This is a genomic window from Marinomonas sp. CT5 (assembly GCF_018336975.1).
Taxonomy (GTDB): domain Bacteria; phylum Pseudomonadota; class Gammaproteobacteria; order Pseudomonadales; family Marinomonadaceae; genus Marinomonas.
Genome location: NZ_CP025572.1, coordinates 230,687 through 402,527, shown reverse-complemented (window position 1 = coordinate 402,527; position 171,841 = coordinate 230,687). Strand labels below are relative to the sequence as shown.

The following is a 171,841-nucleotide window of genomic DNA, read 5'->3' as shown; positions in this document are numbered from 1 at the left end:
TTTATCAAAAAGAATTACAACGCAATAAAATAAAGCCGTCGATGACAGATGGCTATGACTGCTACCAAAATGCGTTAGCAGAAAGGGTGAATGGCATATTGAAGCAAGAATTTTTGATTGGAAGATGCAGAACTTTTAAAGAATTAGAAAGGCATATTAGTGAGTCTATTGATATCTATAATAGGTATCGACCTCACTTAAGTCTTAATATGAAAACACCAGAAGAAGTGCATGAAAAAGCCAGTATGGAATCCATACTGGCTTAACAAAAAATCGTCAACTTATTTTAGGACGACACAGACTCTTTGTAATCTGTTTAGGACTTAGCCAGCCCCATTTCTTGAATAGCAAGGCGCTCAGGCTCCATCATGAAGCGATAAGAGAAAGCGGCCACAATCCCGCCAATGAAGATGGCATAATTTGCCAAGGCACTGAAGACGAAGGTTGCCAGAATAGACACCGCACCGGCAATCAGCAAGGCATACACACTCTTCTTGTTCACACCATTTTCATACCAATAACGGCCCTGTGGTGATTCGGTGTACAAAGCAGCCACATCAATATGACCTTTTTTAATGAAGAAATAATCCACAATAATAATGCCGTACAATGGCCCAATCATCGCACCTAAAACATCCACCGTGTAATGAATCACTTCTGGGTTATTGAACAAATTCCAAGGCGTTAACAATACAGAGCCAAAGGCGGCGATAAATCCCCCCGTTTTAAAGCTGATTTTCTGTGGAGACACATTCGAAAAATCAAACGCCGGTGCCACAAAGTTCGCAACGATATTAATCCCCACGGTAGCAAAAATAAAAGTCAGCGCACCAAGGACCGTAATGAACCCAGAATCGAGACGCTTCACGGTTTCTACCGGGTCGGTAATCATCGAACCAAATACTGGAATAGAAGCCGATACAATCACCACACTAAACAACGAAAACAAGACAAAGTTAAGTGGCAAGCCCAATAAATTACCCAGTTTTAATTTTTTATAACTGCCGCAATAACGTGAAAAGTCACTGAAGTTCAATGTTGGACCCGCGAAATAACCTGCGACTAATGCAATGGCAATAAACATCTGCACAATCACATCCATGCCTGTCAGGTTATGTGAGCTCAGGTTAAAGCTGATATTTTCCCAACCGGCTCGATTCACCATATACACACATAATGCGAACATCGCGATATAGATAGCAGGACCAGACCAATCGATTACCTTACGAATCATGTCCATACCAAACATGAAGACAATTCCCTGCACTATCCACATCGCAATAAAGCCAATCCAACCAAGATAAGAAAGACCAATAAAAGATTCATCTGCAAGAGACGCCATACCTGGAAAGAAATAAAGCAGCAAAATAATGAATGAGCTTGAGGCTAGGAAAGTTTGAATGCCATACCAGACAACGGCAATCAAGCCTCGAATAATCGCAGGAATGTTCGCGCCAAAGACACCAAAAGACATACGCGCTACCACGGGAAAAGGCACGCCCGCCTTCTGCCCTGGTTTCCCCATCAAGTTAGCGAACAGCAACACAATAGAGATACCTAACAACAAGCTAATAAATACTTGAATCCCATTTAGTCCAAGCGCAAATAAACTGGCCGCAAACACATAGCCACCTACGCTATGAACATCAGACATCCAAAAAGCAAAGATACTGTACCATCCCCATTTCTGCTCTTTCTCAGGGAGAAGATCGGCGTTTGCCAATCTAGGGCTTTGATCAAACGTTTGTTTCATAATTAGGTTCCTTTTGGATTGTATACAATGATAAATACAATTTACGTGCCAAAATTCGAACCTCAATGATTTATGCAATAAATAAGCATATCGGACAAAAGCCGCAACAAAACCGCACCATTACCAGCCAAAAAACCATACCCACACACCATTCTTGTGCAAAATGAACGGTTTTTTTATTTGGGATGCCTGAGATTAATTGTCGTGCTATATTATTTCATCAACAATATTCAACAGAAGATTGTATACAGTTAATAGAGAACATCATGCCCAATGACGAAAACATTTATCGACAAATGCTAAAAGCCATTGTCGAACATCAACTGCCACCAGGCGCGCGTTTACCCGAAGACCGCCTATCAGAAGCCTTTGGCGTAAGCCGAACCGGCATTCGTAAAGTGCTACAACGACTTGCTTTAGAACACTTTGTGGTGATCGAAAAAAACAAAGGCGCCCATGTAAGTCGCCCAAGCGAAGCGGAAGCATCGGAAGTGCTCGACAGTCGAATTTTAATTGAGCCTCAGCTTATACCGGCGCTTTTAATGAACTGGAACCCAACGCAGTCTGAACGCTTTCGAGCGATGACGGTAGAAGAGAAACAGGCAGAAGAAGACAATCAACTAGCCGATGCCATTCAGTTAACGGCTCGTTTTCATTATGAGCTGGCAACGCTCTCTGGTAATCAGGTACTGGCCAGCTTTGTTGAACAACTCTGCTATCGATCTTCTTTAATCCTCGCCGCTTATGGCACGCGAGGAAGTGTTGGCTGTGAATGTGGTGACCACTCCCAGCTGCTAGATATTCTGGATCAAGGTAACGAGGTTGAAGCACAAACTTGGATGCAACATCACTTACAACACATCAAATCTTCACTAATTCTTGAAAGTAAGCCCGAAGAGAATATCGACTTTAATCGACTATTTGGCCGCTAGGAGCCCCATGCTAATTCAGCTAATCAATCCAAACACCAGTGCCGACATGACGCAGGCTATGGCATTAAGTGCCAAATCTGTTGCACTTGGCAGCACACAGATTATCGCTAGCACGCCAGAGCATGGCCCCAAAAGTATTGAATGCGCTTTTGATGAAGTTATTGCCAGTGCCGCACTTCTTGATCTGATAGAACAAGGCAAACAGCAAGGTGTTGATGCCCATATTATCGCTTGTTTTGGTGATCCAGCCTTGGAGGCCGCCCGTGAATTGGCCGACGCTCCCGTCATAGGTATTGCCGAAGCCGCGTTTCAAATGGCCAGCTCAATTAGCCACCGTTTTGGCGTTGTAACCACCTTATCCAGAACCTTGCCAGCCAGTGAGCATCTACTCAATAAATACGGCCACAAACACCATTGCAGTGGCGTTAGAGCGACTGATATTCCGGTCTTAGCGTTAGAAAACATAGACCCTGAGGCCTACCAACTTCTAAAAACCGAGTGCTTAGCAGCGATAGAACAAGATGGTGCAGAAGCCGTTGTGCTTGGTTGTGCAGGCATGTCGAATTTGTTGGCACAGCTTTCCTTAGAATTACCCGTTCCCATCATAGATGGGGTCTCCGCGGCGGTAAAATTGGCAGAGTCATTGCATCAACTAGGGCTACAAACCTCTAAAAAAGGCCAATATGGTCAAAGAGTTAGCAAAGCTTTTATTGGGCGTTACGCTCATTGGAGCCTTTAGACCGCTGAAAATATTATGACAAATACTGGAACGTAAACCATGAAACATTATCTAGAGCGCGATTACGCAGGTTATGGCCGCCAAGGATTACCAAACGTAAAATGGCCCAACAATGCCCGAGTGGCCCTTCAATTTGTTTTAAACTTTGAAGAAGGCGGTGAAAATTGCGTTCTTCATGGCGATGAACACGCCGAGACTTTTTTATCCGAAATATTCGGCGCTCAGCCTTTCAAAGACCGCCACATGAGCATGGAATCACTTTACGAATACGGCTCTCGTACTGGTGTTTGGAGAATACTCAATGAGTTTGAACGCCGAGGACTTCCCCTGACGATCTTTGCCATTGCAACGGCTTTGCAGCGCAACCCTGAAGTAGCAAAAGCGTTTGTCGACGGTCATCATGAGATAGTTTGCCATGGTTTAAAGTGGATTCATTATCAAGAAATGCCAATCGAGCAAGAGCGCGAGCACATGCAACAAGCGCTTGCTTTGATCGAAGAAGTCACTGGCGTTAAACCGACCGGTTGGTACACAGGACGCGATTCGCCAAATACCCGCGCCCTTGTGGCAGAACAAAGCCAACTCAAATACGACTCAGACAATTACGGTGATGACCTCCCTTATTGGGTAAAAGTTGATACCCCTAATGGCGGCAGCAAACCGCATCTGATCGTTCCTTATACACTCGATTGCAATGACATGAAGTTTTCTTCCCCATACGGTTTCAATCACGGTGAAGAATTTTTCCAGTATCTAAAAGACAACTTTGATTGTTTGTATGAAGAAGGAGCGACCGCACCGAAAATGATGTCCATCGGCATGCATTGCCGAACCCTTGGTAAGCCAAGTCGCTTCATGGCTCTAAAGAAATTTCTGGACTATGTGCAATCCCATGACCATGTCTGGATAGCACGACGCGAAGACATTGCCGATCATTGGATTAAAAAACACCCTCCGCAAATTTAACCTTTTCATTAGAAGAATAAACCCAGGGTTATTCTTCTAATTCTTTCCAATTGCATAGATTTATTAAACTTTTATTTGATAATGATTATCAAATGCACTAGCATTTGCAAAATTCTATTTATCAGGTCCATTCAATGTCTCCCACAAAAATACGCAGCACCATCATTTTATTACCTTTTCTTCTTGGCTCATCACAAATCGCTTTTGCAGACACACAGTCTATAAATTTAGATGAGTTGGTGATTCAAACCAGCCGCTCTAACACCAAACAAGAAGACAATCCTCAGGTCGTCACTATCATTTCGCAAAAGCAAATAGAAGATCAACTTGCAATCAGCACAGACAGCTCGCAAGCCTTATCTAACCTATTACCAGCTTACTCACCCAATACACAAAAACTCAATAACAGCAGCCAGACATTTCGTGGACGATCTGTTTTGTACATGGTGGATGGCGTGCCACAGTCCAACCCCATTCGTGAAGGTAGCCGTTCTGCCCACACCATCGACCTATCTATGGTTGAACGTATTGAAGTCATCCACGGCGCTACCGCAGTTCATGGTTTGGGAGCAACCGGCGGCATCATCAACTTTATCACCAAATCCAATCGTTCCAACAAGCTCAAACAACATGTTGATGTACAAATAACCACACCGACTGAAGAAATAAACAGCGACACATTATCTTATAAAATTGGCTATCAAGCAGAAGGTTCACAAGGCGATTTCGATTACCTTGTCGGTCTAACCAACGAAGTACAAGGTATGTACATTGATGCTAATAACGACTATGTAGGTTCCGCGACCGTGCGCGGCGACATCATGGACTCAAAAAGCCATGATGCTTTTGTCAAATTGGGCTACTGGTTGAGCGACGAACAAAGACTGGAATTCGAAGTCAACAAATACAAAATGAAAGGTCGCATGAACTTTACTGGCGTTGACGGAGATAGAGATAATGGGGTTCCAACCCGCTCCATCAAAGGCACACCACCAAACGGCGTCGCCCCTTACAATGACGTGCAAACCACCAACCTTACTTATACTGACAGTGATCTGGATGGTATGGACTTTAAAGCACAAGTCTTCCATCAAGACTTTGAAGGCCGTTATGGCGCCTCAAAATCCAATAGTTTCCAAGATGTCAGTATCGCCCCAGTTGGTACCTTATATGATCAAAGCCAAAACCAATCAAAAAAGATTGGCGGCAAATTTAGCCTAACCAAAAACGGCCTATTGGATAATACATTAAGTCTCACCGCTGGATTAGATTTGTTACGTGATACAACCAGTCAGGAACTTATCTTAACCAACCGCACCTATGTACCAGAAACCGAATACACCAACTACGCTCCTTTCGTACAATTCGAATTCAAGCCAACAGAACGCTTAACGCTACAAGCGGGAGCCCGTAACGAACACGCTAAATTAGACGTGGATAGTTACCGCACCGTGGCGACAAATAAAGACACCTCAGTTCTAGTAAATGGTGGTTCCCCAAGTTTTAGTGACACTGTCTACAACGCTGGAGCAGTCTTCAAAATTACTCCGACGATGAGTGTGTTTGCCAATTATTCCCAAGGCTTCGGTATGCCCGATGTGGGTCGAATACTGCGCGGAGTGTCAACCGCCAACCAAAATGTAGACACATTAATTGACCTGTCTCCTATTTTGACAGACAACTATGAAGCTGGTTTCCGCATCAATCGCGATGCATTCGACTTTGAATTGAGTGCCTACCAATCCAATTCAGATTTGGGTAGCCGCATTGTGAACAAAAACGGTCTCTACGTAGTAAAAAGAGAGAAGAAAGAAATTCATGGTGCTGAAGCGTCCTTAGGTTTCCAACTCAATAAAGAGCACAAATTACAAGCCAGTTACTCCTATGTTCAGGGTAAATCCGATACGGATGCTGATGGCAAAGTAGATACAAAACTAACGGGAGCAGATATTCCACCAAACCGTTTAGTGACATCTTGGACGGCCAACTGGGATGAAAAACTATCGTCATTATTACAAGTAAGCCACGCCTTCAGCCGCAGCTTTGACAATAGCAAGCTCGACTTTGATGGCTATACACTTGTGGATGCATCCATGGGTTATAAACTTCCTGTGGGGAAAATGAGTGTATCCGTGGCTAACTTATTCAACCAAGACTACTTCACTTACTACTCTCAAGCCGCTTATGCAAATGACAGCTTCTACTTCAAAGGGCGAGGTCGTACTCTGACATTGGCTTATGGTTTGGATTTCTAACAAACCATATCAAAAAGGCTTCCTCTACGTTTTAGGGGAAGCCTTTGGCTTTTTAAACAGCAAGGGACAAGCGCCACAATACACAGATGGTTCGGTGGCTTGGTAATAAAAACAACAGGTACGACGCACACGAATGGGTTTATCAGACAATTCCGTTAAGCGCTTGTCGCGATAAAAAGGCGTCAGCGGATTTTCATCTAAGCCAAAAAGTTGAGTGGTTGTTTTATCTAAAAGGTAAGCATAATCCGCTTCTGCAACGGCTCTTTTCTCTTCAGCAACATTAGCCAAAATGCGCTGTTCATAAATACTAAACACCCGTACCGCGACATTTTCCCAAAGGATGCGCCGAGAGACTTTGGTTAAGCGATACATCTGCTCCACCAGCCGAGTTAAATGCCCGGCAAAGACTTTGTTCAGAATGTCTTCTCGCCACGCACATCTACCCTCTTTATCTAAGTTTTGCCAAACAGATACCGACGTATCTTTTAACGGCATTTTAGATAGCCACAATTTATTTTCTAACGGATATTCAAAGACGCTGTTTTCTATCGATACATCGAGTCCTTTATCAAACCCAGACATAGCGTATAAAACTGGGGCAAGGGTAAGAAACGCCACTCGCTTGATCACTAAGGAAGCCGTCACCCTTATATTAGTCGCCCCTAACTCGGGCATAATTTTTTGCAGAGTGTCTAAACACCAAGCATCATTCAATAGCTTGCTAGAATCGATAGACAGAGGCTCATCTTGTTGATAAGACTTAAGCCCAAAGGTGGCTAAAGCATCCCACTCTTCAGAAGTCAGTACTTGTCTGGTATCAGGTTCAAGCATGCTCATCTTCCTGAGCAAACACCGTGCGACCTTTTCCGTAAGGGATGCACATGGGCGTACCAAACAAGGGATCGGCACTAATATGACATTCCATATCAAAGACCGCTTTTACCATTTCATGATCTAAAATCGCTTCTGGAGCCCCTTGGCAAAACACTCTACCTTCTTTAATCGCAATCATGTGGTGGGCATAGCGAGCGGCTAAATTTAAATCATGTAACACCATCAAGATGGTCGTTTTCTGTGTGCGATTCAATTCAAATAACAAATCGAGAATCTCTATCTGATGGGTTAAATCTAGATAAGTTGTTGGCTCATCCAATAACAAAATATCCGTATTTTGTGCTAATGCCATCGCAATCCAAGCGCGCTGCCTTTGCCCGCCGGACAATGCATCGATAGAGCGATGAGCAAATGCAGTCATATTGGTATCTTGTAAGGCTTTGTGAACAAATCGCTCGTCATCTTCCGTCCAACTTTGTAGCCAGCTTTGATGTGGGTATCGTCCTTGTCTAACGAGTTGCTCTACCGTCAGGCCTTCTGGGGCCACAGGGCCTTGCGGCAAAATCGCCAGCTTACGAGCCACCTCTTTTCCAGACAATTCATGAATATCTGCGCCATTTAAAAGAACCTGACCAGACGAGGGTTTCAACAAACGAGCAAACGACTTTAATAAGGTGGATTTACCACAGCCATTGCCGCCAACCAGTACCGTAATTTGATTCGATTTAATGGATAAATCCAATGAATGGATAATGATTTTTTTTTCATAACCTAGTGACAGCGCCACACTTTCTAATGGGCACGGAGTCAATAAATTATCGTCTAATAAATTCTGTTCAGACAAACTCATCGTTAAAAAATTCCAATGACTAACGACTCAGAAGCGCTGTCGATAGAGTAAATAAATGAAGAATGGCGCACCAATAGCTGACACAAAAACGCCTGCCGGTATATCCAAAGGCTGGAACAGCAAACGACCACAAAGATCAGCCAACATGACTAAACAAGCGCCAATCAATGCAGAGGTTGGCAACAAAAGCGCAAAGCTTCGAGCAACAAAACGTCGAGCGATATGTGGCGCGATCAACCCCACAAAACCTACTGCACCAGCATAAGCAATCGCGGGAGCGGCCATTATCACGCTCAAAAATAACAACCCTAAACGCAAACGCTGCACAGAGACACCCAGCCCAGTGGCCAGTGAATCACCCAGTTCTTGTGTATTCACACGACGCGCCACATAAAATGCCAAAGGCCATGTCATCAGCAACCAAGGCAGTAAAGCTTGTACTTCAACCCAGCTGGCACCATACACACTCCCCGTCAACCAAATATACGCACTGATACTTGTCGAAAGCGGGCTGGCGGCAATGACAAACGTCGTCACGGCGCCCATGACCGAAGAAATACCAATACCCACTAAAACCAGTCGCATAGGAGTTACACCACGACGCCAAGCAAACGAATAAATCAGCAAGGCTGCTAGTAATGCCCCCGCAATAGCAAAAATAGGCAACCAAGCAATCCCCATCGTCGCCGCAAAGAAAGATAGAAAGGCCACGGCGGCAGCCGAAGCCCCACCAGTAATACCGATAATGTCTGGGGAAGCCAGCGGGTTTCGAATCATAGATTGCAACACCAAGCCAGATGAGGCCAAAGCGGCTCCCACCATCGCCGCCATCAGAATTCGAGGCAAGCGTAGTGTCTCTACCACAAACTGCGAAGCCTGATCACCATGACCTAACAGCACTGCAAACACCTCAGGCAAAGCAATAAACTCTTTACCTAACGTTAAAGAAAGAAAAATAATCGCTAAAAAGAAAACAAAGAGAATAAGCATCGACCACAAAGACGCAATCGGAGTCGAAAAAGAAAACAAGCGATGTCGAACCTTGAAAAACTTACTCACGCTTGCCACCTTTGCGTGCCAGATAAATAAAGAAAGGCGCCCCCAAAATAGCAGTTGTAACCCCTATTGGCACTTCTTCAGGCATGATCACAAAGCGACTCACCACATCTGCACACAATAATAAAATTGCGCCCCATAACGCGCTTAATGGAATCAACCATTTATGATCATGACCCACCACAGCGCGCACCATATGTGGCACTATCAAACCGATAAAACCAATGCTACCACCCAATGCAACAGAACCACCGGCCAAACCAATAATCAATAAGCTAAGCACGACTTTGATGAAGACTGTGTTCTGGCCCAAACCTTTCGCTATGTCATCACCAGACAACAAAATATTGATCTGCGGTGCCGTCAACATGGCCAACACAATACCCACAATAAAAGCCGGAATTAATGGCATGACCATAGACAAATCACGGCCCGACACAGAACCCGCCACCCAAAACAACACGCTGTCCAGACCTTCTTGACCAATCACCAGAATACCTTGGGTAAACGCCATAAATAGCGCCGAAATCGCGGCACCGGACAACACAATACGCACTGGAGACAAGCCATCCCGACCTAACGTCCCTAAGCCATAGACTAGCGCCCCAGCGACACCCGCTCCCAAAAAGGCCAGCCATAAAAAAGTAGTCAGAGAGGTAACCGAGAAGAAAGTTGAAAACAAAACAATGGCAAACACCGCCCCTGAGTTAACGCCAAAAATGGAGGGGGATGCGAGAGGATTACGGGTTAATGCTTGCATTAAAACGCCCGCCACGGCCAAAGATGCTCCCACCAAACAGGCAACCAAAGCACGAGATAAACGCGTAGTGCGGACAATTACCTGATCAATTGAGTTCGGGTCATAGGACCAAAATGCTGACCAAATCGATTTGCTTGAAACCACGTATTGTCCATAAGCCACACTGCCTGTAAAAGAAAGGGCCAGACAAAGCAAGGACAAAACCACCAGTCCCCATTTACACTTACGGCTTGAAATTAAAGGCATAGAAGTACTAGCGCTCAGCCTTAGGTACTTGGAAAATTTGATACAGCTGATCAAGGATATGATTTGCCCCTAGGATGCCTCCCGACAACAACCAAGCAACATTGTCTACTTCATACACTTGATGGTTTTTCGGCGCTTTGAGCATTTTCCATAATGGGTAATTCCGCCATGCATCATAATTCTGTTTCACCGCCACATCATTGGAATGCAGAATGATAAAAAACACATCGGCATCGACACTGGGCAAGGCTTCTTTGGTTTTTAGCTTAACTCCCCAACCATTTTTATTCGGCATAGGAAACTTAAAGCCTATTTCCTTTAGCACCACACCAGGAAAACTTTGATTCAAATATAGGCGTAAATGATCAGCACGAATATTCAGAATCGCTGCGGTTAGTGGCCAGTTCGCTTGACGTTTCTTAATGTCATGGTGAAAGTTCGAAATACGTTGCTGGAATTCCTCCCAAACCTTCTTGCCTTTCTCTTGTTTATTCAAAGCCTCAGCGGTTAAGTCTAAAGTGGTTTTAAAATCATAGACATTCTCTGCCATTACGGTTGGCGCAATCTTCGATAATTGGTGATAAATCTTTTCATGACGTGACTTGGTGCCGATGATCAAATCTGGTTTCAATGACACAATCGCTTCTAGGTTGGGCTGGGTCTCCAACCCCACATGAGCCACGCCTTGCAATGCTTTACGCAAGTACTTATAAGTTGGCTTTTCCTCCCATGAATCCACTACCCCCACAGGCGTCAATCCCAATGCCACAACAGAATCCGTTGCGCCTTGAAACAAGGTCACCACTCGCAAAACTTTTTTAGGAACCTTAGCACTCCCCATGGCATGGGAAATCTCTCTATAAGCATCACTGTCATTGTCCATAGCCATTGCCTGATTTACAGGTACTAGCATCAACCAAAACGCTGTCAGCAGAAATGCCCATTTTTTTACTTGATTTACCATCATGTTGAAGTGCTTCCTTCCATCGTTCTTCGTTAACCAATAGCGGCGCTGAAATTGTAAACATCAAAAACACTTATAATAACAATTATCATCCTCATAATCATTAACCATAAATGAAATGATAGAAGTCCCCATTAATTACAAGTGAAAAAAGAGAGAGCGCGAAAAAAAAGATCAGAATAAATTAACGATGACGAGAAGGGATTGCACAAGGTTTGTGCGATACAGCAATAAATGTCTTACCAAAGCTCAATAATAGCGCAAGCGTCCAACATAGGTTTCTTGTTTAACGCGCTGTAAGTAGTCTAATGGCGTGACACTAACCAGTTTTTTGAATTCTCTTAAAAAGTGGGCTTGGTCACTGAAACCGAGATCACAAGCCAGATCGGAAAAGGCGACCCCCTTGCTGTGATTAATATCGTAAACAGCAGACTGACAACGAATAATTCGGCTGAAGGCTTTTGGAGACATACCCATATCCGCACGAAATTGACGCTGAATGGTTCGCGTTGTGTAGCCTGTTGTCTCTGCTATATCCTGTATTTGAATATTGCCTTTATGGATAAAAATCTCATCCATCGTCTGCAAGGTTAATATAGAAGGTTTTCTAGCACATTGATTCATATAAAATTTTTCGAATAGTGCGACCTGATCTGCAAATACATCACTTTGGACAATTAGTTCAAAGAAATGACAAAACTTAGGTGCCACATCTAATAGATTCAACTGATGCTCAATAAGCTCATTGGCTGACACATCCAAAAAATCCGGTATCACGCCTGGCGCAAACCTCACACCAAAATATCTATGATTAGGAAGAAACTCTGCATTGGAGGCTGACAATGTCGTACCGCATACTTTGGCAGAAGGCCGGAATTCATCACAATCAAACAAAATATCCACACAGCCATCAGGAATGGCCAACACGTGCTCTGTTAAAACATCCGTTTCAAAACTGTAGAAATGAGAAATACTAGGAATATCAGAGTGATACAGCAAAAAATCCTGAGCCGCACCCAATACAAACCAAGGTTGTTTGGAGTGAATTCCTGACACTCGATCGTACACAGAATCTTTCAACATGACCCGCACCTGTTTACCAAAATGACCATAACAATCTTTTGGTTTTGCAAACCAGATGCCAATTCTGTCGCGATAAATATCTATTTCATCGTGTCGCAAAAATTCAATACGGAAAAAATCTAAGCTTCTAGGATCAAAATCATCCGCTGCCTAGCAAAGCTCTCCATATGCGAAAAAACAACGTGAGCCAAGCACGGAAACACCCAACTTTTCTCCAACTTTATTAAGGTGATGTTATGTCTACAACTTCTGAAAACACGAATATCGATTTTATTTATCTCTCTGAACAAGACATGATTAAAGCAGGCGTGATGGATATGCCCCAATGCGTAGACACCATGGATGAGATGTTTACTCTGTTGTACAAAGGTGACTACCGAATGGCTGGGCCAAACAGCGATTCCCACGGCGCCATGATCACTTTCCCTGACGAATCACCGTTTCCAACTATGCCAAAACCGACCGCAGACCGCCGCTTAATGGCGATGCCTGCTTACCTTGGTGGAGACTTCCAAACATCCGGCGTGAAATGGTATGGGTCAAACATTGAGAACCGCGAAAAAGGCTTACCACGTTCAATCCTGATGTTCATCTTAAGTGACACAGATACTGGCGCGCCATTGGCCTACATGTCAGCCAACCTACTTTCTGCTTACCGTACCGGTGCGGTTCCAGGCGTTGGCGCACGCTATCTTGCTCGCAAAGATTCTAAAGTCATCGGTCTACTTGGGCCAGGCGTGATGGGGAAAACAGCGGTTGCAGCTTTTATGGCCGTTTGCCCTGACATCGATACGATTAAAGTGAAAGGGCGCGGACAAAAAAGCCTTGATGTCTTTATTGAATGGGTTAATGAAACCTTCCCACAAATCACCAATGTTCAGGTTGTCGACACCTTAGAAGAAGTCGTTCGTGGTTCAGACATAGTGACCTACTGCAACTCTGGTGTAACCGGTGACCCGTCCACTTACCCAATTGTAAAACGCGAATGGGTAAAACCAGGAACCTTCCTTGTTATGCCGGCTTATTGCAGCCTAGATGATGGCATGGAACAAGACGATGTGCGTAAAGTACTCGATAACACTGGCCTTTACCAAGCCTGGTACGAAGAAGTGCCAAAGCCAGCTCACAACTACATTCCTCTGCCCGGTGTGCGCTTCATGGACATGATCGCGGAAGGCAAAATCACATTAGATGATTTAGAAGACATTGGAGAGATCACTGCCGGAGAAGCACCTGGCCGCAAAAATGATGAAGAAATCATCATTATGTCAGTTGGTGGCATGCCAGTAGAAGATGTGGCTTGGGCAACTAAGGTGTATCGCAATGCAATCGAACAAAACATTGGCGTGAAGTTAAACCTTTGGGAAACACCAGTTTTACGATAATCACAACGCTTTTTACTTCGAAGATTACATTTTAGGAAAACCATCATGACCAAAATAGTAAAAGTCAAAACAGGTTCAAAACTAGAAGAAATAAGCAGCTACTCGCGTCTAGTATGCGTCGACAATTGGATATTTGTGTCCAATACGGCTGGCCGCAACCCTGAGACAAAAGAAATTCCAGACGATGTATTGGAACAAACTCACCAAGTATTCAGCAACGTTGAAGCAGCACTTAAAGCGGTTGGTTCAAGTCTTGCAGATGTGGTGATGTCGCGAGTTTTTATCCAAGACCCAGCAGACACTGAAGCCGTCATGACGTTAATTGGTGAAAAATTCCGTGGCATCGACCCTGCCACTACGGTGACCTGTCCACCACTTGGTTCAACTATCTACAAAATGGAGTTGGAAGTGACCGCTTTCCGCGGCGCCTCTAACGCAGACGTTGAAGTTATTAATACCGCCAAATAAAACATTATTGTGCCTAATTTAGGATACGAGCCATGACAAAAACACTTGATGCAGTGCATACAACCGACCAGTTACCTGAATCCACAAGCGTGGTTATTATTGGCGGTGGTGTAATTGGTGTAACAGCCGCATTAACGTTAGCTGAGCGGAATATTCCAGTGGTCTTGATTGAAAAAGGCCACATTGCTGGAGAGCAATCGTCACGCAACTTGGGCTGGATACGTAAAACCAGCCGTCATTTTGAAGACGTTCCCCTGGCCTTGGCAGCCGATAAGCTTTGGGCAGAAATGCCAGAACGTATTGGCCAATCTGTTGGTTACAAACAATCTGGCATAATGTTTTTAGCGAAAACGGAAGAGCAAATGGCCATGCATGAAGGCTGGTTGAAATCCGTCGATTCCCTTTCGCTAGACTCAAAAATGCTCAGTTCGCAGGAAATAGACCAACATGTTCCAGGTGGAGAAGGCAAATGGAAAGGTGGCATTTACACACCTTCCGACGGTCGTGCCGAGCCCTCCATTGCTGTTCCCGCGATGGCCAAAGCCGCTATTGAAAAAGGCGCCATCCTAGTGCAAAACTGCGCCGTTCGAACCCTTTCAACTTCCGCTGGCAAGATCAGTGGCGTGGTCACAGAAAAGGGTGAGATACGCTGCTCACAAGTTTTGCTGGCTGGCGGTGCATGGTCTCGTCGTTTTTTAGGCAATCACGGTATTTCCTTACCGACTCTGCCATTGGTTTGCTCCGTACTAAGAACCAAACCAATGGATGGCCCCACCGACATTGCCGTCGGTGGGCCAGACTTTTCGTTTAGGAAACACAAAGATGGCGGCTTCATCATCACTCAACGAGGTGCTTTGGATGCTCACATCACTCTAGATCATTTACTTATTGGCTGGCGCTACCTTAGCCAACTTCGCGCCCAACGTAGCTTTTTACGCACCTCGTTTGGACGCGAATTTTTCAAAGATCTTGGACTAGCGCGGCGCTGGACGGCAAACAGTCGTTCACCGTTTGAGAAGATCCGCACCATGGACCCGGCAGCTAATCCAGACCTTAATCACGAAGCCCTCACCAACCTACGCAACGCTTGGCCGATCTTTAACCAAGCACAAATAGAAGAGGCTTGGGCTGGTGTGATTGATGTAACACCCGATTCAAACCCTGTTATTGACCATATCGAAGATATCCCCGGATTGACGATAGCCACTGGCTTTTCAGGGCATGGATTTGGTACTGGGCCAGCGGCAGGACAACTGGCAGCAGACCTTGTGTCTGGAGTTGGCCCTCTCATAGATCCCAAACCATATCGGTTTGCAAGACTATGAAAATAAAAGAGAGTTGAAATCGTAATAACGTTTTACTCACATGAGGAACAAAGGCATGAACGATATCACAAATGTAGGAACAATAATGACAGCTGACAAATCAGCGACAAAAATCCAAAAACTAGGTTTACCCACCATGATGGCTATCTGTATTGGCTTAGTCATTGTGCAAGGTTCAATGATTTCAGCATTACAAGGTATCGGGATCGGTGGCATGGGCTTTATCTTTGCCATGATAACCGCCTTAATCTTGGCGCAATTCAATGCCATGAGCTTTGCTGAATTATCACTAATGTTCCCAGAAGAAGGAACACTGGCAACCTATACGCAAAAGGCCATAGGACACTTTCCAGCCATTGTGTCCGTGTTTGCAGGCTACGTCGTCGTTGCCGTACTGGCAATCCCAGTAGAAATGTTTCTGGTCGATGCCATGCTGAGTCAGCTACTACCTGGCCTCTTACCAGAAAAGATCGGTCCTTTACTTATCTTGTTGCTTTTCACTGCAACCAACCTAATAGGCACAGACGTATTTGCACGTATACAAAACGTTCTCGCATTTATCTTAGTTAGTGCGCTTATCCTAACAGGCGTTGTGGCTATTTCTGGCGCCAGCGAACCTCATCCAGTGCTTTCTGGAGCCACTGTTGATTGGGGGTTTGCGGGCGTATTGGATGGCAGCTTTATCGGTTTAGTAGGTTTAGCCTTGTGGACTATGGTTGGGGTAGAATTCATTTGCCCTATGATTAAAGAGGTAAAAAATCCTCATCAAAACATTCCGCGTTCTATGCACTTATCCTTGTTCATGATCTTCTTCATATTTGCTGCTTTTGTGTATGGAGCAAGCCTGTATCTCAACGTGGATGAGCTCGTTGGCTCGCCTCTGCCTTTCTTGGACTACGCCAATGCCGTATTTGGTAAAAGTGGATTGATCATTGCGACGGCCATGGGCTTAGCCGCAACATGTTGCACCATGAACACGGTACTTGCTGCTGTTCCAAGAATGTTGCAAGGCATGGCTGAACAAGGCCAAGCTTTCCCACAACTAAAAGCGAAAAACCGCTTTGATGCACCTTGGGTTGGCATTCTAATGATCACTGGCTTAACAACCATTCCATACTTTGGGTTAGGCATTGAGTCACTTATCACGCTTGTTATTGCGGCGACCACCAGCTGGCTTTTGGCTTACATCGTAGCCCATATTAATGTCATCGTATTGCGTAAGCGTATGCCTGATCACCCTCGTCCATACCGCACACCTTTCTACCCATTACCACAAATTTTGGGGATTGCGGCCATGCTGTATGTTGCCTTGAACAACTCGCCTTCACCAGAAATGACTGAAATGGTGTACAGCATCACTGGTGGTATATTGCTGGTATTGTGTGTGATTGGCGCAATCTGGGTGAAGCTTTTCATGAAGCGTGGTTTGTTTGAGCCTGACTCAAAATAAATCACTATATTGATCTACCAGCGCTGCCCTAAACAGCGCTGGTATTTTTTTCAATTGGAATTTTTACCCTACTAACACTGCTTGCTAATTATTTACACAATTGGTACTTTTTTTGCTAAATAGATAATTCATTCTCAACGCTCCAAATAAGGAATGCCTATGTGGTTGAACAAAAAGCGCTTCCAAGCCTTAGAAAGTGAGTTAACTCAAGCAACCGCTGAAAAGCAGGCTCTTGAAACAAAAGTATCGGAGCTGACCGCGACCATTGAGTCGCTCAGGAACGAATCCTCTAAATCGCCTACCACTCAACTCGACAAACGTTTTTTCCTGCCACAAAGAAACATCAACCAAGAATCCTTTGATGCCATAAATCAAGTGTTAGAACTCTTATTCGAGCCCATGAGTGCGGCAGAAGGCAGCAATACAGACATTGAGAAAAACAAAGCGGACATTAACCAACTCTCGACGTCACTCAATGACATTGCCGGCCAAACGCAACTCAGCCTAGAAGATGTTAATGGACTGAAAGATATTGCCAATGAAATCAAAGGTTTTACCAACACCATCCAAAGCATCTCAGAACAAACCAACTTATTAGCACTCAACGCTGCTATCGAAGCCGCAAGGGCGGGAGAGCATGGCCGAGGCTTTGCCGTGGTAGCCGATGAAGTCAGAACCTTGGCCACCAAAGCCAAAGATTCCAGCGAACAGATTTCCGCCTTGGTAAATCGTATCGATAACCGTACGATCAAAGTTAGCCAGCAGATCGAAAAACTACATGAAAATACGTTAAGCGTTAGCCAAACCTGTGAAAACCTCAATCACTCGTTCAACAAAACCGCCGAAAGCACACAAGGCCTCATGGAAGCGAGCTATAAATCCATGGCATATTCTCACGTTTCCGCATCATTGCTGGAACTGAACAACTGGCAAACAAACTGCCTGATCAATGTCATTACAGGTAAGGACACCATGATGAACGTGCGCGAAACGGCCGTCGCAGATTGGTACTTCAATGGCACAGATAACGAATTCGATTTTAGACATACGTCTAGCTTCGTCAGCATGGCGAGCGAGTTCGAGCAATTGGATGCATTGGCACAGACCATGCTGCAAACCAGCCCCAGCGATATTGAGAAATTAGTCCAGCTACAAATGGAAATGGAAAAGCATATCAATGGAATAAATCAGCGACTAAAAGAATCGCAAACCTATTTATTCTCTCATTTATAAGCAAAGGGCATTGCGCCCTTTGCTTTTTTCACCTGTCTTTAAAACACCACATCGTCTGGCACAGTGACAAAAATCGAGTGCCTTACTTCATTAAATAACGCTTTGCTGCAATGGCCTTCGCCTTCTGTATCTTCAAGCAAGACCACATCCCCTGCACCGAATTGACGAGTTTCACCTGAAGACACCTTAAACTCACAACGTCCCTTGATGATGAAGAGAAACTGACGCTGTGGCGCTGGATGCCATTTAAAATCGTAATCACTTGGGGTTTCACGGAAAATCATCTCACCCACCGGAAAACGCTCAGACAAAAAACCAATGGCACCACCATCGCGAACATCCAGATTTATCTCGCCAAAATGGCTTTTGCCTTGATCGTCGTTAAAAATGCGCGTGAATTTCATCAAGTATTCCTCTATTTATCGTAAACCATAAGCCTCCATGCAATTCAATTGGCTTGCGTATTGTCTCGTTCCTCGACACGTCAGCGCCAATTAAACGCATGGAAGCTTTTAACCAAAGAAGGCTAGCTCCCCAGAATAACGTGAAAGCGATTCTGCAACCGCCTACTCACTGAACCCAGAATCACGCCAGAGCGATTCTTCGAGCCTGCTGGGGGAGCGAGGCGTGATACTGGGTAAAGTACAGAAGGAGCGAGGCGTGATTCTGGATAAAGTACAGAAGGAGCGAGGCGTTATGCTGAGTCGCCATAAAAAACGTTAGGCCAAATTCTGTAATGTGTGGTTCAACACCGCCAAGGTCACCGCCACATCTGGCGTATCGATGGCTTCTGCAGGATGATGACTAATGCCTTTATCGCAACGCATAAACAGCATTGCCACAGGGCAAATATCCGCAATCGCCATGGCATCATGACCCGCTCCTGAGAACAAGGTATGAACAGCCATACTTTGCGCTTCAATGGCGCTGCGAAGTTTGCCTTGCAGTTTTTCGTCGCAATGAACCGCATTGGCGGCATGAGTGGCTTTGCGTTCAACACGGACATTCCGGCGAGCCGCAATGGTCTCTAATTCCTGCAAAATTTCATCCAGAGCCACATCGCGTTTGTCATCAAATTCGCTACGAATATCCAGAGAAAATCCTGTGTTACCCGAAATCACGTTCACACCATTAGGACGATTCTGAATACGACCTACTGTAGCCACAATGCCATGCTGCTGTGCGACTTTCTCTATTGCCAAAATCATTTCACTGCTGGCACAAAGTGCATCCTGTCGCAGATTCATTGGAACCGTGCCTGCGTGCCCCGCCATACCAGTAACATTGAACTCGAAGCGTTTCGCCCCTGCGATGGCGCTCACGACACCGACGGGCAAATCCAAACTTTCTAATACTGGCCCTTGTTCAATATGTAACTCAAGATAACCAAGCAAGTTGTCTGTCGAAATGGCGGCATTAGGAATGTTCGCAAAGTCCGAACCAAAGTCTTTAAGGGCTTGTGACAAACTAATGCCATCACTGTCCGTCAAATCCGCCCAACTCTCAGGCCATTGCCCCGTCAAAGCACGACTTCCCAACAAAGTAGAACTAAAACGCGTGCCTTCCTCATCCCCGAATCCCACCACATCAAGATGAAATGGCAAACGGATTCCCGCTTGTTGCATAGCACCGATCAAAGTCACCGGCGTGATAACCCCCAGCATGCCATCGTATTGACCGCCATTTGGCACCGTATCCAGATGACTGCCCATGATAAAACGAGGTGCTTGTGGGTCTGCGGCTTCCCAGCGCCCCCAAAGGTTACCAGCTTCGTCCTGCCAGGTGTGCATACCTGCTTCTTGCATCCAGCCGCCCACCAGTCCATTGGCTTGTTTGTGTTCCTTGGTGAGATAGCGACGATCTAGGCAATCGTCGCTTTGACTGATTTTGCCAAGTTCGTCACAGCGGTCCATAACCCGCTGAGCGAGATTGTTGCAATCAATCATTATTTATCTCCATTGTAGACAGCCATTGCTGCGTCTACCGCTGCGCCAGCAGGTAACGCAAAGCCAGCGCGACGAAGTACGGTTTCCAGTGACTGCAAAGTATGCAACACCGCATCTTGGCGAGCGTTGTAGCCCATGGTGCCAATACGCCACACCTTGCCTTTTAATGGACCAAAGCTGGTGCCGATTTCGATATTAAAGATGTTCAATAAATCGTGGCGAACTTGCTCACCATTTACCTGCTCTGGAATATTAACGCCAACCACGTTGCTCATCTTGTGTTTGAGATTTCCGAACGGCTGCAAGCCCATCGCAATCACACCTTGCAACATAGCGTTACCAGCCAATTGATGGCGTTTAATCACTGCATCCTGACCTTCGCTAAGCAATTGGATCGCACACTCGCGGGAGCCAAACAGCATGGTAGCGGCTTCCGTATGGTGGTTCAGACGCTCTTCTCCCCAGTAATCCATAATCATAGGTAGATCAAAATAGTTAGAGCGAATACGAAGACCTGCTGACTCTTGATGATGAGCGTCACGAATCCCTGCTTCCACATGAGCACGCTTGCGTACGCAAGACACAAAACGATCGCTCAAGGTGATCGGTGCGCTGCCAGACGGCCCACCCAAACACTTTTGCAAACCAACAGACACCGCATCGATTTTCCATGCGTCCACTTCCAACGGGTTGCCACCAATTGATGCCGTGGCATCGGTGTAGAACAACACATCGTGAGCGCGACAAATATCACCCAATTCTTCCAAAGGTTGGAACATAGTGGTGGAAGTGTCACCCTGAACAATCGCCAATAACTTAGGCTGTACTTTCTTGATGGCGTCTTCGATTTGCTGAGGATCAAACACGTCCCCCCAAGGCACTTCGATGGTGTGAACTTCCGCATCGGCGCGTTCAGCAATTTCCGCTAACAAGTGACCGAAACGACCAAAAATAGGGATCAATACTTTATCGCCCGGTTCCAAACAAGACACCAAAGTGGCTTCGATACCCGCTCGAGACGTGCCATCGATCAGAAAAGTTTGCTGGTTCTGAGTATTAAAAACACGACGATACAATTCCATGACTTCGTTCATGTAGCTGGTCATGCTTGGGTCGTATTGCCCCACTAACTGAGTCGACATCGCTGACAACACACGTGGGTAACAATTAATTGGGCCGGGGCCCATAAGAAGTCTTGGCGGCAATGAAAGTGGCTGCATAATAATCTCCTAACCTAAAACTTGATAAAGCATTTTGATGCCAGTGAAGATCAACACGACAGCAAAGACTTTCTTCAATTTAGACGCGTCTAAACGATGCGCTAACCCTGCGCCAACGGGAGCAAATAAAACCGTCAATGGAACGATACAAGCCACACCAATCAAGTTAACCAAACCCACTGTGCCATAAGGCGCATCAACAGGACTTTGACCAAAAATCAGCATGGTTAATGCCGCTGGCAATGAAATGATCAGACCAACGGCGGCCGCTGTGCCCACGGCGCGATGAGCTGGGTAGTTACAAAATGTTAGAGTCGGCACTGTCAGCGTACCGCCACCAATGCCCACCATAGAGCTGAAAAAGCCAATGCAAGTGGCCATTACGCTTTGCCCTGCACTCCCAGGTAAGGATTTGAATACACTGTCTTTTTTGCCTAATAACATATTCAATGCAGACAAGGTGGCAATGATACCAAACAACAAAGACAACCATTCCCCTTCCACTCGAGTCACCACAAAACTTCCCACCATCACACCAGCGAAGATGAAAAAGCCCCAACGTTTCAGCAAATCGAAATCCACATTACCTTTGGCCTTATGGGAACGGATCGAACTGATTGAAGTAGGAATAATGGTAGCCAGAGAAGTCGCCGTCGCCACCAACATGGCTGAATCCGCACTCACCCCCAAACCTTGATACAAGAAATACAACACAGGCACGATAACAATACCGCCGCCAACGCCTAACAAACCGGCTAAGATTCCACCGACTACACCCGTTGCCATCATGGCGAGAATCATGGAATAGTTTTCCATTATGAATGACATGTTTCTGTTTGCTCCTAAATGAGATTATTACGAATAAAATGACTGTCGATAGCCAAGCCATCACTGCGTGGATCTGTCGCGGCTTCGGTGTGACCTTCGTTATGAAGCACCACAGCACCGGCATGACCCATTAATTCATTACACGAATCAACGACCACTAAATCGTGACCGCGATTAACCAATTCTTCAGCGACCATATCGGCAAAATCCCTTTCGATTTTCAAATTATGGCTGACATCCCCCCAAGTACGACCCAGCAACCAACGGCCTTCGCTGATGGCTTGCGCCAATGGCATTTGGTGATAAACATAACGACTGAATAATGCCGCTTGAGTTTGTGGCTGACCTTCGCCACCCATGGTGCCGTAACTCATACGACGACCATCGTTCAACTCAGCAAACGCTGGATTCAAGGTGTGAAAGGGTTTTAAATTCGGCCCCAGCTCTTGCAAAGAACCTTCTTCAAGAGAAAATGACGAGCCACGGTTGTTCCACACAATGCCAGTAGAAGGACTGACTACACCACTGCCAAATTCCCAGTACAAACTCTGAATGTAACTGACCATACGGCCTTCGCTGTCACACGCGCCCATCCAAATGGTGTCGCCATGTTTGGCTTGATGTGGCCAAGCTTGTGCCCGTTCTAAGGCGATCTCGTGGCACATCTTTTCTAGCTGATCACTCTCTAGCAAGGAGGATAAATCCATGGCTAAACGCGATTCGTCTGTGACAAATTCATTGCGCGCGATAAAGGCTTGTTTGGTACATTCAATCAACAAGTGCGCCATGTCTGTGGCGCTTTTCCCTTGCGTATACAACTTGTCATACAAGGCCAAAATCAATAAAGACGCGATACCTTGCGTGGGCGCTGGCAAGTTATAAAGCGAGCCAACACTGGTTTTGACCTGCAACGGCTCAACCCGTTTTGCTTGATAAGAATGAAAGTCTGTTAAACGAATCGGAGACCCTGCGGTCGCCAAATCTTTCGCTAAGCGCTCGGCAATATCGCCCTGATAAAAATCGTCCAGCCCTTTTTCTGCCAACTGCTCTAGCGTTTGCGCCAGGGCAGGCAAGGTCAAAACATCACCTTTTTCGTATAGGCCACCCTGCTTTAGAAATGTCGAAGCAAAGCATTGAACGCTGACCAAATCAGCAAAGGTTTTGTTGCTCGCATCAAGGTAGGTTTTGGTGACTGCACTGCCGTTTTTCGCTAACTCAATAGCGTCTTTTAATAGGTCCGTTAAGGGCATGTTTTGTGCGTTGGAGGCAGCTTGCCACGTTTGACTGACGGCCAAGGCTTCTTGCCAGCCAGCCACAGCACCCGCCATAGTCAAAGCTGCTTTGCCACCTCGCGCTGGAATGCTGTCGTGGCCGCAATAAAAATCCAATGTCGCCAATGCGGCTGATTTTCCAGAAGCATCAATGCCAATAGGTGTTTTACCCGGTTCACTAATCAACCAAAAACCATCGCCGCCCAAGCCATTCATATGGGGATACACCACGGCAATCGTCGCCGCAGCCGCCACCATGGCTTCTATCGCCGTGCCACCTTGCTCAAGGATTTTCTGTCCTGTTTCGGTGGCTTTAAAATGGGGAGCAGTAAACGCAATGTCGTTCTTTTTCTCAGCATTATTGGGTTTCAAAGTACTCACAACACGTTACTCCATTAAGGTTTTTGCGAACTCAATCAGCGCCATATCAGTGCCTTTTGAACCTACTAAAGACAAGCCACAAGGTGCACCATCTAAACGACAAACCGGTAAATGCAATTGCGGCAGTCCAGCCAGTCCAGCAATGGCGGTGATGTCCATTAACTGGTTGCGATAAGCCGCCAATTCATCTTCCGCCGCATCAAACAAAGGCGCTAAACCGGGAGTAGTTGGGATAATCAACACCGCCCCTTCGATTTCCTGTTCTAACCAATCAACGAATCGCTGTCTTTGTTGCTGCGCGGTCGCCACATCGGCTGCCGAAATGCTTTTCGACCAATCAAAACGAGATTGAATGTCTGGCGCAAATACCGCCGAGGCATTAACGCCCTCGAGGTTTTCTAGACTCTTAATCCATTTGCCATGTTCGTGCCAGATTTCTGCGCCCTGCAATGTTCGAAAGGTTTCACTGGTTTTCCAGGCTTTGGTATCGATAACGATGGAAGACTCTTTGGCAAGACAACCTTGATCACGCCAAGTTTGCAGCTGAGCATTAATTTCTTTTCCATGCGCTACTTGATCGATTAAATTCTTAACTATCAAGATGTTATTAAATTTTTTAGGGGGTTTGCTTTTAAGTAAAACGCTAGCTATTTTCGCTAATGTATCTAAATCTCTGGTCAGCCAACCCACCGTATCGAAAGAAGGCGCAAGTGCGACCATGTTGTCGACGGGTATCACACCATGAGTGGGGCGCAAGCCAAATAAACCGTTATAACTGGCTGGGACACGAATCGAGCCCCCTGTGTCTGTGCCTAATCCGATGTCAACCAGATCCGCCGCCACAGCCACCGCCGAACCCGATGACGAGCCGCCTGGGAGACGATTTGGTGTCACTGGGTTTGAGGGTGTTCCATAATGAATATTTTGTCCATTTAGACTGTATGCCAACTCATCGGTAATGGTTTTGCCTGAAAAAATAGCCCCTTGATTCAGCAAAGCGCTCACGCTGGAAGCTGTTTTTGTTGGAATGGGATGAGTAGCCAGCCAAGTTGGATTGCCTGCGGAAGTGGGCAGCCCTGCCATATGAAACAAATCTTTCACCGCCAGACGCAAACCGCTTAACGGCAAAGCAGGATCAACTGGTGATGAGTCACTATAAGCCGTTTCGCTCGATGCTGAATCTAATGTAAGAAAGGGATCTTGTACCATGAAATGTTTCATATGTCCTCCGCTTGATTAGCACATATGAAACAATCGTTTCACAACCCTGTCAACTGAAACGAAAAATAAATCTCTTTTTTCTGCCGACCTGTCGCAAACAGTGTGGGTGTATTTAACAAAGTATTACCGAGCGCAATAGTCGTAGCCGTTAAGGCTCCAATTCATCCAAATCCTCATACAAGGCCGAAATCGCCTGCGTCTGACGACTAGCGGCATCGCCCAAAAAGCCAAACACTCGGTTGCACAGCATGGAAATCAAACTCATTGGTGCAGCATAGCTGTCAAAAGGACTTTCATTGCCAAGATGGCACACCAACACATGAGACACTTGTTGGTTGTAGACTTGCCCAGTTGGGTCGGTAATCAAGACGGTGGTTCGACCTTCAAGCGCTTCCACGATTTTTTTGAACTGGCGGGTACGGCGTCTAAAGCCGAGCAAGACAATCACTTCATCGTCAAGAATATCGTGAAGATCCTCGCCTAGGGTTTGCCCTGGTTGTGGTAATAGGCGCACAGAATGACGCACTTGTTGCAGCTGCTGGCGAAAATGCAGCGCCAGTGGATAAGCATTACGAAAACCAATTAAAGTCACGCGACTGGCTTTGGCTAATCGTTCACTGATGTCGTTTAGGGTTTCTGGTCGCAAGCCTTCAAAGGTCAAGGACAAGTTTTTGAGCTCTTGGGCTGTTTGGTCTAACGACGAGCCTTGGGTGAATATCGGCACACCGCTTTCGCGCAAGGCCAATTGCGCTTGTTTCGCCCCTTGTTGTGAATCATAACCAAGCTGACGAAAGAAACGACTCACCGTCGCTTTTGACGTATTGGTGTTTTCGGCAATCTCTGCGGATGTTTGACTCACAATCGCCAAGGGATTTTGTTGTAAATAGTTCGCTATGGATCGCGCTGAAGGAGACAGGGTTGGGTAAGTCTGCTCGATCAGGGATAGCACATCCTGCTTTGTCGCCACGTATGAACCTCTATTGGGAAATATTTTGCTCTACGGTAATAGATTATCATTAAGCTGCCAACTTAGTTTATCGCTTTCCCACCAGACAACTCACTGAGCCATAAAAAAACACGGCCAGAGCTAATAGCGCACCAAAAAAACCACCTCGCCCCATATTGGCGCATAAAATACAGCTCAAAATCATCAATTCCTCAAATAGTTTTTATAAGTGCATCGGCTTGCGTCTAGAGTTAAGTATGGTATTTGCCGTTATTTGTTACACAAATCAATAGATAAGAAACTTTTGTTTCATGTTGGCATGGGTGTTGCAAATTGCGTTTCAGGCATTCACTAAACAAATAGGAACCCTCACCCATGAAAAGATTGACCAAACTACTCAGTAAAACCCTGATCATCGCTGCTGGATTCAGCGCACTAAATGCAACGGCTGATGTATTACAAGACATAAAAGATCGTAACCTGATTCGTATTGCGGTCCCTCAAGACTTCCCTCCGTTTGGCTCAATTGGCACCAATTTGAAACCACAAGGTATCGATGTGGACATGGCTAATTACATTGCAGACGAGATGGGCGTAAAAATCGAAATAATCCCAGTGACAAGCGCAAACCGCATTCCTTACCTACAAACGAAAAAAGTCGATTTGGTTATTTCGAGTCTTGGCAAAAACCCAGAGCGCGAAAAAGCCATCGACTTTTCGACACCATACGCTCCTTTCTTCCTTGGCGTATTTGGCTCTAAAGATGTATCTGTAAACAAAATTGAAGAACTAGCGAATAAAACAGTGGGCGTAACACGCGGTTCGGTGGAAGATTTGGAGCTGGAAAAAAATGCACCAAAATCCGTCAATGTTCGTCGCTTTGAAGACAACAACACGACCTTGACCGCTTACCTTTCTGGCCAAGTTAACTTGATCGCTACCGGTAACTTGGTTGCCGCTGAGATCGCAAAACGTCAACCAAAACGTGCTCCTGAAAACAAATTCATGCTGAAAAACTCTCCTTGCTATATCGGTATGGCAAAAGGCGAAACAGCTCTACAAGCGAAAGTTAATGAGCTCATTAAAGCGGCTTTAGCATCGGGTGAACTAAACGAGATTTCAATGAAGTGGTTAAAAGCTCCATTACCTAAAGGCTTCGGCGCATAAGGTTTCGCTATGTTGTATTTCTCAGATCTTTTGCAATACAGCGACGTGTTCTTAAGTGGTTTAAAAACCACGGTTGAACTCACTGTACTGACGACGATCTTGGGTGTGATATTGGGTACGGTCTGCGCGACCGTACGCCAATACGGCAACCGAGCCAGTCAACGCATCGTCAGTGTGTATGTCGAGCTTATTCGTAACACGCCCTTTATTGTCCAATTGTTTTTTATCTTCTTTGGTTTGCCTGCCATTGGCGTGATGTTAACACCATGGCAAGCCAGCATGATTGCACTGACCATTAACCTTGGTGCTTATAGTACAGAAATCATTCGAGCGGGCCTTGCGAGTATTTCCAAAGGTCAGATGGAAGCGGCAAAAGTGTTGGGGCTTAACTTTCGCCAAACCCTAACTCGCGTGATTTTCATTCCAGCGTTTGAAAAAATTTACCCTGCGCTCACCAGCCAATGCATCATCGTTATGCTGGGGTCAGCGGTAATTTCACAAATTTCCGTACAAGACTTAACTTACGCAGCCAACCTTGTGCAATCTCGAAACTTCCGTGCTTTTGAAAGCTATTTAGTTACCGCCTTGCTCTATCTTGGCTTATCGATTCTGCTGAGATTTGCTTTTAATGCCTTAGGAAAACGCCTATTTGCTTATCGAACGTCCCATTAAAAAGCATTCAATAAGTAAAATGAGGGAAACTCAATGATCGAATTTTCTAACTACGACATTCTGCGCAATCTGATGTTTGCGACACAATGGACGATTTTATTATCACTCGCAGCGTTTATAGGTGGCACAACGGTCGCATTGGCCTTAACCGCCATGCGTTTGACACGTAACCCAATCCTGCAGCGCATCGTAAAAATTTATGTGGAACTCTTTCAAGGCACACCACTATTGATGCAGATGTTCTTGTGCTTCTTTGGTTTGTCTATGTTGGGTTACGAAATCTCAGCATGGAGCGCCGCTATTTTGTCACTGACATTTTTCACCAGTGCCTTTCTAGTAGAAATCTGGCGTGGCTGTATCGATACATTGCCAAAAGGCCAATGGGAAGCCAGCCGCTGTTTGGGCTTGAGCTTCTTACAAACCTTGCGTTTTATTATCTTGCCACAAGCGATTCGTGTCGCGACGGCACCAACGGTCGGTTTTTCTGTTCAGGTAATTAAAGGCACGGCCTTGGCATCGGTGATTGGTTTTGTGGAGCTAACGAAAGTAGGCACCATGTTAAACAATGCCACCTTTGAACCCTTCAAAATATTCACCCTAGTCGCTCTTATTTATTTTGTACTTTGTTATCCATTGTCTTTGTACAGCAAGCATCTGGAGAAAAAATTCAATGTCTCTCGTTAACTTACATCAAGTCCATAAATACTATGGCGAACACCATGTGCTAAAAGGCATTGATCTCGATATCAAAGCGGGCGAAGTGGTGTCTATCATCGGCAAGAGTGGTTCAGGTAAAAGTACTCTATTGCGCTGCATTAATGGCTTGGAGCAATACCAAGACGGCGGTATTACGGTTGATGGAAAAGAGGTCACCAGTGAAGACATTCAAGTACGTCGCCTTGCACTGAGTGTTGGAATGATCTTCCAAAACTTCAATCTTTTCCCACACATGACAGTGGGCGAAAACGTCATGCTCGCACCGACGATCGTGTTAAAGAAAAGCAAAGCCGAAGCTGAAAAAACGGCCCGTGCCATGCTAGAAAAAGTAGGACTGGCCGAAAAATTCGACAGTTTTCCAGAAAAACTATCCGGTGGACAGCAACAACGTGTCGCTATTGCCCGCGCTTTAGCCATGTCACCAAAAGTCCTACTGTGCGATGAAATTACGTCTGCACTCGACCCTGAACTGGTTGGCGAAGTATTAAAAGTGCTCGAACAACTGGCAGAAGAAGGCATCACCTTAGTACTGGTGACCCATGAAATGAACTTCGCCCGCGATGTTGGTAGCCGAGTAGTCTTCATGCACCAAGGCAAAGTCTGGGAACAAGGGGATTCTAAAACGCTGTTATCTAACCCGCAGACCGATGAACTGAAACAATTTATCGGTGCGGTGCTTTAATTCTCGAAACGACTGATGAATACAAAAAAAAGCCTGCGTGTTTTATACAAACACGCTGGCTTTTTTAGTAGGTATTGTTACTCAGTAGTCAGCCAGTCACATAGGTTTTGCAACATTTTCGAGCATTGTTGTATTTGCTCAATAGAAACAAACTCATCCGGCTTATGTCCTTGATCCATGCTACCCGGACCACACACCATAGTGGCGACCCCCGCTTCGTCAAAGAGCCCGCCTTCCGTCCCAAAGGCCACCGTTTGAAATGCTTCGCTTTCAGCCCATTGAGCCATCCATTGAGCGAATTCAGACTGTTTATCGGTTAACAGTGGTGGATACGCCGACAAAGCTTCTAGCTCAATCGTCGAGTCCTCTGAAATGGCCTTCATCTTAGGTTCTAACGTCTGCTTAGCGTAGTCGGCTAATGAATCAAATGTTTCTTGTGCGTTGACCCCAGGTAAGTAGCGCATCTCCACATCAAACTGACAGAACTCCGGTACGATGTTCAAAGCAATGCCGCCTTTAATCACCCCAGTTTGCAAGGTACTGTAGGGTGGATCAAAGCGATCGTCCACTTGCTGCTTCAAAGGTTCGGCCAAGGTAGACAGCTGTGAAATCATCTGCGCGGCGTACTCAATGGCGTTGACACCTTCTGGCGCATAGGCGGAATGACACGCTTTACCATGCACCTTACAGCGCATAGCCACTTTACCTTTGTGACCGTACACAGGTTTCATACTGGTCGGTTCACCGATAATGCATAAAGCAGGCTTTTCAAGAGAGGTATTTAGGTGATCAATTAAGCTGCGTACGCCTAAACAGCCAACTTCTTCGTCATAGGAGAAGGCAAGATAGACCGGCATTCTCAATGTTTTCGACTGAAAACTCGGCATCATCGCCAGCACACAGGCGAGATAGCCCTTCATATCCGCGCTGCCTCGACCGTAGTATTTGCCGTCTTGTTCCGTCAATTCAAATGGCTGACAGGTCCATTTCTGACCATCAACAGGAACGACATCGGTATGCCCAGACAGCATCACCCCACCATCGCCAGCAGGCCCAAGTCGAGCATACAAGTTGGCTTTGGTACGTTCGTCGTTATAAATCAGGGTCGATTCCACACCAAGTTTATCAAGGTAGTCTTGGATAAACTCAATCAATTTAAGGTTCGATTCACGACTCGTGGTATCAAAAGACAACAAGGTACTCAACAATGAGCGTACGCTGGCATGATGCGTTTCTTGGGTCTTACTCATCACCTGGAACACCGTAGCTAGGCGCTTTACGAGGATCAAGCGCTCTGGTGACATACGCGTTCATCTGCGGCTCATAGTCTTGCCATAAAGCCATCAGCTCATCGACTGGGTTTTCATCGGCCCAATCAACGCGCAAATCAACGAGCGGCCAAGGATAATCATCCACGACTTTCACTGCCGCAGAATGCTCAGGTCCCGCTTCGCCACCGTGCTGAATACCTGCCTTGAGGGCTTCCAACAAACGGCTTGTTAATTCACCTGTAGCACTTTCAAACCCGGCTACCATGGCATCTATCACGGATGAATCAGACAGCATGTTGCCTGCGGCAACGCAGTTAATGCCTTTCTTCATGTGATGCACACCTAATGTTTCTGTGCCACTGAAACAGGCGGCCTCGCCATTTGCATCAATCACGGTCACTTGTCGATAAGCACTAAAGGTGTCTTGGGCCAAAGCGGCTTTAAGCGCTTGATCCGCCGAGCTGCCTGCACTCAATTGATCGAGCGTTTTTTGCCCTAAGACTGGCAGCGTGATGTTCTGACTAGATACCGCTCCCACACCCGCCATTAACCAAGGACAACGCGCTCCAACCGCAATACTAGAAGAGCTGATCGCAATACCAAATTGGCCCGAATCAGGACAATACGCTGTTATCGATATCGTCATATGAATTCTCCTTATTTATCCGTTTCTGGAATCACGGCAATCACATCAATTTCCATCAACCACTGTGGCTGCGCCAAACCAGCGACCACCAAACCAGTAGAAATAGGAAACACGCCTTTTAACCATTTACCGACTTCACGGTAAACAGGCTCTCTAAACCTTGGATCGGTAATGTAAGTCGTCGTTTTAACGATATGCGATAAGTCACTGCCGGCTTCTTCCAACAACTGCTTAACGTTTTTCATCGCCTGTTCGGCTTGGGCTTGAGGATCCCCTAAACCAACAAGGTTGCCGTCAAAATCCGTTCCAACTTGGCCTCGAACGTAGACAGTATTGCCCGCTACGACAGCCTGACAGAGATCGTTATCAAGGGTTTGATTCGGATATGTCTCTTTTGTATTAAACATTCGGATACGAGTGTGCGTTGGCATAATGCTCTCCCAATTAAGCTTGATCTGGATAATGTTGGTATTGGCGCTGAATGACGATTTGGTCCGCTATATATTTCGCATCGTGCCAGACACCCCAGATAAAGGTTGAACCGCGTCGAGAAAGCCAAGGCAGCCCAAGAAAGTAGATGCCCGCCGCTTTAGATACACCACGGTGGTGATCGGGTTGACCTTTTTCATCAAACGCGTCCACTTCTAACCAGTTATATTCGGTTGAGTAACCTGTCGCCCAAATGATTGAGGTAACGCCAGCTTCACTCAGGTTTAAATCCAGTATCGGGTTGGTCATACAATCTGGATCTTCGAGTAATTGATGAGCTTCTGGCTCTTCAGGGAGATCTAAGCCATTTTTAGCAATATACTCATCCGCTTGGCGCAAAAGAGACAAATAGTTTTGATCCCCTTCGCGGATATTTGTCGCTAGATCAGCACCAAAAATCGCATGATCTCCTTCAAAGGATTGCGTGCGGCCGACTAAATTCATGCCTTCTTTTGCGAGCTTACGGAAATCAATGGTTTTGCCTCCCAAGGCGCCACTAACCGCAATGGTAACGTGCTCTTTTCCAGGCTCATTTGCCGCGGCATCCCACAACCCTAATACACCTAACCACCAGACAAAGTCGCGGCCACGGTAACTACGTGGTGGACGATCATGTGGGCCAACAGAAAGATACACTTTACGACCAGATTGCAGCAGTTCATCGGCGATTTGCACACCAGAAGAGCCAGCACCGACCACCATGACCGCGCCTTCTGGCAATTGCTCAGGGTTACGATAATCAGCAGAATGGATTTGATACAGATCGGGATTTTTGGGTGCGATTGCCGGAATCACAGGCGTTTGAAAAGGGCCTGTCGCGGATACCACGCGCTGAGCTTGATAAACGCCTTCAGAGGTCACCACCTTAAAGCCGCTAACGCCTTGCTCTTGGGTTACGCTGTGAACTTCGACACCGGTATGAACAGGCGCTTCGAATTTTTCCGCATACGCTTCAAAGTAATCTGCAACACTGTCTTTTTTCACAAAGCAGTCTGGGTCGACGTTAGGAAACTCTAGCCCTGGAAAGCGGTCATGCCAAGCTGGCCCATTCGCCACTAATGAATCCCAACGTCGAGTACGCCATGCTTCGGCTATACGACTTTTTTCTAATACAATGTGAGGTACGTTTTGGCGAGTAAGGTGTTCGCTCATAGCGATGCCTGCCTGGCCCGCACCCACAATAAGAGTGTCAATATGTTGGATTTTAGCTGTCATTTATGCTCGCCTTTTATACGGATTTATACGTTCCCATCGGGGATTAAAATCAGCTTATGGCAGCCTATAACCTCAGTAAATTATTATTAATATACGATCTAGATAGATAAAATATTAACCAAACACATTTGCGACCCAAATTTATGAGAAAGTCACAAATACCATCAACCGACTACCTCCATGTTGTTATCTAGGTCAAAAGCCCGGCAATAGTCCATAAATAAGCGGGCCGGTTTGGTGGGTTCATTGGTTTTCAAATGCGCCATAATCAAAGCGGAACTTTCCATCTCATCTTCAATTTCAACATAAGCCAACTCTTGACCATCGTAAGTCATTTTGGAACAAGGGCGCGTAACCAACACCGAAAACCCCTGACCTTGCCCCACCATACAACGCACCATTTCAATTGAAGGTGACGTGTAGGCCACCTCAGGATGTAAGCCTTTTTCAGTAAAAATACTCAAAAAATAATTTCGACTCGGGATCACGTCTAACAACACCATAGGTTCACGGCTCAAAGCTTCTAAGGTGACAGTGGGATTCGCCGCCAAAGGATGATCCACTGGTAACAAGGCATAAGGTTTATGAGGGGCATTTAGCGGTTCTTTTCTTATCGAGTTATCCAACTCTAGGTCATATAAAAAAGCCATATCAAATTGACCTCGATGCAGACCCACCATGATTTCATGCTGTTCGCCATCCATGAGCTGTATTTCAATATCAGGATATTGACGCTTAAAACCAGCAATCAGTTTAGGAATATACAATGGGGCAACGGACTCAAAACTGCCGATGGAGATTTTTCCGCTGGTCGTGTCGCTGTTCGCTAAGGTGTTTTGTTCAAACTCGTGTGAAAAGCGCAATAACTCCCGGGCTTTATCATAAAAACGACGGCCACTGGGCGTTAAAGAAACACCTTGAGCATGATGCCTAATCAGCAACTGCTGACCAAAAGAATCTTCTAAATTTTTGATCGCAATGGAAATAGAAGGCTGAGCAATGTGAAGCTTTCTCGATGCCTCGGCAATACTTTCGGTGTCCACGACAGTGGTGAAGTAATTAAGCTGCTTTAAGGTAAAATATCTCATACATGACTCACCTGAATTTAAAAAATGTCTTTTATACTATTAACTACATAGTTTTTTACTTAGCAATGCAAATGCCAGCCCCTATCTAAATACGTCAACCAGAATCAAACATTTGTTTTTTAAAACATTTTTAAATTCACCCGCCAAAATCGAAACGACCATAAGCAAAAGGCCTGTTTTTTCTTGAGCTTTTTTGGTGCAAAAAAAGCCTTCGAAAAGATTCAATTAACTAATTGAGTGCATGATTTTTTTAATATGACAGAGGCTGGTACTAGATAGTTTTTTTAAAACTAGAAGAGAAGAAAATTGTAATTGCCTGACTTCCTGATATCGCTCCATAGTGATTAAGCAGATTAGCCGTTTCATTTCCTTGATATGAAGCAGTACCTGATTATTTTTCTGGAAGTAAGGTGATCATTTTATGATGTTCGATTGGAACTACTTGTTTAGCTTGTTTAGCTTCTCTGACTTTTGGTGGGCAAGCTGGACAGTGGTAAAGCTTAGTCTTGCAAGTTGGGTGCTAAGCATCATTGTAGGATTTGTATTGGCGTTAGGTAAACAATCTAAACTGGTTGTGTTCAACGCACCATCAAAATTTTATATTTGGCTGTTTCGTAGCTTGCCTTTATTGGTACTGCTCATTTTCGTATACAACATGCCGCAATTGTTCCCCTCCACCGGTGGCCTTCTCTCAGACCCATTTTGGGCGGGCTTAATCGCGATGGTGATGTGTGAAAGTGCCTATGTTGCCGAAATTCATCGTGGTGGTCTGCTCTCTATCCCTAAAGGGCAAAGTGAAGCGGCTAGAGCCTTAGGTATTAGGTTTGCCGGTGCTCAATGGTTAATTGTGATTCCACAAGCCCTGCGAGTAGCATTGCCTTCTCTGACGAATGAATTCATCTCGATTGTGAAGTTATCCTCTTTAGTATCGGTCATTTCTTTGACAGAAGTGCTCATGGTGGGTCAGCGTCTTTATACGCAAAACTTCTTAGTCCTAGAAACCATGGCCGCGGTTGCCATTTATTATGTGCTGATCGTTACTGTATTTGATTTTCTGCTCGGTAAATTAGAAAACTACCTTGACGTTACCAAGCGCAAAACCACCAAGCAGCCTTCTGCTGAATTCATTGAGCAAGTAAAAAATGCACCGGCCGCCACCATTACGCCAACAACGAGTTATGACGGCCCAGCCTTAAAAGCGACCAAACTCCACAAAGCCTTTAATAATGTAGAAGTACTTGGCTCAGTCAACTTGAGCATTAATAGCGGAGAAGTCGTGTCGGTTATAGGGCCATCTGGCTCAGGAAAAACCACCTTAATTCGTCTGCTTAACGGACTTGAGCAGTTGGATAATGGTGCTATTGATCTGAACGGCCAGCCTTTCTTAAAGCTACTACGTTCAAGCCCAGACAAAACACGCTTTGTGGAGAATGCGGAGCTGCGCACGCAAATTGGCATGGTATTCCAAAGTTTCAACTTATTCCCACACTTAACCGTGCTTGAAAACCTTATGTTGGCCCCTCGTTATCACAAAATGGGCACTCGTAAAGACTTGGAAATGCAAGCTTACCAACTGCTTTATAAAGTGGGCATGTTAGACCATGTTTGGAAGTACCCTCATCAATTGTCGGGCGGCCAACAACAGCGTGTTGCTATTGCTCGAGCGCTGATGATGCGCCCTCAAATCATGCTATTTGATGAGCCCACCTCGGCACTGGATCCAGAGAAAGTGAATGAAGTTTTACAAGTCATCGAGGATTTAGCGCAAGAAGGCATCACTATGGTGATCGTGACACACGAAATGAGCTTTGCCTTCAAAGTATCAGACCGTGTCGTCTTTATGGAACAAGGTCGAGTGGTCTGTGACAACTCCCCCCAAGTCCTTCGTGAAGGAAACAACCCAAGAATTGAATCTTTCCTCAAGGACGTTTCACTAACTTAATGATTAAAAAAACCAGACTCTCTATATCACTCAAAAGGAACTCAAAATATGACTATGCTTAAAAAAAATCACGGCAAAACTCTTCGCTCTTTCGCCCTAGGAGCGGCCGGAGCGCTATTAACCGTTTCTTCGATGAATGCCATGGCCTTTAAGGAAAGTGGCAAGATCATTGCGGGCTCTGATGTCACTTTTTACCCTTATGAATATATGAAAGATAACAAGCCAGCGGGATTTGATATCGAATTCTTAGACGGCTTAGCGAAAGTCATGGGACGAGAGTCTGTCACTCTTGATACACGTTGGGCGAACTTGATCCCAGGTTTACGTGGCGGCCGTTTTGATATCACCAACTCGGCTATGTACATCACGGAAGAACGTTTAAAAGTCATTGATATGATTCCTTACCTAAAAAGTGGCGTATCTATTTTGTCGGTTAAAGGCAGCGACTACCAACCTAAAACCCCTGAAGATTTCTGCGGACACACTATCGGCTCTATGGCAGGAACGGCATGGTTGAAACCCGTAAGAAAAGTCTCTGCTGAATACTGTGAAGCCAATGGTTTAGAACCAATAAAGATCAATGAATATCCAACGGACCCACAAACCACACAAGCCATGTTGTCTCGTGCCATTGATGCACAAATCACTGATGCCGCGGTAGCAGGTGGTATTGTTGAACGCTTAGGCAATCGCGTGACTTTATCGTCGGACACCTTACTCTACCCAGTACTAAACGGCTTTGGCGTTAAGAAAGGCAACGATGAAGTAAAAGAAGCATTAATTGCTGGTCTGGAAAAATACAAAAAGACACCGGAATACGAAGCGCTACTTAAGAAATACCACTTCCAAGCGCCAACTGAAGAAGACCTCAAAACACTGATGTCTAACTAAACAACGTCAAAGCGTACGCAGTCATCTGCGTACGCTTTTTTTGGGAGGCACCTATGGCTCTTTCAATCGAAGAAACGCTCCGTATCGATCTTGCCGCATCCTTTCGCATCATTGCCCATTTGGGGATGCACGAAGCCGTCGCCAATCATTTCAGTGCGGCCGTATCCGATGACGGCAAACAGTTTTTACTCAACCCAAAGTGGAAACACTTTTCTCAAATCAAAGCGAGTGACTTATTGCTCTTGGACGCCGACGATGCATCCAACGCAGAACGACCAGAAGTCGATGCGACGGCTTGGTCTATTCACGGTCAGTTGCACCAACGCCTGCCTCATGTACGTGTGGCTATGCACCTGCACCCTGTGTACACAACGGCCATTTCCACAATGAAATCGCCGAATATTCCTCCTATCGATCAAAACACCGCACGCTATTTCAATCGGGTCTCTGTTGACACCATGTTTGGTGGCATGGCCGATACCGAAGAAGAAGGCGCTCGATTATCTGGGTTACTCGCCAACAACAGCAGACTGCTGATGGGCAATCACGGCGTGATGGTCACAAGCTCGGATATCGGTATCGCATTCGATGATATTTGGACACTAGAAAGAGCCTGCCAAATTCTGGTCACGGCTTGGTCGACAGGGCAAGCTCTCAATGTGTTATCCGATGAAGTGGCCGAAAAGACCGCGCAGGATTGGGAGAAAATCACAGATTTTTCTCGCCGCCACTTTGAAGAAATGAAAGCACTGATGATTAAACAAGACCCATCGGTTCTCGATTAACGTCTCTGCTTTTATTCCACCAAAGACGCAACACAGTCAAGGCGATATCGCAGATCAAAACAGCGGAGCGCCTTGTTCAATTCTCGACAAATCAAGTTGATAAAACGCCATATTTTAAGCTTTAGGATTTGGGAACAAAGCCCTTCAACCACACAGTTTATAATTTAAAAAGCCGCCAAAGCGGCAAGAGACTCTCCCGTTAACTGATACCCTAGCCATTCGCTCTTAGGCTTAGCACCTAGTGATTCATAAAAATCGATAGCGGGTTTATTCCAATCTAAAACACTCCATTCAAATCTCCCACAGTCATTCGCTACAGCGATTCCTGCCAAATGTTTTAGTAACGCTTTTCCAGCACCACTGCCTCGTTCTGACGGTGACACATACAAATCCTCAAGATATAAACCATGCTTTCCTAACCATGTGGAATAGTTAAAAAAGTACACAGCAAAACCAATTGGATTACCCTCACTCTCACAAATGATGGCTTTAGTTGTGGAATGCTCGGAAAAGATAGAGCTTTCAATCATCTCCTTGGTTGCCAGCACTTCATGCTCTGCTTTTTCATAAGCAGCCAACTCTTTAACAAACCTAAGAATGGTGCTTGAATCTTCTCGCTTAGCTTCGCGTATCAACATGTTATAGAACTCCCTTATCAATATTGTTAAGCATTTAATGTCCAAGACATTAAGACTTCTTCATGACCCGTATGCTCACAAGGTCTGCGCTCTAATTCAGCAAAACCTTGTTGGCTATAAAAGGAATAAGCTTGACTATTTTCAGCATAAACCGTCAGGCTGAGTGACTGATGGCAATCTTTCAACGTATTAAGCAGAGCTGTGCCAATACCTTTAGATTGCGCGTCAGGAGAAACAAACAGGGCAGCAACAAAACCTTGATGGTAAGAAATGAAGCCTAAAATACGGCTATCTTGGCAATAAACCCAAGTTTCACTATTCGGTATATAAACATCACGCATCGACTCTTTTTGCGAGTCCCAAAAGGTTTCCGCAATAAAATCATGAGCCTTCACCGACGCCGAATACCAAATAGATACAACATCATTAATATCTTCGGCACTCAGTTCACGAATCATAGTTGTTCCTCCTTAACATCGATCGACACCCTATCCAATAAAGTGATGTAATCCGTTTCTGCTGACATTTTGATCGACACAGAAAGCACGGCCTCGCTTTGCTCTTCTGACCTATGTTGAAATTCTGTATCAATAGTCAAATGATAGCGCTTCGGTTGCTCTACACGCATGCTGGCTTGCAAGGCAGTAAAGTTATCTATTGCCTCATCGGACAGAGCAAGTACGTATTGGGTTCTTGGTGGTATAGGGGAAAACCAATGAGCTTCGGCAGGTAAATCTTTCACAAGAAGAAGTTTCAACGGATAATCAAACACTAAATCTCCACTAGAGGAGTCCAGTTTTAGCGATAAGTTTGTTTTATCGACATCAATTTTCAGCGGACTGTCCACTTCAATTCGACTTCTTAATTCGTGCGGATTCAAACTTAAAAAACGGCTTTCATCGAAAGCACTCAGCTTAAGCATACTGTCCAATGGCACGCTAGAGCAGCCAACAGACAAAAGGCATGCAGTCAAAGCGATTTTTTTCACATTAACTCCCTTTAAAAATAAGCAGTTCTATGGGTTACTAAACGGCTAAAATACCCTATTTTCCTCTTACTTTATCGTAGATTATAAGGTACAAAATACATTCATCTAAATGAATATTATCGGTCTTTCTGGTATTGTTCTACCGGATACAACAGAGTAAATAATCATCTATAGATAATACCCAAGATCGTCCCCCCTTAGCTTTAAGCGTCCAGTACTTTTAACGTTATGAGACATGGAATATGACTAAAGAAATAGTTGAGACAAGGAAAATCACCAAGGCAGAAGCCGAGCAATGCGCTTCAGAAGCAATACAGATTATGGGCTCAATTCAGCCACATGGCTTTCAGTTAATTCTTGACCCAGACTCATATCGTGTTGTCCAACACTCAAGTAATACATTGGACCGCCTAAAAGAAACCTCCCCAATTGATCCAAGTAAATATTCAGAGCTCATAGGCAGTCATATCGGTGAGTGGGTGGAATTTAGCGATGTATCCTGTCTAGCGACGCTATCGTCGAAAAAGTCAGTCTCTCTTGAAATGACCGATGCTGGAATCGTTCAATCATCGTCTTGGGGATGTTTTGCGCATCTGGCAAAAGGCTGGATTAGTTTAGAGTTCTCCCCGAATAAAGGCACTCAATACGATACCAATGTGTTGTTATCGCACATTGATAATATGGTCGCCTTGCTTAAATCATCTCATGATGAAACCACTTTATTTGATACGCTAGTCAATCAGTTACAAGATTACACGGAATATGATCGCGTGATGATGTATCGCTTTTTACCTGACTGGTCAGGGGAAGTCGTCGCTGAAGCGGTATCAGCAAGAGAAGAAGTCAAATATCACGGAATGCGCTTCCCTGCGGAAGATATCCCTAAGCAAGCCCGTGTTTTGTATGCATTGAGCCCGATACGCCTGTTTGCCGATGTTGATGCCGCCCCCTCTAAACTAGAACCATCATTATTACCAAATGGTGAACCGCTTGACCAAAGCTTATCGGTATTAAGAAGCATGTCGACAGTGCACCGCCGTTATCTTAAAAACATGAAAGTCGGCTCTTCCTTATCCTTGTCGATAATGAAAGGGGACCAGCTATGGGGGATGGTGGTTTTTCATCATAATGAACGTAAAACACCTACTAATGATGTGATCGCGCAGCTTCGAGTGTCAGGAGAACTATTTAGCGAAGTCATCACATCCTATCTAGTCCCTGCTGAAAAGATCAAACGTCTCACCTATGTGATGAATGCCCAATCCTATATTGAGGCGACGTTCAACCAAGCTCATATGGCTAACATCTCGGCTGCCTTATTTGAATCGATACTACAGAAAATTCAAAAAATTACTGGGTACCATTTTATTGGCATTATTTATCGGGAGCAGTCTTATGTTCTAAAAGGAACCACCTTTTTGGACCTTGGAGGTGAGACTATTGACGCCTTAAAAACACTTTTTAAAGACCAAGACGCAACCCACTTTAACTCTGAAAAACTGCACCAAGAAGCGCATAAAATACCTAGACTTGAGACAATGGTTGGTATTGCCATGATAAGAGCCAAAGTCCCCAATGACTTTTATGTTTTTATCGGCAAAGAAGAAGTCTCCAAAACCATAAAGTGGGGAGGCGTACCACAAACGGTCAATATCGTTATTGAAAACAATGAAAGACATCTAGAACCTAGAAGCTCTTTTGCATTATGGCGTCAAAATATCGCTGGAGAAAGCACCCCTTGGGAAGAACAAGACCACAACTTACTAGAGATCATTTTCAATTCAGGCAAAAATTTCTTTAGTACGAAACGCAGCCAAATGCGTATTAATCAGTTAGAAAAAAGCGCCTATTTTGACCCGCTAACCGGGTTAGCCAATCGAGAGCATTTACGTTCATTTATCGAAAATCTTAAAGATCAAAAATACATTAGCCATGTGTCTGTGCTCTTTATCGATTTGGATAATTTTAAAGACGTCAATGATTTCATGGGACATGATACAGGCGATAGATTGCTCATTACGATCGCGCAAAGACTGAATGAATGCACCTCTTCCAATGACCTAGTCGCACGTTTAGGTGGTGATGAGTTTGTCGTGGTTATAACTCATCAAGTCTTGCCCGACCCGACCTTAGCCGAGCTCATCGCCGATAAAATTATTCAGCGTATTGGCGAACCCATTTTGGATAATACACATACTCTTGTCATTACCCCCAGCATGGGCATTATTTCCGAAGACGTCAAAATGTTGGACTTTAATGAAACCCTAAAGCAAGCCGATATTGCCATGTACTCCGCCAAAAATAAGGGCAAAAATCGCTTTCATATTTTCGATCATAAAGACCAAGACCTCTTTAATAAAAAAGCCATTTTGACCATGGATCTACGAGATTGCATGGCCGAAAATTGTCTAGACCTTCATTACCAGCCCTTGGTGAATGTACAAAAAAAAGTGGTAGGCACTGAGGTGCTCGCCCGCTGGCATCATGAAAAGTTTGGTTTTGTAAGCCCTGACATTTTTATTGAAATCGCTGAAAAAAATAACCTAATTTATCCTCTTGGTTTGCAGATTATTGACAACGCTTGCCAGCAACTAGCGAAATGGTTAAAACGCAAGCAACCTATACACCTCAAAACCTTGTCTTTGAATATCAGCCCGATTCAACTGATTGAGCCGAATTTTGAAGAAGACCTATTGAACACCCTCAAGAAGCACGGTATCCCAGAAAGCATGATTCGCTTAGAAATCACGGAATCGGTTTTTATGAAGAATTATCAAGAGGCCATCTCCACCTTAACGGATTTAAGGGAGCACGGTATCACCATTTCTCTTGATGACTTCGGTACGGGGTTTTCATCACTTAACTCTTTATGGAAACTGCCCATTGATGAAGTGAAAATAGACAAATCTTTTATCTCCAATATGAGCAAAGACGACAGCCTATTTACTATGGTGGAAAGCGTCATCTCGCTTTGTAAAAAGCTTAACTTAGAAGTCGTCGCAGAAGGTATTGAACACAGTATTGAATTCAATATTTTAAAAGGCCTCGACTGTGATATTTACCAAGGTTATTTATTCAGCAAACCATTACCAGCGGACTTGTTTGAACAAACCTTCTTGGATGTCTAAACAATACCAAGCCTCTGGCGCAAATGCTTCCAGAGGCTCCTTTTTAAAGTGCAGCCAATTCTTCGCACAATACAGACTCTTGATCTAACCCAAATACCGATGACCAAGACCATTCCCCAGGATTAAGCACAAAACCATAATTAAGCGTTAAACCAGATTCAATTTTAATATCGCCAAGTTTGGCATCACTGTGATCAGTAATCACATAATCTTCACTAACCACTTCGTTCCCAGACATAAGCTCAGACTTAACTTTGTTGGAATAAATATAAAGGCGAATCGGCTCAGCGGCTTGAATACCAATACTTGCACCGCCAAAATCTCCTGCAGCAAGTCGAATCGGCGATGAGAGACACGCCGTTTGCCCTGCGGATTGCTTATCGTTTTTGACGATGATCACCCCTTTTCCCGCGATACCTCGCAGATTCAACAAGGTGCCCACTTTGGGAGACTCAATATACACCACCGCCTTGATACCATCAGTCCATTCTAGATTGCCGTTAACCGAGCTTTTTGTGTCATTACTGCAGGCAGCAAGCGACAAAAGTAGCAAAATTGAGCATAACACGGTGGATAAGTGGGGTAAGTTATTCACATATTTCATGTTTGTCTCCTGTTTATTGTATTGCGCTGTTTTGTGGATAATGGCCAACATCATTGTCGGGCTCACTGGGCAAAGCCAATAAAATGATCAAAACCACCATGCCGACAGCAGGAAGCAACACCACCAGCAACCACCAAGCGGAACGATTGGTATCCTTTAAACGCCGAACGGTTACAGACAACATAGGCAAGAACACCAACAAGCTATAAATAGCCTCTACTTTCCAAACTTCTTTAAAGAAAATTTCTAAAACAATAAACACTAACGAGATGCAAAAATTCACCCAAAAAAATTGCCAAAATTCAGCCACCGACGATCTGCCAGAAAATTCTGCATAACGCTTCCACGCCTCAACATAGCCATTCATACTTTCCTCCAACGCAGGATGATAGAAGTGTAAAATCTAGCGTTTAGCGCAGAAAATAACGTCCTAGAACAAGATTAAGGACGTCCTTGAAGGTTTTTTAGGACATAATCCTGCCTAATGAAGATAAATTGATGCGTAAAACGGAGTCAGAATGATCGCCATTCCTTTACCCTTTGTGGTTGCCCTGCTGTTAGGTATTTTGGCGGCGCTATTATTTATTCGTCGAGAAGAAACCACCCGCTCGGCATTTGTTTTTATCGCCTTGTGCGCGTTAACAACCACGGTTGTCGGTTTGCGCTGGACCTTTGATTATCCACTATTTCGGTTGCTGCAACCTATTTTGGCCTCCTGTATTCCGGTTACGGCTTGGTATTGCTTTTCCAGTGCTCACAAAAACTACAAGCTCAAGATCTGGCACCTTTTACCGCCAGTATTGGTGATTTTGTCGTCTTTTAGCTACCCGTTCTGGCGACCCCCTTTAGATCCCGCTTTGACCTTGCTGTATATCAGTTACGGAATTGCACTGTTGCGAGCCTCGTTTAAAACATCGAACCTACCAGAACAAGTACGCTTATCTGACATAGACAACGCTTTAAAAGCCGAACGCATCGCCGGTGCGATTCTATTAATATCTGCCATGATTGATGGCGCTTTAGCGGTCGATTTTGCCTTGTTTGCGGGTGAACATGCGCTCATTATTCTTGCTATTGGTCATGCGACATTACTGCCTATGCTGTCAGTTGCCGTGATTATGATGAGCTTAAGCATGGCGCCAAGCCAAAAAGAAGCCAGCCCTGAAGAGCAAGACACCCTCCCTCAAGAAGCACAGAAAGAAAAAACATCAGCGCCACTCACAGACGATGAAGTAAGCGATATAGTACACAAGATAGATGTTTTACTGAGCACCAAAGAAGTGTTTCTCGACCCTGATCTGACTCTCGACAGGCTAGCGCGCAAAGCCTGCATTCCGGCACGACAGATATCTGCCGCCATTAATCAAACGTATGGTCGGAACATCTCACAAGTGGTGAATGAATATCGCATTGAGCGAGCAAAAACGCTTCTACTCACAACCGACAAAGCCATCACCCAAATTTATTTGGACTCTGGCTTTCAGACAAAATCTAACTTCCATCGAGAGTTTTCAAGAGTGACGCAACAAACGCCAAGTGCCTTTCGTCGCGCCAATATGAAAAGTTAAGAGGCGTGCAGGAAGTGAATAATATCCAGATACATGGCTTGATGAAGCTCTTCTCTAGAACGCCAATCACCATCTCGACAAACAATGCCATCCCCCGGCACTTCCTCTTCTAGCATAGCAATAGCATTGGGTTTACACAGCTGCATAAAACTAAAGTGCGCGGCATCAGGGTAGACAATGTAGTCTCGATGTTGCTTCGGAATAAACTGGGCGAGAAAGCCAGATTCTTTTTCTTGCGGCAAGTCGCCAATATCAACACCCGCGGCAAGAATTAAAGTCGGTGTGGTGAGCGCTTGTAAACTCTGGCGAGACAAACTTCTTGCTAAACCCAGATCCAACGTCACCACCCGCTTAATACGTGCGTCTTTTAGACTATTGGTTGGCTCAGCTATTTGTGGCTGATCCAGTCCCAATTCCGCCATCAAACCACAAGTACGTGGATTGTTATAAATCTCACATTCTTGCTTTAACTGGTTGCGATCAAATTCAGCGCCCGCCAGCAACATTACCGTCCACCCGCCTAATGAATGCCCTATCGCCGTAATATTCTCTTCATCAATATGCTTTACTAAATAGGATTGTGCGAGCAGCCAGTCTAGCAAGCGAGACACATCCGTCGCACGTCTCCACCATTGTGACGCGGCCAAAGGATTGTGATCAAAAGTGGTGGTGCCCGGGTGATCCAATGCCGCCACAATATAACCATCTTGCACGAGTCGCGTTGCCAGCCAATTTTCATTACGCCAATTGCCACGGTAACCATGAGAGAGAATCACCACTGGGAATTCTCCTTGCAACGGCGTCCCCAAACGCACGGCATCCGTCCCAACAAAAACCGCATTTTCAGCGATACGCTCTTTGGGAATCCGAGTTTGAGATGGATACCACACACTCGCCTTTATAGGCCTATCACTGTTTGCATACAGAAGTACTTGATCAAAGCCTACTGAATGCGCAACCGCATTCGACACCCAACAGGCAAAAAACAAAGCCAAAACCGTTAACCATTTCATGATGATATTTTCCTTAAAAGTGCGTTTTAAAAAACGCACTATGAATGGAATACATCGACAAAACGTCCTGAAACAGGATTGAGGACAAGATATCGGCCGGTCACACCCTAGTACTCTCATAAAAAATATTGCCTTCGTTATTATTGTTACTTATCTGTCATATTAGGTCTGTATTCTGTTGTTATTCACCACATCCAACTTTGCTTTTTTAAAGCTTTTAAGGAGACAACTAAATGAAAATGAAAGGGCAATTAGACAGCGCTCAGCCGATGAAAAAGCATAAAGCAAAATCCAAGAAAAATGAGTTAAAGAAAAAGAAGCAGAACAAGTCAGAAGTAAAAAAACAGAGCAAAGTAAAAAAAGAGACAAAAAACAAAGCGCCAGTCGAGTCAGTGAACAAACCGGTGGACGTGATTAATGAGCTCGTTGTGGCAGTAAAAAAGACAGAGGCTATTTCTAATAAAACTGAATCAGACACGTCATCCGCTCATACGCCACGTCAGCGTGCATCAAAAAGTTTAGAGCCAATGACGAAAGAAGAGCAGTTGATTGCCATTAACCAAATCATCAAACGTCTATTATTAGACGAAATGACTCAGGGTACAGCACTTAAGGAATTGCGTGTCAATGTACTTGGCTTACGACAAGATGCTTACACTCAATTAACTGGCGTGTCGCGTAAAACGTTATCTGAAATCGAAAATGATAAGGGTAATTACACCGCCGAAATCATTAACAAAGTGTTCAAACCTTTTGATCTTAAAGTGGGTCTGGTTCCTACTTCCAGCCAGCTATTGGCTGCCATTTTGACAAATTAATAAACTCACAAGAAGAGGAAGCCAGACTTTAGCCTAACGAATGATTGGCTACATGCTGCAAGCGAAGGCTTCCATTTTCTTAGCAAGATCGAAGTCTTTATTCGAGATACCAGACACATCGTGGCTGGTTAATTGGATTTTGACCGTGTTGTAAACATTAAACCATTCTGGATGATGATCCTGCTTCTCTGCGTAGAGAGCACACAGGGTCATAAAGCCAAAGGCCTGTTGGAAATCTTTGAATTTAAAGGTTTTACTTAGCTTTTCGTCTTCAATTAACCAGTCATCTGACGCTTCTGTATTTAATTGGATCAATGCTTGTTCAATCTCATGCGATTCAAGCTTTCGATGTGCCATGCTTTTCTCCTTTATTTAAATAACCTACGGCCTACCAGTGTAGAGGGTAAACACGTCAGTGCCTACCCATCAAAAAAAATCCCTTTTACACCAAAGCGTAAAAGGGATTCTCAGACTGGCGATTTAATCAAAAATCATTACTTCACAGAGAAGTTCACTTCAATGTTGCCACGCGTTGCGTTGGAATATGGGCAAACTTTATGAGCCGCTTCTGTTAATTGCTCAATCACTTCTTTTTCTACACCCGGTGCGTCCACTTCTAAATCGGCACAGATAGTGAAGCCTTCACCATTGGTGTTTTCACCGATACCGATTGTCGCTTTAACACTCACGTCATTTGGCAATTTCACTTTTTGTTGAGAAGCGACCAATTTAAAAGCACCGATAAAGCAAGCAGAGTAACCCGCCGCGAACAGTTGCTCTGGGTTGGTGCCTTCACCACCCGCACCACCAAGCTCTTTTGGCGTGCTTAGAGCAAGATCCAACTTGTTATCAGATGAAACAGAACGACCGTCACGGCCACCAGTGGATGTTGCTGTTGCGCTGTAAATAGGTTTCATAATATTGCTCCTTAATAACACTATTGATGAATATTGCTTACTTAATCATTATCGCGATAACAATAATATTAAAAATAAAGGCTCACTAAATGAGCCGATGAACTTATGTTATTGCAATAACTATTATTGTGCAACCCCTATCCGAGTAATTTCTTTCTAAGGGCTACCAACTGTTCCCGCAAAGCCACCACGTCAGCCAAATCAATCCCACACGCTTCTGCCACACAGCGGTTCACTTGTAGACCCTGTTCACGGAGCTGCTTGCCTTTTTCCGTTAGACAAATGCTCAAGCTGCGGTCATCTTCCACCCCACGCAAACGTTGCACTAAACCATCAGCTTCCATGCGCTTAATCACAGGCGTTAAAGCGCCAGACTTTTGTCCTAGAGCATCACCTATGTGTTTTAAACTCACACCATCTTGCTCCCATAAAACCAACATCACCGTATATTGTGGATACGTTAGGCCAATGGCCGACAGGGGCTCTTTATAAAACTGCGTCATCGCAAGAGACGTCGAATACAAAGCAAAGCACAACTGATTGTCGAGTAATAATGGGTTATCAATACGGGATAAATCGTCAGAATTCATAATGTCCTAAGTGTGTAACACGAATAGTTATAGCGATAATAATTAAGAATTCTACTCTTTTTCATGGCTTAACGACACACCCTACACCAACAAACGTCGTGTCACTGGCGTCGATTTCACAATAGCGGTATTGGTATCGGCTAGTTCAGACACTCGATCTAAAATGGGATCTAGCTCACTAATGTCTTTCAAATATAAACGCGCAACATAGCAATCTTCACCGGTGACTTTATCGCATTCAACAAATTCCGGTATCGAACTGATTAACGCTTCTAACGCTTTTAATTTGCCCGGCAGCTGACGCATACGCACAATCGCCATCAAGCTATAACCCAGCACCTTAGGGTTCACTTCCACTCGATAGCCCGCTATCACGCCACTTTCTTCCAAACGCTTGAGCCGTTCATTAACACTGGGAGCGGTCATGCCAACAGCACGCGCTAGCTCGGTAACAGGGGTTCTGGCATTCCCATAAAGCAGCTCGATGAGCTTAGTATCAATGCCGTCTAAGGCATACTCTTCTTTTTTTAGGCTATTTCGCACTTTCACCTCCGATATAGACAGTATTTTATGATATTTACCTATTTTTATATCTGCCAAAGCTAGGCTTTCGGATCTATTCTATTCACCATAGAACACTTCCTCGAAAAAAGGTATTCAACTGAACACTTTACTAAGAGGACTATTTGAGGAATCACACATGAATCGTTCCAGCAATACTATCGGCAGTATCGAACTTATCTCGGCTATGATGCTGTCTGGCACCATTGGCTATTTTGTTATTAGTTCAGGCCAAGCCTTTTGGAATGTGGTGCTGTTTCGCTGCGTGTTCGGTGCGCTGGTGCTGGGAAGTTACGCCTACTATGCCGGATTACTTCGTCGCGAATACTTCCAGCGCAACGTCTTACTGATGATTATTTTGGGCGGCATGACGTTAGTAGGAAACTGGATATTTCTATTTGCCTCGTTCAATTACATTCCCTTTTCTATCGCCACGGTGGCTTACCATATGCAACCGTTGTTTTTAGTCATAACAGGTGCGTTAATTACCAAAGAAAAGCTGTCTGGCAGTTTGTTATTTTGGTTGGCGCTGGCCTTTGTCGGGTTGTTTTTCATTGTCGAACTGGATTTCAACAAGATCAAGGCACTGTTTTCTGATGACATGAGCCGAGAAGGTTCTTCCGCCCTATTCGGGTTATTACTCGCTTTAGGTGCGGCGCTGCTGTATACCGTGACCACTTTGGTGACCAAGAAAGTCAGTCAGGTGCCGTCCACCTTTGTCGCCTTGGTGCAGGTTATCGTGGGGGTTTTTATGCTCCTGCCCTTTGCCGATTTTGACAACCTACCGACGCAGACCAATCAGTGGATCGATTTGTTGATTCTCGGTGCCGTGCTAACCGGATTTATGTACATCATCATGTATGACAGCTTTCAAAAACTCCCCACCAGCTTGATTGCACTACTGTCATTTATCTACCCAATCACCGCCTTGTTTGTCGACCATTTGGCTTTTGCGACCCACATCAGCCTAACGCAAATACTGGGGGTAATATTGATATTGCTCGCCGTCAGCGCCGTGAAATTTAATTGGGCCTTTTCTAAAAAAAGAGCCTAAAAAAACAAAAGGGAAGACCATGAGACAGATAAAAGAAGTATTCGCAGATCAATCCGATGTCATTGCCCAACTCATTCGTGAAGCCAACCGCCCTGTGGCAAAACAGTTTGCGATCACTCAAGATAACGGCCCCAAGCATCCCTCTTTTTGTCAAACAAGCTGGGTAGAAAACGACTTTGAGCGCGGCGAACGCTACTTTGTTTTAACCGACAACCAAGTGCCTATTGCGTGTGTGGCTTACGAAGTCCCCACCCATTCAGCCGGTGTTCGCAAAGCCTATTTAAATCGTCTATCCGTGTTACCAGATCAACAAAGCAAAGGTATCGGCTCTTTACTGGTCGCCCATATCATTGAACAAGCCAAAGCTGACCAGCTGAGTTTCATCAGCATTGGTGTGATAGGTGAGCACATTAGATTACAAGATTGGTATGAACAACTTGGCTTCGTGAAAGGCGATACCAAACACTTTGATCATCTGCCTTTTTCCGTCACTTATATGATGTATGATCTTAATAACCAACCCAAGGATAGAGAAGACTTGAGCATGCCAAAAATCACCCTAAGCGGCCATATTGAAGTGCCAAAAGAAGACCTAAACGCGGTGTTAACAGAGCTGCCAAACCATATCGCCCTAACGCATCAAGAAGCGGGCTGCATCACCTTTACCGTGACCCAAGATTCAGACAACCCGCAACGCTTTGATGTGTACGAAGAATTCACCGACAAAGCGGCGTTTGAAAAGCATCAGGCCAGAGTAAAAGCCTCTCATTGGGGTGAAGTGACAAAAAAGGTTGAGCGGTTTTATACGGTTACGGAGTCTTAGCTCTTAGGCCGGCCTTTTGGTTTCTTTTACCACCCGTTCAATCACTTCTTCAATCCATGAAACGGTTAACCATTCGGGAGCGGAAGCAGAGCGTGAAAACGCAATTTGTACTGCGGGCAAGGCGGGCAATAGATCGCTTTCGATGATGTCTAACGAGTCATTCATACTGATGCTAGCAATAGCGGAGATGGCTTTTTCGGCCATGAGTAGACGCTCAATCAGAGTAAGGTTTGCGGTCACGCAATAGAGTTGATAATCCGTACCTTTTTTCTGCAATCCATCAACAGCGCTGGAGTGAAACTTACAGCTAGACTCATATAAGGCCAGTGATAAAGGGTTCAGTGTCGTCCAATCAAAGCCTTTCTTCGCCACCCAAACGCCTTTGTCATGGAACAAGGTTAATCCCTCATCACTGTCTGGAGTTCGCGTGACCAAGGCCAAATCCACTTCGCCTTTGTCCATCCACTCTCGCAGTTCTGCCGAGGTTCCAGTACGAATTCGAAAGCGAATATTCGGCAGCATGCTTTCCATGACCGACATAATGACGACCAATAAATTCGCCACGTAATCATTAGGGCAACCTAAATTAAGCAAAACACCTTGCTGTGGCCCTTTGATGGATTGCAGAGCGCTTTCCTGCAATTGCAAAATTTGTCTCGCATAATGCACAAGCTGCTGGCCGTCTTCGGTGAGCACTTGATCTCGACCTTGCTTACAAAACAGGTCTGTGCCGACTTGCTCTTCCAGCCGCTTCATTTGCATGCTGATGGCCGACGGAGTACGAAAGGTTTGCATAGCGGCACGTTGAAAGCTGCCATGATCAACAATCGCCACCAGGGTTTTTAATAGTTCCGTATCCAATGCTATTTTCTCTTTTGGGGATTCATCAAAATGCGTTAAGCCAGCCTTCAATTTAATTCGCTTTTTTCCGTACACTGTTTATTAGATGATCAAAACATAAACTAAGAAGGAGACACTCATGATTCTGCACGATTTCTTGCCCTCAGGGAACGGTTATAAAATCCGTTTGTTATGCGCTTGTTTGGGTTTAAAAGTGACGTTGAAACAATATGACATCACCAAGGGCGAAACGCACACCGAGTCTTTCTTGGCAATGAACCCAAATGGAAAAATTCCAGTCTTGGAGTTAGATGACGGCCAGTGTTTAAGCGAAAGTAACGCCGTCCTTTTGTACTTGGCCGAGCAGCATCCGTCTTCTTTATTACCAAGTGATCCAATACACAGAGCGGAGATCTATAAATGGTTGTTTTGGGAACAATACAGCCACGAGCCCAACATCGCTTCGCCACGTTTTTGGCTCACCCATAACGCCATGACAGAGTTGAAAAAGCAAATGCTGCCCGATCGTATTGAGCAAGGTCGCGCCGCATTAACACTCATGGATGAGGCATTAGCGAAGCAGGCCTTTTTGGCGGGAAACACCATGACGCTAGCGGATATTTGTCTCTTCCCCTATACCCATGTGGCCGAAGAAGGCGGTTCTTATCAGTTGTCTGAGTACCCGAATATCCAACGCTGGATTAAAGACATCGAAGCTTTGGATTGGTTTATCCCCATTACGCAAGCTTGATAAGCCATTAAAAAAGCGACTCAATCAATGAGTCGCTTCTGTTACTGATCAAACACAAAAAGCCTCGTCGACGCGAACGTTGGTCAAGACTGAATTGGCAATAAAGCACGCCTCATGGGACTGATGATGGAGTGCTTTTATTTCCTCTGAGCTCGGTCTATCTCCAACAAATGTCACCGTTGGACGCAATATGACTTCGGTCATCATTTGTTTACCGTTCGCCCCCAAAGCTAAGGTGCCAATGGCGTTATCTGTGTATTGATCAACAATTAACTTGTTGCGTGAAGCAAAGTCTAAGAAAAACAACATATGGCAACTGGATAGCGAGGCAACAAAGGCTTCTTCCGGATCAACATTTTCCGCCACAGACATAGGCAAAGGGACAATATGAGGCGAAGACGAAGCCGGTACAACCACGCCACCTTCAAATTGCCATTCATGGGCGCGACTGTATTTTTTGTCCAAAAATGATTGTGTACCACGCTTCCATTCAACCTTTGCATAATATTCCGACATATCGATCTTCCCTTTTTGATTTTACTCATCTTGACTTGCTCAGCTTTCGCCAACATAGAGTTTGTTGCAAAAAATTACAATTTGTTAATAAAACAACTTGAGCGCAACTTGCGTAGATTCCTATCCAGTGCCACTTTTAAATGTGGGCTATTGTTCTATGGAGGTTGTTTTAACCAAGGATAGCAGTATAGCAAGACGTTATAGACTTCAGACACAGGGATATATTCATGAAGATGCTAAAGACAATAAGAGGTCGCTATACCTTAATATTTGGTGGTTTAGCGTTAGTTTTCCTAATGGTCATCATTTCAACCGAACTTCTAGTCAGTTATTTACAAAACAGCATAGGCAAATATGCTTCTGGCACATCATTGATCCAAAATGCTGATAGAGACTTGTATCAGTCACGACTCGCTCTGGCGACCTTAGTATTCGAGAAAGACTCTACAGAGACCAAATCCTTAGAAGACGCGGCATTATTAAATGCTAAGCAAGCCTTGGATCGTATGAGGCAATTCCAACAACTCACGGCCGATATAGACGAAGTATCTCGCTTTTTAGCCGATTTCGATACGCTCTATACAACCTGGTCAGATGGCAACCAGCGTATTATGCAAACTGTGAAGGAAAACCCTGATTCTGCCATGATTGATTTTATTGGTAAGAACCAAAACGATTTCCTCAAACTACGTTCCTTGTATGACCATTCGGAAGAGCTAATCAGTAAGTACTCAGCTGAAGAGAATAAGTCTATTAATGAATTCACCGATGTTTTCAAAATAGTTGTTGGTGTTTTTGCCGTTTTTGCTCTGATGCTGAGTATTATCCTTGCGTGGTTCGCACCACGAAATATTTCCAAAGCGATCAAACAAGTCACCTTTGGTGTTCAGCAAATTAGCTCTGGTGATGGCGATCTAACGCGACGAATTAACAGTACTAAAACTGATGAAACGGGCGACCTGAGTCGAGAATTAGATAGCTTTGTGGCACGACTTGGTAGCCTAATTGGACAAGTTCGTAACGGATGCGAACACATACGCCAAGAAATGTTTAACTTAGGAGAGTCTGCTACCCAATCCGCGGATCTTAGCGAGCGCCAAAACCAATCATTGGATTTTGTCGTCACTGCGGTAGAAGAAATGGGCGGTGCCACCCGTGAAGTGGCGCAAAATGCAGCGGATACTGTCGCCGAAGTTGAATCGTTAAATCGCTCCGCCGATGATGGCGTAAAACAATTAGATAACGCGATTTCTCAATTGGATAGCCTTTCCGAACAGATTCAAGGTGCGGCCCAAGTCATCAACCAGTTGACCGAAAGATCCGATAAAATTGCTTCTGTACTGGATGTCATACTTGGTATTTCTGAGCAAACCAATTTATTGGCGTTAAACGCCGCAATTGAAGCCGCTAGAGCAGGAGAACAAGGCCGAGGCTTTGCTGTGGTCGCCGATGAAGTACGCGAACTGGCCAGCAAAACTCAGGCTTCTACCGAAGACATTCAACAAATGATCAATGACTTGCAGTCTGGTGTTAGCGGCGCTGTGACATCTATTACAAAAAGTGTCGATATGGCCGGAACCAGTGTTTCTCTTTCAAGAAAAACGATGGAATCCATCGCGGTAGTAAAAAACTCAGCAGGCCGTATTTATGACTTTACCGCTCAAACCGCCAGTGCGACCGAACAACAAAGTAAAGTAACTGACGAAATTAATGAGAACTTATCAAGCCTTGCTGACATGTCGAAGGATGTAATGGAAATATCCAAACGCATTAGCAGCTCAGTACATCAAACACTAAGTAATTCCGATGAATTGGCCAATCAGGTAAAACGCTTCACGGTATGATCAAACATAGAATCAGCGTAAAACAAAGGCCAGCTCTTGTGAGTTGGCCTTTTTGATTTCCTGCTCTAAAGACTGTGCTAACCTTGCTCAATTCATTAGTCTTTTCGGTCAAACGCGGTATGAGTCTTTTTCCCAATATCCATTTTCATAAAGCAAATAACAATGCCTTGTCCATAGAGACATTTGAACTCCACACCTTCTATGAACGCTGTCATGAATTCACACAAAAGAACATCAAAAAGACCTCGCCTTTTACCCCGCATCGTGTGATGTTTTATACTTTTTTGATCATCAATGAGGGAAACATTCAACATTACGTTGATGGACAATGCATAACATTATCGGCTGGTGATCTGTTATTAATTTGTCCACATCAGGTTCATCAATATGTTCTTCCCAACCGTCCAGCGAAAGGCCATATTATTTTTTTTACAGATAGTGTTTGGGACCTAGTAAAGCAAAATACTCGTTTATTGCATTGGGATATGTTGTTAACTCAAAGTCATAACATTCATAAAAGCGACCAATTAGACATCACAATGTTGTTGTCGATATTGCAAAAGGAGCAAAACAAAGCGACCGCTGACGACATTTTACAAAAACATATATTTACAAGTTTAATTCACCTGTTAATGCGCCATTGGCCTATGGTTACGAGCGGAAAGCAAACTTCTAAAGTAGACCTTTTTGTTCGCTTTAATCATCATCTCCTCAACCATTTCAATCAATCAAGAGACGTTATTTATTACGCAAATTTACTCGGATGCAGCTACAAAGTACTCAATAATATTTGTAAATCCATTACTCACCTAACCGCTAAAAACGTCATAGATAACTACGTAATTTTAGAAGCAAAACGCATGTTATTAACAAAGACACAGAATACCCAAAGCATTGCTCATGCCTTAGGGTTTGATGAAAGCACCAACTTTGTCAAATTCTTTAAACGGCATACAGGGAAAACACCGAAAGAGTATTTACTCAAAGAAAATTAAAAAACTGGGCTCACATTTACCATCATTGAGCAGAATATCACCTCCTCTAAAAAACCGTTTTCCTTATATGATGATTTCATTACTCTTAATTAAAATAGGAAAGCCGCACAATGAAACCCAATCTATTTGTTATCGCGTGTACCCTGACTGCCGTTCTTTCAGGTTGCGCCAGCACTAACCCACCAGAATTATCCAACAAAGAAAAAGCCACTCTAGTCTTAGACAATTTAGGCTCGACCGATCAAACCAGCCTAAAATACATCAGCGATAAAACCTATATTCAGCACAACCAAGGTGCTGCATCAGGCAAACAGGGCTTGCTCGAATTTTTAAAACAATTTCCAGCCACACCAAAATCCGATCACAGCAATATTGTTCGAGCCTTTGAAGACGGCAATTATGTCGTTTTACATTCAAACCTAGCCGATGCTAACGCAGTCGTTTTTGATATTTTTCGCTTCAAAAACGGCCTAATAGTAGAACACTGGGACAACTTCCAAGACAAAACGTCACCAAACCCAAGTGGCCATACACAAACCGATGGCAGCACAAAAATTACAGATCTCGATAAAACTGCAGAAAACAAAGCTCTTGTGAAGAAAATGGTGGAAGACGTTTTACGTAGTGGCAACATTAACAACATCAGCAAATACGTTGATGGCGAAAAATATATTCAACATAACCCCTGGTTTGGCGATGGTGTTACGGCGCTGAAAAAGGGTTTTGCAGCCATGGCCGCCCAAGGAACAACTATCCATTATGACAAAATTCACGCTGTGCTTGGTGAAGGTAACTTTGTCTTAGTTGTCAGTGGTGGTGATGTGAATGGTACACCAACGTCTTTCTACGACTTATTCCGAGTTGAGAACGGTTACGTAGCCGAGCATTGGGATAGTTTGCAAAATATTCCGCCAAAAGAACAACGCATGAATGACAATGGACAATTCAACTTTCCTGCATCGGCCATGAAGCTTCATTAATCCTCCAACTTTTCTCTAGATCTTGCGATATGACTAAAAAAATATCGTAAGATCTTTTTCACTATCTAAAAGGAGTCGTGAAGTGGGGATTTTCAATAAACTTCGTGTCCGTTAAGCTATTTAAAAAAGCAATGAGCTGGCGTTTTTCATCACCTGTTAACGCAAAAGGATGCAACTTATCATCAAGTAAAGGAGACGCTTTACCTTGCTGTGCAGCACGTCCACCAGCCGCATAATGCGCTATCACCTCTTCTAATGTCGCGATAGAACCGTCATGCATATATGGCGCTGTTTGAGCGATGTTGCGCAGCGTTGGTGTTCTAAATCGTCCTTTATCTGCTTCTTTCCCTGTATGTTCATACAATCCTTGATTGCCTTCTGGATAAGCACCTTTACCATCTAAATTATAAAGTCCTGTGTTATGAAAAGAGGGTGCTTGTGTCGCATCGGAAAAATGCACACCTGAGTGACAACTAGAACACCCCAGTTTCGCACTAAAAAATAGCGCCTCACCACGCTTAGCATCCTCACTGATAGCACGGTCATTATGATTGTGTTTATAGTCATCATAAGGCGATTGATAACTTATTAGAGTTCGTTGAAAAGAAGCCAGTGCTTTAGTGATCGTATCAAAGCGAATAGGGTTCTTTTGATCTGGAAAGGCTTGATAAAATAAATCTGGATAAATGGGGTCATGCTGCAAAAACAAGATTACTTTGTCTTCTTGGCCTTTACTTCCCATTTCAATTGGATGCTCGCCGAACATGGGTACTTTTGCTTGGTCTTCTAAACGCACTTCCTTTGGATTCGCCCAAGTTAATGTCTTCATATAAGCCACATTCACAATCGCCATAGCATTACGAGTATGAAACTGTCCCGTCACACCAACAGAAACAGGCCTTTTCTCTGAAAATGAGTGTTCAGGGTTATGGCAAGTTGAACAAGACATGTAGCCAGGACCAGACAAATTCGCATCATAAAAAAGTCGCTGACCTAGCTTTACCTTCTCTATGCTCATTGGATTATCGGCCGGAATAGGCGGTGGCATCATCCATTGGGGTAATGTCCAAATGTACTCATTGGCATAACCCCAAGGCGCACTCAGCAGCAATATTAATCCTAGAATAAGATGTCTAAAGCCAGATGAAAGATAACTCAATTTGACCGTCACCAAATCCCCTATAAACCTCTATTTCAAATATAAAGCCGCTTTGCTAGCAAACGACCAAGGCTATATAAAATCACCACAACTGGAATATTCAATAACAGAACCAGCAAGCAATCCATCGTCACGGCTAATACAAAAGCAAATGCAGCATCTAGATATAGACAAACATTTCCCAACAGTAAAAGGAAAAAAGAAGTTTTTATCTGCATGTATCAACCCTCCTTATTTCACTGATTAAAGATTAGTCCCTAATTTTTGAGAATTCACGGTCTAAATCGAACTTTTTAGAGGTAACATGGCGCTCCATTTCAGTGACTCGCCTCGTTGCACTGTCCAGTTTTTCTTTAGCACGGCGTAATCTGGAATTCGCACTGTCGGCGTACTTAAACATCTTCTTTGGTCGGTAGCTTTGTTGATGTTCATCGTATTCATATTCGTAGCCATATTCTCCCTTAGGACGAACATCTAAAAACCACCAAAGTGCGATGTAAGCAATCACAACAAAACTGCCAAGAAATAAAAAACCACCAAAAGTGAAAAGGCGCACGACCCATGCATCAACATCAAAATGGTCAGCTAAGCCTGCACACACGCCTCCCAAATAACCTTTTTTCTTATTGCGATATAAATTCAAATCCCAGCCATGGGACTTTTTAGATTTAATGCTTTCTTTCATTTTATCATTCATCATTTTATTCCTCTTAACTGGCGACTCACCTTCTATGACCAAGCCGAAGATCATCGATACTCTTCGCTATCTCGGCTGCGCCAATCTGGGTTCTCCACATCTAGGATTTTTTCTAGTGCTTGCACTCGATCCGTCAATTTATCGGCTTGCATTAATAGCGACTCTAATTCGCGTTTATCACCGTCATCCAATCCCTTTACCGATCGGTTCTTACTTCGGTAATGCAATATCAGCCAAATAGGTGCCACCACCGACATAAAAATGATGGTAGGAACAAACAAAAATACAGCCATACTCATAGCGTAATTCCTTTTTTATAAATAATATCGGTATAAATTAGCTTAGTTGGCCTTAGTCATTTTATCTTTCAGGCGCGCTAATTCATTATTGATATCATCATCTTCTGCCAAAGCATCGATTTGCGATTTCAGATCGGCTTTTGGCTGCATACCAATATCCATAGATTCGAGTTGACCTTCTAAACTATCCACACGACGTTCAAAGCGTTCAAACTTCTCAAAAGCATCATCTAACGCTTCTTTATGATTCTGGCGCTTCACACGCATACGGCTTTCGACACTAGATTGACGTAATAACATGGCTTTTTGTTTAGCTTTAGCGTCATTTAATTTAGTTTGTAATTGCCCTACTTCTTCGTTCAAATGTTCAAGATGTTCGTCTAATACCGTTAGCTCCTGCTCAATTGAGTCCATGTCTTTTTCAATTTGTTGCTTTTCAGCCAGCGCCGCACGAGCTAAATCTTCACGCCCTTTTTCAATGGCTAACATGGCTTTGTTTTCCCATTCTGTCGCTTCATTACGCATACGCTCCAAACGGCGTCCTGTGGTTTTACGATCAGCAATGACACGAGCTGAGCTAGACCTCACTTCAACTAAGGTTTCCTCCATTTCCTGAATCATCATACGAATCATTTTTTTGGGATCTTCGGCTTTATCCAGCAAAGAGGTTAAGTTGCTATTAATGATGTCTGTCATTCTTGAAAAAATACCCATGGTTTTATCTCCTATTTGATGTACCACTGATAAACGTCTTCTCACTCTTCATAACAGCAATCGTGCCAACATTCGTAACCTTATGATTAATATCAATTAATTATTTTTATAGCGTTTTTAACCTAAATTATAGGTGGCTTAAAAAACCATTTATTAGTATTTTTAACCACATTCATGGTTGTTTTTACCAACAAAATAAAAGGTATGGATTACGCTTATGAATAATAACCAACGAGTTATTGGCAGTTCTCAAGCGCTGGCCGACACACTTGATCATGCCTCGATTCTGGCAGAAATTAATCGACCCATTCTGATCTGTGGAGAGCGAGGCAGCGGCAAAGAACTCATTGCTGAGCGGTTACATTATTTGTCACCCCGTTGGGATCAACCTTTTGTGAGTCTTAACTGTGCCGCCATCAGCGACAGCCTAATTGAAAGTGAATTATTTGGGCATGAGGCAGGGGCTTTTACTGGCGCAACCAAAACCTACCAAGGTCGATTTGAACGAGCAGACGGTGGCACCTTATTTCTTGACGAACTCGGCACCATGTCTCTGAGGGTACAGGAAAAGCTACTTCGGCTTATTGAATACGGTGAATTCGAACGCCTCGGCAGCGCCAAAACCCAACGAGTTGACGTTCGTATTGTTGCAGCGACTAATGCGGATTTACCTTCTCTTAGCAAACAAGGTGAGTTCAGAGCAGACCTGCTTGATCGTCTTACCTTTGATGTTATTCAAGTTCCACCATTACGAGAAAGGAAAGAAGACATAGAGGAGTTAGCCAATTTTTTTGCATTGCGATTAAGCACTGAACTCGGCTGGGAATATTTCCAAGGGTTTAGTCATGAAGCGCTAACATCGTTAAAACAGTATGATTGGCCTGGCAATATTCGTGAGCTTAAAAACGTTGTAGAGCGTTCCGTTTATCGATGGGGCTTCCAAGCCGAACCCGTTGAAAACATTGTTCTCAATCCCTTTGCCCGTACCACAGAAGTAACATTCAATAATCCGACCAACACAGCCATAGCACAAGAGGAAAACACTTCCCCTAACCATACCGGCGTTTCTCCAGATTCATCTTTGAGTTTAAAAGAACAGACTCTTCAATTACATCAACACTTAATTCAACAAGCGCTTAAGAAAAACCAGCACAATCAGCGTCGTGCAGCTCAATCCCTTGGCCTAACCTATGACCAATTTAGAGGCCTTCTTAAGAAACTAAAGCAAGATTCTATTGAATAGACTCGATTCTCATTGAGCCACATTGAATTTTCACATGTTGAGATGAAAATTCACCAGCCAACACGCCTTGTTGAGTCTTCGCTCCTTCCGTATAGTTCCTGCTTTCTTATTACCAAACATTTTTAAACGATGACACCGAAGAAAACAAAAGATTTGCAGCATTCAAAATGTTATATTATAACAAAACTATTCTACGGAACCTGATTCGTCTTGATAAATTCCTCTTCCAACCCAGATAACACAACCCAAGAAGGCGATTCTTTTTACGCGTTTTTTTCTGGCTGCCAACCCGCCGGTATAGAGCTCAAAGAAGTTGCTTGGTCACCTTATCGAGACAAGACGTTACTCAAACCCATTTCCGTTACCGTTCAGCCCGGTGAATTCCTGACCATTGTCGGGCCAAATGGCTCTGGAAAAACCAGTTTATTACGCTGCTTATATCGCACCAATAAACCAACCAATGGCGCTATCTTGCTAGACGGTAAAAACCTATGGTCATTGTCACCACGCCAATGCGCCCAGCGTATCGCAACGGTTTTGCAAGATACGAGTGGCGAATTTGGCTTAAGCGTCTTCGAAATGGTTGAAATTGGATTGACGCCTAAATCCTTGGTTTGGGGCCGCTCTCAAGAAGATTCACAAATTGTTTATAGCGCACTGACTTTGCTGGATGTGGCGCATTTAGCCGACCGCTCTTTCGATTCACTATCAGGTGGAGAGCGCCAGCGGGTGATGATTGCCCGCGCGCTCGCACAGCGTCCCGATGTACTGATTCTAGATGAGCCAACGAATCATTTAGACATTCGCCACCAGCTCGATGTTTTGGCTCTGTTGGCAAAACTGCCTTGCACCTTAATCGTTTCTTTGCACGATTTAGCCCTCGCCTCGGCTTACGCTGACCGAGTGTTAGTGATGAATGAGGGTGAAATGCAAGCCTGTGCACCGCCAAATGAGGTTTTTACTAAGCAGCGGATAAAACACGTGTTTGATGTAGAAACCATTATTGATGAACACCCCATCACACAACGACCAAGATTCTCTTTTTATATTAATGATTAACCGGACTCATTCATGACAGCGAACGTCAAAACAACCATCAAGCGAACCTCATTACTTATCAGCGGCGCATTATTTGGCATGTTACACACAGGTTTAGCCAGCGCCTCTGGCTATCCTGTAACGGTACAAAGCTGCGATCGACAAGTCACCTTTGATCACGCGCCAAAAGCCGCCGTCTCCAATGACGTAAACTTAACCGAAATGATGTTGGCGCTTGGCTTGCAAGATCACATGGCTGGATTTACTGGCGTTTCAGGCTGGAAAACACTGGATCCGACACTGCGCAATGGCATCGGCGAATTAACCGAATTATCCGCTAAATACCCAAGCAAAGAAGTGCTATTAGGGGCCGATGCGGACTTTTACTTTGCTGGCTGGAACTATGGCATGCGCGTCGGTGGCGGCGTGACACCTGATACCTTGGCTCCACTGGGTATCAAGGTCTATGAGTTAACCGAAAGCTGCATCCACATTATGGACAAAGCAAAAGTGTCCATGGATGACCTGTATGTGGATTTACTCAACCTAGGCCGTATCTTTGGCAAAGAAGAACAAGCCCAACGTCTGGTAAAAGGCTATCAAAAAGATCTCGCTACTTTCCAAGCCAATCTAGCGCCACTAAAAACCGCTCCAAAGGTCTTTGTTTACGATTCCGGCGAAGAACAACCCTTCACCTCTGGCCGCTTCGGCATGCCAACCGCATTGATCGAAGCCGCGGGCGGCAAAAACATCGTCGATGACGTGCAAAAAAGCTGGACGCAAATTGGCTGGGAAGCCGTCATAGACCGTAATCCTGAGTGGATCATTATCGTTAATTATAGCGATGTGACGGCTGAACAAAAAATCAATTTCTTACGCAGTAATCCAGCATTCCAAAACATTCCAGCCGTCAAACATAATCACTTTGTGGTATTGGAATACGTCGAAGCCACACCTGGTCCGCGAAATATTAATGCAATCAAACGCTTAGCCGAGGCATTTAGAACCAAGTCATGAAGCTAGCCAGCAAAAAGCTCACCATCATGAGCCGCGTCCCCTTAGCCAAATTGCTTATTTTATTAAGCCTAATGTTGGTTTTATTGATGGGGGTCGCGATCGGTGTAGGCTCTGTTTCCATCAGCCAGTCCACCGTGTGGAGTGTAATCGGTCATAAATTATCAATCACTAATATTACCCCCAGTTGGTCGATGGGACGCGAGAACATTATCTGGGCTGTCCGCCTACCACGCACTTTGCTTGCCGCCATGGTGGGCGCCGCTTTAGCGATTGTGGGTGCCGCGCTGCAATCTGTCACCCGCAACCCTTTGGCCGACCCACATTTACTCGGTGTATCCTCTGGTGCCGCGTTAGGGGCGATTATTGCTTTGCTCCACACCGGCATGATTTTAGGCGTGGTAACCGTTCCCGTATTTGCCTTTCTTGGTGCCTTGTTAGCCATGTTTCTCGTCTTGGCGGTAGCCAACTTTTCCTCCGCTCACAGTGCAGGACGCTTGATTCTAGCGGGTGTCGCCGTGGCCTTTGTGCTGACCGCCTTAGGCAACCTTTTCATTTTTACAGGGGATCACCGCTCTTCTCATACGGTGATTTTTTGGATGCTTGGTGGTTTGGGATTGGCTCAATGGGGACAACTCTGGTTTCCATTGGTGGCACTGGTGCTTGGCTCCGGCTATCTGATTTACAACGCCCGTTATTTGAATGCCATGACACTGGGTGATGAAAGCGCCAGCACCTTAGGCGTTCCAGTCGAACGCTTCCGCCTGATCGTCATTGTGGTCTGCGCCCTACTGACTGGCGCGGCGGTGGCTTTTTCTGGTGTCATCGGCTTTGTCGGACTGATGGTGCCACACATTGTCCGTCTATTAGTGGGTGGCGATTATCGCAAAGTCTTACCTTTATCGGCATTAGTCGGTGCCTTGTTTCTGGTCGCAGCCGACATCGCCTCCAGAATCATCATGCCTCCCGAAGACATGCCAATCGGCATACTTACCGGCCTAGTCGGCGGCATCGCCTTCGTCTTTCTAATGCGCCAAAAGCGGAACGTCTCGATATAATCTGCTTTTTCTAGATGGCTCTGTCCATTTTGCGACGATAGTTGTCAAAGGCCGCTCGGACAGCCAAAAAACTTCTCTTTAGCATAAGGATTCGATTTCTAATGCTAAAGAGAAAACATCATGCTAACCCAACCCTCAATAAAATATCAGCCAGCTAAAATTATCGATTTTCCTGCCCGCACTTGGCCGTCAAAGCAGTTGAAAGCTCCGCCTCGTTGGTGCTCAACTGACTTACGTGACGGCAATCAAGCGCTTGCAAATCCTATGGATCACACGAAGAAAATGGCTTTCTTTAAGCATTTAATTGAGTGTGGTTTTAAAGAAATTGAAGTCGCTTTTCCTGCTGCGTCACAAACGGACTTTGATTTTGTTCGCTTGCTTATCGAAGGTAAGCATATTCCTGATGATGTGACGATTCAGGTGATGACACAATCTCGTGTGGATTTAATTGAACGCACCATACAGTCTCTCGTTGGCGCTAAAAAAGCCATAGTGCATATTTACAACGCCACTGCGCCGGTATTTCGGGAAATTGTTTTTTGCCAAGACAAACCAGCAACCCTTGAATTAGCCGTTCAAGGCGTTAAACACATTCGCCAATTATGTGAACAATATCCAGAGACAGAATGGACGCTTCAATATTCGCCAGAAACCTTTTGCTTTACCGAACCTGACTTTGCCTTAGAGGTCTGTGAAGCAGCGGCAAAAACATGGCAGCCGAGTCTAGAACGTCCGATGATTTTGAATTTGCCAACGACAGTGGAAGTGAACACCCCCAATGTATTTGCTGATCAGATTGAGCACTTTATAACGTCTTTTTCTTCCTTAGAGAACATAACCATCAGTGTTCATCCTCACAATGACAGAGGGACTGGCGTTGCCACAGCGGAAATGGCAATACTCGCTGGCGCGCAGAGAGTGGAAGGTTGCCTCTTTGGTAATGGGGAACGGACAGGAAATGTCGATCTCGTTACCTTGGCAATGAATCTTTATAGCCAAGGCGTTCATCCTAACTTGGATTTTTCAGACATGCGCCGCACGGTAGAGTTGGTCGAAGAATGCAATGAGCTTCCTGTTCATCCTCGACATCCTTATGCTGGCTCATTGGCTTTTACCGCGTTTTCAGGCTCACACCAAGATGCGATCAAAAAAGGCTTTGCCGCACAAAAATCAACGTCGTCGATGATTTGGCAAATTCCTTATTTACCATTAGACCCGAAAGATATTGGCTGTACTTATGAAGAGGTCATTCGAGTAAATAGCCAGTCTGGAAAAAGTGGAGCCGCTTGGTTGTTACAGGAAAATCACGGACTGTTTTTACCACGTAAATTACAAATAGATTTTAGCAAGAGAGTCAAAAATTACACCGATAAAACAGGAAATGAGATGCCTCTAGCCGATGTTTGGCGTTTATTTAGAGACTCCTACAAATTGAATTCAGATGATAAAGGCCAAATGACATTACTGGATTATCGCAGCCATAGCTCAAACGGATTACAAGAGATTCGCGCTACATTACGCTATCAGGAAAAAACATGGCAACTGACTGGCGAAGGTAAAGGATTGTTATCAGCCATGCTTGACGCGTTAAGAAAACGTTTTAACTGGCAGATAAACATCAGTGACTTTCATGAACACACCTTAGGACAACAGACAAAAAGCAAAGCGGTCAGCTATGTTCAAATTGAATCTCATCAAACTATCTCAAGCTTTGGGGTAGCCATTGATGAAGACTCGACTAAAGCATCGCTACAAGCCTTAATCAACGCTTGCCATTCTTTATACAAAGAAGCATAGCTAGGCGGTAATTTTCATTACGCCTATTGTGATTGCAGTAAATAGTCAGTCGGTGATACGCCGACTCGACTTTTAAACATCGCACTAAAAGCACTAGGACTATCGTAACCAATCAGAATCGCAGTATCTAAGACACTTTTGCCGCTAGCAAGATACTCCAAAGCCAATAATAAACGCTTCCGCCGCAACCATTCAGCAAATGTTAACGACATTTCTTGCTGGAACTTTCGAGTAACAGAGCGCTCACTGATCCCTAAAATATGAGCACCATCGGCATTTGTCCAATCATGAGCAATACGTCGACTTATGTGCTCACACAAAGAAACCAAAGCATCGGAACTCGGCAATGGGACATAAAAAGACACGTTCGATAAACTCCTTAATTCGTCCAAAATCAGCTCAACAATTCGCTCATCACGACCCCCTGACACAATTTCATCAGGAAGTTCTAACGCTTCAATAATCAGTGCTTTTAACAGCATAGAGACATCAATGACAGAGCAATCATGAGGCAGATCAGCCCGCGCGAGAGGATCAATAAACAAGGTTCTGACTTTGACCAAACCAGTCATAGAAAGACTGTGCTCCACTCCGGCTGGAATCCACATCCCTCGGTTTGGAGGAATCACCCAACTACCCAAACGAGTCTCCACACGTATCACACCAGTTAGCGTGTGAATCATCTGAGCGCAGTTATGAGCATGATAAGGTTCGAATTTACCGTGTTCATAGTCTTGCGCGTAAGCCACGACACGATTTGGTAAATGATGGTTTTGAAACAACAAGTAACTCTCCTAGACACCCATCGATCATTCAATCGAGTGTACCTGTGAATAAACAGATCTCAACACATGCTGTTAGACTATTTAAAAAACCACAATAACAAGCTTGCTTTATTGCATTCCAGCACCCAAAATACTGTTTATATATACAGTATTTTGGGTGTTTTTATGTCGGCTTCTTTTACCAATAACAGCGATCAAAACGGTGAGCCATCTCCTTTCAATCATCCCATCAAGGGACGTGGTACCACCAATAAGATGGCGGGGCGCTTTGCTATTACGTTGGTTGAAGTAGATGAAAACGACGAAGCCATTGCCTTGCTGGAAACGTCGTCCCCTAAGACAGAGGTTCGCTACGAACGCGCCAAAAGCATCATCAGCCGCAATTCCTCCCCTGACATTCCTTTTCGCCTGTCTGTGAATCCCTATAAAGGCTGTGAGCATGGCTGTGTCTATTGTTTTGCTCGACCCACTCATGCCTATTTGGATTTATCACCAGGGTTGGATTTTGAAACCAAGCTGGTTGCTAAAACGAACGCTCCGTTTTTATTGGAAGAAGAGTTGGCGCATCCTAAATACCGCTGTGAACCCATTGCATTAGGCATCAATACCGATGCTTATCAACCCATTGAAAAACAACTCAAGATCACTCGGCAATTATTAACAATCGCTTTGGCACACAACCAGCCTATTTCGCTGATTACCAAAAGCACGCTGATACTCAGAGACATTGATCTGCTCACTCAAATGGCAGAAAAAAAGCTGATTCATGTAGCGATCAGTGTGACCACACTCAATAACGATTTAAAGCGTATTTTGGAGCCCAGAACCGCATCGGGAAAAACACGTTTACAGGTGATTAAAACCTTACGAGAAGCAGGCATTCCGGTGTCGGTTTTGGCCGCACCAGTGATTCCTTTTATTAATGACAATGAGCTTGAAGAGATCGTTGCTGCCAGTGCGGAAGTTGGCGCACAATCCGTCAATTACATCATGTTGCGTTTGCCTCACGAGGTGGCACCGTTGTTTGCCGATTGGTTACAACAGCATTACCCAGATCGAGCAGAGCATGTTTTGCAGCGTATTATGGATATGCGCGGTGGCAAACTCTACGACAGTCGATTTGGCAAGCGTATGACGGGGGAAGGCATCTTCGCGGACTTAATCAATCAACGCTTTAACGTCGCACGACGCAAACATGGGCTAGATAATCATCGCTTGAGCTATTTGGATTGTCGCCACTTTTCGGTTCCACCAAAAGAAGGTGATCAGATGGCATTGTTTTAGTTGCTTAGATAACGTAACTCCCTCTGCTATTTATGTTATCAAAGGGAGTATCACCTAAGCCTATTTTAATTTGAGGGCTCAAATAGAAAGTACACTAAAGCACTGAAAACACAAATTACTCCTGTGATCGAGACCGAAAACCAACCATAGCTAGCAAACAACCATCCACCAAGGGCTGAACCGATGGCCCCAAAGCAAAAGAAAGTCGTCATATATAATCCATTTAGGCGACCTCGAACCTCAGGAGCCAATGCAAAAATCACTCGCTGTCCAAGTACTAAATTAGCAGATACTGCGAAGTCCAGTACAATTCCTGCGACAACAAATATGGCTAATGAAAGACTCGAACCAAGTGGGGCAATAAAAGTAATCGCAAAAGCTATTATTGCCAAAATCATTGCAGCCCCAGTCGCGAGTTTAATCCATCCTCGATCTGCAATTCGGCCTGCAATAGGAGCTGCAACAGCCCCTGCAACACCAGCCAAGGCGAATAGAGCTATCCCTTTTTGGCTCAAGCCAAACTCTGGTCCAGCTAATAACAATGGTGTTGTTGTCCAAAACAAACTAAATACCCCAAACATACAACCATGATAAAGCGCTCTACGACGTAGCATTGGTGTATTTTTCACAAGCTCCACCATAGACTTCAACATCTGGGAGTATTTTAACTGAGCTTTAACAGGCCTTGCCGGTAAAACAAAACTCAGCACAATTGCCAACACAAACATTAAAATGCATGACATAAAAAATACAGCTCGCCAACTCTCGAAATACGTTATAAGGCTAGATACAGGTCTAGCCAACATAATTCCCAACATCAGCCCGCTCATAACATTACCAACAACACGCCCACGTATCGCTTCAGGGGATAAATGTGCAGCATAAGGAACTAAAATTTGTACTGTCACTGACCCTAAACCTACTAAAAAAGACGCGACCAAGAACGGACCAACAGAACCAGATAAGCCAGATACCAGCAAGCCGACAGCTCCAATACCTAAAATAGATATTGCCAAACGTTTATTTTCAAATAGATCTCCTAAAGGAACGACTAGAAGCAAACCAAGTCCGTAGCCAAGCTGGGTAAGAGTTACAATCAAACCAGCTGCATGCTCAGAAAGCTCCAATTGAGAGCTAATTGGGCCTATTAGCGGCTGCGCATAATAAATATTGGCTGCAATCAAGCCACACGCACATGCTAATAACAGAGTAAGCCAGCTTGTAATTGTAGGTGCCTGCTCACTGGCTAGTGAGTTTGTTTCTATAGATTCATTCATATTGGATCAATCCATTTCCTAAATAATTAAAAATATACCCAGAGCTGGCATCAACCCTGCGTACCAGTAGCCTCAATCGAGTATTTTCATCGTTGAATTTGTCGTGTCTGGTCACAGGTTAGTGAGCCAGCTTCTATCAACCAGTTAATATTGGATTATATCATTTCCAAAATAGTTTAAAATATACCCAGAGCTGACGTCAACTCTGGGTACCAGTAGCCTTAATCGAGTATTTTCATCGCAGTATTTATCACAGCCATCATAGCTTCACGTTCCTGCCCTATTTTTCCAAGGACACGCATCCCCTGAACCAACGCCAACATGAGTTTGGCTGTTACCTCTGGATCAATCGTCTGAACTATTGAACCGTCAACCTGACCTTCCTGGATAATTCTCACAAGACGACTTTCGTTACCATTGAGTGCTGCTGTCACCTTAGATGCAATCGATTCATCAGTACATGATAATTCAACAGCACTAAGGACAACTAAACACCCATACTTTCCTTCAGAAGCATGAGATGATTCTGCATAAAAGACCAAGAGACTTCGAAGTTTCTCTCGGCCAGAAGAATTACTTCCAATAATTTCCGAGATTCTTTGTCCCCGAAGCATCATGTAACGATCCAAAGCTGCAGAAAACAAAGCATGCTTACTAAAGAACGCTTTGTATATACTACCAGCCGACAGTTGTAAGGCCTTTGAAAGATCTGAAATTGATACGCCGTTGTAACCATGCTCTCTGAAATACAGTATTGCACGATCTAAAGCCGTATCAATATCAAATTCTCTTGGGCGACCACGCTCGCCAGCCTTGCTGCAATGCTTTATCGTTGAATTAATCATATCTAGTATATTAGGATACGAATTCATCCAAATCAAGAATGATAAACTCAAGATGCTTACATGGCAATTAAACAAGACCAACTATTGTACGTAATTGTCCAACTAGGGAGACATTAGCAAATCCATGAACGATGTATCGTTTTCCATAGAATAGCTCTTTAGGGCGCATTTTCATTATATTAAGAATATCTTTTGGTGCCCCTCTCCTGATGCAAGTTTAAGATCAGGATAGAGATTCTGCCCCATAAACATTACAAAACCACCATTTGGAGCATAAAACCATTCATCCGTCCAATGGTGAACATGTGGAGGAGGGCCTACATGAGGAGGTACAACCAACTTAGCAAACAAATATTTTCCACAAGTCTCCTTGCTCGTGCGAATAAAATCGAAAGTCTCGCCCGCAGGCCCAAGTATTATTGGACTGTTAGCCTCTTTAGATATCTCTGGAAAATTGAATGGAGCATAGTCGCTCTCAGCATATGCTAATTCGCCCGCAAGAGTGAATATTCCGGCCATTATAAACTGGCTAACATGCTTTTGCAGTGTGCTATACATTTAATGAACTCCTTATAAATATATTATCCATGTACGTTTTTTTGGAACACATACTTTGGATCAAATCATTTCCTAAATTAACAAATAATAACCCTACTTTTTTACTCAAAAAACACGTTTACAGGTGATTAAAACCTTACGAGAAGCAGGCATTCCGGTGTCGGTTCTGGTCGCGCCGGTAATCCCTTTTATTAATGATAATGAGCTTGAAGAGATCGTTGCTGCCTGTGCTGAGGTTGGCGCACAATCCGTCAATTATATTATGTTGCGCTTACCTCACGAGGTGGCACCGCTGTTTGCCGATTGGTTACAACAGCATTACCCAGATCGAGCAGAGCATGTTTTGCAGCGTATTATGGATATGCGCGGTGGCAAACTCTACGACAGTCGATTTGGCAAGCGTATGACGGGGGAAGGCATCTTCGCGGACTTAATCAATCAACGCTTTCACGTCGCACGACGCAAACACGGGTTAGATAATCATCGCTTGAGCTATTTGGATTGTCGCCACTTTTCGGTTCCACCAAAAGAAGGTGATCAGATGGCATTGTTCTAACAATTTCACCCACCTAGAAAACAAAAATCCCTCTGACAAGAAAAAGTCAGAGGGATTTATCTGGATGGCATGTTTAACTAACTATCACAAATTATCGTTAAATTGACTGACAGCATCCACGACCTGTTTTGCACCAGTCTGAATATTATTCATCGCCTGGCCAGCCTCAGTAGAATAATCCAATGCTTGCTGAGCTTTCTGCATGCTTTGCTCAATGAGCGCAACCGCTTGCTCGGTCAATTTTTTATTATCCCCCACCACATTGATGATTTCTTCTGTCGCCGTACTGGTACGGGAAGCAAGCTGACGAACCTCATCCGCCACCACAGCAAAACCCCGACCTTGCTCCCCAGCTCGGGCCGCTTCTATTGCCGCGTTAAGTGCCAGTAAGTTCGTTTGATCAGCAATCCCTCTGATACTTTCAACCAAATTGGCCACGGTCATAGACTGAGTATTTAACTCAAATATACCTTTGCTGGCTTCGCTCATTTGGGCGGACAACTCATTCATCGTTTGAATCGTAGAATCGATGACTTCTTTACCATGGATCGCATCCTGATCACTTTTTTTAGAAACGTCATAAGCCACCTTAGAGGTTTCTGAAATAGCAAACTCACGATTCATTTGTTCAGTAATCACGGTAGCAAACTTCACGACTTTATAGAGTTGACCACTTTCATCATTAATCGGGTTATAGGAGGCTTCTAGCCACACATCTTGCCCTCGACTATCAATCCGTTTGAATCGATCAGAAACAAATTCTCCTGCGCGCAATCTCTGCCAAAATTGTTGATATTCCTCTGATTCAGTCTCTTTTGCATCACAAAACATACTATGATGCTTTCCAATAATTTGATCTCTTGAGTAGCCCATCTCTTTCAAAAAATTATCGTTAGCCTTTAAGATAATTCCGTCCAAATTAAACTCAATGACCGCTGACGAACGATTCAATGCCGCTAGCATATCTTCGACCTCTCTAGACTGAGAAATCGTTCTGGTTAACTCCGCGGCGTAAACTTCTAGCTGAACAGATCCATCAGAGAGTTTTTTAGGCTGAATTGTCGCTCGGTACCAGACTTCTTTGCCATGTTTCTCTTCAACTTGCAAAGCCCCATGCCAGTGTTTTTTGTTCTCAATAGCGGACAACATTTTCTTGCAATGATCTTTTTCTAATGACTTGCCGAGTATCAGATCTTTGATATTTGTTCCCACTAACTCTGTGAGCTCAAAGCCAACAGACTTAATAAAGAGCGTATTGGCCTCTAATATTTTTCCCTCTGGAGTCATCGAAAAATACAACATTTCTTGCCTAAGGTCGGCTTGTGTCTCTTTAAAAGAAGCAAGCTCCTTTTCTAGTTCAGTAATTCTGGACAATAGTTTGTTGTTACCAAATAGCATTTGCTTCTTCCTTAAAAATCAACATTGAACTTGTCTTAAAGCGTAGCTGAAGTTTACCAAGAGCACGACCCCAAATTTGCAACACAATCAAATAACTTAGCGATATTTAGAGTTCAACGATATGTAATACAAGCAGCACAAATCATGTGGTCATTATCTAGTTACTCAAACAGACTACGACCCCCCATCAAATTTCAGCTCAGTTTTGTAATCGATTTTATGCTTGCCCACCAAAGTCTTTAACTCCATCAAAATAAATAAAAAAACATTATGTGAATCACACATTAACGTTTATAAACAAGGTCCCGATCTATCTTTTTTTGGAATCTAGTTACATGCCAAGTGATGACTTTATCGATCTGCTCAAACTGCTTATTCGCGCGCCTAGCGTAGTAGGAGCAGAACATTCATTTTTCCGTGTATTACAGCGTGAATTAGAAGAAAGAGGAGCAAAAGTTACTTGGTACGAAGGTTTGCTGGTAGCTCAAGGTAGCGATCCATTTAGCACCATGTTTTCAGCTCATATTGATCGTCACGGATTAGTCTGCACTGGTCCAAATGAATTTCAATACGCGGCCTTTGTTTCGGCAAACCGTACGGACTTATTGAACAATTCGGTTTCGGAAGAATTGATGACCAAGGTAACCGAGCGATTCAACCATGAGGAGATCTACGCTTACGAGCCTTGGTCTGGCGTCTACCGTGGCAAAGGAACCATTAAAAGCTCTTACGTTTGTGAATTTCGTAATAACTTAATTTTCGAAACCGAAGGTTTAGAAGGCGTTGTGGCTGGAACTCCCATTGCCTTTAAAGACCAATTACGTATCGTCAATAACCGCTTAGAAGGGCAATTGGATAATGTCATTTCAGCCGCGGCATTGGTTAATCTTTTTGATCAGGGCTTCAAAGGCACTGCTTTTTTTACCGCCCAAGAAGAGGCCGGAAAAAGTTGGCGTTATTTGCTTGAATGGTTCCGTCGCTTTGGTGGCTCGACCAACCGCCTATTTGTGGTCGACACCAGCCCATTTCCAAATATTGATGCCGCTAATGAACAACTTCTAATACTTAGAGAAAAAGACGCGAACGCGACTTTCAACAAAGACAGTACTAAGCTTCTGGAAGAACTGTGCGAGAAAAACAACGTCCGTTATTTATACAAGAATCGTTATGTAGAGAACGAAAATTCAAAACGTGCTGAGCAAGGTTTGCCACCTAGCTCGCTAGGTAGTACCGAGCTAGGTCGCATTATCGCCGCATCAAATGGCTTAGTAGATGGCACAACGATTCAAATCCCAACCATTGGTTACCATACAATGCATGAATCTGTTGCTGTGGAATCTGTGGATGCGTTTCTTGATATATTAAAAGTCGTCTCAAATATCTAATTTATTCAACACTAACAAGACAACAAGGCTAATACTATTAGCCTTGTTAAATAGAATCTAACTCTCAATTTTCATACTTTCAAACTGTGCCTCTGTACACTTTATCTATACAAAAAAGCAACCGAAATTGCTGTTTTCATGCATATTTCAAGTGTTGTTTTATCAAAGTGTGAAATGTAGAATTCCGTCAAGCAATTTCAAATTACGTTTATATTTTTTATCGCTCATTGCATTTAAAAAATGCTTAAACCTTTCCAAGGAACATGGATACTTATGAAGAGCTATATTAACAATATCGTTTTATCCTCCCCTATACAGTTATTAGAAAGATTTCAACAAAGTAAATCTGACTATGACACAGAATTCCATATAACAATCGCTGATAGATACAATAATCGTTACTCCGGCTTTTTTGTTAAATTTGATCCAGAGCTTAAAATTGTTTTGCTCACAGACAAAGAACATGAAATCTCTTTTATTGATACGGACAGCATTGTAAACATTGCCATTTATGACTTTGCAAAACATGAACATTTCCTACTAGGTCAAGAGCCCATAAAACAAGTGTCCGTATTTAAAGCAGACACTATTGAAGACTGTTTAACACTGCTTAAGTCGACCCTCCAAAAAACACACTCACTTGATTTCAACTTCACGGTCGATGAAGTGGAGCCAGCCAACGTCGACAAAATTAAAGCCATTCTTGAAGCTCTAGGCGACACACTAATGGACGTCGCCAGTGATGACTTCAGCAAAGAGTACCTTAGCCAAATAACTGATTTTCATATTAAAAATGAAGCAAGAGATGGCATTCGTTTTAGAAAAACAAATACCACTATTTTGGTTAGATTCAATTTTGAAGAAGAGCTACCCGCTGATCTTCAAACAAAAATTGAAAATGGAATAAATGACGCATTCTAATTTTTCAATTTTTTAACTTGTACTTTTCAACTCAAAAATAAGGATTGATCATGGGACTTAAAGAGAAAAAAGCGGCTAGAGATTTTCAAGAAAACAATCTTGAGGCACTTAAAAAGAAAGTGTTTGACGCAGCTAAATTTGAATTTGAGATTGAAATTGACTGGGATAGTATCTCTGTTGACAACTACTCTCACCTATACAACCAAACTTGGACTCAAATTTACTTTGAGCCAATGATTATTGCCTTTAGCAAAATGTGTGCGGACAGCTTTTCTCAAGAAGCCATCCAAGACGACCTGAAGAAAGTAGTTATTCAGAACGTTGGCGACATCAGCAATGCTAATAAATATTCTTCTTACAGCAATGGTGTTTTGACATTAAACCATTCACCAATTGCCAATGCAGAAAACCAAATTGAAGACCGCGCTAAAGCACTACAAGATACTGTAGAAGACGCGCTTTAATTAAAAGCTTATTAAAAGCACTACTTATAAATAAGTAGTGCTTTTTTATCTTCTTAATAATAGAAAAACACCTCAACCTCTGCTATTCAAAATCGATCTCAGCTATTTTAAACTCCGCAAAAAACCAAACCGCCAAAATGCATTTTATGTGAGCTATGCGCCGCTTTTTTTATTTCTTTTTAGCAAAAGGAATTACTGGGCAATTAAGCACGATATTGGTTCTTTCGATGGTGACCAAGCCCTGATCTTCCGCTGTAAGAATCGCTTCTTCAGAGGTCAACTCTGTTGCCTTGCTTGGATCTTTCCAAACGACAACATACATCAACCAAAGTGGTGAGTAATGAGTGTTTTGACTCTCATAACCTAATGGCTCTGGAACAGAAGCAAACACGCTCCAAGTTTGCTCTTTATTGGGAAACGCATAGACGCGTTCTAATACTGTTTTGACTTGTGGCGGTTTTGGATAGCGAGGGACAGCATCGCGCAAGCGAGGTGCATAATTGGCTTGTTTGGCTTTTGCTAGGGCCTGATCAGACACATCCGTCGTAATATAACGAACTTCTTTCCCCTCATGCCAGCCGTGTAACAAAGGCATACTGACATGAGACGATTCGGACAAAGTACTACAAGCAGATAAGACACACCCAAAAACTATGGCTAACGCACTTTTCAATAACATGAATATCAACGCCCTTAATAGAGTTTAATTGCCATCCACTCGAATGAGCGGTCAGTCTTGATTTTCCCCTTTTAGTTTAGCGTATTTATAAACTGTATTTCGACTAACACCGGCGGTTTTCGCTGTTTGCGACACATTGCCTTTGAATTCGTTTAATAATCGCGGAATCCGCTGCTCTAACGGCTCTTCTTGCTCGCTCGATGAATCCACTTTCACTGAATCATTGGTTTGCACCATTGTTTCAAGATCATCAAAAAAATCATCAGGTAAATGCCACTCTTCCAACTCTTCCTCATCAGCCATGGCCATACCGACCTTCAGCACATGAACCAATTGCCGCATATTTCCCGGCCAAGGGTGAGCCACCAACAAATCCAGCATAGTGTTTGACAAGGCTGGTCCCGGCTCTTCTTTGCGTAAACGCTCATGAAGGTATTTGATCAGTTCTGCTTTGTCTGCACGTTCACGCAAAGCGGGTAATTCGATGTTCAAACCTGAAATTCGGTAGTACAAATCTTGGCGAAATCGCCCTTCTTTCACTTCGTCTTTTAAGGTGCGATTGGTGGCGGAAATAAGCTTAATATCAACAGGAAACGCTTCGGTTGAGCCCAGCGGCGTCACCACTCGTTCTTGCAAAACACGTAACAAACGGGACTGTACCGCCATTGGCATTTCACCAATTTCATCAAGAAATAACGTACCATGATGGGCCCGACGAATCAGGCCAATGGAGCCACGATTTTGTGCTCCAGTAAAAGCCCCTTTTTCATAACCAAAAAGTTCAGACTCTACCAGCTCAGCTGGAATGGCCGCACAATTTACCGCCACCAACATCTCTTTTGAACGAGAACTATGGTAGTGCAAACTACGCACAAAAATCTCCTTTCCCGCCCCGGTTTCGCCATGAATCAAGATTGGAATGTCTTTCTCCATTATCTTATGGGCTTGGCGCACTAATCGCGCCACTCGCTCGTCACCATGCTGTAACTCGGCTAGAGGAATAACGTTATCGGGAATGGCTGATGTTGGCACGTTTTCCTGTCTTTTCACCTTTTCGACTGGAGGACTTTTTTCATTCATAACAATAGTTTCTGCTTGCGGAGGAGCAACATAATCCGCACGCTGACGAAAATCAGGAATACGCATTATTTGCTGCACAGGAGGAATCACTTTGACATAAAATTGATACCGTCCCATGGCGATCAACTTCATCGGCAAACTATAGGGATGATGCTTAATTTCACGCATTTCAATATCAAAGATTTGATTGATATTGAGTAAGGCTAAATCCTGTGCCAATACCACTTCTGCACGACGATTCGCCGACACAATCGTGCCGTTTTCATCGAGCACCAAAATACCCGACCAATGACTGTCCAAACTGACCACATTGGTATTAAAACTGAGAATAAAATGCTCTTGTTGAAAAGCGGAAAATATCAGTCGATTCTCCACACTCAAAGACATCAGTTTGACCATGCCAAAAGTATGATCTTGTGGAAGATAAGCGTCTGAGGAAATGTCTAGCACGCCAACCAAATCGTTCTTGGTGTTGTAGATAGGCGAAGCCGAGCCGACCATAAAGCGATTGGCACGTAAAAAATGCTCATCTCGCCCAACCTGAATAGCCTCTCCTGTAATCAACGCCGTACCAATGGCATTCGTACCAACGCCCATTTCAGTCCACTGGTTTCCACCGACTAAGCCATGTTGCGATGCACTGCCAAAACGAGGCTGTCCCCATGTGTTGAGGACATGACCTTGTCTGTCTGCTAAAACAATCATGCACGCCGAATTGCTCAGGATATTTTCATAGTACGGCAGCACTTCATTTTCAGTGGTTTCGAGCAAGCTTCGATGTTGATCAATTAAATCATTCAAGGTGCCCTTTGGCAGGGTGGCAAAATCCGGGCGGCTGCTGTGATCCAAACCAAATTGCTCGCAGCGATACCAAGAAGCTTGGATTCGCTCTTTGTGAGTTTGCGTCAAACCAGGCTCTGCAACCGCCTCATTTTTTTGTTGTTTTTGCTCTTCTTCGTCTTGCATTTCCAACTCCAACACACTGGAAAAAGCCCTAGAGTGTGCATGAAATGTTCACTGTATTTGCAAGACTGTAAACACTTTGAACACTCGTGAACAGTACTTTTTCGAAAGTGAAAATCATAAAAAATACTAATAAAAACCGATAAAATCTTTATTTTTCAAAACGTTAACATTGATAAAAAACATAAAAATAATTTTGGCATGGCTTTTGTAAGTACTTAGCGCATACAGACAAGATTACTGTGCATTCATTTTTGAGCTTTCCAGAAGCTAAAACGAATTGGCACTAAAAACAATAACAACAAAAAGGTACTTACAATGTCTCTGACGCTGCAGAATGTATCGCGCGTTGTTGAAGGCGAGACGTGGATCGACAATGTCAATTTGTCGCTCGAACCTGGCTCTTTCAACGTTTTGCTTGGCCGCACACTGTCCGGTAAAACCACGCTTATGCGCCTCATGGCCGGTCTTGATAGACCAACTAAAGGCAAAATCCTTATGAATGGGGTGGACGTAACAGGTGTTCCTGTTCGCGAACGCAACATTTCTATGGTGTACCAACAGTTCATCAACTACCCCAACCTCACGGTGTACGAAAACATCGCCTCACCACTGCGTTTGGCCAAGATGGATGAAACAGAAATCGACCGCCGTGTACGTGAAACCGCCGCCATGCTGCGTATCGATCCCTTTCTTGATCGTTTGCCATTGCAATTGTCTGGTGGTCAACAACAACGTACAGCCATGGCGCGAGCCTTGGTGAAAGACTCGCAAATCATCTTATTCGATGAGCCACTGGTTAACCTCGATTACAAATTACGCGAAGAGCTGCGCCAAGAATTGCGCGCCTTGTTCAAAGCCCGTAACTGCATCGCCATTTATGCCACTACCGAACCTAACGAAGCCTTAGCCTTGGGTGGCAACACAGCCGTGTTGAACGAAGGGCGTTTACTGCAAATGGGGCCAACCGCTGAGGTTTACCATCAGCCCAAAGACATCATCACTGCGGAAATGTTCTCTGAACCCCCCATCAACGTGGTGCCAGGCCGCGTCAGCGAAGAAGAAGTCACCTTTGATGACACAGTACATTTTCGTTTAAACAGTGATCTACGCCGCTTAACACCCGGTGAATATCAGTTTGGTGTGCGCGCCTCGCACATCGGCTTGGTGCCTCATTCTGACGATGATTTAGAACTACCAGTACGAGTCGACTTGGCGGAAATCAGTGGTTCAGAAACCTTTCTGCATGTTCACAATCCGCATTTTGATTTGGTGCTGCACCTGTCTGGCGTTCATGCCTACCAAGTAGATCAAGAAATTAAGGTCTACTTTCCAACGCACAAGCTTTATGCCTTTGACGCCCAAGGCAAGATGGTGCATTCCCCAGCAAGAATGAGGGATCAATAATCATGGCTTCTATTACTCTAAATGCCTTAGCGCATACCTATACTGACAACCCTACAAAGCCAGAAGATTACGCCATCCGCGAGATGTCCCACGTATGGGAACAAGGCGGTGCATTTGCCTTACTTGGTCCGTCTGGCTGTGGAAAATCGACCCTGCTCAACATCATTTCAGGATTGCTGGAACCTTCCCATGGGGAAGTCTTGTTCGATGGCAAACGCGTGAACGAACTCAAACCCGAAGAACGCAATATCGCACAGGTTTTCCAATTCCCAGTGGTATACGACACCATGACGGTGTTCGATAACTTGGCTTTCCCACTACGCAATATCGGCGTGCCGGAATACAAGGTGAAGTCAAAAGTTTACGAAGTGGCCGAAATTCTAGAACTGTCTGATCAACTAAAACGCAAAGCCAAAGGTTTATCAGCAGATCAAAAACAAAAAGTATCCATGGGGCGCGGCTTGGTTCGTGACGATGTGTCTGCGATTTTGTTTGATGAACCACTCACCGTTATCGACCCGCAGTTGAAATGGAAACTACGTCGTAAGCTCAAGCAAATCCATGAACAATTCAACATCACCATGGTGTATGTGACGCACGACCAGCTAGAAGCGTCGACTTTCGCGGATAAGATCGCCGTTATGTACAACGGGCAAATCGTCCAGTTCGGCACACCACGAGAATTATTCGAAAACCCAGCTCATACCTTCGTTGGTTACTTTATCGGTAGTCCAGGTATGAACTTTTTTGAAGCAGAACTGAAAAGCCAAGACGAAAAAGAAGCGCTGATGTTTGGCGACCATGAAATTACCGTCAGTGACGCCATGTTAACGCGCTTAAAAGCCATGGGTGCCAACAAGGTCACCTTGGGAATTCGACCTGAATTTGTCCATGTGTGGGATGGCAAAAATGACGACGCTTTCCCAGTCGATGTGGATTATGTGGAAGACCTTGGTACCTACAAGATCCTGTCCTTCTTATTTCAAGGGCAGGTGATGAAAGCGCGCCTAAGTGAAGACCAGAAAGTACCTTCAGGACAAATCTATGTGAGCTTCCCTGAGCAATGGACCAAAGTCTATGTGGACGAATATCTGGTTGATGTGATCGATCAAGCCAAATCAGAAGATCAAATAAAGGAGACCGACCATGCAAACTAAAGTCGAAAACAATAAGGCGTGGTTCCTTGTTCTGCCTGTTTTTCTCATCGTAGCTTTCTCTGCCATCATTCCTCTGATGACGGTGGTGAACTATTCAGTACAGGATATTTTTGATCCTTATACTCGCTACTTTGTTGGCACAGAATGGTTCAAGCAAGTGATGCTAGATAGCCGCTTGCACGAAGCTTTGCTACGCCAATTCATCTATTCCTTCACCATTCTGATCATTGAAGTGCCATTGGGTATTTGCGTGGCCTTGATGATGCCAACCAAAGGCCGTGGCGCATCTTTGGCTTTGATCTTGGTGGCGATTCCCCTGCTAATTCCATGGAACGTGGTAGGCACCATTTGGCAAATCTTCGGCCGTGCGGACATCGGTTTGTTCGGAGCCTTCATGAGCAGCATTGGTGTCGACTACAACTACGCGTCTGATCCTACCGATGCTTGGTTAACCGTGGTCTTGATGGACGTGTGGCACTGGACACCTTTGGTTGCCTTGCTGTGCTACTCCGGTCTGCGAGCGATCCCTGAAGTTTATTATCAAGCAGCGCGAATCGACCAAGCGTCACGCTGGGCCGTGTTCCGCTATATCCAGCTTCCTAAACTGACTAACGTACTGATTATTGGTGTGTTATTGCGCTTTATGGATTCGTTCATGATTTACACCGAGCCGTTTGTACTAACGGGTGGCGGCCCAGGTAGTTCTACCACCTTCTTGAGTCAGTCCTTGGTACAGCAAGCCATCGGTCAGTTTGACCTTGGTCCTGCAGCGGCTTTCTCGCTGGTGTATTTCTTAATCATCTTGCTAGTGTGTTGGGTGTTCTACACCACCATCATGAACATGCAAAAAGACAAATAGGAGCGGATCATGACGCAATCCAATACGACAATGACACGCCACAACACCGCTAAAAAAGAACAGGCTCCGGTCTACAGTAAAGCGGAACGCAAAACCCGTAACGCTCACCTACGCGGACGCTTTGGCTTGGTTTTATATGTAGTGCTATTGCTGCTGCCAATCTATTGGTTAGTAAATATGTCATTCAAAACCAATACTGAAATTCTCAGCGGATTGTCCTTCTATCCAGAAAATTTCACCCTAGCGAACTACGCCAAGATATTTGGCGATCCAACTTGGTACATGGGTTACGTGAACTCCATTCTTTACGTCTCCATGAACATGGTTATCAGTCTTGTAGTGGCTCTGCCAGCGGCTTATGCCTTTAGCCGCTATAAGTTTATTGGCGATAAACACATGTTCTTCTGGTTACTGTCTAATCGCATGGCACCACCAGCGGTTTTCTTACTGCCGTTTTTCCAGCTCTATTCTTCTGTGGGCTTGTTCGACACTCATATTGCCGTGGCCTTGGCGCACTGCTTATTCAACGTGCCATTAGCGGTATGGATTTTGGAAGGTTTTATGAGCGGGGTACCTCGTGAAATTGACGAAACCGCTTATATCGACGGCTATTCATTCCCAAAATTCTTTATGCGCATTTTCATCCCATTGATTCGCTCAGGGATCGGGGTGACGGCCTTCTTCTGCTTTATGTTTTCTTGGGTAGAGCTGCTATTGGCGCGGACATTAACCTCTGTCGATGCCAAACCCATTGCCGCCATTATGACCCGAACCGTGTCGGCATCAGGGATGGATTGGGGACTACTGGCCGCGGCTGGTGTGCTGACAATCCTACCGGGGATGTTGGTCATTTACTTCGTTCGTAACCATGTGGCGAAGGGCTTTGCCCTTGGCCGAGTGTAAGGAGAATTATTATGGCTTGGATGTCTTGGACATTACCTACCGCCCTGTTTTTTATCGGTATTGCCGTGATCTTGGTCGGCATGACCACATGGCAACTGATCTCACCTTGCGTGGAGCGTCGTGGCTTTTTGCCGCTGGCGACAACACGTGGTGATCGCTTGTTCATTGGCCTGCTTAGCAGTGCTTTTATCCACCTTGCATTCGTTGCGTTAACGGATGTGAACATCGCGGTGGCAACCGTCCTGTGTGCATTTTGGATGATCATCCTAATGCGCTGGGGCTAGTCTGCGTCGCTCTCAGTAAGCACAGATGGACTATTTAGTACCGAAGGCAAGGAAGCCAAACCTAAAACTTAAACAGAAAAACCAAACTTAGTTGAGGTAAAACATGCACTACAATAAGAAAAAAATTGCACTCGCCGCCTTACCCTTTGCTGTCATGATGCATTCAGCCACGTTATGGGCTGACGCATATTCAGATGCAGCAGAAAAGTGGGTAGATACTGAATTCACCGTTTCTACTCTAAGCAAGCAACAACAGCTTGATGAGTTGCACTGGTTCACCGAAGCCGCGAAAAAATTCCGTGGTATGGAAATCAACGTGGCATCTGAGACGTTAACGACTCACAAATACGAGTCTCAAGTGTTAGCAAAAGCTTTCACTGAAATCACCGGTATCAAGGTTAATCATGACCTGATCCAAGAAGGCGATGTGGTCGAAAAACTGCAAACGCAAATGCAGTCTGGCCGTAATATTTACGATGCTTACGTCAATGACTCTGATTTGATCGGTACGCATTTCCGTTACGGTAAAGTGGTGCCAATCTCTGACATGATGCAAGGCGATGGTAAAGACTTTACCTCCCCAACCTTAGATCTGGCTGACTTTATTGGTTTGGATTTCACTACAGGGCCAGATGGCAAACTTTATCAACTGCCAACTCAGCAATTTGCCAACCTTTATTGGTTCCGTGCTGACTGGTTTGCACGCCCCGATCTAAAAGCCAAATTCAAATCCATTTATGGCTATGACCTTGGCGTTCCCGTTAACTGGTCTGCTTATGAAGACATCGCTGAATTCTTCACAGACAAGGTGAAAAATATCGACGGCGAGCGTGTTTATGGTCACATGGATTACGGTAAAAAAGACCCTTCTCTAGGTTGGCGCTTCACTGATGCTTGGTTCTCTATGGCCGGTGCCGGCGATAAAGGGATTCCAAATGGTTTGCCTGTGGATGAATGGGGTATTCGTATCAAGGATGCCTGTTCACCGGTTGGCTCAAGTGTGTCCCGTGGTGGCGCTACCAACGGACCCGCTGCGGTTTATGCCACTACCAAATACGTGGATTGGTTACGTAAGTACGCACCACCAGAAGCGCAAGGTATGACCTTCTCTGAATCTGGCCCAGTACCAGCACAAGGTGCCGTGGCTCAGCAAATCTTCTGGTACACCGCTTTCACCGCTGACATGACGGCCAAAGGTCTACCTGTTGTCAATGAAGATGGCACGCCAAAATGGCGTATGGCTCCCTCTCCTGTTGGGCCATACTGGGAAGAAGGCATGAAGAAAGGCTATCAAGACGTTGGGGCTTGGACTTTCATGAACTCCACACCAGAAGATCGTCGCTTAGCGGCTTGGTTGTACGCTCAGTTCACCACGGCCAAAACCGTTTCTTTGAAGAAAACATTAGTGGGATTAACACCGATTCGTGAATCCGATATCAACTCACCTGAAATGGCCGCTGCAGCGCCTAAATTGGGCGGTTTGGTTGAATTCTACAAAGGGCCAGCGCGTAAAGAGTGGTCACCAACTGGGATCAACGTACCAGATTATCCTAAGCTCGCTCAGCTTTGGTGGCAGTATATTTCTCAAGCAGCAAGCGGAGAAGCAACACCACAAGAAGCGCTTAATGGTCTAGCCGCAGCGCAGGATAAAGTCATGGAGCGTTTAGAGCGCGCCAATGTGCAACCTATCTGTGGACCAAAAATGAACAAACCACGTGATGAAGCGTACTGGTTGGCTCAACCTGGCGCACCAAAACCGAAATTGGCTAATGAGAAACCACAAGGTGTCACGGTTTCTTACGACGACCTACTTCGTTCTTGGGAATAATCTCACACAACACTCTCTGAACGTTTGACCGGCTTAGGCCGGTCTTTTTTTAATTAAAAAAGATCAAATCGCTTTGCCATTTCTTGCCAGCGCTTGATTCGCTTATCACTGTTCACGTCTCGCCTAGAAACCGCATCTATTAACATATTGGTGGTTAAAACCAGTCCCCAAGTAGACTCTAAAAATAGGCCCGATTTTGATTTGGAATATACGATATGAGCATTATATTCACTTGCCCAATGGCAAAATTCATCACTGATAATCACAATTTGAATGCCTTTCTCCGCGGCAACTTCGCACAACTTTCGGCCTTCTGAGGCATAAGGGACCACATCAAGAATAATCAAAGTATCGTAGCCTTTTCGACCTCTTGGACTGTCTTCAAGCCACTCACCTAACATACCATCATGGGGAGATAAATATTGCACCCGATCACGGGCCAGAGATAAACGTCGTGTGAAATCTTCTGCGGTTCCTCGTATTGATTGAAAACCAGAAACATAGACCCGCGTTGCCGCACTCACACAACTCACTAAGCTCTCCCAATTTTCTGTCTCGAACTGCTCATAAAGACGAACCATGCTTTTCAGCTCTTGTTTCAAGTTATCTTTATAAAATGAATCCTGAGAAATTCGCTGACTTTCATTGGCTTCAATTGGAATAAATTCTTTCTGCAACTCTTCTTTGAGTGATGAAATCCCCTGATAACCTGCACGCTTTAAAAAACGGCTAACAGTAATTTGACTAACGGCCGCTTTTTCAGCAATTGAGGCGCCCGTTTCATAACTTATTTGATCTAAATTAAGTAAAATAAACTGTGCCACTCGCGCTTCAGACTTCGATACCAAAGGAATTAACTCTTGGATTCGTTGCGAGGTTGTTGTCGCAATATATTCAGGGTTTGATGAGAATGTATTCTTCATACTACCAGCCTTACTCATTTCAAAAGATATTTTGCCGTGATTTAGTGCAATCTTGTTCAAAAATAAACCAAATAGGTGCAAAAAATTCGGTTGTTTCCTAGCCGTTAAACATAATTTTCATCCAATTAATTAATATCTTTAGCATTTTTAAATTGTTACAAACATAACATATTATGATATTGAAAGAATATTACCATCATCTAGAATGAAATGACGGTGCTTTTACAGACCAAGACAACTCCTTTAGAAACGATCAACAAGGCCGCATTATGAAACAAACAATTTCTTTAAAAAGTAGTCGGAAAGTAAAAAAAGCACTCGCTTTGACAGGCATCGCAATGACCGCCTTCGGCTTTTCACATACGGTTTCAGCTGAAGAAACCCTAAGCCTTTATAATTGGGGGGAATACATAAACCCTGAGGTGTTATCACGCTTTACCGAAGCAACAGGCATCAAGGTGAAGCTAGATACATATTCATCAAATGAAGAAATGCTGGCCAAGCTGCAAGCAGGCGCAACAGGCTACGACATTGTATTTCCTTCAGTCCATATGCAAGACATCATGGCAAAGCTGAATCTGCTTGAAAAAACTAACATCAACCAGTATTCAGGCTTTAAAAATATCGACAAGAACTTTCTCAATGCTGAATCTGATCCCAGTGGTGAGTATTGTCTTCCTTACGCTTGGGGAACTGTTGGTATTTTGTATAACAAAAAGCTAGTGTCCAATCTAAACTCTTGGGCTGAGTTCTTCGCACTTCCAAAAGAAGGGAAAAATATCGCCATGTTGGATGATATGCGAGAAGTTATCAGTGTCGGTTTGATTACGGATGGGAAAAGTGTCAACACCACAGATCGCGACGACCTAAAAGCGGCTCAAACTTATATTATTAAGCAAAAACCTAACATCTCGGCCTTTACTTACGACAGCATCCCCATGGTGCAATCTGGAGACATTGCCGCTGCGCAATGGTACGTAGGTTCCATGTTATATGTCTTTCAAAATCCAGATGATCTTGCTTATGTCATTCCTAAGGAAGGTGCCACCATGTATCAAGAAGATATGTGTGTACTAAAAAGCGCACCAAATAAAGCCAATGCCAAAAAGTTTATGGAGTTCTTTACCCAACCCGACATTGCTGCTCTGAATGCTAAGCAACAAACCAACGGCACAATGAATACCGAAGCCGTCAAACTGTTGCCCGATTATTTACGTAACAACCCAAGTATTAACCCGCCAGCAGAAGTAAAAGCTAAGCTACAACTTTTCAAAGAGCTTGGTCGAGGCATCAAACTATATGACCGAGTCTGGACCAAGATTCGTACATCATAAAGGTAATAATATCCCAGGACTTAGGCGGGCTCGCCCGCCCTTTTTTTCTCTCTTTGAGGTTTGTTATGTCAGCGTCCCCCCTTTCGCCTGAATATATAAAGATTCGCCATGCCCATCGCCAGTTCATCACACCAGAAGGCGGTATTATCAATGCATTAGATGATATTAGTCTGTCCATTGCACAAAGCGAGTTTATTACTTTATTAGGTCCTTCAGGCTGTGGAAAAACGACTCTGTTGAAAATAGTCGCAGGATTTGAAGAATTAGACAGCGGGGATATTCTTTTAGATGGTCAATCTATTATCCAACAACCAGCCCACAAACGCCCTGTTAATACTGTGTTTCAATCCTATGCCCTGTTTCCTCATATGACGGTAGGTGACAATGTTGGCTATGGCTTGGACATAGCAAAAGTTAATAAAATAGAACGCAATCAACGCGTCGCGGAAGCCCTTAATATGGTGGGATTGAGCGGCATAGAACAGCGCCTTCCATCACAGCTATCTGGAGGCCAACAACAGCGAGTCGCTCTCGCTCGAGCCATCATTAATCGTCCCAAATTACTTCTACTGGATGAACCACTTTCTGCATTAGACAAAAACTTACGACTGCAAATGCAACTTGAGCTCAAAAACCTTCAATCAGAGCTCGGCATTTGTTTCATCTTTGTCACCCACGACCAAGAAGAAGCACTCACTATGTCAGACCGCATCGTTGTGCTTAATGGGGGAAAAATAGAACAAGTTGGTAGCCCAGATGAAATTTACCACACTCCAAAAACAGAGTTCGTTGCTAAGTTCATAGGCGAGAGCAATATCTTATCGGGCATAGTAATTAATAAGTCCGAAACAGAGATTGAAGTCGACTGCAATGGTCTAACGTTACATAGCTTTGATACAAAGCCGGAGCTCGGGGAAGAGGTCAAACTACTATTAAGACCAGAGCATTTATCTCTTACTCCAAATGATCACGAAGGAGCAAGAGCTCAGCTAACCATGAAACTAAATCAAACCGTCTTTATCGGCACGGATTATCAGCTGCATGGCGAACTGCAAAACGGTCAATCGTTTTCAGCACTAACCAGAAAGACCAACACACCACTGGTAAATGGAAGTGAGCTTACTCTGTATTATCAGGTCAATGCCCTGCACACCATTCCATCGAAAAAAAAGTCGACTAAGGGGCATATATGAAGATCCTTGGCGCGTCCCGAAAGCAACTTATGTTACTCGCCTTATTGGCACCAACAAGCCTATTTTTATTGATTTTTTTTGTTGGTCCCATGCTAATTATGCTGACCTACAGCTTTTTGGAACCGGGTTTATATGGCGGTGTAGAGTGGAATTTTTATCACTGGAATTACGGACGAGTATTTGGCTGGGCTGATGGTTTTTATGAAGAGTTCGACACAGTCTATTTGGAAATTTTATTACGCTCTGTCGGACTGGCAGTTGCGACCGTCTTCTGCACTTTATTTATTTGTTATCCCGTCGCCTTTTGGGTTTCAACCTTATCGCCCAAAAAGAAAGCACTGTGTATCTTTTTAATTACATTACCCTTTTTCGCCAGTATGGTTGTTCGCCTTTACGCTTGGGTACTAATCTTACGGAACTCCGGCTTTGCCAATCAGTTTTTAGAGCTCACGGGATTCATTTCTGAACCATTAAACCTCATGTTTTCTGGAACTGCAGTGATCATAGGTATGGTTTACATATTCATCCCATTTATGTTTTTGCCTATCTACTCTAGTGTTGAAAAGCTCGATAAAAGTCTACTTCAAGCATCGGAGGACTTGGGCGCCACACCTTTTATTACCTTTCGCAAAGTCATTTTTCCCTTAACTCTACCGGGCATTGTCGCTGGCTGTATTCTGGTGTTTATCCCCAGTTTAGGAAACTTTGTTGTACCAGATCTACTTGGTGGCGCTAAGGTGCTGATGATTGGCAACATGATTGAGCAACAATTCTTATATGCTCGAAATTGGCCTTTTGGTGCAACTCTTTCCATGGTGATCATCTTCATGATGATGATTATTTTATCGATTTATTTATATAAATCTGCCAAACAACAAGCCGCTTTATAGGAGTTCATCATGAAAAAGCAAACGCCTTTAGGCCGCTTATTATCGATTTATAGCGTGTTCTTTTTTATTTTTCTCTACGCGCCCGTCATTTTAATCGTAATCTATTCGTTTAACTCAAACCCTATCAACATTATGATTTGGGATGGTTTCACTTTAGATTGGTATCGCAGTATTTTTGGTTTAAAAACCACTCTAACGGACTCATCTAGCTACGTAGATTCAACAGACCAACTCCTAAACGCATTATTAAACAGTCTAATCGTTGCCTCCAGTGCAACTCTTGTCGCCACTTTTCTTGGTACAAGCACGGCTGTCGCCTTAGCGCGCTATCGCTTTAAACTGCACTCTTTTTATCGCTTATTATTGTTTGTTCCTATGGTCATGCCAGATATTGTCCTAGGGATCGCACTACTCATTTTCTTTGTCGGTGCAGGTTTTACTCTAGGCAATAGCACGATCATTATTGGTCACTGTACCTTTTTAACCAGCTACGTTTTTATTGTTGTTAGTGCGCGATTAGCTGGAATGAATCCTCTGACAGAAGCCGCTTCGGCCGACCTAGGCGCAAATGAATGGCAAACTTTTCGTCGGGTCACCTTGCCTTTGATTCTACCGGGTGTCATTGGCGGAGCATTACTCAGCTTTATCATTTCCATGGATGATTTAGTAATCACTTATTTTATTAGTGGCGTGGACTCAACCACTTTACCTGTCTTTATTCTTGGCATGATTCGCCGTGGCATTAAGCCAGAAATCAATGCTATTGCCACATTAATGCTGCTTTTTTCTGTTGTCATTGCCTCTGCAGGTATTTACTTCAAATCCAAAAACACATCTACACACTAAGGAATAGTAGGCCGAATTATGTCCAAATTACGCGCACGAGCACTAGGGCTGCCTTTTCCCGGAATAACGGGTCCAAACAATGCCATTACCGATGTTCCAGGTATTCAGGTGGGTTATAAAACGCTTATTAATAATGACTTAATATCGCCAGCTAGAACCGGAGTAACGGCCATATTGCCACGAGGAAGGAGCCATACACCGAAACCTGTGTGGGCTGGCATGTACGCCCTTAATGGCAATGGTGAAATGACGGGGACTCATTGGATTCAAGATGGTGGATATTTCGTCGGTCCGATTATGATCACTAACTCCCATGCTGTTGGAATCACTCATCACGCCGCAGTGAAATGGACCATTCAGCAATACAAGGAAACTTGGCAAAATAATCATTTATGGGCGATGCCTGTTGTTGCAGAAACCTTTGATGGCGTACTGAATGACATCAACGCTATGCATGTAACAGAACAGGATGCCTTGGATGCATTGGATAATGCTAAAACAGGTGCCGTTGCAGAAGGGAATGTGGGTGGCGGAACAGGCATGATCGCCTATGATTTTAAAGGTGGTACCGGTACGTCTTCTCGGCTCATTAACATAGGAGATAAAACTTATACTGTCGCGGCCTTGGTTCAAGCGAATCACGGTATTCGCCCTTGGTTTAATGTACTTGGCGCACCGGTTGGAAAATTAATGACCCAAGACCGCATTCACGCCTTACATGAACAAGGTTCCATCATTGTCATACTGGCTACAGACGCTCCCATGTTGCCTCATCAGTTAAAACGTCTTGCCAAAAGAGCAGCGCTAGGTATTGGTAAAAATGGTTCACCTGGTGGCAACAATTCTGGCGACATATTTCTTGCCTTTAGCACCGCCAACGAACAAGACTTACCGCAACTATCAGGTCCAATAGGATCGATGGAATACTTAAATGATGAATTTTTTGATGACTTTTACATGGCTACAGTGGAAGCAATAGAAGAATCTGTGATCAATGCGATGGTAGCTGCTGAGGACACTCCAACATTCAAACAGCCAGAGAATAAAATCTGTAAAGCAATAGATGTTGAGTCATTATCGAAAATAGTGAAAACATTCCATTCTTCTTTAACTTAAAATACCCCTACCCTGATAGAGAAGGTAGTGAAACTCTAACCTTCTCTATTAATGCATTAAACGTCCATCATCCGACATCAAAGCCTTTAACTCATCCTGTAGGCTTTCAATTTTCTCGGCTAATATATGCTGCTGCGACAGCGGTATTTGTGCAATATCCTGAAGTGATACTTTCTCTAAGTTTTCGAGTAAGCTAACTAAATGCTGTATACGGTCATCTTTTCTGTTCATGCGAGTCCTCTCCATAGATGCATGGTGACTTCTAACCATAGACAACTTTTCCTAATTACTCTGTCATCAATAAGAAATTTTATGTAAAAATTTGAAGTGTTTTCAGAAAGTATTACAGTTAATAATCATTCTTAATCTTAAATAAAAAGCTATCCAGATATTAGCAACCTCCTTTTTTCGCTTGTCCTGGGGGACAAAATTTACCAGAAGAGTCTTTATCTTTGTGGCCTTCATCGCTTTTTGCTTCGATATCAATGCCAGCAAATTTTCCGCCTACTCGGTTTATCTCGCAACCAGTTAACGATACCAAGCTGACGGCAATAATCAGTAAAGTAGCTCTCATTTTTAGCTCCTCATTCTTCGAATGGGCGAGCATAACAAAGTACTTTTCACTCAACCCCCAGCCTTACAAAATCATGACTGTGATTTTCACTATTCAAAGATCACTGACCTTATCTTTTCAGAAAAAATATTAGCCACCCCAATTATTCATTAGTTATTACAAAAACAAACTGCAACAATGAACGCCATAAAAAAAGAGACATTGAACCAGACACCAACAAGGAGCCTTGCATAATGAAACTGATCATAGGAAATAAGAATTACTCATCTTGGTCGTTACGAGGTTGGTTGGCATTAAAAGCCTTCAACATTCCATTTGAAGAAATAAAACTCAGCCTGTTTAGTGAGGAGTTTCATAGCGAACTAGCCAAATATTCACCAGTAGGTAAAGTGCCAGTTTTAGTGGATAGCGATCTGAGCGTGTGGGATTCTCTCGCTATTTGCGAATACATCAATGAAAACTATTTGGATGGTAAAGGTTGGCCTGAAGATAAAAATAGCCGTGCCGTAGCGCGATCTATTGTGGCCGACATGCACTCTGGATTATTTGGTATTCGTAATGAAATGCCAATGAATTGTCGTGCGAAACGTCGAGTTGAGCTCAGTAATAATGCGCAAAAGGAAGTCGCTAACCTAAACGCCCTCTGGTCCGATTTACGCAGCAAACACATCAAAGATGGCGACTACTTATTCGGTACTTTTAGTTTGGCAGACGTTTTCTTTGCCCCTGTTGTCTTTCGTTTTTCAACCTACGGAATCACACTGTCAGACGCCGCCAGCGCCTACTGCAAAACCATGCTAGCGCACCCAGATATGCAAGCTTGGTTTAAAGATTCTGTGGCAGAAGTGGAAATAGTCTCTCAAGCTGAAACAGGCGAAGCGGTTTAATGCTTTTGTGAAACGTGCTTTTTCTAATGACAGGACTTCTTTCAACAAAGGCTAATGGTATTATGTGTCTAAGATAAAAATCACTAAGACACTAACACTGAAAGGGATATCAATTCGATGACATTATCTAAACGTGAAGACTTCCAAAACAAGGGTGTCCTTAAGCTTTCCAATGTCATCAATATGGAAAAAATTGTCGAAGTGCAAAGCTCTCTTTGGCAAGAAGTAAAACACAAATTTAGCATTGATATCGACGAATCCAGTACATGGTTTGCCAACCCAAGCAATCCTATCGGAGACGCTCGTGCAAAGCGCCTAAACGGAATGGGGTCGATTATGCGAGACCTCAAAGCCTCAGGTAAATTAAATGAGATAGAGGGCGATATACAGTCTGCGATTGATCAGGTGTTCGGCGCTCAATCTTGGCAACCACTCGACCTTTGGTATTCTTTATTGAGCTTTCCGGGCTCAGAATCGGCTTGGAATGTGCCACATAAATCTTGGCACTGCGATGAACCTGCTGTGGTGGGTGACGCCAAGCCTTGGAGTTTATTTGTCTTTGTATTTCTCGATGAGGTGAGAACAGAAATGGGCGCAACAAGCGTCGTTTCTGGCTCCCATCGCCGTATAGCCTCCCTCGCAAACACACTCGGAACATGCCATAACGAGGCACTCATAGACGCGTTTAAATCCGTTAATAGCGGACTCATTGAAAGCCCAAAAGACGTAAAACTCTTACCCATGGATCAGGCATTAGAGCCTCTTGTTCAACAAGACCCTTGGTTTCAGGCACTGGTAAAGGAAGACTCTGCTGATAAACGCATCCAGCGCCTCATGAAAGAAGGCAGTTCACTGGATGATATTGAGCAGAAAGTCGTCACCTTAACAGGCGTCGCTGGCGACATCATTGTGTTTGATCCACGCTGTCTTCACACTTTCTCCGCCAATGTTTCTGGCCTTCCTCGACAGGTATTACGGATCGATTTTAGACGCCAAGTATAAACGATCGGCCAATACCTTTATTTGCCTTTTATTCAGACCATGAATAAGAAGGTAAAATTGCTATGTTGGAGATGAAAGGTCGAATCAAACAGTTTGGCGCTAGATCAGGCTTTCGGTCTAGCGCCACTACAAAACAAAAATATACGACGAAAAAGCCTAAGAGCGTTTAATTAAAGCGAAAACGAGGCACAGTCCACAAAAAACCTCACAACCTATTTAGGTGTGAGGCTTAATCAAGTTTACACTTCTTTATGGTTTCTTATATTCGGTAAACTCTTGTGTTTTCCCTGAGAACAAAAGGTCCTGCTGAACACGGGTGAACGTCAGTGCGTCATTAACACGTGAATCAACATTCGTAGGACAAGACACACTCTGTTGCATCAAAAAGTCTTTACGCCAGAGGTAGCATTTGTAATCGTTGGTGGCGAGGTCAATTTCCGTTAGGTAATCACCCGTTAACCAACCGATGTTGCCATTATGATAATAATCAGCAAAAGCTGAGGCCGGATCGATATGTAACAAATCTCGACCAGCAAACCAAGGGATATTGGCTCCCAACATGCCTACAACCGTCGGCACTATATCTCGTTGAGAAGTAATCGCGGGGAAGGTCGTGCCCATCTTTTCATTGCCTGCCGAGTAGATTAAGAAAGGAATGGAATACTCAGACAAGTTAGAGGAAGTGAACCCTGCTGTATGATCCGCCACAAATGCGTAAATAACCGGTTTTTCGAACGTTATAGATGACATTTTAGCGAAGAAAGCCGCAAGAGCTTGATCTGAAAAACGTAATACATTTAATTTAGATGAACGAGATGAACCATCAGTAAATGCACCTTCCACGCCATCTGGCAAAGAAATATCATGGGTAGTATTAGTATTTATTCCTAGTAAAAAGGGTTCTTTAAGGCTGTTTTCAACTTTATCTAAAATAAAAGCATACAAGTCTTGATCGTAATAGCCCCAAGCATTTTGTCCAAATTGCGTTTTATTGTCGTCAAAGTCTTCCTTACCATAGCTTTTCTCAAAACCGATCGCTTGAGCAAAAGAGCCAACACCACTGGTGTTTTTATGCGAACCTTGGAAAAAACGCGTATCCCAGCCTTTTCGTTTTAAAATTTCAGGCAAACATTCGTAATCAAAGGACTCTAACTGAGTCTTAGCAACGGATTTTCCTAATGGGTTTTGAGAACTACAAAAAATCGAGTAGATTCCTTCGGAAGTTCGGTGGCCACCAGCAATCATCAAATCCGATGAAAATGACTTGGCTTTAAGTTGCTGAAAAAATGGTGTAACGACTTGCCCATCTGGTGAAATTTGATTCTCCTGGGACCAGCTTTCCAACAAAATAAACACCAAATTATAATCTTTAATATTGTCTATATTCAGGTTCAGTTTATCGCCAGGATATAGATGAGCAAGATTACCTTCATCATGATTAATCGTCACTTGTTGGAGTTTATTGTTCGCACTGATAATAGAAAATACGGTGCTATAGGTGCCATTAAGGCTCAGCATGGCTTTCTTACTATCACCTATAGCGTATGCAAAAGAAGGATTCAAAGGTAGATCAGCAACACCTCCACGGAAAAAGAACACCGTTGAGAGTAAGATGACAAACAATTCGACTGGCAATACTACTAATCCGATTTTTCCTTTATTGCGCTTAATCTTCACATTCAATTTAAACGACAGATAAAAAAGTATCGCGGCAATAGCAATAACAGGGAGCGTTTTACCAGAATCGAAAAAGATATTCGTACCTTGAGACATCAAAGAAAAAGGCGTAGCAAGAAAGCTGGTTACTTCGTATGAAGTATGTCGATGGGCATCAGAGAAATACAACATATCGGAGAGTTGCATCGAAATTAACACAACTTGCAACAACACCAGGACCAAGCGACTAAGGCGGTTCAATAAAAGGTAATTGATGACTAAAAAGGAAAAAGCAAAAAAAGCCGCAACGGCGAGGTCAAACCATCCCCAGAAAAACGCATGCAGTATGTCCCTAGCTTCTAGATCATTAAAGTACTCAAAGTTAAAGTATAAAAACCCCGCTTTGAGGATAAGCGTCGAGAGATAAAAGAAAGCAAAGACCTTATAGAATAAAAACACTTTGCTAGTTGAGAAAAAGGTATTCATAAAATCCATCTATCTTTGTATATGCTTGATTGAGGTGGGTGGCAAGACACAGGCAAGCCGCATGGCGGATCAAATAGCCAAGTATTCTAAATCAACCATACTGTCCATGACCAGAGCTTTGCTAGACCGCTTTTCAAAAGCACAGAAAAGTACAAAGTTACTTGTTAGATCACCTCCTATAATGTGGAGAAAATAAAATGGCGCGGAATCAACTTTGATCCAACGCCATAGTGACAATATGCAGAGAAAAACGATCGCTTAGTCAAAGCGAAAACTAGACGCCGTCCAACCACCAAAGATACCTTCGTCATGATAAACACAGGTGGCTTTGCCCTCTTCGGCGGCACCAAGAGCCACCATGAGAGGGATTAGATGGTCTTCTCTTGGATGACAAATTCGCGCATACGGCGCTTTGTCCCAGTCAACCAAATTTGCACTGCGTTCTGCTGGAGCCGTTTCTAATAAGGTTTCCTGCAACCAAGCATCAAAGGCGTTAGAAGGTTTGATGGCTTGTGGACCTCTTAACCCAAGGTTATGAAAGCTCAAACCACTCCCCACAATCAGCACGCCCTCTTCACGCAATGGAGCCAATGCTCGCCCTAATGCTAGGTGCTCTTCTGGATCTAGGTTCGATTTAAGGGACAACTGAATCAGCGGCATGTCCTCTTCTGGGTACATCACAGCCATTGGCGCGAAAGCACCATGGTCAAAGCCCTTTTTATCATCCAAATCCACTGGAAAACCGGCCCCTTTAATCAGTTCAGCCACGCGAGCGGCCACGTCTGGAGCGCCAGGTGCTCGATATTTCACTTCATAGGTATGAGCCGGAAAACCGTAATAGTCGTATTCCATGCCCGGTGCGGAGTGAGACTGAACACCAAAGGTTTTGCGTTCCCAATGACCTGAAATCATCAAAATCGCCTTAGGTTTTTCTGGCACCTCTTGGGTCATGCGCACTAAAGAGGCTTCAAGGTTGGAAAACATAGCTCGCATGTCTGGGATATAAGGCCAAGGGCCGCCACCGTGGGAAATAAAGTACGTGGGTAACATAGTTGTTCACCTCTAAAAGCTAGAATAATTCGCCAAAGCCTAAACACTCAATAGGCTGTATTTAATGGCATCAGTCTAGGCTGGCGACTTGCGTGGATCAATACGCCTGCAGTTAACCCATCATTTCTTTTTAATTAATAATTCAATATTAAGCACATCCTATATTTCTTTTCATACAATTCTTTAACGCTGAAAAAGCCAAATGAATTCAATCCATTTGGCTTAAGTCATGACGCAAGATTAGCGCTCGACACACATGGCAGAGGCAATAGCACCAAAGTCATGTTCGCTGATTTCAAACAATCCAAAACGCATGGGGTAGGCCCAATTCGTCTTTCCGCGACTAAACTCCATAAGACTAAGTAGTGGCCGTATGGGAGCTGGATGAGCAGAATACCAGTTCACATCGCGGCGATACGGGTGAAAGGTATCCGACATACTCACCTGATATACCTGCTGATCTTTCACTTCGCCAATGGCGGTAAAAGACTGCAAAGGCGTTTTTTCACCAAAGACTTCAACAGAGGAATAATAAACAACATGATCCCCTTCTTTCAGCCGCTTTAGTGGCCCTCCTTTTCCGTGGCAGACTTGCATGAAACCGTCCTGAACGCCACGGCTAACATGGTCAGCCGCGGCCACCGCAATCCAGCAAGCCATTAGACTTTCTCTTGCTCGGCTTTTTCGTAGGTGTACACACGTAATCGATGACCATCTGGATCAAGCGCGGTAAAAGTCGTCCCGAAATCCATGACTGTTGGCTCTTGAATAATATCGACGCCCAACTCTCGCCACTTGATATAGTGAATTTGCAAAGTAATTAAATTATCAAGGGAAAGCGCGACTTCCATACTGCCCGCGGGCACATCCGTGGCGGTTGGCAAAACATCTTCCCGCGCCCACAAACCAAACTTCGCGCCCGTTTCCGAAACAAACAAAGCAAAGCTTTCGCTAGCTTCTACCGGTTCGCGCTCAAATAAAGGGCGATAAAAATCCACGCTGCGTTGTACATTGTCGACATATAAGATGGTGAAATTTGAAAGATCCATACTGACATTCCTATTCGCTGTTTAGATTTCACGTTAAAAGTTTAGTACTTCTCATCAAGCTTTGGCCCGATAAGGTGAGAATAAACAAGCGGAGTGTCAGATCTTGTCAGTAGTAAATGAATTAGGAAGGTTTGTTGCCCAATGTCTCACGCCATTGTTTAAGCAATACATGACGGGGCGTGGCGTAACGCGTATTGATTAACTCACAAGATAAGATTCTATCCGTCCGGAAATTACGAATTTCTTGGCGCAGTTCACACCAAGCCACCAACACCCGGACCTCATCAAAATACCCCAAGGCAAATGGCCAGATTCGACGCTGAGACGTCTTGCCTTTTAAATCTCGATACTCAATGGAGAGAATCTTTTCATCTCGAATCGCTTGGCGAACGTCGGCCATATCCACAGTGTCTGTCGCCGACTCTTTGCCTGGACCGATCAGCAAGGAGGTATCATCTAAAATGTCTTTTAATTCTGCTGGCAGTACCGAAGCAATTTTATTCAAGGCGTTTTGCGCGCCATTACTTAATTGGTTATCCGTCCCCGTCCGTTGTGTAACCCAACGGGCCCCAAGCACCAAGGCTTCAATTTCTTCCTCGGTGAACATCAAGGGTGGCAGCAGAAAACCCGGCTTGAGAACGTAGCCGACGCCCGCTTCGCCTTCAATATTCGCACCTTGCTCTTGCAAGGTGGCAATGTCTCGATACAAAGTCCGCACACTGATATTGAGTTTTTCCGCCAACGCCTTCCCTGACACTGGATATCGATGACTGCGCAGTAAAGCAATAAGAGTAAGCAAACGCTGGGAGCGTACCATGCATTAATCTCCCGAAGAGCCTTGCCGACTTAGCGGATAATCTGCAAAGCCCACAGCCAGTACATCTAATGTTACGTCCCGAAACCGCTCGAGTAACAGAGCTTCCGCCTCAATTAATACATCGCTAATGGCTTTATTTACCGCAATTTCAATCGGGCAAGATGTGTGCTCATCTGAAAGCCCAATGGTAAACACCGAGCTTTCACCAATAGCATTATGGATATCCAACAAGGTGATGTCAGACAACGCCATAGCCAATGACCACCCGCCCCCATGGCCTTTCACTGAGGTGACGTAACCTTTGTCTCGCAAACCCGCCATGGTGCGGCGCACGACAACCGGATTGGTATTGAGCATAGTGGCAATTTTTTCGGAAGTAGCAGGGGCATCCAGCTGATCCATATGAATCAGTACATGTAGCATGCGGGATAAACGACTGTCTTTTCTCATTAGAAATCTCATAGCAAATAGCAATTCACACATTCTAACTCAGATTATCATGAAACATTAAAAGTATCATGATTTGACTTGAGATTTTCATGTAACTTATGATGTTTCTTAATATCTATTTTTCATCAACATAAGGAATAACGCAATGCAACTTGACGTCATCATAATCGGTGGAAGCTTTGCTGGATTGTCTGCCGCCATGCAGCTAGCAAGAGGTCAAAGAAAAGTCACCGTCATCGACGCTGGAGAACCTAGAAATCGCTACGCTGATCAATCTCATGGATTCTTCGGGCTAGACGGCGTATCACCTTTCGCTATCCAGCAAGAAGCCTACCGTCAGCTACTAAAATATCCCACAGCGGACATTGTCAAAGGCAAGGCCATAGCGGTCGAAAAAAGCGCCTCAGCGTTTCATGTCATGCTGGAAGACAATACGAGCCTTCACAGTAAAAAACTCATATTAGCTACAGGGTTGAGAGATGAATTGCCGGCTATCCCAGGTTTAAAAGAACGCTGGGGAGCAACGGTCATTCACTGCCCTTATTGTCATGGTTACGAAGTAAGAAATCAGCCACTTGGGGTGTTAGCGACCAGTCCGTTATCTATCCATCAAGCCGGAATGATTCCTGACTGGGGGCCAACAACCTACTTTACTCAAGGTCTATACGAACCGGATGAAGAGCAGCGCGCTTTTTTACTAAAACGCGGTGTAACCATTGAAAGCACGCCAGCCGTAGAAGTATTAGGAAGAGCACCGGAAATATCATCGGTCTATCTAGCAGATGGTCGTACGATTCGTTTAGCGGCTCTATTTGTAGGGCCAAAAACTCACATGGCAAGCCCGTTTGCCGAACAACTTGGATGCGAATTTGAAGAAGGTCCGCTAGGTCTGGTGATTAAAACCGATCCATTTAAGCAGACTTCTGTGGAGGGCATCTTCGCTGCAGGTGATATGGGAAACCCAATGCAAAATGCCACTTTAGCGTCCGCCTCGGGTGTTATGGCTGGTGTTGGTGCCCATCAATCATTAATGCGAGATTAGCGCTTCCTTTTCTTTACATGAGGCATCTATTCTTATCAGATGCCTCATTCCCACCCGCCACCAAGTGAAAAACTCACGTAATGAATCCCTCCTTTTATCCGTTTTTTTCGCGCTCTTTTTCATCGACTCTGTGTTGATATTGCTTGTTAGGTAAACACCGAGTCATGATTGCGCAATGCCAGATGACACAAGGGCTAAAGGTCATTTTTCTGTCAATTTTTAAACCTCGATAAACGCGCTATTCTGAAAAAAGAACAACCCACATAGCTATTTATCAGGAGATAAAAAAACAATGTCTTTTAACATCGCAAAACGCACGCTTCTCAGCAGTATTATTGCAGCGTCTTCACTGTCCACTTTAGCGCTTGCACAACAACAGGAAGGTTTCACTATTACGCCAAGCATTGGTTACTACAATATGGATAGTGACCGAGATACCAAAGACGATAAAGCCTATTCGCTCGGTTTAGGTTATCAATTCAACAACCCATGGGCGGTTGAGTTTGTTTACCTAAACGCTGACTCAAAACAAAATGGCGCTGACGTGGATGTTGATCAATACCGTTTAGACGGTTTGTACCATCTTCCAAACATCAGCACGCTTAACCTAACCCCTTATTTAGCCGCAGGTGTCGGTACTGCTGATTTCAGCAATGGTGGCAATAACAATACTCAGGTTAACGCTGGTGGCGGTTTGAAATACGCCATTAATGATACTGTGTCATTACGCGCAGACTTTCGTTTGGTAGATGATGTGGAAGACCATCATCTGGATAACGTAACATCTTTAGGTGTGCAAATGACCTTTGGTAGCCCATCGAAACGCAGCACTACCAGCAACGATGGCTACACGCCAGTAGAGCAAAGCTATACTCAGACAGCATCCGAGCCGGTTGAAGATAGCCAAGCAGAAACGGCTCAACCAGAAACCGTGCAGCCTGATGTCGTATACGAAGATCAAGCCACACAAGATGATACAGTCGCCGAGTCACCGATGACCCAAGACACCACAGAAACGACAAACGATGACATGGCTCAAGAAGAAACCGTGACAGCCGCGCCAGTTTTGACGGACGATATCGAACCAAACCAAACTACGCAGCCTGAAGTGACAGAGCCGCAATCTGAACTTAAACTGAACATCCAATTTGGTACTAACCAAACGCGGGTTGAACAAAAATATTATCCAGAAATAGAAAAACTGGCCGTTTATCTTGAAGAACACCCTCAAAGCACCGTCATTATTGAAGGCCACACCGACGATACTGGCGCCGCTAGCTATAACCAACGAGTCTCCGAGAATCGAGCAAAAGCCATTGCTGATGTATTGATCAGAACATTTGAAGTTTCAGAAGATCGAGTCAAAGCGATTGGTTATGGAGAAGAAAAACCCATGGTAGAAAACGACAGCCCTGAGCACCGCCAAATCAACCGACGTGTTGTTGCTATCATTTCGCTTAATGAATAAAGTTTCGTTTTCGACAACGAAACAAGCTTGTAAAACGCCTGATGACTTTCATCAGGCGTTTTACCTATAACATTGCTATTTATTCAGTATACATACAGTCTGGTATGTATTTATCAAAACACTAACTAAATCAGAACTCAGTAAAAATAACTCTTATATACAACCACTTTTAATAATACACCTCATATAAAAACAGACTGTATTGCCAAAGACCGCTTTATCGACCTATAATACAGTTTACATTGTTTTCAAACTTTCCAAGGTCTTTTTATGTATGACGTATCAATCATAACGGTTAATTACAATAGTTCTGACGATACGTTAAATATGATAGCAAGTGTCGGTGAAAAAACCGCCCTTAGGTATGAGATAATTGTTGTAGATAATAACTCTACATTAGAAGAATATAAGAAACTTTCGCACCTCAATTCATTAGAAAATGTAAAAGTAGTACGCAGCAGAATAAATCTGGGATTTTCTGGTGGTAATATGCTGGGAGTAAATACATGTTCTGAAAAATCAAAATATCTATTTTTCCTGAATAACGATACGATCTTAATAAATAATGCTATAGATATTCTTTTCAAAGATTGTGAAGAGAATAATAAAATCGGTTTAATTTCACCTCAGCAATTTGACGAAAACAAAAACATTGTCTCCAGCTTCAAGTACTTCCCAAATGCTTTAGAAAGCTTTTTAGGTAAAGGCTTTATTAACCTAATATCTAGTAAAAAAAGATACAGTAATAAAAAAACCTACAACTCAATCATCGAGGTTGGTGTGGTGAGCGGTGCTTCAATGTTTTTTAATAGGCAATGTTTCAACAAAACAAAAGGTTTTGATACTAATTTCTTTCTATATTGCGAAGAAGAAGATATTTCTAGAGAGGTATGGAAAAATGACTATAAGGTTTGCTTTGACTCTAAATCAAAAATAATGCATTTCTGTGGTAAAAGTACTACAAGAAGTTATGAAATAGAAAGAGAAGCTATAATTTCATATTATCGATTAATCGAAAAACACTTAGGTTTTTTTAATAGAAACTTCCTTAAAATATATATGATAATTAAATTCTTTAAAAAAAGAAAACTAAGTAAAAAAAATAAAAAACTATTCAATTTTTTATTAACCAATAATAAAGAAAAGCACAGTTTAAAATACAGCCAAAAACCAACCTCTGAATAAAACCTTCTAGCCTATATAAGAAAACTGATCACAACCAGCCATACAAAAGACTAATAAAACACATATCCTTGCTTTATCTAATCACAATTACTCACTATCTTTCTTTACATGAAAATTTATTGTAATAAACAGCGTATTTCTTTCACCCTTTTCGCCTCCTTTGCAAGGCTCACCGCTTAAAAAGAATCAGTTTAGTAAGGCTCTAGTAATGATTGAGAAGATGAAGGTCAAAACTCATTTCTTGCATATTTCAACAGGGGTTTTCAATGATTTTTTTCGGGGTAATCTAGATAAAGAACAACGAAACGTGATGTTCCTTAGGAGAAATCAATATGTCTACAGCTTTTAAAAAACGAACTCTTTTTAGTGGTGTCTTAATTGCTTCAACACTGACTACAATGGCATACGCTGAACAACCAAAACAAGGTTTCACGGTAACTCCAAGTATCGGCTATTACAACACAGATGATGACCGACAAGCAGGTAATGACACATCTTATTCTGTTGGCGTTGGCTACCAGACTAACAGTCCGCTGGCGCTAGAAGCCGTTTATCTACATTCTAATGCTAATAAGCGTGGCCGTGATAACGACCTAGATCAATATCGCGTAGATGGCTTATACAGTTTGCCGGAATACACTAAGACGAACCTAACACCTTACCTAGCGGCTGGTATCGGAATTACTGATGTAGATGGTGATTCCAACAACCTACTAGTCAACGCGGGTGGTGGTGTGAAATATGCCATTAATAACGACGTGAATCTTCGCGCAGATTTTCGCTTAGTGAAGGATATTGAAGACAATTACTTAGATAACGTAACGTCTGTTGGCGTACAGTATAGCTTTGGTATGCCTAACCCAAAATAATCCAACTCGCCTATTCTTTCCATAGAATATGGCCTCACTAAAATGAACAAACAAAACGCCCAATGCAAACATTGGGCGTTTTTATACGATAAATTCAGTATTCAATCTCACTCATTTCTCTCTAGGAATTCATTCACACCCTTAGCCGCTAAATGCCCAGTGGCAAAACATGCCGTTAGTAAATATCCGCCCGTAGGCGCTTCCCAGTCGAGCATTTCTCCGGCACAAAATACCCCAGGCATGGCTTTGAGCATAAAAACATCATCGACACTGGCTTCACATACACCGCCAGCACTAGAAATCACTTCTTCTATTGGCTTGGTCTTATGAAAGTGAACAGGTACCGCTTTTAAACAATGTGCTAAAGATTCTGGCGTTTGAAAGACTTCCTTGGGGAAAGACTCATGTAATAGCGCCGTTTTCACGCCAGTGATATTAAGAGTGCGCTTTAAGTATTTACTAAAAGACTCTTTCGGCTTGGTATTACGCAATTTTTTAATCACCTGCTCGTCACTTTGCAGAGGTAAAAAATCCATCGATAAAGAAGACCGTCCAGAATCGTTAATGCCATCACGCAAATATTTAGAGAAAGCATAAATCAAACTGCCTTCCATGCCGTCTTGTGTGACAATGCATTCGCCTTTTTTGGTCACCTTTTTGCCATCCGCTAGGGTAAAAGAGAACGCCACATCTTTGAGGGGGCTGCCCGCGAACTTGGTTTTTAGATGATCGCTCCACTCACAGTAAAAGCCGCAGTTGGCACTTTGTAGCGGCGCAACAGCAATGCCTTTTTCACTGAGCACAGGAACCCAAGCGCCATCAGAACCCAATTTAGGCCAGCTTGCCCCGCCCATTGCCAATACAATGGCATCAGCCTGAGCAGTGATATTTTCTCCAACATGCTCAAATTCCACCTGATTATCTGATAAAGCCACCATCTTGTGACGCATGTGGAACTGCACACCAGCATCGCGTAAACGTTTTAACCAGTTCCGCAATAGTGGTGCCGCTTTCATATCTTTGGGAAAAACACGACCCGATGTGCCGATGAAGGTCTCGATACCAAGTCCATGAATCCAATCTCGCAACGCATCCGCATTAAACTGACGGATAGCACTGTCCAACCACTCGGCTTTATCGTAATAGCGCTGAATAAAATCTGGGTAGGCTTCCGAGTGGGTGATATTCATTCCTCCCACTCCGGCTAATAAAAACTTACGACACGCACTAGGTTTGGCATCGTATACATGAACCTGATGTCCTGCGGCACAAATCCCTTCTGCCGCCATCAAGCCCGCAGGGCCTGCTCCGACAACAATCACCGTTTTTTGTTTTTGCACCGCTTCTTGCATACCCATCAATACCCGCTAAAAAAGAAGTGCATGATAAAGAATTTTGTTTAAGGCTCAAATGGTTTAGCCATTAATCCTTTGTTTTACTATTGATAGGGTAGCTTGAGTGAACAAAATTTCGATGTGACTCATTTTTTATAGATGTTATCATTTCTACTTACGAAACTTAAAAAGTCAGTATCTAAATTACTAACTTTAAATTGAAGGAAACTAAGTGAAAGTCAGTTTAGTCGTTGCTGTCTACAAAGACATAGAAGCATTATCCTTGATTGTAGAATCACTCAAAACACAAACTTATAAGAACTTTGAACTTATTGTCGCCGAAGATAACAATGGCGAGGAAATGCGCGAATTCGTCAGTAAAATCAAAGACATAGAAGTTATTCATACTTCTCAGGAAGATAACGGCATCCAAAAGTCTCGCTCACAAAATAATGCCATTTTGGCCGCAACAGGTGAATATATTATTTTCATTGATGGTGACTGCATACCTTACAGCACTTTTATTGAAAATCATGCTTTACTGGCCAAAGAAGGGCACGTTCTCGCTGGGCGCAGAGTAAATTTAGGGCCTGCATACAGTGAAAAAATTCGAACAAGAAAAATGAAAGCCTTAAAACTAGAAAAACAATTTATTTGGCGATTACCTAGCCTTCTCAAAGACGGTAAAGAAAGCCATTTAGAGTCTGGTTTATTACTTAATTCAAAAGGATTTATTTTTCAAAAATGGATTTATCCCAAAAGTCCAAAAATACTAGGATGCAATTTTTCTTGCTTCAAAAAAGACCTTATTGAAATAAATGGGTTTGATGAAGCTTATGGTGAAAGTGCCTTACCTGACGATACCGATATAGAGTGGCGCTTTAAAGCATATGGATTGACTATTCGATCTTGTAAATTTGCCGCCAACCAATTTCATCTGTATCACACAAGAACTTACCGCGACAACATCTTCGATGACTTCGAAACGATGTATAGCAGACAAGCAAAAGGGCTATACAAAGCTCAAAAAGGCTTGGATACGCATAATTAAAGTAGATTCAGGATCCAAGCCTTATCCTTTATAACCGACTTAATACTTTATCCAAGCCTCTTAACCATGGCGAGCTAGATATTTCTAAATCCCTTATTTCTTCTGTATCAAATACCGAAAACGCTGGCCGCTTAGCTGGTGTTGGATACTGCTCAGAACTAATCGCCGCCAGTTTAGGTTGTTCTAATAATACCCCATGCTGCTGTGCTTTATAAAAAATAGCACGAGTAAAACCATGCCAGCTAGTTGGCATATCTCCAGCAAAATGATAGATCCCCCACGCAAGTACGCCATTACTATGATAGTTTAAGCACAAAGTTAATATTGCTTTAGCAATATCTCCCGCGTAAGTTGGGCTACCATATTGATCCGCAACTACGCCTAAACTGTCTCGTTCTTTCCCTAAACGAAGCATGGTTTTCACAAAATTATTACCGTATTCACTAAAAACCCAAGCGGTTCGCAAAATAATATACTTATCACACGTCGCCGTTACTAACTCTTCGCCTGCTAATTTAGACGCCCCGTATACCCCTTGCGGATTGGTCACATCACTTGACTTATATGGCTCCACAGCTTCACCATCAAATACATAATCAGTCGATATATGAATCAACGGAATATCCAACTTGGCGGCTTGTTCCGCTAATAAAGAAGGTCCTGTGGCATTAACTAAATAGGCTACTTCAGTATCTGACTCAGCTTTGTCCACGGCAGTATAAGCAGCGGCATTAACAATAACATCAGGTTTTATACGGTTTATAACCTGATCAATTTGCTCAGCACTGGTAATATTTAGCTCGGTCGAGTCAAAGGCAAACAATTCAACCTCTGTCCCTTCAACAACGTCTTGAAAACATTGACCAAGCTGACCATTTTTTCCTGTTAGTAAAATTCGCATTTAGTTTAACTCGTTTAACCTAAGACCAACTTGATCCTTCGCTGATAAAATTGGCTCAATACCTGTAGGCCACTCTACACCGACATCTGGATCATTCCATATCAAACACCCTTCATCGCTTGGGTCATAATAATCTGTACATTTGTACTCAAAATCCGCCGTATCGGATAAGACAACAAAACCATGAGCCAACCCAGGCGGCACCCATAACTGGCTTTTATTTTCTTCAGAAAGTGTCACACCTGTCCATTGACCATACGTTGAAGACCCTTTACGGATATCAACAATGACATCAAACACCTCACCACGTACAACACGAACTAATTTTCCCTGTGGTTTCGTCTTTTGGAAATGTAAGCCCCTAAGCACATTTTTACTGGATCGGGAGTGATTGTCTTGAACAAAAGGTAAATCTATTCCTGCCATTTCCTGATATCGAGTTGCTTGAAAGGTCTCAAGAAAAAAACCTCGTTCATCACCAAATACTTTTGGTTCAATAATGACAGCACCATCAATGTTCGTTTTAATTACATTCATTTAACTTACCTATTATCGATAGCCGTCAGCCACTTTAAGAAGATACTGACCATAACCTGTTTTTTTCAACGCCGTACCAGAAGCAATAAGTTGATCTCTACTAATCCATTTATGGCGATAAGCAATTTCTTCTAAACAAGCAACTTTCAGCCCTTGACGATGCTCAACGGTCTGTACAAATTGCCCTGCTTCCAATAGCGCATCATGAGTACCGGTATCCAACCAAGCAAAACCTCGACCAAGTAATGACACATGTAAATCGCCACGTTGTAGATAAGCTAAATTCACATCGGTAATCTCAAGCTCGCCACGTTCCGAAGGCTGAATGTTTTTAGCAATATCAATGACATCATTGTCGTAAAAATATAACCCTGTTACCGCATGATTCGATTTTGGACTGGCGGGCTTTTCTTCAATACTGATCGCTTTGCCCTCGTCATCAAATTCCACTACGCCGAAACGTTCTGGATCATTCACATGATACCCAAATACTGTAGCACCACTTGCCAAAGAAGAAGCTTGTAATAACTTATCAGAGAAATGTTGGCCGAAGAAAATATTGTCTCCTAATACCAATGCAACATTATCATCACCTATGAAATCTTCAGCGATAATAAAGGCTTGCGCTAGCCCATCGGGAGACGGCTGAATAGCATAAGTAAGTTCAATGCCAAATTGATGACCATCCCCCAACAAGTTTTGGAAACTAACTTGATCCTCTGGCGTTGTAATAATCAAAATTTCCTGCATTCCCGCAAGCATCAGCACCGAAAGAGGATAATAAATCATCGGTTTATCATAGACAGGCATCAGCTGTTTAGATACTGCTAGGGTTAACGGATGTAAACGAGTACCGCTTCCGCCAGCAAGAATAATTCCTTTACGTTTTTTCATAATAACAACCCTTACGATTGATCACCGATACGATGCAATTTGTAGTCGCCACTTAATACTCGTTGCCACCAAGATTCATTATCTAAATACCACTGCACTGTTTTACGCATTCCGGTTTCAAAGGTTTCTTCAGGCTTCCAGTTCAAATCACTGGCAATTTTAGAGGCATCAATTGCATAGCGAACATCATGACCAGGTCGATCTTTCACATAGGTAATGAGATCTTGATAAGCATTAACTCCAGCAGGTTTGTTAGGCACTAACTCTTCTAACAAATGACAAATCGTCTGTACGACTTCGATATTGCGCTTTTCATTGTGGCCACCAATGTTATAGGTTTCTCCAACCTTACCTTCCGTTACCACTTTCACAAGCGCTCTAGCATGATCTTCGACATATAACCAATCGCGAATTTGTGAGCCATCACCATAAACAGGTAACGCTTTACCTGCTAACGCATTAAGAATAACGTGTGGAATTAATTTCTCAGGGAAGTGATAAGGGCCATAATTATTAGAACAATTAGTAACGATTGTAGGCAATCCATAAGTACGTAACCAAGCACGAACTAAATGATCAGAGCTGGCTTTACTGGCTGAATAAGGGGAGCTAGGCGAGTAAGAGGTGGTTTCTGTAAACAGCGGCAATATCCCTTCCACTTCATCAGGATGAGGTAAGTCACCATAGACCTCATCTGTCGATATATGATGAAAACGAAAGGCGGACTTTTTATCAGCCTCTAAACCGACCCAATATTTTCTGGCAGCTTCTAATAATGTATATGTGCCAACAATATTTGTCTGAATAAAGTCACCCGGGCCATCAATAGAACGATCGACGTGACTTTCAGCCGCTAAATGCATAACCGCGTCCGGTTGATGCTGTTGAAATACTCGATCCAATTCAGCCGGGTTACAAATGTCTACTTGTTCAAAACTGTATCTCTCATTGAGTAAACTTTGGGGGATAGATTCTGTATTTCCTGCGTATGTTAACTTATCCAGATTCACCACGGAATGATCTGACTCACTGAGTAAATAGCGCACAACGGCGCTCCCAATAAAACCACAACCACCTGTTACCATTAATTTCATTATATCCCCTTACACAACAACCTCTGAACGAATCAGCAAATGATACAGCGAACAAAACAGAGATCCTAATATTGACGACTATTATTTCACTCTACTCTGTACTCCGGCTGTCAAGGCAAGACGCATAGCCTCTTCGACACCAATATCCAATTCGGTCAAACGATCACGAGAAATATAGAGCGTCATCCCTCCAATTTGATAGCTCAAAGGCACATAAACGCCAACTAAATCCTGATCTTTAAACAATTGTTGTCCTGTTTGCTCACCGGTAATAAAACCAATCACTTGCGCGCCATTCCATTCAATGGATACTACGCTCTTCATTTCTTTCTTTTCCGCTAAATTGAATACCATCATCATGTCTTTGATAGCACCATAGATCGACTTCACTAACGGAATACGCTCAAAAATATTGTGACTTAATTTTACTAAATAACGAAAACCATATAAGTTCACTAAAAATCCGGTAAGGACCAATAATGCTAGACTGGCAAGCAACCCCAGCCCTGGGAAATAAAAAGCATTAGGGATTAGCCATAACAATAACGGCTGAGCAATTGCTTCACCGGTCGCCAACAACCAATAGATCAGATACACAGTTAAACCAATCGGTAAAACCGCTGCTAACCCTTTAAGCAATAATTTAATCAATTTATTCATGTTAACAATGATCCTATAAAATTGTTCACAGCATACCGCAAGCTGTGTAGCACTCCTATTACTCAGATATGACTTAACGAAAAGATTGCCGAAACTTCATCTGCCTTATACTCTTTTACGCAATATCTACTTAATTAGGGTTGCTACATGAATTACAAACGCCTAGAAACTTTTGTCTGGGTTGCCTCATTAGGTAATTTTCGCAAGGCTGCAGAGCGACTTCACACCACTCAGCCTGCTATCTCCGCTCGAATTTCTGGGTTAGAGGCTGAGCTCGGGGTCAAATTGTTCGAACGCGAAGGTGGCTCAAGCCCGATTATGTTGACATCAAAAGGCAAAGAATTGCTCCCCTACGTGGAAAAAATTCTTTTTCAAACCGAGCAATTACGCAAGCGAGCAGGCCTTTCAGCCGCCTATTCAGGCATATTACGATTGGGCGTTTCAGAAACGATCGTGAATACTTGGTTACCTGATTTTCTATCACGTCTCAATAAAGATATGCCTAATCTTGATGTGGAGATGACCGTCGATATCACATCAAATTTAAGCAATGGAATAAAAGATAGATCATTAGATCTAGGGCTGTTAATGGGACCGATTTCCGAACCCAATATAGTGAATAGAGAGCTATGCACCTTTTCTTTATCTTGGGTCGCTAGTCCAAACCTTGAGCTGCCAGATAGATTATTGTATCTAGAAGAGTTGGCAAAATGGCCCATCATTACCTACGCGCGCGCCACCAAACCCTATGTGGAAATCAATCAAAAATTCCGTGAACTAGATGGGCCTCCAGCACATTTTTTTGCCTCCACATCATTAGCCGCGTGTCGTAGCTTGGCCATTGATGCTGTTGGTATTTCTACATTGCCAAACATCATGATTAACAAAGAGTTGGAAGCAGGAACCTTACGAAAAATTAGAGCGGTCTGGACGCCAAATGACCTCACTTTTACCGCGTCTTATTCTGATGAGCCATTCAACCCGATTGCTGAAGTAGCCACCGATCTTGCCGTCATCGCCGCACAGGAATACAGCAAGAAGCAAGCTCAATAACTACCGACTAAGAATGGCTTGCCATTTTTTCGCCAATCTAAGCAATGCCTGATCCTGACCATTAGCTGCGGTTAACATCAGCCCCATCGGCTCTTGTTTAAATGAAAAGGGCAACGATATGCTGCAACCGTTTAATACATTGGCCAGAGACGTATTACGCAAACACAATAGATTAAGTCGGTCATAATCGGCATCTTGCTCCAAATCCGAGAATTTCGGAGCAACGACCGCCACCGTCGGCAATAAAATCAGCGTATTAGGCTCATCGTTTGCCATTTGCTGAATAAAGGCTTCGCGAGCGGCCTGAGTCTGCTTAAACGCTTCGTCATTAATGGTTTTTGCTCGGGCAATACGTGATGCGACGCGTGGATCAATCTTGGCGTTATCTAGATCATAATTTTTGCCATAAAAAGTCTGACATTCAAAAGCAGAAAATTGCCAAACTGGTAAGTTTTTGTAGGACTCCAGAGCCTCAATAAAACGATGTTCAATGGTGATGCCGGCGGCTTCTAGCTGAGCCAACTTCGCCGCAAAACCGTCTTCAACCAAGGGATCCAAATCATTCATACCAAAGTTAGTTGGCACCACAATACGAAACGCATCAGCGGCGGCGCTTTTCTCCACTTCTGACACAAGCGCACTACCTGACATCACTTGCCAAAGTAGCTCACATTCTGCGGCCGTTTTTGCAATCGGGCCAACAGAGTCCAATGAATTTGACAAAGGCAAACAGCCTTCTCGAGAAACCGTTTGTTGTGAGGGCTTAAAACCGGTCAAGCCACAAAACGCCGCTGGAATGCGCAAGGACCCCCCCGTGTCTGTACCCAACGCGCCATCCGCCACTCCCAAAGCAACCGACGCAGCACCGCCACTGGTCGATCCACCCGTAATTCGACCCGAATTTATCGGGTTGTCTGGCGTCCCATAATGGGGGTTCAGCCCCAACCCAGAGTACGCCAACTCAGTCATATTGGTGTGACCGAACAAACTCGCCCCAGCTTTTCTTAACGCCACCACCGCTTCGGCATCTTCTTGAGCAAGGCTATCATCAAGAAAGACTGACCCAGCTTGAGTCTTATAGCCTTGAACCTGAAATAAATCTTTAATCGAAATAATGGCTCCATTTAATGGACCTTGCTGAGGCTCAACATAGTCAAAAAGCTCGGTAAACACCGCTGCCCCTTTAGTTTCAACAGTATCTAAAGCTTTGTTCCAGTGAGTGATCAGTTCGCGATTCTGCCATGCAAAAGTCGATGAAGTGGATTGGGTCATATATTCGCTCGCTACTAGAGGTTTTCGGTGTTTAATGAACAAATTACCAGCCTGATAACACCTTAATTTATCGTAGAAAATTACCCCGCTTGAAGCATGGCGTCAAAGGAAGAATAATCTCACGCCTGTATTTGATAAAAAAAATTAATCAAATCCCCCAAAAAAACACGATTAGACTTTTCACTCGAGCTAGCACTACTCTTAATAAAACACATTGTGGCAAAAATAAGGAACACACCGATGAAGCAAGCGCCATTACCATTACTGCAGCAAACCTCCGAATTGCGCCAAGCAATCCGCAGCAAAGCACATACCGGTGTTACCAGCGGTCTTGCAAAAGGCGCGATGCAAGGTAATGTGGTTATTTTGCCAGCAGACTGGGCAAATGAGTTTTTGCTCTATTGCCAGAAAAACCCTGTGTCTTGCCCATTAATTGGCGTCTCCGAAGTAGGTGATTTTAGAATGCCAGAACTTGGTGATGACATCGATATGCGCCATGACATCCCTGAATATTATGTTTACCGCAATGGCGAAAAAGTCGAAAGCCGCTCCGATATCGAAGAGTTATGGCAAGACGATATGGTGGCGTTTGTCTTAGGCTGTTCGTTTTCATTTGAACACGCCCTATCCCAAGCCGGACTCACCCCAAGAAATATAGAAGAAGACGTCAACGTTTCTATGTTTGAAACCAATATTGCCACAGTACCTGCTGGTCGTTTTTTCGGTAACACAGTGGTCACCATGCGTCCTTATGTACCAAAAGATGCCATTCGTGCAATTCAAATCACCACACGCTTTCCAAAAGCCCACGGCGCACCGCTACACTTTGGCTCACCACAAGAGATTGGCATTGCCGATTTGAAACGACCTGATTATGGCGATGCAGTGAGAATTAAAGAGGGAGAAGTCCCAGTATTTTGGGCATGTGGCGTCACGCCACAAGTGGCAATTCGCAACGCCAAGCCACCCATTTGCATTACACACGCACCAGGGAAGATGCTTGTGACGGACATTTTAGATACGGATCTCGCTGTTCTATAGCTTTACGGAGCCTTGAATGAAATGGAGCGGGTAAAACTACTCGCCATTGATAATAAGAAATGAATAACTTTTAACAATAGGAACGAGCACTATGTCAAAATTAACCAATGCATTACTCATTAGTAGCGTCGCTATTGGCGGCCTAACCTCAACAGCTAGCTTTGCTGAAAAGTGGCACATGCCAACGCCTTATGGTGATGGCAACTTACCAACTCAAATTGCTTATACTTTCGCTCAAGAAATCAAAGACAACACTAAGGGTGAGCTTGATATTACGGTTCATTCTGCTGGCTCTTTAGTTAAACACACCGAGATTCCTCGCTCTGTAAAATCTGGACAGGTACAAATAGGCGAAGTTTTCCTTGGCATCCTAGGGAATGAAAATCCGATATACAAACACGACAATATTCCTTTTTTAGCGACGACTTTTAAAGACGCTAAAAAGCTGTGGGAAGCGGCTAAACCATCAGTCACAAAACAACTTGATAAAGACGGCATGATGCTACTTTATGCTGTAGCATGGCCTGCACAGAGTCTATACAGCAAAGAACCTGTGAATACTCTAGCGGATTTAGCAGGAACAAAAATGCGAGCTTACAGCCCATCCACATCACGTCTAGCTGATTTAATGGGCACAACGCCAACGACCATCCAAGTACCTGATATCCCTCAAGCCTTTAGTACTGGCATTATTCAAGCCATGATTACATCGCCATCGACGGGGGTAGATAGCCAAGCTTGGGACTACGTAAACTATTACACAGATGTTAAAGCGTGGATTCCTAAAAATATTGTTGTGGTAAATAAACGCTCTTTCCGTCGATTAGATAAAGCAACCCAACAAGTAATACTGGATGCAGCCAAAAATGCGGAAGCGGCTGGTTGGACCAAGGTAGCTGAGCGTGCAGCGAAAGATAAAGCCACACTCGCCGCCAACGGCATGACGGTAACAGATCCGTCTCCAGAGTTGTTAAAAGAATTGCAAGCCATTGGTAAAACCATGACGGAAGAATGGAAAGCGGAAGCACCTAAAGAAGTGGGTGAGATTCTGACGCGTTACCAAAACTAAGCCTCTTCCACCGCCCAAGCTCTCTCTTTGAATATTGAGAGGGCATCGAAATAGCGCCTCCCCCAGCTAAGGAGGAGGCTGGGCGGGGGTCACCATTTGTTCTTCAAAAAAGTGAACATTATGAGCCAATTCAAAGAAAAACTTTACCTCTGTTCTGGCCTGTTGTCCGGTTTGTGCATTGTGATTATTACCTTGCTTTTATTAGCACAAATCGTTGGTCGTTTATTCGGGTTTATCGTGCCTTCTGCGGAAGATTTCGCAGGCTACGCTCTGGCGGCATCGACCTTTCTTGGGTTGGCTTATACCTTTCGTGAAGGGGGGCATATTCGAGTCACCTTGCTGATTCAACGATTTTCACCAGTACCAAGAAAGATACAAGAAGGCGTGATTCTCATCTTATCCTTCGGACTACTTTGCTTTTTGTCTTACGCCTGCTGTTACATGGTGTACGAGTCTTATATTTATGAGGAAGTCTCCTATGGTTACATACCGATTCCTCTGTGGATTCCTCAATTACCTGTCGCTATTGGCGTAATTGCGCTGACGCTGGCCATTTTAGATGCCCTAATCACAGTGCTACGTGGCAAAACACCCACCTATAGTGAACAAGAAGATGCTTTATCTTTGGAGGAAATCTAATGGATATGATGTGGATTTCTATATTGTTAGCATTTGCCATGCTGGCGCTTTTGTCTTTGGGTGTTTGGGTGTCTTTTACGCTTATTGTTATTGGCGGCTTGGGCTTAATTCTTTCAGAGAACTATCAAGTCGATTTGCTTTTTGCGACATCGAGCTGGGGAGCGAGTACCGCTTGGTCACTTACCGCTCTGCCCTTGTTTATTTGGATGGGTGAAGTGCTATTTCGTACGCGTCTGTCTGAAGACTTATTTAAAGGATTATCTCCTTGGCTAGGCGGCGTTCCAGGTAAATTATTACATGTGAATATTCTGAGCTGTGGGATTTTTGCTGCGGTGTCTGGTTCTTCTGCTGCAACCGCTGCCACCATCGGGCGTATGACGTTACCAGAACTTCGTAAACAAGGTTACAGCGACCGCATGGCCATCGGCACCTTGGCGGGATCAGGTACATTGGGATTATTAATTCCCCCTTCCATTATCTTAATTGTTTACGGTGTGGCAGCTGAAGTTTCCATCGCTCGTTTATTTATTGCTGGCGCGCTACCAGGATTGCTACTGGTTACCCTATTTATGGGCTTCACCATGATCTGGGGACATCTACACAAAAGTGAATTGCCTAAAACAGTTGACCATGAAACCAGCTGGTCAGCGCGTATCAAAGGTTTGCGCAAATTATTACCCGTTGTTGGATTAATTGGTTTTGTTTTAGGGTCTATCTACGGTGGCATTACCACACCAACGGAAGCCGCGGCCATTGGTGTGGCAGGCGCTTTGATACTCGCTGCTTTTACTGGCTCATTAAGTCGTCATAGCTTTATGGACAGCTTATTAGGCGCCGTAAAAAGCTCTTGTATGATTGGCTTTATCTTGGTCGGTGCGCACTTTCTGACGCTCGCTATGGGCTTTTTAGGCATTCCTAAAGCATTAGCTTTGTGGATTTCAGGCATGTCTTTATCTCCTATGGAGCTTATCTTATATCTCACCGTATTGTTCGTGATTTTAGGCTGTTTTTTGGATGGTATTTCTGTCGTTGTATTGACTGTGGCTGTTATTTTACCCATGGTACAAGCGGCTAATATTGACCTGTTGTGGTTTGGTATATTCATCGTATTAGTAGTAGAAATGTCGCAAATCACACCGCCTGTGGGCTTCAACCTCTTTGTGATTCAGTCACTAACAGGAAAAAATATTTTGTATGTGGCAAAAGCGGCGCTACCATTTTTCTTATTGATCGGTCTTGCGATTCTATTAATCAGTATATTCCCTGAAATCGTGACCTATTTACCAATGACCATGTCTCAGAACTAGGCAGAGAAGGAAACAATCATGAAATTAAATTGCGATATGGGTGAAGCTTTCGGCGCTTGGCAAATGGGTTTGGACGATCAAATCATGCCTTTCATCGATCAAGCCAACATTGCCTGTGGCTTTCATGCTTCGGATCCGCTCACTATGGCTAAAACCGTTGCTCTGGCAAAACAGCATAATGTCACCATTGGCGCCCATCCGGCCTACCCAGATTTAGTCGGATTTGGCCGTCGTAATATGGACATCGCACCAGCGGAATTAAAAGCCTTAATCCAATATCAAATTGGCGCGTTAAAAGGCATTTGTGAAAGCCAAAACACGCAAGTGGATTACGTCAAACCTCATGGCGCTTTATACAACACCATGATGGCAGACTTCTCGGTGTTAGAAACGGTAATGCAAGCGGTGAGCGAGCTAGATGCCACCCTGCCACTGATGGTCATGGCCGTGCCCGAAGCCCCAGAAATCAAGCAAATGGCGAAGCAATACGATATCCATGTTTGGTTCGAAGCCTTCTCCGATCGTTTATACACGGACGAAGGCAGACTGACGCCAAGAAAAGAGCCAAATGCCGTACACGCCAGCTTCGATTTGATCGAAAAGCAAGTCGAACAATTGTGCGAAACGGGCTCCTTAACTACCACTTCTGGAAAGCAGCTTGCGATTCATGCGGATACCATTTGTGTTCATGGTGATGGCGCTCATGCAGTAGATGCAGTAACTCGTATTCGCTCTTTAGTGGATAGACTAAAACTTTCTCAACCAACTAAAGCAAACACGAATTAAATCATGAGCCGTGAAGATTTCCCCAACCTAGAAATGGTCAGCAATCAGGCCTGCTTGCTGACCTTTAGTCAGGTCATTAGTGAAGCAACCTCTAATTACATTGCTCAGGTCACCCAGCATTTGGCGAAACTGTCGGGCATTGTCGATCTGGTGCCTTCTTACACCACGCTGTTAGTGGTGTTTGACGACGACCATTATGATCGCTTTGCTATTTTTAAAACCATTCGCCAGACCATAGAAAACATTGATCCCAATAACTTTTCGAGTACAGACCAGCGCGAAGTAGTAATTCCAGTGTATTACGGTAAGGAAGTCGGGCCAGATATCGAAGACGTTGCCAACCATTGTAAGTTAAGCCTAGACGAAGTGATTAAACGACATAGCGAAACAACCTATCGTGCCTACGCCATTGGTTTTACACCTGGATTCGCCTTTTTAGGGAATACACCAGACGAGCTTCATGTCCCAAGAAAAACCACACCGCGCCTAAAAGTGCCGATTGGCAGTGTGGCCTTGGCGGAAAATCAAACCGCGGTCTATCCGAGTGTGACGCCTGGCGGTTGGCAAATCATTGGTCGTACGCCCGTCAATTTAATTGATTGGAGCAGCAAAAACCTTGCGCTCATCGCCATGGGAGATTCCGTTCGATTCGAGTCCATTTCTCGAGATGAATTCTTAGAGCAAGGAGGTCAACTCGATGGCTTTTAAAGTAATCAAACCTGGTTTATTAGCACTGATTCAAGACCTAGGGCGTCATGGTCATCAATCTATTGGTTTAACTACTGGCGGGCCAATGGATGAAGTCGCCTTCCGCTGGGGCAATGCATTGCTAGACAACCAAGACAATGACGCCCAAGTAGAAATTACTTTTGGTATGTTCACAGTGGAAGCACAAGCGGATACCAGCATTGCGATTACCGGAGCGGATCTAGCGGCAACACTGAATGATAAAAGCATCATGCCTTGGCAAAGCTACGCCATTAAAAAAGGCGATATTTTAGCTTTCCAGCAGCCAGTTTGGGGACTGCGTGCTTACCTCGCGGTAAAAGGCGGTTTCCTTTGTGAACCCGCGTTAGGCAGTGTGGCGACGGTAGTCCGTGAACAGATTGGCGGATTAACTGGCAAAGGCGACAAATTGCAAAAAGGCGACCTGTTACCCTATCAAGCAAACCCGCATCATGAAAAAAGATCGGTACCTCATTTGGCAATTCCTAATTATGGCAACAAAGAAATTCCGGTCATTCTAGGTTATCAGTACCAGTCATTTTCCACGTTGGAACGCGCTCATTTTTTCTCTAGCGATTACACAGTGTCGTCCAACTCGGACCGTATGGGCTATCGCTTAGAAGGACAAGAAGTCCATAGTAACTTAAAAGGCATCATCTCCGAAGGTATTGCTTATGGCGCCATTCAAATCCCCAAAGATGGCCAGCCAATTGTCTTACTACAAGACAGACAAACCATCGGCGGCTACCCAAAAATGGGCTGTGTGACTCGCATTGGCGGCAGTATTCTGGCGCAACAAAAACCGGGAAATATTATCCAATTCACACCCATTACCGTGGACCAAGCCGAGCAAGAACGTCATTTACAAATGGCACGACTTGCCCAGTGGCGTTGATACTTATTTGTCTATGCAAAGCTGGATTACCAGCTTTGACATTTACTTACCAAACTTTCGTTCCATTCCTGTTTTTTTATCTTAGACTGATGACTCACCTGTTTTACTTTTTCATTGGTGGGATGAAATCTGTTTATGATATTAAAAATCATCACTTGTTTAACTCTGTCCCTTGTTTTAATAGGTGAAGCTGCTCACTCATCTGAACTACGCTTTGGTTTTACTGGACCATTAACAGGCCCAAATGCTTTGACTGGAACTCAGCTGGTAAGAGGCCTAGAGCTGGGGTTTAAACACATCAACGACAGCAAAAAACTTAACTATTCACTATCGCTAATTCCATTAGACGATGGCTATGAGCCAAGCCGAACGCCATCACAAGTCACTAAGCTTATTCAGGATTACGGGGTAAAAGCCATGTTGGGGAGTGTTGGTACTCCGACGAATCTTGCTTCTCTGAGTGTCTTATCCAAATACGATATACCGCTTATATCACCGTTCTCTGGCGCACTATCTCTTAGAGCAGAAAGAGCATCGCCTTTTATTTTCAATACTCGGGTAAGTTATACCGAAGAAGCCTATTATTTAGTTAATCTATTAATAAATGATTTTGGTATTAAACCGAATGAAATTGCGATTTTCGCACAGAAAGACAGTTACGGTGATGCCGGATTAGCAAGCACAATAGATGCATTGCTAAGCGTTGGTCTTAAGGACCCAACATCAATACTGCAGATTAGACATCAACGTAATAGTAATGAGGTAAACCACTCTGTAGCCGATGTTTTGGGAGTTTTTCCCATTCCAAAAGCTATTATTTTGGTCAGCACTTATGGCACTAGTGCTAATTTTATAAAACAACTTGAGCACTTTGGTATTTCACCTCTTTTTGCTGCTTTTTCATTTACAGGGCTTGAGGCAATACAAGCACAAACAAGCGATACAGAAGCAAAGATATTAATCACGCAAACTACGCCTTCGCTGATTGATTCAACTTCCCCTATTATCAAACAGTTAAAAGAGGATATGGCACGTTTTGGGGACATGGCTCCTCCAACAACGATACAACTAGAAGGCTACATCAATGCTCTCACAGTTGGACAAGCACTGTTGCCATTAAAAGATCTCCCCACCAGTGACGAGATTGAAAGCAGCTTAAAAGAACTTTTACGAGATAGTAATGATACACAGAAACAAAACGAACTGTTCATTTTAAACCAAAAAAAACAACATATTTGGGTACAGTTTATCAACAAGGGTAAGTTACAAACACGACCTTACGCAGACATTCAGTGAGCAGCGATTAGACGAGAAACAACAGTAGATCCTAATTATGATGATATTAGACAGACATCACTTATCTATTTCTCCTTTGGTGTGGCTTTTGGCCTTCGTCGCCTTGATCTCTTCTATCGTCGGCGCAGCAATATTAACCATAACCTTACAAGAACTCACCAAGCAAAGATTGGATCTTAGAGCACAACAAACCAAATTATTGAATGCGTCAGCAGAGCTGAGAGAAATTGTGCCAGCCTATCGTGGCAAATTACGCCAAGCCTTATTTGAAGGGTCAGACCCCGCTGCAAACGATAAATTTAATATTTACTCTTACTACCAAGCCATTGAAACGCTGGAAGCAGACTCTAACAATGAACAAACACAATATTTCAGCGCTCAATTGTCAGACCATGGTTTTGCGATATTAGAAACTACATTACTCATTACAGACTGGTACGACCGCCGATATAAACATTACTCAGATGAAAAACAGCTTAATTTTCAAGGCAAAGCGCTGGACGATTTAAAACAATTAAAAAGTTTAATTCATTCCATAACGGGGAAAAATCGGCTACAAGAAAACTTCTTAATTTATCAATACAACACCTCTAAATATGAAAAACGTAAACAGCTTTCTGAAGAGTATTTAAAGTTACGCTTGTCACGACTGGAGTCCGCTCTTAATACCGCGATGGAAGACATCAACACACTTGAAGTCGCGCTCAATGTAATGATCGCCTCGAACTCATTGAGTGTCATTACGGACCTCAAAGACAATCAAATCAAGTCATCTTTAGACCGCCTTGATTACGTTATTGCTGAGTCTGCAAAAATCCATCCAGAAGCGGCCATAAAACTTCAGCAAGTACGAATTGAGCTAGGCGAAACCTTGTTCGGCAAAGGGTATTTTTTTGACAATACTGAGCAGGTCATCAAATTAGGCGGTGATGGCCTATTTGAAGAACGTGTAGAACACATTTTACTTGAGGAAGAAAAGCTCGAACTTATCAACTTACTCGAAAAGACCTTTTCACCTTTACCTCGACTAGTGGATCAAATTGGTAGTTTCGTCCAACTCAACTCCAAAAATTTAGACCAAAAAATCGAAGATCAATTATCGCAAGTTAAATCACGCATTCTTTGGATTAGCGGTATATCCATTACCATCTTATTACTATTGGCTTGGGCAATTTCTCGTCGGGTCACCCGCCAACTATCCAGCTTTATAGAAAGTGAAGAACGTTTTCGCTCTATGTTTGAAGTAACACCCGATCCTGTCTGGATTCTCATCGACCAAAAAATAGTGGATTGTAATGACGCCGCCGTTCAAACACTTAACTACCCAAAAAAAGAATCGCTATTAGGCAAAGAGATAGGCGATATTTCACCAAACAAACAAACCGACGGAACATTATCTTCTTCCTGCTTGAAGCATCACTTCGAACAGGTGGACATGTACGGAAATATCAGAACAGAATGGGTGTTTCAGCGTCCAGACGGCGAACGCATCTACGCCGACATGATCATTTTATCAATTGCGTTTAACAACCATCCCGCCACCATTATTTCTTGGCGCGATGTGACAGAAAAATTCATGTCACAGCAATCACTTGCGCAGTATAAAGAAAAATTAGAAAACGATATTGCCTTGCAAACAAAAGAGCTGCAAAGCGCAAAAGAAGCCGCCGAAAACGCCAACCAAGCCAAAAGCGAATTCCTTGCCAATATGAGCCATGAAATTCGTACGCCAATGAACTCGATTATTGGCATGTCATCATTAGCGCTCCAAACTGAGTTAAATAATAAACAACGCGGTTATATAGAAAAAGTCAGTCACTCAGCTGAGTCTCTTTTGCATATTATTAATGACATTTTGGATTTTTCAAAAATTGAAGCGCGCAAAATGGATATTGAAAATGTGCCCTTTATGCTACCCAGCCTCATCCACAAAGTGGCCCATGTACTTGAGCTAAAAATCGAAGAAAAGGGTCTAGAACTCATCATAGACATTGATGCAGATGTGCCTCAGCAAGTGATCGGAGATCCCACCAGATTACGCCAAATCTTGCTCAATCTCGGGAACAATGCAGTTAAATTCACTCAGCAGGGTGAAATTATTATTCATGTCTCATATTCCAAACAAGATCAGCAAGAAAACACCATTCACTTCTCGGTTCAAGACACCGGAATAGGCATCAGCCAAGACAAACAAAGCAACCTCTTTCAATCTTTCTCACAAGCCGATACCTCAACCACCCGACGCTTCGGTGGCACAGGCCTTGGACTTGCCATATCAAAACGACTCATTCAGTTAATGGGGGGGAAAATTTGGGTAGAGAGTGAAGAAAATAAAGGCAGCACTTTTCACTTTACGGTAAATTTTGAATCCACAGAAAGCATCTCACATTCATATACTTTAAACACGCATGCCAATTTGAACCAAGTGATGATCGTAGATGATAATGACAGTGCAAGAGAAGTCTTAAAGGCCAGCGTCGAAGCACTCGGACTCAACTGTCGATCTTTTAGCCATGGTCGAGAAGCCATTAAATACATTGCCTCTCTTAAAGCCGCCTCTCAGCCTTATCCACTTATGTTCATCGACTGGAAAATGCCAGACTTAGACGGCATAGACACTTGCAAAGCAATCCTAAATGAAACCTCCGATGACACCCCTCTGAGCATTATCATGGTGACAGCCTATAGACTAGAAGAGGCACGTAAAGCAGGTGAAGGATTACCAATCTCTGCCTATTTGACCAAACCCGTTACAACGTCAAGTTTGTTTGATCAAATCATTCAACTATGCGGCCCACAATCCGCTTCTGTCATTAATCATCCTATTGATAGCCATGATATCTCCTTCTCCGACGAACTGGCAGGAGCAAAGGTTTTGCTAGTCGAAGACAACGAAATTAACCGCGAACTGGCTGAAGAAATACTGTCACGCAACGGAATACTATTTACCTCAGCAACAAATGGGCAAGAAGCCATAGATTTACTGGGATCGGATCTCTTCGATTGCATTTTAATGGACTGCCAAATGCCGGTCATGGATGGCTATACCGCCACCCAAAAAATTCGATCCATGAAGCAATATCAAGATATTCCGATTATTGCCATGACAGCCAATGTCATGGCCGAAGACATCAAATACGCAAAAGCATCGGGTATGAACGATCATATTGCCAAGCCGATTCACTTTGAAACCATGTTTACAACTTTACGCACTTGGATAAAGCCTATCATCAAAACTAGTGCCGCCTTACCAATCACAGCTCCAGACAACAAAACAGACGACGCAGAACTCCCAAACAGCATTCATATTGATGCAGAACTAGGCTTAGCAAGAACATTAACAAAACCGCTTTATACTCGATTATTAAAACGCTTCTTAAAAACACATGCGTCCTTCATCGATGAATGTAAAGCAGCCATGAAAGAGAACGATCTCGTATTGGCCAATAGACTTGCGCATACACTCAAAGGCAACGCTGCAACATTAGGCATGACCGAGCTCGCCGTCTCAGCAGAAAAACTAGAAAAAGCCTTTGAAGAAAAAAATAACAATATAACGCCTATACTGATATCTGTAGAGCAAGACTTAAATATCATCTTAAGTGAGCTTAGGGCGTGGCGTAGCGCAATCAAACCTACTAGAGATGATGGCTTGCTGACAGCACCAGTGATGGAAGCAAGTGAATTGAGAAGCCATATACAAACATTAATAACTTATATCGATAGAAATGAAGTAGAGGCACTGTCTTTAGCACAAACATTGCTTACAAATATCGCCGATAAAGACATTCATGCCGTAATGACAAAAATCATTGCTGCACTAAAAATTTATGATTTTGATCTGGCTGCGACACACTTAGCGAAGCTTACACACTATTTGGAAGAGCATGAGAAGTAGACATCATGATAGAAACGACGCTTGAGCAATCTAGAACATCAAAATGGTTAGAGAAACCAACCGTTCTCATTGTGGATGATACACCCGAAAACATTGATGTATTGGTCGCTTCTTTATCTGATGAATACACCATCCAAGTGGCACTGAATGGCAAAAAGGCATTGGCCATTGCTTCTCTCGCACCTCGCCCAGACATTATTTTACTCGACGTCATGATGCCAGAAATGGATGGATATGATGTCTGCCAACAACTAAAAAACAACCCTGTTACCGCTACGATTCCAGTCATTTTCGTGACCGCCAAGCACGATATCAAAGACGAAGAAAAAGGGCTCTCTTTAGGTGCGGTAGACTACATCATCAAACCCATTAGCCCACCCATCGTTCGCGCCAGAGTCCGCACACACCTTGCGCTGTACGATCAAAATAGACAACTACAGAAAAAAGTCGATGACCGCACCAAAGCCCTACAAGCCAGCCAGCTTCGTATTATCCATCACCTTGGTCGCGCGGTAGAGTTCAAAGACAATGAAACGGGCGCTCACGTTATCCGCATGAGTCATTATGCACGTATGCTTGCCCAAGCATATGGTGGCAATGAAGAATGGGTTAATTTCATTTTTCAAGCGGCTCCCATGCACGATGTGGGTAAAATCGGTATATCTGACGCCATTCTTTTAAAACCCGGAAAGCTCACACCAGAAGAGTGGGAAACCATGAAACTGCACACCGTATATGGTGGCGAAATACTGGCAGAAGACGACGATCCAATGTTGCAGATAGCCAAAACCATCGCCCTCACCCATCATGAGAAATGGGATGGTAGCGGTTATCCAAATGGTTTAAAAGGTGAAGAAATCCCCCTAGAAGGTCGCATTGTCGCTATTGCCGATGTACTCGATGCATTGATGTCAAAACGTCCCTATAAAGAAGCTTGGACCTTAGAAGATTCGCTGGCTTATATCGAAGAAAATTCAGGTACTCACTTTGATCCAGATTTAGTCCCCATCCTAAAAACGTTGCACTCCCAAATCGAGTCCATTCGACAACAATACCCTGATAGAGAGGAAGACTTAATCCTAAATAGTTTTTAACAATTAAAACTTTAGTTATTAACAATTTTATTAATAAACCCGTTTTCCCTAATATGAGTCCTGTTGGTAACGCACTCAAACACATATTAGGAGAAACACAATGATCAACACGCAAATCAAACCATTCAATGCAACGGCTTTTAAAAACGGCGAATTCGTAGAAATTTCTGAAAAAGACGTGCTAGGCAAATGGGCCGTATTCTTCTTCTACCCAGCTGACTTCACTTTCGTATGCCCAACTGAACTAGGCGATGTGGCAGACAACTACGCTGAACTTCAATCTCGCGGTGTAGAAGTATTCTCTGTCTCTACAGACACACACTTCACACACAAAGCATGGCACGCAAGCTCTGACACCATCGGCAAAATCCAGTACTACATGGTTGGCGATCAAACAGGCAACATCACTAACAACTTCGGTGTAATGCGTGAAGGCCAAGGTCTTGCAGACCGCGCAACTTTCTTGATCGATCCAGAAGGCACAATCCAAGCAATGGAAATCACTGCAGAAGGTATTGGTCGTGATGCTCAAGACCTACTTCGCAAAGTCAAAGCCGCACAATACGTTGCTGCTCACCCAGGGGAAGTTTGCCCAGCGAAATGGAAAGAAGGTGAAGAAACACTGACTCCTTCTCTAGACCTAGTTGGCAAAATCTAAACTGTCGAACAAAGAACGATAAAGGGGTCACACCTGACCCCTTTTTATTCTCAGCACAGTCAATCACTCAATCATATACAGGTTTCATCATCATGTTAGAAGCAAATTTAAAACAGCAGTTGGACACATACCTGCAGAATATCGTTAATCCGATTGAAATTACTGTGTCTACAAACGGCTCTGCAAAATCAAACGAATTACTTGAATTGGCTCGTGAAATCACCGAGCTAAAAAGCGACAAAATTACATTAACAGTCAATGAACATTCGACTGGTCGTGCACCTTTGATGGCTATTGCGCCAAAGGGAGAGACACCACGAGTGAGCTTTGCTGGCATCCCAATGGGTCACGAGTTTACTTCTCTCGTCCTCGCACTTTTACAAGCTGGCGGCCACCCATCAAAAGCCGCGCAAGAAACTCTAGAGCAAATTAAGTCTCTGGACTCTAAATTAAATTTCGAGGTGTACATTTCCCTCTCATGCCACAACTGTCCAGACGTTGTGCAAGCCGTCAACCTAATGGCGGTACTAAACCCTAACATCACCGCGACCATGATCGACGGTTCCATGTTCCAAGACGAAGTGAACGAGCGCAACATCATGGCCGTGCCTTCTGTGTACCTAAATGGCGAATTATTCGGCCAAGGTCGCATGACATTGGCGGAAATCGTTAACAAAGTAGACACTGGCGCCGCTGACAAACAAGCCGCCGCATTGGCTGAAAAAGCGCCCTACGACATGTTGGTTGTTGGTGGTGGTCCAGCTGGCGCAGCCGCCGCTATTTACGCCGCTCGTAAAGGCATCCGCACAGGTGTCGTGGCAGAACGTTTTGGTGGTCAAGTCAGTGATACCATGGCCATTGAAAACTTTATTTCCGTCAAAGCCACAGACGGTCCAAAATTGGTCGCAGGTCTTGAGCAACACGTACTAGATTACGATGTGGATCTAATGAAATTGCAAAAAGCCGTTCGCCTCGAAAAGAAAGAATTCATCGAAGTGGAATTGGAAAACGGTGCCATTCTACAAAGTAAATCTGTGGTCTTAGCAACGGGAGCACGCTGGAGAGAAATGAATGTGCCAGGTGAACAAGAATACCGTAACAAGGGTGTTGCTTACTGCCCACACTGTGATGGTCCATTGTTCAAAGGCAAAAAGACAGCCGTTATCGGTGGTGGTAACTCAGGCATTGAAGCCGCAATCGACCTTGCTGGCATCACAGAGCACGTGACCGTACTGGAATTTAGTGACACCTTACGTGCCGACGATGTTTTGGTTAAAAAAGCGCAATCCTTGCCAAATGTCACCATCATCAAAAACGCGATGACCACAGAAGTCATGGGAGATGGACAACGAGTAATCGGCCTAAAATACACAGATCGATTAACCGACGAGTCTCACCTTGTCGACGTGGCCGGCATCTTCGTACAGATTGGCTTGGTGCCAAACAGTGAGTTCTTGAAGGAAACATTGGAGCTGAGCAACCGTGGTGAAATCATCGTTAATGCTCATGGCGAAACCTCTATCCCAGGTGTATTTGCCGCTGGTGATGTGACCACCGCGCCTTACAAGCAAATTGTCATCTCCATGGGTTCTGGTGCAAACGCCGCACTAGGTGCTTTTGATTACTTGATTCGTAACTAAGAATCAGTCTTCAACAACACCCGAACCGATCACACAAACCGCCATCTGGCTTAGCGAGATGGCGGTTTTTTTTGTGTTCCTGCAATTAAGTTAGAAACAAAGCATTGCGTACAAAAATAAGTACAAGTACAATTTTAGGTACTTACTTTAAGGAGTATATTATGGATACGTTAAGTTATTCAGCATTTAGAACCAATCTTGCCAGCACTCTTGATAAAGTGAATGACGATCATAAGCCCGTTCTCATTACTCGTCAGGGAGGCAAGCCTGCCGTACTTATTAGTTTGGAAGATTTCCAGGCTTATGAAGAAACAGCCTATTTAATGGCAAGTCCAAAAAACGCTTCTCGTTTAAACGAAGCCATTGCCGAAGTGGAAGCAGGCAAAACACAGATAAGGGAACTGATTGAGGAATGATTTTATCTTGGGCTGAAAATGCATGGGAAGATTATCTCTACTGGCAACAGAAAGATAAGAAGACGTTAAAACGCATAAATACATTAATCAAAGACGTCTCTAGACAACCTTTTGAAGGACTTGGTGACCCAGAACCACTAAAACATAACTGGTCTGGCTATTGGTCACGCCGTATAGATCGAGAACACAGACTTGTCTATAAAGTCGATGGCAACCAATTGTTTATCGTTCAGTGTCGTTATCATTACTAAAAGACGAACACGATAAACAGCCAATACAAACCGCAATTCGTATTGGCTTTTTATGCTCTATTCCACGTTATTTTGCGGCGTTTTCATTCCACGTTTTTAGCTCAGACTTTGACCAAGAACCGTACGAGGCATTGGGCATCACGATCCAGTCGTTACCAAAATGGGCTGCTTCTTTGGCAACCAATCCACGCTGATACTCTGTTGATTTCTTGTTTTTAAATTCTGCTGCAAAATCATGCAGGCTATCGCCAATCAACATTAGAATATCGTGCTCTTTTCGAACGATATCACGACGTGCTTCTTTCGACTCGGTATACAGCAACACATTATCACTACTTACTTGAGCAACATTCAGCTTCTTCAAAGTCTTAATCGTGTCGGCTTTGTTCTCCTGAAAACGGTCCGAAATATAGTATATTTTCACACCTTGCTGGGTAACAAAGTCGATAAAATCTTTTGCTCCCGGAATCAAGGTTGGCTCGCCTTTTTGCTCCCAATCACTCCAAGTATCCCAAGAAGTGTAATCGTGACAGTTATTTACATCTCTAACCAATAAAGGCGTGTTATCGATCACAGTTTCATCAAGATCCAATACCACCGCAGGTTTCTTATCAGAATGATGATTCGCTAAAAGCTGAATAAAACGCTGTGTTGCAAACTGATAGGCCTGTAGTTGAAGCGCCATCACTTCGGCAGATTGCTGCTGATAACGTAGCGCCATAGTGTATTCTTTTGGTGCACAATGAGTATCTTCAGCAGCAAAGGTGACACTGCTCAATAGTGGTAAGGCGACAAGAATAGATGCGGTGATTTTTCCCATAAAAAACTCTCCATTTGTGTGTAACGACATAATATGACGTTTTTATTAAACACACATTTAATTATAACTCAAAGCTATTTTTCACTTTTTCTCTATTTCGCCCTCCTAAAAAAAGCACTTATATCCAGAAAAGAATAGCAAGATGCACGGAAAAACGGTTAGATTAAATGTATGTAGGAAGCGAGTAAGAATAGAAATGGATAAGCAGATTATTAACCACATGAAACTCTCTTTCCTTGCTGACGAGAAACACTTTATTCCGACGATTGCTCAGTGGTATTTCGAGGAATGGGCGCATTTAACGCAGGGAATATCACTAGAAGACATTGAAATAAAAGTCGCCAAGATGGCGGAAAGTAGGTCATCGCTCCCCATCTCTTTTGTGTTGCATGATGGTAATGAATTATTGGCTGTCGCGGAGCTGAAATTCCATGAACACGCTGATTTTCCCAACTACCAGTATTGGTTAGGCGGCGTTTTTGTACCCGCTGATAAGCGCGGCAGAGGTTATTCAAATATTATTCTCGCCCAGACGTTAAAACACGCCCACCAGCTCGGGATTTCTTCTCTGTACCTTCAGTGCGAAACACACAACATTGGCCTGTATGTAAAACACGAATTTGAAGTCGTACACAAACTAAATGATAAGGGGATCGAAAAAGCCATTATGGTGAAAGTCTTTTAGGATTTCTCACACACTTTCCGATAAGCCTAAAGTACATTCGACAAACGCACTGATCGCGCTTGAAGGATTGTCTTTGCGGGACACCAAGTACGTTGGCGCATGGGCGATGTCCTGATCAACCGTTCGAAAAGCCAGACCTTCGGCTTTATGTAAGGACAAGAGTGAACGCGGCACCATGCCAATGCCCATTCCTGCAATCACACAACTGATCATGGTGTAGTAACTGGGAATTTCTATAATGCGCTCGCAAGTGCGTTCTTGCCGTTTGAGCCAAGCTTCTAATCGCCCCCGATAAGAACAACCTTTGTTGTAACCAACCATGGTAAGCGAATCCGGTAACTCGGTTTGTTCACCCCAAGCTGCGGGCATAATAAGCACCAATTCTTCGTCATAGCAGTGCACGCAAGACAGTCTTGGATCATCTGGTGGATCAGCGGACATAACTAAATCCAACTCCCCTTCCAGTACTCGCTCGATTAACGGCATGGAAGCCGAGGTCATCAGTTCAATCTGGACCGCAGGGTACGTATCGTGATAACGGGAAAGTACATTCGGTAATCGCGAAGCAGCACTACTTTCCATAGAACCCAATCGTAGTAATCCCGATGGTTCTGCTTGCGTTAGTTCAGCTATGGCACTTTTTTGTAATTGCAGAATTTTGTCTGTGTATTCCAATAACCGCAGCCCCGCCGAGGTGACAGACAAGCGATTATTTTCGCGCAAGAAAAGATCGACATTTAGCTCGCTCTCAAGCTTTTTCAGTCGTGCAGTGACATTCGAGGGCACTCGATGCAACGCCTCGGCCGCTCGGGTAACGCCTTTGTGTTCTACCACAGCCTTAAAAACAATCAGATCTGAAATATCCATGCCGCCAACTCTTTCATATTTAATGAAGGTTTTGTTCTTTATTATTCATTATTAATGAAAAACATCTCATCCTATACTGTAAAAAACATAAAGAAAAGAGGATCTAAAATGAGTCAATCGAACACAAAAGCGTCCTCAGGCTTGCTCTATGCTTTCGCCGCAGTGGTAATTTGGACTGGCTTTATTTTGGTGTCTAAAGCTGGGATTCTAGGTTCTTTAGCCTTACCCGATTTGATGATAGTGCGATTTGGCACCGCCTTTGTGCTGTTTTTCCCCTTCATTTGGCTACATCGAAAAACGATTTTGCAATGGCGTATGTTTGCCTTAGGCTGCATCGGCGGTCTGGCGTATGCGCTGTCCGTTTATAATGGTTTTCAATACGCTCCAGCAACTCATGCCGCATTACTCTTGCCCGGATTAATGCCGATTATGATCGCCATTTTTGCGTATTTTTTAGCAGGAGAGCGTCACACGTTGGCCTCTTGGACTGGCATTGTCGTAAGTAGTCTCGGCATTTTGACCTTATTCGCCGAAGCTTTGCTGTCTGGCGGTTCATACTGGTTCGGCGATATCAGCTTTATCATTGCCTGTGTATTTTGGGGGATGTTTACGGTTTTACTACGTCGTTGGCAGTTTGCACCTTGGCAGGCGACACTGGGTATTATCGCGGTTACTACTGTACTCTTCGCGCCAGTTTATGTGTTCTTCTTACCTCATAACTTAGGCAATGCATCATGGCAAATGCTCGGACTGCAGGCATTTTATCAGGGCATCATGGCCACTGTTGTTCAAATGGTTTTTTACAGTCGTGCTGTGCATATTTTAGGGGCGACAAAAATGGGCGGTTTGATGGCCTTGGTCCCAGTCTTTGCCTGTGTACTGGCCGTTCCTCTATTTGGAGAACATTGGACACTTGGTTTAAGTATTGCCCTAGTATTGATTCTAACTGGCACGCTCATTGGCAATATCTCTTTTGCCAAGTTAAGAGCTTATCGTTGTAGCAAAACGACTAGAGTGAAAAGGATTTAATCAGGAGAAAAGAAAAAGGCAGATAACACCATGGAATGTGTTATCTGCCTGTATTTATTCAGCAAGGCTTAAACGGAAGACTTTTTCACAAACTGAGATTTCAGCATCATGTCGCCGCCGCCATCCAATTTGCAATCAATGTCATGATCGCCATCAACAAGGCGCTTAATCGTAGCTTTTGTGCCGATCTTTAACACTTGGGAAGAACCTTTTACTTTTAGATCCTTAGCTAGAGTCACTTTGTCACCTTCTTGTAGAAGGTTGCCGCCAGCATCTTTGATGATCAGTGCATCTTCATCCACAACCACTTCATTTGGGTTCCACTCGTGGGCACACTCTGGGCAAACCAGCATAGCTTGGTCTTCGTAGACGTAACTAGAATCGCATTTTGGGCAATTTGGAAGACTCATATTTTCACTACCTTTGTCACATGAATAGAAATTTTGCGAGCATTATAACCTCATTTTAAATATGGTTTTTCATTCAATCATAAAAATAATCATATTTTCTCGCTAAACTGAATCAATAAAGTGCTCTTACTAAAAAAGTCATGGACAAAATTAGGAATTTTCTCAACACTGAGTGCATAACAATAACAGACCTTCAGTTAAGATAAGGATTCTCAATGATCACTCCTATTTACGCGGCATTACTGGTTTTTCTCTACATTTTCTTGAGTTTTCGCGTCATCAAGTTGCGCTTAAAATACAAAGTGGGTATTGGTGATGGCGAGCAATCCCTGTTGACCAGAGCGATTCGCGTACATGGTAACTTCGCGGAAAACGTTCCCTATGCTTTATTGCTGATTTGGATGTACGAAACTACAGGTGGTTCCACTTTATTAGTCCACATAATGGGCGTGTTGCTGTATCTTGGTCGCTTGTCCCACGCCTACGGTGTAAGTCAGCCAAAAGAGCCGCTCATTTATCGACAAAGCGGCATGGTGATGACCTTCTTGGTGATGCTCAGCGCCGCTTTGTTGATCCTGACTCATCTTGCTCTTGGTTACTGGTTCTAAATTAAACCAAGCCTGACATCCAGAATGCCGCCAGCGCATCAAGTGACGCTTCTGTTAAGTGGCCTTGAGCAGGACGTTGGTTGGCAGGGGTATGAAAAATGGCTTGGGCAATATGTCTTCCCGTCATTTGAATGGACGCTGTTTTCTCCAAACGCTGCTGCTGAAAGCGAGCAAACAAACGATCTGTGGTGGCTTCCTCTTGCATAAGTTTGGCAAGCCACCAAGCATCTTCTAAAGCTTGGCAGGCTCCCTGCCCAGATGTAGGCAATGCCGCATGAGCCGCATCGCCGATCGCTATGCATTTCCCCTGAGACCAAGATGCCATTGGATCAAGGTCATGAACATAAACCGTATGCAAACTGCTTTGTTCTGCCTGCTGCAATACATTAATCACCTCACTCGGCCACTCTCTGAAACGTTCACCTAGCTCTGAAAGTGTAAACATCGTATTTTGTTGATTCTCAGGTTCCACCCAACCTGCTGCCCAAAAGCATGTCGATGCATCAATCGGCACTATGCCAAAACGTTCCCCATCTCCCCAGTAATCTTGAATAGACTGGCGATTAAATGGTCTTGTCGGGCTTGAATGCGATATACCAATCACATTCACAAATCCTTGATAAACAGGCTGACTGGCAGGACTGATTTTCCTGCGTAGCGTAGAATTCATCCTTCCATCTGCACCAATCACCCAGTCGTATTGATTCTCCAATTCGGACAACTTGTCTAGATTAATCGCTTCACCAAAATGAATTTGCACACCCGCTTGATCAGCACCGGCAAACAATATTGCCATTAGATCACGTCGCAATATGGTGAGTGTGTTAAAACCCGCAGATTGGTTCAGGCCACGAATTGACAATTCACCTTGCACACCAGTTGTAAGGTCATAGCGAGTCATACTCGTAGGCTCTCCAGATGCCTTTTGAATCGTATCCAGTAACCCCATTCGAGTTAAAACAAAAATGGCATTTGGCCAAAGCGTCACACCCGCCCCTAGGTCACTACCCGCTTGAGATCGACGTTCAAAGATATCGACTTGATGACCTTGCTTTGCCGCTAATATCGCCAAGGCTAAACCAGCCACTCCCGCACCTACGATGGCAATCCGTTTCGACATACTGTGTTCTCCTGAATGAAAAAAGAGTCTTCAGTATCCATAAAGGTTTTTACATGATAAATATGGGTTTATTGGATTAATTATCCCAAATAGAGAAGCAATCATGATTGAAAAAATAGAACTTTCTTGGTTACTCAGCTTTCAGGCGGTATTTGAAGAACGCAGCTTTAAACTAGCATCGGAGAAGTTAGGGCAACCTTCTTCTAACGTCAGCCGCCATATTACTCAGCTTGAAGAGACACTAAACGTGCGACTTTTGGAGCGCACGACTCGGCGCATGTCGCCCACCGAGGCAGGACAAACACTCTATGAGCAAAACTTGCCGCTACTTCGTTCTCTTGATGATCAACTTGAAGCCATTAGCGAGCAGAGTGACAAAGTCTCTGGTCATTTACGTATATTAATGCCGGATTTACCCTTTATCGCCCAGCAAATTGCCAGTTTCTGCGCGCTTTACCCTAAGCTCAAGTTAAGCTGTGAAACAGGCCTAGTACCACATCAAGGCTTACTCGATGGTTTCGATTTGGTGATGCAGTTTGGTCGCGGAGAATTAATGGATTCCGACTGGGTGGCAAAAGAACTGATTCGTTGGCCCAGTGTCATTGTCGCCTCACCTGAATTTGTTGAGCAGCATCAGAGTCTTTTGTCATTTCAGAATTTACCTTCCTTACCTTGCATCACGACCCTCAGTGCATTACAAGGTTCGCCATGGATCTTTAAAGACGGCCGACATTCGACAAGAATACAGGTCACATCTCAGTATCGAGCCAACAGCGCCAATATGGCAAAAGAAGCGGCTATAGCGGGATTGGGTATGGCGATCTTAGCCGAACCATCATGTCAAAAAGAAATACACCAAGGCACACTGGTTGCTATCGAGCTTGAAAAGACACCGGAAGATCTCGTCCTTTATGCGTATTCTGGCAAGTTAAAATACTCAGCTCAAAAGGTAAAAGCCTTGCTAGATCACTTTAACTTTGCGAACCTGTTCAACGAGCTCGACTGAAATCAATCCAAATTTCCCAGTAAAACGTACTAAAGTCTAGAGATAGACAGTGCGGATGACGAAGGAGTAGGGCGATGAAGTTAGGACTTGTGTGGTTTGGCGATGATTTGCGTTGTGCAGATCAAAACATGCTATGGAGAGCGACACAAGAGGTGGATTATCTTGTCTGTCTTTATTGTGATGAGCCGCATAATAACCGCCCAAGCCGTTATTCAACACAAGGTATGTCCAACAATCGACGGTGCTTTTTAGAGCAAGGTCTACAAGACCTAGCTATACAGTTGCAGCGTTTAAAGCAAACCTTATTTATTAGTACTATGGATGCGGCCTCCAGTTTAAATTTGATGCTCAACGAAGTTCCCATATCCCACCTTTATCGCAACCATCATGGTGGTTGGGACGAGCAACAAACGCTTAAGCACATAGCAAATCAATTTCCTGATGTACGCATTCACTTGGATCACGGCCTGAGTTTATTTGCGCCGTCTGAGCTGCCCTTTGATGTCTCACAGCTCCCAGACTCATTTTCAAAGTTCCGTCGCTTAGTCGAAAACCTAGACGTTTTTGCTCCGTTACCGGCATTACAAAAACTACCACCAGCACCAGCTTTCAACATTCAACGCATCATGCCTTGGTCAAAAAAGCGTATAGAGAACGAGAGTGCATTTACAGGTGGAGAACAAGCAGCAATAGATCAACTCAGCGATTATTTTTCCACAGACCTACCAAGTTATTACAAAGAAACTCGCAATCAGCTAGAGGGTTGGGAAAACTCCACTAAGTTCTCTCCTTGGTTGGCGCAAGGTAGCTTGTCCGCTCGACAAATCAAAGCCAGTATTGATGTTTATGAACGCGATCATGGCGCTAATGACTCTACGTATTGGATCTATTTTGAATTGCTGTGGCGTGAATACTTTCACTGGTACGCGACTTGTTACGGCAAACAACTTTTTTTGCCTGGCGGCTTAACTGGTAAGTACATCCAAAGCAGTTATTACGCTGAGCGTTTTCGCAAATGGAGCCAAGGCAATACACCTTACCCATTAGTAAACGCCTGTATGAAGCAACTCAACCACACTGGGTTCATGAGTAACCGTGGCCGTCAGATTGTTGCTAGTTGTTTAATTTACGAACTAGGTATCGATTGGCGTTATGGCGCCGCCTACTTTGAGGAACAACTTATCGATTACAATGTTGGCTCGAATTGGGGCAACTGGCAATACATAGCAGGCGTAGGTGCTGACCCAAGAGGCGGCCGTCATTTCAATTTGGAAAGACAAACGGAGCAATATGACCCTAAACATCTATTCATCGACAAATGGCAAGGTCAGATTTTTGATGAACAACTGGATTCCGTCGATGCCGCTGATTGGCCAATTTATCCAACCTCAAGCCCTAAACCATGAAACATAATCAACTGGAATATCACACTCTACGCGTCATTCTTGGTGATCAACTTAATTCCGCACATTCTTGGTTTAAAACACAAGATGACGGCGTCCTTTACCTGATCGCTGAACTCCACTCAGAAGCGACTTATACGACACATCACAGCCAAAAACTTTGTGCGTTTTTTCTTGCCATGGAACGTTTTTCCAGCGCCCTTAAGGAAAATGGTCATCAAGTATGTTACCTCACACTAGATGATACGACAGGACAAAGCCTTGCAGATGTAATATTGAGTCTTGCAGAGCAACATCAAATTGACGGTATAGAACTGCAACGCCCTGATGAATACAGAGTATTACAGCAATATCATGAGCTACTCACCAGCCATTCAAAACCCACATTTAACATGGTAGACAGTGAGCATTTTTTATTGCCTTTCAACGAAATTCCCAACTTCTTTCAGGCTAAAAGTACCGTACGGATGGAACATTTCTATCGTAAGATGCGCCAGCGTTTTAATATTTTAATGGCTGATGAAAGACAACCAGAAGGCGGTCAATGGAACTACGACATAGCCAATCGCCATAAACTCAAAACGAAAGATCTAGACGACATTCCAGCGCCTTTATGCTTCCAACATGATGTAACACATATATTGAAACGCCTTCAGCGCCATAACATTTCTTCGATCGGCAAAGCCAAGTCTCACTTACTTTGGCCGGTGACAAGCCAAGATGCGTTGGATTTGTTAGCCTTTTTCTGTGAGCATTTACTGCCAAATTTCGGCCGTTTTCAAGATGCCATGACGGATCAAACACCGCACAACTGGAGTTTGTATCATTCACGTTTATCGTTTGCTCTCAATGTGAAATTGATCAGTCCAAAACATGTGATTAAAGCCGCTATTACGGCTTACCAAGAAAACAACCACATCGATATTGCTCAAATCGAAGGCTTTGTTCGACAAATTCTTGGTTGGCGAGAATATGTGCGTGGCATGTATTGGATCAATATGCCGGACTACCAACAACAAAATGCCCTAAACGCCGAGCGAGATTTACCAAGTTATTTCTGGAATGGGCAAACCAAGATGAAATGCCTTGCCAGTGCCATTGTGCAATCTCTCGATTACGCTTATGCCCACCATATTCAACGTCTAATGGTGACAGGCAACTTTTGCTTATTAACTGAAATACAGCCGCTACAAGTTGATGAGTGGTATTTGGGCATTTATGTCGATGCCTTGGAATGGGTAGAATTGCCTAATACCCGTGGCATGAGTCAATTTGCCGATGGCGGCTGGGTGGCCTCTAAACCCTATGCGGCCAGTGGCAGTTACATGCATAAAATGAGTGATTATTGCGGTGACTGCCACTACAAAGTCAAAGAAAAAACCAGCGACGATGCTTGTCCTCTTAATAGTTTGTATTGGCATTTTATGGTGAAACATAGAAAACGTTTAACCAAAAACCATCGCATCGGTATGATTTATGGTAATTGGGACAAACAAGACGACGCACAAAAGCGCGCCGTCCTACAAAGAGCTGAATGGTGCTTGGACAATATAGAATCGCTCTGATGCTATCGCCGGTTAATCTGTACCATTATTAGGCAAACTGTTTAACCGACAGCTCTACCATTAAATCACTGCTGATTTTTTCTAGTGAGGTTTCCAATTCTGACAAAGGCAAGTCATTTGGCACCACTAATACCATCTCTGTTTTAAACAGCATATCGGAACTCATCGGCGCCGGTTCGCATGTAGTAGTGAGTTCTTTAACATTCACCATCAAAGAATGCAGCACTTGTGATACTTCTTTAACAATACCTGGACGATCATTACCTACAACAGACAAGGCTAAGGTCGAGCCTTTCGCGTCATGCAGATTCGCCAACTCTACCGTGACATGTAACCCTAATTCTTCGAAATTCCGTAAGGCATTAACCAATGCTTGCTGATGCTCCAACGGCACAGACAACGTCAAAATGCCGGCAAACTTATCGGCTAAATGTGCCATACGGCTTTCTAACCAATTGCCATGATGACGAGAGATAGTATCGGACAAACGCTCAACAAGACCGGGACGATCATCTCCGATAAAGCTCAATACAAGATGTTGTGTCATAGTTTTCTCCATCAATATTTTTAGAATTATGTCAAAGCAAGCCCTAACTTTTGTTCATACGCTTAATCAAAAAGTACACTAATTATTCAGGATAAACGACCGCTAAAGCGTTTTGTCCTTCACTAAAGTGTGGGCCTGACGCCGTAAAAACCAAAAGCCTAAGAATGCTGCCGCAGCGCCAGATAAACTTCCCATTCCAATCGACCATCGAGCGCCAAGCGTATCGGCGATCCAACCCACTACGGGAGCGCCTAACGCCGTACTTCCCAGCGCGATGGCTAACACAACCGCCATCACCCGACCACGATAAAGCTTTTCTGTTGCCACCTGCATGTAAGATATGGTCGAGGTTGTAAACAACTGCAAGCTAAGACCGAGTAGAACAAGCAAGGTACAAAACATCCAAAACGACGTACTAATCGCAACAAAAAAGCAGCTCACAGAAAACGCTGCGGCAACATAAATCATAAAGCGGAATGACGGAGAAGAACGGCGGCTAGCCGTCACCATAGCGCCCGTAATAGAGCCAATGGCCATCATAGAAATTAAGAAACCATATTGATCCGCTTGCCCCTGAAAAACATGCACTGTCATGGCCGACAAATACACAGAAAAGTTCATCCCTAAACTGCAAATGAGGAAAGACATCACCAATATCACCGCCATTTCACGATGCTGCCAAATATAACGAAAGCCATCTAAGAACTTAGCCATATCCGGTCCGTTTTTACTTTTGCCTGTAGTGGTAGTGCTCTCTGTGGCCGCCCTTGGCAAAGTTTTCTTGAATAAATGAAGTGCCATGAGCAAGGGAATAAACGACAGAACATTAATCATGAACACCCAACCGGACCCGATCAGAGCGATCAACAAACCCGCGATGGCTGGGCCAATCAGGCGTGCAGAATTAAATGACACAGAGTTTAGGCCAACGGCGTTGGATAATTCTTTTTCACTGACGATATCAGACACAAAGGCATGGCGCGCAGGCGCATCAAAGGCCGCGACACAACCCAAGGCAAAAGCACACGCATACACCTGCCAAAGCACAACACTGCCACTCAACACCAATAAGCCTAATACCAAAGCCAGCGTAGCCATCAGACTCTGAGTAATAAAAAGCAATTTACGGCGATCCATGCGGTCTGCCGTCCAACCAGTAATCGGCAATAAAAGAATTTGTGGCGCAAACTGTAAGAAAACCACCAGCCCCACCGCCGACGCATTTTTATCGGATAGTTCTGCGATAACCAGCCAATCTTGCGCTGTGCGTTGTAACCAAGTACCAATATTAGAAACCGCGGCTCCGCCGAACCAAAGACGATAGTTCGGATTAGATAAGGATCGAAATGTTCTACTCAATACAAACTCCTTCCATTATTCAGCGTCCTGCACGACAGCCACTTTGATAAATTGGTTACCCAATTTAAACGCTAAAAGCGTCGTTTGGCGAGCGAATCATGGGGATAAAAAAGGAAAGCTAAATGCTTCCCTTATTTTTCACTTAATTATGATGAGCTAATTACTGTCTTTCGAAAGACAAGCCGCCGCCGTAAACAGCACATCAGTCGAGCTGTTCAGAGCCGTCTCAGCAGAGTCCTGTAATACACCAATAATGAAACCAACCGCGACTACTTGCATAGCGACTTCATTGGGAATATTAAACAAACTGCATGCCAAAGGAATTAACAGTAAAGAACCACCTGCCACACCAGATGCACCGCACGCCGACACAGCGGCAATGATGCTCAACAACAGAGCCGTACCAAAATCCAACGTAATGCCTAAGGTATTCACTGTTGCCAGTGTTAACACGGTGATGGTAATCGCGGCACCAGCCATGTTGATGGTCGCACCAAGCGGTATAGACACAGAGTAAGTGTCTTTGTCTAACTCTAAGCGCTTACAAAGATCCATATTCACCGGAATGTTAGCAGCGGAACTGCGAGTAAAAAATGCCGTCACACCACTTTCTCTTAGACACTTAAAGACCAATGGGTACGGATTACGACGAATTTTCCAAAAGACTAAAAGCGGGTTTGTTACCAAGGCAATAAACAACATAGCCCCGACCAACACCGCCAACAAATGTGAATAACCAAACAAAGTATCAAAACCAGTAGAAGCAATGGTGCTGGCAACCAGACCCAAAATACCGAACGGTGCCAAGCGAATAATAAAAGACACCATTCCCGTCACACTGTTCGATATATGCTGCAATGCCAATTTAGTCGATTCAGAGGCACGACGTAATCCCAGTCCAAAACCAATCGCCCAAGTTAAAATACCAACATAGTTGCCTTGCACTAGCGCATTGACTGGATTATCGACAATTTTAAACACCAAGGTATGCAAGACTTCGCCAATCCCCTGAGGCGCGCTTTTACTTAAATCAGGAGACACTAAGTTTAATTGCGTCGGAAAGACAAAACTGAATGCCACAGCCGTCAAAGCCGCGACAAAAGTGCCCGCAATATAAAGCACAATCACCGGGCGGATATGCGTTTGTTGTGCTTGTTGATGATTCGCAATGGAGGCCATCACCAACAAAAATACCAAAATAGGAGCAATGGCTTTTAGGGCTTTGACAAAAAAGTCGCCAAGCAAGCTGGTAGACATAGCAATGTTAGGCGAAACATAGGCCAGAACAACACCGAAAAGGATACCAACGGCAATTTGCAGTACCAAACCACCGCGAAGATAACGCTGAAACAAAGAGGGTTTTTGAACAAATGTCATTAGAAGGGGGTCCATTGAAATTTTCAAAGGCGCACCTTACTGCATCCCAACTTAAAAATGAACCATTTTAGGGCATGATGGCCGATATTATTGCAATATATCAACCAAACCTAACATTTAACCGATCATTCAACTTCCTCATTTCCTACTAAAAGCACCACTTGTACTAAAACAAAATTAGCCCCATATTGCCTGCATACATAAACCTTACAAGGAATTCAAATGTCGAATTTAATTGATAAACTGAACTGGCGTTATGCCACTAAAAAAATGGATCCAAGCAAAGCCGTTGAGCAAGAAAAAGTCGATCGAATTTTAGAAGCCATTCGTCTAACGGCAACATCAAGCGGCCTCCAGCCATACGAAGTGATCGTCGTTAAAAATAAAGCACTGCGTGAAGCCATCGTGCCTCATGCTTGGAACCAAGCACAAATTACCGACGGTTCTCACCTTCTAGTGTTTGCTGCATGGGACAATTACACAGAAGAACGCATTAACAAGATGTTCGACCTAGTGAACGACGAACGCGGCTTTAAAAATGAAGGCTGGGAAAATTACCGTCAAATGATTCTAGGGGCTTACCCTCCACGTGATGCGGAAGTGAATTACCAGCACGCCGCCCGCCAAGCATACATAGGTCTTGGCACAGCACTGATTGCCGCTGCGGAAGAAGGTGTGGACAGCACACCAATGGAAGGTTTCGACCCTGCCAAAGTAGACGAAATTCTGGGTCTAACTGAACGCGGCCTTCGTTCGGTTATTCTGCTTCCTTTGGGTTACCGTGCAGAAGAAGGTGACTGGTTGAAAGATCTGAAAAAAGTCCGTCGTGCGAAAGACGACTTTGTTATTGAAATGAACTAATTTGCCGCCTCATTGAGTCAACAAAGATAAAACGCCAGCCTGCTGGCGTTTTTTTTGTTCATTATTTGAACTTAGCAAAAAGCATGAAAACAGACTATCTAAACAAGAAATCATGAGCCAAAAGTACTAGAGCTTGCGTATGTTATTGAAGTACAACATCGATAACAGCATAAGGACAAAGCATGGTTAAATATCTAGGACTCCTTTTCATCACCCTCTTTTTAAGCGCTTGCTCTTCCAACGACAGCTGGCGCACGGCAAGCCGAGAACCCGCTGGCATTGCCCCATCACCCGAAACAGAAAAAAACGCCGTGATCGAATTTTATGCCGCTGATGCCTTCAGTTGGCGTGGTTGGTTTGCCGTTCACACTTGGATCGCCACTAAAGAAAAAAATGCCAGTGAGTATACAGTGCATGAAGTCGTCGGCTGGCGAGTAAAACGCGGCCTGCCTGCTTTATCGCAATATACCACCACCACGCCGGACCGCTATTGGTTTGGCGCGAAACCAGAAAAAGTGCTGTCGATTATTGGCCCCAAAGCGGAAGCCTTAATCCCGAAAATTAATGACGCTGTGAAACGCTACCCTTGGGCCAACGAATACACCGTCTTCCCAGGGCCAAACAGCAACACCTTCCCCGAGTGGATTGGCATACAAGTACCTGAGTTGAACTTGGATATGCCATTCAGAGCCATCGGCAGCGGTTATGCTGACAACTAACTCCTATTAATTTCCGCGAAGCCATGCTTCGCGGAAATTAAGTCAGTATTTAGAAAGCCGCCATATTGACCCGCCATATCCCTTAGGCTACGTTTTCTCCATGGAAAACGAAGTACGCTGATCTTATTATTAAAGCGAACTTTCCCAACCAAACTTTTAGCCTAAAGCGCTAGGTAACCATAATCAGAACTCGTCGTTTTTCACGAGCACGTCTTACAAGGCAAAAAAAATGGTCATGAATTTCGCTTTTGAAGCACAAAAAACACAACAACGCCTGTTATCCGAATTAGACCTTAGCTTACTAACACCTCAGCAAAAAAATACATTCATTCAACGTTTCGAAACAGGGTTTGCCCCTCTTTTTGAGCAACTTTTTCCGCTTTATGGACAGTGCTTCGACCTTCATTACCATCTCAAGGTGTTATTGCAGTCTTTTATTGATTTTCAAAAGAAAAAACGTCCTGCACAAATAAAAGATAAGTCCGAGTTCTGGTTCGAGTCGAATAAAAATGTCGGTATCGCAGTGTATGTCGACTTGTTAGCAGACGACCTCAGTTCACTGATCGACAAGATCCCGTATTTTGAGTCTTTAGGCGTGAATTATGTGCATTTGATGCCGCTTTATTTATCCCCAGAAGGCAACAGCGATGGCGGCTATGCGATTTCAGATTACCGTACTGTATCGCCGAATTTAGGCACCAACAAAGACCTAAAAGACTTAGCATCGGCCTTGCATAAAAAAGGCATTCGTATGGTGTTGGATTTTGTTTTTAATCACACATCCGACGAACACAGATGGGCCGTAGCCGCCAAATCTGGCGACCAAGAATTCCAAGACTACTACTATTTCATGGACGAAAAAGAGGCCACGGAATACAACCAAACGGTACGTGAAATATTCCCACAAATTCGCCGCGGCAGTTTTACTTATTTAGCCGAATTAGATCGCCATGTGTGGACAACCTTCAACTCGTTCCAATGGGATTTAAACTACGCCAACCCCGCGGTATTTGTCGCCGTGGTGGAAGAAATGCTGCACCTAATTTTAAACGGCTGCGATGTGTTGCGTCTGGACGCCCTCGCCTTTGTTTGGAAAGAGAAAGGCACAGTATGCGAGAATCTACCCAAAGCGCACAACTTGATCAAAGCCTTCAAAGCCTGCTTGGATATCGCCGCACCACAAGTGGTATTTAAGTCCGAAGCGATTGTTCACCCTGATGAAGTAAACAAATACATTGGCGCCGATGAATGCACTTTGTCTTACAACCCGCTGATGATGGCCTTGTTGTGGGAAAGCTTAGCGACACGCCAAACCAATTTGCTTTATCAGTCTCTTGAACGCAGTTTTGCAATTCCACAGCACACCACTTGGGTCAACTACATTCGCTGCCACGATGACATTGGTTGGCTGTGGGATGATGCCATTTCAGATCGCCTTGGTATTGATGGCATTGGCCACCGTCGCTTTTTGAATCAGTTTTATACCGGACAATTCGAAGGTTCTTTTGCGGCGGGTGTGCCCTTTCAAGAAAACCCAGTCAATGGCGATTGCCGAGTATGTGGTACGTTAGCGTCTCTGGCGGGTGTGGAAAACGCCATCGCCGCCAAGGATCCTCTATTACTTGATCATGCTATCAAACGCATTCGCGTCCTCAATGGCATTAACTTCGCCATGCCTGGCATTCCGCTCCTGTATCAAGGTGATGATCTGGGCGTGCTCAATAGTGACGATTACTTAAATGATCCGACTAAGGTGGAAGACAGCCGTTGGGTGCATCGTAAGAAGCTCACCAAAGCCGATTTCACGCTGGCGGAAGATAACAGCACACCACAAGGCAAAATCGCTCAGCTGATCCGAGAGATGATTCAAATCCGCAAAGCCCATTCGATTTTTGCCGCTGAAGAATTCAAGTTAATGTCATTAGGCAACGAACACCTATTTGCTTTCAAAAGACAAATGGGGGATCAAACTCTCTTAGTCATTGCCAACATGAGCGAGCACCACATTTCGTTTAACCACACCTTGAACCATTACTTTGGGCAAGATTGCGCGAGCAACTTACTCAATAATGAATTGCTCGACCTCACCTCTGTACAACATATAGAGCCTCTGGATATTCTTTGGTTAATCAATGACTAAGCTGTAATGTCAGAAATAAAAAAGCGGATTGATATGGCTATCAATCCGCTTTTTTTAATGATCGGCATCCAGCTAGTGCTTGGTGGAACCCGGATTCGGTATAAAGTTAATCACCATTTCTTCCGATTCTGGCGCACTGCTATGAGGTGTATTCACGCGTGTTGGAATCTCAGTTGGTTGCGCTTGAACCGTCGTAGACTGCTCATCCGTGTAACCACAGGAAACGCACTCACGGTACTGCTTTTCAGCGTCGTCATCACGCCAAGCGCGAATCTTATCCATCTCACTACAACGCGGACACACCGCCCCTGCGATAAAACGTTTCACTGTCATAACCCTAGCTACCTTTAAAAAGTAACGCCCTAAACGGCGTTATAAAAAAGCAGCGTCCAATCAACCGATAAGACGCTGCTTCCTTGCAGAACAAAACTTAGGCGGCGATACCACTGTGTCTCAACAAGGCATCAGTGCTTGGTTCACGACCACGGAATTCGGCAAATAATTCCGCTGCTGGACGAGAACCGCCATTTGCCAATATGGTATCACGGAAGCGCGCGCCAGTATCTTTATTGAAGATGCCATCTTCTTCAAATTTGGAAAAAGCATCTGCCGATAAAACCTCAGCCCACTTATAGCTGTAGTAACCTGCCGCATAACCACCCGCAAAAATATGCGAGAAGCTATTTTGGAAGCGGTTAAAACTCGGTGGCGTGGTTACCGCAACCTGTTGACGCACTTCATCCAAGACAGACTGAACAGAAATACCGTCTTGGTAATTCATGTGCAATCGGAAATCAAACAAAGAAAACTCCAGCTGACGCACCATCTGCATACCTGACTGGAAGTTTTTCGCCGCGAGCATTTTATCTAACAAATCTTGCGGTAACGGCTCACCCGTTTCATGGTGTCCAGCAATGTGCGCCAATGCTTCTGGCTCGTAGCACCAGTTTTCCATAAATTGACTTGGCAGCTCAACCGCATCCCATGCCACACCATTAATACCCGATACGGAAGACACTTCCACTTGGGTCAACATGTGATGCAAACCGTGTCCAAACTCATGGAACAAGGTAGTAACTTCATCGTGAGTCAATAAAGCTGGCTTGTCACCAATTGGCGGAGTGAAATTACACACAAGATAAGCAATCGGCAACTGCAAGCGATTGTCGCTCAAACGACGACGAGTACGACAAGCATCCATCCACGCACCACCCCGTTTTGCTTCGCGAGCATAAGGATCTAGATAGAAGCGCGAAATGTCTTCGCCATCTTTGCTGATGGTAAATAACTGTAAGTCCTTGTTATAGCTATTAAATTCTTTTTCTTCGCGAATATCGACGCCAAATAAGGTTTGTGCCACGTGAAACAATCCAGACAAAACCTTGTTCATTGGGAAGTAAGGGCGTAGCTCTTCTTGAGAAATGTTGTACTTATGCTGACGCAATTTTTCAGCGTAGTAAGTCATGTCCCATGCGTTTAATTTATCCACGCCGTTTTCGTCTTTGGCAAACGCGGTTAGCTGTGCAAGATCTTGTTCTGCCGAGCTTTTTGACTTAGCCGCTAAGTCTTCTAGGAAGTCGATAACTTGCTGGCCGTTGTCCGCCATCTTAGTCGCGACAGACAATTCAGCATAATTATCAAAGCCTAAAATCTGCGCCATTTCATGTCGCAACGCCAAAATTTCGTCGATCAGAGGCGCGTTGTTAAACTTGATATCGCCACCTTGATCAGAAGCACGAGTAGCAAAAGCACGGTACATTTCTTCACGCAATTCGGCGTTGTCAGCGTAGCTCATTACAGGCATGTAAGACGGAAAGTCCAAAGTGAACAGCCAGCCGTCTTTGCCTTTCGCTTCGGCCATTTGCTTGGCTTGTGCCAAAGCAGACTCGGGTAGACCTGATAACTCATTTTCATCGGTAACAAGCTTGCTCCAAGCTTGTGTGGCATCCAACACATTTTCACCAAACTGGCTGCTTAGCTCAGATAAACGTTGACTGATCTCGCCATAGCGTTTCTTCGCCTCGCCTTCCAAACCTACACCAGATAATTCAAAATCTCGGATAGTTTGCGTTAATGCTTCGCTTTGCGCTTGGCTAAGATCTTTTGCCACGTCGCTTTCAGCCAGTGTTTTATAGGCTTGATACAAGGCTTTGTTTTGCCCAAGATCCGTATAAAACTGCGTCAATTTTGGCAAGCAAGCATTGTAGGCCGCACGCAAGTCAGGGGTATTTTTTACGGAGTTCAAATGACTGATTGGAGACCAGAAGTTGTTTAAATCATCTTCCAATTGATCCAAGGGTAAAACCAAACTTTCCCATGTTGGATGGGGGTTTTCACTCACACAAGCATCGATGGCTTCTTTATTGTGCTTAAGTAGTTTTTCTAGATCCGCTTCGATGTTCGCAACATCGATGTCGGTAAAATTCGGTAAGCTGGTCGCGTCCCATACAGACTGTGACATATCGTGATATCCTTTTATATTAATTGAACGCTGTAATGCATTGGTCAATACTATGCTTACTAAGATAGGTTGTCTTAACACTTTTTCAATGCATAAAAACCTATTGTGTTAATAGTTCCTTCATTTGTTTTAACAAAACCCCTTTTAAGTGAGGATTTATGGTGATGAAATCTTTCCGTGGTAAAACACCACAATTAGGCGATCGTGTTTGGGTCGATGACAGTGCCGTCATTATTGGCGACGTTACCATAGGTGAAGACAGTTCTGTGTGGCCATTGGTGGCTATTCGTGGCGATATGCATCGCATTCGCATTGGAGCGCGCACCAGTGTCCAAGACAATTCCTGCCTACACATTACCCACGCCAGTACTTACAAGCCAGAAGGCTACCCTTTGACAATTGGCGACGATGTGACGGTTGGGCATATGGCCATGCTACACGGCTGCACCATTGGTAACCGTGTATTAGTCGGCATGGGCACCACCATTCTGGATGGCGCAGTCATTGAAGATGAAGTCATCATTGGCGCTGGTTCCTTGGTTCCCCCTGGCAAACGCCTAGAGTCCGGCTTCATGTACATGGGCTCCCCTGCGAAACAAGTACGTCCTCTCAATGACAAAGAAATCGAGTATTTTCAATATGCGGGCTTAAATTACGTCAAATTGAAAGACGAGTACCTCGCAGAAGCAGCAGAAGCGAAACAAACTAATTAATAAAATCACGACCTGTGTTAATAAAAACCAGACTGACTTCGTCTAACAACTAGATAAGTAACCGAGGCTTAAATGACTAACGCGAATGTTTCTGTTGAAGTGGATTCTTCTGCTGCGATAACTATCTTTCAAGACGCTGTTTTTATTGAAGAATTGCGTACACAGATGCTGAAATTCGCCAGGCTTCAAGTACGAGATAATCAATTAGCCGAAGACGCGGTTCAAGAAGCCATGATCTCGGCGTATCAAAATATTGACCGTTTCGCACGACAAGCCGCATTTAAGACTTGGGTGTTTTCGATCTTAAAAAACAAACTCATTGATTTGCTGCGTAAAGAAAAACGCCACACATCAGCAAGCCAGCTGGAGGACGGCCCCAATCTCAATGGCGACGCCTTAATCGAGCATTTATTTGAGCAAAATGGTCACTGGCAAAAAAGCGAGCGACCCAAGAAGTGGGATCAACCTGAGCATGGCATTGAGAACGAGCACTTTTGGCGTATTTTCGATGCCTGTTTGGATGCGTTACCCGCCAAATATGGCCGACTGTTTATGATGCGAGAGTTTCTCGAAATGGATACACCTGAAATTTGTCATAACGAGGAAGTGTCCGTCAGCAGCCTCAATGTAACCTTGTACCGTGCGCGCTTACGCTTACGAGAATGTTTAGAAGATAACTGGTTTCAAAAGGAGACGTCGTAAATGATTAAATGCAAACAAGCGACCCAAATGCTCTCGGAGAAACTGGATCGCCCATTAACCACGAAAGAAAAAATGGCCCTGACCATGCACACAACCATGTGTGGAGCCTGTCGTCAGTTTGGCAAACAAATGGAAGAAATGCGTAAAATATCAAAGACTTATACAAAAGAAAGGAATACAAACGAAAAATAAATAATTATTTTTCCAAGATAGTGTAATAAATCAATTCAGGTTAGCGTCAAACAATACGTAATCAAAAGTCATGTTTATCTTACTTTTACTATATTGAGGATCTCTCCATGAAAAATACAAAGCTATCTCTATCACTTGCTCTTGGTACGGCTATCACTCTATCTGCTGTTGCGGTTCCAGCCGAAGCGGCTAGTAAAGAAAAATGCTACGGCGTAGCACTTGCCGGTGAAAATGATTGTGCGGCAGGCCCAGGTACGTCATGCGCAGGTACTTCCAAAGTAGATTTTCAATCTAACTCATGGAAATTAGTTCCAGCTGGAACTTGCAACGAAATCAAATCTGAATCATCTCCAACAGGCTTCGGCCAATTGAAAGCCTTCTAAGTCGGATAACCTATGTTATCTCAGTCACAACAAAGCCAAGGCGCTAATGCGCCTTCGAGCTTTATAAAAAAAACGGGCATTAGCCTAAAACCGTCCTATTACCACAAGATACTCGATACCCGTCCGCCACTTGGTTTTTTTGAAATTCACGCAGAAAACTACCTAAACCTGGGCGGCCCAGCTAGACATTATTTGCATAAAATCCGTGAACACTATGCTTTTACCATACATGGCGTAGGGTTATCCATTGGCGGAGAATCGCCCTTAGACCAACAGCATTTACATCGCGTCGCCCAGCTCGTCAACGATGTGCAACCTGAAGTCTTTTCAGAGCACCTTGCATGGTCGACTCACAACAACACATTTTTAAATGATTTATTGCCTGTCGCTTACAACCAATCAACCTTAGATCAAGTTTGTGAACACATAGATCAACTTCAGTCGGTATTAAAGCGACAGGTTTTAATAGAAAACCCATCAACCTATTTTGAATTTAAGCACAGCGATCGCAGTGAAATAGACTTTATTCGTGACATGGTAAAACGCACAGGCTGCGGCCTCTTACTTGATGTTAACAATGTCGAAGTATCCTGTTTCAACCATCATAAGAATCCATACGATTACATTGATGAGTTTCCTCGTAGTGCTGTTGGACAAATCCACTTAGCTGGCCACACTGTAGACAACAACCCAATCGTGCCACTAAAAATAGATAGTCATGACGAACCTGTTTCCCACGATGTTTGGAATTTATATCGCCACACCTTAGCAACTATTGGAGATCGTCCGACATTAATTGAACGCGATGGCAATTTACCGGCTTTGGTGGAACAGCTCAAAGAAGCTCAGCAAGCCGACCAAATAAGAGACGTGATTCGACAGGAGGAAATCCTATGAATGAGCGTTTTAAAACCACTTTATTCAATCATAACAATGGGTTTTATGAAGAAATAAAAAGCCATTCAGAAGATGAAAAAGAAATTCGTTTCAATGTTTACCGCAACAATGTCTTTGTATCTTTAATTGACGCTCTTGCGGATATATTTCCTGTCACACAAAGGCTTGTTGGCGAAGATTTTTTCCGAGCGATGGCACGAGAATATGTTCAATTAAATCCGCCTAAAACCCCCATCATCAGCGATTATGGAGAGAGTTTTTCCGATTTTGCTCGCCATTTTGAAGCGGCAAAAAGTTTGCCTTTTTTAGGAGATCTAGTCGCTCTCGAATACAGCCTTCTTGCTCTAACAAATGCGCCAGAATACGACACACTTGAGCACGAACAAATTTCCGCGGCGTTTAACAACACAGCAGACCCAGCTTTTTTACATTTATTATTACCGCCGACCACACAAATACTTGTTTCCCCTTTTGCCATTGGCTCAATTTATCTTGCCCACCTAGGTGAGGGAAACGCTTCTTTAGCGGATATAATAATTAGTAAAAGTGAGTACTTACTTTTACTAAAGTCCCACTTATATTCTGAACTGCATATTGTTTCTCACAGCGAAGCCATTTTTATCAAACAACTAATGCAAAACAAACCGCTTGGAGAAGCCGTACCAGATGACGAAAGTTTTGATCTTGGCACCACTTTAGCAAAACTGATTAAGTGGAAACTCATAACAGATGTCTCCGAAGCTAGCGCTTAAGCGCAAAACCTTGAATGAAAATAATAAGGTAGAAATATGCTACAAACCGCTGAAAACCTATTTAAAAAAATACCCGAGTCCATGATTCTAGTCTTGGCACGTTTTGCCATTGCGGCAGTATTTTGGAAGTCTGGCCAGACTAAAATAGAAGGTTTCTCTCTGGACATTATTGCCATGGATGCGCATCTAGGCTGGCCACACCTAAAAGACTCAACCTTGTTTTTGTTTGAATATGAATACAATTTGCCATTGTTGTCGCCAATGCTAGCAGCAACGCTTGCCGCGCTTGCAGAGCACATACTACCCATCTTAATTTTGAGTGGTTTTCTGACGCGCTTTGCTGCGCTTGGCTTGGCGGGTATGACTCTGGTTATTCAACTTTTTGTCTATCCTGACGCGTATCCAACTCACGCCACATGGTTAGCCATCGCTTTGTTAATCATGTGGCGTGGTGCGGGTACTTTTTCTTTAGACCATGTGATCTTTAAACGCTAACCAATTATTTATTCGTAAGGGTAAAAGTAGAGGTTGCTTCATGAGTTTGTTCAGCCGCACCAGACAAGGCATCGGTAAGCTTACTTAAGCGTTTCGATGTCTCTTCATTGCTGACAGTCACCTCTACAATCCGTGTAATATGCTCGGCTATATCATTCGCTTCTTGAGCCTGCTGCTGAGCTAATTGCGACAAATCATCAAGGCTTTCTAAAGATTGAGCAGCATCGGCCTCTAATTGGCTAAGAGGTGCCACAACATCTTCAATCTGAGCCACGCCATGGCGCATTTTCTCTTGGCCTTGCACCATCTCGTTGGAAATTTGTGTCGACAAACTGCTGATGGTTGTAATCACTTTATCAATGGAAGCGGTCACTTCCGCGGTATTCGTCGCTAGATTTCGAACTTCATCAGCCACCACCGCGAAACCACGCCCACTTTCTCCGGCTCGCGCCGCTTCGATCGACGCATTCAGTGCCAATAAATTTGTTTGTTCAGCAACATTACGAATGCTGTTCACAAATTCAGTCACCGTCGAAGCACTTTGATTTAACTCAGCAACGGCCGAAGAAGTCTCTTCAATATAAGCCGCTACCGCCGTAATGTCTGTTGCCGCAGAAGTAATCACTTGCTTGCCATGTTTTGCCAAATTATGAGCGGCTTCCGCTTGGTTACGCGATACACTGACGTGATCCGCCATGACATTCGCAGCATTAGATAACTCACTCACTGAACCTTGAATATCACTCGCCATAACGGATTGTGTCTTAGAACCTTGATTAACATCCGCCACATTCGTACGAATTTCATAAACCGCATTGACCACGGTTTTAGCACTTTTATCAATTTTCATTACCACACTGGCTAAACTGACCTGCATCCGCTTCACACTATCCAGTAATTGACCAATTTCACCTTTTTGCTCAGAAGTAATATTTTGAGAAAGGTCACCACGGGCAAATTTGTCTAGTAAAGCAATGACATAATTAAGCGGGTTAACAATGCTACGAGAAATCAAAACGGACATTACAAGACCAATTAAAACAGCCAAAAGCCCTACACCAACCATTAACCAAATTGCCAGTTCGGACTCAGATAAAACTTTCTTTTGGCGTTCTTGCATCATATTGCGCTCTTGCCCAGATAACGCAGAGGTTTGCTTCAAAAACGTTTGTAATTCATTACGAGTGGTACCCGCCATCAACTTTTTGGCTTCATCAAGCTCACCAAATTCCAACGCTTCTACGGTCGCTTGCAGAGCGGCCTGATAAACTTTACGCTGTTTCTTTAACCCTTCAACACTTGCCTTATCCTCTGGCGTCTTTACCAACTCAGCCATTTTCTCTAAATTGGCATCTAAACTTTTGTTACGTTCATCAATCTCTTTATAAATTGCCACCCGAGCATTACGCTCTTCCAGCACAAACAACAATAACAAACGACTTGCCAAGCTTTCTGCATTAACGTTTAGCTCGCCGGTCAACTCCACCAAAGCGGCATTTTCATCCACTATACTGCGGATATTGCCAGACAAAAGCTGAAAGCGGCTGACAGACAGCACGACCACCAGCACCAACAACGCTAATAACACTAAATAACTTGCCCTGAGACGACCCCTGATACTGGTAATGCCAAGCATAAAGTAACCTCTTGTGAAAAATTAAAACGACGAAAAGTTCATACAGTCTAATATGAATACATTAGACGTAAGCTTAGTAAGTTTTATTACAAGTAATTAAACTCTATTGAAAAAAAACCAGTTTTTTCAGATTAAGGCTTAAATAGTCCATAATGACACGCTAAAACGTGCTCACCTATTAGATCCCCAACAAGAAAGTTAAAAGAAGTGAGTCAGCGTTTTTTTATAAAAGGCGAATGCCTCTTTGGCACCTTGTATTGCCAAGGCTTCTTGCTCTTGCGTCAGCGTTAGTGCGTCTAGTTGTGCCACAAAATTACGCCAATGGGCGGCTCGACCTTCCGGATGGGCAGCAAGGTGTTTTGCCCCATGACCCGCATCAAATTGCAGCTTTTGCGTTTCTTTGTATAGAAACGCCGCCCCCATATTGGAACCTTCACAGCAGTATAACCAACCAATCGCTTGATAAGCGTTTGTAATGCTGGCTAATAGCTCCGTATCCACCTCGGTACTTAGACCTAAATTTCTTAAGTCAGATTCAACGGCAGCGACATTGCCTAACTGAGCCAAGCCAGGAAACAACGCCTGCAAGCTGGCTTGTTGATACAAAGGGGCCATGGACAAATGGAAGACATGCTGCAACCGCAAAAACTGCCCATAACGGTCGGCATTTGCAAATGGCTCGGCCTGCATCACCAAGCTATCGACACTGTCGTGATTCACTCGGGTCGCGTATTTCAGGCGTTTAGCAAAGGTTAACGTGTCGATACCTTCTTTCATCATTGGCGCAAACGTTTAAATGGGAAAGTATAAGCAATCAAGAACAGCATGGCAGCGCACACTACGACACTTGGCCCCGTTGGCGTATCCCAACGATAGGAGGCCCACAAACCACCGCAGACAGATAAACAGCCAATCAAACTAGCAAATGAGGCCATTTGCACAGGCGTCTTAGATAACTTACGTGCGGTTGCCGCCGGAATAATCATCAAGGAAGTAATTAACAGCACACCGACAATTTTCATCGCCACGGCAATCACCAGAGCCACCAGCAACATCAACAATAGGCGAATGGCTTCAACAGGGTAGCCTTCCACCTTTGCCAACTCTTCGTTGACCGTGACCGCCAGCAAAGGCTTCCAAAAAGTCACTAATAACAGAATAACGGCCAAGCCACCGCCATAAATCCAATACACATCGGTTTGGCTAATGGCGAGCAAATCACCAAACAAATAGGCCATTAAATCAATGCGAATATTATCGAGGAAGCTAACGGCAACCAAACCAAGTGACAAGGCAGAATGCGCCAAGATCCCCAATAATGTGTCCGTAGCAATAATGTGTTTCTTTTGCAGCGTCACCAGCACCAAGGCCAGCCCGACACACAAAACAATAATCGCCAGATTCAAATTAATGTTTAATAAAAAACCCAGTGCCACACCCAGCAAAGCGGAATGTGCCAAGGTATCACCAAAATAGGCCATGCGTCGCCAGACAACAAATGCACCTAACGGCCCTGCGACAGACGCCACACCCAATCCACCTAACAAGGCTCTGAGCAAAAGATCTAACATGCTATTACAAACTCCAAAATCGGCTAACTGGGGTGATATTAATGATGATTACAATGGGCGTGAGCATCGCCATCTTCGGATAAAATACTGCCATGTTCATCATGCACATGATCATGTTGATGAGCATAAATCGCGATGGACTCATCGGCTCCCGGTACACCGAACAAAGCTTGGTAAGCGGGGTGACCCGTAACATGCTGCGGACTGCCCGAACAGCAAACATGTTGATTGATACACACCACGGTATCGGTTTTCGCCATCACCAAATGCAAGTCATGGGAAACCATCAAAACCCCGCAATTTAGCTCATTACGGATGCTTTCAATCAGATTATAAAGCTCCACCTGACCATTCACATCCACCCCTTGCACAGGCTCATCAAGCACCAATAAATTCGGCCGATTCAACAAAGCACGAGCCAATAACACACGCTGCGTTTCCCCACCAGACAACACATGAACCTGAGACTGAAGCAGATGACCAATGCCCAGTTTTTCCAAAGTAGGTAAAATTTGCTGTTTATCGACTCCGCGCACCAAAGCAAGGAAGTGCTTTACCGTGAGCGGCAAAGTGGGATCGATATGCAGCTTTTGTGGCATGTAACCAATGCGCAAGGTTTTGTGTCTTACGATCTCGCCAGACGTGGCGTCTTGCAAGCCTAACAAGGTACGAATTAAGGTACTTTTTCCGCTACCGTTTGGACCAATCAGGGTAACAATTTCCCCTTCACTGATCGTCATATCAATGTTTTCGAGCAACACTCTGTCGTCGAATGAAATACCAATTTTGTCAAAAGCGACCAGTCGTTTACTCACGCACTTTCTCCTGCGGATTTCGCTTTGCATTTAGCGCATAACCCTGTAAGTTCAATGGTTTCAGCGCGCAACTCAAAACCTTGATGCGCCGCTTTTTCAACCAAGGCTGAATGAATGTCTTGGTAATCAAATTCCATGACATTGTGGCATTCGTCACAAATCAAAAAATAGCCTTTATGGGCTTTATCCGCATGGGCGCAGCCAAGGTAGGCATTCATGGATTCTACTTTGTGAATCAGCCCCGCACTTAACAAAAAGTCCAAAGCACGATACACCGTGGGTGGAGCCGAGTTAAAACCCTCTTCTGCCAACTTAGCTAATAACTGATACGCCCCCAGCGGACGATGACTTTCCCAAATTAATTCCAAGGCGCGTCGACGCACTTTGGTTAATCGTTGGCCTTGCTCGGCACATAAGGTTTCCGCGGTTTCTAACGCTGTATCAATACAGTCGTTATGATTATGGTGACTGTGTTGATGAGAATGTTGATGTGACTCTTCATGTTTCATTAGAAAGCCCTTCCTGCATTGCTAACGTAACTCCAAATCATGGAGCTACTGATGATAATCAAAGCGAAAGCGGCGATAAAACCAAAGGCGCGGGACACTCTTTGTCGCCAAACACGATGCTCACTACTTAACGCAAAACCCGTATCACGAACAAAAACACTGACGCCCGCCAAAGCCCCGACCGTAATCGCCGTACCTAATGCCATAGCAAATGTTGCGACCAAGCCCCAGACAAAAATGCCCGTACTCAAAGAAAATAACAAAACCAAAATCGCCCCGGTACAAGGACGAATCCCCACCGCCGCCACCATAGCCCAAATACTACGACGAGCGGTTTTCACTTCATCGGCGTGATGGGAACAGCAAGCGTGATCGTGAGAATGCCCATGATCGTGGGAAGGGTCATGATGCGAATGATCGTGAGCCACATGCCCCTCAAGATGATCATTTGAGTGATCATGACCACAACCAGACTGGCCGCGTAATAAACGTATAAGAATCCACACACCGATCAAGCCAACGGCGGCAAAGCTCGCCACCTCAAAAAATCGGCTGATTTGCATGGCTTTACCAGCCAATGAAAATACTTGGCTCAGAACCACGATCACCAATACGGCCATCACCGCCTGAACACCAGCACACAAAAAGGCCAAACCAATACCACGACGCAATGGCGCTTTACTCGCTAACATATAGGCAGAAATAACCGCTTTACCATGGCCTGGCCCTGCGGCATGAAACACACCGTAAAAGAAACTGGTAGAAATTAATCCCCACAGCAAAATCGGGCTGCCACCCTTGCTAATAGAACGAACTAAAGACACCAACTCACGATGAAAAGTAGCCTGTTGGGAAATAATCCATTGAATAAAATCTTGATAAACAGCCAGATCCATCGCGGCATAAAGAGGCGAATTGAGGCATAAAAAAGAGAGAAAGATAAAAGCGACGTTCTTTGCCATAATTGGCTCTCACCGAGGTTGATTTTAATTTTGTTATGGTATAACAATTAAAACTCAAGGAGAAGCCAAAGCCTTGAAACGCCGCATTTTGTCCAAAATTATGGGGAAGTCTTTAACTCACCGCCGCGGTAACAGGCTGAATAAAACCCATCACGCCGCTCATAAAGATTTGTGCGGCCATCGCGGCCAATATCAAACCGGTAATCTTAGATAAAACATTCAAACCGGTTCGACCTAACATTTTTTCAATCAAGGAACCGGAATACAAAATAATCGCCAAGGTTCCTAATGCCAATAACAAACCGCACAGGCCGATAAACAAATCCCAACCTTGCAATTCTGCACCGTAAACCAAAATCGTACCAATGGTCGCAGGGCCAATAATGGTCGGCACTGCCAAGGGTACAACAGAGACATCATCGCGCTCTTCACTCGGCATGCCTACGGCATGATTTCGCGTACCATCACGCACCAAGCTCAAGGCAGATAAAAACAGCAAAATACCAGAACCAATACGGAATGAATCTAACGTGATGCCAAGCACAGCAAACAAGCTGCCACCAAAAAACAACAACACAATAGATATCGCCACAGAAGCAATAATGGCTTTATTCGCCACCTGTCGACGCGAAGTAGACGATTCACCGCGGGTTAACGCAAGAAACATCGACAACACAAAAAACGGCGCGAAAAGAAAGAAGAACTTAATCCAAGTCGAGATCAATAAACTCATTTAAAGGAATCACCAGAAAAGCGCACGGCCACACGATCAGCGTTGGCTTAATGCGAGTTTTACACCAAAGCCCAACAGCAATACGCCCGTTAAGCCATCTAAGACTAACGCCACTTTTGGTCGCGCCAGCCACACTCGCGCTTTATGAACCATAAGCGCAAGAAACGTTTGCCACACCATCGCTATGATAAAGTGAAGTGAGGCCATAAAAAGGGATTGGACCAAAGCAGAATGGCTTGGATCAATAAATTGCGGCAAAAATGCCATGTAAAAAATAATGGGCTTTGGATTCAATACGTTAGACAAAATACCTTGGCGAAAGCTGCCCCACGCCGTCAATGACTTTGGGCTTTTTGACTCTTTAAACGTCATTCCCACAGGGTTCATCGCACTGCGTATTGCTTGCACGCCTAGGTACACAAGATAGGTGGCGCCCACCAGCTTAAACGCGGTAAACAAACCAGCCGAACCCAATAAAATAACCGACAAGCCCAGCGCCGATACAGTGGCATGAGCAAACAAGCCCATGCAAATACCCAAACTGGTGAGAAAGCCCAAACGCCAACCACCTGACGCCGCATTACGCATCACCAAAATAGTATCCACACCAGGGCTCATGGTCAGCACAGTGATAGCGGCCAAAAAAGGTAACCATTGAAAATGCTCTAACACGTGCCGAACCTCTTACTTTTTAAGCGACAATACAACTTAGGGTTTGCAGGTCAAATCCACCCAAACCGCTACCGATGTTTCGGTTGCTTCGCGTTCCACGGGCGTGCAAATTTCGGCTAAGGCGCCGGATAATCGTACCAAGCCCTCTTCCAATGGCTCCATGGCAAAATACAATTCATCATCACCAAAGGCCACACTGAGCGTTGAGGTTTCTAGGTTCACCGCTTTAGGTAATTGGATACTTAAACGAATCCACAACATCTGATCACGGATACGAACATCAATAACGCGAACATCTTTCGGGACCAACTCTGCGCCATCTTGCTTCATCTTGATAAAAAAGCCGTATTTATCAAAGCTCTTTAATACATCAATTATGTCGAGCTTTTCTTGGCCTTTGAGTTCACCATCACCGTCCACATCGTATTCAGCGATCAAGCTGGTAGAGGTAAATAGATCCAAGCTCCACGTGGCTTCAAGGGTGGTGATACTCGGTTGGTCCACTTTGACGCGATACTGAGAGTCTACCCAAACATGAGGATGTGCCATGGCCTTTGCAGCGAACAACGCCGTAACGCACAAACACAATAAAAAACGCATCATAATACGGTGACCTTTATAAACAGTGCTTTTATTGGAAAGCAACTAAACTGGGCGTGTATCGTACACGCGCTTCTAAAATGCGCTGAAACTCTAAAGGATCATGCTGCTGAGCCAAACGCTCAGGATCGTGTTTCGCGCCATGCCATGCTTCCAAGCGAGACAACCAAAAGCGTAACGCCGCTATTTTCAACATATAAGGCCACGCAATGATTTCTTCCTCTGTGGCTTCACGTTCATGCAAATAGGCTTTTATCAACGCTTTATATTTGGCGTTATCCAGCTCGCCAGTGTTTATATCCGAACACCAATCGTTCACCACGATCGCTAAATCGTACATCGCCCAAGAGTGACAGGCGTTGTAAAAGTCGATAATGGCAGACAGTTTATTTCCTTCAAACAAGGTGTTGTTGTAAAACAAATCCCCGTGGATAGTGGTTTTTGGCAGATCGGGGTGCTGAGCAATAAAGTCATCAAATTCAGCGATCTGCGATAACAACAAGGTAGCTTGCTCTGGTTCTAGCTCGTGAGCAATGTCTTGGCTTGTTTTGTGCCACCACGCCACACCACGGTGACTATCGCGATGAATAGGGAAATCTTCACCCGCAATGTGCAACTTAGCCAGCGCTTCTCCCATCAACCGACAAGAGGTTTCATCCGTCCCCTTCAACTCACCCCCCGGGAAACAGTCCACAATAATGGTAGGACGGCCATTCACTTCACGTAGTCGTTCGCCATGAATATCGATGAGTGCCGCGGGTACATTAAAGCCTTTGTGTTTCAAATGAGCGACAACGTCCAAAAAGTACGGTACTTCGTCTAAATCAAACTCTTCAAACAAGGTGACCACATACTTGCCCGTTGTGGTTATCAGAAAGTAATTGGTGTTTTCTACCCCACCGGAAATACCTTGGAACGAAACCAGTTCACCTAAATAATAATCGGCCACTAAGGCGCGCATGTCAGAGTCCGAAAGGGAAGTGTAAACAGCCAAGTTTCTACCTATTGTTGTCTAAAAGGAGTGGAATAAAAAAAGTAGTGCCTATGCTCTACAATTCGCCTCGAAAGGTCAATTCGTAATCATAAAAAACTCACCTAAGCCATGCCTGAAACCCTCGGAATTTCATCATGTGTGCCTCTTATGATGAATACATGACGTAGATCTCCTAATCGGCAGCTACACTTAGATAATACTCTTTAGTATGAACTTGTTTATCACAACGTAGGGGCGCAGGAATCTATCTATGCAACAATCGTTATTTTCCATTAGAGCAACCTCCATTGCACTGTTCCTCTATTGTGTATTTGGTATTAGCGTTGGCGTATCGAATTACATTTTCCCCACTGGCCATTTCATCGACTATTTTATACCGATTAGTAGCGGCCTATTCATTGGTATCCTGTTGCTCTATTTCCGCAAAGACCCCGAAGCCCGCCAAGTAATGGCTGTTAAAACCTTATTTTTTCTCACCGTTTACTGCTTTGTGACGCCAGCTTGGTATTTCACCCTTGGTTCAGAGTTAAATGATTGGGTATTCGTGGACGAGTTCCCACCCATTAGCGGCGTGATTTTGATCGCTACGGCGGTGCTCATTGTGATGGTGCCCAATAATTGGTTACGTTATATGGTGGTTTTGTGGAGTAGTGTTTGCGCACCGATTCTTATCTACCTCATCGCCCACCCTAACGAACTGAGTACCGCGCGAGGCCGAGAAATGATGGTGTTTTTTGGTCCTGGTGGTGCCTTGTTTTTTATCGTGTTGTCCTATCAACGCGACATAATCATACGATTTGCCAAAGTAGAAGCCCACTTAAAGCACTCTCGTCGACTCGCCGACCACGATGAGCTAACCAAAACATGCAACCGCCGTGGCTTAATCTACTGGTTATCCAAACACGCAGGGGACAAACCCAATATCAGTGGACTGATTATTGATATTGATCATTTCAAACACATCAATGACACCTTTGGGCATGAAGTTGGAGATTCCATTCTCAAGCAAGTCTCCCGTTTGCTCGAAGACTGTGTATCTTCAAAAGGCTGCTTAGCTCGCTGGGGAGGAGATGAGTTTGTTATTTTGATTCATGACCTGCCAGCGAGCCAAGTAGAGCAACTTGCTAACCAGTGCCTAGTGGCAATACGTGAATACGACTTTCCTATTGTTGGGCAAGTCACCTGCAGTATCGGAGTGGGTCTAAATGTGGAGTCCACGGCCATAGACAACATTATTAGAGAGGCGGATAACAGTTTGTACAGAGCAAAACAAATAGGGCGAAATCAAGCAGTAAACAACCAACCATAAACGCTTTAAGCTCGCCCTTTTTCTGTTCACATTTTACCGTGGACACCCGTCATTTGTTACAACCTAGTTAATTAAAGAGACATATATTAACTAAGGGATAACAGCAAATTCATACTTGGCCGTCTATTATTTCATTACAGTTGCAAATAAAAGACCCATACAATGAAACATGACGATGAAACCAAAATTACAGTTTCAGCCGTTTATCGGCTGCTCATTGCCTCGTTTTTCACTAGTCTCGCCTTTGCTGCTTTCTTTTACATCTACCCTAGTGTGCATATCATAGACAGCATCATACCGGCTCTTGATGCGACGCTTTTACTTATTGTATTGATCTACTATCACTACAACCCACATACAGACATCAACAAGATCATTGTTTTTTTTATTATTTTTTTCATTTTGACGTTCTCGCCTTCAACGATTTATTACGTAGTCATGGCTTGGAAAATGGAATGGCGTTTTATTGATGAGTACCCACCAATTACGGGGCTTGTGATGGCAATCATTATGCTTGGCATTATCATGCTACCCAAACAATATCTTCATTATATGGTGCTAATGTGGGCGTCTATTGCTCTCCCCATTATTTATTATCTTTTACATCACCCTGACGAGTTACAAACGCCCCGCGGCTATGAACTAATCGGCACCTTCGGCCCGGCAAGTTTATTACTCTATATTGTTTTTCCCTATCGAAAGAGTATTCGCCGACACATCAACAAAGTGACTGGCGACTTACGGCGTTACGAACTTGAAGCTGGGCGGGATTATTTAACCGATATCTATAATCGTAGAGGCTTGGACCTTTGGTTAGGACAGCTCAACCATGATGATAATATTGCCATTCTACTGATCGATGTGGACCATTTTAAGCAAATTAACGACCGTCACGGCCACTCAATTGGAGATCGTATATTAGTAGAAGTGGCTTCACGGCTTCGAACTATCTACTTTGAAAAACACACTATTGCACGATGGGGCGGTGAAGAATTTGCCGTAGTATTAGTTAACCCAAAAACTAATACCTTGCCCTTCATCGGCTCTATGTTTCAACACGCTTTAGGTCACTTACCTTATAAATCGGTGGGAAAAGTCACGGTCAGTGTAGGTGTATCATCCCTTTCTCACCACGATGATTTTTTAGAGCTCGTTGAGCAAGCAGACAAAGCACTCTATACCGCAAAAAATAATGGTCGTGATCAAGCCGTTATGTACAACAGCATTCATCCTCAACTAGCCGACTAAGCCAAAAAATCAGCGTTATTGGGGGAGGTAATGTTAAAAACATGCGATTTAACATTTATTCAGCCAAGTCTGCTCACGCCACAATTCCCAACGCTGTCGCAGCTCATTACCTGCAATCGGCACGCTGGTATCCAATCTGTCTATCTGCCGAATTCTATCCACTCGAAAATGACGATACTGCTGACGCTGTTCACACCATGCGATTAATAAACAATAGGCTTCGTCATACCCTAAAATAATGGGCCACACCACTCTTTCGGATTTATTGTCATCTCGATCGAAATAGGTAATGCGTATCTTTTTGTTTGCTCTAATGGCCTCTCGCAAATACCGTGTATCTTGCTTTTCAGGCTCCAACTCTCTGGGTTTTATGCGCACGCCCGCATCACTCAGCGTGGCAATAAAACTGGGAGGAATAACGTCTCTAATTTTAGCAAAGACATCTTTGGCGGAATTGCCGATGGTTTTATCTGGAAGGCTTTGCACAAGCTGGACACCTAACACCAGCGCTTCCAGCTCATCTTGTGTGAACATCAATGGAGGCATACTGTAAAATGTGCTTAATGTATAACCTAAGCCCGCCTCTCCTTCGATTGGCACCCTTTGCCCCACCAAATCGGCAATGTCTCGATAAACCGTTCGCTTAGAAACCTCTAACTCCTCAGCCAACTTAGCCGCCGTCACAGGCCTATTTACCCGCCTCAATATTTGAATGAGTTGAAATAATCTATCGGCACGTCGCATTTTTTTCTCCTATTGCCACAACGCTGTCAGCATCAGGGTGACATACTCATTTTGCACTCTCTGACTCTCATTAAAAAGGTGAAGTATGACTCTATTTTCCACTCGGCTCATTGTTAACGACATCAAAAAGATGGTTAGCTTCTACGAATTTATTAGCGAACGGGAAGCGGACTGGCTCGCTCCGGTATTTGCTGAGCTAAAAACAGAAAAGGCTCATTTAGCATTCGGCAGTATAGAAACCGTTGCCCTGTTTAAAGAAGGTTGCGCTGAACCCTCTTTCAACCGCACGGCGATTCTCGAATTCTTAGTAGATGATGTTGATAAAGAATTTGAACGTCTGGAAAACCGGGTCGATCTGGTTCACCCCCCTAAAGACATGCCTTGGGGCAACCGAACCTTTCAATTTAGAGACCCAGAAGGCAACCTAGTGTCGTTTTTTACACCTAAAACCAGCGAGGCAAAAGATCGTTTTAATCTAGGTGCCTAGTGTCTCAACGTCCACTTTCTATATTGGCCTAACCTTCGTTAGGCCAATAACCGTTTTGTATTGTTGGATTGACCATCCTACTTAAAACTTAATTCGCCATTTTGGCTGTAAAAACACGCTCAAACACATAGAATAGACCTCATATTTGCCGATTCACAAAGAGGTTCTATTTTGGCTACGGATTCAACAACACGCACACCACCTATGGTTTTGGTAGACGGCTCGTCTTACCTTTACCGAGCATTCCACGCGATTCCACCGATGCACACCAGCGATGGCCAACCGACCAACGCCACGCGTGGGGTGATCAGCATGATCCGCAGCCTTATCAAAACCTACCCAGATTCCCCCATGGTCATCATCTTCGATGCCAAGGGCAAAACCTTCCGCGACGAGATCTACAGCGAATACAAAGCGCACCGCCCGCCGATGCCGGACGACCTTCGCCCACAAATCGAACCCATTCACCGCGTGGTGGAAGCCATGGGCTTGCCACTGGTGATCATAGATAACGTAGAAGCCGACGACGTGATCGGCACCATCGCCAAACAAGTAGGCGAACAAGGCCGTGACGTGGTGGTTTCTACGGGCGATAAAGACATGGCTCAGTTGGTTACCGACAAAGTCACCCTGGTGAACACCATGAACAACACGGTCATGGACATCCAAGGTGTGAAAGACAAGTTCGGCATTCCGCCTGAACTTATTATCGATTACCTCGCACTGATGGGCGACAAAGTCGATAACATCCCAGGCGTACCAGGCGTAGGTGAAAAAACCGCCCTTGCCTTGTTGCAAGGATTGGGCAGCATCAAAGACATCTACACCCGCTTAGACGAGATCGCTGCGTTGGGCTTCCGTGGTTCCAAAACCATGAAACAAAAAATGGAAGACAACAAAGAAATGGCAGAGTTGTCTTACACCTTGGCCACCATCAAATGCGACGTAGAGCTGCCCTTCGATCCTCAAGAATTGAAAAACGGCGAAGCGGACAAAGAAAAACTGCGCGAGTGGTTCACCAAACTCGAATTCAAAACTTGGTTGTCTGACCTAGATAAAGCGCCAAGCGTCGAAACCGCCAGCGACACTGTGGGTAATGATGGCCAAGTGGAAACACCGGTTAAATCCAATATTGAAGCCAACTACGACACCGTCTTAGACAAAGACAGCTTCAACAAATGGCTAGAAAAAATCCAAGCCGCTGAGCTGGTTGCCTTCGATACCGAAACCACATCGCTGAACTACATGGCCGCCGAACTGGTTGGCTTGTCCTTCTCGGTAGAAGCCGGCGAAGCCGCTTACGTTCCTGTCGCCCATGATTACGAAGGTGCGCCAGAACAACTGGACCGCGCTTGGGTGCTAGAACAGCTGAAACCTTGGTTAGAAAACGACAGCAAAGCCAAAGTCGGCCAACACCTAAAATACGACGCCAACGTGCTGAACAACTACGGCATCACCTTACGCGGTATCGCTTACGACACCATGTTGGAATCTTATGTGTACAATTCCGTGAGTTCACGTCACGACATGGACACCTTGGCGAGCAAGTTCCTTGGTCACACCAACGTGAGCTTTGAAGACATCGCTGGCAAAGGCGCAAAACAAAAAACCTTCAACCAAATCGATTTAGAAGTCGCCGCTTTCTACGCCGCGGAAGACGCCGACATCACCTTACGTTTGCACCAAGCGATTTGGCCGAAAATCGAAACCACGCCAGAACTCGTCAGCATTTTCAAAGACATCGAATGCCCGCTGATTCCGGTATTGGCGAAAATGGAACAAACGGGTGCCTTGATTGACCCAGAACTGCTTCATGCACAAAGCAGCGAGATCGCCGCTAAATTGCAGGAGATCGAGATCAAAGCCCACGAAGAAGCAGGCGAAAGCTTCAACCTAAGCTCGCCGAAGCAACTGCAAGTCATCTTGTTCGAAAAACAAGGCTTGCCGGTGATCAAGAAAACACCAAAAGGCCAGCCATCCACCGCCGAGCCGATCTTGCAAGAACTGGCACAAGACTACGAACTGCCACGCTTGATCATGGAACACCGCAGTCTGTCTAAGTTGAAATCCACTTACACCGACAAGCTGCCAGAAATGCTACAAAAAACCGGCCGCATTCATACGTCTTATCATCAAGCCGTCACTGCGACAGGCCGATTGTCTTCGACCGATCCGAACTTACAGAACATCCCCATTCGTACCACCGAAGGTCGACGCATTCGCCAAGCCTTTGTGGCGCCAAAAGGTTACAAACTGGTCGCCGCCGATTATTCGCAAGTCGAATTACGCATCATGGCGCACCTGTCCCAAGATCCGGGCTTATTAGACGCCTTCACCAAAGACGCCGACGTGCACAAAGCCACCGCTGCGGAAGTGTTCGAAGTCAGCCTAGACGAGGTCACCACAGAACAGCGCCGCCGTGCCAAAGCCATCAACTTCGGTTTGATCTACGGCATGTCTGCCTTTGGTCTAGCGAAACAGCTTGGCATTGGTCGCCCAGAAGCAGGCAAATACATCAAACGCTACTTCGAACGTTACCCAGGCGTACAGCAATACATGGAAAACACCCGCGAAGGCGCGAAAGAAAAAGGCTACGTAGAAACCATCTACGGCCGCCGCTTGTACCTGCCAGACATCAAAGCGAAAAACGCCATGATGCGCCAAGCCGCCGAACGCACCGCCATCAACGCCCCCATGCAAGGCTCCGCTGCCGACATCATCAAACGCGCCATGATCAAAATGCACGACTGGCTACAAGGCACCGACCTAGACGTGAAAATGATCATGCAAGTACACGATGAACTCATCTTCGAAGTGGCCGAAAAAGACCTCGACACCGCACAAAAGAAAATCGTCGACATCATGCAGAACAGCAGCAAAATCGACGTACCGTTGTTGGTTGAAGCGGGTGTTGGGGATAATTGGGACGAGGCGCATTAGTGCCTCGTACCATAGCCCTAAAACGAAAAAAGCCATGCTAGGCATGGCTTTATATTTCGTCTGTCTTCGGTGGGCTGCCTAAGCAGGGATATCCGAAGCTCTCGATAACAATGCTAGTTAAAAAGCGTTAATCAGTCAAGACAGGTTAGGAGGCAAGGATGCCTTATACTGCAATAAAACACGCCCTTTCAATTAATCGATTCTCAACGTATCGACAAGCGGTTATTCGTTCAATAGGGAAAAGCTGCAATACAACAACGCTGAGACTTTATGAATGGAATGCCGAGCTTTCCAGTCGCTTTTTCTTTCCAATACATATTTACGAAGTCGCCATACGCAATGCTATCTCTGATGCCATTAGCATTCGTTATGGCAGCGACCGGCCAACCAACGCCGTCTTTCAAAACTCTCTCAATCATTTAGACAAGCAAACGCTTCAATCTGCGCTAAGTAACGGTTACCACGGCGTCGGCAAGCTACTCCCTGAAATCAAATTCGTATGGTTTGAAAATATGCTCACAAGCCGACACGATGGCCGCATATGGAAGCCATACATCACCAAAACCTTTCCAAATGCACTGACATACATGACACCACAAGAAATCAGAAAAGCGTTAAAAGACGCATGCTATATCATACGAAAGTTCCGAAACCGATGCGGTCATCATGAGCCAATATTTAACAGTGCGAATTTGTATGATGTCTATCCACATATTCGTGAGTCATTGAACTGGCGATGCGCAACAACGAGCCAATGGATGGATAACAAACAGTCCGTTAGTGAACTATTGTGTAAGCCTGTGATATAAAGCGGTATGCTCGACTGACTCGACGACGCCGACCTAGACGTGAAAATGATCATGCAAGTACACGATGAACTCATCTTCGAAGTCGCCGAAAAAGACCTAGAAAAAGCCCAAGCAAAAATCGTCGACATCATGCAAAACAGCAGCAAAATCGACGAGCTATTGCTGGTAGAAGCCGGAGTTGGAGACAACTGGGACGAGGTGCATTAAGCTTCGAGTCTAATTACCCTAAAAGGGTAAGGGCAGCATTGGATCAGGTTTACACGAAAAGCATTTCTAACGGGAGTAGAGTTTTGAAAGTGATGAATTTCCAAGGATGTTTTTAAACCATGAATAATAATTACAGCGAAGATTTGGAATTGCAGCGAGAGTTTGAGGGGTTCTGGAAAGAATTTCATATTCTAACCAACGATCCCGATGGTGCTTTCTACAATCGTCAAGTTTATAGAGGGCATTCAAATAACGAATATAAGCTGTTGCCGTCAATCGCACGGAGTGACAAACACAATAACCCTCATTTCTTGACCTATGAGAGGCAAGTGATGGCAGATTTTCAGCGAAGGGCCACACCTTTTATAAATCGAAAGGATAGACCAGAAGCTTCTATTGATTGGGTGATAATGGCTCAGCACTACGGAGTTTCAACTCGGCTACTTGATTGGACAACCAACCCAATGGTTGCACTATTTTTTGCTGTCGAGAAAAATGATAATTGTGATGGAGCACTTTATATCTGCTCTGATGCTCAGATTGTTGATGAGCCAGAATTTATTGACTATGAAAAGGCGAAATTTTTACCTGAATGGGAATTGGAGTTTCATGACAACCCATTTGGCCCTAGAGGGTTAAAACACTACGGTGAGTTAGTATTTATAAGGCCCCAATATCTGGACCGTAGGTATGAAAATCAGGCAACCATGCTTTCTTGTCCTGCTGATCCATTTTTTGAACAATCGGCTTTAGTTGAATATTCAATTCCAATAGCAAAAGAAATTAAACCGTTTATTCGTCGTTATTTATCGCAAATAGGTTTTTCTTATTCTTTTATATACCCTGGTATTGAGGGTGCAGCAAAGGATATCAATTCGGTTTGGTGAGTTTTAAGAATATGAGCGATTCAAAACAGTTTTGGTTAAAAGGCAATTGGGGTCAGATGAAAAATTAATCCATCTGACTTGGTTTCCTACCGCGCTTTCTTGGCGTCGCTCGCCTACCCGTTAACTTCTCAATCTCTTCTTTGAATCTGTCATTCCCCAGTGCCATATCTGAATGCGTAGCGGATCGAATCCGTCCGAGCTCTTCTTCTGGGATGTGGCATTTGAATAAAGCTTGATAACGCTTCGCTCGCGTTTCCTGCTGAAAGCTAAGCTTCACTGGCAAAACTATAAATCTTCTATTTTCATCTGCCCAATTTCACCAATTTTATAAAAAGACTTGCCCTTTTCTGATAATGTGCCTTAGATAACATAAGCTGTGCTAATAATGAAAAAATAGGGCAAATTATGTTGATAACATCAAACTCTTCCACCAATAACATTGACGTTATCCAGCGTAACAACGTCAAAATTTCTGGACAAGGAAACCAAGCGATTGTTCTGGCCCACGGTTTCGGGTGCGATCAATCCATGTGGAGTTATCTACTCCCTCACCTAGAATCCAACTATACGGTGGTCTGCTTCGACTATGTGGGCAGCGGCCAATCTCAATTAAGTCTTTACGACCCTGAACGCTACGCTAAGCTCGAAGGCTATGCCCTTGACGTAATCGAATTGCTTGAGGGTTTGTCGATGTCCTCTGTCATCTTCGTGGGCCATTCGGTTAGCAGTATGATCGGCTTATTGGCATCGTTAAAACGCCCAGAATTGTTCGCATCGTTAATTATGGTTTGCCCTTCACCCTGCTTTTTGAATATTGGCGAAGAATACCAAGGGGGATTCGAACGCGAGGATTTAGAAGAGCTGATCAACCTAATGGATAAAAATTACATTGGGTGGGCTAATTATCTGGCTCCACTTGTCATGGGCACAGGTCACAGCGAAGAATTAACAACACATCTTACTAACAGCTTTTGCTCAACGGATCCCACATATTCTAAGCCATTCGCTAAGGCAACCTTCTTTTCCGACTACCGCCACTTGCTTAGCGAATCAAAGCACCCTTGTTTAATTTTGCAGAGTGAAAACGACTCCCTAGCATCCTTAGACATCGGGCAGTATGTTCACCAACATTTACCTCACTCGTCGCTGGAAGTAATCCACGCAACCGGACACTGCTTACACATGACGCATCCAGAAACTGTCTCAGTCTATATCGAACGCTTTATTACTCAGCAGGCCAAGAAGTGAAGCCACCGTCTTTTCCCTGTGGATTGTTAATCAGTGATTTGAGAACGAGAAAAATCGAGTACGCTAATGACTTCTTTGCGGAACGCTTTGGTTTCGCCCCTTTAGAATTATCGGGGAACGACGTGGCAAATTTATTCACTAAAGCTAGTGAAATCCTATTTGAAAGCTACCTTTACCCCTCTTTAATCAAAGAGGGGTTTCTTGATGAAACGCAGGCAGTTATCCTGACGGCAAACAAAACACGAACGCCAGTCACGCTTAACACTCGCCTCTCTCATGACGATAAAGTCTATTGGTCTCTGTTCATATCAGAGAAACGGGATAAGTTGCATCAAGAGCTGATCACCACGCGGGACGAATTAGAACAACAAACCAAAAATCTAACCAAACTCTCTAGTGTAGACGATCTCACCAGTCTGCTGAATCGGCGTGAAGCTACGCGTCGAATACACGATTTAATGGGCGAAGCGAGTTATCTGCACCCACTGACCATATTGTTGATCGACATTGATCACTTTAAGAAAGTCAACGACACCTATGGACATCAAACAGGCGATCTAATATTAAAGCAGGTTGCTCAACGTCTTGAGGCAAACTTTCCGGAGAATCACGTTATTTGTCGATGGGGTGGTGAAGAGTTTCTCATCGCTTTAGCAAATACCGATATGCAAACCGTCATCATGTTTGACAAAACATTCCACCAAGACCTGCATCGCGTGACGCTAAATGACTATCATCTCAAGGTCAGCATCGGTGTCGCAGAATATACAGGGCAGCATTTAGAAATCACCTTAGAACGGCTCATTCATCAAGCCGATATCGCCTTATACGAAGCAAAAAACAGCGGTCGCAACAAAACCTGCTTCTTCAGACAGTTAGGGATAGATGAAAATCACGCCTTCTAATCCTGTTATCTTACGCGCTTTCTTGGCGTCACTCGCCTACCCGTTAGCTTCTCGATCTGCTCTTTGAAAAGTTCGTTTCCCAGTGCCATATCTGAATGCGTCGCGGATCGAATCCGTCCGAGTTCTTCTTCTGGGATGCGGCATTTGAATAAAGCTTGGTAACGCTTCGCTCGCGTTTTTTGCTGGCGGCTAAGCTTGAGCTAAAGTTCATGTGGTTGCCAAAGTTTTCTATTTTCATCTGCCCCAATTTAGCAACTCGCAATAGCGGGCGCTGTTTGTATCAGTTCGTCTTTCTCGATAGCAGCAACCATAAACTTAGCAAAGTCGACACGACGCACTCGGTTATGGGCAATGCGTTTATCCCCTACGTGTTCCGCCCAAATAGGCATTCCTTGGCTGTCACCTTCTTCTAGATCACAGCCGCGTACAACGGTCCAAGGTTGTTTTGAGGCAAATATGGCATTAGTCGCGCGTACTTGGTCGGCAATGTCGGTAAGCAATTGGGGTCAGATGAAAATTTAATTCATCTGACTTGGTTTCCTTCCGCGTTTTCTTGGCGTCACTCGCCTACCCGTTAACTTCTCAATCTCATCTTTGAATCTGTCATTCCCCAGTGCCATATCTGAATGCGTAGCGGATCGAATTCGTCCGAGTTCTTCTTCTGGGATGTGGTATTTGCATCTCTATTTTCATCTGCACCCAATTTACTGCATTTACTGGATGATGTGTTGCGGGATACCAATAGGACAAAGTCGGGGAAGTAAGCCTTATTTCACTCCTTTGAAATAAGGCTTACTTGTAAGCTCTGACTGAACATCCTGTTCGTATCAGATTCGTTTACATCTTACGACACAAGTTTATGGGGTTTAGAGGTGGATCATTGTTGAATTTTCATTTGCCCTTAATTCTGCTTAGTTCAGGTTTATGCTGTAGATAACCACATACCTGCTCATAAGCCTTGGCAATCTGAAGTACCTTAAGATCTTGTTGATGTCGACCAATCAACTGAATTCCCATTGGTCTGCCTTGTGGGTCAAAACCTGCAGGAACATTAGCAACAGGACAACCACTGAGCGTGCCGGGAACAACCACTTCCATCCAGCGATGATAGGTATCCATTTGACGGCCATTAATTTCTTTCGGCCAATGAGTATTTGCGCTAAATGGGAAAACTTGGGCAGAGGGCAACGCGACAACATCAAAACGATCAAACAGTGCATCTAGGGCTTGATACCATCTACTTCTGGCTTTAGAAGCCTCAAAGACATCCATTCCAGAGAGCTCCAGTCCGCCTTCAATCTCCCATATAGCTTCTGGCTTCATGAGGGAACGATTGGCTTGTTTCTTATACAGATCGTTTACACCACCTGCGATCAGGAAGTGACGTAATGTCAACCAAGCTTGCCAGACCTCTTCCATAGGATGCTGCATATTAACAGTTTCTACGTGCCCACCTAGTACTTCGAAGTGCTTCAATGCTTGTTCACATGTGGAGAGTACGCCAGGCTCCATGGACAGATAACCATTGAAGTCACCTAGCCACGCTACCTTAATACCTTTGGTATCTACATCTAAGTTTTGACTGAACACCTGGGTATTAGAAGGCAGGGATAATGGTGTTCTTGAATCGTATCCAGCCATTGTGGATAACAGCATTGCGGTATCCTGTACCGTTCTTCCCATCGGCCCTTCATAACCCAGTTGCTGGAAAAAGACCTCACTTGTAGGACCAAAGGGGACTCGTCCTTGAGTGGGTCTGAAACCGATAATATTGTTATAGGCCGCAGGGTTACGCAAAGAGCCCATCATGTCACTGCCGTCGGCGACAGGTACCATACCTGTTGCAACAGCGACAGCTGCCCCACCACTACTGCCACCGGCACACAGTTCATGGTTGTATGCGTTTCGGGTGACACCAAAGACGTTATTATACGTTTGAGAACCCAACCCAAATTCCGGGGTATTGGTTTTTCCGATTAAAATAGCACCAGCATTTCGGATACGCTCAACAAAAATAGCGTCGTGTTTGGGGACCCAATTCTTCAGGATTGGAGACCCCATGGTCGTTGCAATACCCGCTGTAGCCGCTAGGTCTTTAACAGCATGAGGCATGCCATGCATCCAACCACGATAATGGCCTTTTGCCAG

At 44.1% G+C, this 171,841-nt stretch carries 176 protein-coding genes and 1 pseudogene (1 of these 177 only partly in view); 94 read left to right on the top strand and 83 right to left on the bottom strand.

Annotation, left to right across the window (positions count from 1 at the left end):
- A partial coding sequence (locus C0J08_RS01925) for an integrase core domain-containing protein (RefSeq protein ID WP_212652676.1) occupies window positions 1-266 on the top strand: 266 nt, incomplete at its 5' end.
- 50 nt (window positions 267-316) lie between these two features.
- Here the strand turns inward: C0J08_RS01925 and C0J08_RS01920 are convergent.
- Window positions 317-1,753: an NCS1 family nucleobase:cation symporter-1 gene (locus C0J08_RS01920; RefSeq protein ID WP_212654456.1), complete on the bottom strand. Its 1,437-nt coding sequence runs from the start codon at window positions 1,751-1,753 to the stop codon at window positions 317-319.
- A gap of 266 nt (window positions 1,754-2,019) precedes the next feature.
- Between C0J08_RS01920 and C0J08_RS01915 the strand changes: the two genes are divergently transcribed.
- From C0J08_RS01915 to C0J08_RS01900, 4 genes are all read left to right on the top strand, one after another.
- Window positions 2,020-2,685 (top strand): GntR family transcriptional regulator, encoded by a 666-nt coding sequence (locus C0J08_RS01915; RefSeq protein ID WP_212654455.1) that lies wholly within the window; start codon window positions 2,020-2,022, stop codon window positions 2,683-2,685.
- Window positions 2,686-2,692: 7 nt separating this feature from the next.
- The gene (locus C0J08_RS01910; RefSeq protein ID WP_212654454.1) at window positions 2,693-3,424 is read left to right on the top strand and encodes an aspartate/glutamate racemase family protein; all 732 of its coding nucleotides are present in this window, start codon (window positions 2,693-2,695) and stop codon (window positions 3,422-3,424) included.
- 39 nt (window positions 3,425-3,463) lie between these two features.
- Window positions 3,464-4,390, top strand: a complete 927-nt coding sequence (puuE, locus tag C0J08_RS01905) for an allantoinase PuuE (RefSeq protein ID WP_212654453.1) — start codon at window positions 3,464-3,466, stop codon at window positions 4,388-4,390.
- Window positions 4,391-4,524: 134 nt separating this feature from the next.
- Window positions 4,525-6,645 (top strand): TonB-dependent receptor, encoded by a 2,121-nt coding sequence (locus tag C0J08_RS01900; RefSeq protein ID WP_212654452.1) that lies wholly within the window; start codon window positions 4,525-4,527, stop codon window positions 6,643-6,645.
- A 24-nt stretch (window positions 6,646-6,669) separates the two neighbouring features.
- Here C0J08_RS01900 and C0J08_RS01895 read toward each other — a convergent pair whose 3' ends face one another.
- From C0J08_RS01895 to C0J08_RS01870, 7 genes are all read right to left on the bottom strand, one after another.
- Window positions 6,670-7,476, bottom strand: a complete 807-nt coding sequence (locus C0J08_RS01895) for an IucA/IucC family C-terminal-domain containing protein (protein WP_212654451.1) — start codon at window positions 7,474-7,476, stop codon at window positions 6,670-6,672.
- Complete coding sequence (locus C0J08_RS01890; protein WP_212654450.1) at window positions 7,469-8,329, bottom strand: ABC transporter ATP-binding protein; 861 nt, start codon at window positions 8,327-8,329, stop codon at window positions 7,469-7,471. The genes C0J08_RS01895 and C0J08_RS01890 overlap by 8 nt, the downstream gene beginning before the upstream one ends.
- Window positions 8,330-8,356: 27 nt before the next feature.
- On the bottom strand, window positions 8,357-9,388 hold the full coding sequence (locus tag C0J08_RS01885) for a FecCD family ABC transporter permease (RefSeq protein WP_212654449.1): 1,032 nt from the start codon (window positions 9,386-9,388) through the stop codon (window positions 8,357-8,359).
- Window positions 9,381-10,391 (bottom strand): FecCD family ABC transporter permease, encoded by a 1,011-nt coding sequence (locus C0J08_RS01880; protein ID WP_212654448.1) that lies wholly within the window; start codon window positions 10,389-10,391, stop codon window positions 9,381-9,383. The genes C0J08_RS01885 and C0J08_RS01880 overlap by 8 nt, the downstream gene beginning before the upstream one ends.
- Window positions 10,392-10,398: 7 nt before the next feature.
- Complete coding sequence (locus C0J08_RS01875; RefSeq protein ID WP_249344475.1) at window positions 10,399-11,274, bottom strand: ABC transporter substrate-binding protein; 876 nt, start codon at window positions 11,272-11,274, stop codon at window positions 10,399-10,401.
- Entirely contained in the window at window positions 11,264-11,419 is a 156-nt protein-coding gene (locus C0J08_RS22600) for a hypothetical protein (protein WP_249344473.1), read from the bottom strand. Before C0J08_RS22600 ends, C0J08_RS01875 begins: the two co-directional genes overlap by 11 nt.
- A gap of 185 nt (window positions 11,420-11,604) precedes the next feature.
- The gene (locus tag C0J08_RS01870; RefSeq protein ID WP_212654446.1) at window positions 11,605-12,438 is read right to left on the bottom strand and encodes an AraC family transcriptional regulator; all 834 of its coding nucleotides are present in this window, start codon (window positions 12,436-12,438) and stop codon (window positions 11,605-11,607) included.
- Between the two features lie 236 nt (window positions 12,439-12,674).
- Here C0J08_RS01870 and C0J08_RS01865 point away from each other — a divergent pair, with 236 nt between their 5' ends.
- From C0J08_RS01865 to C0J08_RS01845, 5 genes are all read left to right on the top strand, one after another.
- The gene (locus C0J08_RS01865; protein WP_212654445.1) at window positions 12,675-13,823 is read left to right on the top strand and encodes an ornithine cyclodeaminase family protein; all 1,149 of its coding nucleotides are present in this window, start codon (window positions 12,675-12,677) and stop codon (window positions 13,821-13,823) included.
- A gap of 45 nt (window positions 13,824-13,868) precedes the next feature.
- Window positions 13,869-14,291: a RidA family protein gene (locus tag C0J08_RS01860; protein ID WP_212654444.1), complete on the top strand. Its 423-nt coding sequence runs from the start codon at window positions 13,869-13,871 to the stop codon at window positions 14,289-14,291.
- Window positions 14,292-14,323: 32 nt separating this feature from the next.
- Window positions 14,324-15,616 carry an NAD(P)/FAD-dependent oxidoreductase gene (locus tag C0J08_RS01855; protein ID WP_212654443.1) on the top strand — a complete coding sequence of 431 codons (1,293 nt, stop codon included), beginning with the start codon at window positions 14,324-14,326 and terminating at the stop codon, window positions 15,614-15,616.
- A 55-nt stretch (window positions 15,617-15,671) separates the two neighbouring features.
- Window positions 15,672-17,066, top strand: coding sequence for an APC family permease (locus tag C0J08_RS01850; RefSeq protein WP_212654442.1), 1,395 nt, complete (start codon window positions 15,672-15,674; stop codon window positions 17,064-17,066).
- A 153-nt stretch (window positions 17,067-17,219) separates the two neighbouring features.
- Window positions 17,220-18,299, top strand: coding sequence for a methyl-accepting chemotaxis protein (locus tag C0J08_RS01845; RefSeq protein ID WP_212654441.1), 1,080 nt, complete (start codon window positions 17,220-17,222; stop codon window positions 18,297-18,299).
- Between the two features lie 38 nt (window positions 18,300-18,337).
- Here the strand turns inward: C0J08_RS01845 and C0J08_RS01840 are convergent, their stop codons facing one another.
- The 7 genes from C0J08_RS01840 to C0J08_RS01810 form a co-directional block, all read right to left on the bottom strand.
- On the bottom strand, window positions 18,338-18,703 hold the full coding sequence (locus tag C0J08_RS01840) for a cupin domain-containing protein (protein WP_212654440.1): 366 nt from the start codon (window positions 18,701-18,703) through the stop codon (window positions 18,338-18,340).
- Window positions 18,704-19,018: 315 nt separating this feature from the next.
- The gene (locus C0J08_RS01835; RefSeq protein WP_212654439.1) at window positions 19,019-20,245 is read right to left on the bottom strand and encodes an allantoate amidohydrolase; all 1,227 of its coding nucleotides are present in this window, start codon (window positions 20,243-20,245) and stop codon (window positions 19,019-19,021) included.
- On the bottom strand, window positions 20,245-21,465 hold the full coding sequence (locus tag C0J08_RS01830) for a pyridoxal-phosphate-dependent aminotransferase family protein (RefSeq protein ID WP_212654438.1): 1,221 nt from the start codon (window positions 21,463-21,465) through the stop codon (window positions 20,245-20,247). Before C0J08_RS01830 ends, C0J08_RS01835 begins: the two co-directional genes overlap by 1 nt.
- A gap of 9 nt (window positions 21,466-21,474) precedes the next feature.
- On the bottom strand, window positions 21,475-22,293 hold the full coding sequence (locus C0J08_RS01825; RefSeq protein WP_212654437.1) for a sulfite exporter TauE/SafE family protein: 819 nt from the start codon (window positions 22,291-22,293) through the stop codon (window positions 21,475-21,477).
- 14 nt (window positions 22,294-22,307) lie between these two features.
- Window positions 22,308-23,945 (bottom strand): gamma-glutamyltransferase family protein, encoded by a 1,638-nt coding sequence (locus C0J08_RS01820; protein WP_212654436.1) that lies wholly within the window; start codon window positions 23,943-23,945, stop codon window positions 22,308-22,310.
- 6 nt (window positions 23,946-23,951) lie between these two features.
- Window positions 23,952-25,166 (bottom strand): amidase, encoded by a 1,215-nt coding sequence (locus C0J08_RS01815; protein WP_212654435.1) that lies wholly within the window; start codon window positions 25,164-25,166, stop codon window positions 23,952-23,954.
- A 148-nt stretch (window positions 25,167-25,314) separates the two neighbouring features.
- A complete protein-coding gene (locus C0J08_RS01810) occupies window positions 25,315-26,133 on the bottom strand; it encodes a MurR/RpiR family transcriptional regulator (protein WP_212654434.1) in 819 nt (272 codons plus the stop codon).
- 354 nt (window positions 26,134-26,487) lie between these two features.
- On the opposite strand from C0J08_RS01810, the gene C0J08_RS01805 reads away from it, so the two are divergent.
- The 4 genes from C0J08_RS01805 to C0J08_RS01790 are packed head-to-tail and all read left to right on the top strand — an operon-like array spanning window position 26,488 to window position 29,350.
- Entirely contained in the window at window positions 26,488-27,279 is a 792-nt protein-coding gene (locus C0J08_RS01805; RefSeq protein WP_212654433.1) for a transporter substrate-binding domain-containing protein, read from the top strand.
- A gap of 9 nt (window positions 27,280-27,288) precedes the next feature.
- Window positions 27,289-27,951 (top strand): amino acid ABC transporter permease, encoded by a 663-nt coding sequence (locus tag C0J08_RS01800; protein ID WP_212654432.1) that lies wholly within the window; start codon window positions 27,289-27,291, stop codon window positions 27,949-27,951.
- Between the two features lie 33 nt (window positions 27,952-27,984).
- Window positions 27,985-28,635 (top strand): amino acid ABC transporter permease, encoded by a 651-nt coding sequence (locus C0J08_RS01795; protein ID WP_212654431.1) that lies wholly within the window; start codon window positions 27,985-27,987, stop codon window positions 28,633-28,635.
- The gene (locus tag C0J08_RS01790) at window positions 28,622-29,350 is read left to right on the top strand and encodes an amino acid ABC transporter ATP-binding protein (protein ID WP_212654430.1); all 729 of its coding nucleotides are present in this window, start codon (window positions 28,622-28,624) and stop codon (window positions 29,348-29,350) included. The genes C0J08_RS01795 and C0J08_RS01790 overlap by 14 nt, the downstream gene beginning before the upstream one ends.
- A 77-nt stretch (window positions 29,351-29,427) precedes the next feature.
- Here C0J08_RS01790 and argE read toward each other — a convergent pair whose 3' ends face one another.
- The 5 genes from argE to C0J08_RS01765 all read right to left on the bottom strand — a co-directional run bounded on the left by argE (window position 29,428) and on the right by C0J08_RS01765 (window position 34,059).
- Window positions 29,428-30,600, bottom strand: coding sequence for an acetylornithine deacetylase (gene argE, locus C0J08_RS01785; protein WP_212654429.1), 1,173 nt, complete (start codon window positions 30,598-30,600; stop codon window positions 29,428-29,430).
- Window positions 30,593-31,267 carry a DUF1028 domain-containing protein gene (locus C0J08_RS01780; RefSeq protein ID WP_212654428.1) on the bottom strand — a complete coding sequence of 225 codons (675 nt, stop codon included), beginning with the start codon at window positions 31,265-31,267 and terminating at the stop codon, window positions 30,593-30,595. The genes argE and C0J08_RS01780 overlap by 8 nt, the downstream gene beginning before the upstream one ends.
- Window positions 31,268-31,278: 11 nt before the next feature.
- Window positions 31,279-31,698 (bottom strand): RidA family protein, encoded by a 420-nt coding sequence (locus C0J08_RS01775; protein ID WP_212654427.1) that lies wholly within the window; start codon window positions 31,696-31,698, stop codon window positions 31,279-31,281.
- Window positions 31,699-31,711: 13 nt separating this feature from the next.
- Window positions 31,712-32,971 carry a flavin-containing monooxygenase gene (locus C0J08_RS01770; protein WP_212654426.1) on the bottom strand — a complete coding sequence of 420 codons (1,260 nt, stop codon included), beginning with the start codon at window positions 32,969-32,971 and terminating at the stop codon, window positions 31,712-31,714.
- A 164-nt stretch (window positions 32,972-33,135) separates the two neighbouring features.
- Window positions 33,136-34,059, bottom strand: a complete 924-nt coding sequence (locus C0J08_RS01765) for a LysR substrate-binding domain-containing protein (protein ID WP_212654425.1) — start codon at window positions 34,057-34,059, stop codon at window positions 33,136-33,138.
- A gap of 421 nt (window positions 34,060-34,480) precedes the next feature.
- Between C0J08_RS01765 and C0J08_RS01760 the strand changes: the two genes are divergently transcribed.
- The 3 genes from C0J08_RS01760 to C0J08_RS01750 are packed head-to-tail and all read left to right on the top strand — an operon-like array spanning window position 34,481 to window position 37,677.
- On the top strand, window positions 34,481-36,001 hold the full coding sequence (locus C0J08_RS01760) for an amino acid ABC transporter permease/ATP-binding protein (protein WP_212654424.1): 1,521 nt from the start codon (window positions 34,481-34,483) through the stop codon (window positions 35,999-36,001).
- 48 nt (window positions 36,002-36,049) lie between these two features.
- Window positions 36,050-36,892: an ABC transporter substrate-binding protein gene (locus tag C0J08_RS01755; protein ID WP_212654423.1), complete on the top strand. Its 843-nt coding sequence runs from the start codon at window positions 36,050-36,052 to the stop codon at window positions 36,890-36,892.
- A 53-nt stretch (window positions 36,893-36,945) separates the two neighbouring features.
- On the top strand, window positions 36,946-37,677 hold the full coding sequence (locus C0J08_RS01750) for a class II aldolase and adducin N-terminal domain-containing protein (RefSeq protein ID WP_212654422.1): 732 nt from the start codon (window positions 36,946-36,948) through the stop codon (window positions 37,675-37,677).
- 164 nt (window positions 37,678-37,841) lie between these two features.
- Here the strand turns inward: C0J08_RS01750 and C0J08_RS01745 are convergent, their stop codons facing one another.
- Genes C0J08_RS01745 through C0J08_RS01735 form a run of 3 tightly spaced genes read right to left on the bottom strand, consistent with a single transcriptional unit; the run spans window position 37,842 to window position 39,303 of the window.
- Window positions 37,842-38,315: a GNAT family N-acetyltransferase gene (locus C0J08_RS01745; RefSeq protein ID WP_212654421.1), complete on the bottom strand. Its 474-nt coding sequence runs from the start codon at window positions 38,313-38,315 to the stop codon at window positions 37,842-37,844.
- Window positions 38,316-38,341: 26 nt separating this feature from the next.
- Window positions 38,342-38,773, bottom strand: a complete 432-nt coding sequence (locus C0J08_RS01740; RefSeq protein WP_011978268.1) for an N-acetyltransferase — start codon at window positions 38,771-38,773, stop codon at window positions 38,342-38,344.
- Window positions 38,770-39,303: a hypothetical protein gene (locus C0J08_RS01735; RefSeq protein ID WP_212654420.1), complete on the bottom strand. Its 534-nt coding sequence runs from the start codon at window positions 39,301-39,303 to the stop codon at window positions 38,770-38,772. The genes C0J08_RS01740 and C0J08_RS01735 overlap by 4 nt, the downstream gene beginning before the upstream one ends.
- A gap of 242 nt (window positions 39,304-39,545) precedes the next feature.
- Here C0J08_RS01735 and C0J08_RS01730 point away from each other — a divergent pair, with 242 nt between their 5' ends.
- Entirely contained in the window at window positions 39,546-42,431 is a 2,886-nt protein-coding gene (locus tag C0J08_RS01730; RefSeq protein ID WP_212654419.1) for a bifunctional diguanylate cyclase/phosphodiesterase, read from the top strand.
- Between the two features lie 43 nt (window positions 42,432-42,474).
- On the opposite strand, the gene C0J08_RS01725 is transcribed toward C0J08_RS01730, so the two are convergent.
- Together C0J08_RS01725 and C0J08_RS01720 are read right to left on the bottom strand one after the other, a co-directional pair.
- Window positions 42,475-43,035, bottom strand: coding sequence for a hypothetical protein (locus tag C0J08_RS01725; protein WP_212654418.1), 561 nt, complete (start codon window positions 43,033-43,035; stop codon window positions 42,475-42,477).
- Between the two features lie 13 nt (window positions 43,036-43,048).
- Window positions 43,049-43,402, bottom strand: a complete 354-nt coding sequence (locus tag C0J08_RS01720) for a DUF805 domain-containing protein (RefSeq protein WP_212654417.1) — start codon at window positions 43,400-43,402, stop codon at window positions 43,049-43,051.
- 151 nt (window positions 43,403-43,553) lie between these two features.
- Here C0J08_RS01720 and C0J08_RS01715 point away from each other — a divergent pair, with 151 nt between their 5' ends.
- Entirely contained in the window at window positions 43,554-44,603 is a 1,050-nt protein-coding gene (locus C0J08_RS01715) for a helix-turn-helix domain-containing protein (protein ID WP_212654416.1), read from the top strand.
- On the opposite strand, the gene C0J08_RS01710 is transcribed toward C0J08_RS01715, so the two are convergent.
- Window positions 44,600-45,616: an alpha/beta hydrolase family protein gene (locus tag C0J08_RS01710; protein WP_212654415.1), complete on the bottom strand. Its 1,017-nt coding sequence runs from the start codon at window positions 45,614-45,616 to the stop codon at window positions 44,600-44,602. The two genes, C0J08_RS01715 and C0J08_RS01710, sit on opposite strands and share 4 nt — an antisense overlap.
- A 233-nt stretch (window positions 45,617-45,849) precedes the next feature.
- Between C0J08_RS01710 and C0J08_RS01705 the strand changes: the two genes are divergently transcribed.
- Complete coding sequence (locus tag C0J08_RS01705) at window positions 45,850-46,434, top strand: helix-turn-helix transcriptional regulator (RefSeq protein WP_212654414.1); 585 nt, start codon at window positions 45,850-45,852, stop codon at window positions 46,432-46,434.
- 48 nt (window positions 46,435-46,482) lie between these two features.
- Here C0J08_RS01705 and C0J08_RS01700 read toward each other — a convergent pair whose 3' ends face one another.
- From C0J08_RS01700 to C0J08_RS01685, 4 genes are all read right to left on the bottom strand, one after another.
- Window positions 46,483-46,791, bottom strand: a complete 309-nt coding sequence (locus C0J08_RS01700; protein ID WP_212654413.1) for a 4a-hydroxytetrahydrobiopterin dehydratase — start codon at window positions 46,789-46,791, stop codon at window positions 46,483-46,485.
- Window positions 46,792-46,928: 137 nt separating this feature from the next.
- A complete protein-coding gene (locus C0J08_RS01695) occupies window positions 46,929-47,351 on the bottom strand; it encodes an organic hydroperoxide resistance protein (RefSeq protein WP_212654412.1) in 423 nt (140 codons plus the stop codon).
- 137 nt (window positions 47,352-47,488) lie between these two features.
- Entirely contained in the window at window positions 47,489-47,941 is a 453-nt protein-coding gene (locus C0J08_RS01690; protein ID WP_212654411.1) for a MarR family winged helix-turn-helix transcriptional regulator, read from the bottom strand.
- Window positions 47,942-48,022: 81 nt separating this feature from the next.
- Window positions 48,023-48,484: an Lrp/AsnC family transcriptional regulator gene (locus C0J08_RS01685; protein ID WP_212654410.1), complete on the bottom strand. Its 462-nt coding sequence runs from the start codon at window positions 48,482-48,484 to the stop codon at window positions 48,023-48,025.
- Window positions 48,485-48,641: 157 nt separating this feature from the next.
- Here C0J08_RS01685 and C0J08_RS01680 point away from each other — a divergent pair, with 157 nt between their 5' ends.
- Window positions 48,642-49,556: a DMT family transporter gene (locus C0J08_RS01680; RefSeq protein ID WP_212654409.1), complete on the top strand. Its 915-nt coding sequence runs from the start codon at window positions 48,642-48,644 to the stop codon at window positions 49,554-49,556.
- Window positions 49,557-49,575: 19 nt separating this feature from the next.
- On the top strand, window positions 49,576-50,379 hold the full coding sequence (locus C0J08_RS22790; protein WP_349304780.1) for a GNAT family N-acetyltransferase: 804 nt from the start codon (window positions 49,576-49,578) through the stop codon (window positions 50,377-50,379).
- Between the two features lie 3 nt (window positions 50,380-50,382).
- Here the strand turns inward: C0J08_RS22790 and C0J08_RS01665 are convergent, their stop codons facing one another.
- Entirely contained in the window at window positions 50,383-51,291 is a 909-nt protein-coding gene (locus C0J08_RS01665) for a LysR family transcriptional regulator (RefSeq protein WP_212654408.1), read from the bottom strand.
- Window positions 51,292-51,358: 67 nt separating this feature from the next.
- Here C0J08_RS01665 and C0J08_RS01660 point away from each other — a divergent pair, with 67 nt between their 5' ends.
- Window positions 51,359-51,970: a glutathione S-transferase family protein gene (locus C0J08_RS01660; protein WP_212654407.1), complete on the top strand. Its 612-nt coding sequence runs from the start codon at window positions 51,359-51,361 to the stop codon at window positions 51,968-51,970.
- A gap of 48 nt (window positions 51,971-52,018) precedes the next feature.
- Here C0J08_RS01660 and C0J08_RS01655 read toward each other — a convergent pair whose 3' ends face one another.
- The gene (locus tag C0J08_RS01655) at window positions 52,019-52,486 is read right to left on the bottom strand and encodes an OsmC family protein (protein WP_212654406.1); all 468 of its coding nucleotides are present in this window, start codon (window positions 52,484-52,486) and stop codon (window positions 52,019-52,021) included.
- 227 nt (window positions 52,487-52,713) lie between these two features.
- Between C0J08_RS01655 and C0J08_RS01650 the strand changes: the two genes are divergently transcribed.
- The 3 genes from C0J08_RS01650 to C0J08_RS01640 all read left to right on the top strand — a co-directional run bounded on the left by C0J08_RS01650 (window position 52,714) and on the right by C0J08_RS01640 (window position 56,305).
- Entirely contained in the window at window positions 52,714-54,330 is a 1,617-nt protein-coding gene (locus C0J08_RS01650; RefSeq protein ID WP_212654405.1) for a methyl-accepting chemotaxis protein, read from the top strand.
- 83 nt (window positions 54,331-54,413) lie between these two features.
- A complete protein-coding gene (locus C0J08_RS01645; RefSeq protein ID WP_212654404.1) occupies window positions 54,414-55,325 on the top strand; it encodes an AraC family transcriptional regulator in 912 nt (303 codons plus the stop codon).
- A gap of 110 nt (window positions 55,326-55,435) precedes the next feature.
- A complete protein-coding gene (locus C0J08_RS01640; RefSeq protein ID WP_212654403.1) occupies window positions 55,436-56,305 on the top strand; it encodes a nuclear transport factor 2 family protein in 870 nt (289 codons plus the stop codon).
- Between the two features lie 61 nt (window positions 56,306-56,366).
- On the opposite strand, the gene C0J08_RS01635 is transcribed toward C0J08_RS01640, so the two are convergent.
- The 5 genes from C0J08_RS01635 to pspA are packed head-to-tail and all read right to left on the bottom strand — an operon-like array spanning window position 56,367 to window position 59,174.
- Complete coding sequence (locus tag C0J08_RS01635; RefSeq protein WP_212654402.1) at window positions 56,367-57,476, bottom strand: MbnH family di-heme enzyme; 1,110 nt, start codon at window positions 57,474-57,476, stop codon at window positions 56,367-56,369.
- Between the two features lie 23 nt (window positions 57,477-57,499).
- Window positions 57,500-57,682 carry a hypothetical protein gene (locus C0J08_RS01630; protein WP_212654401.1) on the bottom strand — a complete coding sequence of 61 codons (183 nt, stop codon included), beginning with the start codon at window positions 57,680-57,682 and terminating at the stop codon, window positions 57,500-57,502.
- 32 nt (window positions 57,683-57,714) lie between these two features.
- Entirely contained in the window at window positions 57,715-58,164 is a 450-nt protein-coding gene (gene pspC / locus C0J08_RS01625; RefSeq protein ID WP_212654400.1) for an envelope stress response membrane protein PspC, read from the bottom strand.
- A gap of 47 nt (window positions 58,165-58,211) precedes the next feature.
- Window positions 58,212-58,460, bottom strand: a complete 249-nt coding sequence (gene pspB, locus C0J08_RS01620) for an envelope stress response membrane protein PspB (RefSeq protein WP_212654399.1) — start codon at window positions 58,458-58,460, stop codon at window positions 58,212-58,214.
- A 42-nt stretch (window positions 58,461-58,502) separates the two neighbouring features.
- Window positions 58,503-59,174: a phage shock protein PspA gene (gene pspA / locus C0J08_RS01615; protein ID WP_212654398.1), complete on the bottom strand. Its 672-nt coding sequence runs from the start codon at window positions 59,172-59,174 to the stop codon at window positions 58,503-58,505.
- A gap of 217 nt (window positions 59,175-59,391) precedes the next feature.
- Between pspA and pspF the strand changes: the two genes are divergently transcribed.
- The 5 genes from pspF to leuA all read left to right on the top strand — a co-directional run bounded on the left by pspF (window position 59,392) and on the right by leuA (window position 65,324).
- On the top strand, window positions 59,392-60,417 hold the full coding sequence (gene pspF / locus C0J08_RS01610) for a phage shock protein operon transcriptional activator (protein WP_212654397.1): 1,026 nt from the start codon (window positions 59,392-59,394) through the stop codon (window positions 60,415-60,417).
- A gap of 210 nt (window positions 60,418-60,627) precedes the next feature.
- The gene (locus C0J08_RS01605) at window positions 60,628-61,476 is read left to right on the top strand and encodes an ABC transporter ATP-binding protein (RefSeq protein WP_212654396.1); all 849 of its coding nucleotides are present in this window, start codon (window positions 60,628-60,630) and stop codon (window positions 61,474-61,476) included.
- A gap of 12 nt (window positions 61,477-61,488) precedes the next feature.
- Window positions 61,489-62,472, top strand: a complete 984-nt coding sequence (locus tag C0J08_RS01600; RefSeq protein ID WP_212654395.1) for an ABC transporter substrate-binding protein — start codon at window positions 61,489-61,491, stop codon at window positions 62,470-62,472.
- Window positions 62,469-63,527: a FecCD family ABC transporter permease gene (locus C0J08_RS01595; protein ID WP_212654394.1), complete on the top strand. Its 1,059-nt coding sequence runs from the start codon at window positions 62,469-62,471 to the stop codon at window positions 63,525-63,527. The genes C0J08_RS01600 and C0J08_RS01595 overlap by 4 nt, the downstream gene beginning before the upstream one ends.
- 120 nt (window positions 63,528-63,647) lie before the next feature.
- The gene (gene leuA, locus C0J08_RS01590) at window positions 63,648-65,324 is read left to right on the top strand and encodes a 2-isopropylmalate synthase (RefSeq protein ID WP_212654393.1); all 1,677 of its coding nucleotides are present in this window, start codon (window positions 63,648-63,650) and stop codon (window positions 65,322-65,324) included.
- A gap of 23 nt (window positions 65,325-65,347) precedes the next feature.
- On the opposite strand, the gene C0J08_RS01585 is transcribed toward leuA, so the two are convergent.
- Window positions 65,348-66,109 carry an AraC family transcriptional regulator gene (locus C0J08_RS01585; protein WP_212654392.1) on the bottom strand — a complete coding sequence of 254 codons (762 nt, stop codon included), beginning with the start codon at window positions 66,107-66,109 and terminating at the stop codon, window positions 65,348-65,350.
- 165 nt (window positions 66,110-66,274) lie between these two features.
- On the opposite strand from C0J08_RS01585, the gene C0J08_RS01580 reads away from it, so the two are divergent.
- Window positions 66,275-67,393, top strand: a complete 1,119-nt coding sequence (locus C0J08_RS01580; protein ID WP_212654391.1) for a PA0069 family radical SAM protein — start codon at window positions 66,275-66,277, stop codon at window positions 67,391-67,393.
- A gap of 65 nt (window positions 67,394-67,458) precedes the next feature.
- Here C0J08_RS01580 and C0J08_RS01575 read toward each other — a convergent pair whose 3' ends face one another.
- The 3 genes from C0J08_RS01575 to C0J08_RS01565 form a co-directional block, all read right to left on the bottom strand.
- Window positions 67,459-68,670 carry an MFS transporter gene (locus C0J08_RS01575; RefSeq protein WP_212654390.1) on the bottom strand — a complete coding sequence of 404 codons (1,212 nt, stop codon included), beginning with the start codon at window positions 68,668-68,670 and terminating at the stop codon, window positions 67,459-67,461.
- A gap of 221 nt (window positions 68,671-68,891) precedes the next feature.
- Entirely contained in the window at window positions 68,892-69,515 is a 624-nt protein-coding gene (locus C0J08_RS01570; RefSeq protein WP_212654389.1) for a TetR/AcrR family transcriptional regulator, read from the bottom strand.
- Window positions 69,516-69,689: 174 nt separating this feature from the next.
- Window positions 69,690-70,073, bottom strand: a complete 384-nt coding sequence (locus C0J08_RS01565; protein ID WP_212654388.1) for a cupin domain-containing protein — start codon at window positions 70,071-70,073, stop codon at window positions 69,690-69,692.
- A gap of 124 nt (window positions 70,074-70,197) precedes the next feature.
- Between C0J08_RS01565 and C0J08_RS01560 the strand changes: the two genes are divergently transcribed.
- Window positions 70,198-70,629, top strand: a complete 432-nt coding sequence (locus C0J08_RS01560; protein WP_249344469.1) for a radical SAM family protein — start codon at window positions 70,198-70,200, stop codon at window positions 70,627-70,629.
- An 84-nt stretch (window positions 70,630-70,713) separates the two neighbouring features.
- Here C0J08_RS01560 and C0J08_RS01555 read toward each other — a convergent pair whose 3' ends face one another.
- Window positions 70,714-72,027, bottom strand: coding sequence for a methyl-accepting chemotaxis protein (locus C0J08_RS01555; protein WP_212654387.1), 1,314 nt, complete (start codon window positions 72,025-72,027; stop codon window positions 70,714-70,716).
- Between the two features lie 335 nt (window positions 72,028-72,362).
- Here C0J08_RS01555 and C0J08_RS01550 point away from each other — a divergent pair, with 335 nt between their 5' ends.
- From C0J08_RS01550 to C0J08_RS01540, 3 genes are all read left to right on the top strand, one after another.
- A complete protein-coding gene (locus C0J08_RS01550) occupies window positions 72,363-73,412 on the top strand; it encodes a peptidase M42 (protein ID WP_212654386.1) in 1,050 nt (349 codons plus the stop codon).
- 273 nt (window positions 73,413-73,685) lie between these two features.
- Window positions 73,686-74,333 (top strand): hypothetical protein, encoded by a 648-nt coding sequence (locus C0J08_RS01545; protein ID WP_212654385.1) that lies wholly within the window; start codon window positions 73,686-73,688, stop codon window positions 74,331-74,333.
- 50 nt (window positions 74,334-74,383) lie between these two features.
- Window positions 74,384-74,797 carry a hypothetical protein gene (locus C0J08_RS01540; RefSeq protein WP_011978218.1) on the top strand — a complete coding sequence of 138 codons (414 nt, stop codon included), beginning with the start codon at window positions 74,384-74,386 and terminating at the stop codon, window positions 74,795-74,797.
- Between the two features lie 169 nt (window positions 74,798-74,966).
- Here the strand turns inward: C0J08_RS01540 and C0J08_RS01535 are convergent, their stop codons facing one another.
- A complete protein-coding gene (locus C0J08_RS01535; RefSeq protein WP_212654384.1) occupies window positions 74,967-75,476 on the bottom strand; it encodes a DUF7482 domain-containing protein in 510 nt (169 codons plus the stop codon).
- A gap of 51 nt (window positions 75,477-75,527) precedes the next feature.
- A complete protein-coding gene (locus C0J08_RS01530) occupies window positions 75,528-77,522 on the bottom strand; it encodes a sigma-54-dependent Fis family transcriptional regulator (RefSeq protein ID WP_212654383.1) in 1,995 nt (664 codons plus the stop codon).
- A 315-nt stretch (window positions 77,523-77,837) separates the two neighbouring features.
- On the opposite strand from C0J08_RS01530, the gene C0J08_RS01525 reads away from it, so the two are divergent.
- The 6 genes from C0J08_RS01525 (at window position 77,838) to C0J08_RS01500 (ending at window position 83,957) form a co-directional block, all read left to right on the top strand.
- Entirely contained in the window at window positions 77,838-78,926 is a 1,089-nt protein-coding gene (locus C0J08_RS01525) for an ABC transporter ATP-binding protein (protein WP_212654382.1), read from the top strand.
- A 2-nt stretch (window positions 78,927-78,928) separates the two neighbouring features.
- Window positions 78,929-80,083: an ABC transporter ATP-binding protein gene (locus tag C0J08_RS01520; RefSeq protein ID WP_212654381.1), complete on the top strand. Its 1,155-nt coding sequence runs from the start codon at window positions 78,929-78,931 to the stop codon at window positions 80,081-80,083.
- Window positions 80,073-80,942, top strand: coding sequence for a carbohydrate ABC transporter permease (locus tag C0J08_RS01515; RefSeq protein WP_011978211.1), 870 nt, complete (start codon window positions 80,073-80,075; stop codon window positions 80,940-80,942). Before C0J08_RS01520 ends, C0J08_RS01515 begins: the two co-directional genes overlap by 11 nt.
- 9 nt (window positions 80,943-80,951) lie before the next feature.
- A complete protein-coding gene (locus tag C0J08_RS01510; protein ID WP_011978210.1) occupies window positions 80,952-81,845 on the top strand; it encodes a carbohydrate ABC transporter permease in 894 nt (297 codons plus the stop codon).
- A gap of 11 nt (window positions 81,846-81,856) precedes the next feature.
- The gene (locus tag C0J08_RS01505; RefSeq protein ID WP_011978209.1) at window positions 81,857-82,129 is read left to right on the top strand and encodes a DUF2160 domain-containing protein; all 273 of its coding nucleotides are present in this window, start codon (window positions 81,857-81,859) and stop codon (window positions 82,127-82,129) included.
- Window positions 82,130-82,232: 103 nt separating this feature from the next.
- Entirely contained in the window at window positions 82,233-83,957 is a 1,725-nt protein-coding gene (locus C0J08_RS01500) for an ABC transporter substrate-binding protein (protein ID WP_011978208.1), read from the top strand.
- A gap of 53 nt (window positions 83,958-84,010) precedes the next feature.
- Here the strand turns inward: C0J08_RS01500 and C0J08_RS01495 are convergent, their stop codons facing one another.
- Complete coding sequence (locus C0J08_RS01495) at window positions 84,011-84,880, bottom strand: MurR/RpiR family transcriptional regulator (RefSeq protein ID WP_212654380.1); 870 nt, start codon at window positions 84,878-84,880, stop codon at window positions 84,011-84,013.
- Between the two features lie 269 nt (window positions 84,881-85,149).
- Between C0J08_RS01495 and C0J08_RS01490 the strand changes: the two genes are divergently transcribed.
- The 5 genes from C0J08_RS01490 (at window position 85,150) to C0J08_RS01470 (ending at window position 90,259) form a co-directional block, all read left to right on the top strand.
- A complete protein-coding gene (locus tag C0J08_RS01490) occupies window positions 85,150-86,214 on the top strand; it encodes a polyamine ABC transporter substrate-binding protein (protein WP_212654379.1) in 1,065 nt (354 codons plus the stop codon).
- Between the two features lie 65 nt (window positions 86,215-86,279).
- Entirely contained in the window at window positions 86,280-87,407 is a 1,128-nt protein-coding gene (locus C0J08_RS01485; RefSeq protein ID WP_212654378.1) for an ABC transporter ATP-binding protein, read from the top strand.
- Window positions 87,404-88,297 carry an ABC transporter permease gene (locus C0J08_RS01480; RefSeq protein ID WP_212654377.1) on the top strand — a complete coding sequence of 298 codons (894 nt, stop codon included), beginning with the start codon at window positions 87,404-87,406 and terminating at the stop codon, window positions 88,295-88,297. Before C0J08_RS01485 ends, C0J08_RS01480 begins: the two co-directional genes overlap by 4 nt.
- Before the next feature lie 9 nt (window positions 88,298-88,306).
- Window positions 88,307-89,143 (top strand): ABC transporter permease, encoded by an 837-nt coding sequence (locus tag C0J08_RS01475; RefSeq protein WP_212654376.1) that lies wholly within the window; start codon window positions 88,307-88,309, stop codon window positions 89,141-89,143.
- Window positions 89,144-89,161: 18 nt separating this feature from the next.
- Window positions 89,162-90,259: a DmpA family aminopeptidase gene (locus C0J08_RS01470; protein ID WP_212654375.1), complete on the top strand. Its 1,098-nt coding sequence runs from the start codon at window positions 89,162-89,164 to the stop codon at window positions 90,257-90,259.
- A gap of 48 nt (window positions 90,260-90,307) precedes the next feature.
- On the opposite strand, the gene C0J08_RS01465 is transcribed toward C0J08_RS01470, so the two are convergent.
- Together C0J08_RS01465 and C0J08_RS01460 are read right to left on the bottom strand one after the other, a co-directional pair.
- Window positions 90,308-90,490 (bottom strand): hypothetical protein, encoded by a 183-nt coding sequence (locus C0J08_RS01465; RefSeq protein WP_212654374.1) that lies wholly within the window; start codon window positions 90,488-90,490, stop codon window positions 90,308-90,310.
- A gap of 160 nt (window positions 90,491-90,650) precedes the next feature.
- Entirely contained in the window at window positions 90,651-90,833 is a 183-nt protein-coding gene (locus C0J08_RS01460; RefSeq protein WP_212654373.1) for a hypothetical protein, read from the bottom strand.
- Between the two features lie 233 nt (window positions 90,834-91,066).
- On the opposite strand from C0J08_RS01460, the gene C0J08_RS01455 reads away from it, so the two are divergent.
- Entirely contained in the window at window positions 91,067-91,720 is a 654-nt protein-coding gene (locus C0J08_RS01455) for a glutathione S-transferase family protein (RefSeq protein ID WP_212654372.1), read from the top strand.
- 117 nt (window positions 91,721-91,837) lie between these two features.
- Window positions 91,838-92,722: a phytanoyl-CoA dioxygenase family protein gene (locus C0J08_RS01450; protein WP_212654371.1), complete on the top strand. Its 885-nt coding sequence runs from the start codon at window positions 91,838-91,840 to the stop codon at window positions 92,720-92,722.
- 249 nt (window positions 92,723-92,971) lie between these two features.
- On the opposite strand, the gene C0J08_RS01445 is transcribed toward C0J08_RS01450, so the two are convergent.
- The 6 genes from C0J08_RS01445 to C0J08_RS01420 all read right to left on the bottom strand — a co-directional run bounded on the left by C0J08_RS01445 (window position 92,972) and on the right by C0J08_RS01420 (window position 98,230).
- Entirely contained in the window at window positions 92,972-94,864 is a 1,893-nt protein-coding gene (locus C0J08_RS01445; RefSeq protein ID WP_212654370.1) for an LTA synthase family protein, read from the bottom strand.
- Between the two features lie 258 nt (window positions 94,865-95,122).
- The gene (locus tag C0J08_RS01440; RefSeq protein ID WP_212654369.1) at window positions 95,123-95,914 is read right to left on the bottom strand and encodes a DODA-type extradiol aromatic ring-opening family dioxygenase; all 792 of its coding nucleotides are present in this window, start codon (window positions 95,912-95,914) and stop codon (window positions 95,123-95,125) included.
- Between the two features lie 240 nt (window positions 95,915-96,154).
- Window positions 96,155-96,574 carry an EVE domain-containing protein gene (locus C0J08_RS01435; protein WP_212654368.1) on the bottom strand — a complete coding sequence of 140 codons (420 nt, stop codon included), beginning with the start codon at window positions 96,572-96,574 and terminating at the stop codon, window positions 96,155-96,157.
- Window positions 96,574-96,963: a VOC family protein gene (locus C0J08_RS01430; RefSeq protein WP_212654367.1), complete on the bottom strand. Its 390-nt coding sequence runs from the start codon at window positions 96,961-96,963 to the stop codon at window positions 96,574-96,576. The genes C0J08_RS01435 and C0J08_RS01430 overlap by 1 nt, the downstream gene beginning before the upstream one ends.
- Window positions 96,964-97,084: 121 nt before the next feature.
- Entirely contained in the window at window positions 97,085-97,780 is a 696-nt protein-coding gene (locus C0J08_RS01425; RefSeq protein ID WP_212654366.1) for a helix-turn-helix transcriptional regulator, read from the bottom strand.
- A gap of 3 nt (window positions 97,781-97,783) precedes the next feature.
- On the bottom strand, window positions 97,784-98,230 hold the full coding sequence (locus tag C0J08_RS01420; protein WP_249344467.1) for an Rrf2 family transcriptional regulator: 447 nt from the start codon (window positions 98,228-98,230) through the stop codon (window positions 97,784-97,786).
- 145 nt (window positions 98,231-98,375) lie between these two features.
- Between C0J08_RS01420 and C0J08_RS01415 the strand changes: the two genes are divergently transcribed.
- From C0J08_RS01415 to C0J08_RS01400, 4 genes are all read left to right on the top strand, one after another.
- Window positions 98,376-99,272 (top strand): NAD(P)/FAD-dependent oxidoreductase, encoded by an 897-nt coding sequence (locus C0J08_RS01415; protein WP_212654365.1) that lies wholly within the window; start codon window positions 98,376-98,378, stop codon window positions 99,270-99,272.
- A 292-nt stretch (window positions 99,273-99,564) separates the two neighbouring features.
- Entirely contained in the window at window positions 99,565-100,740 is a 1,176-nt protein-coding gene (locus C0J08_RS01410) for an OmpA family protein (RefSeq protein WP_212654364.1), read from the top strand.
- Between the two features lie 270 nt (window positions 100,741-101,010).
- Window positions 101,011-101,925: a glycosyltransferase gene (locus C0J08_RS01405; protein ID WP_212654363.1), complete on the top strand. Its 915-nt coding sequence runs from the start codon at window positions 101,011-101,013 to the stop codon at window positions 101,923-101,925.
- A gap of 332 nt (window positions 101,926-102,257) precedes the next feature.
- Entirely contained in the window at window positions 102,258-102,794 is a 537-nt protein-coding gene (locus C0J08_RS01400; protein WP_212654362.1) for a porin family protein, read from the top strand.
- Between the two features lie 107 nt (window positions 102,795-102,901).
- Here C0J08_RS01400 and C0J08_RS01395 read toward each other — a convergent pair whose 3' ends face one another.
- Window positions 102,902-104,152 (bottom strand): TIGR03862 family flavoprotein, encoded by a 1,251-nt coding sequence (locus tag C0J08_RS01395; protein ID WP_249344465.1) that lies wholly within the window; start codon window positions 104,150-104,152, stop codon window positions 102,902-102,904.
- 208 nt (window positions 104,153-104,360) lie between these two features.
- Between C0J08_RS01395 and C0J08_RS01390 the strand changes: the two genes are divergently transcribed.
- Entirely contained in the window at window positions 104,361-105,179 is an 819-nt protein-coding gene (locus tag C0J08_RS01390) for a glycosyltransferase (RefSeq protein ID WP_212654361.1), read from the top strand.
- Between the two features lie 28 nt (window positions 105,180-105,207).
- Here C0J08_RS01390 and rfbD read toward each other — a convergent pair whose 3' ends face one another.
- The 5 genes from rfbD to C0J08_RS01365 form a co-directional block, all read right to left on the bottom strand.
- Window positions 105,208-106,080 (bottom strand): dTDP-4-dehydrorhamnose reductase, encoded by an 873-nt coding sequence (rfbD, locus tag C0J08_RS01385; RefSeq protein WP_212654360.1) that lies wholly within the window; start codon window positions 106,078-106,080, stop codon window positions 105,208-105,210.
- The gene (rfbC, locus tag C0J08_RS01380) at window positions 106,081-106,617 is read right to left on the bottom strand and encodes a dTDP-4-dehydrorhamnose 3,5-epimerase (protein ID WP_212654359.1); all 537 of its coding nucleotides are present in this window, start codon (window positions 106,615-106,617) and stop codon (window positions 106,081-106,083) included.
- 12 nt (window positions 106,618-106,629) lie between these two features.
- On the bottom strand, window positions 106,630-107,511 hold the full coding sequence (gene rfbA / locus C0J08_RS01375) for a glucose-1-phosphate thymidylyltransferase RfbA (RefSeq protein WP_212654358.1): 882 nt from the start codon (window positions 107,509-107,511) through the stop codon (window positions 106,630-106,632).
- 11 nt (window positions 107,512-107,522) lie between these two features.
- Entirely contained in the window at window positions 107,523-108,605 is a 1,083-nt protein-coding gene (rfbB, locus tag C0J08_RS01370) for a dTDP-glucose 4,6-dehydratase (RefSeq protein ID WP_212654357.1), read from the bottom strand.
- 81 nt (window positions 108,606-108,686) lie between these two features.
- Window positions 108,687-109,265 (bottom strand): DUF502 domain-containing protein, encoded by a 579-nt coding sequence (locus tag C0J08_RS01365; RefSeq protein WP_212654356.1) that lies wholly within the window; start codon window positions 109,263-109,265, stop codon window positions 108,687-108,689.
- A gap of 147 nt (window positions 109,266-109,412) precedes the next feature.
- Here C0J08_RS01365 and C0J08_RS01360 point away from each other — a divergent pair, with 147 nt between their 5' ends.
- Window positions 109,413-110,318 carry a LysR family transcriptional regulator gene (locus tag C0J08_RS01360; RefSeq protein WP_212654355.1) on the top strand — a complete coding sequence of 302 codons (906 nt, stop codon included), beginning with the start codon at window positions 109,413-109,415 and terminating at the stop codon, window positions 110,316-110,318.
- Here C0J08_RS01360 and C0J08_RS01355 read toward each other — a convergent pair whose 3' ends face one another.
- On the bottom strand, window positions 110,319-111,590 hold the full coding sequence (locus tag C0J08_RS01355) for an amidase family protein (RefSeq protein ID WP_212654354.1): 1,272 nt from the start codon (window positions 111,588-111,590) through the stop codon (window positions 110,319-110,321).
- A gap of 240 nt (window positions 111,591-111,830) precedes the next feature.
- On the opposite strand from C0J08_RS01355, the gene C0J08_RS01350 reads away from it, so the two are divergent.
- The 14 genes from C0J08_RS01350 (at window position 111,831) to C0J08_RS01285 (ending at window position 127,306) form a co-directional block, all read left to right on the top strand.
- The gene (locus C0J08_RS01350) at window positions 111,831-112,631 is read left to right on the top strand and encodes a putative hydro-lyase (RefSeq protein WP_212654353.1); all 801 of its coding nucleotides are present in this window, start codon (window positions 111,831-111,833) and stop codon (window positions 112,629-112,631) included.
- Between the two features lie 91 nt (window positions 112,632-112,722).
- Complete coding sequence (locus tag C0J08_RS01345; protein ID WP_212654352.1) at window positions 112,723-113,700, top strand: TRAP transporter substrate-binding protein; 978 nt, start codon at window positions 112,723-112,725, stop codon at window positions 113,698-113,700.
- 120 nt (window positions 113,701-113,820) lie between these two features.
- Complete coding sequence (locus tag C0J08_RS01340; RefSeq protein ID WP_212654351.1) at window positions 113,821-114,339, top strand: TRAP transporter small permease; 519 nt, start codon at window positions 113,821-113,823, stop codon at window positions 114,337-114,339.
- Window positions 114,339-115,646 carry a TRAP transporter large permease gene (locus C0J08_RS01335; protein WP_212654350.1) on the top strand — a complete coding sequence of 436 codons (1,308 nt, stop codon included), beginning with the start codon at window positions 114,339-114,341 and terminating at the stop codon, window positions 115,644-115,646. The genes C0J08_RS01340 and C0J08_RS01335 overlap by 1 nt, the downstream gene beginning before the upstream one ends.
- An 18-nt stretch (window positions 115,647-115,664) precedes the next feature.
- Window positions 115,665-116,432 (top strand): 5-oxoprolinase subunit PxpA, encoded by a 768-nt coding sequence (locus tag C0J08_RS01330; protein ID WP_212654349.1) that lies wholly within the window; start codon window positions 115,665-115,667, stop codon window positions 116,430-116,432.
- A 3-nt stretch (window positions 116,433-116,435) separates the two neighbouring features.
- The gene (gene pxpB, locus C0J08_RS01325) at window positions 116,436-117,140 is read left to right on the top strand and encodes a 5-oxoprolinase subunit PxpB (RefSeq protein ID WP_212654348.1); all 705 of its coding nucleotides are present in this window, start codon (window positions 116,436-116,438) and stop codon (window positions 117,138-117,140) included.
- Entirely contained in the window at window positions 117,130-118,053 is a 924-nt protein-coding gene (locus C0J08_RS01320) for a 5-oxoprolinase subunit C family protein (protein ID WP_212654347.1), read from the top strand. The genes pxpB and C0J08_RS01320 overlap by 11 nt, the downstream gene beginning before the upstream one ends.
- 135 nt (window positions 118,054-118,188) lie before the next feature.
- Window positions 118,189-119,349, top strand: a complete 1,161-nt coding sequence (locus tag C0J08_RS01315; protein WP_212654346.1) for an ABC transporter substrate-binding protein — start codon at window positions 118,189-118,191, stop codon at window positions 119,347-119,349.
- 37 nt (window positions 119,350-119,386) lie between these two features.
- Window positions 119,387-123,247 carry a response regulator gene (locus C0J08_RS01310; protein ID WP_212654345.1) on the top strand — a complete coding sequence of 1,287 codons (3,861 nt, stop codon included), beginning with the start codon at window positions 119,387-119,389 and terminating at the stop codon, window positions 123,245-123,247.
- 5 nt (window positions 123,248-123,252) lie between these two features.
- Window positions 123,253-124,341: a response regulator gene (locus tag C0J08_RS01305; RefSeq protein WP_212654344.1), complete on the top strand. Its 1,089-nt coding sequence runs from the start codon at window positions 123,253-123,255 to the stop codon at window positions 124,339-124,341.
- A gap of 100 nt (window positions 124,342-124,441) precedes the next feature.
- Complete coding sequence (ahpC, locus tag C0J08_RS01300; RefSeq protein ID WP_110574617.1) at window positions 124,442-124,999, top strand: alkyl hydroperoxide reductase subunit C; 558 nt, start codon at window positions 124,442-124,444, stop codon at window positions 124,997-124,999.
- 92 nt (window positions 125,000-125,091) lie between these two features.
- Complete coding sequence (gene ahpF, locus C0J08_RS01295; protein WP_212654343.1) at window positions 125,092-126,639, top strand: alkyl hydroperoxide reductase subunit F; 1,548 nt, start codon at window positions 125,092-125,094, stop codon at window positions 126,637-126,639.
- Between the two features lie 161 nt (window positions 126,640-126,800).
- Complete coding sequence (locus tag C0J08_RS01290) at window positions 126,801-127,055, top strand: type II toxin-antitoxin system Phd/YefM family antitoxin (protein WP_212654342.1); 255 nt, start codon at window positions 126,801-126,803, stop codon at window positions 127,053-127,055.
- A complete protein-coding gene (locus tag C0J08_RS01285; RefSeq protein ID WP_212654341.1) occupies window positions 127,052-127,306 on the top strand; it encodes a Txe/YoeB family addiction module toxin in 255 nt (84 codons plus the stop codon). The genes C0J08_RS01290 and C0J08_RS01285 overlap by 4 nt, the downstream gene beginning before the upstream one ends.
- 67 nt (window positions 127,307-127,373) lie before the next feature.
- Here C0J08_RS01285 and C0J08_RS01280 read toward each other — a convergent pair whose 3' ends face one another.
- Entirely contained in the window at window positions 127,374-128,126 is a 753-nt protein-coding gene (locus tag C0J08_RS01280) for a 5'-nucleotidase, lipoprotein e(P4) family (RefSeq protein WP_212654340.1), read from the bottom strand.
- Window positions 128,127-128,322: 196 nt separating this feature from the next.
- Between C0J08_RS01280 and C0J08_RS01275 the strand changes: the two genes are divergently transcribed.
- A complete protein-coding gene (locus C0J08_RS01275) occupies window positions 128,323-128,811 on the top strand; it encodes a GNAT family N-acetyltransferase (RefSeq protein ID WP_212654339.1) in 489 nt (162 codons plus the stop codon).
- Between the two features lie 6 nt (window positions 128,812-128,817).
- On the opposite strand, the gene C0J08_RS01270 is transcribed toward C0J08_RS01275, so the two are convergent.
- Window positions 128,818-129,678 (bottom strand): LysR substrate-binding domain-containing protein, encoded by an 861-nt coding sequence (locus tag C0J08_RS01270; protein ID WP_212654338.1) that lies wholly within the window; start codon window positions 129,676-129,678, stop codon window positions 128,818-128,820.
- A gap of 108 nt (window positions 129,679-129,786) precedes the next feature.
- On the opposite strand from C0J08_RS01270, the gene C0J08_RS01265 reads away from it, so the two are divergent.
- A complete protein-coding gene (locus C0J08_RS01265; RefSeq protein ID WP_212654337.1) occupies window positions 129,787-130,707 on the top strand; it encodes a DMT family transporter in 921 nt (306 codons plus the stop codon).
- A 68-nt stretch (window positions 130,708-130,775) separates the two neighbouring features.
- On the opposite strand, the gene C0J08_RS01260 is transcribed toward C0J08_RS01265, so the two are convergent.
- The gene (locus tag C0J08_RS01260) at window positions 130,776-131,117 is read right to left on the bottom strand and encodes a zinc ribbon domain-containing protein YjdM (protein WP_212654336.1); all 342 of its coding nucleotides are present in this window, start codon (window positions 131,115-131,117) and stop codon (window positions 130,776-130,778) included.
- Window positions 131,118-131,332: 215 nt separating this feature from the next.
- Here C0J08_RS01260 and C0J08_RS01255 point away from each other — a divergent pair, with 215 nt between their 5' ends.
- Window positions 131,333-131,725, top strand: coding sequence for an MAPEG family protein (locus C0J08_RS01255; RefSeq protein WP_212654335.1), 393 nt, complete (start codon window positions 131,333-131,335; stop codon window positions 131,723-131,725).
- A 1-nt stretch (window position 131,726) separates the two neighbouring features.
- Here the strand turns inward: C0J08_RS01255 and C0J08_RS01250 are convergent, their stop codons facing one another.
- On the bottom strand, window positions 131,727-132,845 hold the full coding sequence (locus C0J08_RS01250) for an FAD-dependent oxidoreductase (protein WP_212654334.1): 1,119 nt from the start codon (window positions 132,843-132,845) through the stop codon (window positions 131,727-131,729).
- Window positions 132,846-132,948: 103 nt separating this feature from the next.
- Between C0J08_RS01250 and C0J08_RS01245 the strand changes: the two genes are divergently transcribed.
- The 3 genes from C0J08_RS01245 (at window position 132,949) to C0J08_RS01235 (ending at window position 136,819) form a co-directional block, all read left to right on the top strand.
- A complete protein-coding gene (locus C0J08_RS01245; RefSeq protein ID WP_212654333.1) occupies window positions 132,949-133,851 on the top strand; it encodes a LysR family transcriptional regulator in 903 nt (300 codons plus the stop codon).
- Between the two features lie 74 nt (window positions 133,852-133,925).
- Window positions 133,926-135,257, top strand: coding sequence for a DASH family cryptochrome (locus C0J08_RS01240; protein WP_212654332.1), 1,332 nt, complete (start codon window positions 133,926-133,928; stop codon window positions 135,255-135,257).
- Window positions 135,254-136,819: a cryptochrome/photolyase family protein gene (locus tag C0J08_RS01235; RefSeq protein ID WP_212654331.1), complete on the top strand. Its 1,566-nt coding sequence runs from the start codon at window positions 135,254-135,256 to the stop codon at window positions 136,817-136,819. Before C0J08_RS01240 ends, C0J08_RS01235 begins: the two co-directional genes overlap by 4 nt.
- Before the next feature lie 28 nt (window positions 136,820-136,847).
- On the opposite strand, the gene C0J08_RS01230 is transcribed toward C0J08_RS01235, so the two are convergent.
- From C0J08_RS01230 to sstT, 3 genes are all read right to left on the bottom strand, one after another.
- Window positions 136,848-137,366, bottom strand: a complete 519-nt coding sequence (locus C0J08_RS01230) for a glycine cleavage system transcriptional repressor (RefSeq protein WP_212654330.1) — start codon at window positions 137,364-137,366, stop codon at window positions 136,848-136,850.
- A gap of 102 nt (window positions 137,367-137,468) precedes the next feature.
- On the bottom strand, window positions 137,469-138,725 hold the full coding sequence (locus tag C0J08_RS01225) for an MFS transporter (RefSeq protein ID WP_212654329.1): 1,257 nt from the start codon (window positions 138,723-138,725) through the stop codon (window positions 137,469-137,471).
- Between the two features lie 156 nt (window positions 138,726-138,881).
- Entirely contained in the window at window positions 138,882-140,102 is a 1,221-nt protein-coding gene (gene sstT / locus C0J08_RS01220) for a serine/threonine transporter SstT (protein ID WP_249344463.1), read from the bottom strand.
- Between the two features lie 222 nt (window positions 140,103-140,324).
- On the opposite strand from sstT, the gene C0J08_RS01215 reads away from it, so the two are divergent.
- The 3 genes from C0J08_RS01215 (at window position 140,325) to C0J08_RS01205 (ending at window position 143,822) form a co-directional block, all read left to right on the top strand.
- The gene (locus C0J08_RS01215; protein ID WP_212654328.1) at window positions 140,325-140,963 is read left to right on the top strand and encodes an NAD(P)H-dependent oxidoreductase; all 639 of its coding nucleotides are present in this window, start codon (window positions 140,325-140,327) and stop codon (window positions 140,961-140,963) included.
- Window positions 140,964-141,145: 182 nt separating this feature from the next.
- Window positions 141,146-141,682, top strand: coding sequence for a DUF3750 domain-containing protein (locus tag C0J08_RS01210; RefSeq protein ID WP_212654327.1), 537 nt, complete (start codon window positions 141,146-141,148; stop codon window positions 141,680-141,682).
- A gap of 229 nt (window positions 141,683-141,911) precedes the next feature.
- Window positions 141,912-143,822, top strand: coding sequence for an amylosucrase (locus C0J08_RS01205; protein WP_212654326.1), 1,911 nt, complete (start codon window positions 141,912-141,914; stop codon window positions 143,820-143,822).
- 72 nt (window positions 143,823-143,894) lie between these two features.
- Here the strand turns inward: C0J08_RS01205 and C0J08_RS01200 are convergent, their stop codons facing one another.
- Window positions 143,895-144,155, bottom strand: coding sequence for a YheV family putative zinc ribbon protein (locus C0J08_RS01200; protein WP_212654325.1), 261 nt, complete (start codon window positions 144,153-144,155; stop codon window positions 143,895-143,897).
- 97 nt (window positions 144,156-144,252) lie between these two features.
- Window positions 144,253-146,283 carry an oligopeptidase A gene (gene prlC / locus C0J08_RS01195; protein WP_212654324.1) on the bottom strand — a complete coding sequence of 677 codons (2,031 nt, stop codon included), beginning with the start codon at window positions 146,281-146,283 and terminating at the stop codon, window positions 144,253-144,255.
- Between the two features lie 158 nt (window positions 146,284-146,441).
- On the opposite strand from prlC, the gene C0J08_RS01190 reads away from it, so the two are divergent.
- The 7 genes from C0J08_RS01190 (at window position 146,442) to C0J08_RS01160 (ending at window position 150,417) form a co-directional block, all read left to right on the top strand.
- Entirely contained in the window at window positions 146,442-146,996 is a 555-nt protein-coding gene (locus C0J08_RS01190; protein ID WP_212654323.1) for a gamma carbonic anhydrase family protein, read from the top strand.
- A 72-nt stretch (window positions 146,997-147,068) separates the two neighbouring features.
- Complete coding sequence (locus C0J08_RS01185; protein ID WP_212654322.1) at window positions 147,069-147,698, top strand: RNA polymerase factor sigma-70; 630 nt, start codon at window positions 147,069-147,071, stop codon at window positions 147,696-147,698.
- Entirely contained in the window at window positions 147,699-147,890 is a 192-nt protein-coding gene (locus C0J08_RS01180) for a zf-HC2 domain-containing protein (protein ID WP_212654321.1), read from the top strand.
- A gap of 107 nt (window positions 147,891-147,997) precedes the next feature.
- Complete coding sequence (locus C0J08_RS01175) at window positions 147,998-148,273, top strand: BufA1 family periplasmic bufferin-type metallophore (RefSeq protein ID WP_212654320.1); 276 nt, start codon at window positions 147,998-148,000, stop codon at window positions 148,271-148,273.
- A gap of 12 nt (window positions 148,274-148,285) precedes the next feature.
- A complete protein-coding gene (gene bufB / locus C0J08_RS01170) occupies window positions 148,286-149,170 on the top strand; it encodes an MNIO family bufferin maturase (protein WP_212654319.1) in 885 nt (294 codons plus the stop codon).
- Window positions 149,167-149,922 carry an HvfC/BufC N-terminal domain-containing protein gene (locus C0J08_RS01165; RefSeq protein ID WP_212654318.1) on the top strand — a complete coding sequence of 252 codons (756 nt, stop codon included), beginning with the start codon at window positions 149,167-149,169 and terminating at the stop codon, window positions 149,920-149,922. The genes bufB and C0J08_RS01165 overlap by 4 nt, the downstream gene beginning before the upstream one ends.
- A 36-nt stretch (window positions 149,923-149,958) precedes the next feature.
- Window positions 149,959-150,417: a DoxX family protein gene (locus tag C0J08_RS01160; RefSeq protein WP_212654317.1), complete on the top strand. Its 459-nt coding sequence runs from the start codon at window positions 149,959-149,961 to the stop codon at window positions 150,415-150,417.
- A 4-nt stretch (window positions 150,418-150,421) separates the two neighbouring features.
- Here the strand turns inward: C0J08_RS01160 and C0J08_RS01155 are convergent, their stop codons facing one another.
- The 10 genes from C0J08_RS01155 to C0J08_RS01110 form a co-directional block, all read right to left on the bottom strand.
- Window positions 150,422-152,053, bottom strand: coding sequence for a methyl-accepting chemotaxis protein (locus tag C0J08_RS01155; protein ID WP_212654316.1), 1,632 nt, complete (start codon window positions 152,051-152,053; stop codon window positions 150,422-150,424).
- A gap of 198 nt (window positions 152,054-152,251) precedes the next feature.
- On the bottom strand, window positions 152,252-152,833 hold the full coding sequence (locus C0J08_RS01150) for a biliverdin-producing heme oxygenase (protein WP_212654315.1): 582 nt from the start codon (window positions 152,831-152,833) through the stop codon (window positions 152,252-152,254).
- A complete protein-coding gene (znuB, locus tag C0J08_RS01145; RefSeq protein ID WP_212654314.1) occupies window positions 152,830-153,624 on the bottom strand; it encodes a zinc ABC transporter permease subunit ZnuB in 795 nt (264 codons plus the stop codon). The genes C0J08_RS01150 and znuB overlap by 4 nt, the downstream gene beginning before the upstream one ends.
- A gap of 38 nt (window positions 153,625-153,662) precedes the next feature.
- On the bottom strand, window positions 153,663-154,439 hold the full coding sequence (znuC, locus tag C0J08_RS01140; protein ID WP_212654313.1) for a zinc ABC transporter ATP-binding protein ZnuC: 777 nt from the start codon (window positions 154,437-154,439) through the stop codon (window positions 153,663-153,665).
- Window positions 154,436-154,948: a Fur family transcriptional regulator gene (locus tag C0J08_RS01135; protein WP_212654312.1), complete on the bottom strand. Its 513-nt coding sequence runs from the start codon at window positions 154,946-154,948 to the stop codon at window positions 154,436-154,438. The genes znuC and C0J08_RS01135 overlap by 4 nt, the downstream gene beginning before the upstream one ends.
- On the bottom strand, window positions 154,948-155,910 hold the full coding sequence (locus C0J08_RS01130; RefSeq protein ID WP_212654311.1) for a nickel/cobalt transporter: 963 nt from the start codon (window positions 155,908-155,910) through the stop codon (window positions 154,948-154,950). Before C0J08_RS01130 ends, C0J08_RS01135 begins: the two co-directional genes overlap by 1 nt.
- Window positions 155,911-156,022: 112 nt before the next feature.
- Window positions 156,023-156,643, bottom strand: a complete 621-nt coding sequence (locus tag C0J08_RS01125) for a MarC family protein (RefSeq protein ID WP_212654310.1) — start codon at window positions 156,641-156,643, stop codon at window positions 156,023-156,025.
- Window positions 156,644-156,679: 36 nt separating this feature from the next.
- The gene (locus tag C0J08_RS01120) at window positions 156,680-157,315 is read right to left on the bottom strand and encodes a LysE family translocator (RefSeq protein ID WP_212654309.1); all 636 of its coding nucleotides are present in this window, start codon (window positions 157,313-157,315) and stop codon (window positions 156,680-156,682) included.
- A gap of 36 nt (window positions 157,316-157,351) precedes the next feature.
- On the bottom strand, window positions 157,352-157,918 hold the full coding sequence (locus C0J08_RS01115) for a DUF1007 family protein (RefSeq protein WP_249344461.1): 567 nt from the start codon (window positions 157,916-157,918) through the stop codon (window positions 157,352-157,354).
- Window positions 157,919-157,946: 28 nt separating this feature from the next.
- Entirely contained in the window at window positions 157,947-158,909 is a 963-nt protein-coding gene (locus C0J08_RS01110) for a homoserine kinase (RefSeq protein WP_212654308.1), read from the bottom strand.
- A gap of 250 nt (window positions 158,910-159,159) precedes the next feature.
- Here C0J08_RS01110 and C0J08_RS01105 point away from each other — a divergent pair, with 250 nt between their 5' ends.
- Both C0J08_RS01105 and C0J08_RS01100 read left to right on the top strand, forming a co-directional pair.
- Window positions 159,160-160,218 (top strand): GGDEF domain-containing protein, encoded by a 1,059-nt coding sequence (locus tag C0J08_RS01105; protein ID WP_212654307.1) that lies wholly within the window; start codon window positions 159,160-159,162, stop codon window positions 160,216-160,218.
- 162 nt (window positions 160,219-160,380) lie between these two features.
- Window positions 160,381-161,466, top strand: coding sequence for a GGDEF domain-containing protein (locus C0J08_RS01100; RefSeq protein ID WP_212654306.1), 1,086 nt, complete (start codon window positions 160,381-160,383; stop codon window positions 161,464-161,466).
- 48 nt (window positions 161,467-161,514) lie between these two features.
- Here the strand turns inward: C0J08_RS01100 and C0J08_RS01095 are convergent, their stop codons facing one another.
- A complete protein-coding gene (locus C0J08_RS01095; protein WP_212654305.1) occupies window positions 161,515-162,210 on the bottom strand; it encodes a helix-turn-helix transcriptional regulator in 696 nt (231 codons plus the stop codon).
- Window positions 162,211-162,295: 85 nt separating this feature from the next.
- Between C0J08_RS01095 and C0J08_RS01090 the strand changes: the two genes are divergently transcribed.
- The 5 genes and pseudogenes from C0J08_RS01090 (at window position 162,296) to C0J08_RS01070 (ending at window position 167,540) form a co-directional block, all read left to right on the top strand.
- A complete protein-coding gene (locus tag C0J08_RS01090) occupies window positions 162,296-162,697 on the top strand; it encodes a VOC family protein (RefSeq protein WP_212654304.1) in 402 nt (133 codons plus the stop codon).
- A gap of 204 nt (window positions 162,698-162,901) precedes the next feature.
- Window positions 162,902-165,637, top strand: a complete 2,736-nt coding sequence (gene polA, locus C0J08_RS01085) for a DNA polymerase I (RefSeq protein ID WP_212656213.1) — start codon at window positions 162,902-162,904, stop codon at window positions 165,635-165,637.
- 158 nt (window positions 165,638-165,795) lie between these two features.
- On the top strand, window positions 165,796-166,446 hold the full coding sequence (locus C0J08_RS01080) for an Abi family protein (protein ID WP_212654303.1): 651 nt from the start codon (window positions 165,796-165,798) through the stop codon (window positions 166,444-166,446).
- 36 nt (window positions 166,447-166,482) lie between these two features.
- Window positions 166,483-166,653: pseudogene (locus C0J08_RS01075) on the top strand (DNA polymerase); the annotation flags it as partial.
- Between the two features lie 119 nt (window positions 166,654-166,772).
- Window positions 166,773-167,540, top strand: a complete 768-nt coding sequence (locus tag C0J08_RS01070) for an FRG domain-containing protein (RefSeq protein ID WP_212654301.1) — start codon at window positions 166,773-166,775, stop codon at window positions 167,538-167,540.
- A gap of 64 nt (window positions 167,541-167,604) precedes the next feature.
- Here C0J08_RS01070 and C0J08_RS01065 read toward each other — a convergent pair whose 3' ends face one another.
- A complete protein-coding gene (locus C0J08_RS01065) occupies window positions 167,605-167,823 on the bottom strand; it encodes a hypothetical protein (RefSeq protein WP_212654300.1) in 219 nt (72 codons plus the stop codon).
- 122 nt (window positions 167,824-167,945) lie between these two features.
- Between C0J08_RS01065 and C0J08_RS01060 the strand changes: the two genes are divergently transcribed.
- Window positions 167,946-168,788, top strand: coding sequence for an alpha/beta fold hydrolase (locus C0J08_RS01060; protein WP_212654299.1), 843 nt, complete (start codon window positions 167,946-167,948; stop codon window positions 168,786-168,788).
- Between the two features lie 122 nt (window positions 168,789-168,910).
- Window positions 168,911-169,693: a GGDEF domain-containing protein gene (locus C0J08_RS01055; RefSeq protein ID WP_212654298.1), complete on the top strand. Its 783-nt coding sequence runs from the start codon at window positions 168,911-168,913 to the stop codon at window positions 169,691-169,693.
- Between the two features lie 248 nt (window positions 169,694-169,941).
- Here C0J08_RS01055 and C0J08_RS01050 read toward each other — a convergent pair whose 3' ends face one another.
- Both C0J08_RS01050 and C0J08_RS01045 read right to left on the bottom strand, forming a co-directional pair.
- Window positions 169,942-170,193: an NAD(P)-dependent oxidoreductase gene (locus tag C0J08_RS01050; protein ID WP_212654297.1), complete on the bottom strand. Its 252-nt coding sequence runs from the start codon at window positions 170,191-170,193 to the stop codon at window positions 169,942-169,944.
- 391 nt (window positions 170,194-170,584) lie between these two features.
- Window positions 170,585-171,841 carry the 3' portion of an amidase gene (locus C0J08_RS01045; RefSeq protein ID WP_212654296.1) on the bottom strand. The gene runs 315 nt beyond the window's last position, so only the last 1,257 of its 1,572 coding nucleotides appear in the window; its start codon lies beyond the right edge, outside the window; it ends in the stop codon at window positions 170,585-170,587.

Coding starts and splice junctions, on each gene's coding strand:
- C0J08_RS01920 (WP_212654456.1), bottom strand. CDS start 1,753: ATGAAACAAACGTTTGATCAAAGCCCTAGATTGGCAAACGCCGATCTT.
- C0J08_RS01915 (WP_212654455.1), top strand. CDS start 2,020: ATGCCCAATGACGAAAACATTTATCGACAAATGCTAAAAGCCATTGTC.
- C0J08_RS01910 (WP_212654454.1), top strand. CDS start 2,693: ATGCTAATTCAGCTAATCAATCCAAACACCAGTGCCGACATGACGCAG.
- puuE (WP_212654453.1), top strand. CDS start 3,464: ATGAAACATTATCTAGAGCGCGATTACGCAGGTTATGGCCGCCAAGGA.
- C0J08_RS01900 (WP_212654452.1), top strand. CDS start 4,525: ATGTCTCCCACAAAAATACGCAGCACCATCATTTTATTACCTTTTCTT.
- C0J08_RS01895 (WP_212654451.1), bottom strand. CDS start 7,476: ATGCTTGAACCTGATACCAGACAAGTACTGACTTCTGAAGAGTGGGAT.
- C0J08_RS01890 (WP_212654450.1), bottom strand. CDS start 8,329: ATGAGTTTGTCTGAACAGAATTTATTAGACGATAATTTATTGACTCCG.
- C0J08_RS01880 (WP_212654448.1), bottom strand. CDS start 10,391: ATGCCTTTAATTTCAAGCCGTAAGTGTAAATGGGGACTGGTGGTTTTG.
- C0J08_RS01875 (WP_249344475.1), bottom strand. CDS start 11,274: ATGGACAATGACAGTGATGCTTATAGAGAGATTTCCCATGCCATGGGG.
- C0J08_RS22600 (WP_249344473.1), bottom strand. CDS start 11,419: ATGTTTACAATTTCAGCGCCGCTATTGGTTAACGAAGAACGATGGAAG.
- C0J08_RS01870 (WP_212654446.1), bottom strand. CDS start 12,438: ATGTTGAAAGATTCTGTGTACGATCGAGTGTCAGGAATTCACTCCAAA.
- C0J08_RS01865 (WP_212654445.1), top strand. CDS start 12,675: ATGTCTACAACTTCTGAAAACACGAATATCGATTTTATTTATCTCTCT.
- C0J08_RS01860 (WP_212654444.1), top strand. CDS start 13,869: ATGACCAAAATAGTAAAAGTCAAAACAGGTTCAAAACTAGAAGAAATA.
- C0J08_RS01855 (WP_212654443.1), top strand. CDS start 14,324: ATGACAAAAACACTTGATGCAGTGCATACAACCGACCAGTTACCTGAA.
- C0J08_RS01850 (WP_212654442.1), top strand. CDS start 15,672: ATGAACGATATCACAAATGTAGGAACAATAATGACAGCTGACAAATCA.
- C0J08_RS01845 (WP_212654441.1), top strand. CDS start 17,220: ATGCCTATGTGGTTGAACAAAAAGCGCTTCCAAGCCTTAGAAAGTGAG.
- C0J08_RS01840 (WP_212654440.1), bottom strand. CDS start 18,703: ATGAAATTCACGCGCATTTTTAACGACGATCAAGGCAAAAGCCATTTT.
- C0J08_RS01835 (WP_212654439.1), bottom strand. CDS start 20,245: ATGATTGATTGCAACAATCTCGCTCAGCGGGTTATGGACCGCTGTGAC.
- C0J08_RS01830 (WP_212654438.1), bottom strand. CDS start 21,465: ATGCAGCCACTTTCATTGCCGCCAAGACTTCTTATGGGCCCCGGCCCA.
- C0J08_RS01825 (WP_212654437.1), bottom strand. CDS start 22,293: ATGTCATTCATAATGGAAAACTATTCCATGATTCTCGCCATGATGGCA.
- C0J08_RS01815 (WP_212654435.1), bottom strand. CDS start 25,166: ATGAAACATTTCATGGTACAAGATCCCTTTCTTACATTAGATTCAGCA.
- C0J08_RS01805 (WP_212654433.1), top strand. CDS start 26,488: ATGAAAAGATTGACCAAACTACTCAGTAAAACCCTGATCATCGCTGCT.
- C0J08_RS01800 (WP_212654432.1), top strand. CDS start 27,289: ATGTTGTATTTCTCAGATCTTTTGCAATACAGCGACGTGTTCTTAAGT.
- C0J08_RS01795 (WP_212654431.1), top strand. CDS start 27,985: ATGATCGAATTTTCTAACTACGACATTCTGCGCAATCTGATGTTTGCG.
- C0J08_RS01790 (WP_212654430.1), top strand. CDS start 28,622: ATGTCTCTCGTTAACTTACATCAAGTCCATAAATACTATGGCGAACAC.
- argE (WP_212654429.1), bottom strand. CDS start 30,600: ATGAGTAAGACCCAAGAAACGCATCATGCCAGCGTACGCTCATTGTTG.
- C0J08_RS01780 (WP_212654428.1), bottom strand. CDS start 31,267: ATGACGATATCGATAACAGCGTATTGTCCTGATTCGGGCCAATTTGGT.
- C0J08_RS01775 (WP_212654427.1), bottom strand. CDS start 31,698: ATGCCAACGCACACTCGTATCCGAATGTTTAATACAAAAGAGACATAT.
- C0J08_RS01770 (WP_212654426.1), bottom strand. CDS start 32,971: ATGACAGCTAAAATCCAACATATTGACACTCTTATTGTGGGTGCGGGC.
- C0J08_RS01765 (WP_212654425.1), bottom strand. CDS start 34,059: ATGAGATATTTTACCTTAAAGCAGCTTAATTACTTCACCACTGTCGTG.
- C0J08_RS01760 (WP_212654424.1), top strand. CDS start 34,481: ATGATGTTCGATTGGAACTACTTGTTTAGCTTGTTTAGCTTCTCTGAC.
- C0J08_RS01755 (WP_212654423.1), top strand. CDS start 36,050: ATGACTATGCTTAAAAAAAATCACGGCAAAACTCTTCGCTCTTTCGCC.
- C0J08_RS01750 (WP_212654422.1), top strand. CDS start 36,946: ATGGCTCTTTCAATCGAAGAAACGCTCCGTATCGATCTTGCCGCATCC.
- C0J08_RS01745 (WP_212654421.1), bottom strand. CDS start 38,315: ATGTTGATACGCGAAGCTAAGCGAGAAGATTCAAGCACCATTCTTAGG.
- C0J08_RS01740 (WP_011978268.1), bottom strand. CDS start 38,773: ATGATTCGTGAACTGAGTGCCGAAGATATTAATGATGTTGTATCTATT.
- C0J08_RS01730 (WP_212654419.1), top strand. CDS start 39,546: ATGACTAAAGAAATAGTTGAGACAAGGAAAATCACCAAGGCAGAAGCC.
- C0J08_RS01725 (WP_212654418.1), bottom strand. CDS start 43,035: ATGAAATATGTGAATAACTTACCCCACTTATCCACCGTGTTATGCTCA.
- C0J08_RS01720 (WP_212654417.1), bottom strand. CDS start 43,402: ATGAATGGCTATGTTGAGGCGTGGAAGCGTTATGCAGAATTTTCTGGC.
- C0J08_RS01715 (WP_212654416.1), top strand. CDS start 43,554: ATGATCGCCATTCCTTTACCCTTTGTGGTTGCCCTGCTGTTAGGTATT.
- C0J08_RS01710 (WP_212654415.1), bottom strand. CDS start 45,616: ATGAAATGGTTAACGGTTTTGGCTTTGTTTTTTGCCTGTTGGGTGTCG.
- C0J08_RS01705 (WP_212654414.1), top strand. CDS start 45,850: ATGAAAATGAAAGGGCAATTAGACAGCGCTCAGCCGATGAAAAAGCAT.
- C0J08_RS01700 (WP_212654413.1), bottom strand. CDS start 46,791: ATGGCACATCGAAAGCTTGAATCGCATGAGATTGAACAAGCATTGATC.
- C0J08_RS01695 (WP_212654412.1), bottom strand. CDS start 47,351: ATGAAACCTATTTACAGCGCAACAGCAACATCCACTGGTGGCCGTGAC.
- C0J08_RS01690 (WP_212654411.1), bottom strand. CDS start 47,941: ATGAATTCTGACGATTTATCCCGTATTGATAACCCATTATTACTCGAC.
- C0J08_RS01680 (WP_212654409.1), top strand. CDS start 48,642: ATGAATCGTTCCAGCAATACTATCGGCAGTATCGAACTTATCTCGGCT.
- C0J08_RS22790 (WP_349304780.1), top strand. CDS start 49,576: ATGAGACAGATAAAAGAAGTATTCGCAGATCAATCCGATGTCATTGCC.
- C0J08_RS01660 (WP_212654407.1), top strand. CDS start 51,359: ATGATTCTGCACGATTTCTTGCCCTCAGGGAACGGTTATAAAATCCGT.
- C0J08_RS01655 (WP_212654406.1), bottom strand. CDS start 52,486: ATGTCGGAATATTATGCAAAGGTTGAATGGAAGCGTGGTACACAATCA.
- C0J08_RS01650 (WP_212654405.1), top strand. CDS start 52,714: ATGAAGATGCTAAAGACAATAAGAGGTCGCTATACCTTAATATTTGGT.
- C0J08_RS01640 (WP_212654403.1), top strand. CDS start 55,436: ATGAAACCCAATCTATTTGTTATCGCGTGTACCCTGACTGCCGTTCTT.
- C0J08_RS01630 (WP_212654401.1), bottom strand. CDS start 57,682: ATGCAGATAAAAACTTCTTTTTTCCTTTTACTGTTGGGAAATGTTTGT.
- pspC (WP_212654400.1), bottom strand. CDS start 58,164: ATGATGAATGATAAAATGAAAGAAAGCATTAAATCTAAAAAGTCCCAT.
- pspB (WP_212654399.1), bottom strand. CDS start 58,460: ATGAGTATGGCTGTATTTTTGTTTGTTCCTACCATCATTTTTATGTCG.
- pspA (WP_212654398.1), bottom strand. CDS start 59,174: ATGGGTATTTTTTCAAGAATGACAGACATCATTAATAGCAACTTAACC.
- pspF (WP_212654397.1), top strand. CDS start 59,392: ATGAATAATAACCAACGAGTTATTGGCAGTTCTCAAGCGCTGGCCGAC.
- C0J08_RS01600 (WP_212654395.1), top strand. CDS start 61,489: ATGACAGCGAACGTCAAAACAACCATCAAGCGAACCTCATTACTTATC.
- C0J08_RS01595 (WP_212654394.1), top strand. CDS start 62,469: ATGAAGCTAGCCAGCAAAAAGCTCACCATCATGAGCCGCGTCCCCTTA.
- leuA (WP_212654393.1), top strand. CDS start 63,648: ATGCTAACCCAACCCTCAATAAAATATCAGCCAGCTAAAATTATCGAT.
- C0J08_RS01580 (WP_212654391.1), top strand. CDS start 66,275: ATGTCGGCTTCTTTTACCAATAACAGCGATCAAAACGGTGAGCCATCT.
- C0J08_RS01575 (WP_212654390.1), bottom strand. CDS start 68,670: ATGAATGAATCTATAGAAACAAACTCACTAGCCAGTGAGCAGGCACCT.
- C0J08_RS01570 (WP_212654389.1), bottom strand. CDS start 69,515: ATGATTAATTCAACGATAAAGCATTGCAGCAAGGCTGGCGAGCGTGGT.
- C0J08_RS01565 (WP_212654388.1), bottom strand. CDS start 70,073: ATGTATAGCACACTGCAAAAGCATGTTAGCCAGTTTATAATGGCCGGA.
- C0J08_RS01555 (WP_212654387.1), bottom strand. CDS start 72,027: ATGCTATTTGGTAACAACAAACTATTGTCCAGAATTACTGAACTAGAA.
- C0J08_RS01550 (WP_212654386.1), top strand. CDS start 72,363: ATGCCAAGTGATGACTTTATCGATCTGCTCAAACTGCTTATTCGCGCG.
- C0J08_RS01545 (WP_212654385.1), top strand. CDS start 73,686: ATGAAGAGCTATATTAACAATATCGTTTTATCCTCCCCTATACAGTTA.
- C0J08_RS01540 (WP_011978218.1), top strand. CDS start 74,384: ATGGGACTTAAAGAGAAAAAAGCGGCTAGAGATTTTCAAGAAAACAAT.
- C0J08_RS01535 (WP_212654384.1), bottom strand. CDS start 75,476: ATGTTATTGAAAAGTGCGTTAGCCATAGTTTTTGGGTGTGTCTTATCT.
- C0J08_RS01530 (WP_212654383.1), bottom strand. CDS start 77,522: ATGCAAGACGAAGAAGAGCAAAAACAACAAAAAAATGAGGCGGTTGCA.
- C0J08_RS01525 (WP_212654382.1), top strand. CDS start 77,838: ATGTCTCTGACGCTGCAGAATGTATCGCGCGTTGTTGAAGGCGAGACG.
- C0J08_RS01520 (WP_212654381.1), top strand. CDS start 78,929: ATGGCTTCTATTACTCTAAATGCCTTAGCGCATACCTATACTGACAAC.
- C0J08_RS01515 (WP_011978211.1), top strand. CDS start 80,073: ATGCAAACTAAAGTCGAAAACAATAAGGCGTGGTTCCTTGTTCTGCCT.
- C0J08_RS01510 (WP_011978210.1), top strand. CDS start 80,952: ATGACGCAATCCAATACGACAATGACACGCCACAACACCGCTAAAAAA.
- C0J08_RS01505 (WP_011978209.1), top strand. CDS start 81,857: ATGGCTTGGATGTCTTGGACATTACCTACCGCCCTGTTTTTTATCGGT.
- C0J08_RS01500 (WP_011978208.1), top strand. CDS start 82,233: ATGCACTACAATAAGAAAAAAATTGCACTCGCCGCCTTACCCTTTGCT.
- C0J08_RS01495 (WP_212654380.1), bottom strand. CDS start 84,880: ATGAAGAATACATTCTCATCAAACCCTGAATATATTGCGACAACAACC.
- C0J08_RS01490 (WP_212654379.1), top strand. CDS start 85,150: ATGAAACAAACAATTTCTTTAAAAAGTAGTCGGAAAGTAAAAAAAGCA.
- C0J08_RS01485 (WP_212654378.1), top strand. CDS start 86,280: ATGTCAGCGTCCCCCCTTTCGCCTGAATATATAAAGATTCGCCATGCC.
- C0J08_RS01480 (WP_212654377.1), top strand. CDS start 87,404: ATGAAGATCCTTGGCGCGTCCCGAAAGCAACTTATGTTACTCGCCTTA.
- C0J08_RS01475 (WP_212654376.1), top strand. CDS start 88,307: ATGAAAAAGCAAACGCCTTTAGGCCGCTTATTATCGATTTATAGCGTG.
- C0J08_RS01470 (WP_212654375.1), top strand. CDS start 89,162: ATGTCCAAATTACGCGCACGAGCACTAGGGCTGCCTTTTCCCGGAATA.
- C0J08_RS01465 (WP_212654374.1), bottom strand. CDS start 90,490: ATGAACAGAAAAGATGACCGTATACAGCATTTAGTTAGCTTACTCGAA.
- C0J08_RS01460 (WP_212654373.1), bottom strand. CDS start 90,833: ATGAGAGCTACTTTACTGATTATTGCCGTCAGCTTGGTATCGTTAACT.
- C0J08_RS01455 (WP_212654372.1), top strand. CDS start 91,067: ATGAAACTGATCATAGGAAATAAGAATTACTCATCTTGGTCGTTACGA.
- C0J08_RS01450 (WP_212654371.1), top strand. CDS start 91,838: ATGACATTATCTAAACGTGAAGACTTCCAAAACAAGGGTGTCCTTAAG.
- C0J08_RS01445 (WP_212654370.1), bottom strand. CDS start 94,864: ATGAATACCTTTTTCTCAACTAGCAAAGTGTTTTTATTCTATAAGGTC.
- C0J08_RS01440 (WP_212654369.1), bottom strand. CDS start 95,914: ATGTTACCCACGTACTTTATTTCCCACGGTGGCGGCCCTTGGCCTTAT.
- C0J08_RS01435 (WP_212654368.1), bottom strand. CDS start 96,574: ATGGCTTGCTGGATTGCGGTGGCCGCGGCTGACCATGTTAGCCGTGGC.
- C0J08_RS01430 (WP_212654367.1), bottom strand. CDS start 96,963: ATGGATCTTTCAAATTTCACCATCTTATATGTCGACAATGTACAACGC.
- C0J08_RS01425 (WP_212654366.1), bottom strand. CDS start 97,780: ATGGTACGCTCCCAGCGTTTGCTTACTCTTATTGCTTTACTGCGCAGT.
- C0J08_RS01420 (WP_249344467.1), bottom strand. CDS start 98,230: ATGAGAAAAGACAGTCGTTTATCCCGCATGCTACATGTACTGATTCAT.
- C0J08_RS01415 (WP_212654365.1), top strand. CDS start 98,376: ATGCAACTTGACGTCATCATAATCGGTGGAAGCTTTGCTGGATTGTCT.
- C0J08_RS01410 (WP_212654364.1), top strand. CDS start 99,565: ATGTCTTTTAACATCGCAAAACGCACGCTTCTCAGCAGTATTATTGCA.
- C0J08_RS01405 (WP_212654363.1), top strand. CDS start 101,011: ATGTATGACGTATCAATCATAACGGTTAATTACAATAGTTCTGACGAT.
- C0J08_RS01400 (WP_212654362.1), top strand. CDS start 102,258: ATGTCTACAGCTTTTAAAAAACGAACTCTTTTTAGTGGTGTCTTAATT.
- C0J08_RS01395 (WP_249344465.1), bottom strand. CDS start 104,152: ATGGGTATGCAAGAAGCGGTGCAAAAACAAAAAACGGTGATTGTTGTC.
- rfbD (WP_212654360.1), bottom strand. CDS start 106,080: ATGCGAATTTTACTAACAGGAAAAAATGGTCAGCTTGGTCAATGTTTT.
- rfbC (WP_212654359.1), bottom strand. CDS start 106,617: ATGAATGTAATTAAAACGAACATTGATGGTGCTGTCATTATTGAACCA.
- rfbA (WP_212654358.1), bottom strand. CDS start 107,511: ATGAAAAAACGTAAAGGAATTATTCTTGCTGGCGGAAGCGGTACTCGT.
- rfbB (WP_212654357.1), bottom strand. CDS start 108,605: ATGAAATTAATGGTAACAGGTGGTTGTGGTTTTATTGGGAGCGCCGTT.
- C0J08_RS01365 (WP_212654356.1), bottom strand. CDS start 109,265: ATGAATAAATTGATTAAATTATTGCTTAAAGGGTTAGCAGCGGTTTTA.
- C0J08_RS01360 (WP_212654355.1), top strand. CDS start 109,413: ATGAATTACAAACGCCTAGAAACTTTTGTCTGGGTTGCCTCATTAGGT.
- C0J08_RS01355 (WP_212654354.1), bottom strand. CDS start 111,590: ATGACCCAATCCACTTCATCGACTTTTGCATGGCAGAATCGCGAACTG.
- C0J08_RS01350 (WP_212654353.1), top strand. CDS start 111,831: ATGAAGCAAGCGCCATTACCATTACTGCAGCAAACCTCCGAATTGCGC.
- C0J08_RS01345 (WP_212654352.1), top strand. CDS start 112,723: ATGTCAAAATTAACCAATGCATTACTCATTAGTAGCGTCGCTATTGGC.
- C0J08_RS01340 (WP_212654351.1), top strand. CDS start 113,821: ATGAGCCAATTCAAAGAAAAACTTTACCTCTGTTCTGGCCTGTTGTCC.
- C0J08_RS01335 (WP_212654350.1), top strand. CDS start 114,339: ATGGATATGATGTGGATTTCTATATTGTTAGCATTTGCCATGCTGGCG.
- C0J08_RS01330 (WP_212654349.1), top strand. CDS start 115,665: ATGAAATTAAATTGCGATATGGGTGAAGCTTTCGGCGCTTGGCAAATG.
- pxpB (WP_212654348.1), top strand. CDS start 116,436: ATGAGCCGTGAAGATTTCCCCAACCTAGAAATGGTCAGCAATCAGGCC.
- C0J08_RS01320 (WP_212654347.1), top strand. CDS start 117,130: ATGGCTTTTAAAGTAATCAAACCTGGTTTATTAGCACTGATTCAAGAC.
- C0J08_RS01315 (WP_212654346.1), top strand. CDS start 118,189: ATGATATTAAAAATCATCACTTGTTTAACTCTGTCCCTTGTTTTAATA.
- C0J08_RS01310 (WP_212654345.1), top strand. CDS start 119,387: ATGATGATATTAGACAGACATCACTTATCTATTTCTCCTTTGGTGTGG.
- C0J08_RS01305 (WP_212654344.1), top strand. CDS start 123,253: ATGATAGAAACGACGCTTGAGCAATCTAGAACATCAAAATGGTTAGAG.
- ahpC (WP_110574617.1), top strand. CDS start 124,442: ATGATCAACACGCAAATCAAACCATTCAATGCAACGGCTTTTAAAAAC.
- ahpF (WP_212654343.1), top strand. CDS start 125,092: ATGTTAGAAGCAAATTTAAAACAGCAGTTGGACACATACCTGCAGAAT.
- C0J08_RS01290 (WP_212654342.1), top strand. CDS start 126,801: ATGGATACGTTAAGTTATTCAGCATTTAGAACCAATCTTGCCAGCACT.
- C0J08_RS01285 (WP_212654341.1), top strand. CDS start 127,052: ATGATTTTATCTTGGGCTGAAAATGCATGGGAAGATTATCTCTACTGG.
- C0J08_RS01280 (WP_212654340.1), bottom strand. CDS start 128,126: ATGGGAAAAATCACCGCATCTATTCTTGTCGCCTTACCACTATTGAGC.
- C0J08_RS01275 (WP_212654339.1), top strand. CDS start 128,323: ATGGATAAGCAGATTATTAACCACATGAAACTCTCTTTCCTTGCTGAC.
- C0J08_RS01270 (WP_212654338.1), bottom strand. CDS start 129,678: ATGGATATTTCAGATCTGATTGTTTTTAAGGCTGTGGTAGAACACAAA.
- C0J08_RS01265 (WP_212654337.1), top strand. CDS start 129,787: ATGAGTCAATCGAACACAAAAGCGTCCTCAGGCTTGCTCTATGCTTTC.
- C0J08_RS01260 (WP_212654336.1), bottom strand. CDS start 131,117: ATGAGTCTTCCAAATTGCCCAAAATGCGATTCTAGTTACGTCTACGAA.
- C0J08_RS01255 (WP_212654335.1), top strand. CDS start 131,333: ATGATCACTCCTATTTACGCGGCATTACTGGTTTTTCTCTACATTTTC.
- C0J08_RS01250 (WP_212654334.1), bottom strand. CDS start 132,845: ATGTCGAAACGGATTGCCATCGTAGGTGCGGGAGTGGCTGGTTTAGCC.
- C0J08_RS01245 (WP_212654333.1), top strand. CDS start 132,949: ATGATTGAAAAAATAGAACTTTCTTGGTTACTCAGCTTTCAGGCGGTA.
- C0J08_RS01240 (WP_212654332.1), top strand. CDS start 133,926: ATGAAGTTAGGACTTGTGTGGTTTGGCGATGATTTGCGTTGTGCAGAT.
- C0J08_RS01235 (WP_212654331.1), top strand. CDS start 135,254: ATGAAACATAATCAACTGGAATATCACACTCTACGCGTCATTCTTGGT.
- C0J08_RS01230 (WP_212654330.1), bottom strand. CDS start 137,366: ATGACACAACATCTTGTATTGAGCTTTATCGGAGATGATCGTCCCGGT.
- sstT (WP_249344463.1), bottom strand. CDS start 140,102: ATGACATTTGTTCAAAAACCCTCTTTGTTTCAGCGTTATCTTCGCGGT.
- C0J08_RS01215 (WP_212654328.1), top strand. CDS start 140,325: ATGTCGAATTTAATTGATAAACTGAACTGGCGTTATGCCACTAAAAAA.
- C0J08_RS01210 (WP_212654327.1), top strand. CDS start 141,146: ATGGTTAAATATCTAGGACTCCTTTTCATCACCCTCTTTTTAAGCGCT.
- C0J08_RS01205 (WP_212654326.1), top strand. CDS start 141,912: ATGGTCATGAATTTCGCTTTTGAAGCACAAAAAACACAACAACGCCTG.
- C0J08_RS01200 (WP_212654325.1), bottom strand. CDS start 144,155: ATGACAGTGAAACGTTTTATCGCAGGGGCGGTGTGTCCGCGTTGTAGT.
- prlC (WP_212654324.1), bottom strand. CDS start 146,283: ATGTCACAGTCTGTATGGGACGCGACCAGCTTACCGAATTTTACCGAC.
- C0J08_RS01190 (WP_212654323.1), top strand. CDS start 146,442: ATGGTGATGAAATCTTTCCGTGGTAAAACACCACAATTAGGCGATCGT.
- C0J08_RS01185 (WP_212654322.1), top strand. CDS start 147,069: ATGACTAACGCGAATGTTTCTGTTGAAGTGGATTCTTCTGCTGCGATA.
- C0J08_RS01180 (WP_212654321.1), top strand. CDS start 147,699: ATGATTAAATGCAAACAAGCGACCCAAATGCTCTCGGAGAAACTGGAT.
- C0J08_RS01175 (WP_212654320.1), top strand. CDS start 147,998: ATGAAAAATACAAAGCTATCTCTATCACTTGCTCTTGGTACGGCTATC.
- bufB (WP_212654319.1), top strand. CDS start 148,286: ATGTTATCTCAGTCACAACAAAGCCAAGGCGCTAATGCGCCTTCGAGC.
- C0J08_RS01165 (WP_212654318.1), top strand. CDS start 149,167: ATGAATGAGCGTTTTAAAACCACTTTATTCAATCATAACAATGGGTTT.
- C0J08_RS01160 (WP_212654317.1), top strand. CDS start 149,959: ATGCTACAAACCGCTGAAAACCTATTTAAAAAAATACCCGAGTCCATG.
- C0J08_RS01155 (WP_212654316.1), bottom strand. CDS start 152,053: ATGCTTGGCATTACCAGTATCAGGGGTCGTCTCAGGGCAAGTTATTTA.
- C0J08_RS01150 (WP_212654315.1), bottom strand. CDS start 152,833: ATGATGAAAGAAGGTATCGACACGTTAACCTTTGCTAAACGCCTGAAA.
- znuB (WP_212654314.1), bottom strand. CDS start 153,624: ATGTTAGATCTTTTGCTCAGAGCCTTGTTAGGTGGATTGGGTGTGGCG.
- C0J08_RS01135 (WP_212654312.1), bottom strand. CDS start 154,948: ATGAAACATGAAGAGTCACATCAACATTCTCATCAACACAGTCACCAT.
- C0J08_RS01130 (WP_212654311.1), bottom strand. CDS start 155,910: ATGGCAAAGAACGTCGCTTTTATCTTTCTCTCTTTTTTATGCCTCAAT.
- C0J08_RS01125 (WP_212654310.1), bottom strand. CDS start 156,643: ATGAGTTTATTGATCTCGACTTGGATTAAGTTCTTCTTTCTTTTCGCG.
- C0J08_RS01115 (WP_249344461.1), bottom strand. CDS start 157,918: ATGATGCGTTTTTTATTGTGTTTGTGCGTTACGGCGTTGTTCGCTGCA.
- C0J08_RS01105 (WP_212654307.1), top strand. CDS start 159,160: ATGCAACAATCGTTATTTTCCATTAGAGCAACCTCCATTGCACTGTTC.
- C0J08_RS01100 (WP_212654306.1), top strand. CDS start 160,381: ATGAAACATGACGATGAAACCAAAATTACAGTTTCAGCCGTTTATCGG.
- C0J08_RS01095 (WP_212654305.1), bottom strand. CDS start 162,210: ATGCGACGTGCCGATAGATTATTTCAACTCATTCAAATATTGAGGCGG.
- C0J08_RS01090 (WP_212654304.1), top strand. CDS start 162,296: ATGACTCTATTTTCCACTCGGCTCATTGTTAACGACATCAAAAAGATG.
- polA (WP_212656213.1), top strand. CDS start 162,902: ATGGTTTTGGTAGACGGCTCGTCTTACCTTTACCGAGCATTCCACGCG.
- C0J08_RS01080 (WP_212654303.1), top strand. CDS start 165,796: ATGCCTTATACTGCAATAAAACACGCCCTTTCAATTAATCGATTCTCA.
- C0J08_RS01070 (WP_212654301.1), top strand. CDS start 166,773: ATGAATAATAATTACAGCGAAGATTTGGAATTGCAGCGAGAGTTTGAG.
- C0J08_RS01060 (WP_212654299.1), top strand. CDS start 167,946: ATGTTGATAACATCAAACTCTTCCACCAATAACATTGACGTTATCCAG.